Origin of the sequence: Sulfurimonas indica (genome assembly GCF_009192995.1) — a bacterium.
Classification (GTDB): Bacteria; Campylobacterota; Campylobacteria; order Campylobacterales; family Sulfurimonadaceae; genus Sulfurimonas; species Sulfurimonas indica.
The window spans coordinates 1-194355 of the sequence record NZ_SDID01000001.1; the positions used below are offsets into that span (position 1 = coordinate 1).

Sequence of the window (194355 nt, forward strand, 5' to 3'; positions counted from 1 at the left end):
TCTGTATCTGTCTGCAACTGCTGCATCCGTAATATTGTCTCTTTGGTTAAGGGCACCCATGGCTGCATTTGCACGTGATGCCTGGTCTTGAAGTCTTTGATACCAATCACCGGCACTCACTCCACTAGGAGCATCGCTAAGAGAGAAACCGGCTTTACCAAGTTTTTGTTTTGCGACTTCTTCCATCTCTTTATCATATGCAGCTTCTTTCGCTTTGGTTGTTGTGTCAACATCCATTGCTGCATCAGGACCGCTCTTATAAGCAGAAGAGAGTGATGTCATAGCTGACATTGCAGCGCTTGCTTGCCCTTTTAAAATCAAACCAGGTGCAATCATGGCAATAGTAGCACCCAAAAATCCTGCAACACCGGTATAGGTGGCCATATCCAAATAATACTGTTTCAATGCAGATATGGAACTTGGAATACACCCGACAGAAGCAACAAAATCTGTAAAATGCTTGCTCGCAAAATAGGTCACTATATCACTAGAAACAGCCATACCGATACCAACTGCAGCAAACCCGATAAGGCTCATAAAGTAACTAAGAATATATTTGGAGCCTTTATCGGAACCTAACATGATTGCAATTACAGGAACAAAAATTCCGTAAAAATAAATCACGCCTTTTAAAATGTGGAAGATATAAGGTGCAATAGTGGCAAACCATTTTCCTACACCCACACCGCCCATTTGAATCTGTTGGATTGCAGATTGTGCAGTAATAGCATTTGCGTAGTCAACACCGGTTTGCAGATTGTTGTTGTTTTGGGTGATGGCAGCATTAATTGGTGCTATCATAGCAGCATTGACAATAAATCCCTTTTGCATCCCCAAGGCATCTGCTGCAAGCTGGCTGGATTGAACATATATGCTTCCAACTTGATTAAGTCCATTGGCCAAGTTGCCTAAATCCACATTAAGCTGTTTAGCAACTTGACCACTGAGAATATCGGCAACATCAGATTCTTTATTCTTTAAGTTGTTGTTGTAATAATCACTACATGTCGTTCCGTCTGCAAGAGTGTCATTGTTTGTTAGTCCAAGAGCATTTGGGTCAATGATATCAATTAAATCACGATCTGGACTTTTTATTTTATATATCGTATTGCTTGTTGCAGTGGGTAAGACACACTCAAGTGCGTATGTTTTTAAGGATTGTGAAAAATCAAAAGTTGTTTCGTTTCTATCCAGAAAATTTTGATCAGATGCAATTTCAATTATTTTAGATAATTTGGTAAGCCCCACCGCAAAACCAATTTTTGATGTTGAAAACTCTTGTGTTCCGTTTACGGAATTTAGAGCATCATCAACAAGATTTGTTCCAACAAGTTCAAATGCACTCGAAGCACCATACATGGCACCAAGTAAAGAGGGTACCGTGCCTACAGAATAGGTGCTTGTTCCAGGGGTAATATTTTGTACAATTCGAACATCTTCAATATGCACATCTGTCGTATAATGTAAAAATCCGACAATAGTTAAAGGAACAGCCGCTGATTTCGCTATTTGCATAAAATCTTTTTTATACCACAGCTCAATTCCTATCATTATCACTGCTATAAATGATGCAATATATACCAGGTCGATATATTCTGAGGATGTGACCGCTTTTTGTACAGCAGTCATAATCATCTTTATAAAACCAATGTCTCCATGAACATAGATGCCAGTAAGGTCTTCAAAGTTCGAAGCAAACGCCACACTAGGAAGAATAAATATTACTAAAAGTACAAATAACGCTCTCATAAATAAATTTCCTTTTTTAATCAGATAATAAACAATGTTTAAAAAGAAAATAATCACTCTTTAAACATTGTTTAGCAATAGTTTTAACAATGCTAAATGCTAAAACATTGTTTAATGATTGTTTTAACATTGTTTTAGCATTGATTACACTTTTAACATTGTTTAAACAATTGTTAAACATATAAATAAAAACATTCATTGTTTTAACATTGTTTAAACAGAGTTTAGTCATTACTTACCCTTTGTGTTTTTTTGAATAAAGTTTTTGATGACTTCATCATACTTGTCGGGTGATATGGTGGTTTTTTCAAATACAGGTATCTTTTTCTCTATGGCATCCATTTTTTCCTGCATCACAAGAAGAGTTTGCTTTATTTTTTCTATGGCTTCAGTATTTTTTTTGATAGCTTCAGCATTGTTTGTTGTCTCTTTTTTGGATGCATCCATAGAACCATTGGTAAGATTAAGTTTTTTATCCAAAGCATCATTTTTTTCAATAAGATAGACAAGACTCTCTTTGATGTCTGTCAATGTTGCATCTTCGCTAGATGCAAAAACATTACCGGTTAGCGACAAGATGATTAAACCGCCTATTAAAATTTTATTTTTCATTCTTTTTGTTCTCCTTTTTGTTTGTTATTTTTTTTATAAAGTTTTTAATTGCAATATCATTTTTGGAAGCCTTGTGTAGATTCTCTTTTGCTGCAACCGGTGTTGTCTTTTGCTTGTAAACAGAATTGACAAAATTGCGAATATTTTTATTGTCTTTAAAATTGCTTCTGTCAACACTATTGTCGGACAGCATAAAAGGCATCTTATGCTGAGGAGTTAATAATCCTCTTGATTTTGCAGGTAAGACATTGCCTGCAATAAAATCAGGTTTTTTTGCCCAAATATACAGGTCATGACTACTTACTAGAGTATTACTTCTGTTTTTATAGCTGTTAACCCACACGCGTAAAACAACTCCCATATCTACAATCACCTTGTCATCTGGTGTTTGCGTGCCTATTATTGGAATATAATTGAATGTGTAAGCTTTTGGACGCTTTAACTTGACTATTGTTGTTTTCGGCTTCGGCTTTACGCTCTCTTTTGAACTACAACCACTTATGCCGATAATCATTGCACCGGCTAGCAATATGCTGCTTAAACTCTTACTCATTATCATTTCCTTCTGCTGCACACGAATAATTTCCATATGCTTTTTTTTGAACTTCTCTCCAGTTTTTATATACGTCATAGCTGTTGCCGCATACTCCCGCATCAGAATAATCGCAACTGTGCTCCGCACAATACGTTTCATTTTTCCCAACACCAATCCATGAACAGCCGCTAAAACTTAGTGTCAATATAGCGGTGGTTATTGCAATATGTAATTTATTCATCCTCTATGTCCTTTTCACTAAAATACTCCATATCAATTGGCTCATATTTGCTAAGTTGAAGCTTTTCTCCACCTTTGAAGGCTATTGTTACTTTTCTTCCAGCTCTGATAGATATAGTTGGATTCAGACTATTGAGCATTTTCATATAGTAATCAGAGAATTTTTTCAAAACTTCGCTTGTTCCTCTGCCTGCGCCTTGAATAAGCCCGCCGCTCATATATTGAGAATTCACGGCTGCCGGATTATCTCCAACTGGAATGACAACATTTGTATTAGAGTTGCCAATAGCCATAGAGAGAGATTGAATCATACTCTCAACAATTGCCAAAGGTAAACCGGCCTTAATGATTTCTTTTTCTCTTGAAACCAATCGCCCTTTAATTCCATAATTTCCGTTCTCATCAAACACCCATCCTGCGATTTTTTGATCAATTTTATAGCTGCTACCATCCAAATCAGTAATGTTGCATGAAATTTTAGAAAGACGAAGCTCTGCAGCCCTTTTACTTAAACTGCCTTTGGCTGTTGCAAGAATAATACAGCCGTCTATATTGACAGATGCATCGTTGGCAATTAATTCATCCCCGTTAATGCGAATATAAATAGGTACCGCTTCGGAAGCATCATCTCCTTCTGTAAGGATTGGCATTTCTCCACCATTAATAAGTAATCCTTTTGTGAAACCAGGCATAAGTGTAAAACTCGGCATAGCAACTGTATTGTTAATATCCTTAGTCGATTCACTGAATTCTTGTGTCTCATAATCCATCGTATCGCTGTTTACTTCCACAAATGCATCTTCATAAATATCATCATCTTCTTTTTTTTGATTGCTATATAAAACTGCTGATTTTGCCTTTGAGCTTGTGTGCGTAAAATCTTTCTTCAAAGGCGGTAAATCTGGCAGATTGATTCCGTTTTTGGCACCGGTGTTTACATATTTAGTTTTTTTAACAATTTCTAAAATATCCTTTTTTTGACTGTTTATTTTTTTCTGCAACATGTTTTGCTGCTGCGTGGTCATATTAAGCCTGTTTATGATTTCATCTTTTGTTTTTGAAAAATCTTTTTTCATTGACTGCAGCTCTTTAGTGATTGAAAGTGTGTTTTTTTGCAGTTTTTCCTCAACGAGAGTCACTGTTTTATTCATATCAGCCTGCAAAGATGTTTTTAACTCATTAACATCCTTTTTTAATCCTTTCATCTCCTGGTCTTTTAATACTCTCCACTGGAATGTTGTATCGACTGCTAATCCCATTTTTGTCGTATTATTATCTTCTACAGCAGACATGCGAATAGAGTCTTTTTGTAACATTTTGTACGTTTTATAAAAAACTACGCCAAAAAAGATTACCAATGGAATAGTGATAAGAACCAATGTTGTCTTTTTTGTGATGTTTTTTTCTATATTTTTAGCCTGAGTGTTGAGAGATGTTAGGTTCTCAAGTTTATCCTCGTCGGCATTTTTTTTATCCTCTTTCTCTTTTTTGTTTTTTAATTTTTCTAGGGTCTCTCCGCTTTTTTTCATTTTTAAATTGTCGGTAATATAAGAATGTAAATCACCCATGCCAAAAGTAAATTTATTTTTCATCTTTTACTCCGTCGCCGTTGGAGTTATTACGAACATTCTTGTTGCCTCACCTGACTCTAGTTCTCTGTTTTCTATAGATATTGCGTATGTGTTTTTAGAGGCAAACATTGGCTCGTTGAGACGCTGTGTGCTTTCTGATATATTTTCAACACTGTATTCAAGAGCGCTGTATCTTTTGCCTATTAGCGTTTTTATTAAAACAAATTTTAAAGAATTTGAATTATATACCTGATGGTGTGTTTCAATTTTATACCCAGATGGTGTTTTGTTGTGATAAAGATACTGGATTAGTTTGCTGCATATCTTTTCATGAGAAATACCTTTTAGGGAGGTGTTTTTATTTTCTCTTTCTTGATAATCCACAAATTTCAAATAGGTATCTGTATCTTTTTTATCCGCAGAAACTACGATGGTAATAAGTAGTGGATATTTTGAATATCCCCACACGATCAGTTGCGTTTTACCTATTTTGTATGGATAAAACTGTACGAAATTTTTACCCCATGTTGAGGCAAACGCTTTATTTTTTGGTTTATTTGTTTCTGTACCGTTTTTCTTCTTAAATTGATTAAGTGAAAAGAACTTTTTATTGTTTGTCCCTTGGTTTGCATTTGGTATAGATACTTTTTCTTTTAAAGGATTAAATTTTTTAGTTTTCTTTTTTATCTTTTTTTTGTAGACAAATGGAGAAAATCTTTTCTCTTTCACCTCAAAAGGGAATTCAAGTACACTAAACTCTTTAAGTGGTATTTTAATCTCTATTGTTTGGACCATAGGGATATCTTTTGCGGACAAAATTCCTACTACTACAAAACTAGAAACAATCAGTGCCAAAATCTTCGACATACAAAACTCCTTTCACATAACGTAAATCTACATCGTATTTACACTCTTTTTTGCTTTTTTCCTTGCTGATACTTTGAAACGCAATCCCGTTTACAGTAATTGTTGCACTTCGGATAATCCCTTTTGACTCTATTACATTTGAAAGATTGGTATCTTCCGGAATAAATTTTTGTGACATTAAATTTTTACTTAACGTATTTGTAAAAATATCAATCTCTTTTTTCTTTTCCACAAAACGGGTAGGGCGCATCATTTTCTTAAGTAGTTGAACTTTCTTTCCAATGGTTTCATATGTAAAATTTGACAGCTCTTTTATTACATACTCTCCCCACATTCGATAGTAAACTTTATTTGCTCCATCTATGCCGGCTACAACAACTGGGGCATTTTTATAAATTAGCGTTGCGGGCAATTCAATATTCACTCGCGTTGTTTCCCTAATGCTCATAAAAGCAAAAGACAAAATAACAATTGCAACAGAGAGCATCACAACTATTCTCCATAAGTATTTGACAACAACTTTGTCTTTGTCGATAATTGATATAAATTCTTCACCTTTTAGTTTATCAGCCACTAAAAATTCCTCCTATTCTATAAATAATTTTTCGTTTGGATTTGGATAGTAGTCATCTACATCCACATCCATTCTTTTTGCCTCTTCTTTAAATTCTTTTTCTTTTACCTTGTAGATATGCATGGTGTACAAAAGGTGCTTCAAAAACCCTTTTGGTGCTTCATCTTTAAACTTTGAGTAATAAAAAGCCGTAAAACCACCAATAAGCATACTTATAATAAAATCTGGTGCCGGTGGCAAAACAGAAGTTAAAGAAGATGCAAAAAACAGAACCAGTCCGACTGCAAAGAAGATCCCTATTGTGTCAATTTCAATTGAAACAAAAACTCTCGGTCTATTGAACCATTTTAAAAATCTAACTTTTGTATATTTAGCCATTATTAAAAACCTTTATTTCCCTCAAAGAGAGGGAAAAATAACACTTAGAATGCAAATCCACTAAATGATGTAACAAGTGAAGCTGCTCCACCGATAATAGCAGCAGAAATACCGCCGACAACAAGTGAAATTGTCCAATCTTTTGTTCTCATATATGTAATTGCTGCAGCAATTAAAACAAGAAACAAAATAACAGGCACCGCAAACTGCGTTGATTGATCAAGAAACGTTGTTTTGAATGCATCTATTGGTCCTGCTGCAAAAGAGTTTGTAGCCAAAGCTCCAAGAGCCAACATGAATAGAACCATTTTTTTTATAACCATAAGAATCCTTTTTTTATCTTTTAAATATGAACAGAGTAGGAAAAAAATCTGGCGGTGATCTGTTATGTTTTTGATACATTACTTTTTGCTCCTTTTAAAAGTCAAATTTTTCTCTTGCGAGATCCGCAGGATTTTTAAACTCTTTTTGCATAGAAAACAGATTATCTTTATATGTTTGCTTGTATTTGTTGTAAACAAGATAGTTCACAACACTGTAAGAGAGTAAAAAAAGCAAAAAGAGTAGCAATAATCCATTAAAGATAGTTTCAAATTGCGTCACAAAACTTATAAAATATGGTTTTGATACGACAACGGCCCACATCTTTTCAAGAAAACCCATTTTAAATTGATAGCTCAAGATTTCATTTGCTAATTGCTGCCAGTCAACATGTGAAAAATAAACTAAAACTAAAGCTATTGTGACCGACCCAAGAATAAATTCATAGAAATGCCACGCAGTTCTTACAATTTTTATAAAACGTCCTGTTTCTTTTTCCCCGACTTTATGCCTATCAAGAGAGTAAACTATTCTTGCAACTTGAAAAACTGTAATCTGCAGAAAAAACAATGAACCAATAATTCCTAAAACTACAGAAAAAGGCGCAATCATTAAATAGATAATGATTGCCAAAAAAATAGAAGTTATTCCTGTGCTGATCGTAGGAATAAGTCTAAAAAACAGATCAAAAAAGCCGAGTTCAGACATAGCGTAAGTGCTTTCCACAAAATCACTTTTGGAAATTTTCATTGATTGCAATTCCGCTTCTATCTCTCTTATGTCATAATGAAAAAAAAGCCTTTTGAAAAAACCATGTCCTTTTGCGGCTTCTTGTGACCTGGTTGTCTGGTTGTAATCATGAGGAATAGAGGTCATAGTCCCTCTTGGATCCCCTTTAACCATTCCTTCTTTGTTAGAATAGCTTCCGTGTTGTCCATGTTGTCCAGTGCTGGTCATACTATTGTTTGGATTGCCACCCTGTGTCATTGTTCTATTCCTTCTAAATTGTTTTTAAATTCACTGATTAACTCAATGTATTTTTTTCTTATTGCAATATATTGCGTTGCATTTATTTTATTTCTTGTATATTTTTTCTCTATCCGCGATATTGAATCCGCCACAAACAAAGAAAGACTCACAAGAACATTTGCCTCATAAATTTGATATTCAATACACTTGGTTCTCTTTTTCAAAATATCTCCAATGCATATGATTTAGCAATCAGCAGTGATATTGCCACATTCAATAAAAGCAAAAAGACAATAAAAATATGCTCTGCTATAGAATTGGTATAAAATCTCAACTGTTTTGGCAAGATTGCTATTTTTGTGTTTGGAAAAAACGGAAAGAAAAAACCATTGATTCCACCTTTTGTCAACATGTCTCCTAAATCATGCATCAATATTCCAAGCGAAAAACCATATAGGAAAAGTTTTGTGAAATAATCCTGCACGAAATAAGTAGCCACAAATAGGGCTATCGGAACGAACAGGTAGTGCGTAAATGTTCTATGTTTAAAAACAGAACTCATAACTAAAGAAATTGCGTAAAGCCTTCTTCCTATATAGCTTTCGCTCTCATCAATATCTGGAGCAAGAGAGCCAAAAATTACACTAAAATAAAAAGCAATCAAATCTATCGTTTCAATATCATTGCATGCTATATCTAAGCAATACTCAATTATTACAAGTGCAGAAACACTTGCTAATGCCATGTGTCCTTTTGCTGTCACAATTCTTCCTCTTTAGATGAACCGGGTTTTATATATTTCTTCACATAAATAATTTCCTGTGTTCTGGCATTCTTATCAGCCAAAATCAAATCTTTTAAAAAATCATTTTTTATTTTCACTGGCGAGTGTTGAACATTGATTGTTTGATACACTGTATCGACAACATCTTTTGTTATTTCTCTGTTTCCATTCAAAGCCTCAGATGAAAGATAATCTTGAAGAAACTTTGCACTTATTTTTTCATGTGACATTTTTGCGGAATTGTGTACTAAACGCTTTACAGCTAGAGATTTGCCAAAATCATGAAGTAGGGCACACATAACATTTATTCCGGCAGTGTTGCCTTGTTTTGAAAGTTTTAATGTTTCGTAAGCCACATTTGTACTGTGTGTAAATAAATCTATTTCATACAGCAGATCATAATTGGAAAAAGTTTTTTTAAGATAGATGTCGTAATTTTTATCAACACTTGGAGTATTTGCAAAATCATACTCAATCATTAAATTGAGAATATTCTTAATGGTTTTTTTAAATGACGGAGTTCTCTTTATAATATATTGAACCACATCCAATAGCTCCTCTTTTTCATTCTCTATTAAAGGAACATCAACAACATCCTCTATGATGGGCGACAATGCTCTTCTTTCTTCAAGTTTTAAAAAAAGATTGTATATGTTTGCAATATCAATAAACTTATTCACTTTTTATCCTATACTAAACTTTTGTTATTTGAACTTTGTGGTTACTAAGTGTTAAAACATTTGACGAACCCTTGATGAAAATATCAGTTGTGTTTTTATTGATTCGTACTTTTGTAAAATCCACAATCTCGATTGAGAATGTCATGCCGAAAAAAATAAGTTTTTTTATCTCGTTTTTTAAAAGTTCCATCTATTGCTCCTGTGTTGTATTCTCAGTAATTATTCGTAACGCTTTTTCTGTCAAGGCCACATAATCAAAACTCGTGTTTTCCAAAACAAGCTTTTCAAACAATTCGTGTTTAAAAAGATTTTCTATTTTTTGTTTTATAAGCACAATAGAATCATTGCTAACTTCTTTGATCACATCTTCCATATTAAAGTAGTAATATATTGTTTCGTTTACGGTAATTTGTTTATTATCTTTATTGGAAAGTAGGGCATAGATTGACAAAAAGAGTTCTATATCCTCTGTGTACATATCTACATCTTTTCTATAGAGAGTTGGGTTTTCATAACACAACAATCGTTTTACGTTTTCAATCTCACTAAAAAGTCTTTCATTTGATTCTATATAGTTGTCGAATTTTGGAAGACTTTTAATATTGGCTTGAAAACCAATTAATCCTTCTGTCTGTTTTACAAGTTGTTCAACACTGCTACTAAGGCAATCAATAGCCATCTTTTGATCAAAAATATTACTTACCACAATCTCTTGTAATCTTTCAATTGCCTTGAAGATATGATCTTCAACAATTTCTATTTTTTTTGTTTCAGAAGAAACAGAATAAGTGCCTTGTTTTCTGATTGTCGGTAAAACTTCACCCGTAACCCATTTTTTAAATTTTTTTGCTTCTGGTTTGTTGGAACGCAAGATGAGTGAATATAATCCAGATTCTGTTACTACCGACATATCTCTATTTTGACCTGATGAAAAAATTCTTTGTGTCAGCTTTTCATCATCATCTAATTTCGACAAGGTCATTGACACATCACTATAACCCAGCGCATCACAAATATCCTTCACCACAAACAATGGATTACCCGAATCACCTAATACACGAATTTCCGCATTTTCATTTTTAAATATTTGAGGTATCATATTTTTTTCCTTGAGGATTTTATTAAACATAAAATATTTCTTATAAATTTATAATAACTATATTTATTAAGTTTAGAAGCTATTTTAATGATATAATTGCGTATTCTAATAGGGTAAAAATATTTTTCAAGAGAATTTACATTATGTTAACCAATAAGAATTTATAACATGAATGTACTATACGAAAAAGCGTATCCACTCTTAATGTATCTTACCCTATACTTTAGAATAAGGAATAAATCAATATGGAAAGAAAGCAGCAATTAATTAAAGATATCCAAGACCTTCTTAACAGTTATAATGGTGTACGCCCTACCTCAATAAATCCAAACTTATTGGAGTTCATGGATGAAGAGACGCTTATAAATATAATAGACTCTCTATTGAATCAAAAAGAGGAAAACAGAGAAGCTGATACAGAATGGTTAGAAAAATTTAAAACAAAATAAATCATTGTTTCATTTTGTTATCGTTATTTACTATTAATAATGTATAATTTCACAAATTAAAATAAGAGGATAACACAATGAGTAGCAATGTAGATTTAATCCAGCTTACTGAACAAACGAAAAAACTTACAGCAATGGTTGTAGAAGATGAAAAAGTGACAAATGAACTTTTAAGCTCTACATTTAAAAACTTCTTTTCAGATGTAGATTCATGCTTTGACGGTGAAACTGCTTTAAAAATATATGAAGAGAAAAAACCTGATGTTGTTTTTGTTGATATTATCATGAGCGGTATGGATGGTATCGAATTAGCACGTAAAATTCGTGAGATCAATCCTGCACAGATTATTATTGTAATTTCAGCAAGTAACGATATGGAGAAAATTTCTGAATCAATCGAAGTTGGTGTAAACAGCTTCATCCAAAAACCTATCGACACAAAGAAAATCATTGAACTTTTAAATAATGTTGTTTCAATGATTGCTAAAAAGAAAAAAGTAGAGACAAAAACTTTCTCTATCTCTTTACCATTGGACCTTTACGAAACTGTAAACGACAATGCAAAAGCTGAAAGTATCTCTAAAAATGCTGTAATCATCAGAGCACTTCGTAGTTTTTACGAATAATCACATTTTTATATAGATTTTAGCTTTATTTAAGAGTAAAATCTATATAATTTCGGCTCAACAAAACTGTTGAGCTTTCACATAAAAGTGGCCCCTTCGTCTAGCGGTTAGGATCCATGGTTTTCATCCATGTTACAGGAGTTCGAGTCTCCTAGGGGTCACCACTTTTTCTTAAAAAACAATCCAAACAAACACTTTAGATTAATCAAAAATACGCTAAAATCACAAAAAAATATTTAGGAATTTTTATGCTTAGATTTGCATCCAGTCCTACTGCTGATATGCACATTGGTGACTTACGTGTTGCCCTATTTAACTACCTTATTGCAAAACAACGTCAAGAAGATTTAGTTATCCGTATTGAAGATACTGATAAAAAGAGTAATATCGAAGGAAAAGATCAGGAAATTTTAGATCTTCTTGGACTTTTTGGTATTGAGTATTCACAGGTAATATACCAAAGCCAAAATTTTCGTTTTCACTCTGCTATGGCTCTGCAGCTTCTTCATGAAAAAAAAGCTTTCTCATGTTTCTGTTCTGATGAGTGGCTTGAGAAAAAACGTGAAGAGGCAAAGAAAGCAAAACAGGCATATAGATATGATGATGCTTGTCGCAATCTTCCTGCTGAGCTTGTAATAGACAATACTGCCCCTTTTACTGTAAGAATTGCCCGTCCGGATGAGCCTATTGTCATTCATGACAAGATAAAAGGTGATATAAGTTTTGATCCGGATGCAGTTGACAGTTTTATCATTATGAATCAAGATAAAACACCTACATATAACTTTGCCTGTGCAGTGGATGATATGCTCAGTGATGTCTCTATGGTTATTCGCAGTGAAGACCATATGAATAATACTCCAAAACAGGTACATATTAGAAATCAGCTTGGCTATGAGAAAGAGATAGAGTATGCACACCTACCTGCCATAATAGATGAAGATACAGTTAGTGTGAAAGAGCTACTAGAACAAGGATATCTACCGGAAGCCATTTTAAATTATTTAATATTAACAGGCAATAAGCCTCCACGTGAGATATTTACACTTGAAGAAGCGAAAAAGTGGTTCACGCTTGATACTATTTCAAACTTCCCTGCTCGCTTTGATATGGATATGTTGAAGCATATAAACAAAGAACATATGAAGATCATGGATGCTACAGAGCTTTCACGCTATGTCGGTTTTGCTGATGCAGATATTGGTGAGCTTGCTCGTATCTACCTGGAAGAAGCGGGAACGACACGTGAGCTCAAAGAGAAAATCGCACCTATATTCACACCAAGAGATGTACCAGAAGCTTTTAGTAAGCAGGGTGCTATTATGAAAGAAGCAATTATAAAAGCACCTCATTTTGAGGAATATGATGATTTTAAAGAACACATCACAAAAAAGACCGGACTTACAGGTAAAAATTTCGTTACACCACTTCGTATATTACTTACTAATGCAGAAGATGGTCCAGATATCGCAGATATCTATAAGTATCTTAAAAATTATATAAGGGAGATTATAAAATGATAGTAGATATTATTCAAGGAATTGGTGGGATTGTGATCTCACTGATTAATGTATATATTTGGGTTATAATTATTGCTGCACTGCTAAGCTTTGTAAATCCGGACCCTTTTAATCCTATTGTCCAGTTTTTATACAGAGTGACTAATCCTGCCTATGCATTTGTCAGAAGGTTTATTCCAACAAATTTGAATGGGCTTGATTTTGCACCACTTATTATAATCATAGCACTGCAGGTGCTTATTGTTATTCTCTCTTCTATTTTAAGAAGTCTCTAGATTATTTATCTTTAACAAACTGCAAGGTAGCATTTGCTGCCTTAGACGTTTCTATTTTCAGATTTAACACATTTCCCTCTTTTTGAAATCCAAGCAGACAGTACTTGCTCCATGGTGCAGTAAATGATGTTAGATAAGAGAATTCATTCTCTGATTCAAGCTCTTCTTGTAACAGAGATGGTTTGCCATTAAGCGTGAATGTAACGGTATCGTTTTTATCTTTTATGTAATAATAAACATAAAAATACTCGTTTTGATTATACATCTCAGGCAGTACTTTATTAAGATGGATAACATTGATGACACCCTCTACTTTTGTGCCCTTTTTAATTTTAAGCGTTTGAATACTGTCTTCACTCAGCTCTTTTACTGAAGTAAAGTGAAATTTTTCAAATGCATTTTTTTGAGCACATCCAATAAATAGTAGAATAAATAGTACAGTTGCTAAAAAAGTTCTCATTATATACCTTAAATTTTAGATGAAATTATATCTTATTAAACTCTTCTTTTGTATAATAACTTAAAATTTAAAGCAAAGTTGAACATTGAGTAAAAGATTAGCAGTTGCATTTACAGGGCCATCCAACAGTGGTAAAACTACTTTGATATTAAAAGTAGCACGTAAACTCATTCATGAGCATAAGTTGGAAGTTGCGATTATAAAACACGACCCAAAAGATAAAGCCCGTTTTGATGTCGAGGGAAAAGACAGTTATAAATTCAGTGATACTGGTGCAGAGGTAATCGTTACTTCTCCAAACCGTACGACATACTTTTCTAACCGACATTCTGAACTTGAAGATATGATAAGGCTCTTCGATAAGTTTGATATTTTACTTGTTGAGGGACTAAAAAACCTCCCTCTTCCACGTATCAGTGTTTTTAGAGACTCCATAGATAAAGATTATTTTCCATACATGAATGCTTTGGCAATAGATGACAGTATCGACGTTTCAAAATATAATTTACCAACAGATGTTGATATTTTAGATCTAAATGATGCCAATGAAGTTATTACATGGATTCAAAACAATGCTAAAGAAGTATAAAAAAGGATAAAATTTGAGAGATATATTTGACGCAATACAAAAAAGTGCAAAAAGAATTAAAATTGCCATCGATACAAAAGACATAGGCTATTCACAGCAAGAAAACTCTTCAGGAGAGACACAACTTGAGCTTGATATTCAATGTGATATGATTATTGAAGAGGAGTTCTCACGTATTGCATCTGTCCATACAGTAGCAAGTGAAGAAAAAGAGCATGAAGAACTACTGCACAGTGATGGAAAATACTTTATTGCTTATGATCCACTTGACGGTTCCTCTTTAGTAGATGTAAATCTTAGTGTCGGTTCTATCTTTGGAATTTATGAAGGCGGATTCTCATCCGATAAAATGGTTGCAGCATGTTATGTTGTTTATGGTCCGCGTGTTGAGATGGTTTTTGCAGAAAATAAAGTAAAACTTTACCTGCTTCAAGCTGGAGAGTTTGAATTTGTTAAAGAGATTCGTTTAAATGAAAAAGGTAAACTTATGGCTCCGGGCGGAACACAGCAAAACTGGCCAAAATATCATAAAGCTATGATAGATGGTTTTTTTGCGGAAGGCTACAGACTACGCTATTCTGGTGGTATGGTACCTGATTTGCATCAGATTCTTCTTAAAGGTGGCGGTCTTTTTTCTTATCCTGCTACAAGCGACAAGCCTGAAGGCAAACTGCGTCGTCTTTTTGAAGTATTTCCTTTTGCTTTTGTTTATGAGAAAGCCGGTGGTGAAGCAATAGATGGTAAAGAGAGAGTATTAGACTTATGCTGTGCACATATTCATGATACTTCTCCATGCTTTTTTGGTTCAAAAAGTGAAGTAGCACGTGTCAAAGAGGTTTATGCAAAAAATGCATAATGAACCAAAGGACAGATTTGAACTGCATCTCGATGAGATGATAAAAAAAGTTCAAGAGTGTCAACACAACAGAGGACACAAAAGCTGTTCTGCCTGTGAACTCTACATAGGTTGCGAGCTTCGAGACGAATATGTCAAAGCCGTTTACAACAGTATGTCAAAAGGCGATACAGGCGGCTTTGAGTTTTAAAATGAAAGTATTTGAACTCCAAGCATAAATAAATTGAGAATTATAGCTATTATGGGTATCCAGATAGGAAAAATTGTAATTCCTTTTGGATGTGGTGCTTTCAACTTTATCTTTATCAATGCCATATTAATGAGAGTAAATACAATAAAAATTACAAAACTTGTTGACTGAGCCAATGTTATAAGTGGTAATAAAAGTGACAAAACAAGTATAATCAACGATGTTATAATCGTTGCATAAACCGGAGTAAAAGTTTTAGGATTCACAATGCCTAAAAACTTAGGCATCCACCCTTTGGCACTCATACCGTAAAAAATACGAGAAACCATTATAATCTGAACTAAAACGCCATTAATTACAGCAAACATACCAATAAAGCTAAGTACTACAGCCTTTTGTGAAGTGGCTTTTTCATATACTGCTGCTAATGGTGCAGAAGTTGACGAGAGTATATCCGGTGATAAGAGTGATATAGAAACAAAAGCAATCGCAAAATAAAGTATAGTAGCAATAAAAAGTGTAATAATAATGGCCTTAGGCATTGTAGAAGTCGGATCTTTAACTTCCTGAGCAATATTAACCATATCTTCAAATCCGATAAAAGCATAAAAAGCTAAAAACGCACCTAAAATAATGTTATTTAAAATAATAAAATCTGCAGAAGGTATCATCTTTGCAAAGTTCTCCAAATCAAAAGAGAGATAAGGAAGAGCAACATATATAACAAGAAAGAGTCCAAAAATCTCTAAAAATGTAAAAAGTACAGTAACTTTTACGGACTTGCTTATTCCCCAAGCAGCGATAAGAGTTAACAGAAAAATTAAAGAGATAGAGACCAAAAACTCAGGAATATCTACAAAGGTACTTAAATAACCGTAAAAACCATGTATGATTGTTGCAGATGATAGCACTCCACTCAATGCAATTATAATTCCTATTGCAATAGAGAGCTCTTTGATCCCAAACCCCTCATACACATATACTGCTTCACCAGCACTGACAGGGTATCTTGCGGACAATTCTGCATAAGAAAATGCTGTAAAAAGTACAATAACACATGCAATTAAAAAAGATAGAGGCATATATATTCCGCTTATTCCGGCTATCTTGCCTATTACAACATAAATACCAGCTCCGAGGATATTCCCAAGTCCATAAAAAATAAGCAAAGGAAGAGATATAACTCTTTTTAAAGAAGTATTATTTTTTTCTTCGCTTAACATGCTGAACTCCATTTTTCTTATAATATAACTTATAACATTATTTATATTAAGAGAAGCTATGCATATTTTTTTGATATTAATTGAAAAATCTAAGTCTATTTGGATAAAATAGCAACTATAAATACTTTACAGGACAATAAAATTGAGTAAATATATTACTACACCTATCTATTATGTAAATGGCGAGGCTCACATCGGTCATGCTTACACTACTTTCATTGCAGATACGATGGCACGATATGAGAGATTAAAAGGCGAAGATACTTTCTTTTTAACAGGGACTGACGAACATGGTCAAAAGATTGAAGAGTCAGCTGTAAAAGCAGGTAAACAAACGCAAGAGTTTGCAGATGAGATAAGCGCAAAATTTAAAAATCTTTGGGATGAATTTGGAATCAGCTATGACAAATTTATCCGTACAACGGATGAAGCACATATGAAAGGCGTGCAAAAAGCTTTTGAAGTAATGGTTGCAAAAGGTGACATCTATAAAGATTTTTATGAAGGTCACTACTGCGTGAGCTGTGAGACTTTCTTTCCTGAAACACAACTGGTAGATGGAGAGTTCTGTCCTGACTGTGGTCGTACGACAAGTGTTGTAAAAGAGGAGAGTTACTTTTTTAAACTTTCAAAATATGAAGACAGACTCCTAGAACATTATGAGGCCAATCCAGAGTTTATCATGCCAAAATCACGTGCTAGTGAAGTAGTAAACTTTGTAAAAGGCGGTTTGAGAGACCTTTCTGTTACTCGTACATCTTTTAGCTGGGGTGTAAAAATGCCAAAAAGTATTGGCGATGACAAGCATGTTATGTATGTTTGGCTTGATGCCCTTCTAAACTATGTTACAGCACTTGGATATGGTACAGATGAAGCACAAATGGACTACTGGCCTGCAGATGTACATTTTGTAGGAAAAGATATTTTACGTTTTCATGCGATTTACTGGCCTGCATTTTTGATGAGTCTTGATCTGCCACTTCCAAAGCACATTGGTGCACACGGCTGGTGGACACGTGATGGTGAAAAGATGTCAAAATCAAAAGGAAATGTTGTTTCACCTAAAGAAGTTGCAGATGCTTACGGTGTTGAAAATCTACGCTATTTTATGCTGCGTGAGGTTCCTTTTGGACAGGATGGTGATTTCTCTCAGCGTGCATTCATAGATAGAATAAACTCTGAACTCTCTAATGACCTTGGTAATCTACTCAATCGTATCATCGGTATGAGTGGAAAATACAGTGACTTTGTGATTGATTCTAAAGATGTAGAGAAGTATCATGCAAAAGAGCTTGCAAAGATGAATGAAGTGCTTGATTCTCTTGATGTCTTTATGGAAAATCTGCAAACACATAGATATCTAGAAGAGCTCTGGAGACTTTTTGCAATTGGTAATGGTGTTATTCAAGAATACGAGCCATGGGTAAAAATGAAAAACAACCAAGAAGATGAAGCACTTGCAACTGTTGCGCTTGTTGCAAATATTTTAGCACGCGCTGCTGTGATGCTGCATCCTGTTATGCCAGAAACTACTAAAATTATTGCTGATGCTCTCTCTTTTGAGATAAGTAAAGAGAGTTATCAAGAGCTTGTTATTGATAAAAAACTTCTCAAATTATTTAATATTAAAAAAGTTCCGCCGCTCTTTCCACGTATTGAAGAACCTTTGATGGCAGAAGCTCCAAAGGCAGAACCAAACCCTCCAAAAGAGGAGAAAAAAGAAGAGAAAAGTTCAAAAAATGAAGACAACCTGATTGAAATCGGTCAGTTTTTTGAAACTTCTTTGAAAGTGGGAACAGTTGTTGAAGCCGAAGAGGTGCCAAAAAGTAAAAAACTTCTCAAACTGCAAGTTGATTTAGGTGAAGAGAAGCCTCGTCAAGTAGTTGCAGGCATTAAAGAGTTTTACTCTGCTGGAGACCTTGTAAATACTCAGGTTTGTGTTGTAGCAAACCTCAAACCTGCAAAATTGATGGGGATGATGAGCGAAGGAATGCTTCTTGCTGCTAAGGATGAAGATGGTTTATGTTTAATTAGACCAGAAAAACCTAAAAAAGCAGGCACACCTATTGGATGAGACTTGAAAATATTTTAGCACTTACACATGGGGAACTTGTAAACTCCCCTTTTGTAAACAGTTTTGAAAATATTGTTTTTGATGCAAGATCTGTAAAAAGAGGCGATCTTTTTGTAGCTTTTGATGAAACAATGATAGAAGATGCTGTGCTAAATGGTGCCTATGGTGTTGTTTTTGACAAACCGACACAGATAAGTGACAGTGAAATTGCCTGGATAAAAGTAAAAGATCTTCAAGAGGCACTGGAGAGAATTTTGCGATTTATCCTGATAGATAAAGAGATAGAGGTTTATGAGTGCAATGAGATTATTTTAAAACTGGCCTTGCAGGTTGTCACTGAACCAAACTTCATCGCTCTTCATGGTGACATTCAAACACTTTACAAGATGCTTAGCTCTCTTGAAAATGGGGCAAGCATTCTCTTTAGCCCTGCTCTTACGTCAAAAGAGCTCTTTACCAATGTAAAAAAACTACCCCTAAACCCAAATGAATCTATCAATATCATTGAACAAACTCTTTTTGAGACCTCTTTTATCTATGATAATATATTTTATGAAAGACAGCTTATCTCTCCTTTTTTTATGCCCTATCTAGAACAGCTTCTTCATCTTTTTAAAGTGCTCAAGATAAACTTTAGACTGAGAAAATTTACTCCAATTGACCATTTTGAAGCAGTCTTTACAAATAAAAACTTTGAGATTAAAGAGTTTGGAACAAGTGACAAGGTACTTATATTTGAAAAAAGTACTACTTTAATCGAACAAGAGATAGAATTCTTACAAAAACAGGCTACTTGGGCAAATATTCTCTATCTCATCCCTTTTACTGCAGTAGAATCACTCAGCCAAAAGTTACGAGAAAATCCACATATTGTCATATATAAAAGTGAAAATGAGATTAAGAACCTTCTTAGAGAACATAGTTTCCATTTTGCACTTATTGTAGGTGCGAATAAATCTATACTTACAAAACCACTTATAAAACAGACAGAGGTATCTTTGTTTGATTTTTATTAAAAAGGCATCATATGAATCGTAGAGATTTTCTAACAACGGCAACAACAGCCTCAGCAGCACTCGCTCTTGGCGGGTGTAATGAAAATAATCGTCAGGCGATTGATTATTCAAAGCATCCAAAGCACACAGCAGAAACAAAACGTGTCAATGTAAACAGAAATACAAAAACCGTTATAAAACTCGCTACAAGCTGGCCTGCTCACTTTCCGATAATGGGCAGCGGTGTTGAAAAGTTTGTAAAACGCGTGAAAGATATAAGTGGTGGCCTACTTGAAATAAAACTCTATCCTAAAAATGTTCTTGTCCCTGCTCTTGCTGTTTTTGATGCGGCAAGTTCCGGACAAATCGATGCTTTTCACTCAGGTCCATATTACTGGAAAGGGAAAAACTCTGCCTTCTCACTTTATAGCGGCATTCCTTTTGGCTTTACTGCTGAAGAGGTCAACTCATGGATGCTTTATGGTGGTGGACTTGAACTATGGCGTGAGCAGTATGCAAAGTACAACCTCTACCCTTTTCTTGGGGGTAATACAAACATTCAAATGGGTGGATGGTTTCGCAAACCTATCAACTCTTTGGCAGATATGCAAGGACTGAAAATGCGTATTCCCGGTCTTGGTGGTGAAGTCTTTGCTAAGATGGGAGTGAATCCTATTTTATTGCCTGCAGGAGAGATCTATACTTCATTAGAGCGCGGGGTTATCGATGCAACTGAGTGGGTTGGTCCGGCACTTGATATTAAAATGGGATTTTATAAAGTAGCCCCTTATTACTATTCAGGCTGGCACGAACCAGGTTCGGTGTTAGAGCTCACGTTTAACAAACACTCGTGGAAAAAACTCTCAGATGAACATAAAGCAATGATTGAAGTGTGCGCAAGCGAGATGAACTCCAATATGACCTATGAATTTCATGCACAAAACATTCAGGCACTGCAAAAACTCAAATCTCTTGATGTAAAACTCTCCAGATTTCCTGATGATGTTACAGAGGCAGGTAAAAAAGCACTCAAAGAGGTCATTACTGAGCTCAGTAGTCAAAACAGTGACTTTGCAAAGGTATATGACTCAATAAATAAACATCTTCAACTCTCAAAAGAGTGGAGTGATGCAAGTTTAGGATATTTTTTAAATATCAGATAACAACCATTAGTTAAAAGAGAGTATTATTCGCTTAAAATTTCTTATGGTATATTTTATGAAAACAGTTTTACTTCTTCTTTTGTCTTTACAAGTATCACTTTTTGCATCATTTAGCGGAATACTGCTTGATGCAAACAGCTCCTCTCCTGTAGCAGGTGCCCTTATTAGTGACTCAAAACATGATGTAAAGAGTGATATCAATGGCAGTTTTACAATTGAGTCAAATGAAAAAACCTATCACATCAAAGCCATTGGTTACAGACCTTACACGTTTACAAGTGAGAGAAACAACACAATTATAAAACTTGAACCTGTCAAAGTAAAAGCGCTCTACCTCACATTCTGGGGTGCGAGCAACAACTCAAAAACTCTTAAAAACATACTCAAACTCATTGAAGAGACAGAAGCGAATGCCATCGTTGTAGATGTTAAGAATGAATATGGTTCTACACAGTTTTGGACAGGTTTCAAACAGGCAAATGAGTATGGTGCATATAAAAACAGAACAAACAGAGATATTAAAAAGTTTATGAAGATGCTCAAAGAGAGAAACATCTATACAATTGCTCGTATCGTAACATTTAAAGATGAACTTCAAGCTTCAAACAATCCTGACTATGCTATAAAAAAGAATGATACAAATCAAACTATTTGGCGTAATCATGACAATATGGCATGGGTAGATCCTTTTGATAAGCGCTCACATGATTATGCTATCTCTATCGCAGAAGAGGCTGCAAAAGTTGGCTATGATGAGATCAACTTTGATTATATTCGTTTTCCTGCCAAAAAAGGACTTATCTACTCTCAAAAAAACACACAAAAGAATCGTATCAAAGCAATAGAGAGCTTTTTAGATGAAGCAAAATCAAGACTGCGAAAATATGGTGTTTTCATCTCTGTTGATACATACGGTAATATCTGCTGGGCAAAAGATGACAATGGCATAGGTCAGACGGTCAGCTCACTTGCTTCTCGCGCAGACTATCTTGCGCCTATGCTCTACCCTTCAGGTTTTTCGAAAGGCTCTTTTTATTTTGAGTACCCTTCCGAGTATCCTTATGAAGTGGTTTTTCGCAGTGTAAAAACGATTCAAGACAGAGTTAAAAGTGCTCGTGTAAGACCTTGGTTACAACACTTTAAAGATTATACAAGAAGAAAAAAAGAGTATGCAAGAGATGAGATCCAGGCTCAAATTAAAGCTACGGAAGATGTAGGAACAAATGGATGGATGATGTGGTCACCATCCAGCAAATATAATATCGACTATCTAATCAAGGACCCTGCTCTCTTTTAGCCGCTTTCTTATTGCTTTGGAGTTTGTTAGGTATGTATCAACGAAAGTATGAAAGTCTTTTGAGTGATTCATATGCACGAGATGAGCAAGTTCATGAATGACAACATAGGTTATAAGCTCTTTATCAAGCTTCATCAGTTCACTGTTGAGTGTAATAACTCTGCATGAGCTACAACTTCCCCATCGTCTTCTCATTTTTCGAATTTTAAGCTCTTCAAAAGAGAGATTCATAATTTGTGCATATTTTTGCAGCTTCTGCGTGAGGTATTCTCGCGCAATCTCTTTATAAAAAGTATCGTAAACTTTAAGAACTTTTTCTTGAGTGGGTGATTTGAGACGATGGAGTTTTCTCCTTAGTTGTGCTGCTTCTTCACTGTCTATGCTGTAAACTTCACCAAAAAGAAGCACTTCATCTTCTAAGTTTACAGAAATTTTTTCTCTTGATCTGTTTTTTGCTATCTGCTTGTTTATCCAGTTACTCTTGTCTTCAAGCAATGCCAGAGTAAAACTTGGTGATTTGTAAGGAGTTTTTACCGTAATGATATTATCTTGATTGATGCGGATATAACTGTTTTTGAGGCGTGGATTATGGATAATCTCTACCTCATACTGTTTAAAATTGATTTTAGACGTATGCAATTGGATCTTTTACTCCGGCTTTCTTAAATCCATTGAGTCTCAGTCTACAACTGTCGCAGACACCACATGCCTTATCTTCATTTTTATAACAGCTCCATGTAAGTTCTAGTGGAACATGCAACTTGAGTGCCTCAGCTACAATTTGTGATTTTTTCAGATGTACCAAAGGCATTCTAATCTCGATATTCGTTTCATCCTTGGTTCCCAGGTTAATTGCCTTTTGCATTGCAGTAATATAATCTTCTCTACAATCAGGATATCCGCTACTGTCTTCTTCAACAACACCGATAGCAATCACCTCTGCACTCTCTTTTTCAGCAATAGCTGCAGCCATCGAGAGAAAAATACCATTTCTAAAAGGCACATAGGTAACAGGTACCCCCTCTTCTATGCCACCTGTTGGAACATCAATGCTCTTATCTGTCAATGCCGAAGCTCCGAGCTGTTTAAAAAAATCCAAATCTAAAATATACTGCTCTTTTACATCAAGTTTTTTACTGATTGCGTTAAAACACGCCAACTCTTTATTTTGCGTTCTTTGGTCATAGTTAAAATGTACGGCGATTATCTCATAACCTTGAACATGCATCATATATGCAGCAAGTGTAGAATCCATACCACCACTCATAATGCAGACTGCTTTTTTACTTCTATTCTCTTTCATAGTGTGATTTTAGCATATCTAACTCTTTTTTTTAATCTTTTTCAAATAAAAATCATTCTACAATGATAGAAGTAGAGATAAAGGAGTTCGTAATGGCAGTATCTTCAACTTCAAATGCATCCACAGCACAAACCATTCAAATTGATGTAATGAAAAAAGCACAGGATGTGCAAGCACAGCAAGTACTCAAAGTCTTAGAAAATGCAAATCAGCAATCACAACAGGTTACTGCACAAAAAACAGGAATTGGACAAAATATCAATATACTAGCTTAAGTGCCGTTTTCCTCTCTTTTAAAAAATCTTTTATAAGTTCTCTTTGCTATAATTTCACCCATGATAGATATAGATAACCAAACTTCTTATGAAGTAAAAGAGACATTGTTGCAAAAAATTGCAAAAAGTCTTACAGAAAAAGATATTGAACTTATCATAACAGATAATGCATCCATACAAGTTATGAACGCTGAGTACAGAGATATTGACAAGCCAACAGATGTACTCAGTTTTCCTTATGATGCTGCTATGCAGATGGCTCCACTTGGTAGTATTGTCATCTCTTATGATTTTGTTCAAGAAAAAGCCAAAGAGTTTCAACACCATGAAGATGATGAGTTTACCCTACTCTTTATTCATGGGCTTTTGCATATTTTAGGATACGATCATGAGTGTGATAATGGTGAAATGCGCCAAAAAGAAGAAGAGATCATCAAAGCTTTTTCACTTCCTCAAAGTCTCATTGTCAGAACAGAAGGATAAAGATGGATTATGTAGTTTTTTTAATATCTATGGCAGCTCTTATTTATGGGGCTGATTTCATCATTAAAGAGAGTGAAAGAATTGCTCTGCACTTTGATATTTCACACTTCGTTATTGGTGCGACACTCATAGCCTTTGGTACCAGTTTACCAGAAATGGCAGCCTCTATGGTCGCTTCTTATCACGGAAAAAGCGATATGGCAATTGCCAATGTTGTCGGTAGCGTTGTATTTAACATTACACTTGTTTTGGGTGTTGTTTTTATGATTGCAAAGTCTATGAATCCTGATAGAGATCTCTTTTCAAAAGATAGTACCTGGGTTATTGTACCTGTTGTGATTTTCTATATTATGATACAAGATGGAGAAATAGGCAGACTTGATGGTATTTTATTTCTACTGATGATGGCCTCCTATCTTTTCTTCCTTTTTTCAAGCTCCAAAGAGGAACTTGAAAGTGAAATAGATGAAGATCTGACAAAAGAGAAGTTCAACTGGCCAAAAAGTATCCTTCTTTTACTTGTTGGTTTCATTTTCACAATAGGTGGAGCGAATTTTGTCGTGGAGAGCGGAACAAACATAGCACGTTCACTTGATGTGAGCGAATGGATTATCGGTCTGTTTTTGATCTCACTTGGAACATCACTTCCTGAACTCATTGTATCACTTGTAGCTGTCAAAAAAGGAAATTCAGAGATGAGCATTGGAAATATCATCGGTTCAAACGTTGCAAACTTTTCCATGGTCCTTGGTGGTGCATCATTGATAAATCCATTGACTATCGATTTAAGTGCTGCGAGTTATGATATTTTGATTATGGCATCAGCTTCTATCACCCTGCTCTTTATCTTGGCAAATAAAATCTATAATAAAGCTGGCGGTATCTTTTTATTGACTATTTTGGTACTTTTTATCGCCCACTCAGTTTAACAACGCTACCTTTTCTTAATATATCCAAGCTCTAAGAGCTTGTTATATATATCAGAGACAATAGATCCTGCAGCATGCCCACCATGCCCACCATGTTCTATCATAACCGTTACTATATACTGAGGTTTCCTAGTAGGTCCATAGCTTGTAAACCATGCGTGAGAACGGTTATAGTAAGAGAGTTCATGCTCTAGTCTTCTTTTTTCAATATCCTGCTTGATCCCAATTACCTGTGCTGTACCCGTTTTTCCTGCAATTCGTACTTTAGAGTGTAGATACTGCGTCGCTGTACCATGTGGTGAATTACAAACCTGAATCATAGCCTTTCGGATGACTGGAAGTTTTCTTTTTTCCAAAGGAGTTAAAATGTCTTTATACTCTATCTTATATGGCTCATCACCTATATATTTTGCAAAGTGTGGTGTAATGAGCTTCCCTGTGGCAATCAATGCGGTCTCTCTTGCAATTTGTAACGGTGTGACAAGAAAGTCCCCCTGTCCGATTGACATATTTGCAGTCTCTCCGATATTCCAGGAACGATTGTATTTTCTCAGCTTCCAAAGACGAGAAGGAACGACTCCGATAAACTCATTTGGCATATCTATACCGGTTTTTTTACCAAAACCATACCGTTTGAGTCCCTCACTCATCATCTGATTACCCAGAATAAGACTTCCTTTATAAAAATAATCATCGCAACTCTCACGGATGGCTTTTACAATGTCCGTATGGTGATGACCTCTCTCTTTCCAACAACGGAATGTCCTGTTTGCAATTCGTAAGTTAGAGCGACAATCAACACTCCATTTATCACTCAACTTCGTCGTAATATAAAGCAGTCCAAGCAGTGGTTTAATCGATGAACCGGGAGGATATAGCCCGTGTGTGAGTTTATTTGTAAAAGGATGATCCAGACTTGAAGCAAGTTTGTTGTACATTTTGTAGCTCATCCCTGAAACAAAGATATTTAAATCATAATTTGGAAAACTGCCCGCAGCCAATATAGAACCATCTGTTTTCATAACAACAAAAGCACCTACTTTACCCAAAAAGAGTGCAGATATATATTTTTGCAGCTCTATATCCATATTAAGTGTCAGTTTTGTATCTTCCTGTGGACTTTTATAGTAAAGCTCTTCTATCTCTTGATTATTGGCATTTACTTTTATCTCGCGTTCTCCGGGAATTCCTTGAAGGTAGTTATTATAGTAATTTTCAATACCTGTTTTTCCCGTATAACCAATGAGTTCAAGTACCGGATTTTTATCGATATCTTTTTTGTTTGCACGCGCTACATAGCCTATCATATGCGCTGCGATATTTTTATAAGGGTAGTAACGTTTTGGCGCTGGTACTATCTTCATGTTCTCACGCAGATTGAGGATCGAATATATCGGCATCATCTCTTCGTAAGGAATAAACTGTACAACATCGATAAAGTTGTGATTATAAAAAGAGTCTTTTTTTCTATAGTTTTTTACGATCTTTTTTCTATCAAGTGACGGCAAAAGCTTTGTAAGAAGTGCCACCTCTTCTTCAAATTCATTTTTATGTTTTTTCGTAAGCAAATGTGGGGCAAGTTGGATTTTAAATCCAAGTTTGTTGATGGCAATAGGTCTGTTTTTCACATCAACAATCTCACCACGCACAGGAGCAATCTTTTCATGCTTGATTGTATTTTTAATGGAGAGTTTTGAGTAGTAGATGTTTGACTCCACTGCCAGAAAAAAAACACGCACAATTAAAGCAAGCCAAACAGATGCAAAGAGTAAAATAATAAATTTAACTTTCATAAAAGACTCACTATTAAAAATTCAATTACTATATAGTATACTATATAGTAATTTATCTCAGGTGCCTCTAGCAGAAAGATATTTGAGACAAATGTAAGAAATGCAAAATATCCCATATAGGTAAAGAGCACATAGGAAATCTTGATACAGGAGTTACACGAAAAGTTTTGAATAATTTTTGGCATGATAAATTTATATTGAATATAAAAGTATATAAGTGAACTAAAAAGAAGGTAACCATAATTTGCTTCAAAGATCACGAGACAAAATGCAATTAAAAAGAGTGCCAGTGTATCTTCTCTCTTAAGTGCACGTGAGAAAAGAACAAAAAGTACAGAAAGCAAAGGTGGCAAAAAAGGATATATACTCGCCAGTGAGCTATAGAGAACATAGAGTACAATGTATAAGAACGGTACTATAGGTTTTTGATCAGAGATACTTCGTTGCATATTGGAAAGTGTTTACATTTGATACAATCAGCCCAGATTTTATGCTCAGGGAGGGACTCTTTTGGAATTTCTACAAAACCAAGCCTTTCGAAAAAAGACTGTTTGTAAGTTAAACTCAGAACTCTTTGCACTCCAAGAGATTTTGCTTCATCGAGAACTTTGTTTATGAGTTTTTCTCCTATCTTTCTACCTCGAAAGCCGTCCTTTACAATCAAAGAGCGAATTTCGGCAAGAGAGAATGTGTGAATATGTAAAGCAGTGAAACCAACGAGTTCTCCATCTAAAAAAGCCAGCGTATAAGAGCGTATATTTGTTGCTATCTCATCATCACTTCTGTCTAAAATGATTCCACTCTCCACTTCAGGACGGACCAGCTCTTGCATTTTAGGAATATCTGAAAGCTTTGCTTTTACAAATTCAATCTGCATCTACTTCTTCTTCACTCTCTTTTAAAATATCGTAAATCTCTTTAATGATTTTCTTTGTTCCCCGTTTTTTAGCACTTGAAACCATCAATGCATTGGGAAACTCTCGTCTTAGAGCATTTTGTTCTTTCTGGTTGAGCTTATCAATCTTTGTAAAGATTTGGATGATGTATTGATCCTCTCTTGCATGTGTAAATAAAAACTCACTTACTTGCGTGTCAATCTCCAAATGAGGATGACGACAATCGATAAGATGAATAAAAATCTTGATCTGTTCTCTGTTTGCTATATAATCTGTAAGATTTTTCTCCCAGTCATGCTTTTGTGCTTTTGATACTTTTGCATATCCAAAACCTGGCAGATCGACAAATTTTGCCATCAGTTTTTGGGATGTGTCTCTATCCATGAATGTCACATCAAAATAGTTAATCAGCTTTGTCTTTCCCGGTGTTGAAGAGACTTTTGCCAGTCCTTTGTGATCTGTCAAAGCATTTAGAAGTGAGCTTTTGCCAACATTTGAGCGTGCCATAAAAACAACTTCGTTGTGTTCATCAGACTCAGGAGCCGCTTTATAGTTTGGTGCTGACGTAATGAATTTTGCATCGACTATGTCAATCATCTACTTCTTTTCCTCATCAATATTAAATATCATAATAACAGGCTCTTTTTTAAAGCCTTTTGCATATGCTTTTCCATCTGTCGTCTTTAAGACCACTTCATCTCCTAAGATCTCTTTTTTATCATTAAGCTGTTTTAAATGAACATTTTCATAAAAATAATACTCTTTTTTATTTGGAAAATAGATGACTTTACCGGCAACTCCACTATATTTTGCCCCATCTTTTGTCGTAATACTAAAAGAGACATCCCCTACTGCTACAAATTTTGTAGGTTTTTTCTTTTTATTGACATAAATTGTCACTTTAGAAGCATTGAGTTCGTCATTTGCCTTTTGAATGTTTACATCACCACTAAAGACAGAAACCCCAGTGTTTTGGTCAGATGTAAAAGAGTTTGCCTTTATTTTTAACTCTTCGGAGAAAAGCAGTGTTGTAAATGTTGTAATTAAAAGGAATATGGCTGTTTTTTTCATCTATTTACTCTCTTGTAATTGAATTTTTGCACGAACATTTTTTGAAAAAATCTTGTTTTTTTCATTGTTATACCGGATATAAGAACCCTGTACTATACTGTCGTTAAGGTAAGCGACATAACCTACATCACTGGTAACATCGGAAGTCTTTTTATTATATACAGCTTTTTTCGTTTTAAAAGTCAGTCCGTCATCCCGTATATACTCAACATTACCGCTTAAAGTCACCAGATCATCTTTGTAGATACCATCATCTGCTTTCATATTTGCAATATACTTTTTTTCATTATCAGTATAATCCATATTTTTGATTGTATATCTGTTAGAGTAACGCACAGCCTCATTCCCAAGCATAATGGTCTGTAAACTGCTTCTGTCTAGCTCATACATTGTAAAGTCTTTTATCTCAAACAGTGGCACATCAACAAAAGCCTGCTGCTTTATATTTAAAGGCTTGAAAAAAACATAGATACCGATAAGTACACCTAAAACAAGTGAAAAAAAAAGCGTAATTTTGATAGCCTACTCCTCAATCCAAAGAGATAAAAACTCATCTTTTTGATCATTTTCTTCTATGATGATATCAATCATCTCACGCACAGCTGCATCACCGCCATTTCTGCTCAAAACTGTATCGACAAGCTCTTGAATCTCTTTTACCCCGTTGTTTGGAGTAAAACTTCTGCCGACCAAAGAGAGCATACCGTAATCATTGAGATCATCACCAATTGCCGCAACTTCATACATCTGTAGATTCAAAGACTCAACTATCTCACGCAGTACTTTCTCTTTATCCTTGATACCTTGATGCAGATGCTGTACACCAAGTTCATCAGCACGTCGCTTTACTATAAAAGAGTTACGACCTGTGATAATGGCTACATGATTTCCCATACGTATCCAGCTGGCAATCGCCAAACCATCTTTGACATGAAACTCTTTGACTTCAGATGAGTTACTTGTATAAATTATTTTACCATCAGTAAGACAACCATCAACATCTAAAACAAGCAGCTTAATCATAATACATCTTTTGTACTAGGAATTCCTACACGTGCATTTGGTGCTGTTGCACGACGAAGTGCAACTGCCACTGCTTTAAAAGCTGCTTCGATGATATGATGTTTGTTCTTCCCACGCAGCTCAATGATGTGCATACTTACTCTAGCATTAAGTGCAAAAGCTCTAAAGAACTCTTCAACTAGTTCAGTATCAAACTGCCCTACTTTACCATGTACATCAAGTTCATAAACTAAAAAAGGACGGTTACTAAGGTCCAGGTCACAGCTCACGCAAGCCTCATCCATAACAATATTTGCACTTCCAAAACGCTCCATGTTTTTTACAGGGTAGATTGCCTCAGCAAGTAAAGCACCAAGAACAATGCCTACGTCTTCAACACTGTGGTGATCATCAATGTGCGTATCACCTTTACAGCTGATATCTAAGTCTATCAAAGAGTGTTTTGAGAAGCTCTCAAGCATATGGTCTAAAAAACCGACACCAGTGCTAATGTTGCTCTTTCCACTACCGTTTATATCCAATGAAATCGTAATATCTGTCTCTTTCGTTGTTCTTGTTTTTGTTATCATTATCTAATCCTCTCTTACAATAAATGCATTTTTAAATTTTCCGTGAGCTTTATAGTCTCTAGCCTCTTGCTCACCTTTAAAACCTGTCAGCCAGACTTTAAACATACGCCCCTTATCACTTTCAACATCTTTAATGATTGTTTTATACCCATCTGTGTTGTCATATTTCTCTTGTGTTACAAGTGCCCCCTCTATACGGGAAAAAGAGCCGATCTGAATAGCATATTTTCCAGCCAGAGACATCTTTTGCGGTAACTTTTTCAGCTCTTTTTTCGTTGGTATGCTGCGCTTTCCTTTGCCTTCAAAACCGAGAACCTCTAATGTAACGGGAGCAGTCCCCGTTCCAATCATGTCAATCTTTGATGCCGCAGCCTTTGAAAGATCGATGATACGTGTCGAGACAAAAGGACCTCTGTCGTTGATACGCACTACTGTACTTTTTCCATTGCGTCTGTTTGTTACTTTGACGATGGTGTTCATAGGCAGTGTTTTGTGTGCTGCTGTCATCGCCCACATATTGTAACGCTCACCATTTGAAGTGAACTTTCCATGAAAGTTCGGTCCATACCAGGATGCATTACCACGAAATCTATCTCCTACACTTACAACCTGCGGATAGTACTTTTTCCCATGAACGACATAAGGGCGCATCGTTGCGTGAGAGTACTTTTTCTTTGGTGGTGTTGCACGGTATGCACCTCTGTCATCTGTGTATGTTTTTACTGTTGATGAGGGTGCATAGTTATAACTTCTGTAAGTCCCTGGACCTCGCGTACTACAAGCTGTAAAAATGAAAGAGATGATTATTGCAAGAAAAAACCATGATCTATTCATACAGTTTCAACCTATCCCCAACTCTAATTAAAGAACCTCGAATATGGTTTTGCAAGCGAATATTGCGTACACTGATCTTATGTGCTTTAGCAATCGACTCCAAAGAGTCTCCTTTTTTAACCATGTAGTAGTGCTTTGAAGATATCTTTTTTATAGCACTTTTCTTAGGAATAGGAATGATAAGTTTTTGCTTGAGTCTAAGCCTATTGGTTTTTAGATGGTTGAAATCTTTGATGACTTTATAAGAGACACCATACTTTTTACCGATGTAAGAAAGGTTGTCACCACGTGTTACCACATGCACTTTATAGATGTTTTTTATAGGCTCTTTTGTGTACTTCTGCTTAAACTCTGCGAGCTTGATGTACGGAATGTACACGTTATACCCTTTTGAATAAGGAGGTACAAAGTCATATTTTAAATGTCTGTTGAGTTTTTTCAAATCTTTAAGTGGAATGTGGATCAACTTTGAAATACGCGCTAAAGATTCCCCGCTTGAAAGCTTAACCGTTGAGATGGAGTATGCATTTGCACGGTTTAAAAGATACTCATACTCACTGTGTAATAGATATTGTTCATCACTTCCTATAAGTGCAAGTGCCACAATCTTTCTGATGTAGTTTCTACTCTCACGAGGAATGTACTTCTTTTTTGGATCGAGCAGTACTGCAAGATCATCCGTACCTGCTTTTTTTATAGCACGATTGAGTCGTCCTCCACCACAGTTGTAAGCAATGGCAGCCAAATACCACTTCCCAAAACGTTTATGGAGTGCAGAGAGATGCTTGGCAGCAGCTTCTGTAGACTTTATAAGATCACGTCTTTCATCTACATACTCGTCAATTTTTAGATTATAGTGCTTCGCAGTACGTGGCATAAACTGCCAAAGTCCTGCTGCGCGCTTTTTAGAGTAGGCTTTTGTACGAAAATTCGACTCTGCCATCGCAAGATATAAAAACTCTTGTGGTACATCATACTTTGAAAGCGTACTCTTAATAGCAGGAATGAAGAGATAAGCATCACTCATAGCACGGAAAAAATGCTTGTCCTTTGCAAGCGTTCTTCGCTTCATCTTGTTCATGACCGGATCATAAAGAAAAGATGGTTCGATATCAAAAGAGTCAAGAAGTGCAAGTTCTTTGTTATAGTTGGACTCGTAAGTCAGGTTCGCAAAAAGAAATAACGGAAAAAACAGAGTTAATAGATATTTTATCATGGACAACTTTTTATTTTAATTTTAAGTAGTAGATTTTATCTAAAAAATCATTAAAAAAAGTTGTAAACTCTCTAATATTAAGAAATATGAAAGAGTTTTAGGGCGTTTTGCGTGGTTAAATTTTCTACTTCCTCACGTGAGATATTAAGCAGTTCTGCCATTTTCTCTGCTACAAAGGTAGTATAAAATGGCTCATTTCTCTCTCCTCGATGTGGCGTCGGCGTGAGATATGGTCCATCAGTTTCAATGATGAGCTTCTCTTTTGGAATGCGAGGCAGTATATTTACAAGCTTTTTCGCATTCTTAAAAGTAAGGACACCTCCTATACCAAAGTAAAAGTTCTCATCTGCGAGACTTAAAAGTTCATCATCCGCATTAAAACAGTGCAGTACACCGCCAACTTCACCGGCACTGTTCTCTAATAGTATCATTTTGGAATCGTGTGAAGCATTTCGGATGTGGACAATAAGTGGTTTGTTGTGCTCTTTGGCAAAATTGATCTGCCAAGCAAATATCTCTTTTTGTTTTGCTTTCTCTGCTGCTTTTTCCTCATCACTTCCCTCAAGTCGGAAGTAATCCATGCCACATTCACCAATAGCCACACACTTCTCATGCCCTACATAACGCTCAAAGTAACTCGCATCAAAACCATCTAAATCATACGGATGTACCCCAATAGCAAAGTAAACATCATCATATCTTTCTGAAATCCCAATAGCTTTCTCAAGTGTAGATAAATCTGCTCCGGGAATGATAAAACGCTCTACTCCACCCTCACGCGCACGATCTAGTACAGCATCCAAATCTTCATCGTATCTTGCATCATCCAAATGTATATGTGTGTCGATTATCATCTATTTCTTTGCCTCCAGTAACTCACGGGCAAACTTTTTCGCTTCATCAGAGATTTTATCTCCACTGATGATTCTTGCTATCTCATCTACCCGTTCATCAAAATCAAGTTCTTTTGTTTTTGAAATAGTACCATCTTTATAGACTAAAAAGTGCTGATCTCCCATAGAAGTAAGCTGTGGTTGATGAGAAATGACAAATATCTGAAAATGTTCTGCCAACTGTTTAAGCACACGTGCAACACTCATAGACTCCTCACCACTGAGGTTTGCATCTATCTCATCTAGCATCAAAACACCACCGTTTTTATTCATATGCTCTGATTTAAGTGCTAAAACAGCAAGACGAAGACGATTGAACTCCCCTGTTGAAATTTTATCGAGTGCAGTACCATTTAACTCAATTCTGAGCATATCCTGCCCTATTTTTGAGTATGCAACTCTTTGCATCGTTAACTTTGCCTCACGCAAGTAGAGATTTTTCAAGTAAATGTTCAGATCTTTTTCAAATGCCATAAGCTCTGCCTCACGCAAAGCACTTAATTCATTAGCAAGTTGTTCTACCTCACGTGAGAGTTCTTCATACTTCTGTTCTAAATCATGCTTTTCTATCTCGATGTTTTCATATTTTTGAAGCTCTTGCATCTTCTGTTCTTTGTATGTAAGTGCCTCCTCGATGCTACCATATCGACGTTTTAATCCGCTAAGCTCTTCTATGCGATTGAGCACTGATTCTACATCAACATCTTCAAGTGCGTTAAACTTCTCCTCTGCACCATCAAAAACGGCACGAAGTTCATTCATCGCATCATCAAAAAAACTGCTATCTACGTCCAGTTGTTCCAGAGCTGACGCAACAAGATGCTCATAGTTGAAGATCTCATTTGCCGAGCCTATACTCTCCAGTACTTTTTCCTTGCGTGAGAGCTCTTTTTTTATCTCTAAAAGCTCTTCATCTTCATTTGGCTGTGGGTTGATGTCTTCTATCTTTTTTATCTCAAAGGCTGCAAACTCTTTGAGCTCTACTATCTTTTTCTCTTCCTCTTCGATGACCTTAAGTTCGTGTTCTGTCCAGTGATACTCTGTATAGACCTCATGAAACTTCTTTTTTAAAGCCTTGATGCTTTTAGACTTCGCTTCGATGCGTTCATCTAAAATGGCAAGTAGATTCTCATTTTCAAAGTCACTGAAATCTTTGAGGCTCAAGTGTCTTAAATACTTCGCAGCAACACTGCTCATAGCCTTGCGTGAGAGGCTTTGGTTGTTAATGAAGTAACGGGATTTCTCTTTTTTGATATGCTTAAAGACATTGATATCATCACTCTCAATCCTACATTCCTCTTCATCTATCTCCCATGTAACACTACTCTCACACAAAGTTGCATCACAGCTGCTTCCTCCAACAGAGGTAAGAATAGACTCCATAAGAATGGACTTTCCACTCCCACTCGGCCCCGTAAAGACCACAAGTCCATTATTTAAGTTCAGCTCTGCTTCGTTAAAACTCAGGTAATCTTTGAGGTAAAATCTTTCTATCATCTTCGCACCTTTAAAAATCTAATGGACTTATGAGTTTCGTTTTATTCATTTCGCTAACAACATGAGTGTATATCATAGTTGTTTCAACAGATTTATGCCCTAATAGCTCTTGAATACTTCTTAAATCTATACCAGCCTGCAGCAGATGAGTTGCATAGGAGTGGCGAAATATATGTGAAGTTACTCGTTTGTTCAAGTTGGCTTTACTTGCTGCAGCTTTTATATTTCTGCCTAAAGTTTGCGGATGAATATGATGTCGTCTTTTTTCTCTGCTTCTAGGGTCTTGTGAAATACTTTTCATAGGAAACAGAAATTGCCATTTAGTTTCAAATTGTGTATTTGGATATTTTTTTGCAAGAGCATAGGGGATAAATACAGAACCAAAGCCCTGTTTTAAATCTTGCTGGTGAAGAGCTTGAACATAAGAGACCTGCTCAAATAACTTCTCTTTTAGTTTTTGAGGCAATGGTATAGTTCTATCTTTGAGAGATTTAGAATCCCATATATATATTTTGTCAAATCCAAAATCAATATCTTTTACTCTTAGATTAAGCGCTTCATTCATACGCAAACCACAGCCATACATAAGATGCACAATTAAACTGTAATCATGAGCGATATTTTGCAAAACTACTCTAATTTCTTCTTTTGTCAATACAACAGGAATATGTTTTCGCTCCTGTGCTCGAAAAGCTTGAACATTCCATTGGCTAGTATCTACACCCAAAACCTCTTTATAAAGAAATAGAACTGCACTAAAAGCCTGATTTTGTGTAGTTGGTGAGACCCTATCTTTTGTAGCAAGTTTAGTAAGATAGGCTTCTAGTTCGACTTTCCCCATCTCAACAGGATGCTTTTTATTATGAAATAAAATATACTGCTTAATCCAATGCACATAAGTTCTCTCTGTAGAGTAACTGTAATGTTTAAAACGGATTTTATCTCTAACAATATCTAAAAGTTTTTTCTTCACTTGCATTTTACACCTCCACTTAAGCAACTTTTTGCATTTTATTGCCAAAATCTTCTAATTAGCAAACAAATATGCGTGTTAATTGCTAAAAGAACATTTAACACACACTAAATATTTAAGAATAATAGTGATTTCTTCTAAAAACAATCAATTATTTGGCAAATTGTCATATTTTTCACAATTAACACACAAAAGATATGTTTGTTAATGTTGATTTTTAGAGTTGATTTGTGTAAAATGTTTGTTGAATAAATAGTTGTCCGCTCGCTTCGCGACCGGACAACGGGGGCGCGGGTTGAACACCCGCTAGTCATCTGTCGCAAAGCGCAAGACAACAAGCGGGAGGAGCGAACAACCATTTGAAAACATAAATGTTTGAAAATGGCAGTCACTCACCCGCGCCCCCGTTAGATGACATAAAAACAAACTAATACAAATTGATATTTACTTTGTATCAAGCTCTGAAGTTTTTTCAACTTAAAAACTTCCAACTATAAATAGTAGTTATTCCTAAAGTGTAAATAGCTAAAAGCCAAACATTTCTAGGATTTCCTGAGAGTTTTGGTGTCTTAATCTCTGAAACATTGAGTATGGCAAGTGAAACTCCACTTATATATAAAATAATTGTGAAAGTTCCAGTACTCACGAAACCCTCTAGTAAAAATATAGAAACTAAAATTAAACTATTATTATCTAATGCTAATCCTGTGTATTTTGTCCCCCCGGCTAAACCGTATGTGCTAAAATAGCTTAAGCGTATCGCAGCAGCAGAGACCATAATAAATGCTCCAATTAAAAAGAGTGGCTCAAATTTACCATAGCTTAAGAGTAAAATAGCAGGAGTGACACCATAACTGACAACATCTATTAGCACATCAAGTTGCCCTCCAAACTTTGCATCAGTTGGAGTTCTTCCTTTAAGTCTTCTAGCGACAAGCCCATCAGCCCAATCAAAAGCAACTGCCCAAACCATTCCAATCATTGCAAGAGCGTAAACACCCTCAATAGAGTAATAGATAGCAAGTATTGTACATGCTAACCCTGAAAGTGATAAAAGGTTTGGAATGTCTTTGAGATAAGATAAAATAGTGGGTTGTTGTAACTCTTTGTGTGTGCTACTGTCTGCTGACATTGAAACTCCTAATAAGTATTTGTAATTCTTTATCGTATAAATTTCAGTATAGCATAAATTTCAGTATAAAAGAGTATTATGTATACAATAAATTTTACTTAAGGAAATAAATCATGACCGTATATACCGTTGGTACTTTTGACTTGTTACATATTGGTCATTTAGACCTCTTAGAATACTGTAAAACATTGGGTGATAAGTTTGTAGTTGGGGTTGCTTCTGATGAAGTAGTAGCTTCATATAAAAGAAATGTACCTGTGATTCCATTAGCAGAAAGAATGAGAATGTTGAAAGCTTTAGCATGTGTTGATGCTGTTGTATCATATGATAAACTTGAGTATGTGACTCAATGTAAAGAAGTAGATGTTGATATTTTTGTCATTGGAGAAGATTGGGGAAATAAACCTCATAATATTGCAGTAGAAAAATATCTAAAGTCAAAAGGAAAAAAGATAATTCAAGTAAGCTATAATCCCCAAACTTCATCTACAAAAATAAAACAAAATGTCATAGCTCAAATCCATAAGGGTAAATATATGGTACATGATGTTGTATAAAACACCTAACAAAATAAAGATAGAGAACATATTTTTGTACTCAACCGTTATGGGGAGGGTGATAGTTGAAGTAATAAAACTATAAACAAGCCTCCACAGTATACCGCCATTGATAATGTTTTATTTCTACAGTAAAACCATGCCTCTCTAGTATCTTTTTCAGTTCGTATGGCGCATAAAAATTAGCAGGTTCACCTAGCGTTTTTTCCATCCAACAGACAGCTTTACCTCGAAAGGTGCTCACATCAAAATCATAAATAAAAAGTTTTCCATTTTTCTTTAGAACCCTTACAGCCTCTTTCATCGCAAGTTCAGGGTTAGAAAAATGGTGAAGTGACTCTCCCATAAGAATCATGTCAAAACTGTTATCTTCAAATGGCAACTCTTCTGCTGTTGCTATATACGTTTGCACATATGCCGGGGCATATTTAAGCATCCCGTCTGCTGGGTCTACTGCTACATATTTTAATTCACTATTGCATTTATGAGCGAATTCACTCATTATCCCTGTCCCTGCCCCAATATCTAAAACAGATGCTTGGCTGGGGAGTGGTTTTAAAAATATACACAGTTCCTCTAAAACCTTCTTTTGATATATCAGAGTACCGAAGTGTTTAAAGAAAAATCCAAGATAATTAAAAGGTATCATCTACCACCCTTTATACTTACTAATCTATTTATAACTTTATTATCAAAGTGTATCTAAAACTTAATAACACATCATTTATTCAAAATAATAAATTCAGACAAAAATTAGAGAAATATGTAAACCTGACATATAAATAGCAATACATTTTTTATGTCAGATATTATTCCTTATTCAGCAATAGTCATATAAAATGTTGTCTATGAAAGTGGGGACATTCCAATTTCAAAAACGCTGATTATAAAATTGTCTAAGTTCCAAATTGCAGCAACAAAAACATATAAATAATCATAATCTAGCTTACCAAGGAATAATATGCCATACCCCATAGAAAAAAAGCTCGTCATCGCCGTCTCTTCCAGTGCACTTTTTGATCTCTCAGAATCACATAGAGTTTTTGTGGAAAAAGGACCAAAAGCCTATAAAGAGTTTCAAGAAAAAAACTTAGACAAGGTACTTGAGAAAGGTGTCGCTTTTCCCTTTATTAAAAGATTTCTACATATTAACAAGAGGTTCAACAAAGAGTTGCCGGTAGAAGTTGTATTGCTCTCGAGAAACTCGGCTGTTACGGGTAAGCGGGTATTTCGCTCCATTTACCATTATGGCTTAGATATCTCCAGAGCTGCATTTATGGAAGGAAAATCACCTTACGAGTATGTACCTGCTTTTAATGCATCACTCTTTCTCTCTGCCAATGCCTCAGATGTTCAAAGTGCCATAGATGCAGGATACCCAGCCGGTGTAGTTCTGCCAAGTGAAGTAGTGAATGATGAAGGTGATGAAGAACTCAGAATAGCTTTTGACTTTGATGGTGTCATCGCTGATGATGAAGCCGAGTCGATTTTCCAAAATGGTGAGCTTCCGGACTTTCATGCCTATGAAGTTGCAAATTCACACATTCCTCATCAGTCAGGACCATTAGCAGATCTGTTCAAAAAGCTCTCTTTTTTACAACAACTAGAAGACGCAGAGTTCGAAAAAGACAAAAACTACAAACGCATTCTCAGAACTTCTATCGTCACGGCTCGCAATGCACCTGCACATGAGCGAGTCATTACAACATTGGAAGATTGGGGAGTTAGTGCGAATGAGATCTTTTTTCTAGGCGGTATGGAAAAAGACAGAATCCTCTCTAGATTACAGCCTCATATCTTCTTTGATGATCAAAAAAGTCACCTAACGTCTAACAAAGGTAATATCCCTATGGTTCATATACCTTTTGGTATTTCGAACAAACTGTAGTATAATGTACTAATGAGAGGAGGGAAAGATGAAATACTTCAAAACAGTACCCCAAAAAGAAAAAATCGTCTGTCTGCTATGTCAACACTACTGCCAACTCAAAGAGGGGCAAGTGGGTGTTTGCGGTGTCAACAAAAATGAAGATGGTGAACTCAAAACTTTAGTTTACGGTCATCCATCTGCACTCAATCTCGACCCGGTTGAGAAAAAACCACTCTATCACCTCTTACCGGGCACTACTGCCCTCTCCTTGGGAACTGTCGGGTGTAACTTCAAGTGTCCGTTTTGTCAGAACTGGCAGATATCACAAGAACACTATGTTGATACAAGTGTTACTATCTCACCTGAAAGAATGGTAGAGATGGCTCAAGAGAGAGGTGCGGCATCTATCGCTTACACCTACAATGAACCGACCATCTTTTACCCCTATGCCAAAGACATCGGCGTTCTTGCCAGAGAAAAAGGTCTCAAAAATATCTTTGTTACCAACGGATTTGAATCTCCGGAGGTGGTAAAAGATATGGCTTCATGGCTTGACGCTGCCAATGTTGACCTTAAAAGCTGGGATGAAGCTTATTATAAAAAAATTCTCAAAGGTGGACTTGAAGCTGTAAAAGATACGCTTCGAGGCATGGTGCGTGAAGGTATTTGGGTAGAAGTAACAACACTGCTCATTGAGGGTGACAATGATTCGGATGCAGACTTAAAAGCGATGGCCAGCTTCATCGCAAACGAATTGGGTGTGCATGTACCTTGGCATCTCAGTGCCTTTCATCCTGATTATAAGATGCAAGATCACGAGTACACAAAACTCCATACTTTAGAACGTGCAAAACGCATTGCAAAAGAAGCAGGGATTCTCTATGTTTATCTGGGTAATGTTCCTGTACATGGAGACACCTACTGCCCTGACTGCAATACTCTGCTCATAGACAGAACAGGTTATGCCATTGCACAAAACAGTTTGGTTGACGGACACTGTCCAAAATGTAACAGAGCCTTAGAAGGAGTTTGGAGATGAGCATAAGAAAAGATGCGGTTGCCGGGCAGTTTTATCCGGCAAGCCAAGATGAAATAGTAAAAATGTTCACTCACTACAATGAGATCATAGACAATGCCAAAGAAGATAAAAACATACTTGAACTGAGCCCTCGTGCTATCATCGTACCTCACGCAGGCTATGTTTACTCTGCTTTTACAGCAAACATCGCTTTTCGACTTTTAAAAAATACAAATGCAAAGCGTGTTGTTGTCATTGGTCCAAGTCACAGAGTCTATGTAGAGTCTACATCTGTCTCACTCTTTGATACATTTGAGACACCACTTGGAGACCTAAAGATAGACAAATCTCTTGCAAATGAAATGGTGGAGGAGTTTGGTTTACGATTTCAAAGAGATGCTCATGAAGAACACTCTACAGAGGTCCAGATGCCATTTATAAAATACTATCTTCCGGATGCTTCTGTGGTTGAGTTTGTCTATGGCAACGAGAAGCCTCTACGCTTGGCAAAGGTCATTAACTATCTTTTAGAAGACAGTGGTACAGTAGTGGTTATCAGTACTGATCTAAGCCATTACTATGACATCCAAAAAGCAAACAGACTTGACAGTATATGCCTTGATGCAGTTGCAAGATTAAATCCGGAGGAGTTGCATGAAGGGTGTGAAGCCTGCGGAAAAATAGGTGTAGAAGCCATCCTGCTTGCAGCAAAAGAAAATGGTCTCAAACCTACCCTGCTTGATTACAGAACGAGTGCCGATGCAAGTGGGGATAAATCTCAGGTCGTTGGCTATATGAGCGCTGCGTTTGTTTAGTTCTCTATTGTTCTAAAATAACCCACAGATGGCTGTACCAGTACCATCTTCCATCTTGTGCAGGTGCAGTACAGGTGTAATGATTTCGCGGGTATAGCAGAGGTTCTGTTGCCTGAACAGTTATTTCTGTATCACTCAGCCACTCCATTTGTATCTTTTTACCATCAGCTGTAAAACATTGCAACGCTTTAAGCGGTTTTTTGAGTCTCAGTGTTAAAGAGGGAGGATTATTACTCTCATCTACCAACGTATCTTCATTTTTAACGGACTCTAGAGGCAAAGGCAAGGTATCTACTTTTAGTTTAAACTGTTCCATTGCACCAAAACCTCCAGACATAGGAAAGCGTGTCAGTTCCATAAAGTTACTTTCACTAGAAATAGGTGCAGAGTTTTGTGCCACACCGACATAGTCTAAACCTTTGATAATCTGCAACAGTTCTGTGTCATACTCGCCAAAAGGATAAGCGAACATTTTTGGCTCATTTGCAACCAAACTTCCAAGTTCTTTTTTCAACTTTTCCTCACATTTTTCTACCTCTGTTTTAACATATGCTTCATAATCGTCTACATTTTTCAACCTCTTACGCATAAGATAGGGATGCGAATAGCTGTGATTTGCGAACTCTGCACCATTTTGTCCCATCTCACGCAGCTCATCCCAAGTCAAATAGTTCTCTGAGTGATGCATAACCGGTAGCGAATTTACAAAAAGTGTAAAAGGAAGATGCAATTTTTTAAGTAGTGGATATGCTTTTATATAAGCACTTTTATAAGCATCATCTATCGTAATTGCAACGGTTTTTTCAGGAAGAGCCCTCTTTTGTTGCAGATAACGGACAATCTTTGAGAGTGGCCAAACATTGTAATGATTTTGCACCAAATGCTCCATCTGTTTTGCAAAAAGCTCCATTGAGATACTTGTAGATGGGTATTTGGACTCATCAAATCTGTGATATTGCAAAACCACAGCATGATTCTCTTTTGCGAAGAGAGAAAAAGTAAAAAAGATAAAAACAAAGAAACTGTAAACTATTTTCATAACACTATTATATCTTTATTTTTTTGATATAATTTTACCAAATATAAAGGCTTATAGTGATGTCAACGATTACCAAACAATTTTCTTACCTGATGCTTACATTTTTAACACTTATAGCAGGCTATGCCTATCTGCGTTATGCCTATAGAGTAACAGACTCTACACCTTTTACCCAAGAGATAGTACTTATCATTTTAGGTACCATCGCTACTGTCTTTATCACCGCCCTGCTTTTAAACAAGCAGACAGCCGTAGAGATAGAAAAAGAACAAAGTATAAAATTTTTAGATTTAAAAGCACAAACTTACGAAAAACTGCTTGATTTGATGGAAGAGATGGCAACACAGAGTAGTTTTGATGAAGTAGACATTACAAAACTGCAGTTTGTAACACACAGACTTGCCATCTTTGCTTCACCGGGTGTTTTAAATGAGTACACAAACTTTTTAAATGTTGTCTCACAAATCTCAAAAGATGGAACATTTTCAAATGATGCAGAAAGACTTTCAGAAGCACTAGGAAAGCTCACTATTGAAATTCGTTTTGATCTGCTTGGTGAAAATGAGTCACAAAAAGCCTACTCTATCACGCAGATCAAAAATATGATCAAGAAAAACTCTCAGAGCTCTTCTCATATCAACATAGACTAATCTCCCCAGTTTAACTTCTCTTTGAGTACATCAAAGTAGTTAAACTCTTCTCTGTGAATAAGTTTAACAGTTTTACGTGCCAGTTGGATGTGTATACTCTCCCCAGCTTCAAGCTCATGCTTGTCTTGACCATCTATAATGACAAGCGCTCTGTCTTGCGGTGTTTTCATCTCAATGGAAAATTTTCCGGGAAGTACCACAGGACGCTGCGTGAGAGAGTGTGGACAGATTGGCGTAAGAGCAAAAACATTTGTCAGAGGAAAAAGCACTGGACCTCCTGCGGAGAGGTTGTAAGCCGTTGAGCCTGTCGGTGTGGAGACAATAACACCATCCCCATAGTAGGTATTAAACGCTTTGGAATCAACAAGTGTTTCAATATGAATCATATTTGAAACCGATGGACGTGTAATGACGATATCATTAAAAGCATACAGAGTCACTTCATTGTCATGTTCTTGAAATTTTGCCTCTAAGATTGCTCTCTCATCTACTCTGTACTCCCCTTTTACCAAATGCGCAACAAAATCTTCCAGTTCGTCGATGTTGATGTCTGCTAAAAATCCAAGATTCCCTGCATAGACACCAAATACAGGCACATCATGCTTAAATGAACGCCGTACCACAGAGATGAGCGTACCATCACCTCCAAGCGTTACCAAAACATCACACTTTTGGCAGAGATTATCAAAGTCCATCCCCATTATCCCTATCATCGCACCACTGATACTCTCTATCGTTACTTCAATATTATGTTTTGTAAAAATCTTTTCAAGTTTAAAATAACTCTCTTTTAATTCAGGTGATGATGGTCTTAAAATGACGCCGACTCTCTTGATTGTATGCGATTTCACGGGATTTCCTGTATCTTTTTCTTTAATTATACTATTTTATAAGCAAATCTTGGATATAATCGCAAAAATTTTTAAATAGGACTTTAACCTTGAGAAGTCATTACTGTACAGATTTAAGTGAAAAAGATGTTGGCACAGAGGTAACTCTGACTGGTTGGGCAAATAGCTATCGTGACCACGGTGGAATTATCTTCATAGATTTACGTGATAAAACTGGACTTATCCAGCTTACTTGTGACCCTGAGGACTCTCCTGAAGCACACAAAGTAGCAGACAGTGTAAGAGATGAGTATGTTTTAATAGCAAAAGGGACAGTACGTCTCCGTGGAGAAGGTTTAACAAATCCACGCCTTAAAACAGGTGCTATTGAGATCGTTGTACGTGAGCTCATCATTGAGAACAAATCAGCTCCGCTTCCATTTGTTATCGGTGATAAAAAAGTTGGTGAAGAGACAACACTGAAGTATCGTTATTTAGAGCTTCGTGACCCATCAATGTACGAGTCTTTCCGTCTTCGTTCAAAAGCAGCGATCGCAGCTAGAAACATCTTGGATGCAAACGGTTTCTTAGAAGTTGAAACGCCTATACTTACAAAATCTACTCCAGAGGGAGCACGTGATTACCTTGTACCTTCACGTGTGCATAATGGCGAGTTTTATGCACTGCCACAATCTCCACAGCTTTTCAAACAGCTTTTAATGGTTGGTGGATTTGACAGATATTTCCAGATCGCAAAATGTTTCCGTGATGAAGATCTACGTGCTGACAGACAGCCTGAATTTACTCAGATAGATGTTGAGATGAGCTTCTGTGACCAAGAGGATGTCATTAAAGTAGCAGAGGACCTTCTTGAAGCAATGTTTAAAGCGTGTGATGTAGATATCAAGCCTCCATTTAAACGTATCTCTTACAGAGATGCTATGGAGTGGTATGGTTCAGACAAACCAGACTTAAGATATGACCTTAAGATGGTAGATGTTATCGATATCTTTGAGCGTTGTGACAATGAGATCTTTACAAACATCGCTAAAAACCCACATATCAACCGCATTAAAGCGCTACGTGTTCCAGGTGCTGATTTGGCATTCTCTAAGCGTGAGATGAAAGGTTTTGAAGACTTTGTACGTAAGTTTGGTGCGCATGGTCTTGGATACTTCCAGATGAAAGAGGATGGTCTCAAAGGTCCGCTTACGAAGTTCTTCAGCGAAGAAGACATCCAACTCATCATTGAGAGAACTGAACTTGAAGTAGGTGATGTAGTCTTCTTTGGTGCAGGTGATAAGAAAACTGTACTTGACTATATGGGACGCTTTAGAATCTTCATCGCAGAGCATGAGAAAATGAACTTAATTGATAAAGATGCATACGAGTTTGTATGGGTTGTTGATTTTCCAATGTTTGAAGTTGAAGATGGTCGCGTAAAAGCACTGCACCATCCATTTACTATGCCAAAAAATCTTGATAAAGAAGATGTCGAAGAGATAGAGTCTATCGCTTATGATATCGTTCTTAACGGTGTTGAGCTTGGTGGTGGGTCTATTCGTATCCATAAAGAAGATATTCAAGAAAGTGTATTTAAACTCCTTGGTATCGATGAAGAGGAAGCTCAAGAGAAGTTTGGTTTCTTACTTGATGCACTGAAATTTGGTGCGCCTCCACACGGTGGTTTTGCACTTGGATTTGACAGACTTATGATGCTTATCTCTAAAACAGCAAGCATCCGTGATGTTATCGCATTCCCTAAAACACAAAAAGCTTCTTGTGTACTTACACATGCACCTTCACCGGTTGATAACCAGCAGCTGCGTGACCTTCATATCAGACTGCGTGAGCAGACAAAAGCGTAAACCATGAGTAAAAAACTCTTTTTAATTATCGGAGCTCCCGGCTCTGGTAAAACTACCGACGCAGAACTTATCGCAAAAAATCATGACAACATTTCACACTACTCTACCGGAGATATGCTCCGCGCTGAAGTCGCAAGCGGCAGTGAACGCGGTCAGGAGATAGATAGCTACATCTCTAAAGGTTTGATTGTTCCTATTAACATCGTAATTGAGACAATTGTCAGTGCCATCAAATCTGCACCGACAGATGTTGTTATCATCGATGGATACCCTCGAAGTATAGAGCAGATGATGGAACTAGACAAATATCTGCAAAATCATAATGATGTAGAGCTTGTCAGTGTCATTGAAGTAAGAGTGAGTGAGGAAACAGCAAGAGAGCGTGTTCTTGGACGCGCACGTGGTGCAGATGATGATGAAAAGGTCTTTAACAACCGTATGAAGGTCTATACAGAACCACTTCAGGAGATTCGTGATTTCTATACTGAAAAAGGCATCTTAAAAGTTATCTCCGGTGAGGGAACTATCGAAGAGATAGTAAGTGAGATGGAAACTTTCATCAGCTCAAAACTATAAAGCAAGGCACTTTTTTGCAAAAATTTATACTCAAACTTTTTCCGGAGATTATGATAAAAGGCTCTTCTGCCAAACGCCAGATGACAGGACAGCTCTATAACAATCTCCTTACCATACTAGAGCGCGTAAACAAAGATATAAAAGTAGTAAAATACTCTGACAAGATAGAGGTCTTTACACCAAAAGAGTTCCTGCCGGAAGTACGTGAAAAACTTTTAAATACTCCCGGAATTGAACAGATTCTTGAGGTTTTACAGTTCAACGGTATGGACAGTCTTGATAAGATAAAAACAAAGGTACGTGAGCTTTTTGCCGACTCACTCAAAGATAAAACCTTTGTTGTAAGAGTCAAACGCTCAGGAAAACATGAATTTAAATCAATCGATATCGAGAGAACGGTTGGTGGACATCTGCTAGCTAACTCTGAGGCAAAAGGTGTACAGCTTAAAAACCCTGATATCACGCTGCAGATGGAACTCATTCAAGACCAGCTCAATATCATCACAACAAAGTACAAAGGTCTTAGCGGCTTTCCTATCGGTACACAGGGAGATATTCTCTCACTCATGTCAGGTGGATTTGACTCTACGGTAGCTTCCTACCTTACAATGAAGCGTGGTATAAAAACACACTTTATCTTCTTTAATCTTGGTGGTATGGCTCACGAGATAGGTGTTAAACAGGTTGCACTTTATCTCTGGAATAAGTTTGGTTCATCGCATAAAGTAAAATTTATCTCTGTTCCTTTTGATGATGTCATAGAAGAGATTTTTCGCTCTACTCCACCGACATATATGGGTGTAACACTCAAACGTCTTATGCTTATAGCTTCTGAAAAGATTGCAGATACAATGGAGATAGATGCACTTGTAACAGGTGAGAGCATTGCACAGGTTTCAAGCCAAACACTGCGTAACCTAGCTCTCATAGACCAAGTGACCAACAAACTTGTTCTTCGCCCACTTGCAACGGTTAATAAACCGGAGATTATCAACATCGCTAATGAGATAGGCACACGTCATTTTGCAGAAAATATGCCAGAGTACTGTGGTGTTATTTCTCAAAACCCTATCACACATGGTTCATTTAAGCGTATGGAGAAAGTTGCACAGAAATTCAACTACGAAGTTTTAGACAAAGCTGTAAAAGATGCTCAACACCTTAGCATTGATGAGATTGTAGAAGATATCTCTAATCAAGCACCGATTGAAGTAATAGATGATATCAAAAATGGAAACTATACGGTCATTGATATCCGTCCTGAAGAGGAGTGTATCGAACTACCGTGTGAAACACTTAAAATTCCGTTTCACAAGCTTAAAAAAGAGTTTAAAAAACTACCAAAAGATAAAGAGTATCTACTCTACTGTGATAAAGGGATTATGAGCCAGCTCCATGCACAATATCTGCGTGATGCAGATGAAGCTGAAAATGTGAAGGTTTATAGACCGAAAGAAGAGTAAAAAATACTCTTCTTCTTACTATTTTTCGAGCCCAGAAACGATAGCTTCTTCAACATCTTTGATATCAGCAGTACCATCTACTCTGATATATTTGATATTTGGATTTTTAGCCGCTTGCGCTTTGTAGTAGTCGATTAAAGGCTCTGTTTGTTCGTGATAGACTTTAAGTCTGTCTTTTACAACTTCTTCTTTATCGTCATCACGTTGAACTAAATCTTCACCCGTAATATCATCTTTACCTTCTATTTTTGGCGGATTGTAAACTATGTGATATGTTCTACCGCTTGCAAGGTGTGCACGACGACCGCTCATACGTTTTACAATCTCTTCATCTGGTACATCAATCTCAATGACCGCATCAATCTCAATACCTGCATTTGTCACAGCATCAGCTTGTGGCAGTGTACGAGGGAAACCATCTAAAAGGTAACCATTTTTACAGTCATCCTGTGCTATACGATCTTTTACAAGACCGATGATAATCTCATCCGTTACCAGTTTACCTGCATCCATTGCAGCTTTTGCCTGTTTACCAAGCTCAGTTCCAGCCTTGATAGCCGCTCTTAACATATCTCCAGTAGAGATTTGAGGGATGTTGTATTTTTTCGTCAAAAATTGTGCCTGTGTACCTTTTCCTGCACCTGGAGCACCTAAAAGTATAATTCTCATAGTATTGTAATGTCCTCTATTTTTTCTTGCAATTATAGTATTTTGAGTTTAAATTAATCTTCTTCTACAAAGCCAAAATCTTCATCATCACTGCCGCGTTGTGCCATCTCGATATCTTCGATAAGCTCTTTTGCTTCTTCTTCGTCCATCTCACCCTCTTTTATATCCGCTAAAACATCTTCAAGATCAGCTTTGAACTCACGGAGCTCTTCGATCTCCTCTTTCGCATCTTCGCTTGCTTCTTTATTATCAGCGATCTCTTCAAAGATCTCATCTAAACGATCATTGATGTCAGGAATAACTCCATTTGCTATCAAATCTTCTAATTTTTTCATGTGTGACATATATCTACACCTTTATTTATTTTTTAGAATTATACTATAATTTGTCTATGAATTTTTATGTAGTAATAATCGGAACAGAGATATTAAACGGTAGACGGCAGGACAAACACTTTGAATTTGTCAAAAATAAACTTGCAAAATACAATCACGAACTATTTGCCTCTTTTGTCATTAAAGATGATGTAGAACTCATTACAAGAACCTATGAGATGATAAAAGCGGATAAAGAGGCTGTTATGTTCTCTTTTGGCGGTATAGGCTCAACACCTGATGATCTCACGCGTGAGATTGCTGCAAAGGTTTTTAGAAACTCTCCACTTATCACGCATGAAAAATTTAAAAAAGATATCATTAAACAGTTTGGTGATGGTGCCTACCCACATCGTATCCGTATGGCAGATCTACCGCCGGATGTAGAACTGCTTTTTAATCCAGTTAACAATATGTCTGGTTTTTCACTCGATAGACGTTTCTTCTTTGTGCCCGGTTTTCCGTCTATGGCACATCCAATGATTACAGAAGCAATAGAAAAACACTTCTCAAACAGTAAGAAAAAGTATAGATACACGCTCTTTGCAAAAACAAGTGAAGAGTCACTCATCTCTTTGATGCAACAACTACCAAAGAGCATTGAGCTCTCATCTTTACCTATGTTTATCGACGGCAAACCAAATGTAGAGCTCTCTCTTAGCGGAGAGAATAAAGAGGAGATAGAACACTACTTTGAACTCTTTAAAAAAGAGCTCCAAAATAAAAAAATTGATTATAATTTAAAATAATAATGGATAATGTCGATATATAGACTATCAAAAGTCAAGGAATTTTACCATGTTGATTTGGTTATTGGTACTTTTATTGCTTATCTCTTTTATATATGTTGTTTATCGTATTGTTTACCTTCCTCCAAAAGAAGATCTAAACAATGAAAAAGAACACCACTATACTTTTAAAATATAAGCGAGAAAACTCATGGCAATTGCAATGAACAACCATGTCTTTAAAGGGCACAGAACACTTTTAGGCAATAAATTTGTAACCTATGGTGAACTTGAACTTCCAACACGTTTTGATATCTATCCTACTTCTAAAAGCGGGTTTGACTGGGGCAACAGCTCTCTTGGGTCTAATCAACTGGCTTTTTCTATGCTCTTTCAACTCAGCTCTCAAGAGTTAGCAGAAAAATATGCCGAGCAGTTTATGCGTGATGTAGTCAGAGGTCTACATACAAGAGACTGGGTTTTGAGTGCTTCTGATGTACTGGAGTGGATAGAGAAGCATTGTGAACTTCCTAAAGAGAAACGTAATGAGCCAAAAGTAAAAGTCAAAGCTGCCAACAACATAAAAAAAGCCAAAAAGAGTAAATCAAATGTTGTAAAAGATATCTGTAAAGAGCTAGATATCACACAAAAGCAACTCGCAGAAATCCTTGAAGTACCGGAAGGGACTGTAAGTAGCTGGGCTGTTAAAAATGAAATACCACGTCTTGGGAAAAAAGCCATAGAATTCTACATCCAAAATCGTAAAAATCAAAAAATAGTTGACAGCTACAGAAGTTTTATAGAGCTTCTGCAAGCATCATAAGGACAAAAATGAAACCAAAAGATGAAGTAACAAGAAGTCTGCTGATAGACAGAGAAACATGGGATGATGCGATGCGATACTCACGTGAGCGCTACAAGATGAGTCTCTCCAAAGTTATAGAATCACTTCTGCAGGAGTGGCTTATAAAAGAGAAACGTAAACCACTTGACAACTCAAAACAGGCAAAGTTTTTCGAATAGCTTTCGCTTTATCTACTATCTTGCATAGTTTGTGTTTTGTGGAGCTTCAGGATCATAATCAAGAAGTTCTAAAACAGATTTTTTATTCATTTTTCTTGCAAAGTCAATAGCTGTAAAACCTTTTGTGTCTTTAGCATGTTGATTTGCACCTTTTTCAAGCAAGAGCTTTGCTATCTCTACTCTTCCATAGCATGCAGCAGCCATTAAAGCTGTAAAGCCACTTTTTCTATTTGTCTTGTTAACATCCAAGCCTTTTTCAAGCAGATATGCAACCATCCATCGGTTATCATAAGTGATCGCCATATCGAAGATACTCACACCCTCATCATCAAAGTCAAAGATATCTGCTCCGCTCTCAATAAGCAGAGTAAGTACCTCTTCATCGCATCCTGCACGTAAAGCACATGCAAGTACAGATTCCCCTGCCTCGTTTGTCTCTTGCAGGTCTGCACCGTTTTTAATATATTTTTTAATACCAAGATAGTCGTTATTTTTTAAAAGTTCCAGCCATTTATTCATAATGACAGTATAGTAAAATTTTTATTAGTTGTTTTTATGTATAATTCGCATAACAAATTAATTAAGCGAGAATTCAATGGAAGTCATTCAAACAACTGATGCTTTTAAAGCACTCATAGAAAATATAAAAACAGATACACCAAATTATAAAGACCCTTTAGCATTTGGTATCTGTCGTGTAGATTTAGGTCAATTAAACGTAGATAAATCTCTTCAGGCTACATATCCACTTATCAACTGGGATGAGAACTTTGGTAGTGCGGCAATTTTCATAAGAGCACTTGCAGAACAAGGTATAGAGGTAGACTTCTCTCAAAATGAAGTTGTTTGTAACATCAACTTAGAGTTTTTAAAATCATGTCTTAATGCATTTACTCCTTACAGTGATGAAGCATACGGTGATGCACACAAAAATATTCAGGTTGTATCAGCTCTTTATTCTCAAATCGTAAATAACGGTTCATTCGAGGGTGAGTTCAAAGTATGTTTCATCTTCGAAGATGCAGCTTTAGAGTCTGTAGAAGCGACATATCTTAAACTTTATGCGATTTCTCAGGCTAAAGTTGGTCTGCGTGAGATCAACCTAAACGGTGCATTTGGAGCATTACCAAATGTTGCATGGTCGAACGGTCAGCCAATTGAGCTTGATTACCTGCGTGAGTTTGAGATTGAGTTAAAACTCTCTGGTGAGTATCCACATATTGACTTTGTAGATAAATTTCCAAGATTCCTACAGCACATCATCCCAGCGGACAATACACGTATTTTAGATACTGCTAAAGTTCGTTTTGGTGCACAACTGGCAGCGGGAACTACTGTAATGCCGGGTGCTTCATACATCAACTTCAATGCCGGAACTACTGGTGTAAGTATGGTTGAAGGGCGTATCTCTTCATCTGCTATCGTTGGTGATGGTAGTGATGTTGGTGGTGGTGCTTCAATCCTTGGTGTACTTTCTGGAACTGATGGAAATCCAATCAGTGTTGGTAAGAACTGCCTATTAGGAGCAAATTCTGTATGTGGTATTCCTTTAGGTGATGCATGTATCATTGATGCAGGTCTTGCAATACTCGAAGGAACAAAAATCGGTATCTACTCTGCTGAACTAGAGAAGATCAAAGAGGTAAACAGTGGTGTGTCTATCGAAGGTGAAATCTTCAAAGGAAAACAGCTCGCAGGCCTTAATGGTCTTCACTTCAGACAAAACTCTTTAACAGGTGAGATCACGGCTTCTCGTTCCACAAGAGAAGTAAAACTTAACGCTGAACTTCACTAATACCTTTGAGCTGCTCTTTGTGAGTGGCTCTTTTTACTACTAACACTCTACTAACTATTTTATACAATACTTTCACTACAAACAAAAAATAAAAGGACTTACAATGAAAAAACTCATTAGCATATCAATTTTGGTTTCTTCACTACTCTTTGGGGCAGAGACATATACACAATTTTTAAACACTGCTGTAGAGGATGCTTATGATATTCACAACTATTCTAAAGAAAAAATGGAACAGATGGCACAAAGTGACAATAAGTTACAAGCATACAGCAAAAAATTAGAGTCTTATGAAGCTAAAATATCTAGCTTTTTAGAGAGTCAGACAAAAGAAAGCTTTGAATCAAAAGGGGATGCACAAAAAGCACTTAATAAACTTGAAGAGCTTTCTTTGCAAAGTGTAGTTTTGGCAAAAACTGTTACCTACCTTGCTTCCCACCAAGCTGATAATGCGAATGAGAGTTACAACAATACAATTCAGACTACATCAAAAACAATTTTAAGACTCTCAGATGATATTGGTGTTATGGCAGACAGAATTTTACTGATGGCAAAAGAGATAGGTATCATGGCAGACAGAATAGTAGAGACGCAAGAAATTCAATCTAAAAACCTTATAGCAACACAAAAACTTGCACAATACGCAATGACTTTAACTGATGCACAAGCAACGGCTACAAGAGATAATGTACATAATAATATGAACGCAGGCATGTCAAATATGAACATGAACATTAATCAAATGCAGTCACAACAAGCATCGCAAGCAACAATTCCAATGCATTAGCATTTATGCTATAATTGTAAATAGATGAGGAGTTGACTATGAGTATTTCAAACAATGTGTCGTCCCTACAGGCAAATCAAGTATTTATGAATACAAATGCAAATAATATTGCCAATGTAAATACAGACGGTTTTATCCCTACTAATACACGTATGGTTGATGAAAAGACCTCTGTTCGTGCAACAACGAGACTAGCCGATGATAACGGTTCTACAAAAAGCCAGACAGATTTAGCCAAAGAGCTGCCTGACCAAATTACAATCGGTGGTGTAGCAGAAGCAAATGTTGCTGCTATCAAAACTCAAGATGAAATGTTTGGCTCACTCTTAGATATAAAAGCCTAACTAGTGGGTGAGTATATTCATACTCTTGAGATTACGGAGAATGGAAGCATCTGGATCATAATCTTCTAAATTGCTTCCTAGCTCTAAAGTACTAAAGATAGGTTTTCCTACGATAAAACGCCCTTCTACTCCATCTTTTTTTGTTTTTACACCCCATGTATTATGAAAAACAATCACTTTACCCTCTTTTACTCCAACGTAAAGAAGAATGTGCCCTTTTTTATAAAGCAGTGTCTCAAAAGGAATGGCACTCTCTTTAATCTTTGCAATCTTTTCTTCATCATTTAGATTTTCCAAAGAGATGATTTTGCCTATTTTACTTTGCTCATAGGAGTTTCGTGGCAGCCAAAGACCAAAAGGTGCATAAAAATCACGTAGTATCGAAGAGCAGTCCCGTTGACCATACATCCCTCCCCAACCATATTTTACTTTTGAGACTTCATTGAAAATCATGGTAATATTTGGAGGATTGAACTTCAAAACTCCTTTATGCAATAGCTCTTTTGATATCTTTGACTCTATATAGTATGCTTGATTGTTTTTATAGTTCGAAACAGTTAAAAGTTTATAATCAGAAAATGCATCATCAATTTCTGGAAGCATCATTCCTATACGCGAACGAAAAAGAAAATTACCTTCACTGTCATAAACAGCTGCTCCCTCTTTTATAAAAAACTCTTTTTGTGCAGCCTGATAGAGTTTTGCATATTTTTTTGGGATAAAGACTATATCACGTGCTTTTACCCAACCATATGCAAAACTAGCCTGTATAAAAACCCACTCCTTATCTCGTGAATAGTGTGAAACCAAAACAGGTTTGTTGGGAGCTATACTGGAGTTTTGCAGATAATCAAACGGAAAACCCTCCCCTGCTTTTTTGGGGTCCATCAAGAGTGGCTTCTCACTTGGAAATGCTCGGATATCAAGAGCTTTGAGTGTAATGGCAGGTTTATTGAGTTTTGCAAAATCTTTAAAATTGGATCGTGCATAGATATCTTTGAAAAAAGAGGCCTCTAATGGCTGCAGGTTTTCTCCGTAACTGTTGTCAATTCTAAAAGCACGGTATGCCCACATCGCTTCATGAACAGAGATATCGATTTTATCAATATTCCATGGCTTAAAATAAGATGCTTCATAATCTTCAAGTTTTGCGATATAGTGCGCATCTAAGCCATTTACATAGCTTGAGATATTCTGATCTACAGAGAGTAAATCTTCCAACACTTCCTGTTTTACTTCCTGTGTGAGGTTCTCATCAGGTTTTGGTTCACTTTTAGATGTACATGCTACAAAAAGGAGTGCTAAACCAATAAAATAGATATACTTCAATCTTTCCCTTTAATCAACATCCCCAAATCTACTGATGACTCTGCCAATCACTTCTATTTCATTCGGATTTAACACCTGTGTAGGATAGACAGAGTTATCAGAGATAACATCTATCATTCCGTCCATTCTTTTTTGTACACGTTTGATGAAGAGTCCGGCTTCTGTTCGAATGGTAAAAATACCACCACGATTTAGATCAGTTTTTGCTCTGTTTATAAATACAATGTCATTATAACTAAAAGTAGGCTCCATTGAGTCCCCAGAGACATTAATCGCTTCAATATTTTTAAGCTCACGCTCTCCTCCAAGCATAAATACAAACTGTTCAGGAATTTCCAGCTCTTCTATGGCTTCAAACTCACTATCAGCTCCACCACCAGCACTTGCATTGATATCGCTGAAATATCTTATCATATAGTTATTTGTAGCTTCTACCAAACTCTCAGGTGACTGTCCATAAAGCATCCAGTTAATAGATATGCTTCTCTTGGCACAAAAATCAAGCAACTCTGTAAAAGGTATTTTATTACGTTTTTTCATTGTTGCAAAATTCATTTGTGAGATGCCAAGAACCTCTGCTACATCTTTGTCAAAAACTTTTTTTGGCGCAAACTCAGGAGAGATGATACTTTTAATCTCTTCAACAATATCTGAAAAACTATTCATTTTGACCCCTTTTTTCAGTAAATATATCAAAGTATAGTTAAATTTTGAAAGAAAATCAATAATTATTTGACAATTTGTCATATTTTTTCAAAAAAATCTGTTTTTATGTAATATTTTTACAATTACAAAGAATAAAGGATACAAAATGTCACTTATTATTAAAAATGCAGAAACACTCTTTGAAAGATTTGAAAGTAAAATGGAGTTATGGGCAGAAAAACTTTTTTAAGAATCCTGTTCTTTTTTACGATTCTCTTCTTTTTCCCGTTCTGCCTCACGCTCGGCTGATTTTGTCTTGTGATATCCACCGAAGATAAAGATCATAAATAAGAAAAAAAGTATAAGCATTATCGTATCAACAAATGAGTTCATTATTATGCCTTCTTAAATGTAGTGTAATTTTGACGGATAGCATCATAGAGTACAATACCTGTAGATATTGCCAAGTTTAGACTTCTACCGTCTTTTGTCATTGGAATGGTAATATTTTGCGATTTGTATCGATTTAAAATCTCTTCAGGGATACCTGCTGTTTCACTGCCAAAGAAGATAAAATCACCCTCTTTAAATGCAGCATCAAAATAAGGTCTATCTGTTTTTGTCGTTGCAAAATAGGCATTATCTGTTATCTCATTTTTTTCAAAAAACTCATCCAAAGATTCCCATACATGTAAATCAAGCTTATCCCAGTAGTCAAGTCCCGCACGGCGAACAGCTTTTTCATCGATATCAAAACCAATCGGTTTGATAAGATGTAGTGAAGCTCCGGCATTGACACAGAGTCTGCCTATTGCTCCCGTATTGTTAGGAATTTTTGGATGAACCAAAACAAGGTTAAACATTAAAAGATGACCGTTCTGTTTGCATAGACAAAGATTCTGTCTTCAAGGGCAAGTTTAAGTGCACGTGAGAGAACAACCTTTTCAACATCACGTCCGAGTCTTTGCATATCTCTCCAAGAGTATGCATGGTCAATGTGTTTAACATCTTGTGCGATAATCGGACCCTCATCAAGATTGTTGTTAACAAAGTGTGCAGTTGCCCCGATAATTTTAACACCCCTGTCATATGCCTGTTTATACGGATTTGCACCGATAAATGCAGGTAAGAACGAATGATGAATGTTGATTATTTTTCCCTCATATTCTTCAACAAATCGCGGTGTTAAAATACGCATATACTTAGCAAGTACAATATAATCAACATCAGAAAAACCGTTAATACACTCTATAATTTTGCTCTCATGCTCAGCACGTTCCAAGCCTTCATGTGAGATTGTAATGTAAGGGATATCAAACTTTTTCACTAAGGACTCAAGCTTGTCATAGTTCGATACTACAGCTAAAATATTTGCATCCAATTCCCCTGCTTCATGGCGGATAAGGATATCACCAAGTGCATGCAGCTCTTTTGTCACCATAAGAATAATATTTTTCTTTTTCGGTTCAATGACTTTTATACTCGAACTTATTGGCAAAACATCACGAATCGCGGCTGTCAGCTCATTTTTGTCTACATTGCCATCAACAACAGAACGCATAAAAAATTTATTGCTCTCTTTATCAACAAATTCGCTGTTTGAGAGGATATTGAGGTCATAGTTATAAAAAACACTTGAAATCTTATGAACCAAACCTTTTTCATCATTTGCATCTATTAAAACACGGTATTGACTCACTATATATTTCCTTTTTCTAACTTTTCAACTCTTGCATCAATCGTTGCAAGTGTATATTCTAAAAAGTTAAGTGTCATATCTATCTTTGCTTCAATATTGACATTATTTGGTGCCTGAAAACCTTCAAAAAGCACTAAAAGACGTTCCCGTATAGAATTGAGATAGATAAGTTCACTCTCTATGTTTGACGGGCTCACACTCTCTTCTTTTATAAGAGACTCTTCTTGTTTTGGTACAAATGTATCTTTAATTTCTTCGGCAGAGGGCTGCTGCGTATTTTGGGTGTCATCTTCCATCTCAGCTAATGTTGAGAGTATTACATCTTTTAATTCCATGCTTTTAGTAACCACCTTTCAAACTCTTTAAACTCTACATCTGTATCCATCTTGACAAAGAACTCTTTCATCTGAGTGTTAACCCGTAAGAATTTTTTGCGCATACCAGACAATCTTCTTATGGCAATCTTTGCATCAGAGTTATTTGGGTCTTTTTTCAAGATCTCCTTATAAATCTCTAATGCTTCTTCTTTTAAACCTTGCAGTTCATAGATGTTTGCCAAAGTGAGTGTCTGCATTAAAAAAGCCTTCTACTTCTCTATGTAGTTTGCAATAATTGAACCCATTTCACTTGTTGAGCAAATCTCTTTAGCATCAAACTGTGCCAAGTCCTGAGTTCTATACCCTTCACTAAGAGCACGTTTAATCGCTGCATCAATCTTATCTGCCGCATCATTTTCACCAAGTGCATAACGAAGCATCATAGAAGCTGAAGAGATAGTAGCAATCGGGTTTGCGATCCCTTGACCAGCAATATCAGGAGCTGAACCATGAATCGGCTCATAAACACCGATTTTAGCACCGACAGAAGCTGATGGTAAAAGACCGATAGAACCGGAAAGCATAGAAGCCTCATCGCTTAAGATATCTCCAAAGATATTTCCAGTAAGCATTACATCAAACTGTTTTGGGTCACGAATCAACTGCATTGCAGCATTATCTACATACATATGTGAAAGTTCAACTTCTGGGTACTCTTTGGCTACCTCCTCAACAGTCTCACGCCACAGTTGCGAAACATCAAGAACATTCGCCTTGTCAATAGAGCAAACACGTTTGTTACGAGTCATCGCAATTTTAAACGCCTGATGTGCAATACGAATAATCTCTTCACGAGTGTAAACCATTGTATTCCAGCCTTTATCTTCAGTACGGCCTTTTGGCTCACCAAAATAGATCCCACCGATAAGCTCACGCACTACCATTAAATCAACACCTTTAACGATTTCAGGCTTGAGTGACGATGCATTTGCAAGTTCATCATAAACCACAGCAGGACGTAGATTTGCATAAACACCAAGCTCTTTTCTAAAACGTAAAAGTCCGCTTTCAGGACGCTTTTCACGTGGAAGATTATCCCACTTTTCTCCACCGATAGCTCCAAAAAGTACAGCATCAGAGTTTAATGAACTAGAGATTGTCTCTTGTGGCAATGGATCACCTGTGATATCGTAAGCGATTCCACCCATCAGTAACTCTTCATAATTAAAATGAAAACCACTGTATGAAGCTACCGCATCAAGTACTTTCACTGCTTCATCAATAATCTCAGGACCAATTCCGTCCCCTTTAATAAGTGCTATTTTATATGATTTCATCTATTTTTTACCTTCTATCTCATTTTGTGCAAAGTTCATAAGTCCGCCTGCATCTATCAGTTCCTGCATAAATTCAGGAATCGGAGTAAAATTATATGTTTTACCCGTTGTTTTATTTGTAATTGTTCCCGCATTCATATCGATGCTGATCTCATCGCCCTCTTTAATTTCACTTGCCTCTTTAAGCTCAAAAATAGGCAGTCCCATATTGAAAGCATTTCTATAAAAAATTCGTGCAAATGTCGGTGCAACAATTGCTGCAACACCCGCAGCCTTAAGAGCGATTGGTGCATGTTCACGGCTTGAACCACAACCAAAGTTCTCATCTGCAACGATAATATCACCTGGAGTCATCTTGTTTACAAACTCTGGGTCGGCATCTTCCATAACATGTTTTGCTAACTCCTCCGGAACCGAAGTATTTAAGTAACGTGCAGCTATGATTAAGTCTGTGTCAATATCTTTTCCAAATCTCCAAACTTTACCGTTTATGTTTGCTTTTTGCATATAAAATCCTAATGTTTTACTAAATAATTTTGCGATTATATCCAAAAAGTGATTGTAGTTTTATAAAGCCTTTAATTCTCACTGAAAAATTTAAAATTATTGCGGCCTGCTTCTTTGGCTCTGTACATTGCCATATCAGCATTTTTTATCAACTCCTCAGCATCTTTTGCATCTTTAGGGTAGATAGCGATACCAATACTTGTACTGATACTCAGTGAAGATTCTCCGAGCTCTATAGGCTCTTGCATTGCAGTAATGATTTTGTGGGCAACAGTTTTAGAAGTTGTCAGCTCTTTGTTCTCTTCTAAGATAATCATAAACTCATCACCACCTATGCGTGCCAAAGTATCAGCAGCACGCAGACACTCTTGCAGACGCTCTGCAAAATGTTTTAAAATCGCATCACCTACATCATGACCATATTGATCATTGATCTGTTTAAAAAAATCGATATCCAGGAAAAAGACTGCAATGGCATTCTCATTTCTATCCGCCTTTTTCATCGCTACACTCAGTCTGTCATTAAAGAGTGCTCTATTTGGCAGGTCGGTGAGTTCATCATGGTTCGCTTTATATGAAAGCAGGTCTTTTTGCTTTGTTAGCTCTTTTTGATAGTTCGAGAGCTCAGACATCATCATATTGAAATTTTTGGCAAGTTCACCTATCTCATCGCTATTGTAAACCTTTACATGTGTGTCAAGCATTTTTGTATTAATGATTTTTGTTGTGCTTTTATTAAGTTCGGAAACCGGAATAAGTATCTTACGACTTAGTATTTTATAATAGCGTGAAGTAAGAAGAATCGCAATAATAATAATCAATGTGATGACAAAAGTCTGTGTTAAAAGATGTTCAATGAATTTATCTATAGAGTGTATAAGGACAAGATAACCAATTGTTTTCTCATCGGCAATCACCGGCATTACTGTGTATAGTTCCAAACCTTTCCAGAACTGTTTTTCTTGAAGCTTAAGAGTTTTAATCAGTTTGTTTTCTTTGTATGGCTCACTCTTGACATACATACCAAGCAGCTCTCCGTCTTTTCCCAAAGCATATGCTTCGAGTATGTTTTTGGCATGTTTCAGCGAAGAGAGGGAGTCTTGAATGTTTTTTGTGTCTTTAAACAACATTGCCGGAACAATGTTTTTTGCCAGGACTTTGGCAAATGTTCGATTTTGATATTTGACAATTTTTGTGCCATCGATATATTGATAAAGAACAATAAAGATGATTGCGATAACCCCTGCAATAATTGCTGCAGAAAGGTTCATAAAATTGAGCTTTTTTGCGATACTGAGATTATTGTAAAACTGCAACATCTTTTTTTGTTGTCCCTATCAAAATATTTAAAATTTTTCATATAATATCATAAGATGTGTTATAATCAGCCTTAAAAATAATTATAATGAAAGTTTTCAATTGATAAAAACAATTTTTTTTACTCTTTTTATACTCTATTTCTCCGCTTGTGTACTATCACAAAAGCCAGCTTCCATCATAATAGAAGAAAAACCCATTAAAGAGCCTCCTTTTACATATATGTTTGTAACTACTGACCAAAATCCATTTAAAAAAGGAGAGAGAGTCAAAGTTTATGGGCTTCAAAACGGTATTGCCAAAACATCAAAAGGGAATATAGAGCATAGTAAACTTGAAAAAGAGCGAAGTGAATTTCAACTTTTCATAGAATCTCCAAATGCAACACGTATCCGTATTCTCAACATTAAACCAAAATATAAAAATGGTATTTGGCTTAAAGCTGGAAAATATCACATAGAGCTCACGGCACCAAAGCACTATACTCATAAAGAGTGGATAACGCTGAAAGAAGACAGACACCTGAGCATCGCTCTTAAGCGCAAGAAGAACATCTCTCAAGGCTATATTTATTGGCATGAGATAAAAGGTGTAAAATATATAAACGGTGCTTTTTGGCAAGATATGGCAAAGAACAAACAATCACAAATGAATTGGGAAAGTGCTGAAAAATACTGTAAAAAACTCTCTGTCTTTGTAAATCGAGATATCACATTAAATGAGTTTCGCCTGCCAACCGAACAGGAGTTGCTTGAACTGCGAAAATACAACAGCTATCTGGACTATTCTGGAACGATTTACTGGTCATCAACTATTGACAAACAGCATCCGCAATTTGCAAAATATGTCTATATAAACAAAGACAAAAGTGGCTGGTATGATAAAAACGGGAAGGCTTATGTGCGTTGTATCTCCAGAAAAAACTACCCTACAGAGCTCTCATTGCATCAACTTGTAAAATATCTTACAAAACATGAACATTACAAATACAGAGAGACCTATGAGTTTGCAGTTGATCTAAAATACGGAAAACCAATCATAAAACATGTTGTCAAGCGAAATGACCATAAGATAGAGTTTACACTGCGCTCACAGAAATATGACAAAGATAAAAATTATTTTTATTATAAAAACCATACGGTAAAAGAGAGTAAGAAGATCATAAGAGACCCTGATATCAAGTTTGAAATTATTAATGACAAACTTGTATTCAGAGAGATTAAGTAGGAAGCTTATCGCTTCAGATTATTTGTCGTTTGAAGCATTTCATCACTTGTTGTAATGATTTTTGAGTTGGCATCATATGCACGTTGTCCAGTGATCAGGTCTGTAAGTTCAACAACAAGTTCCACATTAGAGAGTTCAACAAAACCCTGACGCAATGTTCCGAGTCCGTCAACACCTGGAATACCCTCAACTGGCTGTCCTGAAGCATCCGTCTCTAGGTAAATATTATCTCCCATAGAGTGCAATCCTGCAGGATTGATAAAGTTTGTTGTCTGAATCTGACCGATTTGAGTGGCTTGTGTTTGACCGGGTTGGACAACAGTAACTGTCCCATCTGTACCGATACTGATACTTGTTGCATCAGGTGGAACAACGATTTGAGGGATGAGATAATAGCCGTCACTATTTACTATTGCACCGTCTTGATCGAGTTTAAAAGCACCATTTTTTGTATAGACTTCTGTTCCATCAGGAAGTTCAAGCTTGAAAAAACCACGTCCGGTAATGGCAATGTCAAGCTGATTATCCGTCTGCTTCAGACTTCCTTCTGAAAAGATTTTATTGATAGCAGTTGAACGTACACCAAGCCCTACTTCGATTCCTGTTGGAGACTTTGTAGTATCACTTGTAGAAGTCCCTGCATATTCCATTACATGGTACATTAAGTCTGCGAACTCTGCACGTCCTTTTTTAAACCCGATAGTATTTACATTGGCGATATTATTAGCTGTTGTATCGATCTGTGTCTGCATTCCCAACATTCCTGTTGAAGCAGTATATAGTGATTGCATCATGGCTTTGTTATTCTCCCTTTACTTTATACTTTTTTAGCAATTTTTTCAATTGCATCTCTGTTCATCTCATTCATCTGTGTATCCATCGCTTTTTGATACATACCAACAAGTCTGTTTGTCTCTATGAGCTGTGTCATCATCTTTACAGCATTGACATTGCTCTTCTCCAAAAAGCCTTGGTTAACAGCACCACTCTCTTCGCTTATCTCCAAACGCTTCATATCATCCAGTCTGTAGAGATTATCTCCCTCTTTTTTGAGATAACGAAGATTATCCACATTGGCTATAAAGAGTTTTTTATTCTGTGTAAGTGTTACGGAACCCGGTACATTTGTATAAATCTGACCATTCTTGTCAATATCTATCACACTGTCAACTGTAGAGAAACTGATACCCTCTTTACTTTTAAAGTAATCATCGCCAAGGACTTCGTATCCTTGCTTTGTAACAAGTTTTCCTTCATCATCCAGTGAAAAGGAACCATCACGTGTCAGACGGACACCTTCTGGAGTTTTTACAGCGAAAAAAAGATTCTCACGTGAGAGTGCCACATCGAGAGGATTTGAAGTCTTTTGCAGATTACCGACTGAAAAGTTTGTATACTCATCTACAACCTGAGGAGCTTTTGTCATAGTCCTGTTTAAAAACTTTGCAGCCTCTTTTGTATTGTTCTCATTTGGCAGTTCATCTCTTTTTTGTTGATAAAGACGCATAAAATCACCAATAATGAGATTATCTTCTTTATAACCGTTTGTATTTACATTTGCCAGATTGTTCGCAATGGTGTCAAGTCTGTTAAACTGAGTCACCATTCCAGCAGCAGAACTATAATAGCCTGTTTGCATCTATCACCTCTGTTTTGCATTATTTTCAAGACTAAAAGCAAAGGGTGTTCCAGTTAAGCAAGAGCCAACATATAACTTTATAGATAACATCATATAAAATAAAAACAAGAGCTTTTTAAGATAATTTCGGTATAATCCACCTTTTAAAAACCTTAAAAGCAATGGAGCAACCTCCGATATGACAGCAAAAGAACTCAACAAAGCCCTGGAGACCTTTTTCCAGGAACATAAGTCAAAAGATTGTGTCACTTATGAATCAATCATTGACCTTTTTGAAAAGCAACCTACAGCCGCACAGGCAAAAAATATTTTAAAACTTGCAAAAAAATACAATAAATGTCTCTATACAGCAAGTGAACATGCAAAAAAACTCAACGATCAAGAAGCAGAAGCTCGTCGTGATGCACAGAGAAAGATGCTTGAAGACAATGAAACGGACAAGTTTGACATCTTAAAAGAGCATGAACTTCTTGAGTGGTCTCGTTCAGACTCTCCTGTTCGTATGTACCTGCGTGAGATGGGGCAAATTCCACTGCTTACAAAAGAAGAAGAGATTGAGATCTCTAAAAAGATTGAAGCCGGTGAGAGCATTATCATTGATGCTATCTGTTCTGTTCCGTATCTCATTGATTTTATCTTAGACTATAAAGAGCCGCTTATCAACCGTGAAAGACGTGTTAAAGAGCTTTTTAAATCATTTGAAGACGAAAAAGATGATGATGACGGTGATGATAGTGATGATGGTGAAGAAAAAGCACTCTCTGCAAAAGACAAAAGCAGAGTAGAAAAAGTCACAACAAGCTTCAAAGCCCTTGAAAAAGCTAAAAAAGATTGGATGAAAGCACTTGATAAAGCTCCTGAAAATCTTGACAGCCAAGAGCTTACAGAAGAGATAGTACACTACTACTTAACTGTAACATACAAAAAAGCTGTTTTAAAAGAGAAGCTTCTTGATTTGGGTCCAACTTCAAAGCTTATCAATGAACTTGTAAAAGCTATGGAGACTGCACTCAAATCTGATGAAGGATATGACAAAGAGCTAAAACGTCTTGAGTACAAACTTCCACTCTTTAATGCAACACTCAAAGCAAACCATAAAGTACTTGTTGAGAAGATTCAGGACCTTACAAAAGAAGATATCGCAAATATGGTTCCAGAAGCGACAATGGTTTCAACATATATGGAGATTAAAAAACTTGTTCAGACAAAAGAGGCATCAAAAAACTCTTTTGATATGGAACCTGAAAAACTTGCTGATATTTTAGAACAGATTAAGCGTGGAAAGAATATCTCTGAAATCTCTAAAACAAAGATGGCAAAATCTAACCTGCGTCTTGTTGTATCTATCGCAAAACGTTACACAAACCGTGGGCTTCCTTTCCTTGACCTAATCCAAGAAGGAAACATCGGTCTGATGAAAGCTGTTGATAAATTTGAATACCAAAAAGGATATAAGTTCTCAACTTACGCTACATGGTGGATTCGTCAGGCTATCAGTCGTGCTATTGCTGACCAGGCTCGTACGATTCGTATTCCTATTCATATGATTGAGACAATTAACCGTATCAATAAAATCATGCGTAAACACCTCCAAGAGCATGGTAAAGAGCCGGATGTTGAAACAATTGCACAGGAGGTCGGTCTCTCAGTTGAAAAAGTTAAGAACGTTATCAAAATAACAAAAGAGCCGATTTCTCTTGAAGCACCTATCGGTAGTGAGGAAGATGGTCGTTTTGGTGATTTTATCGAAGATAAAACTTCACTCTCTCCATCAGATGCAATTCTTAAAGATGACCTACGCATCCAAATTGAACAGGTCTTAGAGCAACTCAATGAGCGTGAAAAAGCCGTTATCAAACTCCGCTTTGGAATTATGGATGATGAGAGTGACAGAACCTTAGAAGAGATTGGTAAAGAGCTCAGCGTTACACGTGAGAGAGTTCGTCAGATTGAATCATCTGCGATTAAAAAGCTCAAGCACCCTAAAGTTGGTCGTAGACTGAAAAACTATATAGAAGAGTAAACGCAAATGACACTAGAGCAGCAGTGGATAGAGTATGACTACAACCCTTTCATACTCTTTAACAGTAACGGAAAGATAGTTTCACTTAACTCTGAAGCACAATTCTTACTAGGCTCCACTACTGCACATGAACTCTTTGAACTAGCAAAAACCTATGCAAGTATCAACTTTGGTTTTAAGACAACATTTATTGAACTAGAGTATGGCCGTTACAAATTCTTTGGTCTTACTGTCGGCTACGAAGATGAAGAACAGATCGGAATAAAGCTCTATCAGGCTCCATCATACAAACTCAATACTACAAAACCAAATGGTGAACTTACAAATATCTTTACTATCATCGATCTTTGTATTGCTACAAACTCCATCAACTCTGATATTTTATTTAAAAAAGATTTTGACCCGACCATTCCTGATGTTATTGTAAACTCGAACAATCTCATAAAACTGCTTAATAAAATTTATGAGTACTTTAAAGCCAATGATACGATACTAACAAGAGTATTTTTCAGAATTGGGGAGCATATTAAATTTGAAGATAAAAAATACAGTATCTTCTCTATTGCTGTAAAAGCAGAGCATTCAGATGAAAACAGAGCAAATGAACTGGAAATTCTTGCCAAAAACAGTAACTTCTATATCGATATCAACGATAAACAAGTTACCATCAACCTTCCGATGATAACTTCTTAAGCAAAAATCTCTTTTGAGATGAAAGAGCCTGCTATAATACCTATAAAAAGAGATGGCAGATAATACCATAACTCCAAAATATTATTGTTTTTGAGTGCGATAAATCCAAGAACTAAAAAAAGATACGGAACAAGTCGAAAGAGTGAAATCCCACCCTTTACACCATACTTCATATTTTTCACATTGAGCGGTTTGACTTTTGCTTTTTCTTCTTTGACTATCTCTTTAAGGTTTAACTCTTCTGGTGGAGCATCATTTATCTCTATATCATCATACAGTTCATGAGGGTCTTCTATTTTGTCAAGGAGATCTCTCTCCTCTACATACTCACCAGATTCTACTTTTGCCAAAACCATTCTTTTGTAAGCATACGAAGCGCCTATGATGATAAAAAGTGCAGATAAAAAGGCTGTCTCAACATTAGCAAATACTTTTGATGAAAAAAAGTAAGAGATCAAGATGACAGCCTGAAGAATTACAAATAGACTAATAGCTTTTTTCACCATAATCCTCATCATCATCTTCATCATCATCTATCTTTTTCTTGATAGCATAACGAGGCTGCTTGGAGAGCTCCTCGAACTCTTTGTACTGCTTTGAGTAGGCCTTGTAAACATTTAAAATCGCTGCTGCAATTCCAATGAATACACCTATCCAAAAAGTCCACGCTACACCTGTAACATTTTTTAAAAGCCACCCTATTCCAACACCAATGATGACAGCAACAACCATGGAGATTCCTAAAGAGAGGCTGTCTGCTGCTTCTATAATAGGTTTTACACGAGGCTTGTGTTCCTCTTGTTCATTCTCAGCCATTTGTTATTGCCTTAAATACTCGCTTACTTGCTTCAATAGTATCTTCAATCATAGTATCTGTTGTAGCAGTTGAGATGAAACCTGTCTCATAAAGTGAGCAGGCGAAGTAGAAACCTTCATCAAGCATTCCTGCATGAAACTTCGCAAATAGTTCTGCATCACATGTTGTTGCATCATGAAAGTTTTTGACCGGATTTTCATTGAAGAAAAACCCAAACATAGACCCACGTGTATCTATCTGCATTGCAATACCATGCTCACCTGCAGCCTCACGCATACCTTCTACAAGTCTCTTTGCACGAGTGTTTAAAACATCGATGATTTTTGCATTCTGCTTGAGCTTTGTCAGTGCTGCATATCCTGCTGCCATTGCAACTGGATTTCCAGAGAGTGTTCCTGCTTGATAAACCGGACCTTCAGGAGAGAGTTTTGCCATGATGTCACGACGACCTCCAAAAGCACCAACCGGCATACCGCCACCAATAACTTTGCCAAGCGTTACAAGGTCAGGTTTTACACCCGTAATACTCTCAGCCCCATGCAGTGTTGCACGAAAACCACTCATCACCTCATCAAAGATAAGCAGTGCTCCATTGGCATCACAAAGCTCACGCAGCTCATGTAAGAACTCTTTATCTGCAGGTACCAGTCCCATATTACCGGCAATCGGCTCGATGATTACACAAGCGATATCGTTTGAGTCTGCAAAACACTGCTTCACGCTTTCAATGTTGTTATACTCTGCCAAGAGTGTATGTTTTGTAAAGTCAGCCGGCACACCTGGACTACTTGGGTTTCCAAATGTTGCAGCACCACTTCCGGCTTCAACTAAAAGCGAATCAGAGTGTCCGTGATAACACCCCGTAAACTTTACAATATCATCACGTCCTGTAAATCCACGAGCAAGACGAATAGCACTCATTACAGCCTCTGTTCCACTACTTACAAAACGAACTTTGTCAATTGAATCGAACAGATCAACTACGAGCTTTGCAAGCTCGGTCTCTGCTAATGTCGGTGCTCCAAAACTCAAACCATGCTTCACAGCATCTATAACAGCATTTTCAATCGTCTCATCACGATGCCCAAAGATAAGCGGTCCCCAAGACTGTACGAAGTCCACATATTTGTTTCCATCAATATCTTGAAGATATCCACCTTCACCTGCTGCGATAAAAATAGGTGTTCCCCCTACACTTTTAAATGCACGAACCGGTGAATCAACACCCCCCGGAATCAATTCCTGTGCTTCATTAAACGCTTTTTTTGATGCTTCTGTATTCATTAAAAACCTTATAGATGATATTAGAACTTCTTGTAGAAGTCTATATTTCTAATTATATCCAACGTTACGTTAATATTGATTTGTTATAATCTTGAAAATAAATCATTATGGATGCTTGTGAATAGATCTACCTTTGCTCTTTTTGTTGCCTTACTCATTCACTTAGTACTCTTTTTACTGCTGTGGATTCTCTTTGCTACACTTTCAACGACAACTAAACAGCTAAAGCCTCAAGAGAAAAAGATAAAAATCTCACTTAAAGAGATGCCTATTAAGCACAAAAAATCCGGTCTGACAAAGAAAAAAATTCCCGAGCCAAAAATAGCACCGCCGATGCCAAAAGGCTCACAACTGAAAAAAATTGTAAAAGCTGTCAAGTACGAACCAAGCAAACCTGTTAAAAAACCAAAACTCAACAAGCCTAAAAAAGTAACGAAGAAAAAGCCGCCAAAGCCTAAAGTAGAACCTTTACCGCCTCAAAAGCCATACATTCCACTTTTAGCAGAGAAAAAAGATCATAATATTACAAAACCTGTCAAAAAAGAGCCAAAGAAAAAAGAAGCACTTGCATGGCTCTATGAAGATGTCTCTGAAAAAGAGAGTAAGACAAAGAAAAAGTCTACACAAAACGGCAGCAGTATCTCCCAAGATATCAAAGAGCTTTATGGAGAAGAGTTTGGAAAACTCTCACCTGGGCAACAGCAATATATCTTGGATAATCAAGAGATTATGCGCCGTATCACACAGCAGGTACTTATCCGTGTAGCACGGGTTAATATTCCCAGAGACTTAAATGTTAACAGACATAATGTTATAGAGTTTAAACTTCATCCAAACGGTGATATGACAGATTTTAAGTTTCTCTCAAAAAGTGGTTACTATATCTTAGATGACACAACAAAAGAGACGATAGAGTATGCATACAGCAGATACCCACGTCCAAAAGAGACAACACTTATTCGCTACAATGTATTTTATAATTTAGCCAGATATTAATAACTTAAAAAAAGAGGAATTGGGCTATAATAACATAATTACTCCTATAAGGTTACTTTTTAATGACTAGAAAAACTCTTTCATCCCTGTTCATAGCTACGGTTCTGCTTCTAAGCAGTTGTTCCCAAGAAGCAACACAGACAAAGAAACAAGAGCTCCCTCCTCTTAAAGTAAAAACAATTACCATTGAAACGAAAAGCGTGCCTATCTGGACACGTTTTACGGGAAAGACAAAAGCAAGTTCACACCAGGAAGTACGTGCTCGTGTATCTGGTGTTTTGGAAAAAGTCTATTTTCAGGATGGTCAAACTGTAAAAAAAGGACAAAAGCTCTTTAAGATCGAACAAGACCAGTATATCGCTGCACTTAATGCCGCAAAAGCACAAAAGGCACAGGATGAAGCAGCGCTCGCACTGGCAAGAGCCGATGTTGCAAGATATACACCACTTGTAAAAGAGGGGCTTGCTCCTCGGGCTACACTTGAACAGTATCAGGCAAAACTTGCCTCTTTAAAAGCTGCCATAGAGGGTGACAAAGCAAAGATAAAAGAAGCGAAAATACAACTTGACTACACAATCATAAGATCCCCAATCTCTGGACGCGTAAGTGCAAGAATGATCGATGTTGGCAACCTTGTAGGTCAAGGTGAGTCAACACTGCTGACCACCATCATGCGTATTGATCCGATTTATGCTTACTTCTCCCCTTCTCAAAATGATGTCAGAGTTATGCAAAAATACCGTGACAAACAGAATCCTGATGCTTTTATTGAGGTTGAGAGTTCTTTAGGGAACATTCGTCTTGATGGATATGTAGACTTTTCAGACAATATTGTGGACCCACTTACATCCACGATTACAATGAGAGCAACAATTAACAACCAAGAAGGAAAAATCCTTCCTGGTACCTTTGTATATGTCAATGTATTCATCACAGACCAGCATAAGTTTAAAATGATTCCACCCGAAGTAATTTTTAATGACCAACTTGGAAAATATGTTTATATTGTGGACAATAACTCCACTATAAAAAGAGCTGACATTAGCACCGGTTATTCAAATCGCTACTATGTCAGTATAGAAAAAGGCCTAAAAGATGGAGACAGAGTTATCATCTCAGCATTTATGAAACTAAAACCAGGCAGAAAAGTTGAAGCACTTGATGCGACAAAAGAAGAAGGTATTAATGCAATTTTAGAAAAAAACAATCTGATTCCAAAAAAGAGATAACAAATGTTTTCAGTAACTTTTATAAAACGGCCTATTTTAGCCATTGTCATCTCTCTGATCATCATTATAGCCGGTCTTGTCTCACTCAAAATTCTACCAATTTCAGAATATCCGGATGTTGCGCCTCCTACTGTCAGTGTAAGTGCTACTTATACAGGTGCCAATGCCTATGTGGTTGAAGATACCGTTACCCGTGTTCTTGAAGATAAACTCAATGGAATCAAAGGTGTTATCTATATGGATTCATCTTCTACATCAAATGGTCGTGCGAACATTAATGTCTACTTTCAACCTGGTTATGACATCGATATTGGTGCAGTTGATGTACAGAACAAAGTTGCCACTGCCACTGCATCTTTGCCTCCAGAGGTTGTCGCACAGGGTGTTATTGTTGATAAGAAAAGCCCTTCTATTGTCTGTCTTATTACAATTACCGGAGATGAGAGGTATGATGCAGCTTTTTTATCTAACTTCGTAAATATCAATGTTCTTGATGAAATCAAGCGTATCCCAGGTGTTGGTAAAGCTGAAAATATGGGAGAGAAAAAGTACTCTATCCGTGTTTGGCTCAATCCTGACAAGATAAAAGCCCTCGCTCTTACTCCTATGGATGTAATCAATGCCATTAAGAGCCAAAACAAGCAGGCTTCCATCGGTAAAATTGGGGGTATGCCAACATATGACAATCAAAAACAGGAATTTACCCTTACAACAGAAGGTCGTCTCTCTGATGTTAAAGAGTTTAAAGATATCGTACTCAAACGCAAAGATGATGGCTCTTTAGTCTACCTTAGTGATGTCTCACGTGTTATCTTGGGAAGTGAGAGTTATGATTGGAATGCCATATCAGATAAAAAACCGGCTGGTCTTATCGGTGTATATCAACTAGGTGATGCAAATGCCCTTGAGATTAGAGAAAAGCTTCAAGAGACGATGGAGCGACTTGAGCGTCGCTTTCCTGATGGAGTTCACTGGAATGTACCATACGATACAACAAAATATGTCAAAGTGGCTATTAACAATGTTGTAACCAATCTTTTTATGGCAGTTGGTCTTGTAATTCTCATCATCTTTATATTTTTGGGATCTTGGAGACCTACAGTTATCGCTTCTGTTGCTATACCGGTTTCACTGATTGGTACTTTTGCCATTATGTATTTAGCAAACGGCTTTTCCATCAACTTCTTAACACTTTTTGGACTTATCTTGGCCATTGGTATTGTTGTTGATGATGTTATCTTGGTTGTTGAAAATGTTGAGGTCATTTTAGAAAAAGAGCCTGATTTAACAGTCCCTCAGGTTGTCAAAAAAGCAATGATTGAGCTTATTGGTCCGATTATCTCAACAACTCTTGTTTTAGTTGCTGTTTTTGTGCCTGTTTCTATGCTTCCGGGTATCACTGGTTCTCTCTATCAACAGTTTGCCCTGACTATCTCTTTTTCTGTAATGATCTCTTCGCTCAATGCACTGACCCTCTCACCGGCACTGAGCTCTATCATTATCAAAAGAAGAAAAAAAGGCGAAAAGAAGTTTATCTTCTTCCAAAAATTCGACGATATTTTTGACAAGATTACCAATAAATATAAAGTAATCATTACCTTTTTCATCAAAATTCGCTACATTATGCTTGGCTTGATCGTTGGAATTTTTTATCTAACCTATTATCTTTTTACACTTATTCCTACAGGATTTGTACCTTCAGAAGATAAAGGGGTATGTATTGTATCTGTCAATTTAAAGCCGGGAACCTCCCTCTCACAAACCACAAAGCTGAGAAAAATTGTAGAAAAAAGACTCTATACTATAGATGAGATTGAAAACGTTATCATCGTAGATGGATATAATATCATTACATCTTCACTTGACAGCTCTTCAGTTGCCATGTTTGTATCTTTAAAAGACTGGAAAGAGAGAACAAAACCCAACCAAAGTGTTGATGCCATTATTTTTAAAATTAAAAAAATTACTATGGATATAAATGATGCAAATATTGCAGCATTTAATCTTCCGGGAATTCCTGGCATCGGTGCAGTTGGCGGATTTGATTTTAGACTGCAGGATTATCTCTCAGGAGATATAACCAACTTAAAACATTATGCAGATGAGATCATAAAAGAAGCTTACAAAGATCCTCGAATTGCTTATGCCTATACAACCTTCTCAAGTAACTACCCAATGTATGATATTAAAATCGACAGAGAAAAGGCCAATGCTTTAGGTGTCAATATATCAGACCTCTTTACGACGATGCAGATCTATCTTGGTTCTGTATATGTGAATGATTTTACAAAGTTTGGTAAGGTTTTCCGTGTCTTTGTTCAAGCTGACAAAGAGTACAGAAGTGCAAAAGAGGATATCGATAAGCTCTTTGTAAAAAACATCAACAATAAAATGGTGCCGCTGAACGCTCTGATTGAAGTAAAAGAGATTATAGGTCCACAAAATCTTTCTCATTATAATATGTACAGAAGTATTCAGATAAATGGTGAAGCAGCATCTGGCTACTCTTCAGGTGAAGCGATGCAGGCGATGGAAGAGATTGCACAAAGAGTCTTGCCATCCACCTATGGTTACGAATGGTCAGGAATGAGTTATCAGGAAAAACTCGCAGGCAATGCACAGATTTATGTCGTCATATTTGTAACACTTGTTGTATTTTTGGTACTCGCAGCCCAGTATGAAAGTTGGATATTACCGCTGATGATTTTACTCTCCGTGCCTATGGTAATCGCAGGTGCCGTTGCAGGGCTGATTTTCATGGGCATCCCACTCAATACCTTTGCACAGGTTGGACTAGTGCTGCTTGTAGCTCTTGCTGCCAAAAATGCTATTCTTATTGTCGAGTTTGCAAAAGAGCTGCGTGAGAAAGGCAACAACATTACTGAGGCAGCTATCAATGCAGGAAAACTCCGTTTTCGTGCCATCATGATGACGATTTTGTCATTTTTATTCGGTATCTTTCCACTTGCTTTTGCAACAGGTGCCGGTGCGATTACACAGATATCTATCGGTGTTGTTTTGATGTTTGGTATGATAGCTGCCACTTTCATATCAACACTCATAGTTCCAGTTCTTTATGTACTTTTGGAGACGATGCGTGAGAAATTTGTCAGTATTGAAGATGAAATAGCAAGAAGGGAGTCACTTTAAATGAAATTTACTGTCATAAAAGCTATACTGCTTCTTTTCATAGTTGCATCATTACAGGCAAAAGAGGTCTATAATCTTGATCAGCTTATAAAGCAGGCACTAGAGAAGTCTCCAGATTTACAAATCAAGATGAAAGAGTATGAAGCTTCACGCAAACGAACAGACAAGATGTTTGGTTACTATCTGCCAAAAGTAGATATTCACGCAGCTGCCGGAGAGATATCTTCAGGAGACATTCCAATCTTTCCAAATTATAAACAGCAAGAAACACTGCTTATGGGAACTGTTTCACTCAAACAGCTCATTTATGATTTTGGAAAGACCGGTGGCAGTTTTGAGAGTTCAAAATATATGCAAGAGTCTTACAGTATGAACAATCTACAAAGCATATCTGATAAGATCAGAGAAGTAAAAAGTGCTTACTATGATGTACTGCGAGCAATGGCACTCATGAACGTTGCGCAAGAGAATCTCAAACTTAACGAATCACAACTCTATCGTGCAAAGAAATACTATGCAGCAGGTATCCGAACAAAAATTGATATCTCTGATGCAAAAGTCAATGTTATCCAAGCACAGATAGATCTCAAAAAAGTCCACTATAAAAGAAAACTTGCGTATGGGAACCTTGATAAGGTTATTGGTATTACAGATATTGAAACACCGTATGTCATCCAAGAACAAAAGCTTAATCTTGATGATATCTTTGCAACGCTGACACCTTATGATATGGATTTAAAAGACTCGGTTGCCTATGCTTATGAACACAGATACAGCATAAAACAGCTTAGCTCTACACTCAAAGCATCAAGCCAAAATATACGTACAGCACAATCAGAATATTTTCCATCACTCTATGCAAGTGTAAACTACACAAGACAAGAACTGAGTGATCCAAAAACAATTCTTCCACAAACACAATGGCAAGCACTTGTAAACCTTGACTGGAATCTATACCAAGGTGGTTCAAGCAGTGCCAACATTGAAGAAAAGCGCATACAGGAACAGATATCAGAGGCAAAGCTGGAGTTTTTAAAACTGCAGATAAAAAAAGATGTAACAGAGGCCTATCTCAATCTCAATGAATCAAAAGACAGAGTAGAACTCTCAGAAGCACTCCTACGAGCTTCCATAGAGAAGTTTAATCAGGCACAAAAACGTTATGCGAATGGTCTTTCTGACTATATTGAACTCCAACAGGCACGTCAAAGCTACATCGATGCAAAATCATCTTTGGTAATTGACTATTACAACTACTATGATGCTTTGGCAAGAATGTATAATGTGATAGGGATGTAAGTTATTTCCCTTCACTCTCGAGCAGTTTTAGAGCCCCTTTGTAGATGGGCTCATCAATAAACCCATACTCTTCATCACTAAAACCGGTTATTCTCTCATCTCTATGCATTTCAAAAAGTTTGACAATGACCTGCGCTCTTTTTATCTCTTCTTCTTTATTGACAAATGTTTTTCTCGCTAAATCCACCTGTTTTGGAGAGATACATCCTTTTGCATCATAGCCCATACTCTGTTCAAGCTCAAGCCATTTTTCAAATGTATCCAGGTCCTGGTACTCCTGAAAAACAAAGGAGACAGGTTTGACACCCATAGCACGTGAGCTAATGAGAAAATGTGAAAGCATATAGTGCATTGTCGGATTCTCAAGTGTGATAATGCTCTGAGGCAGTCCCATATCAGTAAAAAGATCCAATATGCCGAGATAAAAACTTGTTACTCTTTTATTGACTGCCAAAGTGGAGAGATTATGCCAAGCCTCAGCTGTCTCGATGGAGAGATGCAGTTCTATATCATCATTTAAAAGATGTAGAATATCCCGTACCTCTTTCTCATTTTTAATCTTTGGTACACGAATAGCATCAGGCATAAACTGATTTAAGTAGGTTATCTCTTCATAGCCTCCTTCATCAAGGGCATTCACTCGTACTATAAGCTTTTTGTCACATTTTTTGAGCCTGCTTAAAAAGATAGCTGCCAAAACAAGTGCAAAAGGTTTCTCCTCCTGTGAGACACCATCTTCAAGATTCAAGATTACTGCATCACACTCTAAAGACTCTATCTTTTTAAGATGTTTTATCTTATTTGCTGAGAGCATCAATGGTGCTGTGAACCTTTTACTTCTGTTTTGTTCTCTGAATGTCGGTTTTGCCAATGCATCCAAAGCAGTTAAATCTCTTGCTTCATATGCTTTTTCTATCTCATTGAACATCTTTTGCCCTTTTTGCATCATTTTCATGCAGATAAAAATAGAGTGCTTCTATCTCTTTTGGAGTTAGATAATAACGAGGCATTCCTTTTTTTCGTGTCGTGAGCGCCTTATAGAACTCTGTGTATTTGATGTTGTTTATCTTCGGGCCGATAAAGCTCTTTTTTTTCTTTTTATGGACATAGTTTGCAATGATCTTTCCTTCACCGTTCTTGCCATGACAGAGCCCACATGCAATACCCCGTGGATTTTTATAGAGTTGTTCTGCATATTCAGACTGTGTAATAAAACTGCTTGTGGCAAAAAGAGGTATACTTAAAAGTAAAAAGAGAATATATTTCATTATTAGCCTAATATTATTTTAAAAAGGTATAATATCAAAAATATTATTTATGAGGTTTAAATGCAGATTCTTGATGGTAAAGCTCTTGCGCAAAAAATAGAAAAAAATGTTGCTTCTGAAGTTGTTAAATTAAAAGAAAACACAGGAAGAACACCTGGTTTAGCAGTAATTTTAGTCGGACAGGACCCTGCAAGTGCAGCTTATGTAAATATGAAGAAAAAAGCATGTGACCGTGTTGGTTTTTACTCTGTAACACATGAGATGCCTGAAGATATCTCACAAGAAGCAATTGAAAACACTATCACAATGATGAATCAAAATCCAAACATTGACGGTATCTTGGTACAACTCCCTCTTCCTCCACAAATTGATACTACAAAAATTTTAGAGTTGGTTGATCCTAGTAAAGATGTTGATGGATTCCATCCATACAATGTTGGGCGTCTCGTTACAAACCTTGATGGTTTTGTTCCATGTACTCCACTTGGTGTAATGGAGCTTTTAGCTGAGTATAACATCGACGTAAAGGGTAAAAACTGCTGTGTAGTTGGAGCTTCAAACATTGTAGGAAAACCTATGGCATCACTGCTTTTAAATACAGATGCAACCGTTGAGATCTGCCATATCTTTACAGATGATCTCAAAAAGCATACACTTCAAGCAGACATCATTTTTGTAGGTGTTGGTGTTATCAACCTCATTAAAGAAGATATGCTAAAAGAGGATGCTATCATCATAGATATCGGAATCAATCGTACAGAGAACGGTAAGCTAGTCGGTGATGTCGATTTTGAAAATGTTGCACCAAAATGCTCTTATATTACACCTGTCCCTGGTGGTGTCGGACCGATGACAATTGCAATGCTTTTGAGCAACACTCTAAAAGCGGCAAAATTACATGCAGATAAGAATGCTTAATGAAGAACTTTTTACATAAAGCATACAAATGGTCTAACTCATGGACAGGGACCATTATCATTGTCCTTTTCATCATCTTCTTTGTTGCACAGGCATTTCGAATTCCTAGTGGCAGTATGAAAGACTCTTTACTCATTGGAGACCATCTTTTTGCAAAGAAGTTTGCTTACGGAATCCCTATGCCGTATATCCCATTTTTAGAGATTCCTGTCATTCCATGGAGCAAAGAGCTTAAAATTCTTAATGGTGACACTCCAAAACGTGGCGATATTGTCATTTTTCGCTATCCTGGCAATATCAAACAGCACTTTGTAAAACGCTGTGTTGCTCTACCTGATGATGAACTTTTCGTAGCAGAGAAAAATCTTTTTATCCACTTCCATGAAGGTGATGAGTGGATTAAAGAACACTACAAAGGTTATGAAATAGCACTTTTTGCAGGAAAACTCTGGGTGAAAAACCCTTATATGAAAAAGCATCCAGGTATTCATCATGATGCAAAGATCATCAATGATGGAAATTTTCCAATTCCTATCTTCTACATGAACCCTATCAAAGTAGAAAAAGATCACTACTTTATGATGGGTGATAATCGTGACCACTCTAATGACAGCCGTTTTTGGGGTTCCGTTCCGTACGAGAACATTGAGGGTACACCATGGTTTATCTACTTCTCAATTGATAAGAACTGGAAGATAAGATGGGACAGAGTGGGTAAAACTCCTATGGATCTAGAACAAGAACCTTACCTGAAAAAAGCGATTCAAGAAAGAGAAAGAGAATACAAAGAGTATTATGGAATTACTTGATATATTCAAAATTGCAGGTGCTATTTTAGCACTTGCTATTGCCATTATCGGTCATGAGATTATGCATGGTTGGGTTGCCTATATGTATGGTGACTCAACGGCTAAAAATGCAGGACGTCTTACTATTAACCCACTTTCTCATATCGATCTGGTTGGTACTATCATTGTCCCTGCGGCACTCTACTTTTTACCACTGCTTATGGGTAGTGGAGGTGGATTTTTATTTGGTTGGGCCAAACCTGTACCGATTGATATGTACAAAGTTATCCAGCGTGGTGGCTACAATGCTGCCATACAAGTGGATTTAGCAGGAATTGTTTACAACTTTACACTTGGAGCTTTTGTAGCTATTGGGCTTACAGCAATGAGCGCACCAACAAGTGCAGACTCATTATTCTATATATTTTTCTATATTTTTATCTATCAACTGCTTATTATCAATATTGTACTGGGAGTTTTCAATCTACTTCCTATTCCACAGTTTGACGGTGGGCACTTTTTAATGCATCTTGCGTTAAAATACAAAATAAACTCTATTGCAGAGTTTTACTATAAATATGACAGATATGGTATGATTATTGTACTTGTTCTTTTAATGACACCACTCAGTCAATACGTGCTGTTTATGCCCGTACAGTTTATTATTAGTCTATTACTATCATAAGGAGAGAGAATGAAATTTTATATTGGAACAGACCATGCCGGAATTGAGCTTAAGGACTGGACTGTTGAGCTGTTACGTGCAAAAGGCCATGAGGTAGAAGATTTTGGCCCTTATACAAAAGATAGAGTTGACTACCCTGACTATGCACATAAAGTGGCAACTGCAGTACTAGCGGATAAAGAGTCTCAAGGGATTTTAATCTGTGGTAGCGGAATTGGTATGAGCATGGCAGCGAACCGTCATGCAGGCATTCGTGCTGCACTTTGCCACGATGCCTATACGGCGATGGTCGCACGTGAACATAATGATGCAAATATTCTTTGCTTTGGTGAACGCATTGTAGGAAAGGGTGTTGCTGAGTCCATCATTGATGCATGGCTTACAAATGGCTTTGAGGGTGGACGCCACATTCAAAGAGTCGAGAAGATAGAGGCAATTTAAGTATGTTTTGGGAATGGTCGCTTTTAACACTTCTCTCAATTGTCTCAATCTATCTCTTTGTAAAGATGTTTTACTTTAAAAGTATTACAAACAAAGAACAAAGAAGTAATGATCTGATGAAGCTCACGCTTCAAGAGGCTGAGATACTCATTCGTAAATATCAGATTCAACTCCAACGTGCACTTGGGAATGTTGATATTTTAACAGAAGAGCTGACCAAACTTAGAAATGAACTTAAAGTACTTAAACAGAGAAACTCTAAACATAGACAAGAAGTTGATCGTCTCAATGCCAAAATAAAAGCATTAGAGAGCAGAATTGATGCCCTACTCTAAGGAAGAAAAGATGAAGACACTCACGCAAAAAGAGAGACAAATAATAGAAAATTCCATCCGTGATATTAAAGATTTTCCAAAACCTGGAATTATCTTTAAAGATATAACTACCCTACTCAATAATAAAGAGGCTTATGGTGCTTTAATGAAGCACCTGTATGAACGTTACAAAGAGTATGATCTAGACTACATTGCAGGTATTGATGCACGTGGTTTTATCTTTGGTGCCGCACTTGCACAGATGCTTGGTCTTGGTTTTGTTCCTATTCGAAAAAAAGGAAAACTCCCATACACGACTATTAGTGAAAAGTACTCTTTGGAGTATGGGTTTGATGAGATAGAGGTACATATCGATGCTTTTGGTGAGAAAAAAGATGCCCGTGTGCTTATTATGGATGATTTGATTGCAACCGGTGGTACTGCCAATGCAGCTGCTACACTTATCAATCAAACAGGTGCGACATGTGTTGAGTGCTGTTTTGTCATAGGGCTGACATTTCTTGATGGCATCGAAAAATTAAAAGAAAAAACGCAAGTTTATTCACTTATAGAGGTTAATTAATGTATATACCAACTGCTTCAAAATTTGATCCGGATGAGCGCGGACACTTTGGAATTTTCGGTGGACGCTATGTCCCAGAAACTCTTATGCCTGCACTTTTAAAGTTGCGTGAGGAGTATGATGCAATACGTTTTAATAAAGATTTTTGGGCTGAAGTTGACTATTATCTAAAAGATTATGTCGGTCGTCCTTCTCCACTTTACTATGCAGCAAATATCTCTAAAGAGCTTGGTGCAAAAGTTTACCTAAAAAGAGAAGATTTGAATCATACGGGTGCTCATAAAGTAAATAATGTGATCGCCCAAGGACTTATGGCGAAAAGATTAGGCTATAAAAAAGTTATTGCAGAAACCGGTGCCGGTCAGCATGGTGTGGCAACTGCTACAATTGCAGCTCTTTTAGACTTAGAGTGTGAAATCTTTATGGGTGCAAAAGATGTTGAGCGTCAAGAGTTAAATGTTTTTAGAATGAAACTTCTTGGTGCAAAGGTAAATTCTGTAGAGAGTGGAAGCCGTACTTTAAAAGATGCAATGAATGATGCAATAAGACACTGGGTAACAAATGCACGAGATACCTTTTATATTATCGGTACTGTTGCAGGACCACATCCCTACCCTATGATGGTAAGAGATTTTCAAGCTATCATCGGTTGGGAAGCACGTGCTCAAATACTTGAAAAAGAGAATCGTCTGCCTGATCATATAATAGCGTGTATTGGCGGTGGATCTAATGCTATTGGAATGTTTCAGCACTTTTTAGAAGATGAAGGTGTTGAGTGTATCGGAATTGAAGCCGGTGGACTTGGGATTGATGATAAAAATGGATGTAGTCTTCAAAAAGGACGTCCAGGAGTACTGCATGGACAGATGAGCTACCTACTTCAAGATGAAGATGGACAGATTTTAGAGGCTCACTCTATATCAGCAGGTCTTGATTATCCAGGAATCGGCCCTGAACATGCTTTTCATCATGACAATAAATCTGTTACATATGACTATATCACAGATCAAGAAGCCCTTGATGCTTTTGTATGGCTGAGTCAAAAAGAGGGAATCATTCCTGCATTTGAATCATCTCACGCAGTAGCATATCTTAAAAAACTGCCAAATATCAAAGATAAACTTATCATCGTAAACCTCTCAGGTCGTGGAGATAAAGATATGATTCAAGCCAAAGATCTACTACACTTTGACTAACTAGACTATATGGATTTTTCCATAGGTCTGTTTTTTCGCTTCGCCAAGAGCATATTTTGCTCTCTCTATAACCTCTTTTACATCATCATCTTCAGTAAAAGAGGTTATACCAAATGCCAACTCAGGTTTAATTCCCTTCATTACTTCCACATTTGCAAGTTTGGCTTTGAGTTTTTTCGTAATAAATTCAGAGGCAGAGACACTTGTATTTGTCAGTAAAATGATAAAATCAGACCCTGCCCATCGTGCAAGTACATCCGACTCACGAATAGATGACTTAAGAGCCTTTGCAAACTGTGAGATAACCTTCTCACCCTTTTCAAGTCCAAAGGTACCTATGAGTTTGTCGATATTTAAAAGACTGAGATAAATAAGTGTCGTATCTGTTTTATATCTATTAAAATAATTTATTTGATGGCGTAAAATAGCCTGCATATGCATTTTTGATGTTAATTTTGAGAGTTGGTCAACTGTTGCCAAATTTGCAAGTTTATCAACACGCAGTTTATACTCACGCAGCTTAGAAAGCTGTTCACAATGATAATCAACCCGAGCAATAATCTCTTTTGAGTCAAAAGGTTTTTTAATATAATCAGAAACACCCGCACTAAAGCACTCTTCTAACATTTTTCGACTATGCTCTTTAGAACTGTCCATATAGACAACAGGTATTTTAAGAACCATATCCACCTCAGAAAGCTGTAGCACATCTTCTACTGCGACATAGTTGATATAAGAGTTAACCAAAATCAAATCAAATTCATCTACTTGAAGCTCTAGACTTTTAAAGCTCTCTGTATCTAAAATAGCTTTGCAAGCATATCCTACTTTGGAAAGAATCGTGTCTAATACCTCAAAATTTTGCTCATTTAATTCTATTATTAAAATTTGTTTATTTATCATAAAAAAGATTTTATCATAAATAATTTTTTTATGAAGTTAAATCACTTTCGTTTCTATTATTTTGCTACTATATAAAAAATAAATTACTAAATGGAACAAAAAAGATGAATATACAACTTATCAATAAAAAAGTATTTGATACAAAAAACAATCTTACTCTGAAACTGATTACAGCAGAGAGACTTGAGAAGGCAAAATTCAAAAAAACACTGAAAAAAGCAGGGTTTCAAGCAGAACAGGATTCTCTTTGTGCAATGCATGGTAAATCACTTCTTTTTTGTGGTTTAGAGAACTATGATGCTGAAAACCTACGTACTGCAGCAGCTACAACTGTAAAAGCAATAAAAAGTTATGACTACAAATCAATTTCAGTTAATGTAGATAAAAACAGTATTCAAGCGATCATTGAAGGATTTGTTCTAGGTGGATATGAGTTTAACAACTACAAATCAAAGGCAAAAAAGATAAAGATTAAAAATCTCTATCTTACATGTGAGAATGTTGAAGAACTTTCAGCACTTTTTGAAGAAGCACTCATTGTTGCAGAAGCTACATGTTTCACACGTGATTTAGTAAATACTGCACCAGATGATATGTACCCAGAAGTAATGGCGAAAGTTGCTAAAAAACTTGCACGTGAGAATGGTCTTTCATGTGATGTTTTAGGCAAACGTGAGCTCAAAAAAGAGAAATGTAATGCAATGCTTGCAGTTGGTCGTGCTTCTCGTCATGACTCAAAACTCATTCACCTGGCATACAAACCAAAAAATGCAAAAAAAATCATTTCACTTGTTGGTAAAGGATTGACTTATGACAGTGGTGGTCTTAGTTTAAAACCGGCAACAAGCATGGTTACAATGAAGATGGATAAAGCGGGCGCATGCGCAGTTCTAGGTATCATTAAAGCCGTAAGTGAATTAAAACTCGACATCGAAGTCCATGCATTTGTCGGTGCAGTTGAAAATATGATAGGTGGTGATGCTTATAAGCCTGATGATGTTTTAGTCTCACGTAAAGGTGATACGATTGAAGTACGTAATACTGATGCAGAGGGTCGCCTTGTTTTAGCAGATGTACTTGACTATGCACAAGACAGAACAAAACCAGACTATCTCTTTGACTTTGCAACACTTACGGGTGCCTGCATGGTAGCACTCGGCCAATACACTACAGGTGTAATGGGACACTCTAACAGACTCAAACATGACCTTAGTAAAGCAGCGGGTAAAGCAGGTGAGCTTACAGCGAGTCTGCCATTTAACAAACATCTCAAAAAACAGCTCAAAAGTGAAATAGCAGATATCTGTAATATCTCTAACAAGCCTTATGGTGGTGCTATTACAGCAGGTCTGTTTTTAGATAACTTCATCAAAGAAGAGAACAAAAACAAATGGCTTCACTTTGATATCGCAGGAAGCGCATATACTGAAAGTCCTTGGGATGTCAATGTTCACGGTGCAACAGGTGCAGGTGTACGATTTATGACACAATTTTTGAAAAGTATAAAATAGTTGTGATATAATTTCAAAAATTTGTTAAAAAGGAGAGAGTAATGGCACTCAATGAACTGTTTGCAGCTACAAAACAAGCACTGCTCAACAATACAAAACCATGCCATTGTCATCTCTTCTTTACGATAAAATCAAAACTTATGATTTTACTCAACCACTACATTCCAAGATGCCCATACTATACAGTATGTTTTGCATTTCGTCGCAGTGGTGTTCACCCTCCTCTAGCAATATCCCTTTAATAATCAAACAATCTTAGAAAAACAAACAAAAAAATATTGTCAGAAATGACACAAAACAAAGGATATTGTGATGTCAAAAAATAGTTATGTAGTAGGATTTCCAAGAATTGGAGAACAAAGAGAACTCAAGTTTGCACTTGAGAGCTACTGGAGTGGTAAAAGTGACTTTAGTGAAGTTACAAAAGTTGCAAGTGAGCTAAAAAAGAGACACTGGACATACCAGAGAGAAGCAGGTATTGAATATATCAGCTCAAATGATTTCTCGCTTTATGATAATATGCTTGATACTTCTGTACTTTTTGGTGTAATTCCGGAGCGTTTTAAAGGTCTAAAAGACGAAGAGCTTTACTTTACAATGGCTCGTGGGAACAAAGAAGCAACTGCCTGTGAAATGACAAAATGGTTTAACACAAACTACCACTACATCGTACCGGAACTCTCAAAAGAGATGCAGTTCAAACTCAATGCAGATAAAATCATCAACGAATACAAAGAAGCAAAAGCAGCAGGATTTAAGACAAAGATTAATATCATAGGTCCACTTACTTATCTAGGACTTTCAAAAAGAGCTGACGGTGGTGATGTTTATGAATTTTTTGCAAAACTTCTGCCACTTTATGAGGAACTTTTAGCCAAGATAGCAAAGCTTGATGATGAAGTAGTTGTGCAGATAGATGAGCCGATCTTTGTAAAAGATTTAGATACAAAAGTACTCTCTTTAATCAAGCCAACATATGATAAACTTGCACTCATATCAAATAATATTAAACTCTCAGTTGTGAGCTATTTTGAACACTCAAGCGAAGCTACAAAAATCCTTGTAAACACGCCTGTTTGGGCTCTTGGACTTGACTTTTTATATGGCGAAGAGAATTATGATTCACTGGGTATTATTGCAGACTCTGGAAAAACACTCATCGCAGGTGTTGTAGATGGAAGAAACATCTGGAAAACAGATATAGAAGCAACGCTTGCCAAGCTTGAAAAAATCGCAAATGTTGTTAATAAAGAAAATATTCTTGTAGGTTCATCTTCTTCACTTTTACATGTTCCTTTCACCCTTAAATATGAAGAGAAAATGGACAGTGAAGTAAAAAACTGGTTAAGCTATGCCATTGAGAAACTTGATGAGATTTCTCTGCTCTGTAAAATATTTTTTGACGGAGAAGCTTCTCTCTGTGAGGATGAGAAAAAAGCACTTATCTTAAACAAAGAGGCAAATATCTCACGCAGAACTTCAAAACGCATCCATGATGAAAAAGTACAACAAAGAGTAGCAACAGTTACAAAATTAGAGAGAGACGGTGCATATGAGGAGCGTATCAAAATTCAAAAAGAGCTTTTAGGGTATAAAGAGCTTGCAACAACAACTATCGGCTCATTTCCGCAAACTCCAGAAGTAAGACATGCAAGACGTGAATTTAAAAACGGTAATCTCACGCAAGATGTTTACACGCAAGAGATGAAAAACTACATTGATGAATGTATAGCATTTCAAGAAGAGTGTGGACTGGAGATTTTAGTTCACGGTGAGCCTGAGAGAAATGATATGGTAGAGTACTTTGGAGAGCAGCTTCAAGGCTATGGATTTAGCCAAAACGGTTGGGTACAGAGTTATGGAAGTCGCTGTGTAAAACCTCCGTTTATCTATGGTGATATCAGCCGTCCAAAGGCAATGACCGTTGACTGGATCACGTATGCGCAAAGCAAAACGGACAAAATCATGAAAGGAATGCTGACAGGGCCTGTCACAATCCTAAACTGGTCTTTTGTGCGTGATGATATGCCAAGAAGTGAAGTAAGCAAACAAATCGCACTTGGAATCTGTGATGAAGTTGATGATCTGCAAAATGCAGGCATTAAAATCATTCAAGTCGATGAAGCTGCCTTTAAAGAGGGGTATCCGCTGAGAGACTCAAAGGTCCAAGCGTACGAAGATTGGGCGGTGAGAGATTTTAAACTCTCTGTGAGCTCTGCAAGAAAAGAGACACAGATCCATACACATATGTGTTACAGTGAGTTTAATGACATCATTGCAACCATTGAAGCGATGGATGCTGATGTTATCTCAATCGAGACGGCAAGAAGTGGCAATGAACTACTCAAAATCTTTGCAAAAGTCGGCTATAAACAAGAGGTCGGTCCGGGTGTCTATGACATTCACTCTCCACGTATTCCATCAATTGAAGAGATAGTGGCACAGATCCACTCACTTCTAGAAGTTCTACCAAAAGAACAACTCTGGATAAACCCTGACTGTGGATTAAAAACACGTAAGTGGGACGAAGTAAAACCAAGTCTTAAAAATATGGTTGAAGCGGTTAAAATCGTAAGAGAAGAGTTACAATAAAAGAATAGAAGAAGTCCTTTTTATGGACTTCTCACTCTACTGCATATTCATTCTCTTCATCTGACCACCTTTAAAATTTTTCGGTGGATAGTTATCGAACATCCAAGAACTCACTTGACGTAACTCTTCTTCAGTTATATTCTCTTTTTGAGAAGGCATTAAACCAAAACGTTTGATCTTCTGTGGCATACAGACTGCCTTTTCTTTTGTTGGATTTTGAACATAAGCGACTATAAAATTCACAGCATCTTTTTTATTTGGATATACCATTTTAATATGTCGCATAACTCCCATCAGTGGTGGTGCTACTAAACTAGATTTATCTTTTGGCATAGTTTTTATGTGACACATTGCACATTTATTGTCAAATATCTTTTCAGCTCCACTCGATGCCGATAGTGATGTGGTTATTCCCATAACTCCAATCAATGTAATCATCATATTTTTCATTTTCAACTCCTAATTTTTATATTTTGTATTGTTGCATAGTAACGTTAAGTGAACGTTACTGTTCTTAACAATATGGAGATAAATCAATACAAAACTTTAGAAGATATACAAAAAACTACTCTACAACTTTTGGTAGTTCATTTAAGAGAATCTCTAAGTTTGGAAGCATAATGATCTCTATACGACGATTCAACTTTCTTCCCTAAACCAGTAGCAGAGATATTTTTCGGATCCATCCCCTCTTCTATCATTCTAAAACATACTAAGAGTATATTTGGCTATTTTCTTACTTCTCTTCCTATGTTTTTCTCCACAGATTTTATCTTGTTTTTTAATCTCTCTTCAGAGTTATGACGAATATCAAATTTTAAAGAGGAGTAGACTCGCTCACACTCTTTCACCTGTTCATATGCAAGTTCAATTACATCTAAAGCCTCACGCATTGTATCTGTCTCCACTATTGTCCCCATTGGTGTCAGTTTATATGTCACTCCACTCTTATCTATAGCATCGATGATTTTTGCCACCTGTTTGGAAACAGAACTACCCTCTCTACAATTATCAGATGTCGGAAACATTGCAAACTCTAAAAGTACACTCATAAAAATTCCTTTTGTTTTTTGCGCTATTGTATCACGCCCAATTTTAATTTTACTTAGCTATAATTGCAAAAAACTTTTTTAAAGGGTAATTATGGGATTAGCAATCGGCTTGGTCGGACTTCCAAATGTAGGTAAATCAACAACTTTCAATGCACTCACAAAGGCACAAAACGCAGAGGCGGCGAACTATCCGTTTTGTACTATTGAGCCAAACAAGGCAGTTGTTCCCGTACCGGACAAAAGACTCCACGAGCTTGCAAAGATTGTTAACCCTGAGCGTATTCAGTACTCTACACTCGATTTTGTCGATATTGCAGGTCTTGTAAAAGGTGCGAGCAAAGGTGAAGGACTAGGAAATAAGTTTCTCTCAAATATCCGTGAGACTGAAGTTATTTTGCAGATTGTACGCTGTTTTGAAGATGAAAACATTGTTCACAATGAAGGCAGCATTGACCCGCTGCGTGATGTTGAGATCATTGAAGGTGAGTTAATCCTTGCAGATATCGAAGTACTTTCAAATCGTATAGAGAGACTTAAAAAGCAGGCAAAAGCAGACAAGAGTGCAAAAGCTTCACTTGAAGTTGCAGAAGAACTTTTAGAGTTCTTAGGCGAAGGCAACTTGGCACGTAACTTTGAAAAAGCAGACTCTGATGAGTATAAACAACTTAACCGTGAAGTACGCTTTTTGACAGACAAAGAGATTATGTACGGTGCAAATACTGATGAAGATGGTCTTTTAGAAGATAATGAGTATGTAAAAGCACTGCGTGAGCACGCAGAGAAAAACAACTGCGAGCTTATCAAGCTCTGTGCAAAAGTTGAAGAGGAGCTTATTGGTCTTGAAGAGGATGAAGCAAAAGAGTTTTTGGATGAGCTTGGTGTTGAAGAGTCAGGTTTGGAACAAATCATTCACAAAGGTTTTGACAAACTCGGACTGATGAGCTACTTTACAGCCGGTGTCAAAGAGGTAAGAAGCTGGACTATTCGTAAAAACTCCACTGCCCCGCGTGCAGCAGCTGCCATTCACAATGACTTTGAAAAAGGCTTTATCCGCGCTGAAGTTATCAGCTATGAGGACTTTATTGAATATGGCGGAGAAGCCGGAGCCAAAGAGGCTGGTAAAATGCGTCTAGAAGGAAAAGAGTACATCGTTCAAGATGGTGATGTAATGCATTTCCGTTTTAATGTTTAGGAATCCCTCCTAAACATTTAGTTTTGCGATAGTCTGACCAAATTTCACTTGATCGCCTGTTTTTACCAGAACCTCTTCAAACATCCCTTTTTCAGAGAGTATGACAATCGTTGAACCCATCTCAAAACATCCAAAATCATCACCTTTATCAAGGTAGAGATTATCAAACTCATAAACCTGCTCACCTACTACATCTGCATTGGTCTGGATGCGAAGCTCAAAACTTACTTTCATCACACCAACATTAAGTGCTGAAACTAAAACCATATAGAATTTTTTACCGTTCATAGTCTCACACTGCAGTACAACCCTCTCATTTTCTATAAAAAGATTCAAACGTTTTTTAAGTGAAGGAAGATTTACAGGATAAAATTTCCCTGGAATATGTACAGCTTTTAAAACTTTGAGATTTGTCGGGATATGATAACGATGATAATCTTTTGGAGAGAGATAGAAGTTTATAAAATCTCCATCATGAACTTCTGCTTTTTCTTCCTGCGTGAAGTTCTCTCCTAAAAGCTCATCCGTCTTATAGCGCATTCCTTTGATTTGCAGTGCATAATCATCTACAAGTTTTCCACACTCCGAGATTAGTGAGTCACATGGAGATATAAAATCCTCTGCCCCAAGAGAGAAGTTTCTCATCTCACGCAGATGCCTTGTAAAGAGTGCATTGAGACTTTTATATGTGCTTGGTGCATGAAACTCACTCATATCCAGACCCATTAGACTCACATAGCTTTGATTGACTATATTTTGAAACCACGCTGGAAACTCTTTAGATGCGAATTTTCCAAATATTTGTGATATTGCTGATGTAATATGTCTCTTTTCCATTGTTACTATAAATCCTTAATTAATTTTTCTTTTTGCTATTTCTTCTATAAGTACTGTTGCATATGAACCTTTTGGAAGTGTAAAGTTAAGTTCATATTGTGCTTCAACTTGATTGAAACGTCCCTCTATATCTGTCGGATAAACCCATGCATAACGACGTGCTCCATCTGCGTTGATATCATCATCATAATCTTTCTCTATGACTCTGGCTTCCATAGTAGCAAGCCGAGCTTTTTTCCCAGGAAGCAGGCCTGTAACACTTACATCACGTTCATTAAAACGTTTTAAGTCATCCTCTGCACCCTCATAATCAAAAAGTCGACCGTAAGGGTAATGTTCCATAACATCTCCACTGATAAGTTTAAAAGGATGAGATTGCGCTTTCATCTTTTTTACTTCATCATTTGGCATATTAAGCAATGATTCTAATTCGCTAGCTTCAAAACTATTCACAAGCGAGTTAATCTCAAGTCTGCGTGAGAGCCAGAGATTAAAGAGATGTGACTGGTAAGCATTGATAAGAAGCTTTTTTACACGAGGGTTTCTCTCACGTGCTTCACCTTTTGCCAATTTTTCTCCAAGAATATGGTTATTGCCGTCATTCCCAAAACGCTGGTATCCAAAAAAGTTTGGCATTCCCTGCTTGTCAATGTTTTTCAAGGCTTCATCAATTTTAGCCGCACTTGTAGGATTGACCTTTTTGAGTTTAATATAGAAACGATTAGCTTTTAAGTGCCCGATACGGATTTTATTGTTGTGATAGGTTTTTGAGAGAATTTTGATGCCGTCAAAATTAAAACTATCCATCGCCTCTTCATATTTTCTATGCAGTGAGATATACTGTTTTGTCATGGCATGTTTGTCTTTGAGCCCCGCATAGCCTATCTCTTTGTTTTTGATGCCAAGATAACGGGCAATCTGTCCTATCATCTCTGTTGTAGAGAGTCCTTTTTTCCTCACAAACAGGACAAGGTGTTCTCCCTCTCCACTAAATTCATAAAGAGGTATCTCTTCTACTACAAAATCCCGTGGAGACTGTTTAAAATGAAAATCTATACTTGCATGTGCAAGCGAATAAAATCTATCCATATAATTCTTTTTCCTACTATTTAAAAATGGTGTGCCCTACATCTGTTTTTATATCTGTTGCGTGAGGCTCTTGCAAAAATATTTAAAGGTGTTCGACTTTGTACAGCCCGCCGAACTACTGCTTTTCTATCGCGCTTATCAAAGGCTATAAGCATCTCATACTCTTCACCGCTACACCCCAATGACTTAGGAAGTTTTGTATGAAATCGCACGCCGATACTATTGCGTGTTGTAATCTTTTGTAAATCACTCAGGAGCCCATCAGAAATATCCATGCCGGCTTTTAAAAACCGTTCTGATCTTCTAATAAAAGTATCTCTGAGTTGTATATCTACAAACTTCGACTTTTTATGAATCTTTCCAAGATTGAAAAGTTTTTTAAGCTCCTTTGCACTCTCTCCAAGCTTCCCTGTATACGCAAAAAGGTAGTTATCTCTCACACCTTTTCGAAGTAATGGTTTTTTACTCTTTGAAATAATCGTCACGGTTATGTCTAACTTCGTGTTACTTATCGTATCGCCACCAATAATTTCCATATTATAACATTTTGCAACATCTTTAAAGCCCTTTGCGAGCGCTTGCATATCATGTTTTGACATACTTTTTGGCATTGCAACACTCAAAAGTGCATACAGAGGCTTTGCATTCATGGCAATGGCATCTGAAATATTGACCAGCATCGCTTTTTTAGCTATCTGTTCATAACTCATCCACTCTTTTTTAAAGTGGACATTTTCAAAAAAAGCATCTTTTGAATAGATAAACTCACCAATGCAAGCAGCATCATCACCAATATGTTTATTGTTAAAAAGTGATATAAAATAATTTTCTAAATTCAAAAACTCTTCTTTTTCTTAAGCTATTATTAATTGCAACCGATATAGAATGGTAAGTTATTATAACATTTTTAGGAAAAATATTTATGAAGCAATCCATAAAAAAGATATTTCAGAACTTAAATACATATTTACTTTTTGTTTTATTTGTTGCGATACTTGGTATGTTACTTGTTCTAGAGCATAGTTTATCATTTGACAAAGTAGATAATTTACGTAATCAAAAAAAGATTATCTCTACACTTACAAAGCTAGATAAAAGTGATCTTGAACTAGCACTTATACAGTTTAATGGTAAAAGCACTCGCCTGCATCAAGAGATAAACAAACTACGTACACTTTATAAGTATGCTTATATTGACAAGTATGTTCTTAAAAATGAACAAGAGTACTTTGCAGATTTACAAAAACTCTCAGAACTGACCGACACTTTCAACAAAGCTGCAAAAGAGTACTATGTTGACACAAGAGACATAGAACGAGAAAAAACAGCAAAAAGACGTTTAGACGTAGCGCTCTACACTATTAACAAACATATAGACTCTATGCTCCTAAAAACCATAACATATAATGAAGAGAAATTTTACTTTGTTAAAAATGCTATTGTTGTTATTTTTATTCTTATTCTTTTAGCAACATTTTACTATCGTCGTACACTTAACGCTATCTACAAAGATATAGAGTTTTTATATCAAGTGGAGAAACACAGAAAAACCTATACTATCTTTTCTCAAGAGGCCGATGCAATTGCACTGCGCATGAACAGAAAAAACACATCAAGTGACAATCCTGATTTTCTTGATCCGGTAACCGGTATCAATAATCATAAAGGATTAATTAACTCATACTCAATGAAAAAAGGTGCTAAAGAGAGTAACTTTACCTCTGTTACAGTTTTAGAGATAGATAATTTTTCAAAATCAAACAGAGCCTTTCCTCAAGATGTAACACAGGCAATACTCAAAAAAATTGCCTATACTATCTCTCTACATGAACAGGCCATTGATGTCATTGCAAGAACAGATTTTAATCAATTTACAATTATTTTTTCCCGCTCTTCAAAAGAGCAGTCCTACAAAGATGTGGAGCTCATTCGTGAAAGTATCGCAGAACTAAAGTTCAATATTCCACATCAAGGTTCTACACAGATAACTGTCAGTGGTGGTTTTGTCATCAAACCAAACAACACCTCTTTGGAAGAAGCAATGAAACAGGCAAAAGAGATTTTACACTACGCACAATCAACAGGTACCAACAGAATTCTTCAAGCAAGAGACCTTGCACAACGAGAGATATAATATCATTTTGTATTATATGTCTCAAATAGTAACAAACTGAAACTTCCTCGATACAAAGTCAATATTTAACCTGCACTAAGGCTGACTGCGATATAATCAGCATTATTTTAGTTCTTTATTGAAGGAAAGTTAATGAGTATTCCTATTTATACTTACGACGCAATTATTGTTGGTGCAGGTCTTGCAGGATGTGCAGCAGCTAGAGAGTTGCAAAACGCAGGAAAAAAAGTCGCTGTTATTACAAAGTTACATCCACTTAGAAGTCACTCAGGTGCAGCACAAGGTGGTATCAATGCAGCATTTAGTGATGAAGACAGTGTTGAGCTTCATGAATTTGACACAGTAAAAGGTTCTGATTACCTAGCAGACCAGGATGCTGTTGAATTTATGTGCCAAAAAGCTCCTGAAACAATTCGCTGGGCTGAAAAAATGGGTGCTGCTTTTAGTAGACAGGAAAATGGAAAAATCGCACAACGTCCATTCGGTGGTCAATCTTCTCCTCGTGCATGTTATGCAAAAGACAGAACAGGATTAACACTGCTTCAGACTGTTTATGAGCAAGCAGACCGCGTTGGTGTAAAATTCTGGGATGAGTGGTATGCTGCAGATATCATCTATAAAGATGGAAAAGTTTCTGGTGTTGTAGCATTTAACATTCGTGATATGCAAATGGCGATTTTCAATGCAAAATCTGTCATGTTTGCAACAGGTGGTTATGCTCGTGCGTATAAAATCAACTCAAATGCTCACGCAAATACAGGAGACGGTCTCTCTATTGTAGCGCGTCACGGTCTTCCATTAGAAGATATGGAGTTTGTACAATTCCACCCATCAGGACTATCAGGAAATGGCGTATTAATCTCTGAAGCTGCACGTGGTGAAGGTGGAAGACTTTTCAACTCTAAGGGTGAGCGTTTTATGGAAAAATATGCACCAAATGCTCTTGAGCTAGCAAGTCGTGACGTTGTTGCACGTGCAATCCTCAATGAGATTCGTGAAGGTCGTGGTGTAGGACCTCGTAAAGATGCCGTATATCTCGATGTAACACATCTTGGAAAAGATTTAATCATGGAGAGATTACCAGAGTTGCGTGAACTCGCTATGACTTTCCTTGGACTAGATATGATAAAAGAGCCAATTCTTATCTCTGCTACAGCACACTATTCAATGGGTGGTATTCCTGTAGATATTGATGGTCATGCTCGTCTTAATAATGAAGATTTCATTGAAGGTTTCTATGCTGCTGGTGAATGTTCTTGTGTTTCTGTTCATGGTGCAAACCGCCTTGGTGCAAACTCAGTACTTGAAGCACTTCTATTTGGTCGTTTTGTTGGAAAAACAATGGTTAACGATATAGAAAATATCACGTTACGTCCGGCAAGTCAAGATGATGCAGCCAGAGCACTTCAAGAGGTCGAATTTATTTTGAACAATAATGGTGATGAAAGTGTTCCTTCACTTCGTGATGAATTGCAACACTGTATGAGTGATAATGCTGGTGCATTTAGAACGAAAGAGACACTTCAAATTGCCGTAGACAAAGTAAAAGAGTTGCGTGAGCGTTTTAAAAATATCCGCATCAAAGACAAATCAAAAATCTTCAATACAGAACTTCAAGAAGCGATAGAGTTTGGGCATATGCTTGACTACTCTCTTTTTATTGTTGAGAGTGCTATTGCGAGAGAAGAGAGCCGTGGTGCACACTACAGAGAGGATTTTCAAGAGCGTGATGATGAAAACTTCTTAAAACATACTATGGCGTATATGGATGAAGATGGCAATATCAAACTTGACTACATGGATGTTGTTCTTGGCAAACATGAACTTAAAGCAAGAAATTACTAAGGATAACTTATGAGTACAGAACATAAAATAACTACACAAAAAGTAAACTTCAAAGTATTCCGTTTTAATGCTGATGAAGATTATTTACCATATTATGAAAACTACGATATGGAAGTGACTTCTGAAGAAGTTGTACTTGATATATTAAACAGAATCAAATGGGACCATGATGGAAGTTTTTCATACAGAAGATCTTGCCGTCACGGTATCTGTGGTGCTTGTGCTATCAAAGTAAATGGCAGAAGTACACTTGCATGTAAAGAGAGCATGAACGACATGGTTGCACTCTTTGGAAATGAGCTTGTCATCGAACCACTCAGTATCAAACGTGCTGTAAAAGATATGATCATTGACAAAGGTGACTTCTGGGAGAAACACGAAGCTGTAACACCTTATCTTGTCGCAGATATTGATGAGGAACCAGAGATGGAGAATCTTGTTTCACCTGAAGATGCAGAAGCACTTGATGAAGCAGACTTATGTATCCAGTGTGGTGCTTGTCATTATGCTTGTCCTGTAGTTGAGATAAATGAAGATTTCATGGGACCAGCGGCTTTTGCAGCAGCATACAGATTTGAATCAGATGTCCGTGATAATGCTGATTCAAGACTTGCGGATGTAAATGCAGAGAAACAGGGTGTTTGGGATTGTGTAAAATGTTTTGAATGTGCTGAAGTTTGTCCTAAAGAGATCAATCCTATTTCTAAGATCACAAAACTGCATCAAATGGCATTCCAAAAAGGAATCGCAGAAAATAATGTTGCAGTACGTCACGCAGTCGGATTCAAAAAATCGATTGAAAAACGTGGTGTCCTTGATGAAGGTGGCTTAGTACTCTACTCTGAAGGTCCAGCTATTGTAAAACATGTTCCAGTTGCACTCAAAATGCTTAAAAAAGGCAAAATTGCAATGCCATGGAATATTCCAACATCAGATAATATGGATGAGATTAAAAAACTTGTCAAATCTTCATCTACAGCAAAGTTCTAGGAGTTAAAGAATGGAAAAATTAAGATACGCACTTTTTACAGGATGTACAGCAAAACAGAGTACTCCAGAGCAGATGATGTCAACAATGGCTGTGGCTGAAAAACTGGGAATCGAACTTGTAGAGTTAACAGAAGCTTCTTGTTGTGGCGCTTCTCACTTACAGGATTATGATGACTTTTTATCACTTGTTTTAAATGCAAGAAACATTGCTTATGCTGAGAAACACGGGCTTACAATGGTAACTATCTGTAATACTTGTCAACTTAACACTGCAATGACAAAACATCGTCTGGATGAAAACCCAGAACTCAAAGCAAGAGTAAATGAAAAACTTGCAGAAGTTGGATTGGAGTACAAAGGTACTTCTGATATCACTCACTTCTTATATGCTATCATTGATGATATCGGTCTTGATAAAATCAAAGAGATGGTTGTAACACCACTGAGCCAGTTCAATATCGCTCCTTTTTATGGATGTCACAATATTCGTCCCTCAGAGTTACAAAATGAGACACACAAAACTCCAGAGTCAGCATACCGCCCTACTTCACTCGATGATCTAATCATTGCGTGTGGTGGTCAAAATGTTGACTATGAAGAGAAGAACAAATGTTGTGGTTTCCATGTTGAGCTTCAAGCTCCTCATACTGCTGCAGTTCTTACTGGTAATGCGATTGCGGGTGCGATGGATGGAAACGCAGACTGGATGGTAACACCATGTCCACTCTGTCACCTTAAACTTGATACGCAAACTGCACATGCAAGTGAAGCAATCGGTCGTGAAGTTGAGCTTCCTGTACTTCATATGCAGCAAATGGTAGGGCTTGCACTTGGCTGTACTCCGGCTGAGCTTGGACTTAACCATCACTTAGCGAAAGTTGATTTCGTTTAATACCTCTTTTTTATTCCATCTTTCAAAGATGGAATAATCCTCTTCTATATAAAAACTTCAGGACTTTACAAATGTCAGATACAATCGAGATAATTTCATGGAATGTTAATGGAATTCGTGCCGTTGCTAACAAAGAAGCTCTTCAATGGGTAGATAAACGTGATACCGACATCTTATGCCTTCAAGAGATAAAAGCCCAAAAAGAACAGATTCCAGATAATCTTTTTGAAAAAGAATTTACAGAAGTTCTTATCAATCCTGCTCAAAGAAAAGGTTACAGTGGTACAGCGACTTTTAGTATGCTACAAAGTGATTATCATTCGACTTGTCCAGAGATAGACACAACCCATGAAGGGCGTATTATTGAAACACATTATGATGATATCGTTTTATTTAATGTCTACTTTCCAAATGGACAAAGAGATGAAGAAAGACTGGCTCATAAAATGAAGTTTTATGATGATTTTTTAGCACATTGTGAAGCGCTGCGTGAGGATGGAAAAAGTATCATCATCTGTGGAGATGTTAATACGGCTCACCGTGAGATTGACTTAAAAAACCCTAAAGCAAACGCCAAAACATCCGGTTTTTTACCGATAGAGCGAGCATGGATAGACAAACTGCTTGATCATGGCTATATAGATACATTTCGTTATGTAAACGGAGATGAAGTTGACAGATACTCATGGTGGAGCTATCGTGCAAATGCTAGAGTGAAAAATGTAGGCTGGAGAATTGACTACTTTTTTATCTCTGAAGATTTGGAAGAGTCTTTGGAAGATGCTTTCATTTTAGACTACATCGAAGGATCAGACCACTGCCCTGTAGGTATTCGTATTGCAATATAAGATTATTTCTTATACTCTCTCACACAAATAATAAAGTTTTTATCGCATTTATCACTTGAAGATGTAAATCCATTGCCTGTAAAAACAGTAATGGCATTTAACTCTTCATTTTTATCACTCTCACTACTCCAGTACACATGTGCTCCCAAAAATTGAAACTTCTCTTTTAATTTATCTGATTGTGAAAGTGTAAAAAGTTCTTTTTGTGTAGCTAAACGCCAATCGTTGTGCCCACCTAAGTCTAATTGTTTACAGTATCCTACTGCCAATTTCCATATCTTTTCTTCTGCTTCAACATTGTCCTGCCACTGTAAGTGCTGTTTATTATCCAACACAAATCCTTGGTCTCCTGCATAAAGAGAAGTAACTAATAAATAGATTGATAAAAAATACTTTAGCACGACAATTCCTCTTTTGGTTTTATTATAGTAACTCTTTTATGTGTACTTTTTGTGTAATCTCTCAAAACTACTTTCCAAGTCCAAAAACATTGGAAAGTGTATTGATATAATTGAAGTAACCCACAATCGCTACAGCTTCGAGTATCTCCTTATCACTCCATCCAAATGCTTTAATAGCATCGATATCTTCTTGCATCATCTTATAATTATCTTTTTTTGATGCTCTTACACAAAAGTTTAAAAGTGCCTTTTCTTTATCATCTACCTGCATATTGTCAATACCACGAAGAATCTCTTCGATTTTAGCCTCACTCAACCCTAGCATCTTTGCTATATTTTTATGAACATCAACACACATCACACAGCTATTCTCTTTAGAAATAAGCAAAGCAATCGCTTCTTTAATATCATATGAGAGATATGTCTTTTCTAAAAGATAGGTTTGTACCATTGCATCTGTTGCAAAATAGACTTTTTTATCAAGTGCCAAAAGTTTAAATATCTCTCCTAGCGAACCTGTTTTCTCTAAAATAGGACGAGCTCTCTCTTGAATCTCTGGACTCATCTCTTCAAATTCCGGTAAATCTATATATGCCATTTTTAATCCTTACTATTTTTAAAATCTGCAGGGTCTTTATACTCTAGAGAAGGTAACAGATACGCACCTACAAGTAAAAGAACTCCAAAAACCACTGTAATCACCATCCCATATTCTGTAAAAAAATCAGGAAGTCTTATTTTACCAAAATTTGGCTCCATTATCTTTTGAATATAAGGATAAAAATAGGTAAAAACAGCACCGCCAACCATACCACCAATGACACCAACAAGTGCATCGATTCTTCCTTCTGAAACAGAGACAAAAAATGCTGCAGGGCATTTTCCAAGTATAACAAGTCCTGTTCCAAAGAGCACTGCACCAATAATTAAACCTCCAAGAAGTGTCGGCTTGACATCAAAGCTTGCATAACCATTGGCTACCAAAAAATAGAAACCGATACTTGAGAGCCCTACTGTTGTCATTGCCATACGGATGGCTAATGTATCTTCAAAAAGTAAGAATCCTGCCATCTTTTCAAACTTGTCTAGCCTGCTGTAGAGAATTATTGCACCAAAAAAGAATCCTATCACAAGTATAGTTAAAATCGAGCCATGTTCCTCTTTTGCTATAATATCAAACATCACATGCCTTTTTCTTCTTATAAAAGACTCTTCCTACCAACATACCTGTTCCAAGTGCCAAAATTGTAAATATAAATCCACTTATTGCCATCTGCGAGCCTCCAGAGAGGACATGTCCTGCATTACATCCACCTGCAAGCCTTGCTCCAAAAACAAGTAAAAACCCACCAATAAAGCTCCAGAACATACGTGATGGTACAGATTTATTTTTTCTCTCCTTCCAAAGTGTTGGAATCAAACTGATATGAAAACTTTTGGTAATAAAGAGAGAAGTAAAAAGTCCTCCAAAAAACACACCAAGCAGCATCAATGCTTCCCAGGCACCTGAACTTTCTATCTCTTTTGTATATTCATAATGACTACTATCCAGTCCAAAAAGCATCGTCGATATATATGCCATACCGGTAGATGCTCCTATCGATCTATCTGCTCCCCAGATTGAAAAAGAAAAATAAAAAAGTAGACTCATAGCAATACCACCAGCCCACCACGGTATCTGTTTTGGCATAAAAACTCCTTAATATAAAAAGTGTAAAGTGATGCTTTACGTTTTGTATTATATGCTATAATTATTAAAATCAAATTAAATGAAGGCTCTCTATGGAGTATAAGATCTCAGAAGTTGTAGCAAAAACAAATGTACCAAAATCAACAATACTCTACTATATCAAAGAGGGTTTATTGCCCGAAGCTAAAAAGATTAAGCTCAATGTTCATAAATACAGTGACGAACATATAGAACTGATAAGATACATTAAATATATGCAAGAGAGAATGGGAAGCTCCATCGAGGAGATAAAAGAGGCTCTCAGGAAAAAGAACAGCTCCTTTGCAGGCTCTTATACAATGCTTGCACCACTTATGAAAACACTCAGTGATGACTCAGGACTTGAACACTACACAAAACAAGAGTTCATTGAACACTTTGCGATTGATAAAGATCTACTGCAAAAGCTGATAGAAGATGAAATTGTACTGCCAGTCAATCAAGATGACTTTACAAAAAAAGATGCAACTATCGTAACACTGGTAGAGCACTTTTTAGAAGTTGGAATACCCTACTCTATACTGCAAGAGTACATAAAGCATGCGACGATACTTGCAAATATCGAGCAAGAGATGCTAGAGAAACTTTGCGATGTAAGAGATGAAGAGAATTTTACAACTCTTTGGAAAATTATGTTTGACACACTCTTTCATGCCAAAAAATATCTATTTAACCGCTCTACCTATAAACTACTTTTTCAAAGAGCAAAAGAAGAGATTACTCAAAAATAGACTCTATTTTGCCTTTGGACGGAATGCCTTTATAACATCTTCATTCGTCTCAATATATGGTCCCTCTATCAAATCGATACAATACGGCACAGCAGGAAAAACAGCATCCAGACACTCACGGATTGATTTTGGTTTTCCAGGAAGATTGATAATCAAAGAGTTTCCACGAATCCCAGCTGTTTGGCGTGAGAGAATTGCTGTTGGAACATACTGCAGACTCACCTGACGCATCAGCTCTCCAAAACCGGGCATCATTTTGTCGCATACATTCTCAGTAGCTTCTGGTGTCACATCACGAAGTGCAGGACCTGTACCACCAGTCGTTACCACCAAACAACATCCTGCCTCATCACAAAGCTCTTTCATCGTATCTTCAAGCACATCCTGCTCATCCGGAATACATCTGTACACTATCTCAAACTCACTTTTAAGATAATCTTTCATCGTATTCTGAATCGCTACTCCACTGATATCTTCATAGATTCCTTTACTTGCTCTATCACTTGCTGTTATTACACCTATTTTTATTTCTGCCATTATTCTTTCCTTATTAGTTTTTTATTTCATTACAATAGTTTTTATATTTTTTTATTCAGTTAATAAAAAATGATTCCCGTCTTTTATATATGTTACGGTTGCCACCTCTTGAAAAAACTCTTTTGCTGCATCAGCATCCACAATGTGGTCCTTAGCACCAAGATAGACCTCTATAACTACACCTGCCTCACGCAGCTGTAGCAACTCCTCTTTTTTCCATTCATAATACAGAAGTTCTTCAAGCTCTTCTAAAACAGTTATACTCTGCTCTACTTTTCTACGTTCATAAGGTAAAAAACAGGCGTTGATAAACTGGCGCAAATAGGCCTCTTCATTTTTTCTGTATGCCATCAACTGCAATCGTTTAAATTTTTCATCTTTACTTTGAAAAAATGCCGGTGAAAAAAGCTGTAGCGTATCTACCCTTTTTCCTTCTAAAAGTGCTTTTTTCAGACTCTCAAATGCCTTTATAGCACCATAAGAAAAACCACAAACCGTATAATCACTCTCTTTGATAAAAGGTGCAAAAAAGTGCACATCATTCTTTAGAGAAAAACCACTAAAAAATTTCATTGATATACTTTTTTACCTCTTCTTTTGTAATGCTCTCTCTGTCTTGTAAGACACGTTCAACATTTTGCATCACTTCACCCAGTGATTCCAAAAGCAGTGTTGTCTCTTCATAGAGACGTTTTAACATAAACTCTTCCTCATTGGCTTCTGGAATGATCGATGAGCCCATTCCATACTCTTGACACATCTTATGCGTAATATATTTGGCCTCATCAAGGTCATTTTTTGCACTGCTTGCATGCTCATCAAATTTCATATCACAAGCCACACTACCGGCGATAAGCATTTTCACACGAGCCTCTAACTCCTGCTTGATGAAAGGCTCATCTGTTGCAGGTGTAAGCTTCTCATTAGAGAGCATCAACTTCTCAAATGGCAGGTCATAATATGTTGCTATTATGACTTTTCCTGCCTGATAAGTAATACGATAGGCTTTTTGTTTGTCACTCAGCATCTGCAGTTTTTTCTTACCAAACATCACTTTATCTTTTACCTGATAAAAATGATCCAAAGTTATATGAAAATCATTTTGGCGAAGAGCCAAAAGTGCCGCTTCATTCACAAGTGCAGCTAAGGCTGCTCCATTAAATCCGACTGTCATATTTGCAACCACTTTGACATCAAGCTCATGAGGTACTTTAGAAAGATATTTCATCAGAATTGATTCACGCTCTCGTTTTGTCGGTAGTTCAACAAATACACGTCTATCAAATCGTCCTGCACGAAGCAGTGCCGGATCAAGTACATCTATCTTGTTTGTTGCAGCAATTATAATAACACTGCTAGATCCTTCAAAACCATCCATCTCCGTAAGGAGCTGATTGAGTGTTGCCTCACGTTCATCATTTCTCTGTCCGTCACGTTTTTTACCGACAGCGTCAATCTCGTCTATAAAGATAATTGATGGTGCATTTTTCTTTGCCGCTGCAAAAAGCTCATGAACACGTTTTGCACCCATACCTACATAGATCTGTACAAAAGAAGCCCCACTTTGGTAGTAAAACGGCACATCTGCAGCATTTGCAACTGCTTTGGCTATCATAGTTTTCCCAACTCCGGGAGGTCCTACGAGTAAAACACCTCGAGGAAGACGTGCACCAAAGTTCTTATAACGTTTTGGATTTTTCATAAAGTCAATAATCTCTTCAAGCTCAATTTTGACATCACTGATACCGCCAATATCATCAAAACTTACATCACTTTTTATCGCTTCTATAGGAGCACTTATCTCTAAAGAGCTGCTACCCGTACCTTCATTTTGTTTTGTTGTAAATTGAAGTGTAGAAAAGATACCTTTGCTTTGTAAAAATTTAAAAAGCAAAGAGCCAATTCCTAAGAAAAGAACCAAGAAAAGAATATAGATAAGAATGTTTGATTCACTACCAACTTCAACTTTATAATCAACAAACATTCGAGGAGTAACCTGTGAAGAAGCAATCTTATAATAACCGTTTTTTGTCTTCAGATAGACATACTCTTTTGTTACTATTACTTTTGTTACCTGCTTATTTTGTAATAAAGCGTTTGCCTGACTCAGCGTAATAGCATCAGCATTGTCACGCAGTATTGCAAAAAGAATGAGGGCAATAATAATAAAAGCAGAAACGATTAATGCAATACGGTTTGTTTTAGATGTTGGCATAATTATGTTCCTTCATCACTTCATAATCTGAAATTTTCACCCAATTTCCAAGAAGGTCTTCATCTGATTTTACCACTATTTTATTAAAATGTTGGTCAAGACCATGATACAGCCCGCTTTTATAGGACTCAATGAGAACATCCAACTCCCCATTAAAAGCTTTTCTAAATGCATAATTTTTCTCATTTACCAAAGCTTCTATCTCATGCAGTCTCTCTTTTGCAACTTTGCCATTTACTTCTGGTTTCATAGTCGCAGCAGGTGTACCATCACGCTTTGAATAGGTAAAAGCATGCAGATGTGTAAGTGGCAATGCTTTTGCATTCTCCATTGCCTCTTGCCATAACGCTTCACTCTCTCCTGGAAAGCCGGTAATAAAATCTGTTCCTATCGCATAGCCTTTATCAGCTAAAAACTCAAACAGTTCTCTGTCTTGTCTGTAAACATTTCGTCTATTCATCAGTTTAAGCATTTTGGGAGATGTATGCTGCAGGGCAATATGCATATGCTTCTCCATCCATGACTCATCTAAAATCTCTTTAAATTCATCCGTAATTTGAATCGGTTCAACACTCCCTAAGCGAATACGACGTACTCCACGAATAAGTGACATCTTTTTCATCAACTGTGCCAAAGATGTTTTTGTATCTTGACCATATGAGCCGACATTTGTTCCTGTTAAGATAAACTCACCAAAACCATTGAGTGCCAAGCGGGAAACCTGCTCTAAAATGCGTCCTTCATCCATACTTCGTGCATCACCACGAACAAATGGAATGATACAGTAAGAACAACGAAAATTACATCCCTCTTGAATCTTTATAAAAGCACGGCTTTTACCGACGAACTCATCAACAACCATCTCATCTATATGGTTCAAGTCACCCTTTTCATAAAAAGGCTGCTCTTTTTTCAGTAATGTGTCGATTTTCTCTTTTTCACTCTGCCCAAAGACACCATGTACTCGTCCCTCACGCAGTAGTGATTCACCTTTTGTATGTGCTCCACAACCTGTTAAAAAAAGCTTCTTATTATCTCCTTTTTTCTCAAGTTGTGAGATATAAGAACGTACATGAGTATCTGCACCGTTGGTAACTGTACAAGAGTTAATAACCACAACATCTGCTTCATCTTCATTCTCTGTTATCTCATACTCTTGAAGCGAGCTCATCATTACTTGTGAGTCATAAAGATTTGTACGACACCCAAAGGTTTTAAAATATACTTTTTTTGACATTATACTAACTCGTTATTATGTGCCACAGGTGCTTCACTTTGCATATCGATATTGAGTTTTTGTGTAGGGTATGCAATAGTGATATCATCTTCTGCTTTAAAAGCATCAATAATCTCTGTTGATATTACACTTCTGAGTGTCAGTGTTCCATAGGCATTTGTCAGATACCAGGCTTCAATATCAATTCCATATGGTTCAATGAAAGAGTAGATTCTTGGTTCAACATTTGTATTTTTCAAACTGTAGTGCTGACGCAACTTATTGAGCTGTTTTCTTGTAATGTCAGTATATCCTTTAGAGTACTTTTTTGTAATCTCTTTGACAAGATGCATCGCTTTTTTATGGTTCGAATCAAATGTCACCGTAATCTTTACACCATCCCATACTGTTTTTAAAGAGTGGTGCGTATAGTTTGCAATCATGCGTGTAAAAATGTAATTGTTCGGCACAAAGATGATACGTCCTGCACGACGATTTTGCATAATAGATGTGAGTGTGATATCTTCTAAAATCGTAATACGAAGCAGTGAGATATCAAGTACATCTCCCACATATTTCATCCCGTCCATATCTACACGGATCCTGTCCCCTACGTGAACACTGCCGCCAAAAACAATCACCAACCAGCCAAGAATGGACATAAACCAGTCTTTCATGGCAATAGCGATACCTGCAGATGCAAATCCTAAAATAGTGACTAAATAACTGACATTTTCTATGTAGTTGAAAAAGAGTATCAGAAGAATTATAGTGAAATTTGTAAAGGTAATAATCTTATTTGCCATATAGAAGCGTTCATTATCAGTAATGTACTTTTTAACAATAAGTTTAAGAAGAAAAAAGATGAAAAAGACAAATAAAACAGCGATACCAATCTTTATAAGTCTGTAAACCTGTTTTTGTATCCCTTTGTTAATGCTTATTTTTGCAATCTCTAAGCGCTTTTGATACACATTGAGTGTTACGCTCATTGTATCTAAAGCTCTTTCAAATCGCTCTAGCTCTGTCTGCTTTCTTTCCAAGACATCTTGATACTTCTCTGGATTTAACTTGTAAAGTTTTTTATAAAGATCAAGCTCCTTACGCAGTAAAACAATTAAAGCGCTTAGGTTCTCTTTCCTTTTTTTATAGTCATCATAATTTGCATCTATCGTCTTTATAAGAGAGAGGCCTGTAAATATCTCAAACGGATTGGATATTTTGGGAACATCTTCTATCTTAGGCGGCGTAATGAGCTTGGAAAATGGTGCACTGCTGTCACCTTTGAGTTTGTTTATCTGTGATGTTAAAATATTCTCTTTAGAGATAAGCCCTGCAAGCTCATCCATATCACTTGAGGTTTTCGCATGCTTTGAGAGCCACTTAATTCTCTTTTTGATAGCATCAAGCTTATTTTTCACCTCTAGCGATGTCAGATAGGATGCGTAACTTTTAATCCAAACATTCTCATCAGATATCTGATTGTCAAGTTCATTCAGTTCTTTAAGGTATCTGCTTATCTGCTCTGAAACAAGCATTTTTTGCTGTGTTGCATCATATGCATCTGATTTTTCTGCCGCTGTCTGGACTAGGGCATTGTTTGCATCAAGAGCAAAAGTCTTTAATGGTAAAAAAAGTATAAAAACTGTAAAAAGTACTCTTTGAAAAAACAGCATCATTATTTTCCAAACGCTTTTAAGACAGAAAGGACAACTGCTTTGTCCACTTCATCTGTAATTTTAACACCGCCAAGACCAACAGGTAAGATAAAAGTGATTGTTGCATCTGAACTTTTTTTATCTAAGAAAAATGCATCATAAAAACTCTCTACATTTTCTATCATATAATTCGTAGGCAGATTGTATTTTTCCAACAAAGCTTTTACTCTTTGCGCTTCTTCTTCACGCATAAGACCCAGTTTCACAGAAAGTGCATTTGCCATAACCATTCCAATGGCAACAGCTTCTCCATGAAGATACTTTGTATAACCTGTTTCATTTTCAATAACATGTCCAAATGTATGACCATAGTTAAGTGCAGCTCGTAGACCATGCTCTTTTTCATCTTTTGCAACAACATCCGCTTTTGTCTCTACAGCCTGTTTAATCGCTTCTTGCAGTGCAGTTTTATCGTTCAAGTCAGCATTTTCCAAATATTCAAAAAAGGTTTTGTTAAATGTTACTGCCATCTTGACAACCTCTGCAACACCTGCACCAAACTCACGTTTTGGCAGTGTTGTTAAAAAATGCGGGTCAATATAGACCGCACGTGGCTGATGAAAAGCACCAATGAGATTTTTACCATAACTGTTATTAATTCCTGTTTTCCCACCGACACTTGCATCAACTTGTGAAAGCAGTGTCGTTGGAATCTGTACAAAATCAATACCACGCTGGTAGATACTTGAAGCATATCCTGTCATATCCCCGATTACACCACCGCCAAAAGCGATCAAAAGAGATTTTCTGTTAAAACGATGATTGAAAAGAGATTCTAAAATCAAATCAATGGATACCTGATTTTTGTAGCCCTCTCCATCCGGTACAGTAATGATATAAAGCTCTTTGGCTCTGATTTTTGAGAGCAAATAGCCTAAATGCAAACCTGCTACTTTAGGGTTTGTAACAATAGCTACCTTTGTATCATATGTGAGCTCTGGAATTGTATCAATAGTAATATCATAAGAGTTATCAACAACTTGTTTAAGGGGAATGTTTACTTGCATTATCTGTCCAAAAATATAATATGATAGATAATACTTAAATTATGCTAAAAAGTTACTAAATTAGAGCTGTACAGGTATGAAAATTTGATGATAATTATCAAGCTTGAAGTACAGTTTCTCTGAATCAGTAGAGAAGAGTGCATAAGTGCGTCGTGTTGTCAATTTAGAAGTAAAAGGAAGAATCTGAATAAAATTATCTTTATGCTTCAAAGCACGAATAGGATTTTCATTCTCTTTTATCACTTTAATTGACTTTGAAAAGATTGTAGAGAGGTTGTAATAGTGCTCGATTACCTGCTCTTTTTCCTCTTGATGCTCCTGAAGATAATTATAGAGTTCAAGGTTAAAGTTCATCTGCTCAGAGATATCAAAGATAGTTGCAGAAATCTTCTCCAAATCTCTGTTATCAGAGAGCACAAGTGCCGCATCTTTTACGTTTGAGAAGCTTCTGTCTGCAAGCTTGAGTACAGGAACATGTACTTCATACAGTGCACGTCTGACATAGTAATCCCTAAACATCTCCGTAGGTACGATAACCAGACCGACATGGTAGGATTTGACATCATTGAAAAATGTCTCTTTGAGATTTAAGCTGTCATAATTAATATCAATAACAATATCCAGGTCTCTATACTCTTTGATATACTGCAGTATCTCTATATTTGAAGGATTGACAACCTTAATGACAAGATCATGTTTGAACTTTGTATGTACATAAACAGCACGACGTACCAGTTCTTTTATCTTTGCGTGAGAAACTATGTCCATATCTATGTAGAGCAAAATATTTGTTCCAAATGGCTCAGGAAATTGTCCAAGTTCACGCTTAATGGCACGGTATACAGATTTAAGAACTGCAGGCTGTCCCACTAAGAGCAGCAAGTCATTTGGCTGGATCATCCGTCTTCGTGAAGGCATCAACAGTTGACGATTTCTGTAAATTGCAACGATTCGCCAGTTCTTTTGCTCAATCACACCAATGTGACGATAGACAAAAGAACTTCCAAAAGGAACGAGAACTTCCATAATCTCGCCTTCACCAAGTCCAACATTTTGGGCAATTACAGGAACATTTGGAAGATAATCAAGCATTCTGGAAGCCAAGATCTCATTTGCATTGACTAAAACGACATTGGCATCTTCATTCTCCATATTCCACTGATTAAGGACAATGATACGAAGCTGTTTTTTGATAACTCTGATATTTTTGATGGTGTTTTCAACGTCCGCCTGACTATCCATGGCAATAATAACCTGGATAAACTCCATCTTAAGCAAATTTGACAGTTTATAAAAACTTGTTGGATCAAATTCATAAAATTTAAAACGTGCAGGATTGGCTGTAGGGAACTCTTTTTCTTTTAGCTGAACGACATAATAGATGTTTTCACTCGTATATGTCTCACTTACCCTTTGAATAAAATGCTCACCGATTGCACCATCACTGATTATCAATATTTTTTTCATGGCCGTATTATATCAGAACTTTAACTGTTATCTTTTTTGAATACGTGAACGTTCCACCCACATCTCTTTATCTGCTTTTTTCCAAACTTTGTTGACAAAATAGCCGGTGATTTTAACACGTGTTTGAGTTCTCACATTAGAAGTAAAAGAAGTTCCTTTTTCCCATTTGCCAATGGTTTTCAAACTACGTATACCGGCATAAATATTTGCATCCTCACGCAGACGGAATGCAGATGCCTTAAAATGTATTATCTCTACTTTTTTACTCTTTTTTACTATAGCTTGAGTACTTTTTTTGAGTTTTAGTGTTGGAAATTTGTTCTCATCTTCACACAAAGGCTGTCTGATGACTATCTTTTTTATTTTCTCTTTGACAATAACTTTTGTTTTCGGACTCTTTTTTTGTCTCTTTAACTGTTTGTTCAGCTCTTTTATTTGATTTTTCAAATGTGTGATTTTTTTCTTGTAGACACTGTTTTCATGCTCTAAAACAATGTTTTTCTCTTTTAGATCAAAAAGCTGTTTTTCATAACTGTGACGCAGTTTTTCAATATCATCAACGATGGCATCAATCCGCTGTATCTCCTCTGTAGCAAAAAGGTTACAAGAAAAAAAGAGAAAAAATGTAAGTAAAAAGAGCCGTATCATCATCTGCCTTTTTTAAGAAGCTTTACGCCCATCTCTACATGATGTGTATATGGAAACTGGTCAAAGAGTGCCATATCTATCACTTCATGTGTTTTTGTTAAAATTTCCAGATCCCGATAGAGTGTTTCAGGGTTACAGGAGATATAGACTATAGTATCATATCTTGCACTGAATTTACAAGAGTATTCATCCATACCACTGCGAGGAGGGTCAACAAATATAGCATTGATATCGTAACTTTTAATGTCAATATCTTTCATTCTGCGAAACTCTCGTACACCATCAAGTGCTTCTACAAACTCTTCAACACTCATTCGTACAAACTCTATATTATCAACACCATTTAAAAGCATATTACTCTTTGCAGCATTTATAGAGGATTTTGATATTTCAGTTGCAAGGACTTTATTAAAAAGTGTGGCAAAAGGAATCGTAAAATTTCCTGCGCCACAATAGAGTTCCAGTAAATCTCCCCTACTTCCAAGAAATGCATCCATAGCCCAGAAAATCATCTGCTCGTTCACACGTGGATTTGGTTGCGTAAAACTGTTCTCTATGTAGTTAAACTTGTACTCTTTGTTTTTTATCATCAAAGATTCAGTGATATAATCCTGTCCGATTACTACTTTTTGTTTGCGTGAGCGCCCTATGAGGTAGATACCGAGTTTTTGAGCAATCTCTTTTGCTTTTTCTTCCCACACACTGTCAAGTTTTCGATGATAGATGAGTGAAACTACTATCTCACCAGAGCTTGAGCTTAGAAAATCAGCTCCAAAGAGTTTAAAACCAAGCTCTTTTTCTTTTATCTCACACAAGAGTTTTGGCATCAAAGCAGCAATATGCTCATTTACCTGTGGGCATGCATCAACCAATACAACACCTTTGTGCTCTTGATGATTCATCGCATAGAAGATATCATCTTCAACATGCCAGATTTTAAATTCACTGCGTGCTCTGTAGTGCTCTTGTGGTGACTCGAAAACTTTTATCTCTTGTGTGTAATATGGCTGAAATCTACTCTTATTGAGCGCTAACTTCTGCGAAAGCTGTCCCTCATATCCATCTTCATAAACACGACATGCACCACACTCACCAAAATATTTACAATCCAAAAGCTATTTCCTCACACTATTTTATTGAAGCAATCAAATTGCCAATAAGAAGATTCCATCCGTCAATCAGTACAAAAACAAGTATTTTAAAAGGCAGTGATATCATTACAGGAGGTAGCATCATCATACCCATTGACATCAAAATCGAAGCAACAACCATATCAATGACCAAAAATGGTAAAAAGAGTAAAAAACCTATCTCAAAAGCTGTCTTCATTTCACTGATGATAAAAGCAGGAATAACAATTGAGAGAGGTACATCAGCGACACTTTTTGGATTTTCCATTTTACGTATGCGTAAAAAGAGTGCCAAATCTTTCTCTCGTGTATTTCGAATCATAAAGTTTTTAAAAGGAAGGGCTGTTTTTGTAAATGCCTCTTCATAACCTATCTCTTGTGCAACATAGGGCTTGATTCCCTGCTCATATGCTCTTGTCCCTATGGGTTCCATTACAAAAAATGTAAGGATCATAGCAAGCATGACCAAAAGCTGTGTCGGTGGGACTTGCTGCGTTCCAAGAGCTTGGCGTAAAAAACCAAAGACAATCACAAAACGGGTGAATGTTGTCATCACAAGCACCATAGACGGTGCCAGAACCAAAAGCGTAAGAATAACTAAAACATTCAATGATGAGACGAGCTGTTGTGGTGTATCTGGAGCTGAGAGACTTAGGTTTACCGTTGGAATAGTTACAGCATCAGCACCAAAAACAGCCATATTCAATGCAAAAAGAGCTAGAATGATTCTCATCATTTTTTACTTGTTCACCTTATCTAAAACAGATGTTGTCTCTTTATTTTTCTCTTCGCTTTTCTTACCAAAGAAATGAAGCTCAACACGACGATTTTTTTCTCGTCCTGTAGGTGTTGCATTTGTTGCAATAGGATGATACTGTGCAAAGCCTGCTGCTGACATTCGAGCAGGATCAACCCCATCTAAAACCAACTCATGCAAAACAGAGATGGCACGTGCGCTTGAGAGTTCCCAGTTGTCCTTAAAAGGAGAAGACGGGCCAGGATTACCATCATCAGTATGTCCTTGTACGCTCACCTGCATATCATTTGGCAACTCACCGACAATAAATGCTACTCTTTTTAAGAAAAGCAGTGCATCTTGATTTTCAATCGTAGCAGATCCTGATTTAAAAAGCAGTGCTGCAGGCAGTTTGATAACAAAACCATTCTCAGCCTCTTCTACTGTAACCTCAGGACCTTGTGATTTTTCCATCATTTCATTGGCATCTGCAGCTGCCTGCTGAATTCTGTTTACTGCATCACTTGTCTCATCTTGAGATTCAATTGGAGTAGACTCCTGAATACGTTGCTTCGATATCTCTGTTTTTGTTCCACCTTCCAAAACACTCATAGCTCCGGAGAGAGAACCAATGGCTTCAGAGACTTTTTTAGCATCCATACTACTCATCGAGAGCAAAAGTACGAAGAAACAAAGAAGAAGAGACATCAAATCCCCAAAGGCAGCTAGCCAGGCAGGGAGACACTCTTCACATTCAGGACACTTTTTTTTACCCATCAATCTTCACTTTAATCAAACTGGCTTACACGATCAGCCGGTGCAAGATATGCAAGCAGTTTTGCTTCAAGAACACGAGGTGCATCCCCGGATTGAATCGACATGATACCCTCAAGTATCATCTCTTTTACCATCGTCTCTTCATCATTACGAATTGCCAGGATATTTGCAATCGGTGCTCCAAAGATATTACCGATCATTGCACCATACATCGTCGTAAGTAAGGCAACCGCCATAGATGGACCAATTGCAGAAGGATCTGCCATGTTTAGAAGCATCGCAACAAGACCGATAAGTGTACCGATCATACCCATCGCACCCGCAAGTCCTGCCCACTGACTAAAGATAGAACCGTTTACCTTGTGACGAGTACTTGTTTGTTCCATCTCTATCTCTAAAAGCTCACGGATGGTATCTGGCTCATTCCCGTCAATCGCCATAGAGAGTCCTTTTTTTAAGAACTCATTTTCTTCATTGTTTACTTCACTCTCTAATGCCAAAATCCCATCTTTTCTGGCTTTTGTAGCAAACTCAACAAGTTTTTTGATAAGTTCACCTGTATCTTCTTCTCCCGGCTTGATAGCTTTCATAAAGATCTTTGTAAACTGTTTCATCTGAGAAGGTTTAAATGAAACCATTAAGGCACCAATACTACCACCGATAACGATAAGCACTGATGGAATATCGATGTACGCACCGATACCAACACCCATAACCATAGCACCCAAAAGAAGTGCCATAATCAAAACAATACCAATGACCGTACCTAAATCCATTTAATTACCTTGTCAAAATTTATAATCACATTATAATACCACAAAAATTATTATGTAGAGGGAAATGAAGAGTTTTTTTTTATAATTTTAAAACACGAAAAGAGTCAAGCAACTTTACGATTAGTAAAATTATAAGCCATGCCAGCACCATTGTAATAACAGTATGAGAGAAAAAGTGATCCCCTATTATCATCTTATAAAGTCCCATACTCCAACCGGTAACAACTCCTATACCCAAGCCGATAATTTTGTTTTTTTTCTTTTTAAAGAGAAAAAAAAGACTCAAAAGCGCAAAACCACCGCTTGCATGTCCGGCCGGCCAACACTTACTTTTTTTGTGTGTCAGTTTAAACTCTTGCGAATAACTTTGCCATACTGCACTTCTTGGGTAGATGCCGCCGTAATGCTTCTCATCTTTTGGACACGGCATATTTGTCTGACTTTTGAGCCCACTTGAAATTACCGGTACAAATATAGCTGAGAGTATCAAGATAACTATACCTCTTTTATAGCTCTGAATGAGTGGTTTTTTCCAAAAAAAGATCAAAGCAAATAGAAACATTGCTGCAATGATAATAAGCAGTTTTTTAATTCCATCATAAAATATAAATCTATAAGGCTGCAGCGACCAGTCTAAAATCCATTTATGTGTCGAGAAGTTATAAAACATATCCTGGATATAAAGATCAACATCTGTTATACCAAAAAAGAGTATCACTGCTGCAAGTATCAATGATGTGAGGATGATTTGTCGCTTCAGTGTCATCTTTTGAGCATATCCATATCTTTTTTATAAACGTCTGTTTTTACATTGAAAATGCCTAAAAATGTATGAAAAAGATTGTCCTGTGAATACTCTTTATGACTTCTCTCACGCAAGGCCTCTGCATTGATCTTTTTACTCATATTTTTACCAAACCACATAATCGCACCGATATGCGTCTGTGCATCAGGTGCCATAAAGTATGGTAAACCATGTAGATAGACACCACCTTCGCCAAGACTCTCCCCATGGTCGGCCATATAGATCATTGCAGTGTCATAACTTTCATCATATTTTTTCAAAAACTCTATGACCTGACTTAAAAAATAGTCTGTATAGAGAATTGCATTGTCATAAGCATTAACAATCTCTTGCTGCGTACACTCTTCAAGCTGATTTGTTTTGCATGTCGGTGTGAACCTCTCAAAGGCTTTTGGATAGCGTTTAAAGTATGCCGGTCCATGGTTTCCCATCTGATGTAGTACAACAAAAATATCTTTCCCTCTGTTTTTTTCAATGAACGCATCAAGTCCCTGAATCATTCCAATATCTCGACACTCACCTTCTATACAGATAGAGTTGTTTTTTGGAATTTTAAAATCTTCATACGGTACACGCAGTGCTACACCTTTTGAGTCTGAGTTATTATCACGCCATAAAACTGCTATGTCATTCGTATGTTTTAAAACATCCAAAACATTTTCAGTTGTAATACCTTTTTTGTAGTTATAATCACCCCTGTCATAAACTGCGAACATACAAGGTACTGACTCAGCTGTTGAAGTTCCACACGAGCTGACATTTGTAAAGTTGATAATGTCTTCTTTCTTAAGCAGTGGATTTGTCTCTCTCTCATAACCGTTAAGACTAAAATGATCAGCTCGGGCTGCTTCACCCACAACCATTATGACAAGTTTTGAACGATTATCATCTGATGGTTTAACAACTTTCGCATCTTCTCCTATTGGCTCTACGACTATCGGTCCGCTGTTAAATGTTTTATTGATGTATTTTCCTGTTGAATAGATCCAATAAGCAGGATTAACGGTAAAACGAAGTGGTTTATGCTCTCTTGCAAATGATGTATAGTGCTTGGAGAAAATGAAAATCATACCAACGATAACAACAATAGATATACCAATCAATTTTAATCTCGAAATGAGCTCTTTTTTAAAGCCTCTGTTATCAATCTTTACTTTATAGACCAGAATAGAAGGAAGCAGACCTAAGAACGTAAAGTAAAGTACCTGTTTAAATGTCAGCAGATCCATTGATTCGTTGATATTTGTCTGCATCATATTGCGAATCATACTGTCATCGATAACAACATTGTAACTGTTCATAAAGTAGTTTGTCAGAGAAGAGACAATCAAAATCAAAATAATAATGGGTTTAATAGTCCATTTCGTACTGACCAAAGAAAAAAGCAGTGTTGTAAAAAAGAAAATAACAATCGCTGTTGAGGCAACAAAACCGAAATTTTCTCCAAGTGGATAGACTTTTGTCAGATTTACAAAAAATGTGTAGTTATCAAACAGAACCAAAAAAAGGCTTGTCAGTAAAATAAGTTGTGTTTGTGTGATTTTTTTCAACGGAATATTCTCTTTATATTTTTTTAGAATTATACATTCTTAAAATGAATGAGAAGTAAAAGTAAAAAATGGTAAAATTCCATCATTAATTTATAAGAAAAGATTAAAAATGAACAATGAAGCAATCAGTATCGTAATTTTAGCAGCGGGAAAAGGTTCCCGTATGAAATCAAACAAAGCAAAGGTACTCCACACTATCAGTGGCAAACCAATGCTCTATCATATCATTAAAGAGTCCAAAAAAATCTCTGATGATATTACTGTGGTCATTGCGCATCAAAAAGATGCAGTAGTAAAAACTATGGAACAATATTTTGATGATATCAATTTCGTTGAACAAGATGCCGTGAACTATCCTGGAACCGGTGGTGCTGTGATGGATATCACACCAAAACATGACAAGGTCTTGGTACTAAACGGTGATATGCCACTTATAACTGCTGAATCTCTTAAAGGTTTTCTTTCTTTGGAAGCTGACATTATTATGAGCATTTTTGACCTAAAAGACCCAAGTGGATATGGCCGTGTAATTATTCGTAATGAAGAGGTTGAATACATAGTCGAACAAAAAGATGCCAGTGATGCTGAGCTCAATGTTACAACGGTAAATGCAGGTGTATATGCTTTCTCACGCAGTATCTTAGAGAGATATATTCCTTTCCTTTCCAATGATAATGCACAAAAAGAGTACTATCTGACAGATATTATTGCCATGGCAAAAGAAGAAGAAGCTTCCATCGTTCCGCTCCTTGTTGATGAAGCCTTCTTTAAAGGGATAAACTCTAAAAAAGATTTGGCTGAAGCAGAAGTCATTATGCAAAACCGTATTAAAAAAAGATGGATGGAAGCGGGTGTCATTATGCACTTGCCTGATACTATTTATATTGAAGAGAGTGTAGTTTTTGAAGGTGAATGTATCGTAGAGAACAACTGTCGTATCACAGGTGAAAGCAAAATTGTAAACTCTCATATCAAAGCAGGCAGTGTTGTTGAAGATAGCACAATGGTAGATTCAGATTGTGGTCCGATGGCACATCTTCGTCCACTCTCACATATCACAGATACACATATTGGCAACTTTGTTGAAACAAAAAAAGCAACGCTACATGGTGTAAAAGCAGGACATCTCAGCTACATCGGTGATGCAGAGGTAAGTGAGGGAACAAACATAGGAGCAGGCACCATTACCTGTAACTATGATGGTAAGAACAAATATAAAACCATCATTGGAAAAAATGTCTTTATCGGTAGTGATTCACAACTTATAGCTCCTGTTACAATCGAAGATGATGTAATGATAGCAGCAGGATCAACCGTTACTAGTGGTACAGTTGCTAGTGGAAATTTAGTTCTCAGCCGTACAAAAATGCGTCTTGTCAAAGACTTTTATTATAAATTTTTTGGGAAGAAATAGTTTTTAAAAATGACAGAGTATCATACATTTGATCCTCTAATATTTCCTGATTCAAAAATCTTGATTTTAGGCTCATTCCCAAGTATAAAATCTCTCCAAGAGGGATTTTACTACGCGCATCCACGTAATCAGTTCTGGCCAATACTCTCTAAGATATTTCATGAAAAAGCAGATACAAAAGAAGAGAAAATCGAACTTTGTAAAAAATACCATATTGCACTCTTTGACAGTGCAAAGAGTCTGCAAAGAGAAAAAGGCAACTCGAGTGATACAAATCTGAAAAATATAGAAGTAAATGACTTTGAAGGGCTTTTAAAAGAGTATCCATGCATTGAACTTATTGCTTTTACAGGCAAAAAGGCAGAGCAGATTTTCAATACAAAATATAAACATCTTGCAATAAGAAAAGTGCTCCTTCCCTCTACATCTCCGGCTCACGCAAGCATGAAACTTGATGAAAAACTACAAAAATACAAAGCACTCTTTCAAGAGATTTTAGGAATTTAAAACTTTTTCCAAAGCATTTTCATAAGCATCCATATCAAGACCAAACTCTTCTATGGTCTCTTTTGCTGTTGCAATTGATTCGTCCGTTATTTCACCATTTGGCAATACTGTCTCACGTACAGCTTTTAACTCAGCTGCCATTCTCTGTTCATCCGGCCCTGTACCCTCCGGGTCATCACTATAGCGGATAATATGTACGATTTCCGGATCAAGTCCCCATCTGTGAAAGAGTGTTGCAGTTACATCAGTTGTTTGTGCTCCACAAGCCGTTTTTTCAGCACTTGCGATATCTTTACCTGCTAAAAGCGCTTTTTGAATAATGTCAACTTTACCATCTTCTACAAGTGTTTTAGCGATAATCACACGACCGATATCTACTAAAAATGCCGCCGGTGCCAAAACTCCAAGATTTTTTGACTCTTTACGGATAAGCCAGTTAATGGTCAGTGCAAGTTGTCTGTCACATGCCAGTGCAAATTCTTCTTTTGTCATATTGTATGGAGAGAGATCTATCTCAAAGTTTGAATCAACTGCACTCGTAAGTACAAAAGTTCTTACTGCATCTTTTCCAAGAAGAGAGATTGCCTGCTTGATACTTGTTATATTACTTTTCATTCCATAAGCAGGCGAGTTTACAATACGAAGGATATTAGCTGTCAAAAGCGGATCTTTTTCTATGGCTTTTTGCATATCCTCAAATGTAGATTCCGGATCTTGATAAATTCTCTCAACTTCTTGAACTGACTCAGGAAGTGCCGGAATTGACTCTATATTTTCTAAAAGTGTTTTTGTCATCTATCTTACCTTTTTTCTAATCTATTTTTATTGTAATGCAGAGAGAGCAAAATTTTCCATTCCTGCCGATTTATTTCTTAATATTTTCATCTAATTGTATATTCTAGTAACAATCAATTGATATTTTAAATACTCTTTAATCTCACTTATAACATTAATATTCCTTCTATTCTAACTTTATACCTATATTCTATCTTTAGAATCAAGTATATTACCCTTCCCTGTCAAATATAAGAATTTTTCGCTAAAATACAAGAAAAATTAGAAAGTTTTTTATGAATATCACAGAAAATTTACTTCAAAATAAAAAAATTCTTTTAGCAGTGACAGGTTCCATCGCTGTATACAAATCACTTGAGCTCGTTCGTCTCTTTGTAAAAGCAGGAGCTGAAGTGCGTGTTGTCATGAGTGAAAGTGCCAAAAAATTTGTTGCACCACTTACTTTTGAAACACTCTCATCAAACAAAGTCTTAGATGATACAAATGAAGACTGGTCAAGTGACTTCAACCATATCAAAATCACACAATGGGCAGACATTATGGTCATCGCTCCAGCTACTGCGAACACTGTAGCAAAGCTTACCAATGCCATCGCAGACAATATTTTACTCCAGTGCGCACTTGCATACCCAGGTATGAAAATCTTAGCACCCTCAGCAAATACAAATATGCTGCAAAACCCAATCACACAAGCCAACTTTAAAATGCTCGGTATTGCAAACTACACGATTTTAGATACACAGGTAAAAGAGCTCGCATGTAAAACAACAGGTGATGGTGCAATGGCAGAGCCGCTCGATATTTTTTATCAGAGTGCACGAGAACTCTTAAAAGATGAATTTTGGTCTGACAGACGCGTTATAGTAACCGGTGGCGGTACAATTGAAAAGATTGATGATGTCCGCTATCTCTCAAACTTCTCAAGTGGGAAAATGGCAAGTGCCCTGGCTGTTGCCCTTTATCTCAAAGGTGCCGATGTGAACTTAATAGCAACAAGATTTGACAGTGAACTTCCCGAAAATATGCATAAAATTGATGTTGAAAGTTCAGCGGAGATGCTGGAGTATCTTGTTGACTCCATTCGCATCGCAAAAAAAGGTAAACTCTCTAAACCAACACTTATGCGTGATGAGCATATCCATCTTATACAGAAAAAGCCTTACCTTTTTATGGCAGCAGCCGTGAGTGACTATGTACCAAAATTTGAACAGGCCGGAAAACTCAAAAAAGAGTCTCTTGGCGATGAATGGCAGCTTGAACTCAAAAAAAATGTAGATATACTGGATTCAATCGATAAAGATGGTATAACAACCATTGGGTTTAAAGCAGAGATGGATAAACTAAACGCTATCGATAATGCTTCAAAAATGTTAAAAGTCAAAGAACTTGATGCCGTCTGTTTGAATATTTTAGAGGATTCTTCAAGCTTTGGCAGCTCTACAAATAAGATAGAGTTCATTACAAAAGATAAAGTTACATCATTACCAGAAAATGGCAAACTTTCTCTCTCTTTTGAAATAGTAGAGAGTGCAAAAAGCCTCCAAGAGAAGTAGATGAACAGAGCAAAGCATATAGCCATTATTATGGATGGAAACGGAAGATGGGCAGAACTTCAAGGCAAAAAACGTGTCAAAGGACATGAAGCCGGAGCAAAAGTTGTTAAAGAGATAACAACGTATTGTGCCAATAATGAAGAGATAGAACGTCTTACTCTCTATGCTTTTTCAACTGAGAACTGGAAACGTCCACGCCTTGAAGTGGAGTTTTTAATGAAACTGCTTGATAACTATCTCAAAAATGAACTTGAAGTCTATCTTGCGAATAATGTCCGTTTTGAACCTATCGGCGATATTCGTGCCTTTTCAAAATCACTGCAAAAAACGATTGCTATGGTTCAAGAAAAAACAGCACATTGTGACGGACTTGTACAATCTTTGGCACTCAATTACGGCTCACAGGATGAAATTATCCGTGCTGTGAACAAACTGCGAAGTGTTGAAGAAGACATTACAACACAAATACTCTCTAATGCACTTGACTGTAAACATAATGTCGACCTGCTCATCCGTACCGGAGGAGACAAAAGACTCTCTAACTTTTTGCTTTGGCAGGCAGCGTATGCAGAGCTCTTTTTTGTTGACACTCTTTGGCCGGATTTTGGTACAAAAGAGTTGGAAAAAATCATCAAAAAGTTTAAAAAAGTCGAACGTAGATTTGGAGGACTGAAATAATGGAATATACTCTAATCACTTCTTTTATTTTAGGCCTTCTTATCGGTTCATTTTTAAATGTAATCATTGTTCGTATACCCAAAGAAGAGAGCATTGTATTTGGAGGCTCACACTGTGTGCACTGCAGTAATAAACTCAAGTCATGGCACAACATTCCTCTTTTGTCATGGATTTTACTGCGAGGAAAGTGTGCTTACTGTAAAACTCCGATATCTGTTCAATATCCAATCGTAGAGCTGATTTCCGGATTTGTTTTTTTAGCAATAGCCTCTAAATACGGCCTCTCTTTTGCCTCTTTTTTCATTGCCATGAGTTTTTTAATGCTACTTGCACTCTCAGTCATTGACTTTAAGTATAAAATGATTCCGGACTCACTTAATCTGTTGGCAATTTTCTTTGCAGTTTTTGGTGCATGGAATGTTGATGGTGTTGTGCATAACTTTCAAAATGCCCTACTCTTTACCGGTGGATTTACTCTGCTGCGTTTTACACTTTCATACTACTTGACCTCTTCTGTTTTTCGAGCAGGTCTCAAGACAAAAACAACTTGGAACAGACACTATGATAGAACACCATTTATCGAAGCCATGGGAGAAGGCGACATTATGGTAGCAGCTACTATGGGGGCTCTTCTTGGTATACAACTTGGTCTTGTTGCTATCTTTTTATCTGCCCTTTTGGCACTGCCTGTAATGCTGCTTGTTCTTGGACGTTCAGCTGAAGAACAACGCGTACCCTATGTGCCTTTTTTAGCAATGGCTACTTTTATCGTCTTTCTTTATGATTCACAAATTATGGACTACATCAAGGCTAGTTACTGATGAAGCGACTACGAAAATATATACTGAGTAACTTCTCATCTCTTTTTCTCTCTATATTTTTGCCGCTGTTCTCCATTGCGTCTGTTATCTTTTTGATCAAACTCGCAGCATATACTGCCATTATACAGCTAACGATTTGGGAGATGACAAAGCTTTATATTTTCATCTTACCGCAGCTACTTTTTTATACACTGCCGATTACTTTTTTCATAGCTGCGACACTCTCACTCTTTAAGCTCTCAAATGACAATGAGATCATTGTGCTCTTTTCCCTGGGTATCAAACCGTTTTTTATCGTAAGAACATTTTTCTGGCCTGCACTGCTGCTCTCTTTGGTTATGTTTTTTAACTTTTTGGTTATTGACCCGCACGCAACAGTACTCTCGAAAAACTTTGTCTCTTACAAAAAGAGTGAAGCAAAATTCAACCTCTCTGCAAGTGAGTTTGGTAACAGCTTTGGAGACTGGCTTTTGTATCTCGGTAAAAAGAATGAAGACGGTACTTTTGAGAAAGTTTTTCTTTTTAACAAAAAACAAAAAGAGGAGATTCTCATTGCTGCAAAAAAGGCAGAGGTCATTAATGATGCAGGGATTTTACGACTCAAGCTCACGCAGGGTGAAGGGTACAGTTACTCAACAGAGAAATTTTCCCAAATAAACTTTAACACAATGCTAATAAATGACACCATGAAAGCGGACTTGATGAACTACAAAAAACCGCTTGAGTACTGGCTCTCAAAAGAGGGATACGGACGAAAGAAACACCTGTTTATCAGAAACTCACTGATGAGTCTTTTTCCACTCGTTACACTCTTTTTGATTGTCTCTTTCGGTGTCGTTCACACAAGACATCAAAAATCGAAGATTTATCTCTTTTTGTTTTTAACGATTCTCTTTTACTACTCCGGACTTTTGGCATTAGAGAAGTACCTTGGATTTTACACCATTGCAGCCGTTTCTCTTGGGTGGCTTTTTGGAAGCTATCTGCTTTATAGAAGAACAATAGTAAGAAAGTTCTAATGAGAGTAGCTGTTACACTGGCATACAACGGTACCCACTATCACGGCTCTCAAATTCAAAGAGATATCTCACCTACGATATTTGGTACTTTTGAAAATGCCCTTTTACGACTCGGAATTGACCAGAGAGTCATTGTAAGCGGTCGAACAGACCGTGGTGTTCATGCCACAGGACAGGTGTGTCACTTTGATCTGCCTCCTTACTGGAGTGACACGCAAAAGCTCAAACGAGTTCTTAATTTTATGCTTCCTTCTTCCATTCGTATACTTCGTGTCAAAGAGGTAAGTGATGATTTTCATGCCAGATATTCAACAAAAAAAAGAGTCTATCGTTATATCTTAAAAGATACGCCACTTAGCCCTTTTGAGGCTGACTTTGTAACATACTCCCAAGAGAAACTTGATGTCAAGATGCTGCACCATAAGATGCAGCTCTTTCTCGGTGAGCATGATTTCAAGCACTTCAAGAAAAACGGCAGTGATGAAAATACAACCATCAGAATGATATACAAAGCATTTGCCTATAAGCATAAAGGGTATATAATACTTAACTTTGAAGCAAACGGATTTTTAAGAAGCCAGATTCGAATGATGGTTGGCTCACTTTTAAAACTAAGTAAAGAAGAGATTATAGAAAAACTCGGTGACACAAACCACAAAGTAGATTCAGCCCCACCAAACGGGCTCTATCTCGCAAAAATAAAATATTAAAGGATGGCTATGTTTGAAGATGTAAAGATGCCCGAAGGAATGTCTCCAGAAGCTCTGGAACATCTTATGTATCCCAAAAACTATGGAAAACTCGATGATGCAGACGGCATTGGAGTAGCACTCGATGAAAAGACAAAAGAGTATGTCATTTTCTATACAAAACTCGAAGATGAAATAGTAAAAGATGTAAAATTTGCTACAAACGGATGTCAAGATACCGTCGTTATCGGCTCAATGTTTACAGAGATGATAAAAGAGAATGATGTTGATTATGCACAAAAAGCGATTCAAAAGATGCATGACAAACTGGGTAAACTCTCGGCACAACAGCAGGTCTGTGCAGATATCGTCTTTACTGCCTTTATAGCATCACTCAAAAACTATGAAAACAGACAAAACGGTGCTAATGAAGAACTGCATCTCTTAAAAATGAAAAAGAGTTGTGAAATACCATAGGAAGAGGAAGAAAAAAATGACAAATAAAACATATCAAAAAAAACATGAGCTGTGGCTCAGCATCCTTTTTGCATCTTTTGCGATCAATGATGAAGCAATCAAATCACGTCTTTATGACTTTTCACAAATCGCATTCCGCCATATGAAATGGCTTGGCAATGATATCTTAGAGAGTGGCAAAGATTATAACTACGACAGAGAAATGGCGCTTTTAAAACGAGAAAGTAATTTTGAGATACTAAAAGCACTCAAAGAGGAGATAGAAGCTACGCAAGCGCTTTACCCTGATACAATCCTAGGAGAGCGCATCAAAACAGACGATACCTATCTTCTGCAGTATATTTCTGAACTCCTTGCTAATCCTGCAAACGATGCCAAAGTGACCGCTTTTAATATGGAGAGAAAATGGGAAGATCTGGACCAGAGTCAAGTCGATGCACTGACACTCTTTTTATTTGAAGAGTCTTACAAAGAGTATGAACTCATTTTAGTCTATGCATACATGCAGGCACGCACAAAAAATGTGCTTCACTTCAATGTCTTTCAAGACCTTGTCGATGAGTCACACTTCCATCTCAAATCTTTTGGAAATATGATGGCAAAACTCGGCATCCTTGCACTCCCGCGTGAGCTTCATGAGATGACCTATGTTGTTAAAGATTTGGACAAATTTGTAAAAGACGGCATAGCAGAAGAAGAAGCTGCAAAAGAGATGTGTAAAGAGCTCAGTGACTCCATCAAAGATGAAAAACTCTCAAAATTTTTCGACTTTATCAACTATCAGGAGTCGTATCATATCGAGCTGATGAAAAAGTTACTCTAAAAGAGTGACTTTAACTTTGCCCATAAAATTCCAATATACTCATGGAGAGCAATCGTTGAAATATATAAAGCATTTGCACTTGGAACTCTTAGGTAGCCTCTAAATTCACTTCTGTAAAAGCTCGTTGGTGCTGCTATTGGATGCATGCCGAGTGATTCAAAAAGCATCATGGCGCGTGGCATATGAGAAGCAGATGTTACAAGCACAAAAGGCTCTGAGCCTACAACTGTTTTGGTAAACAATGCCTCTTCTTTTGTATCTTTTGGTAAAGGGTTAATGAGCATATCTTCACCTGAGATATCTAATGCTTCTGCCATTTTTGCGTTCATCAATGCTTGGGAAATATCTGTTTTGCCTTCAAAACCTGTAAAAATAATTTTTGAGTTTGGCATTTTGTTATGAATAACAATACCCTCCACTACTCTTTTTATAGAAGCATCTGTAAGCTGTGATGATAGTGGCTGTGCTTCATCGGTATCATGCCCATTACCCAGTACGTGAATGAATTTTACTTCCTGTTTATAATCATACTTAGAGTATTGATTCTCCAAACCTGATACAAGATAGTTTGCAAAAGGAGGATAGGAAAATAAAAAGAGTAAAAAAAGCGAACTCAAGAAGAACTTTTCAGCTCTGTTCTCATTTTTTGCATAAAAGTAGTAGATACCAAGAACGAGCAGCGTTAAAATAAGACCAACCGGCTCGATAAAAAATGATATAAACTTCTTAAGTAAAAATCCTATCTCCATTATTGTATCACTCCCCTTATTTTTTCTACCACTCTCTCATCCCACAACAACCCTTTATGGTGTAAATCATCAATTTCAACGTAATAAACAAGATTATTTATACTCTCTTTGAGTGCTCTTGCATTTTCTATGTATGTTGTTTCATCATCACGACTTACAAAAAGGTAGCTTGCTGCATGCACATTTTGCATAAACTTTTTCGTTTGGAATTTATATCTTATCATAGCTGCTACATTAATACCAAATTTTTTCGCTGCCAAAGAGGGTATGGAATCAAAAGCACCTACTAAAAAAAGTGCTTTGACATCTACTTTAGAAGCTACATAGGCTGCTACACTTGAGCCTATGGAAAAACCAAGCAGATAAAAGTCTCCATAGTTTTTTTTGATAAGCTGCGCGATTTTAAGACCATCTTGCAAAAGATTTTTCTCATTGGGCACACCTTCGCTTTTTCCATAAGAGCGGTAGTTAAATGTAATGATTCTCACCTGCGGATAGAGCTTTGCAAATCTATTGATAAGCCCAACTGCATCATGGCTTCTTCCTACAAATACAAGCAGTGTACTATGAGGATACTCTGGTTCATACACTACACCTTCAAGCTCTACCCCGTCATCTGTTGTCATACTCAGCAGCGTACATGCTTCACACAAATGCTCATCTCTATAGTGAAAGGGTGAAAAAACCATAAAGTGTTGCCACTGATAAAAAACAAAAAGTAAAATAAGTAAAGTGAAAATTATAAAAGCTATATAAATCATAGCCAATATTGTAGTATAATTCCATCAATTATTATAGGATTTACAATGCAACTATTTGGAAAATTTTCAACAAATTTCGATATGGATTATCTCGTTGAGCAATATATCTACATCAATGAGAGTGAAGATGAAAAAATCACGCTTGATGATTTAGAGAGAATGCTCAAAAAAAAGCGTAAACATGTAGTGGGAACTATCTTTTTATATAACCCGGAAGAGTCTCCTACAGGGTATAAAATGAGCCGTTTCTTACAAAAGGATGGGTTTGAGAAGTATGATGAGTATGTAACACTCAATGAATCTCCAAGAATGTACGTCCTCAATGCTGCACTCAAAGAGCACTACAAAGGAAAACTTGTAGAGATACGGTATCTCTTTAACTATAATCGTGAAAATATCGAACCGACTCCGATTTTAGAAGAGTTTGATGCAGACTTGGACAAGTTAAACTCAATGCAGCTTACACGTTATGACAGAGCACTGAACTACATCGACATTCCAAACATTCGTCTGACTGGAAAATTTGTTTTTTTCGGCATGGGACACAAATATGACAGACACCATAAGAATATTATCGCTTACGCCAGAGCACTCTCTGAACATGTAAACAAGCTCGATAAAACAGTCGTATTTATGCATGATAACAATTATGATGAAGATGAGTGTCGCCAAATCGCTTACTTCCTCTCACCATTTGCAACAGGTAAAATGCGTGAGAAGCGTGCAAATGCTCTCAAAGAGGTCTTTAAAACCACTCCACCGCAAGTGGTTAAGATCTCCTCTTAGCCCAACGGGCAAAAAATCGTGCAGGAATGATTCGCTCACTTATCTCTTTTGCACTCAAAATATGCTCTTTTAAAATACGAGCAAGATAAGGAGCAAGTACAAAACCATAACCCCCGCTTCCATTTATCATAGAGAGCTGCGGATAATACAAAAACTCTTGAAAATCTGGTTTTTTTACACGAATATTTTTCTCACAACACGCCAGTGTCTCACGTGAGAGTACAAGAGGACCGACAAGTGGCATATAATCAAAGGAACCCGAACGCAGTCCCGTGTAATCTTTGACTATCTCTACATCACTCAGGTTAATAGTGCGTGAAGCTTTCTCTAAAAGCTCACGTCTCCCCTCTTCTACATTATAAGGTTCACGTGAGGTTTGGGGATGATAATGCACATTATGCGTGGCACCTATTGCCAAGCGATTACCATCACTCGGCGAAATAGAGACAAACTGATGAATGGAGTATGGATTTTGTGTGCTGGTTTGAACATCGATTCTATGTCCCCAAACCCCACGCAGTTCAATATAGGACTCATTTAGTAGTGTTTTATAAGCACCTGTTGCCAATACAAGCTCTTTTGCCGCATAGGTATCATCAATAAGCCAATATCCATCTTCAAAGACAATATTTTCTACTTTTTGCCTGATAAACTTTGCACCCTCTATCATCGCTTCACACATCTTTTGTGCATCAACGATGCCTGCTTCAAGGGACACACTCTCTCTTTGCAGTGCGCTCTGCGTGAGCTTTGCTTTTAGACTCTCTTTGGCTTCTTTTAAAGGTAGTGTTGTTTTTTCTTTGAAAATTCGAAGTGTCTCTTCTTCATCTGCATCTTTGGCAATATGTAAAAGTTGTGCTTTTTTAAAGTGCTCTGCAAAATGTTTTTCATAATATTCCATAGAGTATATAAAAGCATCTTCAATGATTGCTTTGAGCTCACCTGCCTTTGAAAACTTCGGAGAGATGAACGCACCTGCTGCCCCACTGCCGCCGCTTGCTACACCCTCTTTATCAAGGACAAGGACTCTTTTATCCTCTTGCAAAAACTCATAAGCAACACTACAGCCGTTAATACCGGCACCAATAACAGCTATATCATACATTATACCAATCCCTATAAAAAACGAAACATTTAAATTTTTTAGCTAAAATAGTAGTAAGATTATATCGAATTAGTAAGGATAAATGATTAAAACCACAATCAAGAAGATTTTATACAAAGGCGGACTCAAGCTTAAACTTATCAGTTTTGTATTTATCTCTATTTTTCTCGCTATCTCTGTTCAAAACTATTTTATCATCCCTTTTATCAAAGAAAATATTGAAAAAAAAGCCTTTGAAGTGAGTTCTACGACGATTGAGAGAATCTCTGACTTCTCCTCGTTTGCACTCTTAGAGAGAACCTATGAAAATCGTTTAAGTCTCAATGACGCTATTGAAAGATTAAAAGAGTCCCACATTGACGGACTGCTAGGAATCTCCATCTATCAAAGACAAAAAGAACAAAACGGCAGTATATTCCAGTATATTTCAGGATTTGGTAAAAAAGTAGAAAACCTTCCTCTTGAGAAGTCTCTTTTGGAGTATCTTGAAAACACAACAACAGAACATGTAACATATGATACCTATACGATTAAAACAGCTAATGAGACGATTGAGACATACCGTTTTATCCGCCCTATTCTCTACCAGTATAAAGGTGAAAATATTCTGCTTGGTTTTACACTGCTCTATTATGATAAAAAAGCCATCTCTAAAATTATAGATAAAGTACTTGATTATATCTATATGATTGCTTTTATTATTTTACTGCTCTCAACGCTCTATGTCTATTTTATCGGTACGCGTGTCACGCAGCCCATACTGCAAATCACCAAAGCATCTTCGGAAATCACAAAAGGCAATCTTGATGTCCACCTTGATGTCCATACTAATGATGAGATCCAAAATCTCGCAAATCACTTTAATACGATGGTCGCATGGCTCAGAGAAAAAGACAGACTCCAGAAGTTTGTCTCCAACTCTACCGTTGATATGATTAAGAACTCTTCCCATGAGCCTGTAGTGCTAGGTGGGGAATATAAGAACATGACCTTTTTGTTTTGTGATATTCGTAACTTTACTTCATTAAATGAGAAAAAAACACCTGAAGAGGTTATCAATATTATAAACTTCTACCTCTCTTTGCAGGCTAAGATCATCAAAAAGAACGGTGGTGATATCGATAAATTTATCGGTGATGAAGTGATGGCATCATTTAGTGGAAAAGATGCTACGGTAAAAGCTATCAAAAGTGCCATAGAGATACAACAGAAAATCCAACAAGAGAACTCCCTGCGTCAAAACCAAAATAAAACTATCTGTAATGTCGGCATCGGTATATCTAAAGGTCAAGTTATTGTAGGAAATGTTGGCTACAATGAGCATATGGACTATACGGCCATCGGACTGGCTGTAAATATGACTTCACGTCTGTGCTCCTATGCAAAAGAGGGAGAGATTATTATCGATAAGAAAACTTTTGCAAGTTCTGGATATAAATGTAACTATACATTGACAGAGCCTCTCTCACTCAAAGGGATCAGTAATCATGTTACTGCTTACTCTATATCAAGTAAAGAGGCGTAATATGTACACCTCTTTACTCTTCGCTATTGCACTTTTGTTCTCTGCCTGTGTAAATCTCAAACAAGAGAGTGTCACACCAAGCCAAAAAAAAGAGATTCATGTTATCCGACTTAACAAAGAGGTCAAAGAGCTAGACTCTCATGACAAACGTCTTATCTACAAATCTATCAAAAATGAGATCAGCCTTTACAGTCAAAAAGGCGATGAAGATTATAAAAACAGTTACTACCATGATGCTATCAATGCCTATGAGCTTGTGAACTTCTATGAAGGCTCCAATGCCATCTCTAATAAAAAGATAGAGAAGATGAAAATCCAGGCAAAAGTAAGAGCTAAAATACACTATAAAAATGCACAAAAATATCTCAAATCCGACAATAAACGAAAAGCGCTCGTAGAACTCAACAGTGTTATGATGAACAACCCAAACTACAAAAATACACAACAGTTGTATCGCAATCTTAAAGATGACAGAGCACTTAAAATCTACATCAATGCACTTGAAAATGCACTAGAGACAAAGCTCATCAATAATAAGGGAAGTTTCACAGAACTCAAGTCCATACAAAATTCTCTTACAAACTTGGCAAAATATGATTATAAAAACAGTACTGTGCAAAAAGCCAGAAAACTCTTAAGAGAAGAAAAAAGCCGTTTACTCAGCCAGGCAATAGTGATTTATAAAAAAGGAAAACTCAAAGAAGCCAAAAAGAACTTTACTAAAATTCTCTCCATCTACCCATCTGATGAAACTGCTACAAAATATATGAAAGAGATAGCATTCAAACAGAGTAAGAAACACACGCTTTTTCTTGCCAACAAAGCACTACAATCAAATGAATACCTCCAAGCCATCGCACATGCAAAAAATGTTCTGCAACTGGAACCAAAGAACAAAGAAACAAAACAGATCATAAGAACTGCAAAGAACAAAGCCAAAGAGGCTGTGAACAAATATGTAAGAGATGGAAAGATGTACTACAACAATAAAAATCTCGATCAGGCAAAAGAGTGCTTTGAAAAAGCACTCAAAATTGATAAGACAAATAACACTTCACTTATCTATCATAAAAAGATACAGAGACAGCTCCATACCATTAAAAGTTTGCAGTAGCTTAGATACTTACCTCTTTGATATCTGCAATATTTAAGATAGCTTTATAAATAGAAGCTACAAGTGCTTTTCTATTGTTCTTAAGTGCTTCATCTTCAGCATTTACCATCACACTGTCAAAGAAAGCATCAAGTTCAGGCTTGAGGCCAAGCAGCGCATCAAGTTCTTCTTCATATGAAGTATACTCTTGCGCACTGACTTCCTTAAATCTTTTATAAAGCGCTTTTTCTGCATCTTCTTGAAGGAGTGTTTCATTGACACTCAAATCCTGCGTGAGGTCGATATCTTTTGTGATGTTTGCAACACGTTTAAATGTAGAACTCACTTCATCAAAACCTTCAGAATTTACAAGAGTGTTCAGTGCTTCTATCTTTTTACCCATTGCTAAAAGCTCACGCTCACCGGAAGCTAAAACTGCTTCGATGATAGACGGATTTACTTTATAGTAACGTTTGATTCTCTCTAAGATGAAATTCTCCAACTTCTCTAAATCTATTGTACCCTCATAGTTTTTTGCAAGCTCTTTTATATCTTTTACAATATCAAAAGTAAATCCGTACTCATTCACGATGCGGATGATTCCATTTACTGCACGACGCAGAGCAAACGGATCACGTGAGCCTGTTGGAATCTGATTTACAGAGAAAAGTCCAAGCAACGTATCAAGTTTCATACTCATCGCTACAATAGCACTCAGAGGTGTTGAAGGAAGTGGGCTATCTTCACCTTCTGGGAGATACTGCTCTTTGATAGAAAGTGCCACTGCCTCGTTTTCACCTGCTTTTAAAGCATAGTAGTAACCCATAAGTCCCTGAAGTTCAGTAAACTCATAAACCATCTCACTCATAAGGTCTGCTTTTGCAAGCTGCATCGCTCTTTTTAGGTCCTCTTTTGAAGCATTGATGCTGTACTTGTCAAAAAGTTCCTCAGCTATCTTTGTCTCACGCACAATCTTATCAGCAACAGATCCTAGTCCTTTAAAGAAAGCAACTTTTTCAAGTCCTTTCGTGCTGAGACCGTTTTTTAAGTCATTTTCCCAGAAGAAAAGTCCATCAGCAAGACGAGGACGCAGTACTCTCTCATTTCCTGCAATCACTTCAGAGAAGTCATCTGTTAAAGCATTGGAAACTACTACAAACTTATTGATAAGTTTTCCATCTTTAAAGACAGGAAAATAACGTTGATGCTCTTTCATAGAGGTGATGATAACCTCAGGTGGCAGTTCTAAGAACTCTTCATCAAATGAGCCAAGCAGTGCAGTAGGATTTTCAGTAATCGCTACAACTTCATCCATCAGATCATCATCAATTTCAATAGTGACACCGTTTGTCGTTTCAATAGCTTTAAAATCAGCAAAGATTTTCTCACGTCTTTCATCTTGGTAGAGTGTCACCCCACCGACTTTAAGTTTTTCAAAATAATCTTTTGCGCCGTCAATCACAATAGGGTCAAAACTTGCAATGCGATGCACTCTTGTTGTTTTTGCACTCTCAACTTCATAAAGTTTCATAGGTACTACTGCATCATCCAAAAGTACATTTACCCAACGAATAGGACGGATGAAACTCTCACGCAGACTCCCCCAGCGCATTGATTTTCCAAAATCAAGTGATTTTATCCACTTCTCTACGATCTCAGGAAGAAGCTCAACTGATGGACGTCCTTTGATATCTTTTTTATAGTAAAGCACCTCTTTACCGCCTTTGTCTGCAGTGCTGAGCTCATCAAGAGAGACACCACATTTTCGAGCAAACCCTTCTGCCGCTTTTGTCGGTTTACCATCTTTATATGCAACAGCCAAAGGTGCTCCAAAAAACTCTTCAACTGAGTCTTCTTGAGACGATTTAAACTCTCTATGCCACAGTACCAGACGACGAGGCGTATAATAAAACTCAAACTCACCTAAAAGTGCATACTCTTCTAATATTTGTACATATTTTTTTTCGATATTCTTTAACTCTTTTAAAAGTGGAACAGCAGGTAGCTCCTCAACACCTATTTCAATCAGTAGTGGTTTTAACATATGAATACTCTTTTATCTTTATAATTGTGGCGATTTTATCCATTTGTTGGTTAAAATCTCGTTAAAATACAGAAGATAAAGGAGAAGTATGAAAAAATTGACATTGACATTACTACTATCTGCAGCTCTTTTTGCTGCGACTATACACACAGCAAAAGTTCTTGAGACAATGAACAGTGGTGGATATACCTACATAAAAGTCCAAGATGGCAATCAGAACTATTGGATCGCAATGACACAAAGAAGTGTAAAAACCGGTGATACAATTAAGTATACAGAACAGGGATGGATGAAAAATTTTCACTCCAAAACACTGAACCGTACTTTTGATAAAATTCTTTTTGCTGCAGATATTGCCAAGCAACAGAAAAATCCAGCAGAAAAAAAGCCCAATATTATGAACTCTAAGTATCAAGAAAAAGGTACAGTCAGTATCGCAGGACTTTTTAAAGAGAGAACACAGTATGCACAAACAAAAGTTACTGTAAAAGGAAAAGTCACAAAAGTTTCCAGTGGAATTATGGGACTAAACTGGATACATATCCAAGATGGCAGCAGATTTGAAGGGATGGATGACTTGGTATTTACAACGAAACAAAATCCTCCAAAAATAGGAATGATTGTTTATGCAAAGGGTATTGCTATAAAAGATAAAGATTTTGGATATGGGTACTTCTATCCGCTCATTATTCAAGAAGCAACTTTCAGCTCTAAAAATTAAAAAAAACTTAATTAAGACAGAAATAGTCTCATTTATGTTTAGCTAAAAGATTTTGCAGGTACAATAATAGTAAATTAATAAAACAAAAGGATTTAATATGCCAAAGATTAACAAATATGTTGATATTGACACAGTAGAAAGAGAAGCAAAAAAAGACCTAATCGATCGTCACTCACCATTCATCACAGTAGAGGGTGTTGCAAAAAAAGGTGAAATGCTTTCAGTAAACGTTAAAATGGGTAACGAATATACTCACCCAGATGATTTCGATCACTATATCGAATCTATTACTCTTTTTGATGGTGAAACGAAACTTGCAATGGCTACTTTCGTACCGGGTACACTTGGTAATGAAAAATCTCATGCAGAAGTAACATTCAACATCAGACCAATGAAAAACAAACTAAATCTTGTAGCTCACGGTTACTGTACTAAACACGGTATCTGGGAATCAACTCCGGTTGTTGTCGAAGTAGCTGAATAATCACTCTTTTTAAACTTAAGCCTGCTTAGTAGGCTTAAGTTTTACCTCTAAAGAGGGTTCATCAATATAAAACCCTTGCGAATAATCAATTCCCAACTCTTTAACTTTATCCATGACTACACTCGAGTGTACATACTCAGCAACTGTTTTAATGCCCAGTCGTTTTGCAAACTGTACAATAATATCTACTACAATAAGAGAAGCATCATCAACATCGATATTTTCAATCAGTGTACCGTCAATTTTAATATAGTCTGCATTGATTTTTGTAAGATATGAGAAGTTTGAATACCCGCTTCCAAAATCATCAATAGCAATCTTAGCACCATAGCGTGAAACTTCACCAATGAATCTATCTACTTTTTTAAAGTCTTGAATCGCTTCTGATTCTAAAAGCTCAAATGTCACTCTGTTTGCAGTTGAACGATTGTTTTTTAGTTTTTGAATGATAAAATTAAATATTTCACTACTCATAATATCTTCGATGGATAGATTGACACTAAACTCATACTCGCTCTCTTTAAAAGTCTCAAAAGCCTTATTGATAATAATTTTTGTCACTTCATTATATATCTTGATGTTTTTGGCGATAGGAATAAAAAGTGTTGGAGAGAGTATCTTGTCATTTTTATCTATTAATCGAGCTAAACATTCATACTTCACTATTTTTGAGTTTGCATTATCCATAATCGCTTGATAGTAAGGAACCACACGTGATTTTTCAACTGCTTCTCTTACAATATGAGAGAGGATAAGGTTTCTCCTATACTCATGCTCAAAGTTCATTCTGTCTTCATATATCCAAAATGGTACACCTTTTTTCTTTGCATAAATGAGTGCCATTGAAACTTTAGAGAAGATACTTGTGTTATCTTTGTTCGATGAAGATGCCAAAGTAAAATCAACATATATCTTTGTATCTTGATAGATTATCTCCACATTTTTTATCTTTTCATAAATCTCTGTAAGATAATCTTTAAGTTGGTAAAATCCCATTCTTGTCTCTATCGTTAAAGCATACTCTGCACCTGAGAGTCTGTAAATCTTGTGCTCTTTTAGAATCTCTTTGAGATATTTTCCGACATACTCTAAAACATAATCACCTACGACAAAACCATAAAAGTTATTGATAGCCTGAAAGTTATCTATTTTAAGTAGTATGAGCCCTGCATCATCACAGTTTTGCAGATCTTTTCTAAGCTGATAGAGGTTTGGAAGGTTTGTCAGGTGGTCTGTAAAATAGCGTTTAAAAAGCTGTACTCTATACTCTTCAATGCTCTCTTTTTTATTATAGTTATCGACATAGAGCTCCTTGAGAATCTCATCGCTGATATGCTCTTCATCATCTGTATCAATTGTAAAGAGTGTTACCGATGTTACAACTTTGTTATCATGTTTGAGTAGAACTATCTGTGCTTGAGGTATCGTTTTTTTCAACTCTTTAATGAGATTTTGAACCAACACTGTATTATGGATATAAGAAACAATATGAATTAGAACTTTATTTTTTTTCAGTAGATTTATTTTTTGGACTACCTCTTCTACCTCTACTGATGATTCTAATTGAAAATTATTTATCTCTAACTTATCACTATCTACAGGCATTCACATCTCCAACGTTTTCTTATAGTATAGTATACTAACATATTTTTAATATAAAGTAGAGTTTAACAAGATTTCGACTATACTTTCAGTGAATTTATCTGAAGTTGGTGCTTAAAATTGAAATCTTTTCAAAATCTTGTTTTACTCCAAAACCTCTATAGACTCAAAGCTATGGGATTTCAATATATTGATCATTTTAATATCAATGAAAAAACAAATTATGAGCAGGCAAACTCATTAGATGAGCTCTCTCACAATATTAGAAACTGTCATTTATGTGATTTAAGTAAATCACGCCGACAAAGTATGCATGGCTTTGGAAATACTAATGCCAAACTTGTTATAATTGACTATCTAGTATCACAGGCTCAAGACAGTACAAACAGTTACTATGCTGGTCGTTCAGGAGAGATCTTAAAAAATATGATTGAGAATGTTCTGCATCTAAAGATTGATGATGTTTACATTACACATGCCATCAAATGTAAACCTCTGCAGTCAAACAAACCATCTGAATCAGAGTGGAATTCATGTAAAGGATATCTCTTTTCTCAATTAGCATTCATTCAGCCAAAAGTCATTGTAACATTGGGTGAGGAAGCTTATGCGCATGTTGCAAATGATAAAGCAGAAAACTTTGAAAATATACGTGGTCATCTTATTGATTTTAAAGGCTCTAAACTAGTCCCGATATATCACCCACAGTATCTTTTACGAAACCCTGAACTCAAGAAAATAACATTAAATGATCTACATACTATAAAGAGTTGCTTATGAAAAAATTATTACTTTTATCTTTACCTGTTATCATATTTGCACAAAGCTTTATGATATCAAATATTCCGCTGCCTAAGACATACATTCAAGACTTAGACCCTTATGAGTGTGACAATGAATGTATGCGAGAGTATTTGGAAAAAGATATGATTTTCTCTTTTCTTTCACATGCAAATACAAAACTGGCAGATAAAGAGCTGGATGAAGCAAGAAGTATGAATATCGCAATTTTTAATCTTGGAGCATTTAATGCCGGCGGTCAACTCAAAATTGCTCTGTTACTACCATACAAAAAAATAGGGAAATATGCCTCTTCTACAATAAATGCAACTTTTGCCTATCTTATGACAAAGAGCAATCCTTTTAGTCTTAAAAGCTATAGAATCGAGAGTGAGAGTATAGAAGATTTAAGCAGTGCTATCAGAAAGATTCAGGATGATGGCTATGACTATGTTATCGCACCGGTTACAAAAGAAGGTGCACAAAATATCATTGACTTAAACCCAAACATCAATATCTACTTCCCAACCATTAACAAAAATGACATTGAAGCATCTTCTTTGTACTTTCTATTTGGAGGTATTGACTATAATGCACAAAGCAGTCTTCTTTTAAAAGAGGCCGTCTCTCCACTTATTATTTTTTCAGATAAATCACAAACCGGGAAAAAACTCGCACTCTATCAAGAAGAAGAATTTTTACATCCAAAACAGAGTATCGATGAAAAAGTAGCAGAAGATGGAATCTTTGGTAGCTTTTTTAACTCTTCATCTGCGAATGATGAGGCAGAGGACCAAGAAGTTGTCAATGCCGACGATGGAAATGTAACTGAAAAAAAGGTTATCAAATACTTTATCTCACGCAGAACAACTAACCTTGAACACTATCTCAAAGAGAATGAAGATATTATTAACGGTTCCTTTTTCATAAATACACCTATTATCAAAAGCGGAATGATTATGTCGCAACTTACACTCTATGATACAAATGCGACAAATATTCTCTCTACTCAAATCAACTATGACCCACTGTTACTCTCGATGACACAATACATAGACAGAGAAAAGATGATTGTTGCAAACTCGATTATAAAGAACAACAGTGTCCTTGTTGAGACGAACTCACTGCTTGGTAATGATATTGTTTATGACTGGATTAACTATACAACAACGATTGGTGTAGATTATTTTTATAATCAGATCACCGGAGAAGAGCGAGAGTATGATATCAATATCACAGATAGCCAAATCATCTATGACATTGAACTTCTACGACCGGGAAGGACAAAGTTTTTAAAATATGTATCACCCCGTGAAGAGGGATAAGACAAGCTCTTTACTCTCTTTATCCAGCTTCTGAACTTTTCCTTCAAACGTAATATAAACGAGTAAAATTTCCAATTCAAAAACCTTCATATCATCTTTGTAGATTGTCTGTTTGAGAGAAAAAGAGGCTGCTTTCATCTCTATAAGTTCTGTTTGTATATCAAGCAGATCACCAAGTTTTGCACTTGTATAAAAATCTGCGATGACCTTACGTGCAACAAAATGTCCATTTTCTAAAACAGGTGTCATGCCACGTGAGAAAAAAGCCTCACTTCGTGCTCTTTCACAAAAGTTTAGATAATTAGAGTGATAGACCACACCACCTGTATCGGTATCTTCGTAATAAACTCGTATCTTCATTGTCGCTCCTCTTGAACCCTGACATAAAATTTCGTTCCTCTGATAGAGACCATACCCTCCGGTGTTTCTAAAATAAACTTATCCGGTGCAAGCTCTCCGATTTTTCCTGACTCAAAAGAGAGATTCCCTTTCTTTAAAAAAAGTTCAAATTCATACTCGTTTTTTATAGGTTTAAATACGAATTTTTTCAAATCCAATATGCTGTATGGTGCTAAAACAGCTGTTGAGTTATCATTAAAGACAATAACAGCAGAACCATTTTTTGTAATAATAACCATTTGACTCTCTAACTCATCTCCCGTATGCAATGCATAGTACTCTGTAGCACTCTTTGCAATGACTTCACCTTTTACATCTTTAATGATTGCTATACTTTTAGCATACAAAGCAGATACAAAAAGCACTATCATAACGATATATCTCATTTTTTCTCCCTTAGCTTTCTACTGTATCATCAGAATATTTCTGTGCTATCTCACGAAAAATCACTTCTATCTCAACAAATCCATCGACCAAAATCGGATCAAAATGCTTTGCTCGTCCCTCTATGATGATCTTGCTTGTCTCTTCAAAAGTAAAAGCCTCTTTATAGACTCTCCTGCTCACAAGTGCATCATAAACATCAGCAAGTGCCATAAAGCGACTCTCTAGTGGAATCTCCTCACCTTTTAAACCTTTGGGATACCCCGTACCATCCCATTTTTCATGATGATAGTGTGCAATATTTCTAGCCATAATAAAAAAATCATTCTCTTTGTAAGATGATATCGCATTATTGATGATATGACGCCCCAAATCTGTATGTGTTTTCATAACTTCATACTCCATTGGAGTCAGTTTTCCCTCTTTTTTCAAAATTGCATCTTCAATACCAACTTTTCCAAGGTCATGTAGCGGTGCTGTTGCATACATCATATCAATCTTCTCAGGAGAGAGTTCTCTTGCATAAAAACCTTTGGAGTAGATATGTTCAGCAAGTACTTTAATATACTTCTTCGTTCGTACAATATGTGCACCGGTCTCAATATCATGTACTTCTGCCACATGTACCATACTGTCAAGCAGTGCAACATGTGATCTGTTTAACTCTTGCGTGAGGACATGTCTCTCATAGGCATCTATAAAGATATATAAAAAACTTACAATGAAAAAATGAATCAAAAAAGGCAGTAAAAAGTATGCAATCGAAATATAAATACCCTGAGCAATACAATAGTATGTTGCAGCAAAAGCAAGCAATAAAGTTGCAAAGAAAAGAAAGAGAATAAAGCTGTTTTTATTTGTAATCAAAAGGAAAAAAAGCAGCAGTGTCACAAACAAAGAAAGCAAAATATTGACTATCTTATAGTGCTCTAGTTGGATAAAATACTCTCTGTTTAAAATATTGTCTATCATTGTTACGTGCACTTTTGAACCAATGATTTTCTTGCCATCTTTTATAACAACCTGGTCATGCAGACCAACTGCAGAAGATCCGACAATAACGATCTTTCCACGAATCATCTCTAAGGGTACTGTATCATTGAGTATATCAATAGCTGAGACTTTTTTATACCAGCTCTTATCATAAATATTGAGTAAGATATTTGTCTCTTTATCTGTTTGCACTGTTGCACCCAAAATATTGAACTTGGTACTTTCCTCTTGTTGCAAATCGCTGTCTGTATTTAAGAGTAATGCCAAAGCAAAATTTGGAATGATTGTATTTTTATACTCCTTAAACAGAGAAACCCTTCGCAATACACCATCCTCATCGATCGTACTGTTAACAAAACCCTGATACTTTGCAGATGAATGCAGTAATGGCATGTTACAAAGAGCGTATTTATATCTTTGCAGTTCTAGGCCTTGTGTATCAATGGCAATAGAGTTGAGACCTTGGCACTGCTCATTTACAAGATAATCATTACTTAGATACAGGCTCATAGTCGATGCAGTGTGTTCTAAGACCGAAGCAAATATTGTATCGTTATTCTGTAGAGCTTGGGGAAGATTTTGCATAATTTTTTCAATACCAAAAAAGTTTTGATAAAACTTGACAATTTCCAAAGGAGAAGTTCTGTCTTTTTCAGGAAAAATAATATCTAAACCAATAGCTGCTGCATTCAAACTATCTATTTTTGAAACAAGCTCTGCCATGATAACTCTCGGCCAGGGCCACTGTCCAAGAGCACGAAGACTTCGTTCATCTATATCAACTACAAGCACATGGGATTTTTTAAGAAGATGACTCTTTTCATAAACAGAAGAAGAGAGAGCATCATAAATCTTATAATCGGTAAATTTTACAAAATCACTTTTAAAAAGAAAGTAGTGGTTTGCAAAGATAAAGAGTGAGACTAAGATATATAAAAATATTGTTTGTAATCTTAATGTATAAATACTTCTACCCTTCGATTAAGTTTCTCATCTACATTATCAGCAGTCTTTACAGCCAGGTTTTTCTCACCATATGAGAGTGCATCAATTTTCAGTGCTTTAATTTTTGATTTCAGTATAAACTTTTTAATCTCATTGGCACGCTTTAATCCAAGTACTACATTATATCTACTGCTTCCAACCGTATCGGTATGACCAATAATTTTAATGATAGGATCTTTGATTTTTGCAATCTCTATGATCATATTGTTTAACTCTTTTTTTGAGTTTTCAAGCAGATTGATATCATCAAAGTAAAAAATATAATGCTTATAAATAACATCTACACCGACAAGATCAGCAAAAGCTCTCTCAAGCTTTTTTTGTGAGATTTTTTTAGGTGGGGTTGGAGCACTCTTTTTGGAGTTCATCAGTGTAAGTTCATTAAATGTATCTATCGTTACACTTCCTGCATCATTAGATACTATGATCTTTGCCCCTTTTTTATGCCCTTCAACCAAGACGACAATATTTTTGGCATTACATCCATTTGCATCGACGATTGCATCTTGTGGAGAGTTTGGACACTTATCTTTATCGGAGTACACACCATCTTTATCTTCATCACTCAAATAACTCAGGTAAAGATTTATATTCACCCAATTTGAGAGTGCATTGGACTCCTCTGTCTCATCACTATAAAGCATAACATCGTCTGCTTGAGCATATGTATAGATACTACTTTTATCAACTCCACCCGCAAGGAGTTTTTTATAAACACGTTCAATATACTGCTTACTTGCTTGAAGAGCCTCTTCTTGAGAGTTTCTATGCTCTGAATAGCCAACTATAGAAACTTTGAGGCTTGCGTGAGGATTTGCAAGTTCTTCTTTGATTTTTTGAATAATTGGATGTAATTTCTTTGACAAATGTTCATCGGCAAAACTGTTTGAAAAATAGATTACATCAAAACGAACTATTTTGTCAAATTTTCCTTTATAAAAATCAGTTTCAGCATAATTATACGTATATTCCAAAGCAAAAAGTAAATTTGTAGAGAGTATCAAAAAATAGAAAATATTAGATAGTTTTTTCATGTTAGGATTTTAACATATACTCACTTATAAACGAGCTTAATCATCAAGCTGCGTATAACCTTTTTGCAGCTGTGCTTTTTTGGCCATCATCTTGACACTTTCTGTGATATTTTCATGTGTCTTATTATAATGTTGATCGAGTTTTTCCAAAAAATCCTCAAGCATCTCTTTTATCTCTTCACTACTTTGCTCTTTCGCCTTTTGTAGCGCGCTCGAAAGCTGTGTGAGCTGTGATTGTGCTTTGACATAGTCTGCTTTGATCTTTTCAATATCCTGTACTAAAGTTTCCATATCACCATAAACATTGACCAAGCTTGTATTTTTTTTCTCAAGTTCATCCATCTGATTTGCTGAGAGTCGCATCTGTTTCATTATCATTTCACTCTGTGTGCGAATCCCACTGAGTACATTTTCATCTTCATAGAGTGCAGTTTTAATACCTTCAGCATGCAGCTTGAGTGATACTATCTGACCTTCAAACTCTTGCGTGAGAGATGTAAGTTTTGCAGCAGTTTTTTCCACTATTGTTTTTGAGACACTCTCTGAGAGCTGTTTCATCGATTCTAACATTGACTTGAGACTCTCTATATCTTCTGCTATATCATATCTACTTTCACCTGCTTTTTTGAGTAAATCAGTAAGTTTATTGTAATGGTCTTGTTCTGTTACACGTAAGAGCTCTATATGCTTATTTAAACGCTCATTGAGTTCAGGCATCTCTACTTCACTGAAGTATGAAAACGCTTTATTGACGTTTTCATTATAAGCTTCAATCTTTTCAAACTTTTTCGTAAACTCTATCTGATTGGCTTGAATTACATCCAGAGCTTTGATATCATTTTGGAACTTCTCTTGAATCTCCTGCTGAATTTTTCTGTCTTCTTCTGAGTACTCTGTCATACGAGACTCAAGCTCTAAAATGAACTCTTTTAATTGCGTAATCTCACGCACAAGAATTTTTGTAAACTCATCATGCAATTTTGCACTTTGTGACTCTTTGGTCTGATTTAAAATGTTCATCACAATGTAGAGTATCATAGCGACTAAAAGAGGCATAAAAGATTCACGTACCAATAAAATCACATTGAAAGGGTCAGGATGGATAATAAAATGAATCAAACTTGCAATAGTACCTATTGCAATCATTAAAGGGGCATAGTTTATTTTGTTTGGTTTCTTTAAAATAGCGACATGTCTCAAGAAAAGAAGTGCCATAAAGCCAAGAGAAATTAATAAATCTATATCAAACATAGAGATATTCTATCATAAATATTTATAAAATGATATCTAAAATCTCTTTTGGCTCTTTTACTACGACACTATGCTCACCACTTGCAGAAAATCCCCATGTAGCAAATATAGCTGCAATACCTGCTCGTTTTGCACTCTCAATATCTTTGGAGTTATCGCCTATCATCCAGGCTTTGTCACTCTCTTTGTTGTAGTTGTAAAAATCAAGAATAGTATGGATCATATCTGGATGGGGTTTTGAGGCTTTTACTCTGTCTGCTCCAACAATCATATCAAAGAGATTTGCCACATCCAAATGCTCTAACATTGTTTTTGCAAAGAGTGTGGGAGCATTGGTCGCTACCGACATCTTTACACCATTTTCTTTTAAAGTATGCAGCATTGTTTCTATACCATCATAAAGATAGGGATGTTCTATACACTGCTCTTTATAATGTTTCTCAAAAAGTTCTCTGTCTCTCTCTTCATAAAGTTCAGTATTATAAAAAAGTTTTGCCAGGTTTCTCTGATGTTTATTGATAGCTTCTACAATAAACTCTTCTGAGAGTGGTGGGAGATTATGATATTTCTCTCTTACATAATTAACAGAAACTGTGATATCTTTTTTTGAGTCAATCAGTGTCCCGTCCATATCAAAGATAACTATTCTTTGCATCACTTCATCTTTTCATAAATCTCTTGAAGGGCATCAACAAAGAGCTCGCTGTCATTAGGACATTTTGCCACGCGGTACTCTTTAAAACCAAGCTCCTCTGCAATCTCACGGTACTCAACATCGAGCTCAAAATCCGTCTCTGAATTATCTATCGTAAAAGCAATAGGAAAGATAATCACTCCACGATTACGTACAGTCTTAAGCTTATCTTCAAGCGAAGGTGTCAACCACTCCATACGCCCTACTTTTGACTGATATGCAAGATGTACTTCATGAAAGTCCATTCCCTCACGTAGCATCATCTCTTGAAGAATTGCCACATGACGGTTTATATGCTTCTCATACACATCACCGGCATCTACTATCTTTTTAGGCAGACCATGTGCAGAGAAAATGATGTCAAAATCTCTGTATGTTGCATCATGCATACTCTCTTTGATTCGCTCTAAAATAGCCTTGTTATATTTTTCATTTTCAAAGAAATGTTTTATCTCAACCAGTAGAGCATCTACACCTTTATCATGGTAACATGCTTCAAAATCTTCAAGTGATGATTTTGTTGTTGTTGTAGAGTATTGCGGATAGAGTGGAATCAAGTAAATCTTATCTATATCTTCACTGTTAAGTCGCTCTACTACTTCACAAGCAAAAGGCGGAGTATAACGCATAGCAAAATCTACAATAACATTCTCACCAAGGCGTTCTTGCAGTTTTACGACAAGTTTTTTGGTATGGCCTACTATGGGAGATTTTCCACCTAGTTGTCTATAAATCTCCTGAGAGCTTTCTGTACGGGTAAAGACTATCATACCTCCGATAAATTTACGCAGCACTCTACTCTTCATCGTCAATATGTTTTTATCTGCAAACATATTTTTTAAAAAAACTTCAACCTCTTCAAGATTGTTTGGTCCACCCATATTGAGTAGAATTACCGCTTCTTTTGCCATTTAATCCTCTTTAACCCGTAGACTTACATCATACATTAATTGCTGCAATGGTAGCATATCTTCATAAATTTTAAAGAGAGTATCTATCAATTTCTCGCCATTTTCTATCAAATGCGGATCTAAGACCTTGTACGTTGCCATTCCCTTGTAAAGACTCAACTCTGCATTTTGCATCTCTTTGTCAAATCCTCTCGGATAGCGTTTATACCCTTTTTCTATTATCTTATAACCTTTGGCAGTGATACTCTCCAATACCTCACGCAGGTATGCTCGACGTTCATCATCTGCAATATACTCACGATAGGCATCAAGCATTGGCTTTTCAAACCAACGTACACCTACTGCAACAAAAAGCTCTTCAGGAGAAAAATGCAGATAAAATGACGAGCTCTGCATCCGCTTACCAGAGCCTTGCCAAAATATAATACCAATTCGATGTTTAATAGGCACTGCAATTGCATCCGGACGTCTTGTATCGCGATAGATTCTAAAGAGTGATTTGTTTATCTTTGGAGAAAAATTAACGGTAGGCTCAAGCGCCTGGAGATGTTCTCCAAACTCTTCAACGAAAGCCCGTGAAGGCTCGAGGATAAGTGTTTCATACTTCTTTTTATGAAGTTCAAACCACTCTTTATTATTATTTTCGCGGATTAAGGCTAAAAAAGGAAGTGTCTCTTTAGAAAAGCCTTGAAACTCCACACGCAGCCTCTATGCTATCTTTCTGTTTCTATATGCCAATATAATGATGATAAAAACTATCGCATAGGTTACCGGTACAAAATCAGGAATCGGAACCGGGTCACCTTTTGCATATGAGTGCATACCTGCAAGATAGTAGTTTACACCAAAATATGTCATCAGTACTGATGTAAATGCCAGAAGTGAAATAACACTGTAGTTAAACTGATTGTAAATTGATTTGATAAATCGTAAATGCACAACAACAGCATAAACCAGAATCGTTACAAGTGCCCATGTCTCTTTCGGGTCCCATCCCCAGTAGCGTCCCCAAGACTCATTTGCCCAGACACCACCTAAAAAGTTACCAACCGTAAGCAATACAAGACCGATAAGTAGACTCATCTCATTGATAGCATTAAGCTCTTTAATAGAGCGCGCTATCTGTTCACGGTTTGCTCCATTTCCAAAAATATAAAGCAGGAGTGTAATAAAGCCAAGCAGTGCACCAAGTCCTAAGAAACCATAAGATGCTGTAATCATACTCACGTGAATACTCAGCCAATAAGAGTTAAGCACCGGTACAAGATTCGTAATCTGCGGATTCATCCAGTTCAAGTGTGCAACAAAGAGAATAAGTCCAGCTAAAATAGATGTTGAAGCCAATGTGATTGGTGATTGTTTTGAAAAGATAAAGCCGGCTAAAACTGTTGCCCAAGCGATATATGTCATCGACTCAAATCCATTTGACCATGGAGCATGTCCTGAAATATACCAGCGAAGCGCCAGACCAGCAGTATGTACAATAAAGAAGATTGCCAGCAGTCCCAATGAGAGCTTTGTAATTGTATCCATCTGGAATTTCGGTTTTACAATTTTGATAAAACTCAAAATCAACAATACAAAACCAACAACAAAGTAAAGCGGCCAAAGAATTTCAAAAACATTGGAGTGATTGTAAAAAATCTCTGCTTTTATCTTGCCTTCCGGTGGATAAACAGCTGCACCGTAAAATTTTTGATACTGTGCTATCTTTGCAACACCTGCATCACTTTTACTCCAATCTCCGCTTTGCAAAGATGCATCAATCGCTGTGAAATAATTCAGTGCCAAAGCTCTGATCTGCAGAGACTCTTTTTGCGGGAAGCTCTCTAAGGCATCTATTGTTGCATACCACTTATTATTTATGTCATTTGGTTTTGGCCAGATTTTAAGCAGTGAGCCTGTAAAAACCATATAGACAACATTGACTTTTTCATCAATTTCCAAAGCTTTTTTATCGAGCTTGTTTCTGTCTTTTGGTGCTTTTCTGCTTGCTTCATCAACCAAAGTCGCGATTTTATACCCACGCATACCAACAGAGTCTTGGAAAAACTGCGAAAAGGAGACATATTTCGCATCTTTTTGTGCACCTATTGCCATATTGATTTTAGGGTCACCTGTACGGATAAGCTTTACCTCTTTGTAGATATCAGGACGTATCATCATTCCTAAAATCACCTGATTTGGAGTTAGCTTTTCTCCACCAACCTTAAGTGATGCACTTCTATGGATTTTTGCTAAAATCTCGGTTGACAGTGTATCAATTGGTTTCATTCTTCCTTTTGTATCTTGAACAATTAAAGTTCCAAACTTCTCAGCATGCGCTTTGTCAAAAGCTAAAATAGTCTTGATGGCCGGATCTAGTTCAGCAGCTTTTGCAGGTGTAAAACTCAAAAGAATTCCAACTGCTAAAAATGCAGGTACAATTTTACACTCTGCAGCCTTTTTTGCTTTTGCTGAGAGTTGACCAAATCTAAACTTGCGTGAGAAGAGTACCCAGAACATTCCAAGTGCCATCAATGCATAACCAATGTACGTAGGCAACGTGCCAGGATCATGGTTTACTGAAAGTACAGTCCCTTTCTCATCTCTGTCATATGACGCTTGAAAAAATCTGTAGTTTTGATAGTCTAAAATATGGTTCATATAGATTCTATATGGCATATGTACTCCATTTTTCTCATCAATTAGTTCCACTTCACTCGCATATGAAGCCGGGCTCATAGAACCAGGATAGCGATCAAGTTGAAAATCAAGGAGTTTGAGTTTAAATGGCAACGCTATCCCTTTTGAGCCATAGGCTACACTCACATTCACACCACCAAGCGTCAGTGTTGTTGGACGACTTTGCATACCTTTTTGTCCATATACTAAGAACTCTTTGCTTTTTGGACCAACTGTTATGCTAAATTTCAGAGCATCAACACCAGAATTTCTCAGCAGTGCTGAACTGTTTGTGACAACCTTTTTCTTTGCATGCAGCATAAAATCACGTAGAACAAAACCGCCAAGATCTGTTGAATATAGCATTCTTTTATTGACTGGTTCATTATCATTCGCTTCTAAGTTACCTTTTGAGCGGTCTGCCATTTTAAGGTATGATAGTTTCATATCGTGCTTCATAAAGAGTTTTCCATCTTTTAAAAACAGAGCTATAACTGGCTTGTTAAACTGCATACCTGAGTTAAAATCTAATACAAAGTTACCAGCATCAAAGTATTTTCCCTCTTCAAGAGCTACAGGTTTTCCTTGCCCACCTCCGGTAATCATCATCTTTGCAATAGCTTTCCCGTTTTTATCAGCAACAAGTGTCTCAACAGCATTAGGAATATACTCTACAAGTTTTACAGCAACTTTTTTATCACCCAACTCTAAAGTATGTTCAAAATCATTATCTCCTCTCTTTGAGAGATATAAAATCTTGTCAAATTCCGCTTTATTATGCAAATCTTGCGCTTTTATAATAATGTAAGGGTCTGAGCTTAACATTGAATTTTCCGTCATTCCCTCACGGATATGCATCGTACCTTCATAACCAACATATCTTGTAATTGCCGCACCGACCAAAACAACTAAAAATGCAACATGGAAGATAAGTATAGGAGCTTTTTTCAGTGTGTACATTTTATAGTGAAAAATATTATAGATTAGATTGATAGCGAGTAATCCAAGCAGCACCTCAAACCATCGTGCATTATATATCTCTGCTTTTGCTGTCATCGTTCCAAAATCATTTTCGACAATAGTCGCATATCCAATAGCAAATGCAAAGAGAAGCATTAAAACTGCCATTGTTTTCATGGAACCTATAAAAGAGAGGAGTTTATTCATATTTATTTCCTTAGTTTTGTAAAAAAAATTATTTTAGTCAATATTAGCTAATAAAAAGTATATAAAAAGATATTTTGATACTATTTAGGTTTTTTAGGAGAAAAATCGATACTATTTATCATAATATCCGATGTCTCTTTTTTTGCCAGTATCTCTTTCATAACATTGACAGGTCTATCCATCTTGAAAAGTTCTCTTTTGACAATATTTCCTTGAGAGTCATACCACTTCTGTTCACCCTCTTTATAGTTGTTTTTATATAGCACTTCACTATAAAGTTTCCCCTCAAAGGTGTACTCTTTTTGAATACCCTCTTTTTTATTGTTTTTATAAGGCACAACTAAAGCGAGAACTCCATTGTCATAATACTCTTTTTGTAGTCCCTCTTTTTTATCATTAACATAATTCACTCTATACTTTACTTTTCCATTTTGAAAATATGCTGTCTCAGGTCCTTCAAGTTTTCCATTTTTATAAAACATCTCTGCGATTTTTCTGCCTTTTTTATCATACCAAGTCAGTTTTCCGTCACGTTTGTTGTTGATATAGTTGACACTGTATGCAAGACCACCCTCTATATAGTATATCTTCTCCAAACCATTTTTTATGCCCTCTTTTATATCTGTATTTGTTCCATCCACATAGTTTGTTTCAGCTTTGAGTTCACCCGTATTAAAATAACTTTTCACAAGCTCTGCATTCACTGTTGTAGCGGAAAGAAACGATAGTAATACAAAAGATTTAAAATAGATTTTTGTCATGAAATTTCCTTGATTTTTTATCTGAAGATTATTTTAGTAAAAATATACTTGTATATACTTTGAGCAAAATAATAATGCTTCCCTTAAGAAAAAGGGAAGCAAAAAGGAGGAATTATTTCCATCCTTTTTTAACGATATTAGAAGATTTTTTGTACGGATATTTTTTCACCAACTCTTTTACTGAAAGTTTTTGATCTCCACTTCTCATAAAGTGCGCCAATGTTACTGAAGCCCAGTAGTCATTTGCATACTCTGTATCTTTAAGTTGTAATGGAACACCTTTTTTATTTACTGTGTGACATGCTGAACATGTTACAGGACCTGCATATTTTCCATCAGGTGAGTATTGTAATGCTTGTTCATGTGTTGTCACATCAACTGAACGCTCTTTACCGTCATATCTTGTAGAGTAAAGTCCGTGTGTTGACTCATGACATGTTTGACATGCAATATCTCCATGACCTTTTGAGTATCTGTAGAGAGAGTATTTGTTTGGCAGGTCAATTGGGAAATATTTTCCACCTGTTTCACTTTCTACAAACGGAGCCAAGTGACAATCCGCACAGTGTGGCTCAGAAGCTGCCAACCACCAGTCATTTCCACCAGATGCTGCTGCATATGGTACTTTTCCACCTTTTGGATGATTCCAAGGTTTCAAGTCAAGCTTACCATCTTTACCAACATTTTTAACAAGTGTTGCAGATTTATGCTCAGTATAGTACTTCATAACCTCATTTTTACCTGTTGTTTTAGGGTCAGCAAGTTCTGCAAATCTTTTCTTATTACCATTTGCAATCACTTCAATCATCTCTTTAAGTGTTTTGTTTCTTAAAGTTTTCCCTTCTTGTGTACTGTCATGCTGAATGTCATCATAGTTCTGGAAAGCTTGTGCCACTTTTGTATGACAGTTTGTACAGTAAAGTCCACGAAGTTCTCCTGCATCTTTTCCATGCTCATCTTTAAGAGAGACATTTTTGTATTGCCATTTTCCATAAGCATTTAAGAAGAAAGGCGGTTTCGCATTTGGATTTGAGTGTGCGTCACGTCTTACATAACATCCACCACCAGATTTTCTAATATCACCTTTGTTAAATCTACCTTCACCATATCTGTCTGTAACTCTAAATGGGTTAGAGTCATCGTTCATATTTGGATTTTGGAAGTGTGTTGGGTGACATGATTGACAAGATTGACTTCTACCGGCACCATCAGGCATAGGTACCATACCCAAGTGAAAGCCATGAATCGCTTCTGAGAGCGGTTTTGCTTTAACAGCTTTGTAACCTGTTGCCGTTGGACGTGGCTCTTGCAAGTTACCTGAAACATTATCACCATGACAGTCTGCACAGTTTACCATACCTACTTTTCCAAGTCTGTTACCAGAAGCATCTGCTTGATAATCACGTAAAAAGTTTGTTTTATGGTGTGCATCATGCAGAGAAAGAATATTGATCGATGCTTCTGCTAAACGAGCCATATATTCACTTTCATCCGGATAAGATTTCCAGTATTTATACTCTTTATCAGAGTAATCCAGACCTTCATCTCTTGCCATTTGAGCAGCTTTACCGTTTCTTGAGTGACATGCATAACAGTTTGGAATATCAACTGGGTTTGTACCAAAATATGAAACACTGCTACCATCCGCATTTTTCATACTTTTACCTGTTCTGTCATGCATCTCAACAGTTGAGTATTGGAACGGTTGAAAATCCTTCTCTGTTACAGAACGAATTGTTCCTTTTCTTGTTGAATCATTAAATGCAGTAAGTGGAAGACCGAGTGCATCCCAAAGATGTGAAGCGGTAAGCACCAGTTTTACATTTTTAACAGGTGGAACCAGTGTATCTGTCATTACAACATTACCACCATTTTTTCCTGCATACTCTAAGTAACCTCCAGACATCGGTTTACCAGAAGGCCCAGCATCAATTCTAACAGGCACTTGACGACCAATGCGTAATCTGTCTTTATCTCCGGCACCTGCAGGAATAGTCCCCTCTAGATCTTTATAGATAAATAGGTGTGTCCAAACATAGTTTGCAACATTATCACCGGCAGAATCCAGGTGCCCATCACCATCAGCATCTTTTCGTACTGTCCAGTACTTCATTTTGTTACCTTCACTATACGAATTGTCCTTCGTATAATAGTAAAGCTTCACATCATCATCCGGTGATAAAAGCTTTGGTAACTTACCACTTTTTCCACTTGCAACAGCCTGAGCTTGAATCGAGTTATATGGTGGAATCACACAACAATAATCCATAGAAAAACCAACACAGTGCATACCAAGTTCATAGTTGATAAAAACATTGTATTCATTTTTTGGTTCATATCCAATACTCTTTTTTCCATTTGCATCTACTTCCGTGTACTTCTTCAGCTTATTTAACGAAAACGGTGGATTTTTGTCATAAGCCAAAGCAGCAGTCGCCGTCATAGACATAAATGCAACTGATGCAGCCATAGAAACTAATATATTTTTTGTCATAGTCTCTCTCCCCTTTGTTGTAAATTCACGCTTAGTATCACATTTTATAATTTAATTGAAGATTAAATAAAAAAGAAAAACTTATATTTGTATAAAATTTGTATATAAATAATACTTATGTGATAATTTTGTGACAAGTTTATTTAAAGTGGCTTATAGAAGTGATTTAGAAAGCTTATAACTTAAAATATACTTCTAGATTTTGTATGATTTTCAGGTAAAGTTTTCTTTTAAATTAGTAGGGTTTTAAAGTTTCTTAAAGGTGATTTTGTAATCACCATTTTCCAACTCTTTGGCTTCGTATGAAAAGAACTGCGCTATCTTTGCATAAAGCGGTGTCGGCTCATGGAAAAATCTTCCGACAAGCCTTTGGTTTTCATTTTGAATCATTCTTAGAGCATTCATAGTATTTACCATAGGTTCAGGTGGAGAGCATTCTGTAGCATCAAACTCATAGTACGTTATTCCATCTTCTTCATATTTATAAAAATCCAATGTAGTCATTGGAATCGCTACTTTTTCTTTCTTCACTGTTCTACCTTAGTTACAGATATATTTCTGCTTTTGTTGATTCCAAATAAAATTGTTTGAAACCTGCTTAAAAGCTTTGAGCACAATCGTCTCTTTACACTCTTTACCATATATGACTATAGGGGTATGATAGTACCTGTTATATGATTTTATCGGATGGAACAGAATCTCTTTCCATGTTAAAACAATTTTTCCATCATATGGTTCAAAAGCAACTGCAGAAACAATGCTGTTGTTTGTTTCAGGGCATTTAAAGTGACACACAACAGTTGAGGCGTCAATCGTTACATGGTCTAAAAGAGTAATAATATTTTCATGTGTCATTAACATTTTCATCCCTCCTCTTCTACTGGAATAGTGATTTTAAAACATTTATCTAAACCATCACAAAGCTCCACACTACCCTTATGCACTTCAGCAATCTGTTTCGAAAGTACTAAGCCTAAGCCATTTCCTTTAAGTTTTGTACTCTTAAATGCTTCAAAAAGATCCCCTTTCTTCTCAATGGCAATCCCACTGTCATAAATGGTAAAGATATGCTTTTTATCTTCTACCTTATGCTCTATTTCTACAACACCGTATTCTTTTTCATCAGCTTCTATCGCATCGATAGCATTTGTGATGAAATTGGAAAAAAGCATCTCCAATAAGTCTTTATCTCCAAAAATCTTAAAATCATTCTGAGGAAATATAAATGTAATATCTTTCGAGTATCCATAGTAATCTATCGACATATCAAGTGATTCTTTTAACTCACTCCATAAAAACTCTTTTTTTTGTGCCTCAACACCTTTGGAGAACATCAATGTCGCTTTGATAATACGCTCTATGCGATGTACAGATTTTTGTATCTCTTCAACAATAGGAATATTTTCTGGAATTACTCTTTTTTTAAGTGTTGAGCTCATCAAAGAGATAGCTCCTATAGGATTACGAATCTCATGTGAGAGATGTGCTGCCATCTGTCCCATCGTAGCTAAGTTCTCTTTTCTCTTTTGTTCTGTAATGTCTGTCGCAGAGAGCATCACTTTGTCTTTATAACTGGAGCTTTTTATAAGGTAGGAGTGGTTGTTATGCTTTACCTCATAATCTTCTTCTTTATATTCCAAAAGCTTTAAAAGCTGCCATAGCTCTCTTGCGTGAGAATTTTGTAGAAATACCGTTGAATCCTCACTGTTAAGTATCCATATAGCATTTGGTAAAAACTCCACAACTTTCTCAACGGTATCTTGCAGATGTGCATACGAGGCTTTAAGCTCATTAAACTCGTTTTCTACTTTATAGGTCTGCTCGATTAAAAGATTAAGCTCTTCTGGAGTGATTGTTGCCATCTAGAGTGAAAACCCTACCAAAATTTTATAGAGTGAATGTGCATCATCGCTGCCTGCAAGCTCACGGATAGAATGCATTGCAAGTGTCGGCAGTCCCACATCAATGGTCTCAATACCGATGCGTGTTGCCGTGATTGGTCCGATTGTAGAGCCACATCCCATATCTGAGCGTGTTACAAACTTTTGTACATTCTGACCTAATTCCTCTGCAACTTTTAAAAACTTTGCCATTGTCTCACTGTTTGTTGCATAACGCTGATTTGCATTGATTTTAATAACTACACCTGCGTTCATATATGGAGCATGTTCTTTGTCATGTTTGCTTGGATAGTTTGGATGGATTGCGTGAGCATTGTCTGCACTGATCATCATCGAACTTCGGGTCAGTTCCACATACTCTTCATAATCATCAAAGAGACGTCGCAATGTGTTTTCAAGGAAGCTTCCCCCTGCTCCACTTGTCGTCTCACTGCCAACTTCTTCATGGTCACTTGCAATAAAAAGCATTGGCTTGCTCGCATCAACACTGCAAAGTGCCAACATCCCCACATAACAAGAGAGCAGATTATCAAGTCTTGCACTGCTGATAAAATCATCACGAAGTCCTACAAAAGAGGCTTTTTGCGTATCATAAAAACTAAGCTCATGTGCATAGATCTCTTTTACACTCTTTACACCTATCTTATCAAGCTGCCACAGTATAAAATCATTAAAATCGAAATCTTCATTTGTTGTCAAAATAGGGCATACATCAGTCTGTTTGTTTACAGTTCTTTCTTTGTTTGCCTTATCATCCAGATGAATTGCCAAAGAGGGAATCGTTGCTATCTTTTTTTCTATATTGATAAGACTGCTTTGCACACTGCCGTCTGCATCTAAGTAGCTAACTCTTCCCGCAATTGAAAGATCTCTGTCAAACCAAGGGTTTAAAAGCAGTCCCCCATAACTCTCAACACCAAACTTTACAACTCCATGCTCTTTGATTACAGGGTTTGGCTTGAGTTTTAGGTTTGGTGAATCTGTATGTGCACCAATCATCAAATAGTTTTTTTCTTCTTTTGGATAGGTAAAAGCAATGATACTGGAATCATTGCGTGTTACATAGTATTTCTCTCCAGCCGTAAGCTTCCATTTTTCATCCTCACGCAACTCTTTAAAGCCGGCATTACTAAACATTGCAGCCATATTTTGTGTTGCATGAAAAGGCGTAGGAGAAGCATCTAAAAATCCTAAAAGTCCTTCGTTAAAATCTTGCTTGTTCATTCTAAGCTCCTAAAATATCCACATATTCATTACCATCAAGTGCACTAATGAGACTCGGTCCCACGCGAATAGCTGAATCGATGACAACATTATGCAGTTTTGAAACAATGGTAACTTTAAGTGGTCTGTTACCTGGATGTTGGCGAATTATGCTGTAAAGATTTTCTAAGACATCAAAATCACTAGAGAGTCTCACGGCAAGATTGACCGGCTCAGGCGGAGCTTCCTGGATCTCTGTTTTTACCTTTTTTGTCTCTCTTTTTGCATCTTTGAGCGTCATGATTTTCGTTACATTCAAACGCGGACCAAAGTCTGTATGGGTAATGCGTGCTTTAAAAGCAACCGGCTCTTCAAGGTCCATCGCTTCGAGTTGCTCTAACTTGTCTGAAAAGAGCATAATATCAATATTTCCATGGAAGTCCATCAGATTCACTATACCAAACTGATTTCCTTTTTTGGATATCTTTCTCTGAATCTCTTCGACTTTACCGATAAATATCGCAAATGAACCATCTTTAATGCTCTCTAATTCGGATGAGAGTGTATAGTTTAACTCATCTAATATCTCACGGTACTCATCCATCGGGTGACCCGATACATAAAAACCAAGTGTGTCTTTTTCAAACTCTAAAATCTCTTTGAGTTCATACTCATCTGAGTTAGTGAGTTCTAGTTTTACCGTTGTGATCTCCGCATCATCACCAAAGAGAGAACCCATGGCATTTTTCTTTGCCTCGCTCGCTTTTTTCGCAGTCTCAATGATGAGTTCTATCTGATCTAAGAGTGCCTTACGTGAGTAGCCGTATCTATCAAATCCACCGGCTTTAATGATAGACTCTATAACACGCTTGTTTACTTTAGAAGGCTCGATTCTGTTTACAAAATCTTCCAAACTGACATAGTCACCATTCTCTTCACGTTCTTCGAGCATCGCTTCAACGGCAGCCTCACCGACTCCCTTGATAGCACCAAGTCCAAATAAAATGACCTCTTGTCCATCTTTGTTAATTGCAGAAAATTCTAATTGTGAATCACAGATATCTGGAGGGGAAAGCTCAATCCCCATACGTTTTACTTCATCGATGTATCGGACAACTTTGTCTGTATTGTCCTTATCAGATGTTAAAAGTGCCGCCATAAACTCATTTGAATAGTATGTTTTGAGCCATGCTGTCTGAAAGGTAACCATCGCATATGCTGCTGAGTGAGATTTGTTAAAACCATAACCCGCGAACTTCTCAATCAAATCAAAAAGCTTACTCGCTTTTTCATAATCATACCCCTGTTTTGCAGCACCCTCAGAGAACTCGGCATTGTAGACGGCCATATCTTTTTTCTTACCCATAGCACGACGGATAATGTCAGAATACCCAAGAGAAAAACCACCAATGGTCTGAACGATCTGCATAACCTGTTCTTGATAAACGATGACCCCGTAGGTATTTTTAAGGATCGGCTCCATAGAGTCAAAGGTATACTCTATCTTCTCACGACCATGCTTACGTTCAACGAAACTGTCAAGCATTCCTGACTCCATCGGTCCCGGACGATAAAGTGCCAATACCGCGATCAAATCCTCAAAGCTGTCAGGTTTCAAACGACGGTTTAGGTCTTGCATACCGGAAGATTCTATCTGGAACATCCCGACAGTATCACCGCTTCGGATAATCTCATACACTTTTGGATCATTCTCATCAATCGTATGCCAGTTAACATCTACATCATATCGACGTTTAATAAGTTTGACAGCATTTTGAATAACATCGAGTGTTTTGAGTCCCAAGAAGTCAAACTTGATCAGATCAACATCCTCTAAATAGTTCAGTGAATATTGTGTTACAAAAGTATCTTCCCCGCTTGGCTTATAGATCGGTGTCTTTTTCCAAAGCTCTTCATTACTTATAACAACACCTGCTGCATGCATTCCCGAGTTACGTTTTAGACCTTCGAGTTTTTTAGCAAACTCCCAAACACGCTTGGCTTGAGGGTCTGACTCTACCAGCTCTTGAAGCTTTGGCTCTTTTTGAAAAGCACCCTCAATAAACTCACCTTTTTTAGTCTTTCCATTAAGCGTGATTCCAAGCTCATCAGGGATGAGTTTTGCCATTTTGTCTGCTTGAGAGAGCGGCATATCAAGAACACGGGCGACATCGCGGATAACCCCTTTTGCAAGAAGCGAACCAAAAGTAATGATTTGTGCTACTTGATTACGTCCATACTTTTTTACAACATAGTCAATCACCTCGCCACGGCGTGCCTGCATAAAGTCCATATCGATATCGGGCATACTTACACGTTCAGGATTTAAAAAACGCTCAAAGAGCAGATCATACTTCATCGGGTCAATGTCTGTAATCTCTAAGGCATAGGCAACAAGACTTCCTGCTGCACTCCCTCGACCAGGTCCAACAGCGATTCCCATCTTTTTGGCCTCTTTAACAAAGTCCCAAACGATCATCATATAACCCGGAAATTTCATTGAGTTGATGATATCCATCTCAAAATCAAGCCGTTTTCTGTACTCTTCATGACGCTCTGGTGGTACGATTTTAAGACGCTCTTCAAGTCCCTCTTTACATTTGTAGACAAAGTACGCGGCATCATTTTTATCAGCCGCACTCATCCACTTTTTCTTCTCCTCTTCACTTGCATCATCAGGTAGTGGAGCATCATCTTCATTGTTAATATCAAGTCCCTCTGCCTTCGCATACTCTTGCGTGAATTTAAAGTGTGGCGGTGTAGGAGTCTTTACAATAGGGACAAAATCTTCACACTTATCTACAATCTCTTGCGTATGCAGTAGTGCTTCTGGGATATCGGCAAAAAGGCGTGCCATCTCATCAGGAGATTTGATGTAGAACTCATGGACTGAGTGACGCATTCTGTTTGGGTCATCATAGAGTTTATTCATCCCGATACACATAAATGCCTCATGATACTGTGCATCATCAGGATATGTATAGTGTGTATCATTTGTTGCTACGACTTTGATGCCCGTCTCACGTGATATCTTTAAGATCTGTTCATCAATGTAGAGCTGGTCTCCGATACCGTGACGCATAAGCTCAAGATAAAAATCATCTCCAAAGATATCCTGATACTCACGTGCAACTTCAAGTGCACCCTCATAGCCGAGTGCTCCATTTTTGACATTTCTCTCATTTTGCAAGTTAAGATGCCAGTTTACTTCGCCTTGCAGACAAGCAGATGTACAGATAAGCCCTTCACTATGCTCACGCAACTCTTTTTTATTGATACGAGGAAAGTAGTAAAATCCCTCTATAAAAGCTTTTGAAGAGAGATACATCAGGTTCTCATAACCCTTTTTATTTTTAGCGTACAAGCAGATATGAAAACGCTGTTTTGTAGACTTGTCACCCAGAGTCTCACCGTTATGGATGTAGCCTTCCATCCCGATAATGGGCTTAAGACCTGCATCTTTCATCTGCTTGTAAAAATCAATGGCACCAAACATATTTCCATGGTCTGTCATTGCTACAGAAGTCATACCAAGCTCTTTTACACGGCTTACCAGATTTGAGAGTTTGTTGGCACCGTCTAAGAGTGAATATTCTGTATGTAAATGTAAATGTGTAAAAGGAAGTTGTGCGCTCAATTTTTATCCTAAAAATCTTAAATTTTATAGACTTCTTGTATAATTTCTATATGTCTCAAGGAGCTAAGAAGTAGTAAGATTGTGCAAAACAAATTTTTCAGCCTAGCTATAGCTAAAGTGAAAATATTTTTTTGTGCAAGGTTGCTGCTTCTTAGCTCTCCCTATGGGCATATTATAGAGAGCTTTACTCTGCGTTAGATAACCCCAACCGTAGCTTTGGCTACGCTTGAGAACATCTGCCTTGATTAAAACTCTCTATAATATGTTGAGACATATAGAAATTATACAAGAAGTCTATTGCTGATTATAGTAAATTTTGCTTAATGTGGAGTAAGAATTTTAAAGAAGTTCCCACACAGAATGTGGGAGGAAAAAAGAGAGTTATTTAAGAAGTTTTTTCCAAGCTTTTTCTATTCTTTTAACAAGTTTTGAAGTGATACCTTTTACCTCTTCGAGTATTGATGGATTTTGATGGATAACACCAACAACATCATCAACACTTCCAAAGTGTTCAACGATTTTTTTCACTTTTTTCTTACCTTATAGTAAGTGATGGGATGAAGCGTACATGAGGAAGCTCACGTGCAATCTCACGAAATGTCTCATATGCAGTTGCAGGAATGTTTCCGATGAAAACATCAATCTTCTTACGTTTAACCTCTTTGATAAAACGATCTTTATCATTTTTCCAGTGATATGTTACCGTCTCTATCTTGTTTGGCCACCCTTTAAAGTTAGAGTGGTCAAAAAAACGCAGTACATAATCTAAATATAAAAATCCTAATTTTGGCAGTTCTTTGTTGCTAAGTACATTTTATTTTTCCCTAAAATTCAGTAAAATAACTCTTATTATTTTACTTTTTCTAAATACTCACCATCAACCGTATTTACTTTGACAGTATCACCCTCTAAAACATGGTATGGTACTTGAATGACCGCACCACTCTCCAGTGTTGCCGGTTTTTTACTTCCGCTTGAAGTATCCCCTTTGAAGTTTGGTGGAGTTTCTGTGATAACAAACTCCATAATTTCTGGTGCTGCAACAGAGATAGCATCACCTTTATAGAAGATGATATCCACATTGATTCCATCTTTGAACCATTTTGCAGCATCATCACACTGCTCGTAAGAGAGACCAAGCTGATCATATGTTTCATTGTCCATAAACTGATACATCTCACCATCATCATAAAGATATTGCATCGTTTTGTACGTGATCTCAGGTACTTCAAATTTATCACCTGCGTGAACAGTCTTCTCAACAACTTTACCATTTAAAAAACTCTTGATTTTCATACGAACAAATGCAGCACCTTTACCTGGTTTTACATGTTGAAACTCTACAACTTTATAAGGAACTCCGTTTACTATTAAACGAACGTTCTTTTTGATATCGCCCATACCGATAGTTGCCATTTATACACCTTTAAAAAATATTTTAATAGATTTTACAATAAAAGTGCTTAGAATGTTATAATTGCACCATTATTTAAAAAATAGGAATTTATTTTTATGAAATTTATTTTAGAAGCTACGAGTGGCAAAGCACGTGCTGCTACGATTGAGACTGCACATTCAACTATCAAGACCCCTGTATTTATGCCTGTTGGTACTGTTGGGAGTGTAAAATCACTTGATGTCCATGATGTTTTGGATATGCTCGGTGCTGAAATCATTTTGGCAAATACCTACCATATGTATCTGCGTCCCGGAGACAAAACGGTGGCAAAAATGGGAAAACTACACGGTTTTACAAAGTACCCAAAAAGCTTTTTAACAGACAGCGGTGGTTTTCAGGCATTTTCTCTTTCTGATATGAGTAAGCCAAAAACAGACGGTATTGAATTTCGTAGCCATATAGATGGAAGCAAGCACTTCTTTACTCCAAAAAAAGTTATCGACATCCAGCATAATCTTGGTTCTGATATTATGATGATTTTAGATGACCTTGTAGCACTTCCTGCTACTCAGGAGCGCATCAAGCTCTCTATCGAACGGACAACTGCATGGGCAAAAGAGTCTATAGAGTACTTTCGTGCAAAACAAAAAGAGGGTATCGGTGTTGATCAAAATATCTTTGCTATCATCCAAGGTGGAACGGACAAAGCATTCCGTACAAAAAGTGCAACAGAACTCTGTGCACTTGATTATGACGGTTTTGCCATTGGAGGTCTCTCTGTAGGTGAGCTTAATAATGAGATGTATGACACAGTAGAACACACAACTCAGTATATGCCAGAAGATAAGCCACGCTATCTTATGGGTGTTGGGACACCAGAGGATTTGATAGAGAACATCGAACGCGGTATCGATATGTTTGACTGTGTTATGCCAACAAGAAATGCAAGAAACGGCACACTCTTTACCTCTTTTGGAAAGCTCAATATCAAAGGTGCAAAGTATAAAGAAGATGAAGCTCCTATTGATCCTGAGTGTGAATGTATCACTTGTAAGACCTACTCACGCGCTTATATTAACCATCTCTTTCGCTCACGTGAGATAACATACTTCAGACTTGCTACAATTCACAATCTCCACTACTACTTGAACTTGATGCGTGAGGTACGTGAGGCTATTTTAGAAGATAGATTTTCAGAGTATAAAAAAGAGTTTTATGCCAAGAGAAGTTAGATACTTTTAACTTCTCCAACTAACTCTTCTCCGTTGTAAAGTGACTGCTGGTTTTTCACTTTGTACTTTTTACTGATATCAAATAGGACTAAATCAGCACGCTCTCCTACTTCTATTTTTCCAGCTTGAAGAGCTATATTTTTGGCTGGATTTTCAACTGTCAGTTTTAGAAGCTCACGCATTGAAAGCAACCCGCTTTTTACTAACTTCGTATAGTAAAGTGGCAGTGCATCACTCAGTGCTTCACATCCATATGCAGCATCATAAAATGCTACTTCCTTGTTTACCGGAGAATTTGGCTGGTGAAGAGTTGTCAATGTATCAATAAGTCCGTTTTTAAGTGCCTCACACAGAGCCGTCATATCATTTTTTGATGCAAGAGGTGGATTAAGCTTTGCTGTAGTATTAAAGCCTTCACATGCTTCATCAGAGTGCACTAGATGATGCAGTGAGACTTCACAGGCAACATCCACACCTTCCTCCTTTGCCTTGGCAATCAACTCAACTGAACGAGGAGATGCGATCGATTTAAAAAGGATTTTAATGTCAAAATATCTTGCAATCTCTATCATACGTGAGACATGCAATACTTCAGAGAGCTCTGGAATACCTGCAAGTCCAAGACGGGAGCTTACATCACCATCAAGCATCACACCCGCATTAATGAGTGAGTTGTCTTCTGCTTTACAAAAAAGTGTCACACCATACATCTGCACATACTCAGCAATTTTAATGGCAATGTTATTTTTTGCAATAGTACTCATATAAGGAGCGATGACTCCTTTTTTCAAAAGAATCGCGATATTTGAGAGTGTCATATCTTCTTTTAAGGCATTGAGCATCAAATCCACTTGAACATCATCGATTGTCTTGATGGAATTTTGCGCAAACTCTAAAACCACTTCATCATCTATGGCAGGCGTGCTGTCAGCATTAAGGACAATATGCCCTACTCCACCTTGTTTGGCTTCCTGTGCTACTGCTGTAATACTTTTTGAGTTAAGCTGTGAATCTTTTAGGCGAACATTGAGATCTATCAGAGATGGAAGCAGATAGGCACCTTGTGCATCTACTGTTTCACTGTCACTGAGTCCCTTACCTATCTCTACAATAAGATCATTTTCAATCCGTACATCAACTTCTCTCTCACCATCTACATCACAAACTATCGCATTTTTTATCAACATTGCAGTACACCTTCGATATAATTACAGCATTATAAATGATTAAGGCTTAAAACTCATGAAAATTCTTGTATCCGCACTTGAACACTCAGCAAATGTTCATCTCAAATCTTTAAAAAATGAGTTGCGTGAGGATACAGAACTCATGGGTATATTTGACAGTGATCTTGGCAAGCCTATCGTAGATTTAAGAAGTTTGGCCATTATGGGCATCGTTGATGCACTCAAAAAACTGCGCTTCTTTTTCAAGCTTGCAGATGAAATGGTAGAGCTCTCTCGTGAAGCTGACAAAGTCCTGCTTATTGACTCATCAGGATTTAATCTCCCCCTTGCAAAAAAGATAAAAAAGAGATATCCGGACAAAGAGATTATCTACTACATTTTGCCTCAGGCCTGGGCATGGAAGAAAAAACGCATCCCTGTCTTAACACATACCATAGACCACCTCTGCTCTATTTTACCGTTTGAGCCTTCTTACTATCCAAAAGATGCACCGATTGAGTATGTAGGGCATCCTCTGCTTGACCAGATTAAAGAGTTTAAAGAGGAAAATGTAAAAGAAATAGAACATATTACCTTTATGCCAGGAAGCCGTAAGGGTGAGATTAAACGATTGATGCCGATATTTCAAGAGTTACGTAAAGAGCTGCGTGAGATAAAAAAAGCTACAGTTATCATTCCTGAATATTTTTCAGATGAAGATATTAAAGAGCTTTATGGAGATCTCTCAAACTTTGAAGTACGTCATGGCGCACACCAAACCCTGCGTGAGGCTGATTTTGCATTTATCTGCAGTGGTACTGCAACGCTTGAAGCTGCTCTTATCGGTACACCTTTTATCTTGGCTTATAAAGCAAAACCTTTGGATTATTTCATCGGGAGTCGTGTTGTAAAGCTCTCTCACGTAGGACTTGCAAATATTATGTTTGAGAAGTTTAAAGGGGTGGAGATTCATCCGGAGTTTTTACAAGATGCGGTAACTGTAGAGAATCTTCTAAAAAGTTATAAAGAGTATGACACTACACACTTTTTACAAAACTCTAAAGCTCTGCGTAAGTATTTGCAACATGGCAGTTCAAAAAGAGTTGTTCAAGTTATCGAAGAAGCTTAGTCCTCTTTTGGTTTACGAGCTTTAATACTAATCTTTTTACCTATAACTTTAGGTGCTTTTTTCTTTTTTGCCCATTTGTCATCTTTTTTATCATCACTTTGAAACTCACGCTTTGGTTTTTCAAACTGTGGCTTGTCAAATTTTGGTTTTTCCTGCGTAGACTTTTCATAACGTTTCTTCGCAACTTCTTTGATCTCATCTTTTGAGAGTTTTTTTCTTACGGGCTTATCTGATGATAAAGAAGTTTTTTGAGGATATTCAAATCCTGTAACCTGTTCTTGTTTAATTGCACGTCCAAGCAGTCTCTCTATATTATGCAGTGCTTTTTGTTCACGCTCATCTAAGAGCATTACAGCTCTCTTTATAGCTTTTGAAACTCTTGCCATATAAACAATCGCTTCTATCGGCATATCATAACTGATTAAAAAGTCACATTTGAGATCTTTGTTTTTTACGAGTCCTCTGTCTTCGATCACTCTGATATTTTGATTTTGTAACTTTGCTTTTAAAGCTTCAGGCTTAGCTGAGCAGACAACTAAAATATCTTCATTACTATTTTCTTCTATGATCTTATTTAAAAGATCTTCTTTTTTATCTTGTGGACATTGATAAATACGATGGTTATTTGGTTTGATTGAAATTGTAGCAGCAGGCATTTAGCTTCCTATATGGGTATATTTTGAAATTATACCCATATATGCCATAAATTATTCAGTAAGCTCTTTTAAAATTGACTCAAAATCACTCTGTGCTTTTAAAAGCTCTTTTTTCGCAGCTTTGTCTTCTACTCTTGCAGAGCTCATCCAGTTGTAAACCGATGGAAAACCTACTACGATTTTATCTTCATCTTTTTTCTTATAGACCATTGTTGTACATGGTGCAAATGCCGAAGCTTCCGGACGTGATTTTGCTACTGTGTAGATAACTTTTAATTTACAGATAGAGTATGTATCGTAAAAATCATACACTTCTTCAATCTTATCATCCAAGAATGTCAAATCCTGTGTTGCTGCCGTCACAAAACCATACGGTTTGAAAGACTCTTCAAGACTCATCTCAAACTCATCTTTTGCATCTTCCCAATCTTCCCCATCAAGGTCTAGTTCATATGTTGTCACTAAATCATGTGCTGTTTTGAGTGAATCTTCACTCTCTTTCATTATAGCACCCGGCAGTGCGATTTTAAGTGCTTTGATAAGATCATTATCAATAGCATCAAGGATTTTAGAGTCAATTCCTAAGATTTTTCTCTGCGCATCCGCTGTTAAAATAGAGACATAGAGAATATTGTCGCCCTTTTTTTGGTAAATTCCTACACCCATTGGTGTAAGTGCTCCGGCTTGTGGATACTTCACAAGCAGATCAGCTGCTAGTTTAGTGTGATGCACTGTCATCAATGTAAAGATCGTAAAGTCAGTTTGTTTAAACTGAATCTTAAATGGTCCGTTCATCTTACTGATAAGATCAATCCCAAAACCATTCTTCTCTAAAGTTTTGGCAATCGTATCAGATGTAATTTTTCCTTTAGCATTATCAACACTAAAAATATTCAAATCACCCTTTGCGTGGAGTGAAACAGCACAAAGGAGTGCAACTGCAAATAGTAATATCTTTTTCATATCTGTTATCCTTATGGTTTAATATAAATCCAACCTGCTTTTACACTCTCTAAAAGTTCAACTACACCAGCTGTCACAATTACAGAGCCCTCTATCAGGTCTTCTTCTTTTACTTTGAGTGTTCGCATCGTATTACCACAGGCAACGAACTCTACATCGTACTGCATTAAAGCATCTACACGTATAGCAGTTGTCCGGTTACGTTTGTACAGCAGTGCAAGACCTTTGGAATAAGCAACGATTTTCATCTCTACTTTTTCCGGTCCGTAAAACTTCAGTACATTGTTTGCGACACTCAGTATATGATCAAGAGCATGCGGAGAATCTTCTGTGACAGAAAAGACAATTTGTCTTGGATTGTCAATCGAAGGCTTTGGGTCTGCATACTCTGTATCTGCAAATAAGAGAATACAAAAGCTAAGTAAAATGAGTGTAAATTTTTTCATCAAATGTGCCTTTATTTTATATTTTTTGTCAAATCTTTAAAATCTTGAATGTTCCAAGAACCCGGAATCTTCTTAATGATTTGTTGATCCGAATCTACAAAGAAAAATGTTGGTGTAAAGTAAACATGAATACCCAGTGGCAGCTCATCAAAATCAAGATTGAGCTTTACAGGAATAAAACGTTTCTCTAACCATGTAGACATCTCTTTGTTATCAAAAACTTCTCTTTGCATATCCTTACAATAATGACAATCACTTCGTACCACATCAATCATAATGAGTTTAGCGTTTTTTTTCTGTAGTTTCAGAGCCTCTTCGTATGTATGAAACTCCAATGCAAACAGTGATATAAATCCGCTTATTAAAATTAAAAATATTTTATTCACTTTCCCACTCCAATGTTCTATAAACTGTCTCTACATTCTGTCTGTGAATAGAGTCATAAAAAGGAACCCCTTTATACTCCGGCATAACAACTGCATTAACAACATCACCGATATCCTCACCGTCATCGAGCAGTTTTTTTACCTGCTTGCGCAACGTAACAAGATAATTATAAGTAAAATCAATGGCCTTTTTGTTTACCATTTCACCATGCCCACCAATCACATAAACAACATCCAAAGAGCGTAGCTCTTTCAAAGCTTTTATCCAGCCGTTAATGTCCCCGTCACGCAGAGATGGCAACCTCTCATTAAAAACTAAATCACCTGCAAAAATAACTTTTTTACTTGGAATGTAAACGTAAAGATCATTCTCTGTATGAGCTTTATTATTTACACTTTTTATAAAAACTTTTTCTCCATCAATCTTTAGAACTTTTTCATTATCTACAAATAGACCTGGATATTCTTGTGTAGTACCTTGAAATGCTTCTGCAGAGATTCTTCTTTGCATTCTTGTTTGTTCTTCTTTTGCTAACTCTTTAAAACTGCTTGGTCCTATAATAGTAACATTTTGTTTCTTGTAAAAACTGTTACCAAGCCAATGATCATCATGAATATGTGTATTTATAACGTAAGAGATAGGAAGATTTTTTATTTTTTGCATTTTTTTATATGCTTGCTCGGCATATTGGTATGTGGGACCACTATCTATCACAAGATAGCTGCTCCCCATAGTAACAAAACATGAATTAACCATGTTTCCATTGTTATGCTTATCCATCACTTCTGGTAGCCCGAAGAAGCAGAACACATCACTGCTAACCTCTTTGGGCTGAAGTTTGTAATCAAAGGAGAGAAGAGAATTTACAAGTACAATACTTAACAAAAATGACTTCAAAGCATAACTCCTTTTTTATCACACTATTTTAGAATTTAAACTGGTACTGAGCGATAAATGCATCGTCTCTATAACCACTTAAACCACTCCATTTACTTGTAGCATCCTCAGTTGCACCTGAACCACTTGCTAGGATATAGTTAAATACAACTTTATGTTGATTTCTTGCACGTTTTGCTTTACGAGAGAAATCAGAGTATGGTTGTGATAGGAAAAGGTTGAAACCTAAATACGTATTTCCTAATTTAGTAGTATTTGCTGTTGCACCTTTTTGTGCAGAACCTTGAAGATGTTTTGCAACCAACTCTAGTTTTGGTGTTACGAAATATCCTGCAGTTGCAGTATACACTGTTTCATCATAATCTTTTGTACCTAAAATATTTTTAGCATCAAAAAATTCAGCTTTTAAACTTAACTTACCAAGATTTGAATCAATACCAACATTGATATTTGAATAATCTTCCCCATTTGTAGTTAATGCATCATTACCATCTGCATTTTCACTTACTGCATATGAAGCTTCCATATGAAACTTTTCTGTCCAGTCAAACATACCACGGACTGCATAAGAGTTTCCACCAAACTCTGTACTGTTCACGGCAGAACTTCTGTTTGCTTGGTTAGCTATCATAATATCATAACCAAAACCTTTCCATGGACGCTCATGCCCCATTTCAAAACCATCTACCTTATTCCCTGCATAACCAATACCACGACCAGAGATCATCAAACCAGTATTTCTCTCTAATGCTAAAGATTTATCAAAACCACGCTCAGCAATATCGAGGTTCCATCCTGGCATTGTAAAACTCATACCATTTGGCATTTTAATAAGACCGGCTTTAATAACAAAAGCAGGATCAGCTACATAAGAGATAAATGCATCTTTAATCATTTTAGGCATTGCTGCACCATCTGTTGCATCACCACCATTAGCACTACTATGATCTTGATTAAAATCTAAAAAGACTTTACCACGAACTTTACCGGCTACATATTTCCAACCAAGGCGAATACGCTGTGCACGAAATGCAATATCAGAGCTTGCTTTATCTACAGAACCAGCTTCTTTGATTTGCATACCTTTTCCACCAACAGCCTCAAGCTGAGCAAAACCAAAGAAAGTCAGTTTTGTATCAACATCACCTACTTTTTTCTTCATTGTATAACCAGCTTCTGCTGAAGTCGCCATTAAAAGTACTGCTGCAGCACCTGCAGCTAATTTAACCATATTCTTTTTCATTATAAACCCTTATTTTTAAATAAAGAATATGTTATAATTAAACCGCTTGTTTATGTATAACATATTCAACAAAAGATGGCAGCCCCAACTGCCATCTCCCAATCCTTAACAGCCCATAGAGCCTTTTGTAGGACAACCACAACTGTAATCAAGCAGAGTAACATTACCTTTATTACTCACATCAACCACTTTTTCTCTTTTGATATAGTCACGAACTACATCGTATACAGGACGGATCTTATCTTTTTGCAGATTCTCACCTGCTTTTTGTAAGTTTCCACCCCATGATGAGACAACATATGTTTTATTTAAGTCTATCGGCTTACCTCCAATTTTAAGATTTGATATACGTTCACCGGCTTTGTTCGATACAGCGATACTGTATGTTACACCACCCAAGCGACTCATATCCCCACCTTGTTGGTAGAGCGGATTTTCATTAAATACATTATCTGCGATATCTTCAAGCAGTTGTGCTATTTTTTCACCTTTTAACTCAAATGTATAAACATTCGGGTATGTGATGCCACACATCTCATAAACATTATCCATCAGTATGTCATCACCTGCAAGAACTGTTGTTCCCCATCTGTACCCTGGAGTAAAAGAGACATCACACTGCATCTCATCCATAATCGCATCATTGATGAGTTGGTCAAATGTTGAAAAGAATGTATCACGTTTGTAAAGCATACCTTTTGTCTGACCAAGTACTTCATTGAACTCTTTTGCAAATGGAGCATACAGTTCATGAACAAGTTTCTCGCCTTCAGGATCAGCCGGAATAAGATTTGAAGCGATTGGAATGAGTTTATACTCATACCCTTTTACTTTTCCATCTTTTGCATCAACATCCAAACGTCCGATGTACTTACCATGACTACCAGCAATAACGATTACCGTATCATTGATAGTTATTGGTTGTGGTGAAGGGTCATGTGTATGTCCACTCAAGATAAAGTCAATACCATTTACCTGACGAGCAACCTCTTGGTCAACACTGAATCCATCATGTGAAAGAACAACAACACAGTCCACTTTTTTCTCATTTCTAAGTTCATCAACATACTCTTGAAGCGTTTCAAGTCTTAGACCAAAACTCCAACCCTCTGTAAACTCTTTCGGGTTTGCTGTTGAAGTAAATGGGAATGACTGACCGATGATACCAATCTTGGCACCACCTCTCTCTTCGATAGTATATGGCTCAAAAATAAGCTCTTCATACTCATCTGCAAATGGATCATCACCCACAATATTTTGAGAGATAAACTTCGCATCTAACATATCAATGAGCTCTTTAACTCTCTCTTTACCGTAAGTAAACTCCCAGTGACCTACCATTACATCAATACCAAGATAGTTCTGTGCTTTTACAATCGCTTCACCACCGGTTTTTAGTGCTACACCAGTTCCCTGCCATGTATCACCAGAATCTAAGAAAAGTACATTCTCAGCTCCACGCTCTTTAATAATATGGTTCGTCAAAGTTTTCATATGAGCGATACCACCCATTTTTCCAAACTTTTTCGCAAGCTCTTCAAAATTGATGTATGTATCAAAATATGCATCAAGTGAACTAGGCTCTAGTCCATAATGCTTTGCAAATGCTTCACCACATAAAAATCCCGGTGTTCCAACCAGATTTGGAGCAGAGATCAGTGTTGATGGCTCTCTCCAGTAAAGTGGCTTGATATGTGCATGCAAGTCACACATATGAAGCAGTGTAAAATTCCCTTTTGCTTTAAAATCATATATATCTTTTAAAGATATCTGTGCAGGAGATTTCACTCCGGTATTACAGCCACCGGCTGCCATACCGAGACCAAAAATCGCTGCAATATGCATAAAGTCTCTTCTTGAAATTTCCATTATAGACCTTTTATCTTTTTAAACCAGGAATAGCAATCTCACTACCCTTAGCCTTATCAGTAAGATAAATTTCAAGTGCTACCATCTCTTTTGAACCTAAAGGAATCACTTTAAGAAGTGCATTTTTCATACATCCTTGAAAACGGCGTTGAAAAGTTCTCAGTGATGACTTTGTCATTCTGTATGCAGGCCACGTTGCAGCAGCTTTTACACCTTTTGAGCTCAAATCTGGAAGAGGTTGTGTTCTTAAAACTCTTCCGATTACATCAGGAGAGTGACAAGAGTTACATGAAAGACCACGTCCACCACGTTTTGTCATAAATGTTTTCTCACCAAGAGCATACATCTCTTTCATTTGAGGGTTTGCATTTACATCAATGTTGATTGGCTCATCATTTGCAATAGATTTCACATATGCGACCATTGCGAACATATTTCCACTTTTAAGTTTGAGTGGTTTATGCCCACCGTCTGCCATCATTGCTTGTAGCACTTGATCAAGTCCTACAACCATATCAAACTTTTTAATATAACGCGGGAAACCTGCGATATATGAAGGAAGTTCATCTTCACTTACACCAAGATATTTTGCAAGACCTTCGTCTCCACCCATATAACTTAGTAACTCTTCACCATCTGCAATCATAATATCTGCTGGATTGTTTTCTGACATTTCAGCATACATTGCACGGTCTGCATCGCTCATTGCAAATTGTTCACCACCAAATGATAATGAAGCAAGCATTGCAACTGATAGAGCTATTTTAATACCTGTTTTCATCTGATTATCCTTTTGGTTTAATCTTTTTACTTTTCTCGTGTACTTCACCAGTGTTGTCTGTATATGTAACTGTAAGTTTCCCTTTACCATTTACTTTCATATAGATAGTAAATACCGGATTTACAGATAATGATTCCCAAACTGTCATCGTCGTGATATCTTTACCGTTATAGTTAAACTTCACACTGTTGATGTATTTTGCAGGGATGATTTTTTTCGTTTTCTTATCTTTCCCCATACCTGTATCCATTGGGTGCATTACCATGAAACTTACTTTTACAATTTCACCGTCTTTATATCTTTTTGGTTTGATCTTAATCAGTGATTTTCTTTCTTCTGCCATTTTCATATCCTCTTTATTTATTTTTTATCTTGTTTCTCTGATTGAAATATCAACCACATCCACCAATAGTTACTTTTACACTTTGAGAAGCGATTAAAAACTCACCATTGCTAAGTTCTACAAGACCAACAACCTCTTGCGTTCCACCAAGTTTGATACGCGTTGAGAAGTAAGCTTTTCCATTTGCAGGTGTAAGATTCACATCAATACAACGTGCATTTGAATTTTTTGTAGAGAGTACGTGGATTGCTTTTACATAGTCTGAATCTGTCATAGGAGAATCAACTTCAACAGTTACAGGAACAACTGCACCATTCTCAGCGATTTCTGGAACTTTAAGTTTTACTTTGCTTGATTTAACAGGAGCTTTCCCACCTGTAATAGCATCAACAGCTACTTTATAGTCCATCTTGTTTGGACTTACCGGTTTTGGCGCATCTGCTGCGAAACTCATAACAGGGATAACTGCACCTACAGCTGCCACTGAACCTATTTTTTTAAAAAAATCTCTTCTTTGCATTGTTTACTTTCCTTTAGTCTTATTTTGGAGCTACGACAAATGACGTAATGTCACATATCTCTCTTGGAGTAAATAGCTTCGTTGTTAAATTGATAGTCATATGTGTATCTGGATTGTCAATACGAGCATCGGCAATTTTTTGGAAAACAAACTGATAATCTCTTGCACCACTGTCGATGAAGTTCTCTTTATAGTCTGTTAAATCAGGACCGATATTACCAGCACCACGTGCGCCTTCAATATTATGACAAGCTACACAGTTTCCATACTGTTTTGGTGGGATTTTATCGCCAGACATATATGTTTTACCCGGTTTCATTTGTTTACGAGATAAACCTTTTGGAGGGTTTTTCTTCGCTTTTTTCCCATTTAGATTATTAAAGATATACTCACCTCTAGCAATCGCAGCCGGATCACTTGTTATACAACCTGCTGGCATTGTAAATACCTTTGGTGGTGCCAACAGATCTTTTTCTATCATCTTACTTGCATCTGGATGCTCTATAACTTTGCTGTAATCTGTAGCAAATAGTGAAGCTCCTACAAGCAATGACATCATTACTGTTTTGTTCATTCTTGTTCCTCCTATATATTTTCAGGAACAAGTTTAACTACTGAATGTAAAATGAATGTAAAATCAGATTTTTTTATAGTTATTTATTTGAAGTATGTGGAAAGATATAGAGAAACAGGCTTCCCTGCTTTAAGTTTGACTCGATTTTAAGTTCAATATTCTCACTGTTAATGATGGATTTTACAATATTTAGCCCTATTCCAAAACCACCTTTTGATGTATCTTCACGATAATAGCGAGAAAATATCTTCTCAACTTTCTCAATTCCTACACCATAATCTTTAAAAGAGAGATGACATCTCTCATCTTTCATATAGAGTGCTATATCAATTTCTGAGTTTTCATACGAATACTTAATCGCATTGGAGATATTATTATCAATAAGACGCTGCAGTTGTTTTTCATTCATATGTACACTGCCACAATTGGAGATATCTGCATTTATCTTAATGTTTTTCATTGCCGCAACTTCAGAAAAGTACTCTACCCTCTCATTTAAGAACTTAGCAATATCAACATCTTTTTTTTCATGTTCAAGTCTCTCATGCTTGATGAGATAGTCCATATCATTATAGATATTTGAGAGTACTTTTGCAGCTGCCTTCATTCTCTGCATATATTTATTTGGTTCATTTTTACGATTATAGAGATCTATGTTAACGTTGATAATAGAGAGTGGTGTATTAATCTCATGCATCGAGTCTTTTATGAAATTATCAAGCTGCTTGTTCATTTTTTGAAATGGTTTGGCAAAGGTCTTAAGAAAGTAAACACTCAAGATAAATACCAAAATAACTATGCTAAATAAAATAAGAAGTACTTTTTCATAAACAGAAGCATACGAAATCGTATTATGTACGACAAGATAACTTGCACCGAAATATCTCTCTTTTGGAAGCTTTACAACCAAATAGGCATCGTTACCATCCAAATAGTAACCATTTTTAAAATACTTTACAGGATGTTCTATCAAAGTAAAAATTGCCTGAAATTTCTCATCATAAAGACCTGATTCAAAAGTCTTAAATCGGGGATACTCAAAAAATTCGTCATTTTGGTCATACGCTTGCATCGCTTTAATAAGCAGCAGAGACTTCTCTTTTAAAAGCAGTTCATTTTGAATGGCATGAATATTTTTCATATAGACCATATAGTAAAAAAGCGGCGTGAGCAGTATTATACTAATAAGTGCCGAATAGATAAGTGCATATTTTGTAGAGTACTGATTATCTTTCAATAATGTATCCTAAGCCACGTCTATTTTGTATGATATCATCCGGCAGTTTCTTTTTGAGATTGTTGAGCTGTACACGAATGGTTGCCGGTTCAACATACTCTCCCCACACCTCATCTTGAAACATCTGTGTTGATACTATGGAGTTTTTATTTTTGATGAGTACTTCTAGCAGCTCTTTTTCTGTCTTTCGAAGCACTATCTCTTCACCATCCTGCGTGAGCTTGCTCTTTTTAAGGTCATACACTACACCAGAGCCAAGTTCTACTATCGAGCCATCATTTTGTAAATGCGATGCCAAAGCCTGATCTATTCGAAGTTCTAACTCTTCAAGATCAAAAGGTTTTCTGATATAGTCACAACAGCCACGCTTGTAGCCCTCTTTAAGATCTTCCATCTCTGTCATCGATGTTAAAAAGATTGCAGGAATTTTTATGCCGTCTTCTCTAAGCTTGCGTAAAAACTCAAAACCGTTCATCGAAGGTACATTGACATCTAGAAGTAAAATATCATAGCTTTTATCATATACGGCATCATACGCTTCTGCTCCGTCCATATAGCCATCGACTTCATATCCGATATCATTCAAAAACTCTTCGATGCTGATTCGCAGTGAATATTCATCTTCTAAGAGCAGTACTTTCATTTTATCTTCCCATCTATTTTTTTTACTATTTTACGATTAAGCATCATCTGTATCAGCTCATCTTTGGAGTATTTGTCAAATTTTTCATAGGCCTCATCAAAAAAGACCTCTCTGTCCTCTTTATCTATAACATCCTGCAGATAGACAAGAGAAGATGCCGAATAGTTCTCATAGACATTGTTCTCATACCTCTGCTGTTTTACTATATCATACAAAGAGCTTCTTGTAATATTGATTAAAAAGGAGATATCATCTTCGGGATTTCTAAAGTAGTTAAGATAACGCTCTGGTAGAACAAACACAAAACCGCCAATGATCTTTCCATCACCATCACGCATATTTTCATAAAAGATATACTTCCCATCCTTATAAACAACACCACTGAGCTTTAACTCTTTAAAGTCAATCGTGTGTAGTGTTTGCAGATGCGCATAGTTATAGTTTCTGTTTGCCAGTATATACTTGTCAATACTAAGGTTTTGCATCATAAGCACTGCTGTATCTGTATGCTTTACATCTAGCAGTACATACAGGTCCACCCCGATAGAACTAAAAAAATCGGTGATGGACTTAAAAAAGGAGATAGACTCTATAAAACCCAAAAAATTTCCCTCTTTATAAACAGGAACTGTTGCTTTAATGCCAAGTCTGCGCCCCACTTCTATAGAAGTACGTGGTGCTTTATGGGTATCAAAGTACTTTAGGTCTGTTCTATAATCTCCAATTGGCATACCTGCATAGATATCATCCCAGCTTCTTGCAAAGATATTGAGCTCTTTTGTGATAACCTGCGTACGGATTCTAGAGCCTGTATTTTGTTGGATACTTTTGGCAATATCAGAGATGATTTTATAGCCTAAATCTTCATCATCATTTTCCAGTGCATCAATTAAGCCTTTGTTTTTTGAGAGCATCAAAGCAATACGCAGATCTTCCATCTTGTGTGTTTTTAACTGACTCTCCAAAGTCAAACGCATCTGATCCATAATATGGTATATCTTCTGTTCTTTGACCTCATTTTTATAGTAATAGGTTGAGAGTAAAATAATGACAATTAAAACAGAGAAGATAAGCACTATTTTCTTTAACAAACTTTTTACTACCTCATTAAAGATAATTTAGATGTTTTAAAAAAACATCCGGTTCGACAAAACCAATAAGCGTTTTTGCCTTGATAACTTTTCCGTCTTTATCAAAAAAGATAAGAGCAGGTGGTCCAAAAACACCATATGCTTTTGAGAGCGCCTTCTCTTTTTCACCATTCTGTGTTACATCAGCACGAATCAGTACAAACTCACGCAACTTCTCCTCTACACGAGAATCTGCAAAAGTCACCTCTTCAAGTTCCTTACATGCACTGCACCAATCAGCTGCAAAATCCAGAAGTATCTTTTTACCTCTATTCTTCTCTAAAAGTCTATTGAGCTCATCCAAAGAAGTTACCCTTGTAAACTTGAGCGCTTCTTTTCTCTCTACTGTAGAGCTCATTGCAACACTTTTTACTTTTAAAAATCCAAGCGGTTGTGTCATACTTGGTGCACCTGCAAGTACTCCGATAAAGAGTGCAAGTGAATAAAGAAACATCAATAGTGCAACAGTGCGTTTAAAAATATGCCCCTCTTTATCAAATACACCAAGATAGAGTGCAAAACCAAGACCAAGCATTGCATAAAGCAATGTTGTTATATCTGATGATACAACTTTTTCAAGCATCCATACTGCAACACCGAGCATAAGCACACCAAAGATAGCGTTGATCATTGTCATCCATGCGCCCGGTTTTGGCATAAATTTACCGGCACTCACCCCAACTAAAATAAGTGGTATACCCATACCAAGACTCATTGCAAAAAGAGCTGCTCCACCCAAGAGTGCATCACCTGTTTGACCAATATAGACTAAAGCACCTGCAAGTGGCGCTGCTACACAAGGCCCAACAATCAGAGCTGAGAAAAAGCCCATAATCGCAACACCAATAAATCCACTGCGATTTGAGTTTTGAGAAACACGCGATACAAGTACATCTGGAAGTTTTAGTTCATAAAAACCGAACATAGAAAAAGCAAGTGCAACAAAAACAGCTGCAAAACTGTACACAACCCATGGTGTTTGTAATGCAGCTTGAAGATTTGAGCCAAAAAGCCCAGCAAAAACTCCCGCTATTGTATATGCTACTGCCATTGCAAGTACGTAAACAAGTGAAAGTCCAAACGCTTTTTTCGTTGTCAATCCCTCACCTTGAGAGATAATAACACCGGAGATGATAGGAATCATAGGAAAAACACACGGTGTCAATGAAAGAAGCAGTCCAAAAATAAAAAATGTTGCAAGCACAACTAAAAAACCACTAGATTTGATCGTATCTGCTATGAGGTCTGTTTCTGATTTATTTTGTAGACCCTGTTCACTCTCATTCTTTTGTGTTCCTGCAGGAGCCACAACTCCCTTATTTGACAACTTTGCACTGTCAACTTGAAGTGTAAAAACCTTTTCACTGGGCTCATAACACAGACCCTGTTCTGAACATCCCTGATACTCGACTTTAACTTTAACATCCTGCATACCTGCAAGAGCTTTCTCTTTTTGAAGTGTGAGTACAAATTCAGGTGATTTCAGATAAACAGCATCACCCATATGTTCAACCGATTCCGGTGCAACTATCTTTTTAATCGAGATACCATTAGCTTCTAAAAGAGATACATTAAGTTTATCTTTGTAAAGATATATCTCCGGTGCTATCTCTATGCCAACGAGTATTTGCGACTTTTCATCCACTTTGGCATAGGGTTTAAATGCTTCATTTGGCATGAGAAAATCTGCTGCGTGAAGCGTGAAAAGAGTTGCTAACAACAATGTCAACACTTTTGTAAATATCTTCATAGAATGACCTTTAGTAATTTTAAGTAAGAACTATACAATCTTTTTGTGTATATTTTGTGTAACTTGTATTATAATGTCAAAAAATAAAATAAGAGTAAATTATGAATATAGATTTAGATACTGAGATATGCGTGTGTAATTCACTCACTATTAAAGATATAGCAGAGTGTATCAAACAAAATAATCTTTCAACGCTCCAGGAGGTCTTGGATAATACAGAGATGCCAATCGGTGACAAGTGTGAAGCGTGTCATGACGAAGGATATCATAATGACGGGCTCAATATTCCAATGGTTCTTGCTATGGTCAAGAGTGGACGCGCTTAGGAACTTCAATTATAAATGTACTCTGGTTATCAGATGACTCAACATCTATCTTACCGTTAAACTGTTTCTCAATTATCATTTTGGACATATACAGACCCAATCCTGTACCATTTTTTCCTTTGGTACTAAAATATGGTTCAAAAATTTTCTGGAAATTCTCTTTTTTAATACCACCTGCATTGTCACTGATCTTAATTATTATCTTATCTTCTTTACTCTCTATTTCTATGATTATGTATCTGTTTTTTGAGCTTCCTGTTTCATAGGCATCTATGGCATTGTTTAAAATGTTTAAAAAGACCTGTATCAGCTCATTTGCGTAAACATGCACTTTTATCTGCATATTTCCCTGCAGTTCCAGTGATATCTCATCTTTTTTGAGTCTTGGTTCAATAAAACTGACACACTTCATAATAAGCTCACCGATTTGTATTTCAACGGCCTCTTTTGCCGGATGAAAGTAGGTTTTAAAATCATCAATAGTATTGGAGAGATATATTATGGAGTTACTTATCTCATCAAGTATCTTTAAAAGCTCCTCTTTTGTAATCTTTTCACCTATCATCTCTTTGAGCTGAATACTTGATATTTGCAGAGTGATTGTGTTAAGTGGTTGTCGCCACTGGTGTGCTATCATAGAGATCATCTCCCCCATAACGGCCTGCTTGGACTGAATCGTTAAGATCTCATCTTTTTGTATCAGCTCCTCAATCTTCTCTTGTACAGTAGCCTCGAGCGATTCATTAATCTCACGCAGCTCTTTTGTTTTTTCATAGACCTGTCTCTCAAGCTCTTTATTGAAGTTTTTAAGTTTACGTTGATAGTAGATCATGATAAGAACTATAACACCCATGAAAAAAAGAGTTTTGAGTGCCAGAGAATAATCGATTGTTGTTTGATACCTGCTTATTCGCCAGGAGTTTCGAATCGATTCAATTTTCTCTTTTGAAATATGCTTGAGAGCTTTGTTGATGATGGAGTAAAGAGTCTTCTCATCTTTTTGTATACCGATACTTCCCTGTATTGGTCTATCTTTTGCCAAAAAACCACTTATTTTGAGTTTACCGTAACCATATTTGTCAATAAAATAATCAGCTTGTTCATCCAATGTAACAATTGCGTATGCCTTGTTATATAAAACATCCCGTACCATCTTGTTCTTATCATACTCAACTTTTATACGTAAATATGGATAGAGGTATTTGAGATATGCTCTAAAAGAGTCCTTTTGAACTATTAGGACCTTATCTTTTAGCAGTGTCGGGTCATCCACAAAAGAGCGTTCCAACTTACTCAAAAGAGCAAAACTTGTAGCACTGAATGGAGGTGTTACTTGGATAGTTGTAAACTCTTTGTTTGCCGTTGCGACAACCGAAAGCATCTTACATTTTTTATTTTGGAGATTCTCCATCAAATCTTTTTCAGAAGCAGATGCGACAGGAGTAAACTCAAGTGAGGTCAGATTTGAAATGATTGAAAATATATCTCCCATCTCTCCGGTAAGCTTGTCATTTTTAATCCCATCGAGTGGAAAAAGATCATAGTTTATACAGATATCTATCTTTTTATTATTATTGATGTAGTTGAGCTCTTTATCGCTAAACTGTAGCGCAGCTGTATCTGTTTTTGGATGAAAGAGGTAATCATCCAAGCTTTTTTCATTTTGTATATGATACTCTTTTAAAAAGAGCTCTTTTTGTTTTTTCAAAAAACTTCTGTCAATGGAACCAAGCTCATAGGTATAGGGTAAAATTAGTTTTTGAACACCAAGGGCCTCTTTTTTTATACTCTCTTTTGAGAGTTTTATCTGATATTTTTTTTTGATAATATCAACCAACTCATCTTTATGAGAGAGTGCATACTGCCACCCTTTTAATGAAGCATCACGAAAAGCTTTTGTTCGCCCGGGATGTTTTGTCGCTTCTTCTTTGGATGTAATGAGTTCAAGCTGTAAGATATAGAGATTATCATCACTTGGGTCAAGTACATTGTAGTGCACTCCCAGATCATCAAGTTTATAAAGCTCATTCGAGACAAAAGCGGTCATTGCATCAACTTTTCCCTGAGCAAAATCATCAACACTGTAACTGTGAGGAACAAGCTCTACATCATCAACACTGACACCATAACCACGCAGATAGAGACCAAAGTTGAGCATAAAATCATCTTTTGTTGTTGCCATAATCCGTTTAGTTACTAAATCCTTGGGAGATTTAATCTCCGGTTTTGCTACCAAAACCAAAGCAGCCCGTTTGAAGTACGATGAAAGCAGGACCAAAGATTTACCGCGCAGATACTCTAAAAGTGCCAAGGAGTTGTAGATGCCGTATGTTGCCTTGCCACATAAAACATCATCTTCAATATCTATGCCATCTTCATATTCACGCAGCTCAACATCAAGCCCTACATCTTTATAAAACCCTTTCTCCTTCGCAGCTATAAAACCGGCAAACTCAAACTGATATTTCCAATGCAGTTGCAGTGAGACTTTTTGAAGCTCTTCCCTGTTATGATGATTGGCAAAAAGCGTTGTTACAAAAAGGGAAAGTAAAAGTAAAAATTTCATTGAAAAAACTACTTTTGTATACTTTTTAGGACATCTTCAAAACTGCCACGCACTATCTCTTTAACTGCGCAGGATATCATTAGGTTGAGAGGGTATGCAAAGTCCTCTATAGCTCTGTTTTCATTATCTACATAGTAACCGTTGACTAAATTTTTTTCATCATCATCAAAGCATTCTATGTAATCTCCAGTATCTTGCATATATACATAGACCTCCTTACCAAGTCCATACGCATATCCACACTCCCATATTGTCCCACTGTCTGGCTCTTTTCCACGAAACGGGTTTACATTTGCTATAACAATATCCGCTTCTTGAATCATTGCTTGATTTGCTTGAAATATATCCTGTGCTATTTTTTGTTTCGGCTGAGAAAAATTAACTACATTATCAAGTGGATAAAGTCCTTCATAGCCATACTCTTTACATAATGCAATCAGTCTTTTTCCTATCTCTATGGAATCTTTTTCAAAAACATCAGGACCTGCAATATAAATTTTTTTCATTTTTAAACACTCTCTAATATAATGCAACAATAATATCATATTTTTAATAAAGACGACTCAAAATATAAATAAATTTTTAACTTCAATAACTTAAGCGTAAAATTAGTCCTTTTTGCATATTCTACATTTAAAAAAGAGAAACAACTATGCCAAACAGATTAGCAAATGCAGACTCTATGCCAAACAGATTAGCAAATGCAGACTCTCCATATCTGCAACAACACAAAGACAATCCGGTAGATTGGTGGCCATGGTGTGACGAAGCCTTTGAGACTGCAAAAAAAGAGAACAAAGCCATCTTTATCAGCATCGGCTACTCTTCATGCCACTGGTGTCACGTTATGGAAGAGAAAGTCTTTGAAAATGAGGAGTGCGCAAAGATTTTAAACGAGAGCTTTATCTCCATAAAAGTTGACCGTGAAGAGCGCCCTGACATCGATAAATATTATCAAGAGGTCTATATACTTCTAAATCGCCGTGCAGGTGGTTGGCCGACTTCAATTTTTTGTACACCCCAGAACAAACCGTTCTTTGCAGGAACATACATCCCGCCTGAGTCACAACAAGGTAGTATTGAGGGAATGGGATTTATCGAACTTACCAAACTTATTGCACGCAAAGTAAAAGAGCGTGATCCTAAACTCTTACAAAATGCAGATGAGATAGAAAACTTCATCAAACAGCCTGAGCATCCAAAAGAGGCAACAGTACTAAAAGAGGAGTTTTACAAACCATTCCTCACACAGGCAAAAAGCAACTACGACACACGTAACGGTGGTTTTTCAAGATCTCCAAAGTTTCCACATGTATCAACGCTTTACGCTCTGTTAACAATTGATAGAATCTATGAAGAGAAAAGTGTTAAAGCAATGGTAACAAATACTTTGGACAATATGACAAAAGGCGGCATGTACGACCTCATTGATGGAGGATTTTGTCGTTACAGTGTTGATGAGCGATGGCTTGTACCTCACTTTGAGAAGATGCTCTATGATAACGGACTGTTGTGTGGAGTCTATACAGATGCATACTTGTTATATGAAGATGAAAAGTATCTCAAAACTGCCAAAGAGATAGCTGACTTTTGGTATAACTATATGAATGAAGAGAATCTTTTCTATTCAGCAAGTGATGCAGACAGTGAAGGCCAAGAAGGTACATACTTTGTTTACAGCTATGAGGAGGTCTTTAGTGCACTTCAAGAGGCAGGATACAATAATGCCGAGCAGATGTGTCAAGAGATGGACATTTCACATCATGGTAACTTTGAAAATGCTAAAAGTATCGTACGTTTTGAAAATGGCATACCGGAGTGGTTTGATGATGTTAAGATCATCCTCCAAAAACTTCGTGCCGAGAGGGAGTATCCATTTATTGACAAAAAGGTACAAACCTCATGGTCTGCAATGCTTATCAACTCACTTTTCAAGCTTGGAGCGATTGACAGTAAGTACCATACAAAAGCCAAAGATTCACTTGATGCTCTTCTTGCTACTATGTATAAAGAGGAGAGACTCTACCATACAACACTCATTCATAAAGAGCCAAAAGTCGAAGCTTTCTTGGAAGATTATGCCTTCTTGGCACAAGCACTTCTTACTGCTTACAAATATACACAAGATGAAATGTATCTCATCACTGCGCACAGACTTGTAAACAAAGCACTGGAGAGATTTTATGACAAAGGTCTATGGAATTTCAGTGACGGTGAATTCAGTGTCAAAGCTGAAACTACAGATAACACATATACATCTTCAGTCTCTATTATGATTGATTGTATGCTTACGCTCTCTACCCTTTTAGAAGATGAGAAGTATGCTCATTTTGCCTTTAAAACGATGGAGTACAACTCTTATGATCTAGGCAGACGCCCTATCTATTATCCATATATGCTCACGCAGGCACTGCGATATTTAAAAGAGGACAGAATGATAAAAAGCTCGTTAAATAATTTTACAAACAATGCTTACGAGTTGGCAAAAATCCGCTTTCCTTTTGTACTTTTTAAAGCAGATGAGAGTGATGCATATATGATTTGTGGTAAAACAAGCTGTTTTGCCAACACTAATGATGTAAAAGAGATAGATAGGCTCATTAAAAACTCTTTTTAACCCAAATTATGTCATAAAAATTTCTAAAATTTAGCTATGTTTGTGCATAAGGGATATTTAGTAAAAATACTAAGCTACCTTATTGGTAGTATGTATTTTTAATGAATGTTCATTATGTGCAATGATAGTTGAAGTTTTTAATTTCATATGGCATAACTTGGGTTTAATCTTGAAAGTTTTATAATTGAGTGAAGGGGTCCACTTATGAATAAAACAAAAGAGAAACAGATAAAACATGTCAAAGGTGACAGAGTAGCTGTCTGGAAGAAAAAAGAGACCATAGCGTATGAGAATGAACTCAAACGTCTTCAGATTGAGCTGCTAAAGATGCAAAACTATGTAAAAGATACAGGTAAAAAAGTACTGATGATTTTTGAAGGGCGTGATGCCGCAGGAAAAGGTGGAACGATAAAGCGCATTACCGAGCATCTTAATCCTCGTGGTGCCCGTGTAGTTGCACTTGACAAACCAAGTGATATCGAAAAGACACAGTGGTATTTTCAGCGTTATGTACAGCATCTCCCAGCTGCTGGTGAAATCGTACTCTTTGACAGGAGTTGGTACAACCGTGCGGGAGTTGAGCCTGTTATGGGATTTTGTACACAAGAGGAACATAAAGAGTTTTTACATGAAGTACCCGAGTTTGAAAAGATGCTTGTAAACTCAGATATAAACATCTTTAAATTTTACTTTTCAGTCAGTAAAGATGAGCAAAAAAGACGTTTTGAAAAACGTCGTACAGACCCACTCAAACAGTACAAACTTTCTTCTGTTGATGAAAAGTCGCAGGGATTATGGGACAAATATACTATTGCAAAATACTCTATGCTCTTAGCATCCCATACAGAACATGCTCCATGGACTGTTATTCGTTCCAATGACAAAAAAAAGGCACGCATCAATACAATCAAACATATTTTAAACCATTTTGACTACCCAGATAAGATAGATAGGAAAAAACTCAAAGCCGATGAAAAAATCCGCATCCATGCAGATGATGAGATACGTATTATGGAGACAGAGATGACATTGAAAAAGACAAAGAGCTAAATCAGCAGAGTGTTAAATTATTTTAGCTATAATCCTCTTTTTACAAAGAGGGTTTATATGTTAGAAATGTTCAAAGATTTAGGCAAATATATATTTATGATTGAGCTTGGCCTCAAATACAAAAAAATCTTCAAACAAACTTTTTTTCATCCATTTATTACTCTGAAATATGGTTATAAAGAGCTTTCGCGTGCACGTGGCCAATACTCTAACAAAGTGCTTGACTTTTTAAATATAAACGTAAAACTCATAGGCGAACTGCCAAAAAAAGACAAAATCCTTTATGCTATCAACCACCGTTCACTTCTTGATATCATTGTTATGGAAAATATCTTCTCACGTTATAAGAAAAACGGTACATGGATAGCAAAACAGGAACTTTTTGAAGACCCGATTTATGGCAAATTTTTTGAATACAGCGGATGTATAGCAGTTGATTTGGAAAACAAACGCGGACTTCTCAACTTCTTTAAAACAATCAAGAAAATATTTTCCAAAGTCGATGATATGAATCTCTATATCTTTCCTGAAGGGGAACGTTTTAAAGGTGATGGTATCCATAAGTTCCAAAGCGGTGCCCAAAAGATTGCAAAAGCAAACAATCTTGATATCGTTCCTGTCTATATCAAAGGGAAAAATGAAGAGGTCTTTAAAAATGCTCCCTATGAAGAACCTTATAGTGTTGAAGTTTATGTAGGTGAGATTATCAGCCATGAAAATCTTGAAGAGAAATATTTGAAATTTTATAACAACATTGAAAAGAGTGCTTCATGAGTAAAATGACCTTAGGTGTAAATATAGACCATGTTGCAGTATTGCGTGAAGCACGCCGTGTTAATGACCCGGATATCCTTCAAGCTCTCTATGTAGCATGTGAAAATGGAGCAGATCAGATAACAATCCATCTGCGTGAGGATCGCCGGCATATTCAAGACAGTGATGTAAAAAATATCTTATCACACTCAAAATTACCGGTAAACTTGGAGTGTTCTATCAATAAAGATATTTTAGACATTGTAGCATCACTACGTCCACATCGTGCCACACTTGTACCTGAAAAACGGGAGGAAGTGACAACAGAAGGTGGTCTTGATGTTTTGACATACAGTGATGAAATTCATTATGCTATAGAGCAACTCCATGATGCACTCATCCCTGTTTCACTCTTTGTGGACCCGACAGTTGAGGCGATGGAGAAGTCAAAAGAGTTGGGTGCTGAAATGGTTGAGCTCCATACCGGTCTCTACTCCAACCTTTTTGCAATGCTGCACTCAAATCTTGCACACTCAAACCACTCCGTAAAAGAGTTGGAACTTCCTCGATATGAGCTAGAAACTAGGCTTGAAAAATCACTCCAAGATATTAAAATAGCAGCCCTACATGCAAAAAAGATAGGCCTTGAAGTCGCTGCAGGACATGGACTGAACTATCATAATGTCGATGCTATTATGAACATTGATGCCATTACAGAACTCAACATTGGTCAAAGTATTATTGCTCGTTCAGTATTTAGCGGTTTGGCTGAAGCTGTAAAAGAGATGAAACGCCTTACTACACGATGAGTCAGCAAACCATAGCTGTCAGTGTCGGAGACCTAAATGGTATCGGCATTGAGATAGCACTCAAAGCTCACGCAGAGATATCAAAGCTCTGCCACCCAGTTTACTGCATAAACAGAGAACTTCTTACGCAAGCTGCAAAGCTGCTTGATACTGCCATTCCAAATGATATGCAACTCTATGAAGTAGCAGGCAACTTTAGTATAGAAGCAGGAAAAGTCACTCAAAAGAGCGGCAGATACTCGTATGACTCTTTTATGACAGCAGTAGAGCTTTGTGAGACAGATAAAGCTGATGCGGTTGTTACACTCCCGATCCATAAAGAGGCATGGATGAAAGCAGACTTAGAGTATAAAGGTCATACAGACCTGCTTCGTAAACATTTTGGCAAAGAAGCTATTATGATGCTTGGTTGCCCTCAGATGTTTGTAGCACTCTTTAGTGAACATATTCCACTCAAAGAGGTTGCATCTGCACTGAGCTATGAAAAGCTCAAAACTTTTTTACTGGACCTACACAACTCTATCCAAAAAGAAAAAATAGCAGTTCTCGGACTCAACCCTCACGCAGGAGATAATGGTGTACTTGGTAATGAAGAAGAGATTATCACAAAAGCCATTGAAGATGTGAACCAAGAAGTAGCTTTTGAGCAGTTTATCGGACCTGTTGTACCTGATGTAGCCTTTGCACCCTACTTTCGAAAGAACTACAACTATTTTGTAGCGATGTATCATGACCAAGGCTTGGCACCACTCAAAGCACTCTACTTTGATGAGAGTATCAATATCTCTCTCAATCTGCCCATTATCCGCACATCGGTAGATCACGGTACGGCCTTTGATATTGCTTATAAAAACAGAGCAAATACTCTCAGCTATATCAATGCTGTAAAAAGTGCTATAGAGTTTACAAATAACTAAAAGATAATTATTTTCCTTTAAGATTTTTTTTGTTATACTTTTGTAACACAAAAGACAATATACTTGTCTTGAAAGTTAAAAAAAGAAGGAAAATAAAATGAAAAAAATCGTAGTACTCGCTTTTACAGCCGCTTCACTGATGGCAGGATCACTTATTGATGATGCAAAAAACGCTGGTCTAAAAGCTATTCCAGAGTCTCCAAGTGAGCTTTTAAAGCTTATAGACAACCCTAAAAACCCTATAACAAAAGCAAAAGTTGAACTTGGTAAGAAGCTTTACTTTGACCCACGCCTTTCAAAAAGCGGTCTTATCTCATGTAACTTCTGTCATAATCTCTCTAAAGGTGGAGATGATGGTATGCAAGCTGCAATTGGTCATAAATGGACAGCAAATCCTCACCATTTAAGCTCACCTACTGTATATAACTCAGTATTTAATGAGAAACAATTCTGGGATGGTAGAAGTCCAGATCTAGAAGACCAGGCTCAAGGTCCTATTCAAGCAGCACCTGAAATGGCAGCAACACCACAGCACGTTGTAAAAACTGTGACTTCTATGCCAGAATATGTAAAAGAGTTTAAAAAAGCATATGGTGATGATGTAAAAATTACTTTCAAAAAAGTTGCAGATACGATTGCGACATTTGAGCGTACACTTGTAACACCTTCACCATTTGATGCATTTATGAATGGTCATGAAGATGCTATGACAAAAGAGCAAAAAGAGGGTCTTAAAACTTTCATCCAAGTAGGTTGTACAACGTGTCATAACGGTGTAGGTATCGGTGGTGGCATGAATGCATTTAATGTTACAGCTACATACAAATATATGAACGTTGGTGACTTTAAAGGTGATAAAAACGGGATGGTTAAAGTACCAACTCTTAGAAACGTGACAGAGACCGGACCATATTTTCACAATGGTATGATTCCAACATTAAAAGATGCTATCAAAGAGATGGGACGCATTCAACTTGGTGTAAAAATCAGTGACAAACAAGCAAAATCGATCGAAGCTTTCCTTGGTGCTCTTGATGGTAAAAAACCATATATCAAAGTGCCAATGCTTCCGGCAACAAATGACAACACACCAAAACCAGTTGTAAAATAACTTCTTCATAGTAGCTTGAAAGCTACTATGAAACTCCTTTCTCCTTATCTGTTTTTTTCCATATTTTATAAAAATGATGTATAATCACTCTATATACTTAAAATATGGAGGGAAACATGTTTACTCTCACAGATGAAGAAAAAAAAGAGCTCAAAGAGATAGCTAAGCTGGCACTTTATGAAGCGGTACTGCAAAATAAGAGACTCCAACTCGACACAAGCAAACTCCCTCAAAAATTCAAAGAACATCTTGGTGCTTTTGTCACACTTAATGAAAATGGACAACTTCGTGGCTGTATCGGGCGTTTTGAACCAGACCAACCACTCTATGAGGTTATCATTGAGATGGCGATCTCTGCTTCACGCTACGACAACCGCTTTACACCCGTTACACCGGAGGAGTTGTCAAGCATTGACATTGAAATTTCAGTTTTAACGCCAAGGGTACGTGTCAATTCTGTTGATGATATTATTGTTGGTAAACATGGCATCTATATCTCCTATGGAGGCAGAAATGGTACCTATCTACCACAGGTGGCTACTGATATGGGATGGGATAAGGAGCAGTTTGTTCGTAGTTGCTGTATAGAAAAAGCAGGAATACCACCCCAGCACTGCAAAGATGCAGAGCTTTATGTCTATGAGGCTATCGTCTTTTAGTCTCTGACAGGTATATAGGCAAAACCTTCATTTTGCTTATCAATCAGACCGATTGTAGAGTTTGGAACGATTTTCACAAACTCTACTATGTCTTTCTTTTCTAGTTTATTTCTCTTCATAGCAGCACCACACATAATAAACTCAACCTCATATGTATCGCTCATAGAAGCTATTCTTTTTTTCAACTCTTTATAGTTTTGCACCAACTTTTTGTCATCTTTAAATAGTGTGCTTTTTATATCTTTTACAAAAAATCTGTATGCACCGCCATGAATGACAACAGCTACTTCAAGCTCTTTTAGATTACTTTCATAATGGCTCTTATTGTAAGTAATACCTTTGAGTATATTTTTTTCAAATTTAGCCATATTACTCGTAGTTAAATCATAGACAACTTTTGGATTTTCCTCATCGCCAAAGGCTGCACCAATAATAAGCACTAAAAATATCAATATTTTTTTCATCAAACACTTCCTTAATAAAATTTAAAAAGTGTAGCATCTATTTGTAAAATAAATATAAAAGAAAAAAGTTATGAAGTATTTAAAGTGAGCCAAAAGGCTCACGCAAGGTTTTATAGAGTCTCTGGAGTAAGTCCAACTTCTTCTAAATAGTGACGCAGTTCGACAATAGCATCTTTTGAAAGTGTATTTCCCTGATGTGGCAATGGCATAGAAAACATTTTACCATTTACATGAATCTTTGCATGATGTTCTTTTGTTAAGTCAATCTCTGCTCCATAATGCTCTAACGCATGTAATAGTTTCTTTGAATCAATATTTCCAGAGATTGGATGATCAAAAATTTTTTTGATTTTTTCTTTGTGTTTACTCATATGCAAAACTCCTTCTTTGTATATATTATAATTATCGCTTTTTAAAGATTAAAAGCGTCTTATCTTCCGTATCATAGAGAGAAAATGTCTGTTTATCTACCAGTTTTAATCCACTTAGTTTTTGAAAAAATTGAATTTTATGAAAATACTGCACAATCGTATCTTGATACTTAGTATATCTGCCATCTTCACCCTTTTCAAAAAGAGTAAATTTCGTATGGAGCTCATTGTTTTCAAACACTGCATCTACACTTAAGAACTCACTTTCACTATCACTGCTCATTGTACCCTCAGCGACATCAGAAAAACCATAGAGTGTATTGATATCTGCAATGAAGATACCATCATCATTCAGTTTATCAGCCATTGCTTCTAAGAATTCTAAGAGCTCCTCTTTTGACATAAAGTTCAGTACATCAAAAATGCTGACAATCGCATCATACTTCCCCTTTACATCTTTTGCATCAACAGACTCAGCATCAAGTCCTTTTGCCTTGCACTCTTCAACCATCAGAGTACTTAAATCAACTCCCTTACACTCTACACCATCACTTATCATACGCTCCATAAAGCCACCACGACCACAGCCAACATCAAGCAGTGTTTTTACATTGTAGTCATCAAGTTCTGAGCGATAGAGGTCATAAAGCGCTTCAGTTGCTTCTTCTATGCCTAAAAGATGTTCTGCTTTTGCATAAAGGTCTAAGTTTGTCATCTATGCTTTATTCTCTTCTTGAATAACATCACGGATTTTCTCATAGATATCAAGCACTTCATCTTTTTTTGCGATATAGGAATTTTTATTTGCTATGAGGTATGTTGAACTTGTCATAATATCTTCTACAACTTCTAAACCGTTTTGCTTCATCGTTGTACCAGTTTCGACAATATCAACGATCATATCAGCAAGTCCAATAAGAGGAGCAAGTTCAATGGAACCATAAAGCTTAATAATCTCAACACTAACAGCTCTCTCTTCAAAGTAACGTTTTGTGATATTTACCATTTTAGAAGCAACTTTAAGTTCAGGTTTTGTCAGGTCAAGCTTTTCACCTTTTTTCATCCCGATAGCTACTTTACAGATACCACGACGAAGATCTAAAAGACGCACTACATCAAGGCCCTGCTCTTCTAAAGTATCAAGCCCTACGACACCGATATCTGCTGCTTGATGATAAACATAGGTTGCGACATCCTGATTACGTACAAGTAAAAAACGAAACTTTGGCGTCTCTAAAATCAATTTTCTATCATCAAATTTAAAACTATCACCAAAGATAGTCTCAAAAATCTCTAAAGTCTCCTTGGCAATACGACCTTTAGGAAGTGCAACAGTTAGCATTAAAACAGCCTTTAATTTTTTTGAAATTTTATCTAAAATAAACTCAAAAACTAATAAGTTTGAAAATATTTTTTTTCAATATCTGATACTGATAAAATATTCTCTTTTTCCAAGTCTATATTGACAACTTCACACAATATATTTTTCTGTTCTACAAGAGCTTTAATAGAGTTCTGAATTTTTTCAATTTGACACTCTTTATTGTCCAAAAAAACAAAATCATCTCCAAAAATTCTAAAAGCATTAGAATGCTCAAAACACTGTTTGAATATAGCAGCTATTTGTCTCAAAAGCTCATCACCCTGTTTCCAGCCATACTCTTTGTTATATTTTGAAAAATTTTTCAGCTTGAAAATATGTAAAGAACTATACTTTTTTTCAAATTGATTTCTTACCAACACAACTTCAAGATAGTGCTGATTGTATAAATCTGTTAACATATCTTTATAGAAATATGCAAATCTCTCTTTTTCAATTTCTGTTCGAGGTAGCTGATCTATATTTTCATCTATAACTACATTTTTTAGCACATTAGAAGCAGCATCAACAACATCAGGATTGAATAAAATTCCTTTTAGACTCATCAACTCTTCAAGAGCCTCTTGAACCGTTTTTCTTCCTTTATATATCCGATTTGTAGTCATTGCATCAAATGTATCTGCAACGGCCATAATCTTTGCTAAGGGTACAATCTCACTGTCGTTTAATGCTCTGGGATAACCACTTCCGTTATATCTTTCATGATGCGCATATACGATTTCTGCCAATTCCTTAAACATAGGAATATGGGTAAGCAAACGATAACCGACATCCACATGTTCTTGTATTAGTTTATATTCCAGCTCATTGAGTTTATGAGGGTTGAGAAGAACAACATCAGGTGTCGCAACTTTCCCGATATCATGTAAAATTCCTGCTTGATAAACTTTATCACAGTCATCTTTAGAAAACCCCATCTTCTCAGCTATTATTCTACTATAATTTGCGACCCTTTGACTATGCCCTGCTGTATAGGTATCACGATCCTCAATCATTTCAACCATAGAAAGTAATGTCTTTTCATAATTATATTTTTGAAAATGAATCATACTGTTGAGTTCAGACGTTTTTTGTTCAACCATACGTTTTAAGTGTTTTTTATACTCTTCATTTTGTGCATATTTATATATTTTTTCTACTATTTTAAAAAGTTCATAATTTAATTGTTCATAATTAAAAGGTTTGATAATATAACCATCAATACCTATTCTAATCGCCTTAATCATATATTCGGCTTCACTATGTGCAGTAGTTATTAACACTGTTTGCTCTTTATGTAATGCCCGGATTTTTTCTAGCATTTCCAATCCATTCATCTTTGGCATTGATAAATCGGTTATAACAATGTCAAAATTTCCACTTTTATAGTATTGAAGCCCTTCTTCACCATCTTTAGCGACTCTAACCTGTTTAAAAAACTTACTTAAATAGTTTGTCATTTCCTTTTGAATTAAAAGATCATCTTCTACATATAATATTGTAAATTTTTTTCCTAGTTGTTGAAGTAACTTTAAATCCACTGCTGATAACCTTGTTAAAATATTTATTTTTAATTATATCTTAATTTTGATAAATAACAATTTCTCAACAAACCACTAAATGTCCCTAAAATATGGACTACACTCTGTATTGCAAAAATACAAAATTATGCTAAAATAAAAATAGTTTTAAAGATTCGTATCAAATAAAAGAGAGAAAATGAAAAATTTCATATATGTTGGAATTGGTGCTAGTGCCGGTGGTCTACAAGCTCTAAAAAAATTGGTCTCAAAGCTACCCGGTACATTCAACTATGTTTATATCATAGCGCAACATTTAGATCCGAATAAAAAAAGTTCTCTTACAGAAATTTTGACAAAATATGCCAATATGCCTGTAGAGACAATTACACAAAACACAAAGTATAGTGCTAATCATATTTATATCATTCCGCCAGGGCATAATATTATATATAAAAAACATCATTTATACTTGCAAAAGACAGATCTTCAGATACACAACCCGACTCCATCCGTAGATAAACTTTTTGAAGCTTTGGCACTTTATAAAAAACAAGACTCTATTGGAATCATATTAACAGGTTCCGGTCATGATGGAACACAAGGCATTAAAACAATTAAAGAGTACTCAGGCATCACTATCGCTCAACTACCGCAAGAAGCATATTGCAAAAGTATGCCTCAAAGCGCAATAGAGTCTCATATGATAGACTATATTTTAACTATTGATGAAATCGCTGAAGAGCTCACTCATTCACTATATACAAAGCTACCGGCTCCATTTAAAAAAATCCAGAACCTATTACATACAAAAGAAAAATTCAATATAGAAAAATATAAAAATGAAACTATTTTACGCCGTATCAACAAAAGAATGTTACTTGTCAATGTAAATACCTTAGATGAATATTTAGCCTATTTAAACGAACATCCCAACGAGCTTCATCTTTTATATCAAAATATATTGATCGGAGTTACAGAGTTTTTTAGAGATCCAGAAGCCTTTGACGCTTTAGAGGATGAAATATATATTTATCTCAAAGATAAACCAGACGGCTATATATTACGACTCTGGTCTATTGCCTGTTCAACAGGAGAAGAAGCCTACTCTCTTGCGATTTTGGTCTCAAAGGTAAGTGAAAAGCTTAACAAAGAGTTTGATGTACATATCTTTGCAACTGATATAGATGATAAAGCTCTGGAGAGAGCACGCAATGGTATCTATTCGGCTGAGGCTGTTCAAAAAATCGATAAAAACATACTGAGTAAATATTTTATTAAAATCAATAATGATTATAAAATAGTGGAAAAAATCCGCAAACAGATTATATTTACAAAACATAATATCTTGAATGAGCCTCCCTTTATCAATCAAGATATCATTAGTTGCAGAAATTTACTAATTTATATACTGCCTGAAGTACAACAAGAAATTTTTACACTTCTACACTATGTGCTTAAAGACAAAGGAATCTTATTCTTAGGCTCTTCAGAGTCCACACTGACAAGCATACGGTATTTTGTAGCTTTGAACTCTCAATATAAAATATATATGAAAGAAAGACTTGAGAATCCTCCTAAAATTTCGTCACACTATTTTTCAAAACATTTAGAAGAGAATAACAAAGCTTTAGAGCAACGTATCCATAAAAAAGATGATCTTAATATTGAACATGATTTAGAAAAAAATATATTTGACTTTTTTGCACCCAACTGTATCGTTATTGACCATACCTACAATATAGTATATAAAAAAGGTTCACTGCCATTTCTCCATATCCCTGATGGCTTTATCAGTTTAAATATACTTGATAATTTACACCAATCTCTTCGCTATGATGTTAATCGTATTATAAAGCAAGCTTTTCGACTAAAAAATACGCAAAAAAGTAAATTTATAGAAATTACTTTGGAAAACAAAGAAAAATGTTTTATTAGAATAATAGCTTCTCCATATAAAAAAGAGAGCTCACGTCAAATGCTTTTTCTCTATTTCCAACTTTTATCTGCTGATGAATTACAATTTAATACAGCAGATTTAAAACTTCCCGATGAATCTTTTGTCATCAAAAGTCTCACAACACAACTTGCACAAATCCAAGAAGAGAACCGTTTACTCTCTGACGAGCTTATTGTCACAAAAGAAAATATGCAACTTTTAAATGAAGAGCTGCAAAGTTCCAATGAAGAGCTACAAAGTTCCAATGAAGAACTTGAAACATCAAACGAGGAGTTACAAAGTTCCAATGAAGAACTTCACATATCAATCCTTAATGAGCAAAAACTGCAACAACAACTATCAAGTATCCTCAATGCAACTCAAGATGGCATTATTGGGCTAGATTTGCAAGGAAATCATACATTTGTAAATGATGCAGCTATTAACATTTTAGGATTTTCAAAAGATGAACTGCTCAATAATAATGCACATAAACTTTGGCATCATACAAAACCAGACGGTTCAAACTACCCTTTTGAAGAGTGTACTTTACATAATCATCTCATCAACAAAGAATCAATCAGGACCGAAGATCTCTTTTGGAAAAAAGATGGTACACCTATAAATGTTGAAGTGTTACAAAATCCTATTGTAGAAGATGGAAAACTTATAGGGGCAGTTCTCTCCTTTCATGATATAACAGAGAAAATCAAACTCAAAAAAATTGCAGAGCATGAGCATAGATTAGCAGAGCTCTATATGAACATAGTAGGAACCCTTGTCATGACTCTTGATATAGATGGGAATATTACCATGATAAATAAAGAAGGAGCAAAACTTCTTGGTCTTTCTCAGAATGCCGTAATTGGTAGAAATTGGTTCGAGACTTTTATCTCTTCTGATATTAGAAATGAACTCAAGAATATGTTTGACAACATGATAAGTGGATTGAAAAAACTAGTTGTACATCATACTAATAAAATCATTGATATAAACGGAGAGGAGCACCTTATCTCCTGGACAAATAATTATACTCGAGATATTAATAATAATATCACAGGTATTATCAGTTCAGGAATAGATATAACAAAAGAAGAAGAGCTTTCAAAAAAACTTTTTGAACAAGAACATTTATATAAACTTACTTTTGAGGAAGCAGATATCGGAATAGCCCATACTACACTTGATGGCACATGGATAGATACAAATGAATATATGAGCCATCTTTTAGGCTATACAAAACATGAGTTTCAACAAATGACAGTTTCACAAATCACACATGAAGATGATAAGCATACAGACCAAATTATGATGCAACAACTTTTAGACAAAGATAAAAACAGTTATCATATTGAAAAGCGATATATTCATAAAAATGGAGATATTATATGGGTATCGCTATCTGTTGTTGTTTTAAAAGATGAGAACAAAAATCCACTCTATTTTCTGAAAATAATACGTGATATTTCACAATTGAAACTACTAATGTATCAACTTGAAACAGAAAAAGAACGCTTTGAAAAAATTATTGACTTTACTCCTATTCCTTTAATGCTCTACAAACAAGACGGTGAAATCATTTTACTTAACAAAGTTTTTACAGAAACCACTGGTTATACTCAAGAAGAGATCTTAACAATTGATGAGTTGATAACACAGCTTTTCCGGCATGAAAATGCTGAAAAAAAATCTGAAATAAAACAATATTATAAAAATCCACTCAAAAAAATACATGAGCAACAGACAATTATCACAAAATCAGGAGGCAAGAGAATCGGTATATTAAATGCTGTATCACTTGATAATTGGAAAACCACTCAAACAATATATTATCTCATTGCGATTGTGGATATTACAGACTTACAGAAAAAAGATGAACTCATGATAGCACAATCTCGTCAAGCGGCTATGGGAGATATGCTAACAATGATAGCCCATCAGTGGAGACAACCCTTAAGTGTCATTTCAATGCTTGCAAATAACCTGAAAGTAAAAAAAGAATTACATGAAGAAATAACACAAGAAGATATTAGCCATCTTATAGTTACACTGAACAAACAGACAGATTATCTTTCTCATACGATTGATGATTTTAGAGATTTTTTTAAACCAGACAAAATAAAAGAAAAAACTTCGATAGATGCTATTCTTAAAAAAACAACAACACTGGTAGAAAAATCTTTAGAAGATAATAATATTAAACTAGAGATATCAAGCCATCCTAGCATCACTATCACAACTTATCCAAATCAGCTTATTCAAACTATAATAAACCTTATAAACAATGCAAAAGATGCAATTAAAGAACACACTCCAAACAATGGGCTAATCAAAATCTCTGTTTCTCAAGAAAAAGACAATGTAAAAATCACTATTTGTGATAACGGAGGAGGAATTGATCCAGATATTATAGATAAAATTGGTCAGCCTTACGTAACAACAAAATCAAAAAACGGCACAGGACTTGGACTCTATATGTCTATAATCATTATTTCAAAACATCTTGGAGGTACACTTGAGTGGCAAAGTGACAATATAGGGAGTTGCTTTGATATCACTCTGCCAAACAACTAAAAGCTTAGTTCTTAGAGGCAAGAACCTGTAAAATAAACTGTGTAAATCCACCTACATCCATCTAACTTACTTAGTATATTTTTCCATAATTTCACTGAAAAATATACTAAGTTGAGGGTAAATCTCACTCCAATTTCTTATTTTAGCAGATTTCCATTTTTCCTGAACCTCCTGAGTTGCTAGATATAAAAGTTTAAAAGCAGAATCTACAGTTGGGAAAGAACCTTTGGATTTGGTTTTTCGTTTGATGTAGATACGCATCAACTTGGCCACCCGTACGCATTAAC

207 protein-coding genes and 1 tRNA gene are annotated in these 194355 nt (G+C 36.5%); 81 read left to right on the plus strand and 127 right to left on the minus strand.

The genetic code is table 11. The features are described 5' to 3' along the window. The 15 genes from ES948_RS00005 to ES948_RS00070 form a co-directional block, all read right to left on the minus strand. On the minus strand, positions 1 to 1749 hold a 1749-nt coding region (locus tag ES948_RS00005), incomplete at its 3' end, for a conjugal transfer protein TraG N-terminal domain-containing protein (RefSeq protein WP_152182868.1). Between the two features lie 231 nt (positions 1750 to 1980). Continuing rightward, positions 1981 to 2361 (minus strand): hypothetical protein, encoded by a 381-nt coding sequence (locus ES948_RS00010; protein ID WP_152182869.1) that lies wholly within the window; start codon positions 2359 to 2361, stop codon positions 1981 to 1983. Next, complete coding sequence (locus ES948_RS00015) at positions 2351 to 2914, minus strand: hypothetical protein (RefSeq protein ID WP_152182870.1); 564 nt, start codon at positions 2912 to 2914, stop codon at positions 2351 to 2353. Before ES948_RS00015 ends, ES948_RS00010 begins: the two co-directional genes overlap by 11 nt. After that, entirely contained in the window at positions 2907 to 3137 is a 231-nt protein-coding gene (locus ES948_RS00020) for a hypothetical protein (protein WP_152182871.1), read from the minus strand. Before ES948_RS00020 ends, ES948_RS00015 begins: the two co-directional genes overlap by 8 nt. Continuing rightward, positions 3130 to 4728, minus strand: a complete 1599-nt coding sequence (locus ES948_RS00025) for a TraB/VirB10 family protein (RefSeq protein ID WP_152182872.1) — start codon at positions 4726 to 4728, stop codon at positions 3130 to 3132. Before ES948_RS00025 ends, ES948_RS00020 begins: the two co-directional genes overlap by 8 nt. A 3-nt stretch (positions 4729 to 4731) precedes the next feature. Further along, positions 4732 to 5562, minus strand: coding sequence for a TraK domain-containing protein (locus ES948_RS00030; RefSeq protein WP_188109399.1), 831 nt, complete (start codon positions 5560 to 5562; stop codon positions 4732 to 4734). After that, positions 5543 to 6148: a TraE/TraK family type IV conjugative transfer system protein gene (locus ES948_RS00035; RefSeq protein WP_152182874.1), complete on the minus strand. Its 606-nt coding sequence runs from the start codon at positions 6146 to 6148 to the stop codon at positions 5543 to 5545. Before ES948_RS00035 ends, ES948_RS00030 begins: the two co-directional genes overlap by 20 nt. Positions 6149 to 6160: 12 nt before the next feature. Beyond that, positions 6161 to 6526 carry a hypothetical protein gene (locus ES948_RS00040; RefSeq protein ID WP_152182875.1) on the minus strand — a complete coding sequence of 122 codons (366 nt, stop codon included), beginning with the start codon at positions 6524 to 6526 and terminating at the stop codon, positions 6161 to 6163. A gap of 44 nt (positions 6527 to 6570) precedes the next feature. Continuing rightward, positions 6571 to 6849 (minus strand): hypothetical protein, encoded by a 279-nt coding sequence (locus ES948_RS00045; protein WP_152182876.1) that lies wholly within the window; start codon positions 6847 to 6849, stop codon positions 6571 to 6573. 94 nt (positions 6850 to 6943) lie between these two features. Continuing rightward, on the minus strand, positions 6944 to 7834 hold the full coding sequence (locus ES948_RS00050; RefSeq protein ID WP_152182877.1) for a hypothetical protein: 891 nt from the start codon (positions 7832 to 7834) through the stop codon (positions 6944 to 6946). Continuing rightward, positions 7831 to 8040 carry a hypothetical protein gene (locus tag ES948_RS00055; protein ID WP_152182878.1) on the minus strand — a complete coding sequence of 70 codons (210 nt, stop codon included), beginning with the start codon at positions 8038 to 8040 and terminating at the stop codon, positions 7831 to 7833. Before ES948_RS00055 ends, ES948_RS00050 begins: the two co-directional genes overlap by 4 nt. Further along, the gene (locus ES948_RS00060; RefSeq protein WP_152182879.1) at positions 8037 to 8579 is read right to left on the minus strand and encodes a metal-dependent hydrolase; all 543 of its coding nucleotides are present in this window, start codon (positions 8577 to 8579) and stop codon (positions 8037 to 8039) included. The genes ES948_RS00055 and ES948_RS00060 overlap by 4 nt, the downstream gene beginning before the upstream one ends. Beyond that, positions 8576 to 9280 carry an HD domain-containing protein gene (locus ES948_RS00065; RefSeq protein ID WP_152182880.1) on the minus strand — a complete coding sequence of 235 codons (705 nt, stop codon included), beginning with the start codon at positions 9278 to 9280 and terminating at the stop codon, positions 8576 to 8578. The genes ES948_RS00060 and ES948_RS00065 overlap by 4 nt, the downstream gene beginning before the upstream one ends. A gap of 13 nt (positions 9281 to 9293) precedes the next feature. Continuing rightward, complete coding sequence (locus ES948_RS10795; RefSeq protein ID WP_188109400.1) at positions 9294 to 9470, minus strand: hypothetical protein; 177 nt, start codon at positions 9468 to 9470, stop codon at positions 9294 to 9296. Continuing rightward, positions 9471 to 10379 carry a BRO-N domain-containing protein gene (locus ES948_RS00070; RefSeq protein WP_152182881.1) on the minus strand — a complete coding sequence of 303 codons (909 nt, stop codon included), beginning with the start codon at positions 10377 to 10379 and terminating at the stop codon, positions 9471 to 9473. A 245-nt stretch (positions 10380 to 10624) separates the two neighbouring features. On the opposite strand from ES948_RS00070, the gene ES948_RS00075 reads away from it, so the two are divergent. The 5 genes from ES948_RS00075 to ES948_RS00095 all read left to right on the plus strand — a co-directional run bounded on the left by ES948_RS00075 (position 10625) and on the right by ES948_RS00095 (position 13249). Next, on the plus strand, positions 10625 to 10828 hold the full coding sequence (locus ES948_RS00075) for a hypothetical protein (protein ID WP_152182882.1): 204 nt from the start codon (positions 10625 to 10627) through the stop codon (positions 10826 to 10828). A 77-nt stretch (positions 10829 to 10905) separates the two neighbouring features. Continuing rightward, a complete protein-coding gene (locus tag ES948_RS00080) occupies positions 10906 to 11454 on the plus strand; it encodes a response regulator transcription factor (protein ID WP_152182883.1) in 549 nt (182 codons plus the stop codon). 89 nt (positions 11455 to 11543) lie between these two features. Then, positions 11544 to 11618 (plus strand) — tRNA-Glu (locus ES948_RS00085). An 84-nt stretch (positions 11619 to 11702) separates the two neighbouring features. After that, on the plus strand, positions 11703 to 12974 hold the full coding sequence (gene gltX / locus ES948_RS00090) for a glutamate--tRNA ligase (protein WP_152182884.1): 1272 nt from the start codon (positions 11703 to 11705) through the stop codon (positions 12972 to 12974). Then, complete coding sequence (locus ES948_RS00095; protein WP_152182885.1) at positions 12971 to 13249, plus strand: YggT family protein; 279 nt, start codon at positions 12971 to 12973, stop codon at positions 13247 to 13249. The genes gltX and ES948_RS00095 overlap by 4 nt, the downstream gene beginning before the upstream one ends. Before the next feature lies 1 nt (position 13250). Here the strand turns inward: ES948_RS00095 and ES948_RS00100 are convergent, their stop codons facing one another. Then, positions 13251 to 13709, minus strand: a complete 459-nt coding sequence (locus ES948_RS00100; protein WP_152182886.1) for a hypothetical protein — start codon at positions 13707 to 13709, stop codon at positions 13251 to 13253. A gap of 85 nt (positions 13710 to 13794) precedes the next feature. Here ES948_RS00100 and mobB point away from each other — a divergent pair, with 85 nt between their 5' ends. From mobB to ES948_RS00115, 3 genes are read left to right on the plus strand one after another with little or no spacing between them, the layout of a single operon-like run. Next, on the plus strand, positions 13795 to 14298 hold the full coding sequence (mobB, locus tag ES948_RS00105; RefSeq protein ID WP_152182887.1) for a molybdopterin-guanine dinucleotide biosynthesis protein B: 504 nt from the start codon (positions 13795 to 13797) through the stop codon (positions 14296 to 14298). A gap of 13 nt (positions 14299 to 14311) precedes the next feature. Beyond that, positions 14312 to 15154, plus strand: coding sequence for a class 1 fructose-bisphosphatase (locus tag ES948_RS00110; protein ID WP_152182888.1), 843 nt, complete (start codon positions 14312 to 14314; stop codon positions 15152 to 15154). Then, complete coding sequence (locus ES948_RS00115) at positions 15138 to 15344, plus strand: hypothetical protein (protein WP_188109401.1); 207 nt, start codon at positions 15138 to 15140, stop codon at positions 15342 to 15344. Before ES948_RS00110 ends, ES948_RS00115 begins: the two co-directional genes overlap by 17 nt. Here the strand turns inward: ES948_RS00115 and ES948_RS00120 are convergent. After that, positions 15341 to 16567: an APC family permease gene (locus tag ES948_RS00120; protein WP_188109402.1), complete on the minus strand. Its 1227-nt coding sequence runs from the start codon at positions 16565 to 16567 to the stop codon at positions 15341 to 15343. The two genes, ES948_RS00115 and ES948_RS00120, sit on opposite strands and share 4 nt — an antisense overlap. A gap of 142 nt (positions 16568 to 16709) precedes the next feature. Between ES948_RS00120 and metG the strand changes: the two genes are divergently transcribed. Genes metG through ES948_RS00140 form a run of 4 tightly spaced genes read left to right on the plus strand, consistent with a single transcriptional unit; the run spans position 16710 to position 22096 of the window. Continuing rightward, positions 16710 to 18641 (plus strand): methionine--tRNA ligase, encoded by a 1932-nt coding sequence (gene metG, locus ES948_RS00125; RefSeq protein ID WP_152182890.1) that lies wholly within the window; start codon positions 16710 to 16712, stop codon positions 18639 to 18641. Then, entirely contained in the window at positions 18638 to 19657 is a 1020-nt protein-coding gene (locus ES948_RS00130; protein WP_152182891.1) for a hypothetical protein, read from the plus strand. The genes metG and ES948_RS00130 overlap by 4 nt, the downstream gene beginning before the upstream one ends. Before the next feature lie 11 nt (positions 19658 to 19668). Beyond that, positions 19669 to 20799: a TRAP transporter substrate-binding protein gene (locus ES948_RS00135; RefSeq protein ID WP_152182892.1), complete on the plus strand. Its 1131-nt coding sequence runs from the start codon at positions 19669 to 19671 to the stop codon at positions 20797 to 20799. Positions 20800 to 20854: 55 nt separating this feature from the next. Further along, on the plus strand, positions 20855 to 22096 hold the full coding sequence (locus ES948_RS00140; RefSeq protein ID WP_152182893.1) for a putative glycoside hydrolase: 1242 nt from the start codon (positions 20855 to 20857) through the stop codon (positions 22094 to 22096). On the opposite strand, the gene ES948_RS00145 is transcribed toward ES948_RS00140, so the two are convergent. Together ES948_RS00145 and queC are read right to left on the minus strand one after the other, a co-directional pair. Then, positions 22070 to 22735, minus strand: coding sequence for a M48 family metallopeptidase (locus ES948_RS00145; protein WP_246153783.1), 666 nt, complete (start codon positions 22733 to 22735; stop codon positions 22070 to 22072). The genes ES948_RS00140 and ES948_RS00145 overlap by 27 nt on opposite strands. Beyond that, positions 22722 to 23399, minus strand: coding sequence for a 7-cyano-7-deazaguanine synthase QueC (gene queC / locus ES948_RS00150; protein WP_152182894.1), 678 nt, complete (start codon positions 23397 to 23399; stop codon positions 22722 to 22724). Before queC ends, ES948_RS00145 begins: the two co-directional genes overlap by 14 nt. 92 nt (positions 23400 to 23491) lie before the next feature. Between queC and ES948_RS00155 the strand changes: the two genes are divergently transcribed. Genes ES948_RS00155 through ES948_RS00165 form a run of 3 tightly spaced genes read left to right on the plus strand, consistent with a single transcriptional unit; the run spans position 23492 to position 25086 of the window. Further along, the gene (locus tag ES948_RS00155) at positions 23492 to 23674 is read left to right on the plus strand and encodes a putative motility protein (protein ID WP_152182895.1); all 183 of its coding nucleotides are present in this window, start codon (positions 23492 to 23494) and stop codon (positions 23672 to 23674) included. Positions 23675 to 23734: 60 nt separating this feature from the next. Further along, positions 23735 to 24157, plus strand: coding sequence for an rRNA maturation RNase YbeY (gene ybeY / locus ES948_RS00160; RefSeq protein ID WP_152182896.1), 423 nt, complete (start codon positions 23735 to 23737; stop codon positions 24155 to 24157). Positions 24158 to 24159: 2 nt separating this feature from the next. After that, on the plus strand, positions 24160 to 25086 hold the full coding sequence (locus tag ES948_RS00165; protein ID WP_152182897.1) for a calcium/sodium antiporter: 927 nt from the start codon (positions 24160 to 24162) through the stop codon (positions 25084 to 25086). A 5-nt stretch (positions 25087 to 25091) separates the two neighbouring features. Here ES948_RS00165 and mrdA read toward each other — a convergent pair whose 3' ends face one another. The 13 genes from mrdA to ES948_RS00235 form a co-directional block, all read right to left on the minus strand. Next, positions 25092 to 26879, minus strand: a complete 1788-nt coding sequence (gene mrdA / locus ES948_RS00170; RefSeq protein WP_152182898.1) for a penicillin-binding protein 2 — start codon at positions 26877 to 26879, stop codon at positions 25092 to 25094. A gap of 415 nt (positions 26880 to 27294) precedes the next feature. Further along, positions 27295 to 27756: an N-acetyltransferase gene (locus tag ES948_RS00180; protein ID WP_152182900.1), complete on the minus strand. Its 462-nt coding sequence runs from the start codon at positions 27754 to 27756 to the stop codon at positions 27295 to 27297. Then, the gene (gene yihA / locus ES948_RS00185) at positions 27746 to 28372 is read right to left on the minus strand and encodes a ribosome biogenesis GTP-binding protein YihA/YsxC (RefSeq protein WP_152182901.1); all 627 of its coding nucleotides are present in this window, start codon (positions 28370 to 28372) and stop codon (positions 27746 to 27748) included. Before yihA ends, ES948_RS00180 begins: the two co-directional genes overlap by 11 nt. Then, on the minus strand, positions 28373 to 28846 hold the full coding sequence (lptA, locus tag ES948_RS00190) for a lipopolysaccharide transport periplasmic protein LptA (protein WP_152182902.1): 474 nt from the start codon (positions 28844 to 28846) through the stop codon (positions 28373 to 28375). Then, a complete protein-coding gene (lptC, locus tag ES948_RS00195) occupies positions 28847 to 29365 on the minus strand; it encodes an LPS export ABC transporter periplasmic protein LptC (protein ID WP_152182903.1) in 519 nt (172 codons plus the stop codon). A gap of 3 nt (positions 29366 to 29368) precedes the next feature. Further along, positions 29369 to 29869 carry a KdsC family phosphatase gene (locus ES948_RS00200; protein ID WP_152182904.1) on the minus strand — a complete coding sequence of 167 codons (501 nt, stop codon included), beginning with the start codon at positions 29867 to 29869 and terminating at the stop codon, positions 29369 to 29371. Next, positions 29866 to 30438, minus strand: a complete 573-nt coding sequence (hisB, locus tag ES948_RS00205) for an imidazoleglycerol-phosphate dehydratase HisB (RefSeq protein WP_152182905.1) — start codon at positions 30436 to 30438, stop codon at positions 29866 to 29868. The genes ES948_RS00200 and hisB overlap by 4 nt, the downstream gene beginning before the upstream one ends. Before the next feature lie 3 nt (positions 30439 to 30441). Next, positions 30442 to 31272 (minus strand): septal ring lytic transglycosylase RlpA family protein, encoded by an 831-nt coding sequence (locus ES948_RS00210; RefSeq protein ID WP_188109403.1) that lies wholly within the window; start codon positions 31270 to 31272, stop codon positions 30442 to 30444. Beyond that, positions 31265 to 32488: a lytic transglycosylase domain-containing protein gene (locus ES948_RS00215; protein ID WP_152182906.1), complete on the minus strand. Its 1224-nt coding sequence runs from the start codon at positions 32486 to 32488 to the stop codon at positions 31265 to 31267. Before ES948_RS00215 ends, ES948_RS00210 begins: the two co-directional genes overlap by 8 nt. A gap of 77 nt (positions 32489 to 32565) precedes the next feature. Further along, entirely contained in the window at positions 32566 to 33342 is a 777-nt protein-coding gene (locus ES948_RS00220; protein ID WP_152182907.1) for a TatD family hydrolase, read from the minus strand. Then, a complete protein-coding gene (locus tag ES948_RS00225; RefSeq protein WP_152182908.1) occupies positions 33343 to 34878 on the minus strand; it encodes an AAA family ATPase in 1536 nt (511 codons plus the stop codon). It lies immediately after the preceding gene. Positions 34879 to 34888: 10 nt separating this feature from the next. Then, positions 34889 to 35857 (minus strand): integron integrase, encoded by a 969-nt coding sequence (locus ES948_RS00230; RefSeq protein ID WP_152182909.1) that lies wholly within the window; start codon positions 35855 to 35857, stop codon positions 34889 to 34891. Positions 35858 to 36323: 466 nt separating this feature from the next. Continuing rightward, positions 36324 to 36983 carry a CDP-alcohol phosphatidyltransferase family protein gene (locus ES948_RS00235; RefSeq protein ID WP_152182910.1) on the minus strand — a complete coding sequence of 220 codons (660 nt, stop codon included), beginning with the start codon at positions 36981 to 36983 and terminating at the stop codon, positions 36324 to 36326. Positions 36984 to 37096: 113 nt separating this feature from the next. On the opposite strand from ES948_RS00235, the gene ES948_RS00240 reads away from it, so the two are divergent. After that, entirely contained in the window at positions 37097 to 37540 is a 444-nt protein-coding gene (locus ES948_RS00240) for an FAD synthase family protein (protein ID WP_152182911.1), read from the plus strand. Between the two features lie 79 nt (positions 37541 to 37619). Here ES948_RS00240 and ES948_RS00245 read toward each other — a convergent pair whose 3' ends face one another. Next, positions 37620 to 38189 (minus strand): class I SAM-dependent methyltransferase, encoded by a 570-nt coding sequence (locus tag ES948_RS00245; RefSeq protein WP_152182912.1) that lies wholly within the window; start codon positions 38187 to 38189, stop codon positions 37620 to 37622. 312 nt (positions 38190 to 38501) lie between these two features. On the opposite strand from ES948_RS00245, the gene ES948_RS00250 reads away from it, so the two are divergent. Genes ES948_RS00250 through amrB form a run of 3 tightly spaced genes read left to right on the plus strand, consistent with a single transcriptional unit; the run spans position 38502 to position 41243 of the window. Then, positions 38502 to 39428 carry a 5'-nucleotidase gene (locus ES948_RS00250; RefSeq protein ID WP_152182913.1) on the plus strand — a complete coding sequence of 309 codons (927 nt, stop codon included), beginning with the start codon at positions 38502 to 38504 and terminating at the stop codon, positions 39426 to 39428. Between the two features lie 28 nt (positions 39429 to 39456). Further along, a complete protein-coding gene (gene amrS / locus ES948_RS00255) occupies positions 39457 to 40449 on the plus strand; it encodes an AmmeMemoRadiSam system radical SAM enzyme (RefSeq protein WP_152182914.1) in 993 nt (330 codons plus the stop codon). Continuing rightward, positions 40446 to 41243: an AmmeMemoRadiSam system protein B gene (gene amrB, locus ES948_RS00260; protein ID WP_152182915.1), complete on the plus strand. Its 798-nt coding sequence runs from the start codon at positions 40446 to 40448 to the stop codon at positions 41241 to 41243. The genes amrS and amrB overlap by 4 nt, the downstream gene beginning before the upstream one ends. Before the next feature lie 4 nt (positions 41244 to 41247). Here the strand turns inward: amrB and ES948_RS00265 are convergent, their stop codons facing one another. Then, a complete protein-coding gene (locus ES948_RS00265; protein WP_152182916.1) occupies positions 41248 to 42282 on the minus strand; it encodes a polysaccharide deacetylase family protein in 1035 nt (344 codons plus the stop codon). Positions 42283 to 42341: 59 nt separating this feature from the next. Here ES948_RS00265 and ES948_RS00270 point away from each other — a divergent pair, with 59 nt between their 5' ends. Next, positions 42342 to 42932 carry a hypothetical protein gene (locus ES948_RS00270; protein WP_152182917.1) on the plus strand — a complete coding sequence of 197 codons (591 nt, stop codon included), beginning with the start codon at positions 42342 to 42344 and terminating at the stop codon, positions 42930 to 42932. Here ES948_RS00270 and ES948_RS00275 read toward each other — a convergent pair. Then, entirely contained in the window at positions 42929 to 43783 is an 855-nt protein-coding gene (locus ES948_RS00275) for an NAD(+)/NADH kinase (RefSeq protein ID WP_152182918.1), read from the minus strand. The two genes, ES948_RS00270 and ES948_RS00275, sit on opposite strands and share 4 nt — an antisense overlap. An 89-nt stretch (positions 43784 to 43872) precedes the next feature. On the opposite strand from ES948_RS00275, the gene aspS reads away from it, so the two are divergent. Genes aspS through thiI form a run of 3 tightly spaced genes read left to right on the plus strand, consistent with a single transcriptional unit; the run spans position 43873 to position 47669 of the window. Beyond that, positions 43873 to 45630, plus strand: a complete 1758-nt coding sequence (aspS, locus tag ES948_RS00280) for an aspartate--tRNA ligase (RefSeq protein WP_152182919.1) — start codon at positions 43873 to 43875, stop codon at positions 45628 to 45630. A gap of 3 nt (positions 45631 to 45633) precedes the next feature. Further along, positions 45634 to 46206: an adenylate kinase gene (locus tag ES948_RS00285; RefSeq protein WP_152182920.1), complete on the plus strand. Its 573-nt coding sequence runs from the start codon at positions 45634 to 45636 to the stop codon at positions 46204 to 46206. A gap of 14 nt (positions 46207 to 46220) precedes the next feature. Continuing rightward, on the plus strand, positions 46221 to 47669 hold the full coding sequence (gene thiI, locus ES948_RS00290; RefSeq protein ID WP_152182921.1) for a tRNA uracil 4-sulfurtransferase ThiI: 1449 nt from the start codon (positions 46221 to 46223) through the stop codon (positions 47667 to 47669). An 18-nt stretch (positions 47670 to 47687) separates the two neighbouring features. Here thiI and adk read toward each other — a convergent pair whose 3' ends face one another. Continuing rightward, positions 47688 to 48338 (minus strand): adenylate kinase, encoded by a 651-nt coding sequence (gene adk, locus ES948_RS00295; RefSeq protein WP_152182922.1) that lies wholly within the window; start codon positions 48336 to 48338, stop codon positions 47688 to 47690. A gap of 53 nt (positions 48339 to 48391) precedes the next feature. Next, positions 48392 to 48682, minus strand: coding sequence for a hypothetical protein (locus ES948_RS00300; protein ID WP_152182923.1), 291 nt, complete (start codon positions 48680 to 48682; stop codon positions 48392 to 48394). A 47-nt stretch (positions 48683 to 48729) separates the two neighbouring features. On the opposite strand from ES948_RS00300, the gene ES948_RS00305 reads away from it, so the two are divergent. The 4 genes from ES948_RS00305 to ES948_RS00315 are packed head-to-tail and all read left to right on the plus strand — an operon-like array spanning position 48730 to position 50463. Continuing rightward, entirely contained in the window at positions 48730 to 49461 is a 732-nt protein-coding gene (locus ES948_RS00305; protein ID WP_152182924.1) for a competence/damage-inducible protein A, read from the plus strand. Between the two features lie 49 nt (positions 49462 to 49510). After that, entirely contained in the window at positions 49511 to 49639 is a 129-nt protein-coding gene (locus ES948_RS11115; RefSeq protein ID WP_281346792.1) for a hypothetical protein, read from the plus strand. A 12-nt stretch (positions 49640 to 49651) separates the two neighbouring features. Then, on the plus strand, positions 49652 to 50263 hold the full coding sequence (locus ES948_RS00310; RefSeq protein WP_152182925.1) for a DUF6166 domain-containing protein: 612 nt from the start codon (positions 49652 to 49654) through the stop codon (positions 50261 to 50263). Positions 50264 to 50271: 8 nt separating this feature from the next. Next, the gene (locus ES948_RS00315) at positions 50272 to 50463 is read left to right on the plus strand and encodes a hypothetical protein (RefSeq protein WP_152182926.1); all 192 of its coding nucleotides are present in this window, start codon (positions 50272 to 50274) and stop codon (positions 50461 to 50463) included. A gap of 15 nt (positions 50464 to 50478) precedes the next feature. Here the strand turns inward: ES948_RS00315 and ES948_RS00320 are convergent, their stop codons facing one another. After that, complete coding sequence (locus ES948_RS00320) at positions 50479 to 50982, minus strand: ankyrin repeat domain-containing protein (RefSeq protein ID WP_152182927.1); 504 nt, start codon at positions 50980 to 50982, stop codon at positions 50479 to 50481. 76 nt (positions 50983 to 51058) lie between these two features. Between ES948_RS00320 and ES948_RS00325 the strand changes: the two genes are divergently transcribed. From ES948_RS00325 to ES948_RS00335, 3 genes are all read left to right on the plus strand, one after another. Then, positions 51059 to 52258, plus strand: a complete 1200-nt coding sequence (locus tag ES948_RS00325) for a tetrahydrodipicolinate N-succinyltransferase N-terminal domain-containing protein (protein WP_152182928.1) — start codon at positions 51059 to 51061, stop codon at positions 52256 to 52258. Between the two features lie 103 nt (positions 52259 to 52361). Then, a complete protein-coding gene (locus ES948_RS00330; RefSeq protein WP_152182929.1) occupies positions 52362 to 53045 on the plus strand; it encodes a hypothetical protein in 684 nt (227 codons plus the stop codon). Between the two features lie 38 nt (positions 53046 to 53083). Beyond that, positions 53084 to 53389 (plus strand): flagellar basal body protein, encoded by a 306-nt coding sequence (locus ES948_RS00335; RefSeq protein ID WP_152182930.1) that lies wholly within the window; start codon positions 53084 to 53086, stop codon positions 53387 to 53389. Here ES948_RS00335 and ES948_RS00340 read toward each other — a convergent pair whose 3' ends face one another. From ES948_RS00340 to ES948_RS00380, 10 genes are all read right to left on the minus strand, one after another. Then, complete coding sequence (locus ES948_RS00340; RefSeq protein ID WP_152182931.1) at positions 53390 to 54718, minus strand: SH3 domain-containing C40 family peptidase; 1329 nt, start codon at positions 54716 to 54718, stop codon at positions 53390 to 53392. 9 nt (positions 54719 to 54727) lie between these two features. Further along, the gene (locus tag ES948_RS00345; protein ID WP_152182932.1) at positions 54728 to 55384 is read right to left on the minus strand and encodes a LexA family transcriptional regulator; all 657 of its coding nucleotides are present in this window, start codon (positions 55382 to 55384) and stop codon (positions 54728 to 54730) included. Positions 55385 to 55609: 225 nt separating this feature from the next. Then, positions 55610 to 55756 carry a hypothetical protein gene (locus ES948_RS10800; RefSeq protein ID WP_188109404.1) on the minus strand — a complete coding sequence of 49 codons (147 nt, stop codon included), beginning with the start codon at positions 55754 to 55756 and terminating at the stop codon, positions 55610 to 55612. Between the two features lie 2 nt (positions 55757 to 55758). After that, positions 55759 to 56226: a tRNA (cytidine(34)-2'-O)-methyltransferase gene (locus ES948_RS00350; protein WP_152182933.1), complete on the minus strand. Its 468-nt coding sequence runs from the start codon at positions 56224 to 56226 to the stop codon at positions 55759 to 55761. Beyond that, positions 56226 to 57062: a formyltetrahydrofolate deformylase gene (gene purU, locus ES948_RS00355; protein ID WP_152182934.1), complete on the minus strand. Its 837-nt coding sequence runs from the start codon at positions 57060 to 57062 to the stop codon at positions 56226 to 56228. Before purU ends, ES948_RS00350 begins: the two co-directional genes overlap by 1 nt. After that, complete coding sequence (locus ES948_RS00360) at positions 57062 to 57397, minus strand: CiaD-like domain-containing protein (RefSeq protein WP_152182935.1); 336 nt, start codon at positions 57395 to 57397, stop codon at positions 57062 to 57064. Before ES948_RS00360 ends, purU begins: the two co-directional genes overlap by 1 nt. Beyond that, positions 57388 to 57636 carry a tetratricopeptide repeat protein gene (locus tag ES948_RS00365; RefSeq protein ID WP_152182936.1) on the minus strand — a complete coding sequence of 83 codons (249 nt, stop codon included), beginning with the start codon at positions 57634 to 57636 and terminating at the stop codon, positions 57388 to 57390. The genes ES948_RS00360 and ES948_RS00365 overlap by 10 nt, the downstream gene beginning before the upstream one ends. A 12-nt stretch (positions 57637 to 57648) precedes the next feature. Continuing rightward, entirely contained in the window at positions 57649 to 58716 is a 1068-nt protein-coding gene (leuB, locus tag ES948_RS00370) for a 3-isopropylmalate dehydrogenase (protein ID WP_152182937.1), read from the minus strand. Beyond that, positions 58717 to 59223, minus strand: a complete 507-nt coding sequence (locus tag ES948_RS00375; protein WP_152182938.1) for a 3-isopropylmalate dehydratase small subunit — start codon at positions 59221 to 59223, stop codon at positions 58717 to 58719. It abuts the gene before it with no gap. Between the two features lie 71 nt (positions 59224 to 59294). Further along, complete coding sequence (locus ES948_RS00380) at positions 59295 to 60542, minus strand: sensor domain-containing diguanylate cyclase (protein ID WP_152182939.1); 1248 nt, start codon at positions 60540 to 60542, stop codon at positions 59295 to 59297. 100 nt (positions 60543 to 60642) lie between these two features. On the opposite strand from ES948_RS00380, the gene ES948_RS00385 reads away from it, so the two are divergent. Continuing rightward, entirely contained in the window at positions 60643 to 61767 is a 1125-nt protein-coding gene (locus tag ES948_RS00385) for an Lcl domain-containing protein (RefSeq protein WP_152182940.1), read from the plus strand. Positions 61768 to 61772: 5 nt separating this feature from the next. Here ES948_RS00385 and flgG read toward each other — a convergent pair whose 3' ends face one another. Together flgG and ES948_RS00395 are read right to left on the minus strand one after the other, a co-directional pair. Further along, positions 61773 to 62561, minus strand: coding sequence for a flagellar basal-body rod protein FlgG (gene flgG, locus ES948_RS00390; RefSeq protein ID WP_152182941.1), 789 nt, complete (start codon positions 62559 to 62561; stop codon positions 61773 to 61775). Positions 62562 to 62584: 23 nt separating this feature from the next. Then, positions 62585 to 63406 carry a flagellar hook-basal body protein gene (locus tag ES948_RS00395; RefSeq protein ID WP_152182942.1) on the minus strand — a complete coding sequence of 274 codons (822 nt, stop codon included), beginning with the start codon at positions 63404 to 63406 and terminating at the stop codon, positions 62585 to 62587. 178 nt (positions 63407 to 63584) lie between these two features. On the opposite strand from ES948_RS00395, the gene rpoD reads away from it, so the two are divergent. Both rpoD and ES948_RS00405 read left to right on the plus strand, forming a co-directional pair. Then, positions 63585 to 65429 (plus strand): RNA polymerase sigma factor RpoD, encoded by a 1845-nt coding sequence (gene rpoD / locus ES948_RS00400; RefSeq protein WP_152182943.1) that lies wholly within the window; start codon positions 63585 to 63587, stop codon positions 65427 to 65429. A gap of 6 nt (positions 65430 to 65435) precedes the next feature. Then, positions 65436 to 66122 carry a hypothetical protein gene (locus ES948_RS00405; RefSeq protein ID WP_152182944.1) on the plus strand — a complete coding sequence of 229 codons (687 nt, stop codon included), beginning with the start codon at positions 65436 to 65438 and terminating at the stop codon, positions 66120 to 66122. On the opposite strand, the gene ES948_RS00410 is transcribed toward ES948_RS00405, so the two are convergent. Genes ES948_RS00410 through hemL form a run of 3 tightly spaced genes read right to left on the minus strand, consistent with a single transcriptional unit; the run spans position 66119 to position 68223 of the window. Continuing rightward, positions 66119 to 66625: a hypothetical protein gene (locus ES948_RS00410; RefSeq protein WP_188109405.1), complete on the minus strand. Its 507-nt coding sequence runs from the start codon at positions 66623 to 66625 to the stop codon at positions 66119 to 66121. The two genes, ES948_RS00405 and ES948_RS00410, sit on opposite strands and share 4 nt — an antisense overlap. Next, positions 66609 to 66938, minus strand: a complete 330-nt coding sequence (locus ES948_RS00415; protein WP_152182945.1) for an AtpZ/AtpI family protein — start codon at positions 66936 to 66938, stop codon at positions 66609 to 66611. The genes ES948_RS00410 and ES948_RS00415 overlap by 17 nt, the downstream gene beginning before the upstream one ends. Further along, entirely contained in the window at positions 66931 to 68223 is a 1293-nt protein-coding gene (hemL, locus tag ES948_RS00420) for a glutamate-1-semialdehyde 2,1-aminomutase (protein WP_152182946.1), read from the minus strand. Before hemL ends, ES948_RS00415 begins: the two co-directional genes overlap by 8 nt. 111 nt (positions 68224 to 68334) lie before the next feature. On the opposite strand from hemL, the gene ES948_RS00425 reads away from it, so the two are divergent. The 4 genes from ES948_RS00425 (at position 68335) to ES948_RS00440 (ending at position 74897) form a co-directional block, all read left to right on the plus strand. Further along, positions 68335 to 69219, plus strand: a complete 885-nt coding sequence (locus ES948_RS00425; RefSeq protein ID WP_246153784.1) for an energy transducer TonB family protein — start codon at positions 68335 to 68337, stop codon at positions 69217 to 69219. Between the two features lie 62 nt (positions 69220 to 69281). After that, positions 69282 to 70448, plus strand: coding sequence for an efflux RND transporter periplasmic adaptor subunit (locus tag ES948_RS00430; RefSeq protein ID WP_152182948.1), 1167 nt, complete (start codon positions 69282 to 69284; stop codon positions 70446 to 70448). Positions 70449 to 70451: 3 nt separating this feature from the next. After that, a complete protein-coding gene (locus ES948_RS00435; protein WP_152182949.1) occupies positions 70452 to 73598 on the plus strand; it encodes an efflux RND transporter permease subunit in 3147 nt (1048 codons plus the stop codon). Then, positions 73599 to 74897, plus strand: a complete 1299-nt coding sequence (locus ES948_RS00440) for a TolC family protein (protein WP_152182950.1) — start codon at positions 73599 to 73601, stop codon at positions 74895 to 74897. A 1-nt stretch (position 74898) separates the two neighbouring features. On the opposite strand, the gene ES948_RS00445 is transcribed toward ES948_RS00440, so the two are convergent. Together ES948_RS00445 and ES948_RS00450 are read right to left on the minus strand one after the other, a co-directional pair. Then, positions 74899 to 75825, minus strand: coding sequence for an HpcH/HpaI aldolase/citrate lyase family protein (locus ES948_RS00445; RefSeq protein WP_152182951.1), 927 nt, complete (start codon positions 75823 to 75825; stop codon positions 74899 to 74901). After that, positions 75815 to 76165 carry a c-type cytochrome gene (locus ES948_RS00450; protein WP_152182952.1) on the minus strand — a complete coding sequence of 117 codons (351 nt, stop codon included), beginning with the start codon at positions 76163 to 76165 and terminating at the stop codon, positions 75815 to 75817. The genes ES948_RS00445 and ES948_RS00450 overlap by 11 nt, the downstream gene beginning before the upstream one ends. Before the next feature lie 60 nt (positions 76166 to 76225). Here ES948_RS00450 and folD point away from each other — a divergent pair, with 60 nt between their 5' ends. Genes folD through trpB form a run of 7 tightly spaced genes read left to right on the plus strand, consistent with a single transcriptional unit; the run spans position 76226 to position 81090 of the window. Then, the gene (gene folD, locus ES948_RS00455; protein WP_152182953.1) at positions 76226 to 77083 is read left to right on the plus strand and encodes a bifunctional methylenetetrahydrofolate dehydrogenase/methenyltetrahydrofolate cyclohydrolase FolD; all 858 of its coding nucleotides are present in this window, start codon (positions 76226 to 76228) and stop codon (positions 77081 to 77083) included. Continuing rightward, positions 77083 to 77892, plus strand: a complete 810-nt coding sequence (gene lepB, locus ES948_RS00460; RefSeq protein ID WP_152182954.1) for a signal peptidase I — start codon at positions 77083 to 77085, stop codon at positions 77890 to 77892. The genes folD and lepB overlap by 1 nt, the downstream gene beginning before the upstream one ends. Then, a complete protein-coding gene (locus tag ES948_RS00465) occupies positions 77879 to 78556 on the plus strand; it encodes a site-2 protease family protein (protein WP_152182955.1) in 678 nt (225 codons plus the stop codon). The genes lepB and ES948_RS00465 overlap by 14 nt, the downstream gene beginning before the upstream one ends. 9 nt (positions 78557 to 78565) lie before the next feature. Continuing rightward, positions 78566 to 78997 (plus strand): ribose 5-phosphate isomerase B, encoded by a 432-nt coding sequence (gene rpiB / locus ES948_RS00470; protein WP_152182956.1) that lies wholly within the window; start codon positions 78566 to 78568, stop codon positions 78995 to 78997. Between the two features lie 2 nt (positions 78998 to 78999). Beyond that, entirely contained in the window at positions 79000 to 79332 is a 333-nt protein-coding gene (locus ES948_RS00475) for a hypothetical protein (protein WP_152182957.1), read from the plus strand. A gap of 10 nt (positions 79333 to 79342) precedes the next feature. Next, positions 79343 to 79894 (plus strand): adenine phosphoribosyltransferase, encoded by a 552-nt coding sequence (locus ES948_RS00480; RefSeq protein WP_152182958.1) that lies wholly within the window; start codon positions 79343 to 79345, stop codon positions 79892 to 79894. Further along, on the plus strand, positions 79894 to 81090 hold the full coding sequence (gene trpB / locus ES948_RS00485) for a tryptophan synthase subunit beta (RefSeq protein WP_152182959.1): 1197 nt from the start codon (positions 79894 to 79896) through the stop codon (positions 81088 to 81090). Before ES948_RS00480 ends, trpB begins: the two co-directional genes overlap by 1 nt. On the opposite strand, the gene ES948_RS00490 is transcribed toward trpB, so the two are convergent. Beyond that, positions 81091 to 81993: a GGDEF domain-containing response regulator gene (locus tag ES948_RS00490; protein ID WP_152182960.1), complete on the minus strand. Its 903-nt coding sequence runs from the start codon at positions 81991 to 81993 to the stop codon at positions 81091 to 81093. It abuts the gene before it with no gap. A gap of 104 nt (positions 81994 to 82097) precedes the next feature. On the opposite strand from ES948_RS00490, the gene ES948_RS00495 reads away from it, so the two are divergent. From ES948_RS00495 to metE, 3 genes are all read left to right on the plus strand, one after another. Then, complete coding sequence (locus ES948_RS00495) at positions 82098 to 83504, plus strand: leucyl aminopeptidase (RefSeq protein WP_152182961.1); 1407 nt, start codon at positions 82098 to 82100, stop codon at positions 83502 to 83504. Positions 83505 to 83545: 41 nt separating this feature from the next. After that, positions 83546 to 83746, plus strand: a complete 201-nt coding sequence (locus ES948_RS00500; protein ID WP_152182962.1) for a hypothetical protein — start codon at positions 83546 to 83548, stop codon at positions 83744 to 83746. A 70-nt stretch (positions 83747 to 83816) separates the two neighbouring features. Next, on the plus strand, positions 83817 to 86096 hold the full coding sequence (gene metE, locus ES948_RS00505) for a 5-methyltetrahydropteroyltriglutamate--homocysteine S-methyltransferase (RefSeq protein WP_152182963.1): 2280 nt from the start codon (positions 83817 to 83819) through the stop codon (positions 86094 to 86096). A 36-nt stretch (positions 86097 to 86132) separates the two neighbouring features. Here metE and ES948_RS00510 read toward each other — a convergent pair whose 3' ends face one another. Continuing rightward, positions 86133 to 86546: a c-type cytochrome gene (locus ES948_RS00510; protein ID WP_152182964.1), complete on the minus strand. Its 414-nt coding sequence runs from the start codon at positions 86544 to 86546 to the stop codon at positions 86133 to 86135. A 278-nt stretch (positions 86547 to 86824) separates the two neighbouring features. Then, positions 86825 to 87148, minus strand: a complete 324-nt coding sequence (locus ES948_RS00515; RefSeq protein ID WP_152182965.1) for an MTH1187 family thiamine-binding protein — start codon at positions 87146 to 87148, stop codon at positions 86825 to 86827. Between the two features lie 91 nt (positions 87149 to 87239). Here ES948_RS00515 and ychF point away from each other — a divergent pair, with 91 nt between their 5' ends. Continuing rightward, entirely contained in the window at positions 87240 to 88340 is a 1101-nt protein-coding gene (gene ychF / locus ES948_RS00520) for a redox-regulated ATPase YchF (RefSeq protein WP_152182966.1), read from the plus strand. A gap of 9 nt (positions 88341 to 88349) precedes the next feature. Here the strand turns inward: ychF and ES948_RS00525 are convergent, their stop codons facing one another. From ES948_RS00525 to ES948_RS00535, 3 genes are read right to left on the minus strand one after another with little or no spacing between them, the layout of a single operon-like run. Further along, positions 88350 to 89177, minus strand: coding sequence for a phosphatidylserine decarboxylase (locus ES948_RS00525; protein ID WP_152182967.1), 828 nt, complete (start codon positions 89175 to 89177; stop codon positions 88350 to 88352). A 15-nt stretch (positions 89178 to 89192) separates the two neighbouring features. Then, positions 89193 to 90266: a tRNA pseudouridine(13) synthase TruD gene (gene truD, locus ES948_RS00530; RefSeq protein WP_152182968.1), complete on the minus strand. Its 1074-nt coding sequence runs from the start codon at positions 90264 to 90266 to the stop codon at positions 89193 to 89195. Between the two features lie 20 nt (positions 90267 to 90286). Then, entirely contained in the window at positions 90287 to 91105 is an 819-nt protein-coding gene (locus ES948_RS00535) for a thiamine-phosphate kinase (RefSeq protein WP_152182969.1), read from the minus strand. Between the two features lie 83 nt (positions 91106 to 91188). Between ES948_RS00535 and ES948_RS00540 the strand changes: the two genes are divergently transcribed. From ES948_RS00540 to ES948_RS00560, 5 genes are all read left to right on the plus strand, one after another. Then, positions 91189 to 92400, plus strand: a complete 1212-nt coding sequence (locus ES948_RS00540; protein WP_152182970.1) for a GGDEF domain-containing protein — start codon at positions 91189 to 91191, stop codon at positions 92398 to 92400. Between the two features lie 132 nt (positions 92401 to 92532). Beyond that, positions 92533 to 94245: a succinate dehydrogenase flavoprotein subunit gene (gene sdhA / locus ES948_RS00545; RefSeq protein ID WP_152182971.1), complete on the plus strand. Its 1713-nt coding sequence runs from the start codon at positions 92533 to 92535 to the stop codon at positions 94243 to 94245. 9 nt (positions 94246 to 94254) lie between these two features. Beyond that, positions 94255 to 95235, plus strand: coding sequence for a succinate dehydrogenase/fumarate reductase iron-sulfur subunit (locus tag ES948_RS00550; protein ID WP_152182972.1), 981 nt, complete (start codon positions 94255 to 94257; stop codon positions 95233 to 95235). 10 nt (positions 95236 to 95245) lie between these two features. Beyond that, positions 95246 to 96127, plus strand: a complete 882-nt coding sequence (locus ES948_RS00555; RefSeq protein ID WP_152182973.1) for a CoB--CoM heterodisulfide reductase iron-sulfur subunit B family protein — start codon at positions 95246 to 95248, stop codon at positions 96125 to 96127. 71 nt (positions 96128 to 96198) lie between these two features. Continuing rightward, a complete protein-coding gene (locus ES948_RS00560) occupies positions 96199 to 96975 on the plus strand; it encodes an exodeoxyribonuclease III (RefSeq protein WP_152182974.1) in 777 nt (258 codons plus the stop codon). Positions 96976 to 96977: 2 nt separating this feature from the next. On the opposite strand, the gene ES948_RS00565 is transcribed toward ES948_RS00560, so the two are convergent. The 4 genes from ES948_RS00565 to ES948_RS00580 form a co-directional block, all read right to left on the minus strand. Beyond that, positions 96978 to 97307, minus strand: a complete 330-nt coding sequence (locus ES948_RS00565; protein ID WP_188109406.1) for an Lcl C-terminal domain-containing protein — start codon at positions 97305 to 97307, stop codon at positions 96978 to 96980. A 136-nt stretch (positions 97308 to 97443) separates the two neighbouring features. Continuing rightward, positions 97444 to 97974 (minus strand): carboxymuconolactone decarboxylase family protein, encoded by a 531-nt coding sequence (locus tag ES948_RS00570; protein WP_152182976.1) that lies wholly within the window; start codon positions 97972 to 97974, stop codon positions 97444 to 97446. 2 nt (positions 97975 to 97976) lie between these two features. Further along, a complete protein-coding gene (locus tag ES948_RS00575) occupies positions 97977 to 98558 on the minus strand; it encodes a YeeE/YedE thiosulfate transporter family protein (RefSeq protein ID WP_152182977.1) in 582 nt (193 codons plus the stop codon). Then, the gene (locus ES948_RS00580) at positions 98551 to 99066 is read right to left on the minus strand and encodes a YeeE/YedE thiosulfate transporter family protein (protein WP_152182978.1); all 516 of its coding nucleotides are present in this window, start codon (positions 99064 to 99066) and stop codon (positions 98551 to 98553) included. Before ES948_RS00580 ends, ES948_RS00575 begins: the two co-directional genes overlap by 8 nt. Before the next feature lie 92 nt (positions 99067 to 99158). Between ES948_RS00580 and ES948_RS00585 the strand changes: the two genes are divergently transcribed. Beyond that, entirely contained in the window at positions 99159 to 99836 is a 678-nt protein-coding gene (locus ES948_RS00585; RefSeq protein ID WP_152182979.1) for a MerR family transcriptional regulator, read from the plus strand. Positions 99837 to 99839: 3 nt separating this feature from the next. Here ES948_RS00585 and mog read toward each other — a convergent pair whose 3' ends face one another. The 14 genes from mog to ES948_RS00655 all read right to left on the minus strand — a co-directional run bounded on the left by mog (position 99840) and on the right by ES948_RS00655 (position 114418). Further along, positions 99840 to 100373, minus strand: a complete 534-nt coding sequence (mog, locus tag ES948_RS00590; protein WP_152182980.1) for a molybdopterin adenylyltransferase — start codon at positions 100371 to 100373, stop codon at positions 99840 to 99842. A gap of 51 nt (positions 100374 to 100424) precedes the next feature. After that, complete coding sequence (gene bioV / locus ES948_RS00595) at positions 100425 to 100946, minus strand: pimelyl-ACP methyl ester esterase BioV (protein WP_152182981.1); 522 nt, start codon at positions 100944 to 100946, stop codon at positions 100425 to 100427. Beyond that, positions 100933 to 102588, minus strand: a complete 1656-nt coding sequence (locus ES948_RS00600) for an AAA family ATPase (RefSeq protein ID WP_152182982.1) — start codon at positions 102586 to 102588, stop codon at positions 100933 to 100935. The genes bioV and ES948_RS00600 overlap by 14 nt, the downstream gene beginning before the upstream one ends. After that, positions 102575 to 103825: a tRNA (N(6)-L-threonylcarbamoyladenosine(37)-C(2))-methylthiotransferase MtaB gene (gene mtaB, locus ES948_RS00605; RefSeq protein ID WP_152182983.1), complete on the minus strand. Its 1251-nt coding sequence runs from the start codon at positions 103823 to 103825 to the stop codon at positions 102575 to 102577. The genes ES948_RS00600 and mtaB overlap by 14 nt, the downstream gene beginning before the upstream one ends. After that, entirely contained in the window at positions 103825 to 105483 is a 1659-nt protein-coding gene (locus ES948_RS00610) for a mechanosensitive ion channel domain-containing protein (protein ID WP_246153785.1), read from the minus strand. The genes mtaB and ES948_RS00610 overlap by 1 nt, the downstream gene beginning before the upstream one ends. Continuing rightward, complete coding sequence (aroB, locus tag ES948_RS00615) at positions 105483 to 106529, minus strand: 3-dehydroquinate synthase (protein ID WP_152182984.1); 1047 nt, start codon at positions 106527 to 106529, stop codon at positions 105483 to 105485. Before aroB ends, ES948_RS00610 begins: the two co-directional genes overlap by 1 nt. Before the next feature lie 60 nt (positions 106530 to 106589). Beyond that, positions 106590 to 107996: a COG3400 family protein gene (locus tag ES948_RS00620; protein ID WP_152182985.1), complete on the minus strand. Its 1407-nt coding sequence runs from the start codon at positions 107994 to 107996 to the stop codon at positions 106590 to 106592. Between the two features lie 27 nt (positions 107997 to 108023). After that, on the minus strand, positions 108024 to 108647 hold the full coding sequence (locus ES948_RS00625; RefSeq protein WP_152182986.1) for a hypothetical protein: 624 nt from the start codon (positions 108645 to 108647) through the stop codon (positions 108024 to 108026). Further along, on the minus strand, positions 108644 to 109756 hold the full coding sequence (trmA, locus tag ES948_RS00630; protein WP_152182987.1) for a tRNA (uridine(54)-C5)-methyltransferase TrmA: 1113 nt from the start codon (positions 109754 to 109756) through the stop codon (positions 108644 to 108646). Before trmA ends, ES948_RS00625 begins: the two co-directional genes overlap by 4 nt. 16 nt (positions 109757 to 109772) lie before the next feature. After that, the gene (gene fliP, locus ES948_RS00635; protein ID WP_425505063.1) at positions 109773 to 110507 is read right to left on the minus strand and encodes a flagellar type III secretion system pore protein FliP; all 735 of its coding nucleotides are present in this window, start codon (positions 110505 to 110507) and stop codon (positions 109773 to 109775) included. A gap of 6 nt (positions 110508 to 110513) precedes the next feature. After that, the gene (locus ES948_RS00640) at positions 110514 to 111287 is read right to left on the minus strand and encodes a flagellar motor protein MotB (protein WP_152182989.1); all 774 of its coding nucleotides are present in this window, start codon (positions 111285 to 111287) and stop codon (positions 110514 to 110516) included. Positions 111288 to 111298: 11 nt separating this feature from the next. Next, complete coding sequence (locus ES948_RS00645; RefSeq protein ID WP_152182990.1) at positions 111299 to 112063, minus strand: motility protein A; 765 nt, start codon at positions 112061 to 112063, stop codon at positions 111299 to 111301. 79 nt (positions 112064 to 112142) lie between these two features. Beyond that, entirely contained in the window at positions 112143 to 112829 is a 687-nt protein-coding gene (locus ES948_RS00650) for a phosphatase PAP2 family protein (RefSeq protein ID WP_152182991.1), read from the minus strand. Further along, the gene (locus ES948_RS00655) at positions 112826 to 114418 is read right to left on the minus strand and encodes a phosphoethanolamine transferase (protein ID WP_152182992.1); all 1593 of its coding nucleotides are present in this window, start codon (positions 114416 to 114418) and stop codon (positions 112826 to 112828) included. The genes ES948_RS00650 and ES948_RS00655 overlap by 4 nt, the downstream gene beginning before the upstream one ends. A 109-nt stretch (positions 114419 to 114527) precedes the next feature. Here ES948_RS00655 and glmU point away from each other — a divergent pair, with 109 nt between their 5' ends. Both glmU and ES948_RS00665 read left to right on the plus strand, forming a co-directional pair. Next, positions 114528 to 115832, plus strand: a complete 1305-nt coding sequence (gene glmU / locus ES948_RS00660) for a bifunctional UDP-N-acetylglucosamine diphosphorylase/glucosamine-1-phosphate N-acetyltransferase GlmU (RefSeq protein ID WP_152182993.1) — start codon at positions 114528 to 114530, stop codon at positions 115830 to 115832. 9 nt (positions 115833 to 115841) lie between these two features. Further along, complete coding sequence (locus ES948_RS00665; protein ID WP_152182994.1) at positions 115842 to 116339, plus strand: DNA-deoxyinosine glycosylase; 498 nt, start codon at positions 115842 to 115844, stop codon at positions 116337 to 116339. Here the strand turns inward: ES948_RS00665 and ES948_RS00670 are convergent. After that, positions 116328 to 117134 (minus strand): HDOD domain-containing protein, encoded by an 807-nt coding sequence (locus ES948_RS00670; RefSeq protein ID WP_152182995.1) that lies wholly within the window; start codon positions 117132 to 117134, stop codon positions 116328 to 116330. The two genes, ES948_RS00665 and ES948_RS00670, sit on opposite strands and share 12 nt — an antisense overlap. A 275-nt stretch (positions 117135 to 117409) precedes the next feature. Between ES948_RS00670 and coaBC the strand changes: the two genes are divergently transcribed. The 7 genes from coaBC to ES948_RS00705 are packed head-to-tail and all read left to right on the plus strand — an operon-like array spanning position 117410 to position 123194. Next, positions 117410 to 118687, plus strand: a complete 1278-nt coding sequence (gene coaBC / locus ES948_RS00675) for a bifunctional phosphopantothenoylcysteine decarboxylase/phosphopantothenate--cysteine ligase CoaBC (protein WP_152182996.1) — start codon at positions 117410 to 117412, stop codon at positions 118685 to 118687. After that, positions 118688 to 119365, plus strand: coding sequence for a di-trans,poly-cis-decaprenylcistransferase (locus tag ES948_RS00680; RefSeq protein WP_152182997.1), 678 nt, complete (start codon positions 118688 to 118690; stop codon positions 119363 to 119365). Then, on the plus strand, positions 119365 to 120186 hold the full coding sequence (locus tag ES948_RS00685; RefSeq protein ID WP_152182998.1) for a prepilin peptidase: 822 nt from the start codon (positions 119365 to 119367) through the stop codon (positions 120184 to 120186). Before ES948_RS00680 ends, ES948_RS00685 begins: the two co-directional genes overlap by 1 nt. Next, the gene (locus tag ES948_RS00690; protein WP_152182999.1) at positions 120186 to 121205 is read left to right on the plus strand and encodes an LptF/LptG family permease; all 1020 of its coding nucleotides are present in this window, start codon (positions 120186 to 120188) and stop codon (positions 121203 to 121205) included. Before ES948_RS00685 ends, ES948_RS00690 begins: the two co-directional genes overlap by 1 nt. Then, positions 121205 to 121915, plus strand: coding sequence for a tRNA pseudouridine(38-40) synthase TruA (gene truA / locus ES948_RS00695; protein WP_152183000.1), 711 nt, complete (start codon positions 121205 to 121207; stop codon positions 121913 to 121915). Before ES948_RS00690 ends, truA begins: the two co-directional genes overlap by 1 nt. Positions 121916 to 121924: 9 nt before the next feature. Continuing rightward, complete coding sequence (locus ES948_RS00700; protein WP_152183001.1) at positions 121925 to 122371, plus strand: iron-sulfur cluster assembly scaffold protein; 447 nt, start codon at positions 121925 to 121927, stop codon at positions 122369 to 122371. Positions 122372 to 122387: 16 nt separating this feature from the next. Then, complete coding sequence (locus ES948_RS00705) at positions 122388 to 123194, plus strand: iron-binding protein (RefSeq protein WP_152183002.1); 807 nt, start codon at positions 122388 to 122390, stop codon at positions 123192 to 123194. On the opposite strand, the gene ES948_RS00710 is transcribed toward ES948_RS00705, so the two are convergent. Then, positions 123191 to 123943, minus strand: coding sequence for an ElyC/SanA/YdcF family protein (locus ES948_RS00710; RefSeq protein ID WP_152183003.1), 753 nt, complete (start codon positions 123941 to 123943; stop codon positions 123191 to 123193). The two genes, ES948_RS00705 and ES948_RS00710, sit on opposite strands and share 4 nt — an antisense overlap. Then, on the minus strand, positions 123943 to 124632 hold the full coding sequence (locus ES948_RS00715; RefSeq protein WP_246153786.1) for an alpha/beta hydrolase: 690 nt from the start codon (positions 124630 to 124632) through the stop codon (positions 123943 to 123945). Before ES948_RS00715 ends, ES948_RS00710 begins: the two co-directional genes overlap by 1 nt. Positions 124633 to 124749: 117 nt before the next feature. Between ES948_RS00715 and ES948_RS00720 the strand changes: the two genes are divergently transcribed. Next, a complete protein-coding gene (locus ES948_RS00720) occupies positions 124750 to 125490 on the plus strand; it encodes a hypothetical protein (protein WP_152183005.1) in 741 nt (246 codons plus the stop codon). Here the strand turns inward: ES948_RS00720 and ES948_RS00725 are convergent. Then, positions 125474 to 126595, minus strand: coding sequence for an NAD(P)/FAD-dependent oxidoreductase (locus ES948_RS00725; protein WP_152183006.1), 1122 nt, complete (start codon positions 126593 to 126595; stop codon positions 125474 to 125476). The two genes, ES948_RS00720 and ES948_RS00725, sit on opposite strands and share 17 nt — an antisense overlap. A gap of 82 nt (positions 126596 to 126677) precedes the next feature. Between ES948_RS00725 and ES948_RS00730 the strand changes: the two genes are divergently transcribed. Both ES948_RS00730 and ES948_RS00735 read left to right on the plus strand, forming a co-directional pair. Continuing rightward, positions 126678 to 128120, plus strand: a complete 1443-nt coding sequence (locus tag ES948_RS00730; RefSeq protein WP_152183007.1) for an adenylate/guanylate cyclase domain-containing protein — start codon at positions 126678 to 126680, stop codon at positions 128118 to 128120. A gap of 1 nt (position 128121) precedes the next feature. Further along, positions 128122 to 129234, plus strand: coding sequence for a tetratricopeptide repeat protein (locus tag ES948_RS00735; protein ID WP_188109407.1), 1113 nt, complete (start codon positions 128122 to 128124; stop codon positions 129232 to 129234). A gap of 1 nt (position 129235) precedes the next feature. Here the strand turns inward: ES948_RS00735 and glyS are convergent, their stop codons facing one another. Next, entirely contained in the window at positions 129236 to 131257 is a 2022-nt protein-coding gene (gene glyS / locus ES948_RS00740; protein WP_152183009.1) for a glycine--tRNA ligase subunit beta, read from the minus strand. An 88-nt stretch (positions 131258 to 131345) separates the two neighbouring features. On the opposite strand from glyS, the gene ES948_RS00745 reads away from it, so the two are divergent. After that, on the plus strand, positions 131346 to 131978 hold the full coding sequence (locus tag ES948_RS00745) for a GW dipeptide domain-containing protein (protein ID WP_152183010.1): 633 nt from the start codon (positions 131346 to 131348) through the stop codon (positions 131976 to 131978). 97 nt (positions 131979 to 132075) lie between these two features. Continuing rightward, on the plus strand, positions 132076 to 132462 hold the full coding sequence (locus ES948_RS00750; protein ID WP_152183011.1) for a class II SORL domain-containing protein: 387 nt from the start codon (positions 132076 to 132078) through the stop codon (positions 132460 to 132462). 15 nt (positions 132463 to 132477) lie between these two features. Here ES948_RS00750 and ES948_RS00755 read toward each other — a convergent pair whose 3' ends face one another. Further along, complete coding sequence (locus tag ES948_RS00755; RefSeq protein ID WP_152183012.1) at positions 132478 to 134067, minus strand: EAL domain-containing protein; 1590 nt, start codon at positions 134065 to 134067, stop codon at positions 132478 to 132480. 117 nt (positions 134068 to 134184) lie between these two features. On the opposite strand from ES948_RS00755, the gene ES948_RS00760 reads away from it, so the two are divergent. After that, a complete protein-coding gene (locus tag ES948_RS00760; RefSeq protein ID WP_152183013.1) occupies positions 134185 to 134844 on the plus strand; it encodes a uracil-DNA glycosylase in 660 nt (219 codons plus the stop codon). Then, positions 134841 to 136169 (plus strand): type 1 periplasmic-binding domain-containing protein, encoded by a 1329-nt coding sequence (locus ES948_RS00765; RefSeq protein WP_152183014.1) that lies wholly within the window; start codon positions 134841 to 134843, stop codon positions 136167 to 136169. The genes ES948_RS00760 and ES948_RS00765 overlap by 4 nt, the downstream gene beginning before the upstream one ends. Here the strand turns inward: ES948_RS00765 and ES948_RS00770 are convergent. From ES948_RS00770 to efp, 18 genes are all read right to left on the minus strand, one after another. Beyond that, positions 136149 to 136529 carry a YbgC/FadM family acyl-CoA thioesterase gene (locus tag ES948_RS00770; protein ID WP_152183015.1) on the minus strand — a complete coding sequence of 127 codons (381 nt, stop codon included), beginning with the start codon at positions 136527 to 136529 and terminating at the stop codon, positions 136149 to 136151. The genes ES948_RS00765 and ES948_RS00770 overlap by 21 nt on opposite strands. Beyond that, on the minus strand, positions 136526 to 136954 hold the full coding sequence (locus ES948_RS00775) for a FecR family protein (protein ID WP_152183016.1): 429 nt from the start codon (positions 136952 to 136954) through the stop codon (positions 136526 to 136528). Before ES948_RS00775 ends, ES948_RS00770 begins: the two co-directional genes overlap by 4 nt. A gap of 10 nt (positions 136955 to 136964) precedes the next feature. After that, positions 136965 to 138911: a CHASE2 domain-containing protein gene (locus ES948_RS00780; RefSeq protein WP_343029867.1), complete on the minus strand. Its 1947-nt coding sequence runs from the start codon at positions 138909 to 138911 to the stop codon at positions 136965 to 136967. Continuing rightward, complete coding sequence (locus ES948_RS00785) at positions 138899 to 139984, minus strand: OmpA family protein (protein WP_152183017.1); 1086 nt, start codon at positions 139982 to 139984, stop codon at positions 138899 to 138901. The genes ES948_RS00780 and ES948_RS00785 overlap by 13 nt, the downstream gene beginning before the upstream one ends. A gap of 36 nt (positions 139985 to 140020) precedes the next feature. After that, positions 140021 to 141235, minus strand: coding sequence for a hypothetical protein (locus ES948_RS00790; protein ID WP_152183018.1), 1215 nt, complete (start codon positions 141233 to 141235; stop codon positions 140021 to 140023). 22 nt (positions 141236 to 141257) lie between these two features. Continuing rightward, positions 141258 to 141890 (minus strand): HAD family hydrolase, encoded by a 633-nt coding sequence (locus tag ES948_RS00795; protein ID WP_152183019.1) that lies wholly within the window; start codon positions 141888 to 141890, stop codon positions 141258 to 141260. After that, complete coding sequence (gene hemH, locus ES948_RS00800) at positions 141890 to 142840, minus strand: ferrochelatase (protein ID WP_152183020.1); 951 nt, start codon at positions 142838 to 142840, stop codon at positions 141890 to 141892. The genes ES948_RS00795 and hemH overlap by 1 nt, the downstream gene beginning before the upstream one ends. After that, on the minus strand, positions 142841 to 143539 hold the full coding sequence (locus tag ES948_RS00805; RefSeq protein ID WP_152183021.1) for a DUF2461 domain-containing protein: 699 nt from the start codon (positions 143537 to 143539) through the stop codon (positions 142841 to 142843). It lies immediately after the preceding gene. 9 nt (positions 143540 to 143548) lie between these two features. Further along, complete coding sequence (locus ES948_RS00810) at positions 143549 to 146671, minus strand: cytochrome c biogenesis protein CcsA (protein WP_152183022.1); 3123 nt, start codon at positions 146669 to 146671, stop codon at positions 143549 to 143551. Between the two features lie 80 nt (positions 146672 to 146751). After that, positions 146752 to 147432 carry a toxin-antitoxin system YwqK family antitoxin gene (locus ES948_RS00815; protein WP_152183023.1) on the minus strand — a complete coding sequence of 227 codons (681 nt, stop codon included), beginning with the start codon at positions 147430 to 147432 and terminating at the stop codon, positions 146752 to 146754. 112 nt (positions 147433 to 147544) lie between these two features. Beyond that, entirely contained in the window at positions 147545 to 149926 is a 2382-nt protein-coding gene (locus tag ES948_RS00820) for a hypothetical protein (RefSeq protein WP_246153787.1), read from the minus strand. Positions 149927 to 150172: 246 nt separating this feature from the next. After that, complete coding sequence (locus ES948_RS00825) at positions 150173 to 150457, minus strand: DUF2249 domain-containing protein (protein ID WP_152183024.1); 285 nt, start codon at positions 150455 to 150457, stop codon at positions 150173 to 150175. A 9-nt stretch (positions 150458 to 150466) separates the two neighbouring features. Next, positions 150467 to 150793 (minus strand): hypothetical protein, encoded by a 327-nt coding sequence (locus tag ES948_RS00830; RefSeq protein ID WP_246153788.1) that lies wholly within the window; start codon positions 150791 to 150793, stop codon positions 150467 to 150469. Further along, complete coding sequence (locus ES948_RS00835; protein WP_152183025.1) at positions 150790 to 151788, minus strand: sensor histidine kinase; 999 nt, start codon at positions 151786 to 151788, stop codon at positions 150790 to 150792. Before ES948_RS00835 ends, ES948_RS00830 begins: the two co-directional genes overlap by 4 nt. Then, positions 151789 to 153051 carry a M18 family aminopeptidase gene (locus ES948_RS00840; protein WP_152183026.1) on the minus strand — a complete coding sequence of 421 codons (1263 nt, stop codon included), beginning with the start codon at positions 153049 to 153051 and terminating at the stop codon, positions 151789 to 151791. Between the two features lies 1 nt (position 153052). Next, complete coding sequence (dnaE, locus tag ES948_RS00845) at positions 153053 to 156667, minus strand: DNA polymerase III subunit alpha (protein ID WP_152183027.1); 3615 nt, start codon at positions 156665 to 156667, stop codon at positions 153053 to 153055. A gap of 381 nt (positions 156668 to 157048) precedes the next feature. Further along, a complete protein-coding gene (locus ES948_RS10805; protein WP_188109408.1) occupies positions 157049 to 157195 on the minus strand; it encodes a hypothetical protein in 147 nt (48 codons plus the stop codon). Positions 157196 to 157516: 321 nt separating this feature from the next. Then, positions 157517 to 158083, minus strand: a complete 567-nt coding sequence (gene efp, locus ES948_RS00855; RefSeq protein WP_152183028.1) for an elongation factor P — start codon at positions 158081 to 158083, stop codon at positions 157517 to 157519. Positions 158084 to 158179: 96 nt separating this feature from the next. On the opposite strand from efp, the gene tgt reads away from it, so the two are divergent. Next, positions 158180 to 159298 carry a tRNA guanosine(34) transglycosylase Tgt gene (gene tgt, locus ES948_RS00860; RefSeq protein WP_152183029.1) on the plus strand — a complete coding sequence of 373 codons (1119 nt, stop codon included), beginning with the start codon at positions 158180 to 158182 and terminating at the stop codon, positions 159296 to 159298. Here tgt and ES948_RS00865 read toward each other — a convergent pair. Then, the gene (locus tag ES948_RS00865; RefSeq protein ID WP_152183030.1) at positions 159295 to 160485 is read right to left on the minus strand and encodes an amidohydrolase family protein; all 1191 of its coding nucleotides are present in this window, start codon (positions 160483 to 160485) and stop codon (positions 159295 to 159297) included. The genes tgt and ES948_RS00865 overlap by 4 nt on opposite strands. 55 nt (positions 160486 to 160540) lie before the next feature. On the opposite strand from ES948_RS00865, the gene lpxB reads away from it, so the two are divergent. Beyond that, positions 160541 to 161593, plus strand: coding sequence for a lipid-A-disaccharide synthase (lpxB, locus tag ES948_RS00870; protein ID WP_152183031.1), 1053 nt, complete (start codon positions 160541 to 160543; stop codon positions 161591 to 161593). On the opposite strand, the gene ES948_RS00875 is transcribed toward lpxB, so the two are convergent. The 15 genes from ES948_RS00875 to dsbD form a co-directional block, all read right to left on the minus strand. Further along, the gene (locus tag ES948_RS00875) at positions 161590 to 162249 is read right to left on the minus strand and encodes a hypothetical protein (protein ID WP_152183032.1); all 660 of its coding nucleotides are present in this window, start codon (positions 162247 to 162249) and stop codon (positions 161590 to 161592) included. The two genes, lpxB and ES948_RS00875, sit on opposite strands and share 4 nt — an antisense overlap. Before the next feature lie 51 nt (positions 162250 to 162300). Beyond that, the gene (locus tag ES948_RS00880) at positions 162301 to 163212 is read right to left on the minus strand and encodes a DUF302 domain-containing protein (protein ID WP_152183033.1); all 912 of its coding nucleotides are present in this window, start codon (positions 163210 to 163212) and stop codon (positions 162301 to 162303) included. An 11-nt stretch (positions 163213 to 163223) separates the two neighbouring features. Next, on the minus strand, positions 163224 to 163658 hold the full coding sequence (locus tag ES948_RS00885) for a DsrE family protein (protein WP_152183034.1): 435 nt from the start codon (positions 163656 to 163658) through the stop codon (positions 163224 to 163226). Positions 163659 to 163669: 11 nt separating this feature from the next. Further along, positions 163670 to 164044 (minus strand): thioredoxin family protein, encoded by a 375-nt coding sequence (locus ES948_RS00890; protein ID WP_152183035.1) that lies wholly within the window; start codon positions 164042 to 164044, stop codon positions 163670 to 163672. Then, entirely contained in the window at positions 164037 to 164942 is a 906-nt protein-coding gene (locus ES948_RS00895) for an MBL fold metallo-hydrolase (protein ID WP_152183036.1), read from the minus strand. The genes ES948_RS00890 and ES948_RS00895 overlap by 8 nt, the downstream gene beginning before the upstream one ends. Positions 164943 to 164970: 28 nt before the next feature. Then, complete coding sequence (locus ES948_RS00900; protein ID WP_188109409.1) at positions 164971 to 166185, minus strand: porin; 1215 nt, start codon at positions 166183 to 166185, stop codon at positions 164971 to 164973. Between the two features lie 105 nt (positions 166186 to 166290). Next, complete coding sequence (gene soxB, locus ES948_RS00905) at positions 166291 to 168054, minus strand: thiosulfohydrolase SoxB (RefSeq protein WP_152183038.1); 1764 nt, start codon at positions 168052 to 168054, stop codon at positions 166291 to 166293. Positions 168055 to 168064: 10 nt separating this feature from the next. Continuing rightward, complete coding sequence (soxA, locus tag ES948_RS00910; RefSeq protein WP_152183039.1) at positions 168065 to 168835, minus strand: sulfur oxidation c-type cytochrome SoxA; 771 nt, start codon at positions 168833 to 168835, stop codon at positions 168065 to 168067. Between the two features lie 4 nt (positions 168836 to 168839). Next, a complete protein-coding gene (soxZ, locus tag ES948_RS00915; protein ID WP_152183040.1) occupies positions 168840 to 169178 on the minus strand; it encodes a thiosulfate oxidation carrier complex protein SoxZ in 339 nt (112 codons plus the stop codon). 49 nt (positions 169179 to 169227) lie between these two features. Then, positions 169228 to 169698, minus strand: a complete 471-nt coding sequence (gene soxY / locus ES948_RS00920) for a thiosulfate oxidation carrier protein SoxY (RefSeq protein WP_152183041.1) — start codon at positions 169696 to 169698, stop codon at positions 169228 to 169230. 19 nt (positions 169699 to 169717) lie between these two features. Continuing rightward, complete coding sequence (soxX, locus tag ES948_RS00925) at positions 169718 to 170272, minus strand: sulfur oxidation c-type cytochrome SoxX (protein ID WP_152183042.1); 555 nt, start codon at positions 170270 to 170272, stop codon at positions 169718 to 169720. A 79-nt stretch (positions 170273 to 170351) separates the two neighbouring features. Continuing rightward, positions 170352 to 171509 (minus strand): sensor histidine kinase, encoded by a 1158-nt coding sequence (locus ES948_RS00930; RefSeq protein ID WP_152183043.1) that lies wholly within the window; start codon positions 171507 to 171509, stop codon positions 170352 to 170354. After that, positions 171499 to 172152 carry a response regulator transcription factor gene (locus ES948_RS00935; protein ID WP_152183044.1) on the minus strand — a complete coding sequence of 218 codons (654 nt, stop codon included), beginning with the start codon at positions 172150 to 172152 and terminating at the stop codon, positions 171499 to 171501. Before ES948_RS00935 ends, ES948_RS00930 begins: the two co-directional genes overlap by 11 nt. After that, positions 172149 to 173243, minus strand: coding sequence for a cache domain-containing protein (locus ES948_RS00940; RefSeq protein ID WP_152183045.1), 1095 nt, complete (start codon positions 173241 to 173243; stop codon positions 172149 to 172151). Before ES948_RS00940 ends, ES948_RS00935 begins: the two co-directional genes overlap by 4 nt. 16 nt (positions 173244 to 173259) lie before the next feature. After that, complete coding sequence (dsbD, locus tag ES948_RS00945; RefSeq protein ID WP_152183046.1) at positions 173260 to 175032, minus strand: protein-disulfide reductase DsbD; 1773 nt, start codon at positions 175030 to 175032, stop codon at positions 173260 to 173262. A gap of 101 nt (positions 175033 to 175133) precedes the next feature. Here dsbD and ES948_RS00950 point away from each other — a divergent pair, with 101 nt between their 5' ends. Further along, positions 175134 to 175358 carry a (2Fe-2S)-binding protein gene (locus ES948_RS00950; protein ID WP_152183047.1) on the plus strand — a complete coding sequence of 75 codons (225 nt, stop codon included), beginning with the start codon at positions 175134 to 175136 and terminating at the stop codon, positions 175356 to 175358. Here ES948_RS00950 and ES948_RS00955 read toward each other — a convergent pair. Together ES948_RS00955 and ES948_RS00960 are read right to left on the minus strand one after the other, a co-directional pair. Continuing rightward, complete coding sequence (locus ES948_RS00955) at positions 175339 to 177924, minus strand: ABC transporter substrate-binding protein (RefSeq protein WP_152183048.1); 2586 nt, start codon at positions 177922 to 177924, stop codon at positions 175339 to 175341. The genes ES948_RS00950 and ES948_RS00955 overlap by 20 nt on opposite strands. Before the next feature lie 8 nt (positions 177925 to 177932). After that, positions 177933 to 178430 carry a nucleoside 2-deoxyribosyltransferase gene (locus tag ES948_RS00960; RefSeq protein ID WP_152183049.1) on the minus strand — a complete coding sequence of 166 codons (498 nt, stop codon included), beginning with the start codon at positions 178428 to 178430 and terminating at the stop codon, positions 177933 to 177935. A 146-nt stretch (positions 178431 to 178576) separates the two neighbouring features. Here ES948_RS00960 and ES948_RS00965 point away from each other — a divergent pair, with 146 nt between their 5' ends. From ES948_RS00965 to amrA, 7 genes are all read left to right on the plus strand, one after another. Continuing rightward, positions 178577 to 180541 carry a thioredoxin domain-containing protein gene (locus tag ES948_RS00965; protein ID WP_246153789.1) on the plus strand — a complete coding sequence of 655 codons (1965 nt, stop codon included), beginning with the start codon at positions 178577 to 178579 and terminating at the stop codon, positions 180539 to 180541. 204 nt (positions 180542 to 180745) lie between these two features. Continuing rightward, the gene (ppk2, locus tag ES948_RS00970; RefSeq protein ID WP_152183050.1) at positions 180746 to 181591 is read left to right on the plus strand and encodes a polyphosphate kinase 2; all 846 of its coding nucleotides are present in this window, start codon (positions 180746 to 180748) and stop codon (positions 181589 to 181591) included. A 57-nt stretch (positions 181592 to 181648) separates the two neighbouring features. Continuing rightward, positions 181649 to 182365 (plus strand): lysophospholipid acyltransferase family protein, encoded by a 717-nt coding sequence (locus ES948_RS00975; protein ID WP_246153790.1) that lies wholly within the window; start codon positions 181649 to 181651, stop codon positions 182363 to 182365. 5 nt (positions 182366 to 182370) lie between these two features. Next, on the plus strand, positions 182371 to 183153 hold the full coding sequence (locus ES948_RS00980) for a pyridoxine 5'-phosphate synthase (RefSeq protein WP_188109411.1): 783 nt from the start codon (positions 182371 to 182373) through the stop codon (positions 183151 to 183153). Then, positions 183150 to 184070 (plus strand): 4-hydroxythreonine-4-phosphate dehydrogenase, encoded by a 921-nt coding sequence (pdxA, locus tag ES948_RS00985; RefSeq protein WP_152183052.1) that lies wholly within the window; start codon positions 183150 to 183152, stop codon positions 184068 to 184070. The genes ES948_RS00980 and pdxA overlap by 4 nt, the downstream gene beginning before the upstream one ends. A gap of 97 nt (positions 184071 to 184167) precedes the next feature. Further along, the gene (locus tag ES948_RS00990; RefSeq protein ID WP_152183053.1) at positions 184168 to 185181 is read left to right on the plus strand and encodes a cytochrome-c peroxidase; all 1014 of its coding nucleotides are present in this window, start codon (positions 184168 to 184170) and stop codon (positions 185179 to 185181) included. 116 nt (positions 185182 to 185297) lie between these two features. After that, on the plus strand, positions 185298 to 185840 hold the full coding sequence (gene amrA, locus ES948_RS00995) for an AmmeMemoRadiSam system protein A (protein ID WP_152183054.1): 543 nt from the start codon (positions 185298 to 185300) through the stop codon (positions 185838 to 185840). Here amrA and ES948_RS01000 read toward each other — a convergent pair. The 5 genes from ES948_RS01000 to ES948_RS01020 all read right to left on the minus strand — a co-directional run bounded on the left by ES948_RS01000 (position 185837) and on the right by ES948_RS01020 (position 189576). Next, on the minus strand, positions 185837 to 186304 hold the full coding sequence (locus ES948_RS01000) for a DsrE family protein (protein WP_152183055.1): 468 nt from the start codon (positions 186302 to 186304) through the stop codon (positions 185837 to 185839). The two genes, amrA and ES948_RS01000, sit on opposite strands and share 4 nt — an antisense overlap. 110 nt (positions 186305 to 186414) lie before the next feature. After that, positions 186415 to 186675 carry a hypothetical protein gene (locus ES948_RS01005; RefSeq protein ID WP_152183056.1) on the minus strand — a complete coding sequence of 87 codons (261 nt, stop codon included), beginning with the start codon at positions 186673 to 186675 and terminating at the stop codon, positions 186415 to 186417. 31 nt (positions 186676 to 186706) lie between these two features. Then, a complete protein-coding gene (locus tag ES948_RS01010; protein ID WP_152183057.1) occupies positions 186707 to 187390 on the minus strand; it encodes an SAM-dependent methyltransferase in 684 nt (227 codons plus the stop codon). Continuing rightward, the gene (gene hisG / locus ES948_RS01015; protein WP_152183058.1) at positions 187391 to 188017 is read right to left on the minus strand and encodes an ATP phosphoribosyltransferase; all 627 of its coding nucleotides are present in this window, start codon (positions 188015 to 188017) and stop codon (positions 187391 to 187393) included. Positions 188018 to 188067: 50 nt separating this feature from the next. After that, positions 188068 to 189576: a bifunctional diguanylate cyclase/phosphohydrolase gene (locus ES948_RS01020; RefSeq protein WP_152183059.1), complete on the minus strand. Its 1509-nt coding sequence runs from the start codon at positions 189574 to 189576 to the stop codon at positions 188068 to 188070. 178 nt (positions 189577 to 189754) lie between these two features. Between ES948_RS01020 and ES948_RS01025 the strand changes: the two genes are divergently transcribed. Next, positions 189755 to 194068, plus strand: a complete 4314-nt coding sequence (locus tag ES948_RS01025) for a PAS domain S-box protein (RefSeq protein WP_152183060.1) — start codon at positions 189755 to 189757, stop codon at positions 194066 to 194068. Positions 194069 to 194134: 66 nt separating this feature from the next. Here the strand turns inward: ES948_RS01025 and ES948_RS01030 are convergent, their stop codons facing one another. Then, the gene (locus tag ES948_RS01030) at positions 194135 to 194332 is read right to left on the minus strand and encodes a hypothetical protein (protein ID WP_152183061.1); all 198 of its coding nucleotides are present in this window, start codon (positions 194330 to 194332) and stop codon (positions 194135 to 194137) included. Positions 194333 to 194355 lie beyond the last annotated feature (23 nt).

What these genes read in the sequence shown, in the direction of transcription:
- ES948_RS00115 (WP_188109401.1), top strand. Translation starts at nt 15,138, where the DNA reads ATGCAAAAAATGCATAATGAACCAAAGGACAGATTTGAACTGCATCTC.
- ES948_RS00650 (WP_152182991.1), bottom strand. Translation starts at nt 112,829, where the DNA reads ATGACACTGAAGCGACAAATCATCCTCACATCATTGATACTTGCAGCA.
- ES948_RS00875 (WP_152183032.1), bottom strand. Translation starts at nt 162,249, where the DNA reads ATGCCTGCTGCTACAATTTCAATCAAACCAAATAACCATCGTATTTAT.
- ES948_RS00515 (WP_152182965.1), bottom strand. Translation starts at nt 87,148, where the DNA reads ATGAGTGTACTTTTAGAGTTTGCAATGTTTCCGACATCTGATAATTGT.
- ES948_RS00810 (WP_152183022.1), bottom strand. Translation starts at nt 146,671, where the DNA reads ATGAATAAACTCCTCTCTTTTATAGGTTCCATGAAAACAATGGCAGTT.
- ES948_RS00075 (WP_152182882.1), top strand. Translation starts at nt 10,625, where the DNA reads ATGGAAAGAAAGCAGCAATTAATTAAAGATATCCAAGACCTTCTTAAC.
- ES948_RS00140 (WP_152182893.1), top strand. Translation starts at nt 20,855, where the DNA reads ATGAAAACAGTTTTACTTCTTCTTTTGTCTTTACAAGTATCACTTTTT.
- ES948_RS00965 (WP_246153789.1), top strand. Translation starts at nt 178,577, where the DNA reads ATGCCAAACAGATTAGCAAATGCAGACTCTATGCCAAACAGATTAGCA.
- ES948_RS00980 (WP_188109411.1), top strand. Translation starts at nt 182,371, where the DNA reads ATGACCTTAGGTGTAAATATAGACCATGTTGCAGTATTGCGTGAAGCA.
- ES948_RS00900 (WP_188109409.1), bottom strand. Translation starts at nt 166,185, where the DNA reads ATGAAAAAGAATATGGTTAAATTAGCTGCAGGTGCTGCAGCAGTACTT.
- ES948_RS00040 (WP_152182875.1), bottom strand. Translation starts at nt 6,526, where the DNA reads ATGGCTAAATATACAAAAGTTAGATTTTTAAAATGGTTCAATAGACCG.
- ES948_RS00265 (WP_152182916.1), bottom strand. Translation starts at nt 42,282, where the DNA reads ATGAAAATAGTTTACAGTTTCTTTGTTTTTATCTTTTTTACTTTTTCT.
- ES948_RS00710 (WP_152183003.1), bottom strand. Translation starts at nt 123,943, where the DNA reads ATGGAGATAGGATTTTTACTTAAGAAGTTTATATCATTTTTTATCGAG.
- ES948_RS01025 (WP_152183060.1), top strand. Translation starts at nt 189,755, where the DNA reads ATGAAAAATTTCATATATGTTGGAATTGGTGCTAGTGCCGGTGGTCTA.
- ES948_RS00100 (WP_152182886.1), bottom strand. Translation starts at nt 13,709, where the DNA reads ATGAGAACTTTTTTAGCAACTGTACTATTTATTCTACTATTTATTGGA.
- ES948_RS00725 (WP_152183006.1), bottom strand. Translation starts at nt 126,595, where the DNA reads ATGTATGATATAGCTGTTATTGGTGCCGGTATTAACGGCTGTAGTGTT.
- ES948_RS00580 (WP_152182978.1), bottom strand. Translation starts at nt 99,066, where the DNA reads ATGCCAAAACAGATACCGTGGTGGGCTGGTGGTATTGCTATGAGTCTA.
- hemH (WP_152183020.1), bottom strand. Translation starts at nt 142,840, where the DNA reads ATGGCAAAAGAAGCGGTAATTCTACTCAATATGGGTGGACCAAACAAT.
- ES948_RS00300 (WP_152182923.1), bottom strand. Translation starts at nt 48,682, where the DNA reads ATGTCACACATGAAAAAATTAGAAGATTTGATAGCAAATGGAGTTATT.
- ES948_RS00165 (WP_152182897.1), top strand. Translation starts at nt 24,160, where the DNA reads ATGGATTATGTAGTTTTTTTAATATCTATGGCAGCTCTTATTTATGGG.
- ES948_RS00310 (WP_152182925.1), top strand. Translation starts at nt 49,652, where the DNA reads ATGGCAATTGCAATGAACAACCATGTCTTTAAAGGGCACAGAACACTT.
- ybeY (WP_152182896.1), top strand. Translation starts at nt 23,735, where the DNA reads ATGATAGATATAGATAACCAAACTTCTTATGAAGTAAAAGAGACATTG.
- bioV (WP_152182981.1), bottom strand. Translation starts at nt 100,946, where the DNA reads ATGAAATTTTTTAGTGGTTTTTCTCTAAAGAATGATGTGCACTTTTTT.
- gltX (WP_152182884.1), top strand. Translation starts at nt 11,703, where the DNA reads ATGCTTAGATTTGCATCCAGTCCTACTGCTGATATGCACATTGGTGAC.
- ES948_RS00670 (WP_152182995.1), bottom strand. Translation starts at nt 117,134, where the DNA reads ATGACAAAAACACTTTTAGAAAATATAGAGTCAATTCCGGCACTTCCT.
- ES948_RS00365 (WP_152182936.1), bottom strand. Translation starts at nt 57,636, where the DNA reads ATGCAGACACTCACTTTGGCAAACATCTATGAACTGCAAGGTTTAAAA.
- ES948_RS00690 (WP_152182999.1), top strand. Translation starts at nt 120,186, where the DNA reads ATGAAGCGACTACGAAAATATATACTGAGTAACTTCTCATCTCTTTTT.
- lepB (WP_152182954.1), top strand. Translation starts at nt 77,083, where the DNA reads ATGAAGAACTTTTTACATAAAGCATACAAATGGTCTAACTCATGGACA.
- ES948_RS00745 (WP_152183010.1), top strand. Translation starts at nt 131,346, where the DNA reads ATGAAAAAATTGACATTGACATTACTACTATCTGCAGCTCTTTTTGCT.
- ES948_RS00215 (WP_152182906.1), bottom strand. Translation starts at nt 32,488, where the DNA reads ATGATAAAATATCTATTAACTCTGTTTTTTCCGTTATTTCTTTTTGCG.
- ES948_RS00705 (WP_152183002.1), top strand. Translation starts at nt 122,388, where the DNA reads ATGACAAATAAAACATATCAAAAAAAACATGAGCTGTGGCTCAGCATC.
- ES948_RS00155 (WP_152182895.1), top strand. Translation starts at nt 23,492, where the DNA reads ATGGCAGTATCTTCAACTTCAAATGCATCCACAGCACAAACCATTCAA.
- adk (WP_152182922.1), bottom strand. Translation starts at nt 48,338, where the DNA reads ATGAGAATTATACTTTTAGGTGCTCCAGGTGCAGGAAAAGGTACACAG.
- ES948_RS00475 (WP_152182957.1), top strand. Translation starts at nt 79,000, where the DNA reads ATGTTTTGGGAATGGTCGCTTTTAACACTTCTCTCAATTGTCTCAATC.
- lptA (WP_152182902.1), bottom strand. Translation starts at nt 28,846, where the DNA reads ATGAAAAAAACAGCCATATTCCTTTTAATTACAACATTTACAACACTG.
- ES948_RS00305 (WP_152182924.1), top strand. Translation starts at nt 48,730, where the DNA reads ATGAATTTTTATGTAGTAATAATCGGAACAGAGATATTAAACGGTAGA.
- hemL (WP_152182946.1), bottom strand. Translation starts at nt 68,223, where the DNA reads ATGAATACAGAAGCATCAAAAAAAGCGTTTAATGAAGCACAGGAATTG.
- ES948_RS00720 (WP_152183005.1), top strand. Translation starts at nt 124,750, where the DNA reads ATGCAACTATTTGGAAAATTTTCAACAAATTTCGATATGGATTATCTC.
- soxY (WP_152183041.1), bottom strand. Translation starts at nt 169,698, where the DNA reads ATGCAAAGAAGAGATTTTTTTAAAAAAATAGGTTCAGTGGCAGCTGTA.
- ES948_RS00120 (WP_188109402.1), bottom strand. Translation starts at nt 16,567, where the DNA reads ATGTTAAGCGAAGAAAAAAATAATACTTCTTTAAAAAGAGTTATATCT.
- ES948_RS00095 (WP_152182885.1), top strand. Translation starts at nt 12,971, where the DNA reads ATGATAGTAGATATTATTCAAGGAATTGGTGGGATTGTGATCTCACTG.
- amrB (WP_152182915.1), top strand. Translation starts at nt 40,446, where the DNA reads ATGAGCATAAGAAAAGATGCGGTTGCCGGGCAGTTTTATCCGGCAAGC.
- ES948_RS00250 (WP_152182913.1), top strand. Translation starts at nt 38,502, where the DNA reads ATGCCATACCCCATAGAAAAAAAGCTCGTCATCGCCGTCTCTTCCAGT.
- ES948_RS00730 (WP_152183007.1), top strand. Translation starts at nt 126,678, where the DNA reads ATGATTAAAACCACAATCAAGAAGATTTTATACAAAGGCGGACTCAAG.
- ES948_RS00180 (WP_152182900.1), bottom strand. Translation starts at nt 27,756, where the DNA reads ATGCAGATTGAATTTGTAAAAGCAAAGCTTTCAGATATTCCTAAAATG.
- ES948_RS00015 (WP_152182870.1), bottom strand. Translation starts at nt 2,914, where the DNA reads ATGAGTAAGAGTTTAAGCAGCATATTGCTAGCCGGTGCAATGATTATC.
- ES948_RS00445 (WP_152182951.1), bottom strand. Translation starts at nt 75,825, where the DNA reads ATGTTCAATGAGATAGAAAAAGCATATGAAGCAAGAGATTTAACTGCT.
- mtaB (WP_152182983.1), bottom strand. Translation starts at nt 103,825, where the DNA reads ATGTCAAAAAAAGTATATTTTAAAACCTTTGGGTGTCGTACAAATCTT.
- yihA (WP_152182901.1), bottom strand. Translation starts at nt 28,372, where the DNA reads ATGATTGACATAGTCGATGCAAAATTCATTACGTCAGCACCAAACTAT.
- ES948_RS00560 (WP_152182974.1), top strand. Translation starts at nt 96,199, where the DNA reads ATGTCAGATACAATCGAGATAATTTCATGGAATGTTAATGGAATTCGT.
- leuB (WP_152182937.1), bottom strand. Translation starts at nt 58,716, where the DNA reads ATGAAATCATATAAAATAGCACTTATTAAAGGGGACGGAATTGGTCCT.
- efp (WP_152183028.1), bottom strand. Translation starts at nt 158,083, where the DNA reads ATGGCAACTATCGGTATGGGCGATATCAAAAAGAACGTTCGTTTAATA.
- amrA (WP_152183054.1), top strand. Translation starts at nt 185,298, where the DNA reads ATGTTTACTCTCACAGATGAAGAAAAAAAAGAGCTCAAAGAGATAGCT.
- truD (WP_152182968.1), bottom strand. Translation starts at nt 90,266, where the DNA reads ATGGATAGATTTTATTCGCTTGCACATGCAAGTATAGATTTTCATTTT.
- ES948_RS00240 (WP_152182911.1), top strand. Translation starts at nt 37,097, where the DNA reads ATGACCGTATATACCGTTGGTACTTTTGACTTGTTACATATTGGTCAT.
- ES948_RS00550 (WP_152182972.1), top strand. Translation starts at nt 94,255, where the DNA reads ATGAGTACAGAACATAAAATAACTACACAAAAAGTAAACTTCAAAGTA.
- ES948_RS00830 (WP_246153788.1), bottom strand. Translation starts at nt 150,793, where the DNA reads ATGAAAATGTTAATGACACATGAAAATATTATTACTCTTTTAGACCAT.
- ES948_RS00620 (WP_152182985.1), bottom strand. Translation starts at nt 107,996, where the DNA reads ATGAAAAAAATATTGATAATCAGTGATGGTGCAATCGGTGAGCATTTT.
- ES948_RS00575 (WP_152182977.1), bottom strand. Translation starts at nt 98,558, where the DNA reads ATGTTTGATATTATAGCAAAAGAGGAACATGGCTCGATTTTAACTATA.
- ES948_RS00665 (WP_152182994.1), top strand. Translation starts at nt 115,842, where the DNA reads ATGACAGAGTATCATACATTTGATCCTCTAATATTTCCTGATTCAAAA.
- ES948_RS00790 (WP_152183018.1), bottom strand. Translation starts at nt 141,235, where the DNA reads ATGTTTGATATAGATTTATTAATTTCTCTTGGCTTTATGGCACTTCTT.
- ES948_RS00540 (WP_152182970.1), top strand. Translation starts at nt 91,189, where the DNA reads ATGAAGCAATCCATAAAAAAGATATTTCAGAACTTAAATACATATTTA.
- ES948_RS00020 (WP_152182871.1), bottom strand. Translation starts at nt 3,137, where the DNA reads ATGAATAAATTACATATTGCAATAACCACCGCTATATTGACACTAAGT.
- rpiB (WP_152182956.1), top strand. Translation starts at nt 78,566, where the DNA reads ATGAAATTTTATATTGGAACAGACCATGCCGGAATTGAGCTTAAGGAC.
- ES948_RS01010 (WP_152183057.1), bottom strand. Translation starts at nt 187,390, where the DNA reads ATGACAAACTTAGACCTTTATGCAAAAGCAGAACATCTTTTAGGCATA.
- mog (WP_152182980.1), bottom strand. Translation starts at nt 100,373, where the DNA reads ATGGCAGAAATAAAAATAGGTGTAATAACAGCAAGTGATAGAGCAAGT.
- ES948_RS00815 (WP_152183023.1), bottom strand. Translation starts at nt 147,432, where the DNA reads ATGACAAAAATCTATTTTAAATCTTTTGTATTACTATCGTTTCTTTCC.
- tgt (WP_152183029.1), top strand. Translation starts at nt 158,180, where the DNA reads ATGAAATTTATTTTAGAAGCTACGAGTGGCAAAGCACGTGCTGCTACG.
- ES948_RS00880 (WP_152183033.1), bottom strand. Translation starts at nt 163,212, where the DNA reads ATGAAAAAGATATTACTATTTGCAGTTGCACTCCTTTGTGCTGTTTCA.
- ES948_RS00230 (WP_152182909.1), bottom strand. Translation starts at nt 35,857, where the DNA reads ATGCAAGTGAAGAAAAAACTTTTAGATATTGTTAGAGATAAAATCCGT.
- ES948_RS00935 (WP_152183044.1), bottom strand. Translation starts at nt 172,152, where the DNA reads ATGAAAGTACTGCTCTTAGAAGATGAATATTCACTGCGAATCAGCATC.
- ES948_RS00435 (WP_152182949.1), top strand. Translation starts at nt 70,452, where the DNA reads ATGTTTTCAGTAACTTTTATAAAACGGCCTATTTTAGCCATTGTCATC.
- coaBC (WP_152182996.1), top strand. Translation starts at nt 117,410, where the DNA reads ATGAATATCACAGAAAATTTACTTCAAAATAAAAAAATTCTTTTAGCA.
- fliP (WP_425505063.1), bottom strand. Translation starts at nt 110,507, where the DNA reads ATGAGAATCATTCTAGCTCTTTTTGCATTGAATATGGCTGTTTTTGGT.
- ES948_RS01005 (WP_152183056.1), bottom strand. Translation starts at nt 186,675, where the DNA reads ATGAGTAAACACAAAGAAAAAATCAAAAAAATTTTTGATCATCCAATC.
- ES948_RS00770 (WP_152183015.1), bottom strand. Translation starts at nt 136,529, where the DNA reads ATGAAGATACGAGTTTATTACGAAGATACCGATACAGGTGGTGTGGTC.
- ES948_RS00350 (WP_152182933.1), bottom strand. Translation starts at nt 56,226, where the DNA reads ATGTTTAACCTTGTTTTGGTTCATCCAAAAATTCCTAACAATACGGGA.
- ES948_RS00495 (WP_152182961.1), top strand. Translation starts at nt 82,098, where the DNA reads ATGAATATACAACTTATCAATAAAAAAGTATTTGATACAAAAAACAAT.
- ES948_RS00395 (WP_152182942.1), bottom strand. Translation starts at nt 63,406, where the DNA reads ATGCAAACAGGCTATTATAGTTCTGCTGCTGGAATGGTGACTCAGTTT.
- ES948_RS00555 (WP_152182973.1), top strand. Translation starts at nt 95,246, where the DNA reads ATGGAAAAATTAAGATACGCACTTTTTACAGGATGTACAGCAAAACAG.
- ES948_RS00010 (WP_152182869.1), bottom strand. Translation starts at nt 2,361, where the DNA reads ATGAAAAATAAAATTTTAATAGGCGGTTTAATCATCTTGTCGCTAACC.
- ES948_RS00200 (WP_152182904.1), bottom strand. Translation starts at nt 29,869, where the DNA reads ATGATTAAGCTGCTTGTTTTAGATGTTGATGGTTGTCTTACTGATGGT.
- trpB (WP_152182959.1), top strand. Translation starts at nt 79,894, where the DNA reads ATGTATATACCAACTGCTTCAAAATTTGATCCGGATGAGCGCGGACAC.
- ES948_RS00480 (WP_152182958.1), top strand. Translation starts at nt 79,343, where the DNA reads ATGAAGACACTCACGCAAAAAGAGAGACAAATAATAGAAAATTCCATC.
- ES948_RS00210 (WP_188109403.1), bottom strand. Translation starts at nt 31,272, where the DNA reads ATGAATAGATCATGGTTTTTTCTTGCAATAATCATCTCTTTCATTTTT.
- metE (WP_152182963.1), top strand. Translation starts at nt 83,817, where the DNA reads ATGTCAAAAAATAGTTATGTAGTAGGATTTCCAAGAATTGGAGAACAA.
- ES948_RS11115 (WP_281346792.1), top strand. Translation starts at nt 49,511, where the DNA reads ATGTTGATTTGGTTATTGGTACTTTTATTGCTTATCTCTTTTATATAT.
- ES948_RS00130 (WP_152182891.1), top strand. Translation starts at nt 18,638, where the DNA reads ATGAGACTTGAAAATATTTTAGCACTTACACATGGGGAACTTGTAAAC.
- ES948_RS00330 (WP_152182929.1), top strand. Translation starts at nt 52,362, where the DNA reads ATGAAAAAACTCATTAGCATATCAATTTTGGTTTCTTCACTACTCTTT.
- ES948_RS00795 (WP_152183019.1), bottom strand. Translation starts at nt 141,890, where the DNA reads ATGCAAAGAATAGTTATCTTTGATATGGACGGGACACTGATTGACTCA.
- ES948_RS00835 (WP_152183025.1), bottom strand. Translation starts at nt 151,788, where the DNA reads ATGGCAACAATCACTCCAGAAGAGCTTAATCTTTTAATCGAGCAGACC.
- ES948_RS00270 (WP_152182917.1), top strand. Translation starts at nt 42,342, where the DNA reads ATGTCAACGATTACCAAACAATTTTCTTACCTGATGCTTACATTTTTA.
- ES948_RS00950 (WP_152183047.1), top strand. Translation starts at nt 175,134, where the DNA reads ATGAATATAGATTTAGATACTGAGATATGCGTGTGTAATTCACTCACT.
- ES948_RS00975 (WP_246153790.1), top strand. Translation starts at nt 181,649, where the DNA reads ATGTTAGAAATGTTCAAAGATTTAGGCAAATATATATTTATGATTGAG.
- ES948_RS00405 (WP_152182944.1), top strand. Translation starts at nt 65,436, where the DNA reads ATGACACTAGAGCAGCAGTGGATAGAGTATGACTACAACCCTTTCATA.
- ES948_RS00465 (WP_152182955.1), top strand. Translation starts at nt 77,879, where the DNA reads ATGGAATTACTTGATATATTCAAAATTGCAGGTGCTATTTTAGCACTT.
- hisB (WP_152182905.1), bottom strand. Translation starts at nt 30,438, where the DNA reads ATGATAACAAAAACAAGAACAACGAAAGAGACAGATATTACGATTTCA.
- ES948_RS00320 (WP_152182927.1), bottom strand. Translation starts at nt 50,982, where the DNA reads ATGAATAAATGGCTGGAACTTTTAAAAAATAACGACTATCTTGGTATT.
- ES948_RS00765 (WP_152183014.1), top strand. Translation starts at nt 134,841, where the DNA reads ATGAAAAAATTATTACTTTTATCTTTACCTGTTATCATATTTGCACAA.
- aroB (WP_152182984.1), bottom strand. Translation starts at nt 106,529, where the DNA reads ATGCAAGTAAACATTCCCCTTAAACAAGTTGTTGATAACTCTTATGAT.
- ES948_RS00490 (WP_152182960.1), bottom strand. Translation starts at nt 81,993, where the DNA reads ATGATAAATAAACAAATTTTAATAATAGAATTAAATGAGCAAAATTTT.
- ES948_RS00585 (WP_152182979.1), top strand. Translation starts at nt 99,159, where the DNA reads ATGGAGTATAAGATCTCAGAAGTTGTAGCAAAAACAAATGTACCAAAA.
- ES948_RS00245 (WP_152182912.1), bottom strand. Translation starts at nt 38,189, where the DNA reads ATGATACCTTTTAATTATCTTGGATTTTTCTTTAAACACTTCGGTACT.
- pdxA (WP_152183052.1), top strand. Translation starts at nt 183,150, where the DNA reads ATGAGTCAGCAAACCATAGCTGTCAGTGTCGGAGACCTAAATGGTATC.
- ES948_RS00425 (WP_246153784.1), top strand. Translation starts at nt 68,335, where the DNA reads ATGCTTGTGAATAGATCTACCTTTGCTCTTTTTGTTGCCTTACTCATT.
- ES948_RS00645 (WP_152182990.1), bottom strand. Translation starts at nt 112,063, where the DNA reads ATGGATTTAGGTACGGTCATTGGTATTGTTTTGATTATGGCACTTCTT.
- ES948_RS00570 (WP_152182976.1), bottom strand. Translation starts at nt 97,974, where the DNA reads ATGGCATATATAGATTTACCGGAATTTGAAGAGATGAGTCCAGAGATT.
- soxZ (WP_152183040.1), bottom strand. Translation starts at nt 169,178, where the DNA reads ATGGCAGAAGAAAGAAAATCACTGATTAAGATCAAACCAAAAAGATAT.
- ES948_RS00285 (WP_152182920.1), top strand. Translation starts at nt 45,634, where the DNA reads ATGAGTAAAAAACTCTTTTTAATTATCGGAGCTCCCGGCTCTGGTAAA.
- ES948_RS00625 (WP_152182986.1), bottom strand. Translation starts at nt 108,647, where the DNA reads ATGATGATACGGCTCTTTTTACTTACATTTTTTCTCTTTTTTTCTTGT.
- ES948_RS00785 (WP_152183017.1), bottom strand. Translation starts at nt 139,984, where the DNA reads ATGAAAAAACTATCTAATATTTTCTATTTTTTGATACTCTCTACAAAT.
- ES948_RS00600 (WP_152182982.1), bottom strand. Translation starts at nt 102,588, where the DNA reads ATGCCAACATCTAAAACAAACCGTATTGCATTAATCGTTTCTGCTTTT.
- rpoD (WP_152182943.1), top strand. Translation starts at nt 63,585, where the DNA reads ATGACAGCAAAAGAACTCAACAAAGCCCTGGAGACCTTTTTCCAGGAA.
- ES948_RS00360 (WP_152182935.1), bottom strand. Translation starts at nt 57,397, where the DNA reads ATGGAATTAAAAGATGTAATACTCTCAACATTAGCTGAGATGGAAGAT.
- soxX (WP_152183042.1), bottom strand. Translation starts at nt 170,272, where the DNA reads ATGAACAAAACAGTAATGATGTCATTGCTTGTAGGAGCTTCACTATTT.
- ES948_RS00050 (WP_152182877.1), bottom strand. Translation starts at nt 7,834, where the DNA reads ATGACACAGGGTGGCAATCCAAACAATAGTATGACCAGCACTGGACAA.
- truA (WP_152183000.1), top strand. Translation starts at nt 121,205, where the DNA reads ATGAGAGTAGCTGTTACACTGGCATACAACGGTACCCACTATCACGGC.
- ES948_RS00135 (WP_152182892.1), top strand. Translation starts at nt 19,669, where the DNA reads ATGAATCGTAGAGATTTTCTAACAACGGCAACAACAGCCTCAGCAGCA.
- ES948_RS00685 (WP_152182998.1), top strand. Translation starts at nt 119,365, where the DNA reads ATGGAATATACTCTAATCACTTCTTTTATTTTAGGCCTTCTTATCGGT.
- ES948_RS00525 (WP_152182967.1), bottom strand. Translation starts at nt 89,177, where the DNA reads ATGGAAAAGAGACATATTACATCAGCAATATCACAAATATTTGGAAAA.
- ES948_RS00315 (WP_152182926.1), top strand. Translation starts at nt 50,272, where the DNA reads ATGAAACCAAAAGATGAAGTAACAAGAAGTCTGCTGATAGACAGAGAA.
- amrS (WP_152182914.1), top strand. Translation starts at nt 39,457, where the DNA reads ATGAAATACTTCAAAACAGTACCCCAAAAAGAAAAAATCGTCTGTCTG.
- ES948_RS00430 (WP_152182948.1), top strand. Translation starts at nt 69,282, where the DNA reads ATGACTAGAAAAACTCTTTCATCCCTGTTCATAGCTACGGTTCTGCTT.
- sdhA (WP_152182971.1), top strand. Translation starts at nt 92,533, where the DNA reads ATGAGTATTCCTATTTATACTTACGACGCAATTATTGTTGGTGCAGGT.
- glmU (WP_152182993.1), top strand. Translation starts at nt 114,528, where the DNA reads ATGAACAATGAAGCAATCAGTATCGTAATTTTAGCAGCGGGAAAAGGT.
- ES948_RS00990 (WP_152183053.1), top strand. Translation starts at nt 184,168, where the DNA reads ATGAAAAAAATCGTAGTACTCGCTTTTACAGCCGCTTCACTGATGGCA.
- ES948_RS00610 (WP_246153785.1), bottom strand. Translation starts at nt 105,483, where the DNA reads ATGATGCTGTTTTTTCAAAGAGTACTTTTTACAGTTTTTATACTTTTT.
- ES948_RS00840 (WP_152183026.1), bottom strand. Translation starts at nt 153,051, where the DNA reads ATGAACAAGCAAGATTTTAACGAAGGACTTTTAGGATTTTTAGATGCT.
- ES948_RS00415 (WP_152182945.1), bottom strand. Translation starts at nt 66,938, where the DNA reads ATGGCTGAGAATGAACAAGAGGAACACAAGCCTCGTGTAAAACCTATT.
- ES948_RS00225 (WP_152182908.1), bottom strand. Translation starts at nt 34,878, where the DNA reads ATGATAGAAAGATTTTACCTCAAAGATTACCTGAGTTTTAACGAAGCA.
- ES948_RS00735 (WP_188109407.1), top strand. Translation starts at nt 128,122, where the DNA reads ATGTACACCTCTTTACTCTTCGCTATTGCACTTTTGTTCTCTGCCTGT.
- ES948_RS00500 (WP_152182962.1), top strand. Translation starts at nt 83,546, where the DNA reads ATGGCACTCAATGAACTGTTTGCAGCTACAAAACAAGCACTGCTCAAC.
- ES948_RS00640 (WP_152182989.1), bottom strand. Translation starts at nt 111,287, where the DNA reads ATGGGTAAAAAAAAGTGTCCTGAATGTGAAGAGTGTCTCCCTGCCTGG.
- ES948_RS00755 (WP_152183012.1), bottom strand. Translation starts at nt 134,067, where the DNA reads ATGCCTGTAGATAGTGATAAGTTAGAGATAAATAATTTTCAATTAGAA.
- ES948_RS00960 (WP_152183049.1), bottom strand. Translation starts at nt 178,430, where the DNA reads ATGAAAAAAATTTATATTGCAGGTCCTGATGTTTTTGAAAAAGATTCC.
- ES948_RS10800 (WP_188109404.1), bottom strand. Translation starts at nt 55,756, where the DNA reads ATGAACTCATTTGTTGATACGATAATGCTTATACTTTTTTTCTTATTT.
- ES948_RS00220 (WP_152182907.1), bottom strand. Translation starts at nt 33,342, where the DNA reads ATGATAATCGACACACATATACATTTGGATGATGCAAGATACGATGAA.
- ES948_RS00325 (WP_152182928.1), top strand. Translation starts at nt 51,059, where the DNA reads ATGGAAGTCATTCAAACAACTGATGCTTTTAAAGCACTCATAGAAAAT.
- ES948_RS00955 (WP_152183048.1), bottom strand. Translation starts at nt 177,924, where the DNA reads ATGAAATTTTTACTTTTACTTTCCCTTTTTGTAACAACGCTTTTTGCC.
- soxA (WP_152183039.1), bottom strand. Translation starts at nt 168,835, where the DNA reads ATGAAAACAGGTATTAAAATAGCTCTATCAGTTGCAATGCTTGCTTCA.
- ES948_RS00510 (WP_152182964.1), bottom strand. Translation starts at nt 86,546, where the DNA reads ATGAAAAATATGATGATTACATTGATTGGAGTTATGGGAATAACCACA.
- mrdA (WP_152182898.1), bottom strand. Translation starts at nt 26,879, where the DNA reads ATGAAAGTTAAATTTATTATTTTACTCTTTGCATCTGTTTGGCTTGCT.
- ES948_RS00865 (WP_152183030.1), bottom strand. Translation starts at nt 160,485, where the DNA reads ATGTTGATAAAAAATGCGATAGTTTGTGATGTAGATGGTGAGAGAGAA.
- lpxB (WP_152183031.1), top strand. Translation starts at nt 160,541, where the DNA reads ATGAAAATTCTTGTATCCGCACTTGAACACTCAGCAAATGTTCATCTC.
- ES948_RS00820 (WP_246153787.1), bottom strand. Translation starts at nt 149,926, where the DNA reads ATGACAAAAAATATATTAGTTTCTATGGCTGCATCAGTTGCATTTATG.
- ES948_RS00885 (WP_152183034.1), bottom strand. Translation starts at nt 163,658, where the DNA reads ATGAAAAAATTTACACTCATTTTACTTAGCTTTTGTATTCTCTTATTT.
- ES948_RS00715 (WP_246153786.1), bottom strand. Translation starts at nt 124,632, where the DNA reads ATGGTTTTTTCACCCTTTCACTATAGAGATGAGCATTTGTGTGAAGCA.
- dsbD (WP_152183046.1), bottom strand. Translation starts at nt 175,032, where the DNA reads ATGAAGATATTTACAAAAGTGTTGACATTGTTGTTAGCAACTCTTTTC.
- hisG (WP_152183058.1), bottom strand. Translation starts at nt 188,017, where the DNA reads ATGCTAACTGTTGCACTTCCTAAAGGTCGTATTGCCAAGGAGACTTTA.
- ychF (WP_152182966.1), top strand. Translation starts at nt 87,240, where the DNA reads ATGGGATTAGCAATCGGCTTGGTCGGACTTCCAAATGTAGGTAAATCA.
- ES948_RS00440 (WP_152182950.1), top strand. Translation starts at nt 73,599, where the DNA reads ATGAAATTTACTGTCATAAAAGCTATACTGCTTCTTTTCATAGTTGCA.
- ES948_RS00450 (WP_152182952.1), bottom strand. Translation starts at nt 76,165, where the DNA reads ATGAAATATATTCTCTTTTTACTTTTAAGTATACCTCTTTTTGCCACA.
- ES948_RS00345 (WP_152182932.1), bottom strand. Translation starts at nt 55,384, where the DNA reads ATGAATAGTTTTTCAGATATTGTTGAAGAGATTAAAAGTATCATCTCT.
- ES948_RS01000 (WP_152183055.1), bottom strand. Translation starts at nt 186,304, where the DNA reads ATGAAAAAAATATTGATATTTTTAGTGCTTATTATTGGTGCAGCCTTT.
- ES948_RS00070 (WP_152182881.1), bottom strand. Translation starts at nt 10,379, where the DNA reads ATGATACCTCAAATATTTAAAAATGAAAATGCGGAAATTCGTGTATTA.
- ES948_RS00680 (WP_152182997.1), top strand. Translation starts at nt 118,688, where the DNA reads ATGAACAGAGCAAAGCATATAGCCATTATTATGGATGGAAACGGAAGA.
- ES948_RS00025 (WP_152182872.1), bottom strand. Translation starts at nt 4,728, where the DNA reads ATGAAAAATAAATTTACTTTTGGCATGGGTGATTTACATTCTTATATT.
- ES948_RS00080 (WP_152182883.1), top strand. Translation starts at nt 10,906, where the DNA reads ATGAGTAGCAATGTAGATTTAATCCAGCTTACTGAACAAACGAAAAAA.
- ES948_RS00750 (WP_152183011.1), top strand. Translation starts at nt 132,076, where the DNA reads ATGCCAAAGATTAACAAATATGTTGATATTGACACAGTAGAAAGAGAA.
- ES948_RS00375 (WP_152182938.1), bottom strand. Translation starts at nt 59,223, where the DNA reads ATGCAAAAAGCAAACATAAACGGTAAAGTTTGGAGATTTGGAAAAGAT.
- soxB (WP_152183038.1), bottom strand. Translation starts at nt 168,054, where the DNA reads ATGGAAATTTCAAGAAGAGACTTTATGCATATTGCAGCGATTTTTGGT.
- ES948_RS00700 (WP_152183001.1), top strand. Translation starts at nt 121,925, where the DNA reads ATGTTTGAAGATGTAAAGATGCCCGAAGGAATGTCTCCAGAAGCTCTG.
- ES948_RS10795 (WP_188109400.1), bottom strand. Translation starts at nt 9,470, where the DNA reads ATGGAACTTTTAAAAAACGAGATAAAAAAACTTATTTTTTTCGGCATG.
- folD (WP_152182953.1), top strand. Translation starts at nt 76,226, where the DNA reads ATGCAGATTCTTGATGGTAAAGCTCTTGCGCAAAAAATAGAAAAAAAT.
- ES948_RS00775 (WP_152183016.1), bottom strand. Translation starts at nt 136,954, where the DNA reads ATGAGATATATCGTTATGATAGTGCTTTTTGTATCTGCTTTGTATGCT.
- ppk2 (WP_152183050.1), top strand. Translation starts at nt 180,746, where the DNA reads ATGAATAAAACAAAAGAGAAACAGATAAAACATGTCAAAGGTGACAGA.
- ES948_RS00380 (WP_152182939.1), bottom strand. Translation starts at nt 60,542, where the DNA reads ATGTTGCAGTTTTACAATAATCTCAGTATCGCAAAAAAGCTCAATTTT.
- glyS (WP_152183009.1), bottom strand. Translation starts at nt 131,257, where the DNA reads ATGTTAAAACCACTACTGATTGAAATAGGTGTTGAGGAGCTACCTGCT.
- ES948_RS00335 (WP_152182930.1), top strand. Translation starts at nt 53,084, where the DNA reads ATGAGTATTTCAAACAATGTGTCGTCCCTACAGGCAAATCAAGTATTT.
- queC (WP_152182894.1), bottom strand. Translation starts at nt 23,399, where the DNA reads ATGAAAGAGAATAGAAGTAAAAAAGCAGTCTGCATTATGAGTGGTGGT.
- ES948_RS00045 (WP_152182876.1), bottom strand. Translation starts at nt 6,849, where the DNA reads ATGGTTATAAAAAAAATGGTTCTATTCATGTTGGCTCTTGGAGCTTTG.
- ES948_RS00235 (WP_152182910.1), bottom strand. Translation starts at nt 36,983, where the DNA reads ATGTCAGCAGACAGTAGCACACACAAAGAGTTACAACAACCCACTATT.
- flgG (WP_152182941.1), bottom strand. Translation starts at nt 62,561, where the DNA reads ATGATGCAATCACTATATACTGCTTCAACAGGAATGTTGGGAATGCAG.